The organism is Streptomyces sp. NPDC026246 (genome assembly GCF_055567995.1).
The window spans coordinates 281,263-506,567 of sequence record NZ_JBVHPJ010000003.1 but is presented as its reverse complement, the minus strand read 5'-3'; the positions used below and the strand labels follow the sequence as shown (position 1 = coordinate 506,567).

General features: G+C 72.0%; 203 protein-coding genes and 2 pseudogenes (1 of these 205 running past the window's edge). 92 read left to right on the top strand and 113 right to left on the bottom strand.

The features are described 5' to 3' along the window. The first annotated feature begins 179 nt into the window (after positions 1 to 179). Positions 180 to 983: a 2-cyclohexenylcarbonyl CoA isomerase gene (chcB, locus tag ACZ4M5_RS10485; protein ID WP_467735075.1), complete on the top strand. Its 804-nt coding sequence runs from the start codon at positions 180 to 182 to the stop codon at positions 981 to 983. Positions 984 to 1,048: 65 nt separating this feature from the next. Here the strand turns inward: chcB and ACZ4M5_RS10480 are convergent, their stop codons facing one another. Together ACZ4M5_RS10480 and ACZ4M5_RS10475 are read right to left on the bottom strand one after the other, a co-directional pair. Continuing rightward, the gene (locus ACZ4M5_RS10480; protein ID WP_467735073.1) at positions 1,049 to 1,636 is read right to left on the bottom strand and encodes a DNA-3-methyladenine glycosylase I; all 588 of its coding nucleotides are present in this window, start codon (positions 1,634 to 1,636) and stop codon (positions 1,049 to 1,051) included. Then, a complete protein-coding gene (locus ACZ4M5_RS10475; RefSeq protein ID WP_467735071.1) occupies positions 1,633 to 2,022 on the bottom strand; it encodes a DivIVA domain-containing protein in 390 nt (129 codons plus the stop codon). Before ACZ4M5_RS10475 ends, ACZ4M5_RS10480 begins: the two co-directional genes overlap by 4 nt. Before the next feature lie 135 nt (positions 2,023 to 2,157). Between ACZ4M5_RS10475 and folP the strand changes: the two genes are divergently transcribed. Next, positions 2,158 to 3,018, top strand: coding sequence for a dihydropteroate synthase (gene folP / locus ACZ4M5_RS10470; protein WP_467735069.1), 861 nt, complete (start codon positions 2,158 to 2,160; stop codon positions 3,016 to 3,018). Positions 3,019 to 3,103: 85 nt separating this feature from the next. Here folP and ACZ4M5_RS10465 read toward each other — a convergent pair whose 3' ends face one another. After that, the gene (locus ACZ4M5_RS10465; RefSeq protein ID WP_369197188.1) at positions 3,104 to 3,862 is read right to left on the bottom strand and encodes an LOG family protein; all 759 of its coding nucleotides are present in this window, start codon (positions 3,860 to 3,862) and stop codon (positions 3,104 to 3,106) included. Positions 3,863 to 3,982: 120 nt separating this feature from the next. After that, positions 3,983 to 5,062: a succinyl-diaminopimelate desuccinylase gene (gene dapE / locus ACZ4M5_RS10460; RefSeq protein WP_467735066.1), complete on the bottom strand. Its 1,080-nt coding sequence runs from the start codon at positions 5,060 to 5,062 to the stop codon at positions 3,983 to 3,985. An 85-nt stretch (positions 5,063 to 5,147) separates the two neighbouring features. Between dapE and ACZ4M5_RS10455 the strand changes: the two genes are divergently transcribed. Then, entirely contained in the window at positions 5,148 to 6,185 is a 1,038-nt protein-coding gene (locus ACZ4M5_RS10455; protein WP_467735064.1) for a VldE C-terminal domain-containing protein, read from the top strand. Between the two features lie 347 nt (positions 6,186 to 6,532). Next, the gene (locus ACZ4M5_RS10450; protein ID WP_467735062.1) at positions 6,533 to 6,979 is read left to right on the top strand and encodes an ATP-binding protein; all 447 of its coding nucleotides are present in this window, start codon (positions 6,533 to 6,535) and stop codon (positions 6,977 to 6,979) included. Positions 6,980 to 7,058: 79 nt separating this feature from the next. On the opposite strand, the gene ACZ4M5_RS10445 is transcribed toward ACZ4M5_RS10450, so the two are convergent. Both ACZ4M5_RS10445 and fdxA read right to left on the bottom strand, forming a co-directional pair. Beyond that, entirely contained in the window at positions 7,059 to 8,150 is a 1,092-nt protein-coding gene (locus tag ACZ4M5_RS10445) for a bifunctional succinyldiaminopimelate transaminase/glutamate-prephenate aminotransferase (protein ID WP_467735060.1), read from the bottom strand. A gap of 119 nt (positions 8,151 to 8,269) precedes the next feature. Further along, entirely contained in the window at positions 8,270 to 8,590 is a 321-nt protein-coding gene (gene fdxA, locus ACZ4M5_RS10440) for a ferredoxin (protein WP_014048159.1), read from the bottom strand. 140 nt (positions 8,591 to 8,730) lie between these two features. Here fdxA and ACZ4M5_RS10435 point away from each other — a divergent pair, with 140 nt between their 5' ends. Beyond that, entirely contained in the window at positions 8,731 to 9,750 is a 1,020-nt protein-coding gene (locus ACZ4M5_RS10435; protein WP_467735057.1) for a GNAT family N-acetyltransferase, read from the top strand. Between the two features lie 17 nt (positions 9,751 to 9,767). Beyond that, positions 9,768 to 10,619, top strand: a complete 852-nt coding sequence (locus tag ACZ4M5_RS10430) for a transglutaminase family protein (protein ID WP_467735055.1) — start codon at positions 9,768 to 9,770, stop codon at positions 10,617 to 10,619. A gap of 250 nt (positions 10,620 to 10,869) precedes the next feature. On the opposite strand, the gene ACZ4M5_RS10425 is transcribed toward ACZ4M5_RS10430, so the two are convergent. The 4 genes from ACZ4M5_RS10425 to ACZ4M5_RS10410 all read right to left on the bottom strand — a co-directional run bounded on the left by ACZ4M5_RS10425 (position 10,870) and on the right by ACZ4M5_RS10410 (position 15,904). Then, complete coding sequence (locus ACZ4M5_RS10425; RefSeq protein ID WP_467735053.1) at positions 10,870 to 13,419, bottom strand: hypothetical protein; 2,550 nt, start codon at positions 13,417 to 13,419, stop codon at positions 10,870 to 10,872. Positions 13,420 to 13,575: 156 nt separating this feature from the next. Beyond that, on the bottom strand, positions 13,576 to 13,989 hold the full coding sequence (locus ACZ4M5_RS10420; protein WP_467735051.1) for a DUF6113 family protein: 414 nt from the start codon (positions 13,987 to 13,989) through the stop codon (positions 13,576 to 13,578). Beyond that, positions 13,986 to 14,846 carry an N-acetyl-1-D-myo-inositol-2-amino-2-deoxy-alpha-D-glucopyranoside deacetylase gene (mshB, locus tag ACZ4M5_RS10415; protein ID WP_467735049.1) on the bottom strand — a complete coding sequence of 287 codons (861 nt, stop codon included), beginning with the start codon at positions 14,844 to 14,846 and terminating at the stop codon, positions 13,986 to 13,988. The genes ACZ4M5_RS10420 and mshB overlap by 4 nt, the downstream gene beginning before the upstream one ends. Continuing rightward, positions 14,843 to 15,904, bottom strand: coding sequence for a helix-turn-helix domain-containing protein (locus ACZ4M5_RS10410; RefSeq protein WP_467735047.1), 1,062 nt, complete (start codon positions 15,902 to 15,904; stop codon positions 14,843 to 14,845). The genes mshB and ACZ4M5_RS10410 overlap by 4 nt, the downstream gene beginning before the upstream one ends. A gap of 404 nt (positions 15,905 to 16,308) precedes the next feature. Here ACZ4M5_RS10410 and ACZ4M5_RS10405 point away from each other — a divergent pair, with 404 nt between their 5' ends. Both ACZ4M5_RS10405 and ACZ4M5_RS10400 read left to right on the top strand, forming a co-directional pair. Continuing rightward, a complete protein-coding gene (locus ACZ4M5_RS10405; RefSeq protein WP_467735045.1) occupies positions 16,309 to 17,193 on the top strand; it encodes a helix-turn-helix domain-containing protein in 885 nt (294 codons plus the stop codon). Beyond that, positions 17,190 to 17,399 (top strand): DUF397 domain-containing protein, encoded by a 210-nt coding sequence (locus tag ACZ4M5_RS10400; protein ID WP_467735043.1) that lies wholly within the window; start codon positions 17,190 to 17,192, stop codon positions 17,397 to 17,399. The genes ACZ4M5_RS10405 and ACZ4M5_RS10400 overlap by 4 nt, the downstream gene beginning before the upstream one ends. Positions 17,400 to 17,438: 39 nt before the next feature. Here ACZ4M5_RS10400 and ACZ4M5_RS10395 read toward each other — a convergent pair whose 3' ends face one another. Then, entirely contained in the window at positions 17,439 to 17,633 is a 195-nt protein-coding gene (locus ACZ4M5_RS10395) for a hypothetical protein (protein ID WP_369197178.1), read from the bottom strand. A 177-nt stretch (positions 17,634 to 17,810) separates the two neighbouring features. On the opposite strand from ACZ4M5_RS10395, the gene ACZ4M5_RS10390 reads away from it, so the two are divergent. Beyond that, positions 17,811 to 19,934, top strand: coding sequence for a prolyl oligopeptidase family serine peptidase (locus tag ACZ4M5_RS10390; protein ID WP_467735041.1), 2,124 nt, complete (start codon positions 17,811 to 17,813; stop codon positions 19,932 to 19,934). A gap of 124 nt (positions 19,935 to 20,058) precedes the next feature. Here ACZ4M5_RS10390 and ACZ4M5_RS10385 read toward each other — a convergent pair whose 3' ends face one another. From ACZ4M5_RS10385 to ACZ4M5_RS10345, 9 genes are all read right to left on the bottom strand, one after another. After that, positions 20,059 to 20,475, bottom strand: coding sequence for a VOC family protein (locus ACZ4M5_RS10385; protein WP_467735039.1), 417 nt, complete (start codon positions 20,473 to 20,475; stop codon positions 20,059 to 20,061). Positions 20,476 to 20,547: 72 nt separating this feature from the next. Beyond that, positions 20,548 to 21,696 carry an ABC transporter ATP-binding protein gene (locus ACZ4M5_RS10380; protein ID WP_467735037.1) on the bottom strand — a complete coding sequence of 383 codons (1,149 nt, stop codon included), beginning with the start codon at positions 21,694 to 21,696 and terminating at the stop codon, positions 20,548 to 20,550. Beyond that, the gene (locus ACZ4M5_RS10375) at positions 21,689 to 22,747 is read right to left on the bottom strand and encodes an ABC transporter ATP-binding protein (RefSeq protein WP_467735035.1); all 1,059 of its coding nucleotides are present in this window, start codon (positions 22,745 to 22,747) and stop codon (positions 21,689 to 21,691) included. Before ACZ4M5_RS10375 ends, ACZ4M5_RS10380 begins: the two co-directional genes overlap by 8 nt. Before the next feature lie 11 nt (positions 22,748 to 22,758). Then, complete coding sequence (locus ACZ4M5_RS10370; RefSeq protein ID WP_467735033.1) at positions 22,759 to 23,721, bottom strand: ABC transporter permease; 963 nt, start codon at positions 23,719 to 23,721, stop codon at positions 22,759 to 22,761. Further along, positions 23,714 to 24,643, bottom strand: coding sequence for an ABC transporter permease (locus ACZ4M5_RS10365; protein ID WP_467735031.1), 930 nt, complete (start codon positions 24,641 to 24,643; stop codon positions 23,714 to 23,716). The genes ACZ4M5_RS10370 and ACZ4M5_RS10365 overlap by 8 nt, the downstream gene beginning before the upstream one ends. Before the next feature lie 132 nt (positions 24,644 to 24,775). Next, positions 24,776 to 26,389 carry a peptide ABC transporter substrate-binding protein gene (locus ACZ4M5_RS10360; protein ID WP_467735029.1) on the bottom strand — a complete coding sequence of 538 codons (1,614 nt, stop codon included), beginning with the start codon at positions 26,387 to 26,389 and terminating at the stop codon, positions 24,776 to 24,778. A gap of 623 nt (positions 26,390 to 27,012) precedes the next feature. Then, a complete protein-coding gene (typA, locus tag ACZ4M5_RS10355) occupies positions 27,013 to 28,920 on the bottom strand; it encodes a translational GTPase TypA (protein WP_376334675.1) in 1,908 nt (635 codons plus the stop codon). A gap of 144 nt (positions 28,921 to 29,064) precedes the next feature. Further along, on the bottom strand, positions 29,065 to 29,691 hold the full coding sequence (locus ACZ4M5_RS10350; RefSeq protein WP_467735026.1) for a hypothetical protein: 627 nt from the start codon (positions 29,689 to 29,691) through the stop codon (positions 29,065 to 29,067). 116 nt (positions 29,692 to 29,807) lie between these two features. Beyond that, entirely contained in the window at positions 29,808 to 31,976 is a 2,169-nt protein-coding gene (locus ACZ4M5_RS10345) for an ABC transporter family substrate-binding protein (RefSeq protein WP_467735024.1), read from the bottom strand. A 289-nt stretch (positions 31,977 to 32,265) separates the two neighbouring features. Here ACZ4M5_RS10345 and ACZ4M5_RS10340 point away from each other — a divergent pair, with 289 nt between their 5' ends. The 4 genes from ACZ4M5_RS10340 to ACZ4M5_RS10325 are packed head-to-tail and all read left to right on the top strand — an operon-like array spanning position 32,266 to position 36,180. Then, complete coding sequence (locus ACZ4M5_RS10340; RefSeq protein WP_467735022.1) at positions 32,266 to 32,556, top strand: hypothetical protein; 291 nt, start codon at positions 32,266 to 32,268, stop codon at positions 32,554 to 32,556. 55 nt (positions 32,557 to 32,611) lie between these two features. Next, on the top strand, positions 32,612 to 33,448 hold the full coding sequence (locus tag ACZ4M5_RS10335; protein WP_467735020.1) for a hypothetical protein: 837 nt from the start codon (positions 32,612 to 32,614) through the stop codon (positions 33,446 to 33,448). 18 nt (positions 33,449 to 33,466) lie between these two features. After that, positions 33,467 to 35,407 carry a fumarate reductase/succinate dehydrogenase flavoprotein subunit gene (locus ACZ4M5_RS10330; RefSeq protein WP_467735018.1) on the top strand — a complete coding sequence of 647 codons (1,941 nt, stop codon included), beginning with the start codon at positions 33,467 to 33,469 and terminating at the stop codon, positions 35,405 to 35,407. Then, a complete protein-coding gene (locus tag ACZ4M5_RS10325) occupies positions 35,404 to 36,180 on the top strand; it encodes a succinate dehydrogenase/fumarate reductase iron-sulfur subunit (protein ID WP_467735016.1) in 777 nt (258 codons plus the stop codon). Before ACZ4M5_RS10330 ends, ACZ4M5_RS10325 begins: the two co-directional genes overlap by 4 nt. 42 nt (positions 36,181 to 36,222) lie before the next feature. Here the strand turns inward: ACZ4M5_RS10325 and ACZ4M5_RS10320 are convergent, their stop codons facing one another. After that, positions 36,223 to 37,356 carry a glycoside hydrolase family 18 protein gene (locus ACZ4M5_RS10320; protein WP_467735014.1) on the bottom strand — a complete coding sequence of 378 codons (1,134 nt, stop codon included), beginning with the start codon at positions 37,354 to 37,356 and terminating at the stop codon, positions 36,223 to 36,225. A 297-nt stretch (positions 37,357 to 37,653) separates the two neighbouring features. On the opposite strand from ACZ4M5_RS10320, the gene ACZ4M5_RS10315 reads away from it, so the two are divergent. The 6 genes from ACZ4M5_RS10315 (at position 37,654) to ACZ4M5_RS10290 (ending at position 45,236) form a co-directional block, all read left to right on the top strand. Continuing rightward, positions 37,654 to 40,614 (top strand): hypothetical protein, encoded by a 2,961-nt coding sequence (locus ACZ4M5_RS10315; RefSeq protein WP_467735012.1) that lies wholly within the window; start codon positions 37,654 to 37,656, stop codon positions 40,612 to 40,614. 12 nt (positions 40,615 to 40,626) lie between these two features. After that, complete coding sequence (locus ACZ4M5_RS10310) at positions 40,627 to 41,490, top strand: immunity 49 family protein (RefSeq protein WP_467735010.1); 864 nt, start codon at positions 40,627 to 40,629, stop codon at positions 41,488 to 41,490. 178 nt (positions 41,491 to 41,668) lie between these two features. Then, on the top strand, positions 41,669 to 42,493 hold the full coding sequence (locus ACZ4M5_RS10305) for an immunity 49 family protein (RefSeq protein ID WP_467735008.1): 825 nt from the start codon (positions 41,669 to 41,671) through the stop codon (positions 42,491 to 42,493). A gap of 55 nt (positions 42,494 to 42,548) precedes the next feature. Further along, positions 42,549 to 43,409, top strand: coding sequence for an immunity 49 family protein (locus ACZ4M5_RS10300; protein ID WP_467735006.1), 861 nt, complete (start codon positions 42,549 to 42,551; stop codon positions 43,407 to 43,409). A 60-nt stretch (positions 43,410 to 43,469) separates the two neighbouring features. After that, on the top strand, positions 43,470 to 44,336 hold the full coding sequence (locus tag ACZ4M5_RS10295) for an immunity 49 family protein (protein ID WP_467735004.1): 867 nt from the start codon (positions 43,470 to 43,472) through the stop codon (positions 44,334 to 44,336). Positions 44,337 to 44,444: 108 nt separating this feature from the next. Continuing rightward, the gene (locus ACZ4M5_RS10290; protein ID WP_467735002.1) at positions 44,445 to 45,236 is read left to right on the top strand and encodes an immunity 49 family protein; all 792 of its coding nucleotides are present in this window, start codon (positions 44,445 to 44,447) and stop codon (positions 45,234 to 45,236) included. A gap of 17 nt (positions 45,237 to 45,253) precedes the next feature. On the opposite strand, the gene ACZ4M5_RS10285 is transcribed toward ACZ4M5_RS10290, so the two are convergent. From ACZ4M5_RS10285 to ACZ4M5_RS10255, 7 genes are all read right to left on the bottom strand, one after another. After that, complete coding sequence (locus ACZ4M5_RS10285; protein ID WP_467735000.1) at positions 45,254 to 45,670, bottom strand: hypothetical protein; 417 nt, start codon at positions 45,668 to 45,670, stop codon at positions 45,254 to 45,256. Between the two features lie 57 nt (positions 45,671 to 45,727). Next, on the bottom strand, positions 45,728 to 48,364 hold the full coding sequence (locus ACZ4M5_RS10280) for a SpoIIE family protein phosphatase (RefSeq protein WP_467734998.1): 2,637 nt from the start codon (positions 48,362 to 48,364) through the stop codon (positions 45,728 to 45,730). Between the two features lie 252 nt (positions 48,365 to 48,616). Further along, positions 48,617 to 49,060 (bottom strand): ATP-binding protein, encoded by a 444-nt coding sequence (locus ACZ4M5_RS10275; protein WP_467734995.1) that lies wholly within the window; start codon positions 49,058 to 49,060, stop codon positions 48,617 to 48,619. Between the two features lie 202 nt (positions 49,061 to 49,262). Beyond that, a complete protein-coding gene (locus ACZ4M5_RS10270) occupies positions 49,263 to 49,691 on the bottom strand; it encodes a (deoxy)nucleoside triphosphate pyrophosphohydrolase (RefSeq protein WP_467734993.1) in 429 nt (142 codons plus the stop codon). 236 nt (positions 49,692 to 49,927) lie between these two features. Continuing rightward, positions 49,928 to 50,119 carry an SPOR domain-containing protein gene (locus ACZ4M5_RS10265; protein WP_467734991.1) on the bottom strand — a complete coding sequence of 64 codons (192 nt, stop codon included), beginning with the start codon at positions 50,117 to 50,119 and terminating at the stop codon, positions 49,928 to 49,930. 341 nt (positions 50,120 to 50,460) lie between these two features. Beyond that, complete coding sequence (locus ACZ4M5_RS10260) at positions 50,461 to 51,213, bottom strand: GntR family transcriptional regulator (protein WP_467734989.1); 753 nt, start codon at positions 51,211 to 51,213, stop codon at positions 50,461 to 50,463. Positions 51,214 to 51,360: 147 nt separating this feature from the next. Then, positions 51,361 to 51,711, bottom strand: a complete 351-nt coding sequence (locus ACZ4M5_RS10255; protein WP_467734987.1) for a hypothetical protein — start codon at positions 51,709 to 51,711, stop codon at positions 51,361 to 51,363. A 146-nt stretch (positions 51,712 to 51,857) separates the two neighbouring features. Between ACZ4M5_RS10255 and ACZ4M5_RS10250 the strand changes: the two genes are divergently transcribed. After that, a complete protein-coding gene (locus tag ACZ4M5_RS10250; protein WP_467734985.1) occupies positions 51,858 to 53,438 on the top strand; it encodes a S8 family peptidase in 1,581 nt (526 codons plus the stop codon). Positions 53,439 to 53,501: 63 nt separating this feature from the next. Here the strand turns inward: ACZ4M5_RS10250 and ACZ4M5_RS10245 are convergent, their stop codons facing one another. Beyond that, positions 53,502 to 54,065: a DUF4383 domain-containing protein gene (locus ACZ4M5_RS10245; protein WP_467734983.1), complete on the bottom strand. Its 564-nt coding sequence runs from the start codon at positions 54,063 to 54,065 to the stop codon at positions 53,502 to 53,504. 52 nt (positions 54,066 to 54,117) lie between these two features. Next, positions 54,118 to 54,627 (bottom strand): MarR family winged helix-turn-helix transcriptional regulator, encoded by a 510-nt coding sequence (locus ACZ4M5_RS10240; RefSeq protein WP_467734981.1) that lies wholly within the window; start codon positions 54,625 to 54,627, stop codon positions 54,118 to 54,120. Positions 54,628 to 54,701: 74 nt separating this feature from the next. Between ACZ4M5_RS10240 and ACZ4M5_RS10235 the strand changes: the two genes are divergently transcribed. The 7 genes from ACZ4M5_RS10235 to ACZ4M5_RS10205 all read left to right on the top strand — a co-directional run bounded on the left by ACZ4M5_RS10235 (position 54,702) and on the right by ACZ4M5_RS10205 (position 64,718). Further along, on the top strand, positions 54,702 to 56,825 hold the full coding sequence (locus tag ACZ4M5_RS10235) for an MMPL family transporter (protein ID WP_467734979.1): 2,124 nt from the start codon (positions 54,702 to 54,704) through the stop codon (positions 56,823 to 56,825). 111 nt (positions 56,826 to 56,936) lie between these two features. Further along, positions 56,937 to 58,532, top strand: a complete 1,596-nt coding sequence (locus ACZ4M5_RS10230) for an SDR family oxidoreductase (RefSeq protein WP_467734977.1) — start codon at positions 56,937 to 56,939, stop codon at positions 58,530 to 58,532. After that, positions 58,529 to 59,902: a cryptochrome/photolyase family protein gene (locus ACZ4M5_RS10225; RefSeq protein WP_467734975.1), complete on the top strand. Its 1,374-nt coding sequence runs from the start codon at positions 58,529 to 58,531 to the stop codon at positions 59,900 to 59,902. Before ACZ4M5_RS10230 ends, ACZ4M5_RS10225 begins: the two co-directional genes overlap by 4 nt. Before the next feature lie 126 nt (positions 59,903 to 60,028). Next, entirely contained in the window at positions 60,029 to 61,171 is a 1,143-nt protein-coding gene (locus ACZ4M5_RS10220; protein ID WP_467734973.1) for a polyprenyl synthetase family protein, read from the top strand. Next, positions 61,168 to 62,739 (top strand): phytoene desaturase family protein, encoded by a 1,572-nt coding sequence (gene crtI / locus ACZ4M5_RS10215; RefSeq protein WP_467734971.1) that lies wholly within the window; start codon positions 61,168 to 61,170, stop codon positions 62,737 to 62,739. The genes ACZ4M5_RS10220 and crtI overlap by 4 nt, the downstream gene beginning before the upstream one ends. Then, entirely contained in the window at positions 62,726 to 63,718 is a 993-nt protein-coding gene (locus ACZ4M5_RS10210; protein ID WP_467734969.1) for a phytoene/squalene synthase family protein, read from the top strand. The genes crtI and ACZ4M5_RS10210 overlap by 14 nt, the downstream gene beginning before the upstream one ends. After that, on the top strand, positions 63,711 to 64,718 hold the full coding sequence (locus tag ACZ4M5_RS10205; protein ID WP_467734967.1) for a DUF5914 domain-containing protein: 1,008 nt from the start codon (positions 63,711 to 63,713) through the stop codon (positions 64,716 to 64,718). Before ACZ4M5_RS10210 ends, ACZ4M5_RS10205 begins: the two co-directional genes overlap by 8 nt. A 446-nt stretch (positions 64,719 to 65,164) precedes the next feature. On the opposite strand, the gene ACZ4M5_RS10200 is transcribed toward ACZ4M5_RS10205, so the two are convergent. From ACZ4M5_RS10200 to ACZ4M5_RS10185, 4 genes are all read right to left on the bottom strand, one after another. After that, positions 65,165 to 66,733 (bottom strand): FAD-dependent oxidoreductase, encoded by a 1,569-nt coding sequence (locus tag ACZ4M5_RS10200; protein ID WP_467734965.1) that lies wholly within the window; start codon positions 66,731 to 66,733, stop codon positions 65,165 to 65,167. Continuing rightward, complete coding sequence (locus ACZ4M5_RS10195) at positions 66,730 to 67,461, bottom strand: class I SAM-dependent methyltransferase (protein ID WP_467734963.1); 732 nt, start codon at positions 67,459 to 67,461, stop codon at positions 66,730 to 66,732. The genes ACZ4M5_RS10200 and ACZ4M5_RS10195 overlap by 4 nt, the downstream gene beginning before the upstream one ends. Next, positions 67,458 to 68,705, bottom strand: coding sequence for a lycopene cyclase family protein (locus ACZ4M5_RS10190; protein WP_467734961.1), 1,248 nt, complete (start codon positions 68,703 to 68,705; stop codon positions 67,458 to 67,460). Before ACZ4M5_RS10190 ends, ACZ4M5_RS10195 begins: the two co-directional genes overlap by 4 nt. A gap of 132 nt (positions 68,706 to 68,837) precedes the next feature. Continuing rightward, on the bottom strand, positions 68,838 to 70,049 hold the full coding sequence (locus ACZ4M5_RS10185; RefSeq protein ID WP_467734959.1) for a MerR family transcriptional regulator: 1,212 nt from the start codon (positions 70,047 to 70,049) through the stop codon (positions 68,838 to 68,840). Positions 70,050 to 70,209: 160 nt separating this feature from the next. Between ACZ4M5_RS10185 and ACZ4M5_RS10180 the strand changes: the two genes are divergently transcribed. The 4 genes from ACZ4M5_RS10180 (at position 70,210) to ACZ4M5_RS10165 (ending at position 72,756) form a co-directional block, all read left to right on the top strand. Beyond that, positions 70,210 to 70,818, top strand: a complete 609-nt coding sequence (locus ACZ4M5_RS10180) for a sigma-70 family RNA polymerase sigma factor (protein ID WP_467734957.1) — start codon at positions 70,210 to 70,212, stop codon at positions 70,816 to 70,818. A gap of 105 nt (positions 70,819 to 70,923) precedes the next feature. After that, on the top strand, positions 70,924 to 71,754 hold the full coding sequence (locus tag ACZ4M5_RS10175) for a DUF4397 domain-containing protein (protein WP_467734955.1): 831 nt from the start codon (positions 70,924 to 70,926) through the stop codon (positions 71,752 to 71,754). A gap of 88 nt (positions 71,755 to 71,842) precedes the next feature. Continuing rightward, entirely contained in the window at positions 71,843 to 72,409 is a 567-nt protein-coding gene (locus ACZ4M5_RS10170; protein WP_467734953.1) for a class F sortase, read from the top strand. Then, positions 72,409 to 72,756, top strand: a complete 348-nt coding sequence (locus ACZ4M5_RS10165; protein ID WP_467734951.1) for a hypothetical protein — start codon at positions 72,409 to 72,411, stop codon at positions 72,754 to 72,756. The genes ACZ4M5_RS10170 and ACZ4M5_RS10165 overlap by 1 nt, the downstream gene beginning before the upstream one ends. Positions 72,757 to 72,802: 46 nt before the next feature. Here ACZ4M5_RS10165 and ychF read toward each other — a convergent pair whose 3' ends face one another. Next, positions 72,803 to 73,891 carry a redox-regulated ATPase YchF gene (gene ychF, locus ACZ4M5_RS10160; RefSeq protein ID WP_467734949.1) on the bottom strand — a complete coding sequence of 363 codons (1,089 nt, stop codon included), beginning with the start codon at positions 73,889 to 73,891 and terminating at the stop codon, positions 72,803 to 72,805. 169 nt (positions 73,892 to 74,060) lie between these two features. Between ychF and ACZ4M5_RS10155 the strand changes: the two genes are divergently transcribed. After that, the gene (locus tag ACZ4M5_RS10155) at positions 74,061 to 74,648 is read left to right on the top strand and encodes a DUF6542 domain-containing protein (RefSeq protein WP_467734947.1); all 588 of its coding nucleotides are present in this window, start codon (positions 74,061 to 74,063) and stop codon (positions 74,646 to 74,648) included. Here the strand turns inward: ACZ4M5_RS10155 and ppgK are convergent. Then, positions 74,645 to 75,391 carry a polyphosphate--glucose phosphotransferase gene (gene ppgK / locus ACZ4M5_RS10150; RefSeq protein ID WP_467734945.1) on the bottom strand — a complete coding sequence of 249 codons (747 nt, stop codon included), beginning with the start codon at positions 75,389 to 75,391 and terminating at the stop codon, positions 74,645 to 74,647. The two genes, ACZ4M5_RS10155 and ppgK, sit on opposite strands and share 4 nt — an antisense overlap. A gap of 71 nt (positions 75,392 to 75,462) precedes the next feature. Continuing rightward, positions 75,463 to 76,488 carry a 4-hydroxy-3-methylbut-2-enyl diphosphate reductase gene (locus tag ACZ4M5_RS10145; protein WP_467734943.1) on the bottom strand — a complete coding sequence of 342 codons (1,026 nt, stop codon included), beginning with the start codon at positions 76,486 to 76,488 and terminating at the stop codon, positions 75,463 to 75,465. Positions 76,489 to 76,591: 103 nt separating this feature from the next. Here ACZ4M5_RS10145 and ACZ4M5_RS10140 point away from each other — a divergent pair, with 103 nt between their 5' ends. From ACZ4M5_RS10140 to ACZ4M5_RS10125, 4 genes are all read left to right on the top strand, one after another. Further along, a complete protein-coding gene (locus tag ACZ4M5_RS10140) occupies positions 76,592 to 77,971 on the top strand; it encodes an APC family permease (RefSeq protein WP_467734941.1) in 1,380 nt (459 codons plus the stop codon). Positions 77,972 to 78,760: 789 nt separating this feature from the next. Beyond that, positions 78,761 to 79,969, top strand: coding sequence for an exodeoxyribonuclease VII large subunit (xseA, locus tag ACZ4M5_RS10135; RefSeq protein ID WP_467734938.1), 1,209 nt, complete (start codon positions 78,761 to 78,763; stop codon positions 79,967 to 79,969). 9 nt (positions 79,970 to 79,978) lie between these two features. Then, positions 79,979 to 80,224 (top strand): exodeoxyribonuclease VII small subunit, encoded by a 246-nt coding sequence (locus ACZ4M5_RS10130; protein ID WP_369197126.1) that lies wholly within the window; start codon positions 79,979 to 79,981, stop codon positions 80,222 to 80,224. 137 nt (positions 80,225 to 80,361) lie between these two features. Then, entirely contained in the window at positions 80,362 to 80,952 is a 591-nt protein-coding gene (locus ACZ4M5_RS10125) for a malonic semialdehyde reductase (RefSeq protein ID WP_467734936.1), read from the top strand. Between the two features lie 67 nt (positions 80,953 to 81,019). Here the strand turns inward: ACZ4M5_RS10125 and ACZ4M5_RS10120 are convergent, their stop codons facing one another. Then, entirely contained in the window at positions 81,020 to 81,544 is a 525-nt protein-coding gene (locus ACZ4M5_RS10120) for a DUF4245 domain-containing protein (protein WP_467734934.1), read from the bottom strand. Between the two features lie 128 nt (positions 81,545 to 81,672). Here ACZ4M5_RS10120 and glpX point away from each other — a divergent pair, with 128 nt between their 5' ends. Then, on the top strand, positions 81,673 to 82,707 hold the full coding sequence (glpX, locus tag ACZ4M5_RS10115) for a class II fructose-bisphosphatase (RefSeq protein WP_467734932.1): 1,035 nt from the start codon (positions 81,673 to 81,675) through the stop codon (positions 82,705 to 82,707). Between the two features lie 78 nt (positions 82,708 to 82,785). On the opposite strand, the gene ACZ4M5_RS10110 is transcribed toward glpX, so the two are convergent. Next, positions 82,786 to 83,163, bottom strand: a complete 378-nt coding sequence (locus ACZ4M5_RS10110; RefSeq protein ID WP_369197122.1) for a WhiB family transcriptional regulator — start codon at positions 83,161 to 83,163, stop codon at positions 82,786 to 82,788. A gap of 174 nt (positions 83,164 to 83,337) precedes the next feature. After that, on the bottom strand, positions 83,338 to 84,054 hold the full coding sequence (locus ACZ4M5_RS10105) for a DUF1707 SHOCT-like domain-containing protein (protein WP_467734929.1): 717 nt from the start codon (positions 84,052 to 84,054) through the stop codon (positions 83,338 to 83,340). A 167-nt stretch (positions 84,055 to 84,221) separates the two neighbouring features. Here ACZ4M5_RS10105 and ACZ4M5_RS10100 point away from each other — a divergent pair, with 167 nt between their 5' ends. From ACZ4M5_RS10100 to ACZ4M5_RS10085, 4 genes are all read left to right on the top strand, one after another. Continuing rightward, entirely contained in the window at positions 84,222 to 85,892 is a 1,671-nt protein-coding gene (locus ACZ4M5_RS10100; RefSeq protein WP_467734927.1) for a fumarate hydratase, read from the top strand. A 77-nt stretch (positions 85,893 to 85,969) separates the two neighbouring features. After that, positions 85,970 to 87,373, top strand: a complete 1,404-nt coding sequence (locus tag ACZ4M5_RS10095; RefSeq protein WP_467734925.1) for a class II fumarate hydratase — start codon at positions 85,970 to 85,972, stop codon at positions 87,371 to 87,373. Positions 87,374 to 87,455: 82 nt separating this feature from the next. Then, a complete protein-coding gene (fomD, locus tag ACZ4M5_RS10090; protein ID WP_467734923.1) occupies positions 87,456 to 88,148 on the top strand; it encodes a cytidylyl-2-hydroxypropylphosphonate hydrolase in 693 nt (230 codons plus the stop codon). Positions 88,149 to 88,463: 315 nt separating this feature from the next. After that, positions 88,464 to 90,593 (top strand): SpoIIE family protein phosphatase, encoded by a 2,130-nt coding sequence (locus ACZ4M5_RS10085; protein WP_467734921.1) that lies wholly within the window; start codon positions 88,464 to 88,466, stop codon positions 90,591 to 90,593. A 65-nt stretch (positions 90,594 to 90,658) separates the two neighbouring features. On the opposite strand, the gene ACZ4M5_RS10080 is transcribed toward ACZ4M5_RS10085, so the two are convergent. Beyond that, a complete protein-coding gene (locus ACZ4M5_RS10080) occupies positions 90,659 to 92,950 on the bottom strand; it encodes a transglycosylase domain-containing protein (RefSeq protein ID WP_467734919.1) in 2,292 nt (763 codons plus the stop codon). A gap of 273 nt (positions 92,951 to 93,223) precedes the next feature. Between ACZ4M5_RS10080 and ACZ4M5_RS10075 the strand changes: the two genes are divergently transcribed. The 5 genes from ACZ4M5_RS10075 (at position 93,224) to ACZ4M5_RS10055 (ending at position 98,427) form a co-directional block, all read left to right on the top strand. Further along, complete coding sequence (locus ACZ4M5_RS10075; protein ID WP_467734917.1) at positions 93,224 to 94,159, top strand: SPFH domain-containing protein; 936 nt, start codon at positions 93,224 to 93,226, stop codon at positions 94,157 to 94,159. After that, positions 94,156 to 94,491 (top strand): type II toxin-antitoxin system antitoxin, encoded by a 336-nt coding sequence (locus ACZ4M5_RS10070; RefSeq protein WP_467734915.1) that lies wholly within the window; start codon positions 94,156 to 94,158, stop codon positions 94,489 to 94,491. The genes ACZ4M5_RS10075 and ACZ4M5_RS10070 overlap by 4 nt, the downstream gene beginning before the upstream one ends. 392 nt (positions 94,492 to 94,883) lie before the next feature. Continuing rightward, a complete protein-coding gene (locus tag ACZ4M5_RS10065; RefSeq protein ID WP_467734913.1) occupies positions 94,884 to 95,408 on the top strand; it encodes a PadR family transcriptional regulator in 525 nt (174 codons plus the stop codon). Further along, the gene (locus tag ACZ4M5_RS10060) at positions 95,405 to 96,094 is read left to right on the top strand and encodes an ABC transporter ATP-binding protein (protein ID WP_467734911.1); all 690 of its coding nucleotides are present in this window, start codon (positions 95,405 to 95,407) and stop codon (positions 96,092 to 96,094) included. The genes ACZ4M5_RS10065 and ACZ4M5_RS10060 overlap by 4 nt, the downstream gene beginning before the upstream one ends. Beyond that, a complete protein-coding gene (locus ACZ4M5_RS10055) occupies positions 96,091 to 98,427 on the top strand; it encodes an ABC transporter permease (RefSeq protein ID WP_467734909.1) in 2,337 nt (778 codons plus the stop codon). Before ACZ4M5_RS10060 ends, ACZ4M5_RS10055 begins: the two co-directional genes overlap by 4 nt. Positions 98,428 to 98,443: 16 nt before the next feature. On the opposite strand, the gene ACZ4M5_RS10050 is transcribed toward ACZ4M5_RS10055, so the two are convergent. After that, positions 98,444 to 99,388: a hydrogen peroxide-inducible genes activator gene (locus ACZ4M5_RS10050; protein WP_467735559.1), complete on the bottom strand. Its 945-nt coding sequence runs from the start codon at positions 99,386 to 99,388 to the stop codon at positions 98,444 to 98,446. A gap of 139 nt (positions 99,389 to 99,527) precedes the next feature. Here ACZ4M5_RS10050 and ACZ4M5_RS10045 point away from each other — a divergent pair, with 139 nt between their 5' ends. Both ACZ4M5_RS10045 and ACZ4M5_RS10040 read left to right on the top strand, forming a co-directional pair. After that, positions 99,528 to 100,082 carry a peroxiredoxin gene (locus ACZ4M5_RS10045; RefSeq protein ID WP_190195680.1) on the top strand — a complete coding sequence of 185 codons (555 nt, stop codon included), beginning with the start codon at positions 99,528 to 99,530 and terminating at the stop codon, positions 100,080 to 100,082. Positions 100,083 to 100,088: 6 nt separating this feature from the next. Beyond that, positions 100,089 to 100,622, top strand: coding sequence for an alkyl hydroperoxide reductase (locus ACZ4M5_RS10040; RefSeq protein ID WP_381427571.1), 534 nt, complete (start codon positions 100,089 to 100,091; stop codon positions 100,620 to 100,622). Between the two features lie 75 nt (positions 100,623 to 100,697). Here the strand turns inward: ACZ4M5_RS10040 and ACZ4M5_RS10035 are convergent, their stop codons facing one another. From ACZ4M5_RS10035 to ACZ4M5_RS10005, 7 genes are all read right to left on the bottom strand, one after another. Then, complete coding sequence (locus ACZ4M5_RS10035) at positions 100,698 to 102,008, bottom strand: AI-2E family transporter (RefSeq protein WP_467734906.1); 1,311 nt, start codon at positions 102,006 to 102,008, stop codon at positions 100,698 to 100,700. A 140-nt stretch (positions 102,009 to 102,148) separates the two neighbouring features. Further along, positions 102,149 to 102,850, bottom strand: a complete 702-nt coding sequence (locus ACZ4M5_RS10030) for an aggregation-promoting factor C-terminal-like domain-containing protein (protein WP_467734904.1) — start codon at positions 102,848 to 102,850, stop codon at positions 102,149 to 102,151. 417 nt (positions 102,851 to 103,267) lie between these two features. Beyond that, complete coding sequence (locus tag ACZ4M5_RS10025) at positions 103,268 to 104,593, bottom strand: PhoH family protein (RefSeq protein WP_467734902.1); 1,326 nt, start codon at positions 104,591 to 104,593, stop codon at positions 103,268 to 103,270. A 322-nt stretch (positions 104,594 to 104,915) separates the two neighbouring features. After that, positions 104,916 to 105,689 (bottom strand): isoprenyl transferase, encoded by a 774-nt coding sequence (locus tag ACZ4M5_RS10020; protein WP_467735557.1) that lies wholly within the window; start codon positions 105,687 to 105,689, stop codon positions 104,916 to 104,918. A gap of 732 nt (positions 105,690 to 106,421) precedes the next feature. After that, positions 106,422 to 107,225: a class I SAM-dependent methyltransferase gene (locus tag ACZ4M5_RS10015; protein ID WP_467734900.1), complete on the bottom strand. Its 804-nt coding sequence runs from the start codon at positions 107,223 to 107,225 to the stop codon at positions 106,422 to 106,424. A 93-nt stretch (positions 107,226 to 107,318) separates the two neighbouring features. Continuing rightward, the gene (locus tag ACZ4M5_RS10010) at positions 107,319 to 107,810 is read right to left on the bottom strand and encodes a GNAT family N-acetyltransferase (protein ID WP_467734898.1); all 492 of its coding nucleotides are present in this window, start codon (positions 107,808 to 107,810) and stop codon (positions 107,319 to 107,321) included. Positions 107,811 to 107,880: 70 nt separating this feature from the next. After that, positions 107,881 to 108,762, bottom strand: a complete 882-nt coding sequence (locus tag ACZ4M5_RS10005; RefSeq protein WP_467734896.1) for an LLM class flavin-dependent oxidoreductase — start codon at positions 108,760 to 108,762, stop codon at positions 107,881 to 107,883. A gap of 180 nt (positions 108,763 to 108,942) precedes the next feature. Between ACZ4M5_RS10005 and ACZ4M5_RS10000 the strand changes: the two genes are divergently transcribed. Beyond that, a complete protein-coding gene (locus ACZ4M5_RS10000; protein ID WP_467734894.1) occupies positions 108,943 to 109,347 on the top strand; it encodes a DUF192 domain-containing protein in 405 nt (134 codons plus the stop codon). Positions 109,348 to 109,375: 28 nt separating this feature from the next. On the opposite strand, the gene ACZ4M5_RS09995 is transcribed toward ACZ4M5_RS10000, so the two are convergent. From ACZ4M5_RS09995 to ACZ4M5_RS09960, 8 genes are all read right to left on the bottom strand, one after another. Further along, positions 109,376 to 110,224: a hypothetical protein gene (locus tag ACZ4M5_RS09995; RefSeq protein ID WP_467734892.1), complete on the bottom strand. Its 849-nt coding sequence runs from the start codon at positions 110,222 to 110,224 to the stop codon at positions 109,376 to 109,378. Then, positions 110,221 to 112,236: a hypothetical protein gene (locus tag ACZ4M5_RS09990; RefSeq protein WP_467734890.1), complete on the bottom strand. Its 2,016-nt coding sequence runs from the start codon at positions 112,234 to 112,236 to the stop codon at positions 110,221 to 110,223. Before ACZ4M5_RS09990 ends, ACZ4M5_RS09995 begins: the two co-directional genes overlap by 4 nt. A gap of 192 nt (positions 112,237 to 112,428) precedes the next feature. After that, positions 112,429 to 113,076 (bottom strand): OmpA family protein, encoded by a 648-nt coding sequence (locus ACZ4M5_RS09985; RefSeq protein WP_467734888.1) that lies wholly within the window; start codon positions 113,074 to 113,076, stop codon positions 112,429 to 112,431. Positions 113,077 to 113,084: 8 nt separating this feature from the next. Continuing rightward, complete coding sequence (locus ACZ4M5_RS09980) at positions 113,085 to 113,666, bottom strand: hypothetical protein (protein WP_467734886.1); 582 nt, start codon at positions 113,664 to 113,666, stop codon at positions 113,085 to 113,087. 31 nt (positions 113,667 to 113,697) lie between these two features. Further along, on the bottom strand, positions 113,698 to 114,300 hold the full coding sequence (locus tag ACZ4M5_RS09975; protein WP_467735555.1) for a pilus assembly protein TadG-related protein: 603 nt from the start codon (positions 114,298 to 114,300) through the stop codon (positions 113,698 to 113,700). Further along, complete coding sequence (locus ACZ4M5_RS09970) at positions 114,300 to 114,533, bottom strand: hypothetical protein (protein ID WP_190195693.1); 234 nt, start codon at positions 114,531 to 114,533, stop codon at positions 114,300 to 114,302. Before ACZ4M5_RS09970 ends, ACZ4M5_RS09975 begins: the two co-directional genes overlap by 1 nt. 148 nt (positions 114,534 to 114,681) lie before the next feature. Then, complete coding sequence (locus ACZ4M5_RS09965) at positions 114,682 to 115,653, bottom strand: response regulator (protein WP_467734883.1); 972 nt, start codon at positions 115,651 to 115,653, stop codon at positions 114,682 to 114,684. A gap of 26 nt (positions 115,654 to 115,679) precedes the next feature. After that, complete coding sequence (locus ACZ4M5_RS09960) at positions 115,680 to 116,873, bottom strand: sensor histidine kinase (RefSeq protein WP_467734881.1); 1,194 nt, start codon at positions 116,871 to 116,873, stop codon at positions 115,680 to 115,682. Between ACZ4M5_RS09960 and ACZ4M5_RS09955 the strand changes: the two genes are divergently transcribed. Beyond that, on the top strand, positions 116,799 to 117,101 hold the full coding sequence (locus ACZ4M5_RS09955) for a pentapeptide repeat-containing protein (RefSeq protein WP_467734879.1): 303 nt from the start codon (positions 116,799 to 116,801) through the stop codon (positions 117,099 to 117,101). The genes ACZ4M5_RS09960 and ACZ4M5_RS09955 overlap by 75 nt on opposite strands. A gap of 440 nt (positions 117,102 to 117,541) precedes the next feature. On the opposite strand, the gene ACZ4M5_RS09950 is transcribed toward ACZ4M5_RS09955, so the two are convergent. The 8 genes from ACZ4M5_RS09950 to ACZ4M5_RS09915 all read right to left on the bottom strand — a co-directional run bounded on the left by ACZ4M5_RS09950 (position 117,542) and on the right by ACZ4M5_RS09915 (position 124,364). Next, positions 117,542 to 118,429, bottom strand: a complete 888-nt coding sequence (locus ACZ4M5_RS09950) for a DUF5936 domain-containing protein (RefSeq protein WP_467734877.1) — start codon at positions 118,427 to 118,429, stop codon at positions 117,542 to 117,544. 17 nt (positions 118,430 to 118,446) lie between these two features. Next, the gene (locus ACZ4M5_RS09945; RefSeq protein ID WP_467734875.1) at positions 118,447 to 119,391 is read right to left on the bottom strand and encodes a type II secretion system F family protein; all 945 of its coding nucleotides are present in this window, start codon (positions 119,389 to 119,391) and stop codon (positions 118,447 to 118,449) included. A 9-nt stretch (positions 119,392 to 119,400) separates the two neighbouring features. Next, the gene (locus ACZ4M5_RS09940; RefSeq protein WP_467734873.1) at positions 119,401 to 120,738 is read right to left on the bottom strand and encodes a CpaF family protein; all 1,338 of its coding nucleotides are present in this window, start codon (positions 120,736 to 120,738) and stop codon (positions 119,401 to 119,403) included. A gap of 25 nt (positions 120,739 to 120,763) precedes the next feature. Then, positions 120,764 to 121,117, bottom strand: a complete 354-nt coding sequence (locus tag ACZ4M5_RS09935; RefSeq protein ID WP_467734871.1) for a TadE/TadG family type IV pilus assembly protein — start codon at positions 121,115 to 121,117, stop codon at positions 120,764 to 120,766. Next, positions 121,107 to 121,499, bottom strand: coding sequence for a pilus assembly protein (locus tag ACZ4M5_RS09930; RefSeq protein ID WP_467734869.1), 393 nt, complete (start codon positions 121,497 to 121,499; stop codon positions 121,107 to 121,109). Before ACZ4M5_RS09930 ends, ACZ4M5_RS09935 begins: the two co-directional genes overlap by 11 nt. Continuing rightward, on the bottom strand, positions 121,496 to 122,746 hold the full coding sequence (locus ACZ4M5_RS09925; RefSeq protein ID WP_467734867.1) for an AAA family ATPase: 1,251 nt from the start codon (positions 122,744 to 122,746) through the stop codon (positions 121,496 to 121,498). Before ACZ4M5_RS09925 ends, ACZ4M5_RS09930 begins: the two co-directional genes overlap by 4 nt. A gap of 6 nt (positions 122,747 to 122,752) precedes the next feature. Further along, positions 122,753 to 123,460, bottom strand: a complete 708-nt coding sequence (gene cpaB / locus ACZ4M5_RS09920; protein ID WP_467734865.1) for a Flp pilus assembly protein CpaB — start codon at positions 123,458 to 123,460, stop codon at positions 122,753 to 122,755. A 70-nt stretch (positions 123,461 to 123,530) separates the two neighbouring features. After that, the gene (locus tag ACZ4M5_RS09915) at positions 123,531 to 124,364 is read right to left on the bottom strand and encodes a hypothetical protein (RefSeq protein WP_467735553.1); all 834 of its coding nucleotides are present in this window, start codon (positions 124,362 to 124,364) and stop codon (positions 123,531 to 123,533) included. 385 nt (positions 124,365 to 124,749) lie between these two features. On the opposite strand from ACZ4M5_RS09915, the gene ACZ4M5_RS09910 reads away from it, so the two are divergent. Genes ACZ4M5_RS09910 through ACZ4M5_RS09890 form a run of 5 tightly spaced genes read left to right on the top strand, consistent with a single transcriptional unit; the run spans position 124,750 to position 129,429 of the window. Beyond that, positions 124,750 to 126,309 (top strand): hypothetical protein, encoded by a 1,560-nt coding sequence (locus ACZ4M5_RS09910; protein WP_467734863.1) that lies wholly within the window; start codon positions 124,750 to 124,752, stop codon positions 126,307 to 126,309. 19 nt (positions 126,310 to 126,328) lie between these two features. Beyond that, the gene (locus ACZ4M5_RS09905; RefSeq protein WP_467734861.1) at positions 126,329 to 126,889 is read left to right on the top strand and encodes a hypothetical protein; all 561 of its coding nucleotides are present in this window, start codon (positions 126,329 to 126,331) and stop codon (positions 126,887 to 126,889) included. A gap of 2 nt (positions 126,890 to 126,891) precedes the next feature. Continuing rightward, complete coding sequence (locus ACZ4M5_RS09900) at positions 126,892 to 127,326, top strand: DUF3592 domain-containing protein (RefSeq protein WP_467734859.1); 435 nt, start codon at positions 126,892 to 126,894, stop codon at positions 127,324 to 127,326. Beyond that, complete coding sequence (locus tag ACZ4M5_RS09895) at positions 127,323 to 127,712, top strand: hypothetical protein (protein WP_467734857.1); 390 nt, start codon at positions 127,323 to 127,325, stop codon at positions 127,710 to 127,712. The genes ACZ4M5_RS09900 and ACZ4M5_RS09895 overlap by 4 nt, the downstream gene beginning before the upstream one ends. Before the next feature lie 31 nt (positions 127,713 to 127,743). Then, complete coding sequence (locus ACZ4M5_RS09890; protein ID WP_467734855.1) at positions 127,744 to 129,429, top strand: chitinase; 1,686 nt, start codon at positions 127,744 to 127,746, stop codon at positions 129,427 to 129,429. Positions 129,430 to 129,517: 88 nt separating this feature from the next. On the opposite strand, the gene ACZ4M5_RS09885 is transcribed toward ACZ4M5_RS09890, so the two are convergent. The 4 genes from ACZ4M5_RS09885 to ACZ4M5_RS09870 form a co-directional block, all read right to left on the bottom strand. Then, the gene (locus tag ACZ4M5_RS09885; RefSeq protein ID WP_467734853.1) at positions 129,518 to 130,822 is read right to left on the bottom strand and encodes an Nramp family divalent metal transporter; all 1,305 of its coding nucleotides are present in this window, start codon (positions 130,820 to 130,822) and stop codon (positions 129,518 to 129,520) included. Between the two features lie 156 nt (positions 130,823 to 130,978). Continuing rightward, positions 130,979 to 131,461: an ATP-binding protein gene (locus tag ACZ4M5_RS09880; protein WP_467734851.1), complete on the bottom strand. Its 483-nt coding sequence runs from the start codon at positions 131,459 to 131,461 to the stop codon at positions 130,979 to 130,981. A gap of 80 nt (positions 131,462 to 131,541) precedes the next feature. Continuing rightward, positions 131,542 to 132,447, bottom strand: coding sequence for an anti-sigma factor RsbA family regulatory protein (locus tag ACZ4M5_RS09875; protein ID WP_467734849.1), 906 nt, complete (start codon positions 132,445 to 132,447; stop codon positions 131,542 to 131,544). Positions 132,448 to 132,490: 43 nt separating this feature from the next. Beyond that, a complete protein-coding gene (locus ACZ4M5_RS09870; protein WP_467734847.1) occupies positions 132,491 to 135,148 on the bottom strand; it encodes an ATP-binding protein in 2,658 nt (885 codons plus the stop codon). A gap of 273 nt (positions 135,149 to 135,421) precedes the next feature. Here ACZ4M5_RS09870 and ACZ4M5_RS09865 point away from each other — a divergent pair, with 273 nt between their 5' ends. Beyond that, on the top strand, positions 135,422 to 136,768 hold the full coding sequence (locus tag ACZ4M5_RS09865) for a M14 family metallopeptidase (RefSeq protein WP_467734845.1): 1,347 nt from the start codon (positions 135,422 to 135,424) through the stop codon (positions 136,766 to 136,768). Here the strand turns inward: ACZ4M5_RS09865 and ACZ4M5_RS09860 are convergent. The 5 genes from ACZ4M5_RS09860 to ACZ4M5_RS09840 form a co-directional block, all read right to left on the bottom strand. Beyond that, the gene (locus ACZ4M5_RS09860; protein WP_467734843.1) at positions 136,765 to 137,361 is read right to left on the bottom strand and encodes a hypothetical protein; all 597 of its coding nucleotides are present in this window, start codon (positions 137,359 to 137,361) and stop codon (positions 136,765 to 136,767) included. The two genes, ACZ4M5_RS09865 and ACZ4M5_RS09860, sit on opposite strands and share 4 nt — an antisense overlap. Positions 137,362 to 137,426: 65 nt before the next feature. Continuing rightward, the gene (locus tag ACZ4M5_RS09855; RefSeq protein ID WP_467734841.1) at positions 137,427 to 138,905 is read right to left on the bottom strand and encodes a GntP family permease; all 1,479 of its coding nucleotides are present in this window, start codon (positions 138,903 to 138,905) and stop codon (positions 137,427 to 137,429) included. Between the two features lie 102 nt (positions 138,906 to 139,007). Next, positions 139,008 to 139,418, bottom strand: coding sequence for a RidA family protein (locus ACZ4M5_RS09850; protein WP_467734839.1), 411 nt, complete (start codon positions 139,416 to 139,418; stop codon positions 139,008 to 139,010). After that, positions 139,415 to 140,182 carry an IclR family transcriptional regulator gene (locus ACZ4M5_RS09845; protein WP_398106818.1) on the bottom strand — a complete coding sequence of 256 codons (768 nt, stop codon included), beginning with the start codon at positions 140,180 to 140,182 and terminating at the stop codon, positions 139,415 to 139,417. Before ACZ4M5_RS09845 ends, ACZ4M5_RS09850 begins: the two co-directional genes overlap by 4 nt. After that, positions 140,179 to 141,219, bottom strand: coding sequence for a sugar kinase (locus ACZ4M5_RS09840; protein ID WP_467734836.1), 1,041 nt, complete (start codon positions 141,217 to 141,219; stop codon positions 140,179 to 140,181). Before ACZ4M5_RS09840 ends, ACZ4M5_RS09845 begins: the two co-directional genes overlap by 4 nt. A gap of 133 nt (positions 141,220 to 141,352) precedes the next feature. Here ACZ4M5_RS09840 and ACZ4M5_RS09835 point away from each other — a divergent pair, with 133 nt between their 5' ends. Together ACZ4M5_RS09835 and ACZ4M5_RS09830 are read left to right on the top strand one after the other, a co-directional pair. After that, positions 141,353 to 142,636: an amino acid deaminase gene (locus ACZ4M5_RS09835; protein ID WP_467734834.1), complete on the top strand. Its 1,284-nt coding sequence runs from the start codon at positions 141,353 to 141,355 to the stop codon at positions 142,634 to 142,636. Between the two features lie 12 nt (positions 142,637 to 142,648). After that, positions 142,649 to 144,262 carry an N-acyl-D-amino-acid deacylase family protein gene (locus ACZ4M5_RS09830; protein WP_467734832.1) on the top strand — a complete coding sequence of 538 codons (1,614 nt, stop codon included), beginning with the start codon at positions 142,649 to 142,651 and terminating at the stop codon, positions 144,260 to 144,262. A 138-nt stretch (positions 144,263 to 144,400) separates the two neighbouring features. Here ACZ4M5_RS09830 and ACZ4M5_RS09825 read toward each other — a convergent pair whose 3' ends face one another. From ACZ4M5_RS09825 to ACZ4M5_RS09800, 6 genes are all read right to left on the bottom strand, one after another. Further along, a complete protein-coding gene (locus tag ACZ4M5_RS09825) occupies positions 144,401 to 144,862 on the bottom strand; it encodes a hypothetical protein (protein WP_383505051.1) in 462 nt (153 codons plus the stop codon). Next, on the bottom strand, positions 144,859 to 145,365 hold the full coding sequence (locus ACZ4M5_RS09820) for a hypothetical protein (RefSeq protein WP_467734830.1): 507 nt from the start codon (positions 145,363 to 145,365) through the stop codon (positions 144,859 to 144,861). The genes ACZ4M5_RS09825 and ACZ4M5_RS09820 overlap by 4 nt, the downstream gene beginning before the upstream one ends. Before the next feature lie 28 nt (positions 145,366 to 145,393). Further along, complete coding sequence (locus ACZ4M5_RS09815; protein ID WP_467734828.1) at positions 145,394 to 146,767, bottom strand: hypothetical protein; 1,374 nt, start codon at positions 146,765 to 146,767, stop codon at positions 145,394 to 145,396. Between the two features lie 73 nt (positions 146,768 to 146,840). Next, positions 146,841 to 147,278, bottom strand: a complete 438-nt coding sequence (locus ACZ4M5_RS09810; protein WP_467734826.1) for a hypothetical protein — start codon at positions 147,276 to 147,278, stop codon at positions 146,841 to 146,843. 800 nt (positions 147,279 to 148,078) lie between these two features. Next, entirely contained in the window at positions 148,079 to 149,005 is a 927-nt protein-coding gene (locus ACZ4M5_RS09805) for a S1 family peptidase (RefSeq protein WP_467734824.1), read from the bottom strand. A 161-nt stretch (positions 149,006 to 149,166) separates the two neighbouring features. Beyond that, complete coding sequence (locus tag ACZ4M5_RS09800; RefSeq protein ID WP_467734822.1) at positions 149,167 to 149,955, bottom strand: hypothetical protein; 789 nt, start codon at positions 149,953 to 149,955, stop codon at positions 149,167 to 149,169. A 125-nt stretch (positions 149,956 to 150,080) separates the two neighbouring features. Here ACZ4M5_RS09800 and ACZ4M5_RS09795 point away from each other — a divergent pair, with 125 nt between their 5' ends. Beyond that, positions 150,081 to 151,292, top strand: coding sequence for a pyridoxal phosphate-dependent aminotransferase (locus ACZ4M5_RS09795; protein WP_467734820.1), 1,212 nt, complete (start codon positions 150,081 to 150,083; stop codon positions 151,290 to 151,292). A gap of 111 nt (positions 151,293 to 151,403) precedes the next feature. Beyond that, positions 151,404 to 151,820, top strand: coding sequence for an SCO4983 family protein (locus tag ACZ4M5_RS09790; protein ID WP_467734818.1), 417 nt, complete (start codon positions 151,404 to 151,406; stop codon positions 151,818 to 151,820). A gap of 360 nt (positions 151,821 to 152,180) precedes the next feature. On the opposite strand, the gene ACZ4M5_RS09785 is transcribed toward ACZ4M5_RS09790, so the two are convergent. Next, positions 152,181 to 154,010, bottom strand: coding sequence for a phosphoenolpyruvate carboxykinase (GTP) (locus ACZ4M5_RS09785; RefSeq protein ID WP_467734816.1), 1,830 nt, complete (start codon positions 154,008 to 154,010; stop codon positions 152,181 to 152,183). Positions 154,011 to 154,336: 326 nt separating this feature from the next. On the opposite strand from ACZ4M5_RS09785, the gene trhA reads away from it, so the two are divergent. From trhA to ACZ4M5_RS09770, 3 genes are read left to right on the top strand one after another with little or no spacing between them, the layout of a single operon-like run. Beyond that, on the top strand, positions 154,337 to 155,050 hold the full coding sequence (trhA, locus tag ACZ4M5_RS09780) for a PAQR family membrane homeostasis protein TrhA (RefSeq protein WP_467734814.1): 714 nt from the start codon (positions 154,337 to 154,339) through the stop codon (positions 155,048 to 155,050). Positions 155,051 to 155,099: 49 nt separating this feature from the next. Next, the gene (locus ACZ4M5_RS09775) at positions 155,100 to 155,747 is read left to right on the top strand and encodes a TetR/AcrR family transcriptional regulator (RefSeq protein WP_467734812.1); all 648 of its coding nucleotides are present in this window, start codon (positions 155,100 to 155,102) and stop codon (positions 155,745 to 155,747) included. Between the two features lie 12 nt (positions 155,748 to 155,759). Beyond that, the gene (locus ACZ4M5_RS09770) at positions 155,760 to 156,500 is read left to right on the top strand and encodes a Mut7-C RNAse domain-containing protein (protein ID WP_467734810.1); all 741 of its coding nucleotides are present in this window, start codon (positions 155,760 to 155,762) and stop codon (positions 156,498 to 156,500) included. Between the two features lie 73 nt (positions 156,501 to 156,573). Here the strand turns inward: ACZ4M5_RS09770 and ACZ4M5_RS09765 are convergent, their stop codons facing one another. From ACZ4M5_RS09765 to ACZ4M5_RS09745, 5 genes are all read right to left on the bottom strand, one after another. After that, positions 156,574 to 158,979 (bottom strand): galactose oxidase-like domain-containing protein, encoded by a 2,406-nt coding sequence (locus ACZ4M5_RS09765; protein ID WP_467734808.1) that lies wholly within the window; start codon positions 158,977 to 158,979, stop codon positions 156,574 to 156,576. Next, on the bottom strand, positions 158,976 to 160,169 hold the full coding sequence (locus tag ACZ4M5_RS09760; protein ID WP_467734806.1) for a glycosyltransferase: 1,194 nt from the start codon (positions 160,167 to 160,169) through the stop codon (positions 158,976 to 158,978). Before ACZ4M5_RS09760 ends, ACZ4M5_RS09765 begins: the two co-directional genes overlap by 4 nt. Next, complete coding sequence (locus tag ACZ4M5_RS09755) at positions 160,166 to 161,815, bottom strand: ArnT family glycosyltransferase (RefSeq protein ID WP_467734804.1); 1,650 nt, start codon at positions 161,813 to 161,815, stop codon at positions 160,166 to 160,168. The genes ACZ4M5_RS09760 and ACZ4M5_RS09755 overlap by 4 nt, the downstream gene beginning before the upstream one ends. Then, the gene (locus tag ACZ4M5_RS09750; RefSeq protein ID WP_467734802.1) at positions 161,812 to 163,095 is read right to left on the bottom strand and encodes a glycosyltransferase; all 1,284 of its coding nucleotides are present in this window, start codon (positions 163,093 to 163,095) and stop codon (positions 161,812 to 161,814) included. The genes ACZ4M5_RS09755 and ACZ4M5_RS09750 overlap by 4 nt, the downstream gene beginning before the upstream one ends. 146 nt (positions 163,096 to 163,241) lie before the next feature. Beyond that, entirely contained in the window at positions 163,242 to 165,272 is a 2,031-nt protein-coding gene (locus ACZ4M5_RS09745) for a thioredoxin domain-containing protein (RefSeq protein ID WP_467734800.1), read from the bottom strand. 231 nt (positions 165,273 to 165,503) lie between these two features. Here ACZ4M5_RS09745 and ACZ4M5_RS09740 point away from each other — a divergent pair, with 231 nt between their 5' ends. The 5 genes from ACZ4M5_RS09740 to ACZ4M5_RS09720 all read left to right on the top strand — a co-directional run bounded on the left by ACZ4M5_RS09740 (position 165,504) and on the right by ACZ4M5_RS09720 (position 171,452). Beyond that, entirely contained in the window at positions 165,504 to 166,070 is a 567-nt protein-coding gene (locus tag ACZ4M5_RS09740; RefSeq protein WP_467734798.1) for a Uma2 family endonuclease, read from the top strand. Positions 166,071 to 166,951: 881 nt separating this feature from the next. Beyond that, positions 166,952 to 167,674 (top strand): NUDIX hydrolase, encoded by a 723-nt coding sequence (locus ACZ4M5_RS09735; RefSeq protein ID WP_467734796.1) that lies wholly within the window; start codon positions 166,952 to 166,954, stop codon positions 167,672 to 167,674. Beyond that, positions 167,675 to 168,853, top strand: coding sequence for a 5'-methylthioadenosine/S-adenosylhomocysteine nucleosidase family protein (locus ACZ4M5_RS09730; protein ID WP_467734794.1), 1,179 nt, complete (start codon positions 167,675 to 167,677; stop codon positions 168,851 to 168,853). Continuing rightward, on the top strand, positions 168,850 to 170,892 hold the full coding sequence (locus tag ACZ4M5_RS09725) for a hypothetical protein (RefSeq protein WP_467734792.1): 2,043 nt from the start codon (positions 168,850 to 168,852) through the stop codon (positions 170,890 to 170,892). Before ACZ4M5_RS09730 ends, ACZ4M5_RS09725 begins: the two co-directional genes overlap by 4 nt. Before the next feature lie 26 nt (positions 170,893 to 170,918). Beyond that, entirely contained in the window at positions 170,919 to 171,452 is a 534-nt protein-coding gene (locus ACZ4M5_RS09720; protein WP_467734790.1) for a hypothetical protein, read from the top strand. Positions 171,453 to 171,908: 456 nt separating this feature from the next. Here ACZ4M5_RS09720 and ACZ4M5_RS09715 read toward each other — a convergent pair. Beyond that, positions 171,909 to 172,061: pseudogene (locus tag ACZ4M5_RS09715) on the bottom strand (DUF255 domain-containing protein); the annotation flags it as partial. Positions 172,062 to 172,217: 156 nt separating this feature from the next. Between ACZ4M5_RS09715 and ACZ4M5_RS09710 the strand changes: the two are divergent. Next, positions 172,218 to 175,415 carry a tetratricopeptide repeat protein gene (locus ACZ4M5_RS09710; RefSeq protein ID WP_467734788.1) on the top strand — a complete coding sequence of 1,066 codons (3,198 nt, stop codon included), beginning with the start codon at positions 172,218 to 172,220 and terminating at the stop codon, positions 175,413 to 175,415. Positions 175,416 to 175,598: 183 nt separating this feature from the next. Here ACZ4M5_RS09710 and ACZ4M5_RS09705 read toward each other — a convergent pair whose 3' ends face one another. Next, positions 175,599 to 175,886, bottom strand: a complete 288-nt coding sequence (locus ACZ4M5_RS09705; protein WP_467734786.1) for a hypothetical protein — start codon at positions 175,884 to 175,886, stop codon at positions 175,599 to 175,601. After that, positions 175,879 to 176,760, bottom strand: a complete 882-nt coding sequence (gene mca, locus ACZ4M5_RS09700) for a mycothiol conjugate amidase Mca (RefSeq protein WP_467734784.1) — start codon at positions 176,758 to 176,760, stop codon at positions 175,879 to 175,881. The genes ACZ4M5_RS09705 and mca overlap by 8 nt, the downstream gene beginning before the upstream one ends. A gap of 148 nt (positions 176,761 to 176,908) precedes the next feature. On the opposite strand from mca, the gene ACZ4M5_RS09695 reads away from it, so the two are divergent. Both ACZ4M5_RS09695 and greA read left to right on the top strand, forming a co-directional pair. Then, a complete protein-coding gene (locus ACZ4M5_RS09695) occupies positions 176,909 to 177,307 on the top strand; it encodes a DUF4307 domain-containing protein (protein ID WP_467734783.1) in 399 nt (132 codons plus the stop codon). A 179-nt stretch (positions 177,308 to 177,486) separates the two neighbouring features. Next, complete coding sequence (gene greA, locus ACZ4M5_RS09690) at positions 177,487 to 177,984, top strand: transcription elongation factor GreA (RefSeq protein ID WP_333932485.1); 498 nt, start codon at positions 177,487 to 177,489, stop codon at positions 177,982 to 177,984. 58 nt (positions 177,985 to 178,042) lie between these two features. On the opposite strand, the gene ACZ4M5_RS09685 is transcribed toward greA, so the two are convergent. From ACZ4M5_RS09685 to ilvA, 3 genes are all read right to left on the bottom strand, one after another. Beyond that, positions 178,043 to 178,900: an ABC transporter permease gene (locus ACZ4M5_RS09685; RefSeq protein WP_467734781.1), complete on the bottom strand. Its 858-nt coding sequence runs from the start codon at positions 178,898 to 178,900 to the stop codon at positions 178,043 to 178,045. Beyond that, positions 178,897 to 179,874 carry an ATP-binding cassette domain-containing protein gene (locus ACZ4M5_RS09680; protein ID WP_467734779.1) on the bottom strand — a complete coding sequence of 326 codons (978 nt, stop codon included), beginning with the start codon at positions 179,872 to 179,874 and terminating at the stop codon, positions 178,897 to 178,899. Before ACZ4M5_RS09680 ends, ACZ4M5_RS09685 begins: the two co-directional genes overlap by 4 nt. 207 nt (positions 179,875 to 180,081) lie before the next feature. Then, a complete protein-coding gene (ilvA, locus tag ACZ4M5_RS09675; RefSeq protein WP_467734777.1) occupies positions 180,082 to 181,311 on the bottom strand; it encodes a threonine ammonia-lyase in 1,230 nt (409 codons plus the stop codon). Between the two features lie 164 nt (positions 181,312 to 181,475). On the opposite strand from ilvA, the gene ACZ4M5_RS09670 reads away from it, so the two are divergent. The 3 genes from ACZ4M5_RS09670 to ACZ4M5_RS09660 all read left to right on the top strand — a co-directional run bounded on the left by ACZ4M5_RS09670 (position 181,476) and on the right by ACZ4M5_RS09660 (position 182,970). After that, positions 181,476 to 181,982, top strand: coding sequence for a MarR family winged helix-turn-helix transcriptional regulator (locus tag ACZ4M5_RS09670; protein WP_467734775.1), 507 nt, complete (start codon positions 181,476 to 181,478; stop codon positions 181,980 to 181,982). Positions 181,983 to 182,183: 201 nt separating this feature from the next. Then, positions 182,184 to 182,684, top strand: coding sequence for a sigma factor-like helix-turn-helix DNA-binding protein (locus ACZ4M5_RS09665; protein WP_467734773.1), 501 nt, complete (start codon positions 182,184 to 182,186; stop codon positions 182,682 to 182,684). A 37-nt stretch (positions 182,685 to 182,721) separates the two neighbouring features. Then, positions 182,722 to 182,970, top strand: a complete 249-nt coding sequence (locus ACZ4M5_RS09660) for a hypothetical protein (RefSeq protein ID WP_467734771.1) — start codon at positions 182,722 to 182,724, stop codon at positions 182,968 to 182,970. 23 nt (positions 182,971 to 182,993) lie between these two features. Here ACZ4M5_RS09660 and ACZ4M5_RS09655 read toward each other — a convergent pair whose 3' ends face one another. Next, the gene (locus ACZ4M5_RS09655; protein WP_467734769.1) at positions 182,994 to 184,148 is read right to left on the bottom strand and encodes a cystathionine gamma-synthase; all 1,155 of its coding nucleotides are present in this window, start codon (positions 184,146 to 184,148) and stop codon (positions 182,994 to 182,996) included. Between the two features lie 173 nt (positions 184,149 to 184,321). Between ACZ4M5_RS09655 and ACZ4M5_RS09650 the strand changes: the two genes are divergently transcribed. The 4 genes and pseudogenes from ACZ4M5_RS09650 (at position 184,322) to ACZ4M5_RS09635 (ending at position 188,028) form a co-directional block, all read left to right on the top strand. Next, positions 184,322 to 185,440: a hypothetical protein gene (locus ACZ4M5_RS09650; RefSeq protein ID WP_467734767.1), complete on the top strand. Its 1,119-nt coding sequence runs from the start codon at positions 184,322 to 184,324 to the stop codon at positions 185,438 to 185,440. Positions 185,441 to 185,449: 9 nt separating this feature from the next. Next, positions 185,450 to 185,578 (top strand): annotated as a pseudogene (locus ACZ4M5_RS09645) (peptide-methionine (S)-S-oxide reductase MsrA); the annotation flags it as partial. Positions 185,579 to 185,655: 77 nt separating this feature from the next. After that, positions 185,656 to 186,762, top strand: coding sequence for an AI-2E family transporter (locus ACZ4M5_RS09640; RefSeq protein ID WP_467735551.1), 1,107 nt, complete (start codon positions 185,656 to 185,658; stop codon positions 186,760 to 186,762). A 75-nt stretch (positions 186,763 to 186,837) separates the two neighbouring features. Then, positions 186,838 to 188,028: an MFS transporter gene (locus ACZ4M5_RS09635; RefSeq protein WP_467734765.1), complete on the top strand. Its 1,191-nt coding sequence runs from the start codon at positions 186,838 to 186,840 to the stop codon at positions 188,026 to 188,028. Positions 188,029 to 188,049: 21 nt separating this feature from the next. On the opposite strand, the gene ACZ4M5_RS09630 is transcribed toward ACZ4M5_RS09635, so the two are convergent. Beyond that, a complete protein-coding gene (locus ACZ4M5_RS09630; protein ID WP_467734763.1) occupies positions 188,050 to 188,433 on the bottom strand; it encodes a VOC family protein in 384 nt (127 codons plus the stop codon). Between the two features lie 172 nt (positions 188,434 to 188,605). Next, a complete protein-coding gene (locus ACZ4M5_RS09625; RefSeq protein ID WP_467734761.1) occupies positions 188,606 to 189,646 on the bottom strand; it encodes an NAD(P)-dependent alcohol dehydrogenase in 1,041 nt (346 codons plus the stop codon). Positions 189,647 to 189,826: 180 nt separating this feature from the next. Here ACZ4M5_RS09625 and ACZ4M5_RS09620 point away from each other — a divergent pair, with 180 nt between their 5' ends. Beyond that, complete coding sequence (locus tag ACZ4M5_RS09620; protein WP_467734759.1) at positions 189,827 to 190,741, top strand: helix-turn-helix transcriptional regulator; 915 nt, start codon at positions 189,827 to 189,829, stop codon at positions 190,739 to 190,741. Between the two features lie 114 nt (positions 190,742 to 190,855). Here ACZ4M5_RS09620 and ACZ4M5_RS09615 read toward each other — a convergent pair whose 3' ends face one another. The 8 genes from ACZ4M5_RS09615 to ACZ4M5_RS09580 all read right to left on the bottom strand — a co-directional run bounded on the left by ACZ4M5_RS09615 (position 190,856) and on the right by ACZ4M5_RS09580 (position 201,707). Then, complete coding sequence (locus ACZ4M5_RS09615) at positions 190,856 to 192,280, bottom strand: DUF6177 family protein (protein WP_467734757.1); 1,425 nt, start codon at positions 192,278 to 192,280, stop codon at positions 190,856 to 190,858. Positions 192,281 to 192,352: 72 nt separating this feature from the next. Next, complete coding sequence (locus ACZ4M5_RS09610; protein WP_467734755.1) at positions 192,353 to 192,727, bottom strand: DUF6086 family protein; 375 nt, start codon at positions 192,725 to 192,727, stop codon at positions 192,353 to 192,355. After that, positions 192,715 to 194,688 (bottom strand): hypothetical protein, encoded by a 1,974-nt coding sequence (locus ACZ4M5_RS09605; RefSeq protein WP_467734753.1) that lies wholly within the window; start codon positions 194,686 to 194,688, stop codon positions 192,715 to 192,717. Before ACZ4M5_RS09605 ends, ACZ4M5_RS09610 begins: the two co-directional genes overlap by 13 nt. Then, complete coding sequence (locus ACZ4M5_RS09600; protein WP_467734751.1) at positions 194,685 to 195,077, bottom strand: DUF6507 family protein; 393 nt, start codon at positions 195,075 to 195,077, stop codon at positions 194,685 to 194,687. The genes ACZ4M5_RS09605 and ACZ4M5_RS09600 overlap by 4 nt, the downstream gene beginning before the upstream one ends. 519 nt (positions 195,078 to 195,596) lie before the next feature. Beyond that, positions 195,597 to 196,109 (bottom strand): hypothetical protein, encoded by a 513-nt coding sequence (locus ACZ4M5_RS09595; RefSeq protein ID WP_467734749.1) that lies wholly within the window; start codon positions 196,107 to 196,109, stop codon positions 195,597 to 195,599. A 79-nt stretch (positions 196,110 to 196,188) separates the two neighbouring features. Then, entirely contained in the window at positions 196,189 to 199,503 is a 3,315-nt protein-coding gene (locus ACZ4M5_RS09590) for a S8 family serine peptidase (RefSeq protein WP_467735549.1), read from the bottom strand. A 348-nt stretch (positions 199,504 to 199,851) separates the two neighbouring features. Beyond that, the gene (locus ACZ4M5_RS09585) at positions 199,852 to 201,102 is read right to left on the bottom strand and encodes a L,D-transpeptidase (protein WP_467734747.1); all 1,251 of its coding nucleotides are present in this window, start codon (positions 201,100 to 201,102) and stop codon (positions 199,852 to 199,854) included. Between the two features lie 272 nt (positions 201,103 to 201,374). Beyond that, entirely contained in the window at positions 201,375 to 201,707 is a 333-nt protein-coding gene (locus ACZ4M5_RS09580) for a hypothetical protein (RefSeq protein WP_467734745.1), read from the bottom strand. Between the two features lie 109 nt (positions 201,708 to 201,816). Here ACZ4M5_RS09580 and ACZ4M5_RS09575 point away from each other — a divergent pair, with 109 nt between their 5' ends. Further along, positions 201,817 to 202,140, top strand: a complete 324-nt coding sequence (locus ACZ4M5_RS09575) for an LPXTG cell wall anchor domain-containing protein (RefSeq protein ID WP_467734743.1) — start codon at positions 201,817 to 201,819, stop codon at positions 202,138 to 202,140. A gap of 80 nt (positions 202,141 to 202,220) precedes the next feature. Here ACZ4M5_RS09575 and hutH read toward each other — a convergent pair whose 3' ends face one another. The 3 genes from hutH to ACZ4M5_RS09560 all read right to left on the bottom strand — a co-directional run bounded on the left by hutH (position 202,221) and on the right by ACZ4M5_RS09560 (position 206,022). After that, positions 202,221 to 203,759 carry a histidine ammonia-lyase gene (gene hutH / locus ACZ4M5_RS09570; protein WP_467735547.1) on the bottom strand — a complete coding sequence of 513 codons (1,539 nt, stop codon included), beginning with the start codon at positions 203,757 to 203,759 and terminating at the stop codon, positions 202,221 to 202,223. 102 nt (positions 203,760 to 203,861) lie between these two features. Further along, positions 203,862 to 205,013 carry a GGDEF domain-containing protein gene (locus tag ACZ4M5_RS09565; protein ID WP_467734741.1) on the bottom strand — a complete coding sequence of 384 codons (1,152 nt, stop codon included), beginning with the start codon at positions 205,011 to 205,013 and terminating at the stop codon, positions 203,862 to 203,864. A gap of 208 nt (positions 205,014 to 205,221) precedes the next feature. Then, positions 205,222 to 206,022, bottom strand: coding sequence for an enoyl-CoA hydratase/isomerase family protein (locus ACZ4M5_RS09560; protein ID WP_467734739.1), 801 nt, complete (start codon positions 206,020 to 206,022; stop codon positions 205,222 to 205,224). Between the two features lie 562 nt (positions 206,023 to 206,584). On the opposite strand from ACZ4M5_RS09560, the gene ACZ4M5_RS09555 reads away from it, so the two are divergent. After that, positions 206,585 to 207,265 carry a hypothetical protein gene (locus ACZ4M5_RS09555; RefSeq protein WP_467734737.1) on the top strand — a complete coding sequence of 227 codons (681 nt, stop codon included), beginning with the start codon at positions 206,585 to 206,587 and terminating at the stop codon, positions 207,263 to 207,265. A 12-nt stretch (positions 207,266 to 207,277) separates the two neighbouring features. Here the strand turns inward: ACZ4M5_RS09555 and ACZ4M5_RS09550 are convergent, their stop codons facing one another. Together ACZ4M5_RS09550 and ACZ4M5_RS09545 are read right to left on the bottom strand one after the other, a co-directional pair. Next, positions 207,278 to 208,384 (bottom strand): adenylate/guanylate cyclase domain-containing protein, encoded by a 1,107-nt coding sequence (locus tag ACZ4M5_RS09550; RefSeq protein ID WP_467734735.1) that lies wholly within the window; start codon positions 208,382 to 208,384, stop codon positions 207,278 to 207,280. Positions 208,385 to 208,618: 234 nt separating this feature from the next. After that, positions 208,619 to 209,482 (bottom strand): biotin--[acetyl-CoA-carboxylase] ligase, encoded by an 864-nt coding sequence (locus ACZ4M5_RS09545; protein ID WP_467734733.1) that lies wholly within the window; start codon positions 209,480 to 209,482, stop codon positions 208,619 to 208,621. Between the two features lie 110 nt (positions 209,483 to 209,592). On the opposite strand from ACZ4M5_RS09545, the gene ACZ4M5_RS09540 reads away from it, so the two are divergent. From ACZ4M5_RS09540 to ACZ4M5_RS09525, 4 genes are all read left to right on the top strand, one after another. Next, positions 209,593 to 211,194 (top strand): acyl-CoA carboxylase subunit beta, encoded by a 1,602-nt coding sequence (locus ACZ4M5_RS09540; protein ID WP_467734731.1) that lies wholly within the window; start codon positions 209,593 to 209,595, stop codon positions 211,192 to 211,194. A gap of 17 nt (positions 211,195 to 211,211) precedes the next feature. Then, positions 211,212 to 211,421 carry an acyl-CoA carboxylase epsilon subunit gene (locus tag ACZ4M5_RS09535; protein WP_467734729.1) on the top strand — a complete coding sequence of 70 codons (210 nt, stop codon included), beginning with the start codon at positions 211,212 to 211,214 and terminating at the stop codon, positions 211,419 to 211,421. A 102-nt stretch (positions 211,422 to 211,523) separates the two neighbouring features. After that, entirely contained in the window at positions 211,524 to 211,652 is a 129-nt protein-coding gene (gene mmpB, locus ACZ4M5_RS09530) for a morphogenic membrane protein MmpB (protein ID WP_333932515.1), read from the top strand. A gap of 31 nt (positions 211,653 to 211,683) precedes the next feature. After that, the gene (locus ACZ4M5_RS09525) at positions 211,684 to 212,304 is read left to right on the top strand and encodes a Maf family protein (RefSeq protein ID WP_467734728.1); all 621 of its coding nucleotides are present in this window, start codon (positions 211,684 to 211,686) and stop codon (positions 212,302 to 212,304) included. Here ACZ4M5_RS09525 and ACZ4M5_RS09520 read toward each other — a convergent pair. After that, positions 212,273 to 212,749: a hypothetical protein gene (locus ACZ4M5_RS09520; protein ID WP_467734727.1), complete on the bottom strand. Its 477-nt coding sequence runs from the start codon at positions 212,747 to 212,749 to the stop codon at positions 212,273 to 212,275. The genes ACZ4M5_RS09525 and ACZ4M5_RS09520 overlap by 32 nt on opposite strands. A gap of 334 nt (positions 212,750 to 213,083) precedes the next feature. Here ACZ4M5_RS09520 and ACZ4M5_RS09515 point away from each other — a divergent pair, with 334 nt between their 5' ends. Further along, the gene (locus ACZ4M5_RS09515) at positions 213,084 to 214,856 is read left to right on the top strand and encodes an acetyl/propionyl/methylcrotonyl-CoA carboxylase subunit alpha (RefSeq protein WP_467734725.1); all 1,773 of its coding nucleotides are present in this window, start codon (positions 213,084 to 213,086) and stop codon (positions 214,854 to 214,856) included. A gap of 145 nt (positions 214,857 to 215,001) precedes the next feature. Here the strand turns inward: ACZ4M5_RS09515 and ACZ4M5_RS09510 are convergent, their stop codons facing one another. Together ACZ4M5_RS09510 and ACZ4M5_RS09505 are read right to left on the bottom strand one after the other, a co-directional pair. Next, positions 215,002 to 215,979, bottom strand: a complete 978-nt coding sequence (locus ACZ4M5_RS09510; protein ID WP_467734723.1) for a DeoR/GlpR family DNA-binding transcription regulator — start codon at positions 215,977 to 215,979, stop codon at positions 215,002 to 215,004. Between the two features lie 167 nt (positions 215,980 to 216,146). Beyond that, positions 216,147 to 217,595: an NAD(P)H-quinone dehydrogenase gene (locus tag ACZ4M5_RS09505; protein ID WP_451876634.1), complete on the bottom strand. Its 1,449-nt coding sequence runs from the start codon at positions 217,593 to 217,595 to the stop codon at positions 216,147 to 216,149. A gap of 95 nt (positions 217,596 to 217,690) precedes the next feature. Here ACZ4M5_RS09505 and ACZ4M5_RS09500 point away from each other — a divergent pair, with 95 nt between their 5' ends. From ACZ4M5_RS09500 to ACZ4M5_RS09490, 3 genes are all read left to right on the top strand, one after another. Then, entirely contained in the window at positions 217,691 to 218,128 is a 438-nt protein-coding gene (locus ACZ4M5_RS09500; RefSeq protein ID WP_467734721.1) for a gamma-glutamylcyclotransferase family protein, read from the top strand. A 104-nt stretch (positions 218,129 to 218,232) separates the two neighbouring features. Continuing rightward, complete coding sequence (locus tag ACZ4M5_RS09495; protein WP_467734719.1) at positions 218,233 to 219,057, top strand: purine-nucleoside phosphorylase; 825 nt, start codon at positions 218,233 to 218,235, stop codon at positions 219,055 to 219,057. Positions 219,058 to 219,400: 343 nt separating this feature from the next. After that, the gene (locus ACZ4M5_RS09490; RefSeq protein WP_467734717.1) at positions 219,401 to 221,032 is read left to right on the top strand and encodes a phospho-sugar mutase; all 1,632 of its coding nucleotides are present in this window, start codon (positions 219,401 to 219,403) and stop codon (positions 221,030 to 221,032) included. A gap of 231 nt (positions 221,033 to 221,263) precedes the next feature. On the opposite strand, the gene ACZ4M5_RS09485 is transcribed toward ACZ4M5_RS09490, so the two are convergent. Together ACZ4M5_RS09485 and ACZ4M5_RS09480 are read right to left on the bottom strand one after the other, a co-directional pair. Then, positions 221,264 to 221,623 (bottom strand): DUF6204 family protein, encoded by a 360-nt coding sequence (locus ACZ4M5_RS09485; protein WP_467734715.1) that lies wholly within the window; start codon positions 221,621 to 221,623, stop codon positions 221,264 to 221,266. A 404-nt stretch (positions 221,624 to 222,027) separates the two neighbouring features. Continuing rightward, positions 222,028 to 222,714 (bottom strand): PH domain-containing protein, encoded by a 687-nt coding sequence (locus ACZ4M5_RS09480; protein WP_467734713.1) that lies wholly within the window; start codon positions 222,712 to 222,714, stop codon positions 222,028 to 222,030. Positions 222,715 to 222,850: 136 nt separating this feature from the next. On the opposite strand from ACZ4M5_RS09480, the gene deoC reads away from it, so the two are divergent. The 3 genes in view from deoC to ACZ4M5_RS09465 are tightly spaced (at most 21 nt apart) and all read left to right on the top strand, a layout consistent with a single transcriptional unit that may run on beyond the window. Beyond that, positions 222,851 to 223,813 (top strand): deoxyribose-phosphate aldolase, encoded by a 963-nt coding sequence (deoC, locus tag ACZ4M5_RS09475; RefSeq protein WP_467734711.1) that lies wholly within the window; start codon positions 222,851 to 222,853, stop codon positions 223,811 to 223,813. A gap of 21 nt (positions 223,814 to 223,834) precedes the next feature. Continuing rightward, entirely contained in the window at positions 223,835 to 225,292 is a 1,458-nt protein-coding gene (locus tag ACZ4M5_RS09470; protein WP_467734709.1) for an aldehyde dehydrogenase family protein, read from the top strand. After that, on the top strand, positions 225,293 to 225,305 hold the start of the coding sequence (locus ACZ4M5_RS09465; RefSeq protein WP_467734707.1) for an aldehyde dehydrogenase family protein. 878 nt of this gene lie beyond the right edge of the window; 13 of the gene's 891 nt are visible here — the first part of the coding sequence; it begins with the start codon at positions 225,293 to 225,295; its stop codon lies off the right edge, out of view.

Below are 225,305 nucleotides of genomic sequence, written 5' to 3'. Positions count from 1 at the left end.
TGAGGCTGCGATACTCCGCCACCACACGCGCATCAGGCGAACGGATCCGGACGAGAATTCTTTGACGCAGGTCACACGTCCGGTCCGGTCTTCCGCCGGTGATCTCCGTCATGCTGTCCTGCAGACCCGGGACGTACCGGCCGGTACGTCCCCGATCCGCGACACGGAGGGGATACGCCATGGCCGACGCCGTGCTCTACGAGGTGAGCGACGGGCTCGCGACGATCACGCTCAACCGCCCGGAGGCGATGAACGCGCTGAACGTGGCGGCCAAGGTGGCCCTGCGGGAGGCGGTCGAGTCCGCGGCGGGTGACGCCTCCGTGCGGGCGGTGCTGCTGACCGCCGCCGGTGACCGGGCGTTCTGCGTGGGCCAGGACCTGAAGGAGCACATCGGTCTGCTGGTCCAGGACCGGGAGAGCGGGTCGGGGCAGACCATGAGCACGGTCCGGGAGCACTACAACCCCATCGTGCGGGCCCTGGCCGGGGCGAGGAAGCCGGTCGTCGCCGCGGTGAACGGGGTGGCGGCCGGGGCGGGCTTCGGCTTCGCCCTCGCGGCGGACTACCGGATCGTGGCGGACACGGCCTCGTTCAACACCTCGTTCGCGGGGGTGGCGCTGACGGCCGACTCGGGCATCTCCTGGACGCTGCCGCGGGTGATCGGCCCCGGCCGCGCCGCCGACCTGCTGCTCTTCCCGCGCAGCATCAGCGCGCAGGAGGCGTACGAACTGGGTGTGGTCAACCGGCTGGTGCCGGCCGGGGAGCTGCGCGCGGAGGCCGAGAAGGTGGCGCGGGCGCTGGCCGAGGGGCCGACGGTGGCGTACGCGGCGCTGAAGGAGTCGGTGGCCTACGGGCTGACGCACTCGCTGGAGGAGACGCTGGAGAAGGAGGACGAGCTGCAGACCCGGGCGGGCTCCTCCGAGGACCACGCGATCGCCGTCCAGGCCTTCGTCGACAAGGAGAAGCCGAAGTACCTGGGCCGGTGATTCCGGGGCGGTAGCGCCGTCGAGGGCCGCGGGCGCGTGGGGCTGGCCGCGCAGTCCCCGCGCCCCTACGGGGCGCTTCTGGCGACGCACAGCTCCAGGTGATCGTCCACCAGGCCGCACGCCTGCATCAGGGCGTACGCCGTCGTCGGGCCGACGAAGCGCAGGCCCCGCTTCTTCAGCGCCTTGGACAGGGCCGTCGACTCGGGGGTGACCGGCGGGACGTCGGACAGGGCCCTGGGGGCGGGGCGGGCGGCCGGGTCGGGGGCGTGGGACCAGATCAGCTCGTCCAGCTCGCCGGGGGACCACTCGGCGAGGACGCGGGCGTTGGCCATCGTCGCGTCGATCTTCGCGCGGTTGCGGATGATGCCGGCGTCCGCCATCAGGCGCTCGCGGTCCTCGTCCGTGAAGGCGGCCACCGAGGCGATCTCGAAACCGGCGAAGGCGGCGCGGAAGCCGGGACGGCGGCGCAGGATCGTGATCCACGACAGGCCGGACTGGAACGCCTCCAGGCACAGCCGCTCGAAGAGCGCGTCGTCGCCGTGGACGGGGCGGCCCCACTCCTCGTCGTGGTAGGCGATGTACTCCGGGGCGGACAGGGCCCAGGGGCAGCGCAGCGCGCCGTCCGGGCCGGCGAGCGCGGCACCCGTGCTCACGAGCGGTCCTCCTGACCGGGGGCGGGCTTGTCCAGCGGGACGTGGTGGCCGCCGGTGCCGTGCACCGGGCCGTGGGCCGCGGCCGAGCGGGCACCCGCCAGGGCCGACTCCAGATCCGCGATGCGGGCGTCGCGCTCGGCCAGCTCCGCGCCCAGACGGCTCAGGGCGTCGTCCACGTCGGCCATCCGGTAGCCGCGGGCGGCCAGCGGGAAGCGCAGGCGCTCCACGTCGGCGCGTTCGACCGGGCGGTCCGGGGGCAGCGGGTCGCGCAGCCGCTCGGGGGTCGCCTCCGGCAGCGGGCCGTTCTCGCCGCCGCCCACCACGGCGAGGGTCACGGCGGCGACCACGACGGCGAGCGCGACGACCAGGAAAAGGAACATAACCATCGCGGGCCCCCACGGTCGCATGGAACTTGAGTCTTCTCGGACGGACGGTGTCAGGGTCCGATCGTGCCATGCGCGGGTGACGGTTAGGGTCGCAGGCGGCGGAAGAGGGGCACCTACCAGGAAAGGTCACAGGGGATGCTCAGGCTGGGCAGGCGGGAATTCGGACCCCACGAGCCGGTGATCATGGCGATCGTCAACCGGACCCCGGACTCCTTCTACGACCAGGGAGCCACCTTCCGCGACGAGCCGGCCCTCGCGCGCGTGGAGCAGGCCGTGGCGGAGGGCGCCGCGATCATCGACATCGGCGGGGTCAAGGCCGGGCCGGGCGAGGAGGTCACGGCCGAGGAGGAGGCCCGGCGCACGGTCGGGTTCGTGGCGGAGGTCCGGCGCCGGTTCCCGGACGTGGTCATCAGCGTGGACACCTGGCGGGCCGAGGTCGGCCGGGCGGTGTGCGAGGCCGGGGCGGACGTGCTCAACGACGCGTGGGGCGGTGTCGATCCGGCCCTCGCCCAGGTCGCCGCCGAGTACCGGGTGGGTCTGGTGTGCACGCACGCCGGGGGCGCCGAGCCGCGCACCCGCCCGCACCGGGTCGAGTACGGCGACGTCATGGCCGACATCCTCGAGGTCACGGTCGCACTGGCGGAGCGGGCTGTGTCGCTGGGCGTGCCGCGGGAGTCGGTGATGATCGATCCCGGGCACGACTTCGGGAAGAACACGCGGCACAGCCTGGAGGCGACGCGGCGGCTGGACGAGATGGTCGCCACGGGGTGGCCGGTGCTGGTGTCGCTGTCCAACAAGGACTTCGTCGGGGAGACGCTGGACCGGCCGGTGAAGGAGCGGGTGGTGGGGACGCTGGCGACCACGGCCGTGTCCGCGTGGCTGGGTGCGCAGGTGTACCGGGTGCACGAGGTCGCGGAGACCCGGCAGGTGCTGGACATGGTGTCGGCGATCGCCGGGCATCGGGGCCCTGCCGTCGCCCGGCGGGGCCTGGCCTAGCCCGGGTCCAGGGAGTTCCGCCCCCTGGACCCCAGAGCTCCGCCGGTCCACCACCCGGACCGGTCGGGCGAGAGCCCGGCTCGCCCTACCTGCCCGCCTCCTTCGACACCAGGGCCACCGCCTCGTCCACGTCGTCCGTCACGTGGAACAGCAGCAGGTCCCGGTCGGCCGCCTTGCCCTGGGCGATCACCGTGTCGCGCAGCCAGTCCAGCAGGCCGCCCCAGTAGTCGGTGCCGAAGAGGACGATGGGGAAGCGGGTGACCTTCTGGGTCTGGACCAGGGTGAGGGCCTCGAAGAGCTCGTCGAGGGTGCCGAGCCCGCCGGGCAGGACCACGAAGCCCTGCGCGTACTTGACGAACATCATCTTCCGGACGAAGAAGTAGCGGAAGTTGAGGCCGATGTCGACGTACGGGTTCAGTCCCTGCTCGAACGGCAGCTCGATGCCGAGGCCGACCGAGACGCCCTTGGCCTCGCAGGCCCCCTTGTTCGCGGCCTCCATGGCACCCGGCCCGCCGCCCGTGATGACCGCGAAGCCCGCCTCCACCAGGCCCCGGCCGAGCCGGACGCCGGCCTCGTACTCCGGGGAGTCGGCCGGGGTCCGGGCCGAACCGAAGACGCTGATGGCGGGCGGCAGTTCGGCCAGGGTGCCGAAGCCCTCGATGAACTCCGACTGGATGCGCAGCACCCGCCAGGGATCGGTGTGCACCCAGTCGGAGGGGGCGCGCTCGTCGAGCAGCCGCTGGTCGGTCGTCGCGGGCTGGACCTGATCCCGCCTGCGGAGGACCGGGCCGAGGCGCTGTTCCTCCGGCGGCTGCTTCTTCCCCTCGGGGTTGCCGGTCGCCATGTGCGCTCCCTCCGTCGTGCCTGTCTTTCCACCTCAGCGTAGATCTACGCGGGTTACGAACGAGGGACGTGAGCATGTCCGCGATGGAGCGGCGTAAACACGGCGGGCGTGACCGGGGTGTCAGGCGGTGAGCCAGTTCCGCAGGCGCTCCTCACCGGCCAGGATCTTGGCGACCTCCACCCGCTCGTCCCGCTTGTGGGCCAAGGTGGGGTCGCCGGGGCCGTAGTTGACCGCCGGGACGCCCAGCGCCGAGAAGCGGGAGACGTCGGTCCAGCCGTACTTCGGCATCGGGGTGCCGCCGACCGCCTCGATGAACGCCTTGGCCGCCGGGTGGGACAGTCCGGGCATCGCGGCCGGGCTGTGGTCGACGACCTCGAACCCGCTCAGCGCGCAGTCCGCGAAGACCTCCCGGACGTGCGCGACGGCCTCGTCGGGCGTGCGGTCCGGCGCGTAGCGGAAGTTGACGGTGACGACGCACTCGTCGGGGATGACGTTGCCGGCCACTCCCCCGCCGATGCCGACCGCGTTCAGGCCCTCGCGGTACTCCAGGCCGTCGATGACCGGCCAGCGCGGCTCGTAGGCGGCGAGGCGGGCGAGGATCGGGGCGACGGCGTGGATGGCGTTGGAACCCATCCAGCCACGAGCCGAGTGGGCCCGCTCGCCCGCGGTCCTCAGCTCGACCCGCAGGGTGCCCTGGCAGCCGCCCTCGACCTGGCCGTCGGACGGCTCCAGCAGGACCGCGAAGTCGCCCACCAGCCACTCGGGATGGGCCTCGGCGACGTGCCGGAGGCCGTTGAGCTCGGCGGCGACCTCCTCGTTGTCGTAGAAGACGAAGGTCAGGTCGCGGTTGGGGGCCGGGACGGTGGCCGCGATGCGCAGCTGTACCGCCACGCCGGACTTCATGTCGCAGGTGCCGCAGCCCCACAGGACGCCGTCCTCGTCGAGCCGGGAGGGGACGTTGTCCGCGATGGGGACGGTGTCGATGTGCCCGGCCAGGACGACCCGTTCGGAGCGGCCCAGGTTCGTCCTGGCCACGACGTTGTTGCCGTACCGGTCGACCGTCAGGTGGGGCAGCGCGCGCAGGGCGGCCTCGACGGCGTCCGCGAGGGGCTTCTCGGTGCCGCTCTCGGAGCGGAAGTCGACGAGCCGGGCGGTGAGCTCCGCGGCGTCCAGCGTGAGGTCAAGCGAGGTGTCGGCCATGCCGTCGACCCTAACGCGCGAGGTCGTGCGGCCGCTGTGCGCACCGGGCTGCTGTCACTCCGTACTCTCCAGTACCTTGTACCGCGTGCCAGAGCAGTCATCTCCCCAGCGCCGTGGCCGCCTGTTCCGATTCGGGTCCGGCCTCGTGGCCCTGCTCGCGGTCGCCGGTTACCTCGTCGTGCAGTACGTCACCGGGGGCTCGGGCGGGCCGGGCTGCAAGGTCGTCTCGGGCAAGGGCGACGGGGCCTCGTACGAGTTCACGCCCGAGCAGGCCGTCAACGCGGCGACGATCACCGCCGTGGGCACCGCGCGCGGCCTGCCGGAGCGGGCCGTCACCATCGCGCTGGCGACCGCCCTGCAGGAGTCGGCCCTGCGCAACATCGACTACGGCGACCGCGACTCCCTCGGCCTGTTCCAGCAGCGGCCCTCGCAGGGCTGGGGCACACCGCGGGAGATCATGGACCCGACGTACTCGGCGGGCGAGTTCTACGACCACCTGGTCAAGGTGCCGGGGTACACGCGGCTGCCGCTCACCGTCGCCGCGCAGCGGGTGCAGCGCAGCGGCTTCCCGCAGGCCTACGCCAAGCACGAGCCGGACGCGTCTCTGCTCGCCGCGGCCCTGACCGGGCAGTCCGCGGCCACCCTGACCTGCGAGGGCCGCCCGGGCGCGACGCGCGCCTCGGGCGCGGACGGGGTGCGGGCCGCGCTGGTGCGCGACTTCGGCCGGGACGTGCTGGCGCCGGCCGCCGCCCGGGTGGACGCCTCCCCCTCGGCCGCCTCGACGCCCTCGCCGGGCACCTCCGCCACGACCGTGCCCTCCCCCGGCGCCCCGGCCACGCCGGCGCCCTCCCCGAGCGGCTCCGCCGAGGACGGCGGCCGCACCGTCACCCTCCCGGTGACGCCGGGCACGCCGTCCGCCGGGCGGGGTCAGGACCAGCGGGGCTGGCAGCTGGCCCACTGGGCGGTGGCCAACGCCTCCGAGCTGCACATCGCGCGGGTCGCCTACGGGGGCCGCGAGTGGGTCGCGGGGAGCACGGCCAGTGCGTGGCGTGAGGCCGGGGCCACGGGCACGGCGGGCGCCGAGCGCGCTGCGGAGACGGTCCGCATCGTCACGATGCGCTGACTCGGGCAGGGGTGCGGGGACTCACTCCGGAGAGTTGCCCGGCCGGTGCCGCGGGGCTCGGGTGGGCAGGTTTTCGCACGCTCACCCCACGTACCCCGAAATCCCTTGGGAACAAAGGGCCGGAAGGTTTCCGCGAGTATTTCCGCGAGAGCCTCTTTGACCGTTTTTATCCGCAGCCGATAATGCGACGCATTACCAACTCTTTACGTCGGGTCGCCGCAACCTTCGCGGGCTTCGAGCGGTAGTCACTGCGTCCGAGCCGGAGCGATCAACAGCCAGTCGATCAACTCCCGGACCTCATCGGACCGTTCACGAACCACACTGTTCTCACCCGTCGAAGGAGCACCATGTCCCTCCCCCTGACCCGCCGAATCGCCCGTGCCGCGCTGCTCGTCGCTGCGGGAGCGGCTGCCGGGGTCGGTGCGGCCGGCTCCGCCAGCGCGGCCCCCCAGCTGCCCGCAGCCCCCAGCCTCGGCGGCCTGACCGCCCTGGACGGGGCGAACGTCGCCCACACCGTCGACGGTGCCGCGCAGAACGTCACCGAGTCCGCGGGCGAGACCGGCGGCAGGACCGTCGAGAAGGCGGTGCCGGCCGCGGGCAAGACCGGCGGCAAGGCGGTCAAGAAGACCACGCCCGTGGCGCAGCAGGCGGCCGGTGACGCGGCCGGCACGGCCGGGCAGCTCGTCGGCGACACCGCCGGCTCGGCCAAGGGCGGCCTGCCGACCGAGTCCCTGACCAAGGGCGGCGTGCCGTCGGCCGACTCGCTGCCGGTGAAGAGCCTGCCGCTCGGCTGACACGCCGGTGTCCTGACGCCGAAGGGGTCCGGGGAGCTCTCCCCGGACCCCTTCGGCGCGCTGCCCGAGCGGGCGGCGGTCACAGCCGCCGTACGGCCGCCGCCACCCTCTCGTCCGTCGCCGTGAGCGCCACGCGGACGAACTCCGCGCCCGCGGGGCCGTAGAAGTCTCCGGGGGCCACCAGGATCCCCCGCTCCGCGAGGTGGGCCACGGTGTCCCAGCAGGACTCGCCGCGCGTCGCCCACAGGTACAGGCTCGCCTCGCTGTGCTCGATGCGGAAGCCGTGTCCGAGCAGCGCCTCGCGCAGCAGGGTGCGGCGGGCGGCGTAGCGCTCGCGCTGCACGCGTACGTGCTCGTCGTCGCCGAGGGCGGCGACGACCGCCGCCTGGGTCGGCGCGGACGTCATCATGCCGCCGTGCTTGCGGATCTCCAGCAGCGGGCCGAGGACCGCCGGGTCGCCCGCCAGGAAGGCGGCGCGGTACCCGGCCAGGTTCGAGCGCTTGGACAGGGAGTGCACGGCGACGATGCCGTCGTACGAGCCGCCGTTGACGTCGGGGTGCAGGACGGAGACCGGGTCGGCCTCCCAGCCCAGTTCCAGGTAGCACTCGTCGGAGACGAGCAGGACGCCGTGCTCACGGGCCCAGGCGACGGTCCGGGTCAGCTCCTCCCGGGACAGCACCTTGCCCGTGGGGTTCGACGGCGAGTTGAGCCACAGGAGCCTCAGGCCCTCGGGGTCCAGCGCGGTCGGGTCGTCGTAGGCCTCGTACGCGGCGCGGGCCAGCCGGGCGCCGACCTCGTAGGTCGGGTAGGCCAGTCGCGGGAAGGCCACGCGGTCGCCGGGGCCCAGGCCGAGCTGGGTCGGCAGCCAGGCGACGAGCTCCTTGGAGCCGACGATCGGCAGCACGTGGCGGTGGGTGACCCCCCGGGCGCCCAGGCGGCGCTCGACCCAGCCGGTGATCGCGTCGCGCAGCTCGGGTGTGCCCCAGACGGTCGGATAGCCCGGCGAGTCCGCGGCGGCCACCAGGGCCTTCTGGATCAGCTCGGGGACCGGGTCGACCGGGGTGCCGACGGACAGGTCCACGAGGCCGTCCGGGTGGGCGGCGGCCGTGGCCTTGTAGGGCGTCAGCTTGTCCCAGGGGAAGGTGGGCAGGCGGTCGGAGACTGCGGACACGGGTACTGGCTCACTTTCTGGTCCGTCCGAGCCGGTGACGGCGAACGCCTCGGCCCCGTACGGCGATCACTGGGTGATCGGGCCGTACGGGACCGAGGCGGCGCTGGCGCGGACCGCTCTTACTGGTTCTGCGGCGGCAGCGCGGCGACGAACGGGTGGTCCCGCTCGATCAGCCCCAGCTTGCTCGCTCCGCCGGGCGAGCCGAGATCATCGAAGAACTCGACGTTCGCCTTGTAGTAGTCCTTCCACTCCTCGGGAGTGTCGTCCTCGTAGAAGATGGCCTCCACCGGGCACACCGGCTCGCAGGCCCCACAGTCGACGCATTCGTCCGGGTGGATGTACAAGGACCGCTGGCCCTCGTAGATGCAGTCGACCGGGCACTCCTCGATGCACGCCTTGTCCTTGACGTCGACACAAGGCTGCGCGATGACGTAGGTCACGCTGTCGTTCCTCCTCGATAGGGCGCTGGCGGGCCTCCGTAGGCTCCGCCGCCTGGCGCGCGGGAGCGCGGCGTCGTCGATGCCCGCCCCTAGTATCTCCGTTCTTGGGCATGATCCGAACAGGAGGGGTGAACTGACCTGTGGAAATCTCTGCCGCCGGGCGACTCGAGGTCCGTATCACGCCTGCTGACGTGGGCAAACGGGTCTCCGTGCGGAGCTTGATCGAACATCCGGTTCCGGTGGAGAAGTTCACCGACACGGTCGGTGTTCTCACATCATGGGACAACGGTGTGCTGCTGATCACACGCCGGAGTGGTGAACGCGTCCGCATCGCGGAGTCCGCGCTGGTCGCGGGCAAGATCGTCCCCGCCGCCCCGGCGCGTCGCCGTGGCCCGGCCGCCTCCTACGAGGAGCTGGCCCGGGTCGCCGCGCGGGCCTGGCCGCCCGTGGAGAGCGAGCGGCTCGGGGCATGGGAGCTGCGCGCCGCGTCCGGGTTCACCCGCCGCGCCAACTCGGTGCTGCCGCTGGGAGAGCCGGGTCTGCCGCTCGACGAGGCCCTCGACGCGGTACGGCGGTGGTACGGCGAGCGCGGCCTGCCCGCCTACGTGCAGACCGCGACCGGCGCGGAGGGCACCCAGGAACTGCTCTGCGCCGCGCTGGAGGAGCGGGGCTGGGTGCGTGAGGTGACCGCCGAGCTGTGGGTGGGACCGCTGGCGCCGGTGGCCGATCTGGAGCAGTCGCCGGAGGTCGTGCTGTCCCGTGAGGCGGGCGAGGACTGGCTGGCCCGCTACCGGCGCAAGGGTGTGAGCGAGGCGGCCCTGCGCGTGCTGCACGCGGGTCCGTCCGTGTGGTTCGCGACCGTGCCCGGGTCCGCGGGGCCGGCCGCCGTGGGGCGGTGCGTGGTGGACGGGCGCTGGGCCGGTTTCGCCGCCGTCGAGGTCGATTCGGAGCTGCGGCGCCGGGGCCTGGGCACGGCCGTGATGGCCGCGCTGGCCCGGCGGGCGCTCGACGAGGGCGCGTCGGCCGCCTGGCTGCAGGTCGAGACCGACAACGCGGCGGCGCGGGCGCTGTACGCCGGGATGGGGTTCGCCGCCCACCACGCCTACCACCACTACCGGGCGCCGGACGTCACCGGCCCCGCCGGTGACGAGACGTCGTGAGAGGGCACCGGCCGACCATGTCCGACCCCTTCCCCCCGCCCCCTGAGCGCTCCGCCGAGCTGCGTCGGCGGTTCGCCGAGGAGGCCCGCTCCGAACGACCCGACCTGGCGACGCTGTGCCTGCTGGTGGGCGCGCAGGCGGACGGCGGACTCGACGAGGCGGGTCTGGACGCCGCCCAGGTCGAACTGGACCGGCTCGCGGGGCTGCTGCCCTACCGGCCCGGCGGGCCGCGCGCCTGGGCGCTCGCGCTGCGCGACCTGCTCGGTGAGCGGCTCGGTTACCACGGCACGCCGGCCGACTACCGGCGGCTGGAGTCCTCCCTGCTGCACGCCGTGCTCAGCCGGCGCCGGGGGCTGCCGATCCTGCTGTCCGTGGTGTGGATCGAGGTGGCCCGCCGCGCCGGGGCGCCCGTGTACGGGGTGGCCCTGCCGGGACACTTCGTGGTCGGTTTCGGTCCCGACGAGGGGCAGGTGCTCGCCGACCCCTTCGACGGCGGGCGCCTGCTGAGCGGCGGGGACGCGGAGCTGCTGGTGACCGGGGCGACGGGGGCGGGGATCGATCCGTCGATGCTGCGGCCGGCGGACCCGCTGGAGGTGGTGGTGCGGATCCTGAACAACGTGCGGGCGTGGGCGGCGGCCCGGCCCGAGCGGTCGGACGTGGCGTTGTGGGCCGTGGAGTTGTCGCTGCTGCTGCCCTCGCATCCGGCGCGGTTGCGCTACGAGCGGGCGCAGTTGCTGGTGCGGCGGGGTGAGTTCGTCGCCGGGGCCGCGGAGTTGGAGGCCTACGCGGAGGTCGTCTCGGCGGTGGACGAGGGGGCGGCCGAGCGGGTGCGGGGGGAGGCCTCGGCGGCCAGGGCCATGCTGAACTGACCTCTCGCCGTGAGGGCTTCGCGTCGTCGTGCGTGTGCCGGTGGGAAGAGGATGTTCGCGCAGTTCCCCGCGCCTCTGACGGGACGGGGCGATCACCGCCGGTCCTTCCCGCGTGCCACCCGGACCGCCTCCGCGCGTCCACCGCCCGGACGCCGCCGTAGGTCTTGCGGAGGTCATGCCGCCGATGTGACGACGCGAGCCCCCGCCCCCTCGAAAGGGGCGGGGGCTCGCGTGCCGCGGGCGGCCGGGGTCAGTTCGGCTTGGTGTCGATGACTCCGACGCGCTCGGCGGGTGTCTTGCCGCGCAGGGCCTCGCGCAGGGCCGAGACGACGTCCTGCGGGGTGACGTCCCGCTTGCCGCTCGCGCCCTCGATCTGCACGCCCTCGAAGGTCTGGCCGTAGGCGGCCTGGAGCGCCTTGAGGTCGTAGGTGTCCTGCAGTTTGCCGTCGACGGCCTTGAAGCTGAGGATCTTCGGCAGGGAGACCGGGCCGAAGTCGATGCTGTGGGCCGCGTCGGTGCGCACGGTGACCAGGTCGGACATCGCGGGCTGCGCGATCTCCTTCAGCACGCGGTCGACCTCGGCGTCGGAGACGGTCGGTTGCCGGGTGGTGGTCGGCAGGGTGACGGTGTCCGCCGCCCCGGTCTCCACCTGGGCGCGGTACGCCTGCTCCACCGCCGTCGTCGACTTGGCGAGGTCGACGCCCTTGCCGGGCTTGCCGTAGACGGGGACGGCCTTGCCGCCCTTGAACGCGATCGTGCCGTCGGTCGAGGCGCCCGAGCCACCCGCCGCGTTCTGCAGGGAGGCGTGCAGCTTCTCCTCGTCGACCGGCATGACCGGGGTGACGACGCGGTGCCGGCCGAAGAGGGAGCCGATCACGGAGACCGGGTTGTAGTCGCTCTTCGCCGCCGTGTCGGCCGTCGCGTCCATGTCGAACTGGAGGCCCGCGTTGTCCGGGTCCAGGGAGACGGTCCGGCCGGCCACCGACAGCTTCAGCGGCTTGCCCGCCTGCTCCTCGAAGGCCGCGTCGAGCTTCTTCACGGCACCGTCGCGTGTGGTGCCGCCGATGTCGACGCCGAGCACGGTGGTGCCCTTGGGCACGTCGGTGCGGTTCATCAGCAGGCCGGCGCCGTACAGGCCGCCGGCGGCCACGACCAGGCCGGCCACGAGCAGGACGAGCTTGTTGCGGCCCTTCTTCTTCGGCGCCTTCGAGGAGGTCGCCGGGGACGGCGGGACCGGCGCCGGCTTGGGGGCCGTGTGCGGCGCCGGGCCGTCGCCGGGCGTGCCCGGGCCGAACGGCGAGCCGGTGCCGGGGGTCACGACGGGGATGCCGCTGGTGACGGTGTGCCCGGAGACGTTGTCGTGCCGGGGCGGGTAGCCCTGGCCGTCCGGCGGCTCGGGGGCCTGCTTCTGGGGGGTGAGGACGGCGGTGTCATCGCTCAGCCCGCCGCCGGGGCCTGCGGTGCCCGGGGCGGTGGGACCGCCGGCGGGTGCGGGGCCGGTGGGGCCGCCGGAGCCGGTGGGTGCGCCGGGGCCGCCGCCTATGGCCCGCGGGCCCGCGGGAGCGCCCGGGCCACCCGGGCGGCCCGGGTCGCGGAAGGCGCCGGGACCGCCGGGGGCGCCGGGGCGGCCGGGATCGCTGAAGTTCTCGGGCCCACCGGGCCTGCCCGGCTCGCCGAAGCCGCCCGGGGCCCTTGGGGCGTCGAAGTTGCCGTTCGGGGCGTCGCTGAACCCGCCCGGCACGCCGGAGCCGCCGGGACGGCCGGGGCCGCCCTGCGGGTCGAAGGCGTCCGCGCCGCCGAGGGCGTCGGGCCGGCTGAACGCACCCGTGTCCTCGGGGCCCAGGGGACCGCCGGGCCCGTCGAAGCCGCCGTGCGCGCCGAAGGCGTCGGGGCCGTCGGGAAGGCTGTAGGAGCCCGTGTCCTCGAGTCCTGTGGGAGCACCCTGCCCCGCGAAGTTCCCGGTGACCGGACCACCCGTGGGGCCGGCCGGCCCGCTGCCGTTCTCCGAGAAGTACGGCAACTCGTCGCGGCGGACGTCGCCGCCGCCCGGGGCGGGACGCGAACCGCCCGCCGCCAGCGCCTCGGTGACGTCGAAGGAGCCCGTGCCGCCGCCGTGCCCCGGGGCGACCGGACCGCCGGTCGCTCCTCCCGGGAGGCCGGAGCCGTTCGTGCCGCCGGACCGGGAGCCGCCCGGCGCGCTCATGGAGCCGACCACGCCGCCGGGCCGTCCGGTACCCGGCCGGGCCCCGCCCGGCGTACCGGCACCGCTGCCCTGCGTCCCGGCGCCGGGTGCGCCCGAACCCGGGGCGCCCTGGGCGGAACCGCCCGCGGCGGGGCCCGAACCCCCCTGCGCTCCGGTCCCGTTCGCCGAGCCGCCGCCCGGACCGCCCTTGCCCGGGGCGGACTTGCGTGGCGCGAACCAGTCGCTGGTGGGCTTGTCGTCGGCCGGCGGGGCGGGCTCGGAGGCAGGCGGCTCGGGCGTGCCCGCGCCCTGCGGCGCGGCAGCACCGGCTGATGTCGGCGTCCCGGTGCCCGGGTCGGTGTCGCCGGAGGCGTCCGCGTCGGTGACGGGCTTGCGCATCACCACGGGCGGGATCGGCCGCGACCCGGGGATGTTGATCCGGATCCGGGTCGTCAGCGTGGTCTCGGTCTTGCGTTCCTCCGGCCGCGTGGCCGCACGGCCCGCGTCCGTACCGTCGTCGGAGACCATCGGGGTCCCGTACGGCGGCGTACCCGACGGGTAGGCGGCTCCGCCGCGCCCGTTGGGCCCGGAGGACGAGGTGTCAGTTTCACGACTCAAGGCAGGTTCTCCCGGTTGGCTCCGCCGCCCGACACGACCTCACGCGGGCTGCTCGGCGACGCGCACCACCATACTGGCCACTTCTCGCCCGTATCCCGGGACCGCCGGGGAAACTCACACCGGACCCCCACGGGCACGTTCAGGCGAAGCGGTACGTCACTTGGCAAGTCGGGCGGGGCCGCCGTCCGGTTGCCGTCCGGGGGTGAGGGTGGCGCAGATCACAGCCACCAGGATGCCCCCGAGCAGGAAGAGGTATGAGCCGCTTCCCGCGGCGAAGAGGAAGTCGCCCTCGGGGCGGCTGGCGGTGAGCAGGACGACGGCGAGCATCCAGCCCGCGGCGGTCGCGACACCCCCCGCCCGGCCCCGCACGAGGCGCGCGCCACCGAGTACGGCCCCGGCCTCGCCGGCGAGGGCGAGCAGCAGTCCGCCCGGGAACCAGCCGGGCTGCACCAGCGCCCCGGCCGCGCCGACCAGGGCCCCGAGCACGAAGAGTCCCCCATACGCGCCGAGGCGTCCGGCGGACGGCGGCCGCATCGGCTGGGCGAGCAGGGAGGGCATCCGGTCGTTCACGAGACCCCCTCGATCCCGGCGAACAGGTCGGTCTCCCGCTCGCCATGGCCCCGTTCGCCGCCCACCAGCTCGTAGTACTCGGTGGTCAGGATCGGCTGGGCGAGGTCGTTGGACAGCACGAAGTACTCACCGTCGACGGTGATCTGGGTGGCGTGGGCGCGCATCGCGGCTGCCTTGGCGGCGGCGTACGCGGTGCCGTCGATCTCGGTGGTGACGCGCTCGTCGGGCACCACGCCCGGCACGTCGCCGACCGCGGCGGTCTGGGTGAAGGAGGTGCGCGGCAGGTCCTCGCGGAGCCGCGCGAAGGCGTCCTCCACGACCCTCCGGGGGGCCCGGTTCCAGTAGATCTTGGGGATCGTCCAGCCCGACTCGGCGGCCAGCACCGCCGCCCGCATGGCGACGCGGTGGGCCTGGATGTGGTCGGGGTGGCCGTAACCGCCGTCGTCGTCGTAGGTGACGAGGACCTGGGGCCGCACCTCTTGGATGACCTCGACCAGGTGGGCGGCGGCCTCGTCGACGTCGGCCCGCCAGAAGCAGGCGGGGTCGTCGTTGTCGGGCAGGCCCATCATCCCGGAGTCGCTGTAGCGGCCGGCGCCGCCGAGGAGGCGGAAGTCCCGGACGCCGAGCGCCTGCATCGCCTCGGTGAGTTCGTGGTGCCGGTGCCGGCCGAGGGCTGCGCCGCTCAGGTGCGCGAGCGCGGGCGGGATGACCTCGCCGCGTTCGCCGAGGGTGCAGGTCACCAGGGTGACCTGGGCACCCTCGGCCGCGTACCGGGCCATGGTCGCGCCGTTGTTGATCGACTCGTCGTCCGGGTGCGCGTGCACCAGCAGCAGACGACGGCCGGGCAGATCCTTCATGGGCCCAGCCTACGAGGCACCGGGGTGCCGCTTCCCGCGCCCCGGCTTCTCAGCCCCGGCCGTGCGCCCTGCCCGGGTTTCTCCCCGTCGTCCGTGCCCAGGGGTGGATCGTCGCTCTCAGGCTGGGCGGCCTCCTGAGAAGGGGTTCGGCAGTCGTGGCAGCGGGTCCCGGGGTCGGGTGAGCGAAAGGCCCGGTCGCACCCGTCGCAGTTCCGCAGGGGGTGCCGGGGCGGGTTCGGGTCGGCCGTCGCGCGGAGCGGGGGCGGGGGTGGGAGCTGGGCGGCCAGGCGGTGGGCCAGGAGGGCAGCCGGACGGCGTACGCCGTCGGGAGGCAGATCGGCGGTCAGGGCGTGGCGTACGACGGCGGGGGCGACGTCCCGCTCCAGCCAGGCGGCGACGCCTGGGGCCAGGTGGGTCGTATCGCAGACGGACAGGAGCAGCCGGGGGTCGTGGCGGTGGAGGTCGGCCAGGAGGCCGGTGGCGGCCTGGAGCAGCGCGGGGGCGGGGTACGCGGGGCTCGGTACGCCGGGGAGGGGCTTGCGGGGCGCTCGTTTCCGGCGTGACGGCGTGTGCGGCGTGCTCTCCTCGCACGTCTCCTGCCTCTGCGGTGCCTCCGCCGATCGGGGCTCGGGGCGGCCGGGGGCATCGGCGCGGTGAGGGGCCGCCACCGGCTGGTTGCAGGAGACCGTGCGGGTGACGATGCGGCCGGTGGGGGTGCGGACGCGCTCGCGGCGCAGGTAGCCGTGGGCCTCCAGTTCCCGCAGGGCGGCGGCGATGCGGGTCGTCCCCTCGGGGAACCGGGCGGCGAGGGTCTTGATGTCGGCCGGGGCACCCTTCGGCAGCGACTGGAGGTGCACGCCGAGCCCGATCGCGAGGAGCGACAACTCCCGGTGCTGGGTCAGGTGGTTGCCGACCACGGTGAAGCGGGTGGTGTGCCGGGTGTTGTCGTGCTGGAGCCCGCCGGTGCGGCGGGCCGTACCCGGCAGCCGGTTCGGGTGCTTGTTGCCCGCAAGGCGGGCTTGGGCGTGCGGGGGCACGCTAGGGTTCTCGGTACCCATCGGGAAGCTGTTCCTTCCTCGGTGGTCAGGCCCTCGCACTGGGATGCCAGTCCCGGCGGGGGCCGTCTCATGTCTGCGGTTGTGGTGGTGCCTTGCGCTGAGCGTCGGGCTTCGAGGGCCGCGAGATCCAGCCGGTTCGCGGATGTTCACCCGCCCGAGTGAGCGGGGGCCACGGGCGGGAGGGGTGGGGTTCGGTGGGGTCCTTTCCCCCTGAGTTCTTTGTCCTTCGGCCGCCGACGGCACCGGAGCACGAGGACGCGGGTTCCGGTGGTGTGAAGCTCCGTTCGGCCGATTCCTGGTTCCCGTCACTCAGGGTGGTCGGCCGGACGTACCGTTCTGGGTGACTGCCCCGCTACCTAGAGTCATCGCGCGGGGTGCGACGCGGACACTACGGAGGGGCGCGCATGTCGGTGAACGGCGAGGTTGTGCGGGTCAGGACCGAGGCGGAACAGACCGACGAACCGGGGTGGGAGGTGGACCCGGACGACGACTGGGCGCTGGCCGTAGTGGCCACGGTGGGACGGCAGTTGCGGCTCCGGCGGGAAGCGGCCGGGATGCGGGCCGGGGAGTTCGCTGTGGCGGTCGGATACGGCGAGGACCTCGTCTACAAGATCGAGGCCGGGAAGCGCATCCCCCGGCCCGAGTACCTGGACACGGCGGACGAGGTGCTGGGCGCCGGCGGCCTGGTCGCGGCGATGAAGGAGGACGTGAAGAGGGTCCGGTACCCGAAGAAGGTGCGGGACCTGGCGCAGATGGAGGCGCGGGCGGTGGAGCTTCAGCTCTACGATCCGCTGAACGTCCATGGACTGCTGCAGACACCGGATTACGCACACGGGCTGCTCCTCATGAGGCGTCCCGCCTACTCGGCGGAGGAGGTGGAGCGGTTCATCTCCGCACGGGTGGCTCGCAAGACCGTGTTCGAGCGGGATCCGGCGCCTGAACTCAGTTTCGTTCTGGAGGAGTGGACCCTTCGACGTCCCCTGGGCGGCAGGCGAAGGCTGCGTCAGCAACTGGAACATCTGCTGGAAGTGGGGCGCTTGCGGAACGTCGAGCTACAGGTGATGCCGATGGACCGCGAGGAGCACGCCGGTCTGGCAGGCGGCATCGAGGTGCTGAAGTTCGAGGACGGTTCGATGGTGGGGCGCTCACCGGCAGTGGCCAACGGCCGACCGGTGTCGGAGCCCAGGCAGCTCCGTATCCTGGAACTTCGGTATGGCATCATCCGGGCGCAGGCCCTCACGCCGCGTGAGTCGGCCTCATTCATCGAGCAACTGCTGGGGGAGACATGAACCGCAAGACCTTGTCCCGGGGCACCTCCGACCTGGCGTGGTTCAAGAGCAGCTACAGCAGCAGCAGTGAGGGCGACTCATGCGTCGAGGTCGCCACCGAGCCGGGCACCGTCCACGTCCGCGACTCCAAGAGCGTCGAGGGTCCCCGGCTGGCCTTCGCCCCCACCGCGTGGGCCGACTTCGTGCCGTACGCGGCCGGGGCCTGACTCCGGCCAGGACCGAAGCCCCGGCCGGACGGCCGGGGCTCAGAACTTGATGCTGCCGATCATCCCCGCGATGTTGTTCGTCAGCTCGCTGATCGTGGGAGCGACGGTCGAAGAGGCCAGGTAGAAGCCGAGGAGCATGCAGACGATCGCATGCCCTCCCTTCAGCCCTGACTTCTTGATCAGCAGGAAGACGATGATCGCCAGCAGCACCACCGCCGAAATCGAGAGTGCCACGGCGGCTCACCTCCAAAGATCCACGAGGGCGCGGGGGGTCGGACTGTGGGGGCAGTAAATCCGTACAGCAGCAAGCAGGTTGATACCCACTATGCGACATTGATCATAACTATCCCGGCGCGTGCATCGATCGGCGCACGGCCGCACAAGGGGGCGCATGGCCAATATGGTCAGGGCATGACGACCGAGCCTGACTCCTTTCCCCGACGGCACGCCCGTACCCAGCGCTTCACGCTCGGCGCGCCGCGTTCGTTCACCGTGGCGCCCGACGGTTCGCGTGTCGTGTTCCTGCGCTCCGGTTCCGGCACGGACCGGGCCAACGCGCTGTGGGTCCTCGACACGCGGGCGGGCGGGGAGCGCGTCGCCGCCGACCCGCGCGCCCTGCTGGGCGGTGGCGCGGAGGACCTCTCGCCCGAGGAGCGGGCCCGGCGCGAGCGCAGCCGGGAGGGCGGCGCCGGCATCGTCGCCTACGCCACCGACACGACCGTGGAGCTGGCCTCTTTCGCCTTGTCGGGGCGGCTCTTCACGGCCGGGCTGCACACCGGGACGGCGCGTGAACTGCCTGTAGCGGGACCGGTGATCGACCCGCGTCCGTCGCCCGACGGGCGGTTCGTCGCGTACACCGCGCGGGGCGCCCTGCGGGTGGTGGACGCGGAGGGGACGGGTGACCGGGTGCTCGCCGAGCCGGAGGCGGAGAACGTCTCCTACGGGCTGGCCGAGTTCGTCGCGGCCGAGGAGATGGGGCGGTCGCGGGGCTTCTGGTGGGCCCCGGAGTCGGACCGGCTGCTGGTGGCGCGGGTGGACGACACGCCGGTGCAGCGGTGGTGGATCTCCGACCCGGCGCATCCGGAGCGGGAGCCGCAGCGGGTGGCGTACCCGGCGGCGGGGACCGCGAACGCGCAGGTGCGGCTGTTCGTGGTCGGCCTCGACGGGACGCGCACGGAGGTCGTGTGGGACCGGGCGCGCCATCCGTATCTGGCGCGTGTGCACTGGTCGGCGGCGGGTGCGCCGCTGCTGCTCGTGCAGTCGCGCGACCAGCGCGGGCAGGTGTACCTCGCCGTGGACCCGGACACGGGTGCGACGCGGATGGTGCACGCCGACGAAGATCCAACATGGCTGGAACTTTTCCCCGGTGTGCCGTGCTGGAGCCCGTCCGGGCAGCTGGTCCGGATCGCGGACGAGGGTGGCGCGCGGGTGCTGGCGGTCGGCGAGCGGCCGCTCACCGGGGCGCAGTTGCACGTCCGTGCCGTGCTGGACGTCTCCGACGCCGACGTGCTGGTCTCGGCGTCGGCCGGGGAGGACGCCGCCGACCCGGAGACGGGGCAGGTGCACGTGTACCGGGTGAACGAACTGGGCGTGGAGCGCGTGTCGCAGGAGCCGGGCGTGCACGCGGCGGTGCGGGCCGGGGACGTGACCGTCCTGGTCTCGGCGGTGCTGGATCGGCCAGGTTCCCGGGTGCAGATCCTGCGCGACGGAAAAGCGACCACGACTGTCCCGTCGTACGCGGAAGACCCTGGTTTGTCCCCCCGCGTGACCCTGACCGAGGGGGGCGCACGCCGTGTCCCGTGCGCCGTGCTTATGCCTCGGGACTACGACGGCGACACCCCGCTGCCGGTGCTCATGGATCCGTACGGCGGTCCGCACGGCCAGCGGGTGGTCGCCGCGCACAACGCGCACCTCACCTCCCAGTGGTTCGCGGACCAGGGCTTCGCGGTCGTGGTCGCGGACGGCCGGGGCACCCCGGGCCGCTCCCCCGCCTGGGAGAAGGCGATCCACCACGACTTCACGCTGTCGCTGGAGGACCAGGTGGAGGCGCTGCACGACCTCGCCGGGCGCTTCCCGCTGGACCTGTCCCGGGTTGCGATCCGCGGCTGGTCCTACGGCGGCTGGCTGGCTGGTCTCGCGGTGCTGCGCCGCCCGGACGTCTTCCACGCGGGCATCGCGGGCGCGCCGGTGACGGACTGGTCCCTGTACGACACGCACTACACCGAGCGCTACCTGGGCACTCCGGCGGACCACCCGGAGTCGTACGCACGCAGCTCCCTGGTCACCGCCGAGGGCCTGTCCGCGCCGGCCGAGCCGCACCGGCCGCTGATGGTCGTCCACGGCCTGGCCGACGACAACGTCGTCGTCGCCCACGCGCTGCGTCTGTCCTCGGCCCTGCTGTCGGCCGGCCGGCCGCACGAGGTCCTGCCGCTGTCGGGCGTCACCCACATGACCCCGCAGGAGCAGGTCGCCGAGAACCTGCTGCTCCTCCAGGTCGACTTCCTCAAGCGCGCCCTGGGCATCGCCGCCCGCTGACCGCGGGGCGACGGGCCGGGGCGACATGGCGCGCCCCGGCCCGTCCCACGGCACCCGCACGGCCGTACCCACCCACCCTGACGCGTCCGTATATCGGACTTGGGTCGGCCGAGTTGCCTGTGTGTTAAGGGAGTTCGGGGCCGTCTGGAGCGCCCTTGGGCCCGGACGCGACGAGTTCCACCTCGAAGCCGTCCTCGTCCGCGAGGTAGGCCGCGTAGTGCCCCGGGCCACCGGCGTGCGGGTAGCGGTCCCGGAAGAGGGGCGTCCAGCCGTGTTCCGGCGCCTCGGCGGTTAGCGCGTCCACGCGAGCGGCGGGACCGGCGTGGAACGCGAGGTGGTTCAGACCCGGCCGCAGGCGGTCGTGCGGACCGGCGTGCATCGCGGGCGACTGCTCCACCACGAGGTACATCCCGTCCTGGCGCCAGCTGCGGCCGTGCTCCCAGGACTGGTACGGCCTCCAGCCGAGCCGGCTCAGCAGCCAGCCCCAGGACCGGAGGGCACGGGGCAGGTCGGGAACCCACAGTTCGATGTGATGCAGCACTTCTGCGGTCTCCTGGAACGCCGGTTCCCGGCACCCCGTTCAGGGGGGCCGGGAACCGGGAGGGAAGGGGCGTCAGGCCGCGTGGACGACGTCCTTCTCCTCGGCGAAGTGGCAGGCCGACTCGTGCGCCGCCGGGGAGTCCGCGCCCTCGAAGCGCGCGGGGATCGCCAGCAGGGGCACTTCCTCGGCGCACTTGTCCTGCGCCTTCCAGCAGCGGGTGCGGAAGCGGCAGCCGGAGGGCGGGTTGGCCGGGGAGGGCACGTCGCCGGTCAGGATGATCCGCTCGCGGCCCTCGCGGGCGTCCGGGTCGGGCACCGGGACCGCCGACAGCAGCGCCTGGGTGTAGGGGTGCGTCGGGTGGTCGTAGATCTGCTCGTCGGTGCCGATCTCGGCCATCTTGCCGAGGTACATGACCCCGACCCGGTCCGAGATGTGCCGGACGATCGACAGGTCGTGCGCGATGAAGAGGTAGGAGAGGTTGAACTCGTCCTGCAGCTTCTCCATCAGGTTGACGACCTGCGCCTGGACGGACACGTCCAGCGCGGAGACCGGCTCGTCGCAGATGATGATCTCGGGGTTGAGCGCGAGGCCGCGGGCGATGCCGATGCGCTGGCGCTGACCGCCCGAGAACTGGTGCGGGTAGCGGTTGATGTACTCGGGGTTGAGGCCCACCACGTCCAGGAGCTCCTGGACCTTGCGCCGGCGGTCGCCCTTCGGCGCCACCTCGGGGTGGATCTCGAAGGTCTCGCCGATGATGTCGCCCACCGTCATACGGGGGTTGAGCGAGGTGTAGGGGTCCTGGAACACCATCTGGATGTTCCGGCGGACCGCCTTCAGCGCACGCCCGGACAGCTTGGTGATGTCCTGGCCCTTGTAGAAGATCTCACCCGCGGTGGCCTTCTCCAGCATCATCAGCAGCTTGGCGACCGTGGACTTGCCACAGCCGGACTCGCCCACGATGCCGAGCGTCTCGCCCTGGTACAGGTCGAACGAGATGCCGTCGACCGCCTTGACCGCGCCGACCTGCTTCTTGAACAGGATGCCCTGGGTGAGCGGGAAGTGCTTCACCAGGTTGCGCACCTGCAGGATCGGCTCACCGCGCTCCACCGGCGCCTCGATCGCGGCGACCGCCTCCGTCTCGGAGGAGGCGTCGACGACGTCGACCTCGGAGACGTTCGGCGTGGCGTCCTGCGGCCCGTCGGTCTTGCCGAGCTCAGCCATGGATCGTCTCCTTCCAGAAGTGGCACGCGCTGCCGCGGCCGACCAGCTCGCCACCGTCCCGCTCGGTGACGGGGTACAGCGGCGGGATGTCCGTGCGGCAGATGTCCTGCGCCTTGGGGCAGCGCGGGTTGAAGGCGCAACCGGACGGAATACGCGTCAGGTTGGGCGGCAGGCCCTTGATCGCGTACAGGTCCTGGCCCTTCTGGTCCAGGCGCGGGATCGAGTCCAGCAGACCCTTGGTGTACGGGTGCGCCGGCCGCTTGTACAGCTCGTGGACCGGGGCGCGCTCGACGATGCGGCCCGCGTACATCACGGCGATCTTGTCGGCGACGTCGGCGACCACGCCGAGGTCGTGGGTGATCAGGATCAGACCCATGTTGTACTCGCGCTGAAGGTCCGCGAGCAGGTCCATGACCTGGGCCTGGACCGTCACGTCGAGGGCCGTGGTGGGCTCGTCGGCGATGATCAGGTCCGGCTCCAGGGCGAGCGCCATCGCGATCATGATGCGCTGGCGCATACCGCCCGAGAACTGGTGCGGGTAGTCGTTCACCCGGGCCGCGGCGGCCGGGATCTTCACCCGGTCCATCAGCTCGATGGCCTTCGCCTTGGCGTCCTTCTTGGACATGCCCTGGTGGACGCGGAACATCTCCGCGAGCTGGTAACCGACGCTCAGCACCGGGTTCAGCGAGGACAGCGCGTCCTGGAAGATCATGGCGATGCGCTGACCGCGGATCTTGCGGCGCTCCTCGGCGGACATCTTCAGCATGTCCTGGCCGCGGAAGAGGATCTCGCCCTTGGGGATGCGGCCGGGCGGCATGTCGAGGATGCCCATGATGGCCTGGGCGGTGACGGACTTGCCGGAGCCGGACTCGCCGAGCACGGCGAGCGTCTCGCCCGCGGACACCGAGTAGTTGACGCCGTTGACGGCCTTGGCGACACCGTCACGGGTGTGGAACTCCACGTGCAGGTCGCGCACTTCGAGCAGCGGGCGGCCCGTGCCCTCCGAGCCGTCCGGTGCGGGACTTTCGGCCACTTCATCGATGATGGTCACGTACGCCTCCCTCAGCGCAGCTTGGGGTCGAGGGCGTTGCGTACCGCATCGCCGAACATCAGGAACGACAGCACCGTGATCGACACCATCACCGACGGGATGATCAGGGTGTGCGGGGCGATACGGAGCTGTTCACGTCCTCGCGCCACGTCGCCGCCCCAGGATACGGCCGTGTCTCCGAGACCCACGCCCAGGAAGGACAGGGTGGCCTCGGCCGCGATGTAACCGCCGAGCGCGATGGTCGCGACGACGATGATGGGCGCGAGCGCGTTGGGCAGGATGTGCCGGAACAGGATCCGCGAGGTCGAGGCGCCGAGTGCCTTGGCGGCCACGACGTAGTCGGCCTGCTTGATGGTGATCACGGCACCGCGGGCGACTCGGGCGATCTGGGTCCAGCCGAGGAAGGCCAGCGCCATGATGACGACCCAGACGGTGCGGTTCTCGAAGGAGTTGAGCACCACCAGCGCGCCGAGCAGGAACGGGATGCCGAGGAAGATGTCGGTGACCCGCGACAGCAGGGTGTCGGTCCAGCCGCCGAAGTAGCCGGCGATCATGCCGATGATCGTGCCGAGGACGGTGACGGCGACGGTGACGCCCACACCCACGGTGATCGAGGCGCGGGCACCGTAGACGACGCGCGCGTAGATCGACCGGCCCTGCACGTCGTAGCCCAGCCAGTCCGGGGCGAAGAAGTGGCCCCAGTTCGGCTTGCCGAGGTAGTGCTTGGCCAGGTCGGCGTCGCGCGGGGAGGCGCTGGTGAACAGCCCCGGCCACAGCGACATCACCAGCAGGAAGACGATCAGCGCGGCCGAGACCAGGAACAGCGGGTTGCGCCGCAGGTCGTGCCAGGCGTCGGACCACAGGCTGCGCGGCTTGTCGGGGGCCGGGCCGGCCTCCGCCACCACGACGCCCGCGGTGCTCACGGTGTCGCCGGGAAGGGCTTCGACCTTCTTTTCGACGGTCTTGTCAGGCATACCGGATCCTCGGGTCCAGGACCGCGTACAGCAGGTCGACGATCAAGCTGGCGGCGAGGTAGATGACCACCATCAGCGAGGCGATGCCCACGACCGTGGCGCCTTCACGCCGGGTGAGCGCCTCGTAGATTTCGAGGCCGATGCCCCGCACGTTGAAGATGCCCTCGGTCACGATGGCACCGGTCATCAGGTTTCCGACCTCGATACCGAGGAAGGTGACCACGGGGATCAGCGAGTTGCGCATCAGGTGGACGCCGATGACGCGGCGGCGCGGCAGGCCCTTGGCCACGGCGGTGCGCATGTAGTCCGAGCGCAGGTTCTCCGCGATCGACGTGCGGGTCAGCCGGGCGACGTAGGCGAGGGAGAGCGATGCCAGCACGGTGGCCGGGAGCGCGAGCTGCGCCCAGTCCGTCGAGTCGGTCACCGTGGGGGTGGTGATCGCCCACTTGAAAGCGAACAGGTACTGCAGCAGGAAGCCCAGCACGAAGGACGGCATCGACACGAGGACCAGCGTCAGCGTCAGCAGACCGCGGTCGCGCAGCGTGTCGGGGCGCAGACCGGCGACGACACCCAGGCCGATGCCCACGAGCGTGACGAAGGTGAACGCGAAGATCGTGAGTCTGATCGTCACCGGGAACGCGTCGGCGATGATGTCGGCGATGGGCCGCTGACTGGCGATCTGCGTACCGAAGTCGCCCTGGAACAGGCCCGTCATGTAGTTGACGTACTGCTGAAGGAGCGGCTGGTCGAGGCCGAGTTCCTTCTTGATGCTCGCGACCACCGTCGGGTCGTACGCCTGGTCGCCCATCATGGCCCGGACGGGATCGCCGGGCAGGGCGTACATCATGCAGAAGATGAGCAGGGTTGACCCGATGAAGACCGGGATCATCTGGAGCAGTCGTCGTGCGACATAGCGCCCCATAGGTGCCTCCGTGAGGGGTTAACGCAGGTGCGGGGGCCGTCTCCTGGTGACGAGACGGCCCCCCGCGCCTCCCGCCGCCACAGAGGTGGCGGCGGGCTTACGGCCGAGTGGGAAGAGCCCGCAGGACTCCTCTTACTTGGTGGTGACGGCCCACACTTCGAGGTCACCGTGGAAGTCGACGTTGACGTTGTCGACGTTCTTACCGTGGCCGCCGTTGATGCGGTAGTACCAGAGCGGGATGGCCGGCATGTGCTCGACCAGCTTCTTCTCGACCTCCTGGAAGGCCTTCACCGACGCCTCGAGGGACTTGGCGTTGTCCGCCTTGTTCATCAGCGAGTCGATCTCCTTGTTGGAGAAGCGACCGTTGTTGGCCTCGGCGGTGGTGTGGTACAGCTCCTTCATGAAGTTGGCGTTGACCGGGTAGTCGGCGACCCAGCCACCGCGGTACATGCCCTTCACCTGGTCGTTGTCACGGGCCTCGAGGTCCGTGGCGAAGTCGGGCTTCGGGTCACCCGTGCAGTCGACACCGGTGGCCTTGCGGATGGACTCGCAGACCGCGGTCACCCACTCCTTGTGCCCACCGTCGGTGTTGTACTGGATGGTGAACTTGTTGCCCGGGACGCCGCCACCCTCCTTGATGAGCTGCTTGGCCTTCGCCGGGTTGTACGTGAACACGTCCGTGTCCAGGTTCTGGTAGCCCTTGACACCGGGCGGGGTGAAGCCCTTGGCCGGCGTGCGGGTGTTGTTCAGAACCGTCTTGGTGATCGTGTCGCGGTCGATCGCCATCGACAGACCCTGCAGGACCTTCGGGTCGATGTCCTTGAAGGTCTTGGAGTAGAACGCCGGGGTCAGCGTCTGGATGGCCGCGTACGGCTGCTCGATGGCGCCGTCGCCCAGGTCCTGCTTGTACTTCGGCAGGTCCGTCGGGCCGACCTGGCGGATCATGTCCAGGTTGCCGGAGACGACGTCCTTGTACGCGGCCTCGAGGGTCGTGTACGCCTTGAACTGGACGCCCTTGTTCTTGGCCTTGTTCGGGCCCTGGTAGTCGTCCCAGGCCTTGACCTGGATGAGCTTCTTGTGGTCCCACTTCTCGAACGTGTAGGGACCGTTGCCGACCGGCTTCTGACCGAAGGCCTTCGGGTCGTCGTAGAAGACCTTGGGCAGCGGGGCCCAGGTGGTGTAGCCGAGCTTGTAGTTGAAGTACGGCATCGTGTACTTCAGCTCGATGGTGAAGGTGTGGTCGTCCACGGCCTTCAGACCGGACATGGTCTCGGCCTTCGGGTCACCCTTCTCCGGGTGGACATCGTCGTAGCCCTTGATGTCCTGGAACCAGAAGGAGTTCTGCTGGTTGTTCTTGATGTTGGCGTACCAGTTCCAAGCGTCGATGTACGACTTGGAGGTGACTTCTTCGCCGTTGTGGAACTTCCAGCCCTTCTTGAGCTTGACCGTCCACGTCTTCGAGTCGTCGCTGGTGACCGACTCGGCGTTCGTGTAGACGATGTCGCCCTTGGCGTCGAAGTCCAGCAGCTGGGTGAAGAGGGCCTGGATGACGTACGAGCCGTTGCTCTCGTTCGTGTCGGCCGGGATCAGCGGCTTCTGCGGCTCGCCGACGTCGACCGAGACATAACCGGCAGGTCCGGAACCCTTGCTCTTGCTCTCACCATCACCGTCGCCGCCGCAGGCGGTGGCGGCCAGGGCGACCACTATCGCCCCCGCGACCCACTTGGCGCTCCTGGCACCGCGCATGGGTTCCTCCTAAGAAGTCATTGGTTCACCGCAAAGGGAGCACAGACAGACCACCGCCACCGCCCGTCGCCGGTGCCGGAAATCGTCAGGTGCCCCCGCGCTCGTGAGTCGGCGCCGCTGCCGGCGATTGACCCGTTCATCCGAGCTCTACGCGCCTAACTATCTGCCAAACGCCAGGACCGAACCACACTCTCGAGGTCTCGGTTCGATCACAGCTCACACCTACATCTTCCAAAATCCGGACAAAGGGTTTGGTGAAAGATCCCTGCGAAACGGACTTGTTACACATCTATCGGTGGCGGCTGTCCGCATTCCGGACGCGAGAGGGAGAAAAACCGCTTGCGGTCGTCGCGGACCCCGTGCAGGGTTCCAGCGGAGCCGGCCTCACGCTCAACGAGCATGTGCGGCACGGAGGTTGCGCAACGCCGGAATCGTCAGGCGCGCCACTTCCGCAGCAGGGTAGTGGCGGCGGGCCGCCCGCGGCGGCCGTGGCGGGCAGGTCAAGGGTTTTCCCTACCCTTTTCCTCCGCGTCGCTCCCCCTTTTCGAGCCCTTTCAACAGCACAGCACCGGGTGCCCCGCGACGTGCGGGGTGCCCGGTGCTGTGCGCTGCGTAGGAGGGCGTCAGCCGTGCTTGGCGCGGCTCGCGGCGCGGGCGCGCTCACGGGCGTCCAGGTTCACCTTGCGGATGCGCACGGCCTCCGGGGTGACCTCGACGCACTCGTCGTCCCGGCAGAACTCCAGGGACTGCTCCAGCGACAGCTTGCGGGGCGGGACGATCGACTCGGTCACGTCGGCGGTCGAGGACCGCATGTTCGTGAGCTTCTTCTCCTTGGTGATGTTGACGTCCATGTCGTCGGCACGGGAGTTCTCGCCGACGATCATGCCCTCGTACACCTCGGTGCCCGGCTCGACGAACAGCACGCCGCGCTCCTGCAGGTTGGTCATCGCGAAGGCGGTGACGGCGCCGGAGCGGTCGGCGACCAGGGAGCCGTTGTTACGGGTCTGGAGCGTGCCGAACCAGGGCTCGAAGCCCTCGTGGATGGAGTGCCCGATGCCCGTGCCGCGCGTCTGGGTCAGGAACTCGGTACGGAAGCCGATGAGACCGCGGGAGGGCACCACGAACTCCATGCGGACCCAGCCGGAGCCGTGGTTGGACATGTTGTCCATGCGGCCCTTGCGGACGCCCATGAGCTGCGTGACCGCGCCCATGTGCTCCTCGGGCACGTCGATCGTCATGCGCTCGACCGGCTCGTACGTCTTGCCGTCGACCTCCTTGGTGACGACCTGCGGCTTGCCGATGGTCAGCTCGAAGCCTTCCCGGCGCATCGTCTCGACCAGGATGGCCAGCGCCAGCTCACCGCGGCCCTGCACCTCCCAGGCGTCCGGCCGCTCGGTGTCCAGCACCCGGAGGCTGACGTTACCGATCAGCTCGCGGTCGAGGCGGTCCTTGACCTGGCGGGCGGTGACCTTGCGGTCCTTGACGGCCGCCTTGTTGTCGGCGCCCTTGCCGGTGGCGCCGCGGCCGACCAGCGGGGAGGTGTTGGTGCCGATGACCATGGAGATCGCGGGCTCGTCGACCGTGATCAGCGGGAGCGCGACCGGGTTCTCCGGGTCGGCCAGGGTCTCGCCGATCATGATGTCCGGGATACCGGCGACGGCGCAGATGTCACCGGGGCCGGCCTTCTCGGCGGGCTTGCGGGTGAGCGCCTCGGTCATCATCAGCTCGGAGATGCGCACGTTGCTGACGGACCCGTCGCGCTTCATCCACGCGACCGTCTGGCCCTTGCGCAGCTCGCCCTGCTCCACGCGCAGCAGCGCGATACGGCCGAGGAAGTTGTCGGCGTCCAGGTTGGTGACGTGGGCCTGGAGGGGGGCGTCCTCGTCGTAGGTCGGGGCCGGGATGTGCTCCAGGATGGTGGAGAAGAACGGCTCCAGGCTCGTGGAGTCGGACGGGACCGTGCCGTTGTCCGGCTTGGTCAGCGAGGCGATGCCGTCGCGGCCGCAGGCGTAGACGATCGGGAACTCGATCTGCTCCTCGTCGGCGTCCAGGTCGAGGAAGAGGTCGTAGGTCTCGTTGACGACCTCGTCGATCCGGGAGTCCGGGCGGTCCGTCTTGTTGATGCACAGGATGACGGGCAGGCGCTGCTGGAGCGCCTTGCGCAGCACGAAGCGGGTCTGGGGCAGCGGGCCCTCGGAGGCGTCCACGAGCAGGACGACGCCGTCGACCATCGACAGGCCGCGCTCGACCTCGCCGCCGAAGTCGGCGTGGCCGGGGGTGTCGATGATGTTGATGGTGATGGGCTCCCCGCCGTCCTTGGGGTGATACTTCACCGCCGTGTTCTTGGCGAGGATCGTGATGCCCTTCTCACGCTCCAGGTCGTTCGAGTCCATCATGCGGTCGTCGACCGAGTCGAGCTGGTGGGCGGCGAAGGCACCGGCCTGCTTCAGCATGCCGTCGACGATGGTGGTCTTGCCGTGGTCGACGTGGGCGACGATGGCGACGTTGCGGATGTCGTGGCGCGTGGCCATAAAGCGGCGATCTCCCGGAGTGTGAGGAAGGGGCCGTCGCGTACGTCTGTGTTACGCGGACCCTGCCGGGCTCAACATGCCACGGCCTCACCCCATGGTACGGGTCCGCGCCCTCGGAGGTGACCCGGGCCGTTTCGACGCAGGTCAGGCACCGTCGACGGCCTCGGATCCGGCGGGGCAGGAGCGCTCGGCGGCGATGCGGCCGGCCGCCCCTTCCGTGGGCTCCTCGAAGCAGGGCAGAAAGCCCCCGCCCACCCCTTCCCAGGTCCGTACATGCCCGTGGACGGGCTCGCCGTCCCCGCAGCCGTAGGCGAAGTCCGCGTCGACCAGGTCGATCGCGGCGTACGCGTAGTAGGCGCCCCTGCCGAGGCCCGCCTCGTACTCGAAGAAGTGGTCCCACGCCGGCCGCTCCGTCTCGGACGGCCCCGCCAGGGGTCTCACGGCCTTCAGATGTCCACCGAGGGCCTTGATCACCGCGGCCGCGTCCGTGCCCCGGGGCGTACCAGTCACCGACGGCCGGTAGATCGTGTCGCCGACGGCCTCCAGGCGGGCGGAGTAGGTGTCAGGTTCCTTCGTGAACCTGATCGGGTCGGACAGCGCGGTCAGCCGCTGCTCCCTGCGCAGACCGGACCAGGTGTACGTGCCGTCCGCGCAGGTACCGGCCGTGCGGTCCCGGTCGCCCGCCCGGCCCGGCGCGCATCCCGCCGCCCCCGTCACCAGCAGGCCGACGACCAGCGCCGTCAGGCAGGTGTGTCGTGCCGTGCCGCGCATGCGCGGGCTCCCGTCCCCCGTGCACGGACGCGCCCGGCGTCCGCACCATGATCACTGCTTGCCTCATGGTGGGGACGCCGGGCGCGCGACGGCAAGGCGTTTGAGCGTTCCCAGAGCTACGGCGCCGTCGAGCCCTTCGCCGAGGCGCCCGACGCGGGCTTCGCGCCCTTCTTCAGGAAGCCCATGTCCTCGTACACCGGCGTGCCGAGGCCGAAGGCGCCCGTGTTGACCAGGTTCTTGCGGGCCGCGACGAGCTGCGGGCGCTGGAAGAGGGGGATGGAGCCGGCCGCCGCCCAGATGCGGGAGTCGGCCTTGCGGATCAGGGAGCGGGACTCGCCCTCGTCCAGGGTGGCGGCGGCCTGGTCGAAGAGCTGGTCGACCTGGTCGGTGCCGACCCGGGTGTAGTTCTGCTCGACGTTCAGCGAGCCGTCGGCGGCCGGCACGGGCTTGGCGTAGACGGGCCGGGCGTCGGTGGCCGGGTAGGCGCTGGCGGGCCAGGACCACAGGGCGAGGTCGTACTGGCCGGAGGCGATGTGGTCCTTGAAGTAGGACTCGTCGGAGACCTTGGAGATCTCCGTGCCGATGCCGACGCGCTCCAGCATGCCGGAGATGCGCTCGGCGACCGTGCGCAGCGTCTGGGAGCCGGGCCCGGAGGGGAGCACGAAGCGCAGGGTGAGCGCCTTGCCGTTCTTGGCGAGCCGGGCGGCCTCCTGGTTGGCCGGAGCGGCACTGCCCTTCGGGGCGTACGCGCCGGGCGCGCCGCCCTGGTGGGCCTGCTGGTGGCCGGCGGGGTCGAGCCCGCGCGGGGCCTTGTCGTCCTGCCCGACGATGTAGGTGCCGTCGTCGTCGGACGTGTCCTTGGAGTCGGACTTCTCGCCCTCGGCGCCCGCCGCCTTCTCCTTGTCCTTCTCCTTCTTCTTCTCCTGCTCGACCGGGCCGCCGCGCACCCATCCGGCGTCGGCGAGCAGGGCCTGGGCCTCCTTGGTGTCCTGGCCGCCGAGGGCGCCGCTGCTGTCCGCGTAGGCGGCCTGCCCGGACAGGGCCAGGTGGCTGCCGACCGGGACGGCGGGCAGGCCGAGCGGCTTGAGGACGGTCTCGGCCAGTTCCCTGCGGTCCAGCGCGCGGGCGACGGCCCGGCGGACGCGCTCGTCGGCGAGGGGCCCCTCGGCGCCGTTCAGGGCGAGCTGGGTGAAGGCAGGCTCCAGGGACTTGCGCACCTCGAAGCCGCTCAGGGCCTGCTGCTGCCGGGCGTACTTGGCGGCGGCCTTGCGCAGCTTCGCGCGGGCGACGGTCTCCTCGTCGGCGGCGTCCTCGTCGGAGCCGTTGGCGACGGCCCAGGACTCCAGGGCGTCCGCGGCGGAGCGGTCGGCGCCCGGGCCCATCATCGGGCTGCTGGAGCCGTGCGGGCGGGCGGCGACGGTGATGCGGCGGGCCGCGGTGGGGTCGATCTCGGCCAGGTCGAGGTCTCCGGCGGCCAGCTCGGCGGCCCGCTTGTCGCGGGGCACGGAGCGCAGCACGATCCCGGACAGCTTGGCGGGCTCGCCCCACCAGCGCGGGTTGCGGGCGAGGGTGATCTCGTCGTCCTCGCGGTCGACCTTCTTCACGGTGAAGGGACCCGCGCTGACCTTGAGTTTCTTGCGGGCGCCGTCGTTGAAGGAGTCGGGGGTGCCCATGACGTCCTTCGGGTACAGCGGGGAGAACAGCGAGCGCCAGTCGGCGTAGGGACGGCTGAAGGTGACCCGGACCTCCAGGGCGCTGTCGCCGCGCTCGACCTTCTGGATGCGGTCGTAGCCGGCGTTGCGGGCGGTCCAGTACGCCGTGTCCTTGCCGGACAGCGCGCGCCACTGGGCGGCGAAGTCGGCGGCGCCGATCTCCCGGCCGTCGCTCCAGACGGCCTGCTGGTTGAGCTTGTACAGCACCACCTGCTTGGGCTCGGTGTCGACGACCTCTGCGGACTCCAGGTAGTCCGCGTTGCGCTCGGGGCGGCCGGAGGCGTTCATGCGGAACATCGACGGCAGGACGGCCTGTGCGACACGGCCGGTGGTGCCGTCGGCGTCGGACTGGAAGGTGTTCAGGGTGTCGGGCACCGAGTCCACGGCCCAGCGCAGGGTGCCGCCGTCGGCGATCCGGTCGCGGGCGGCGGGCCGGACGTCCTGGCCTGCGAGCGGCTTGCCGGACGGGTCATCGGAACCGCATCCGGCGAGCGCGGGCACCGCGAGGACGCCCGCGGTCAGGAAGGCGGCCGAGCGCGCGAGGGCGCGTGGGCCGACGCCGTGCTGGGACATCTGTGCTACCTCCGGGGAGCCGCGGGCGTTACGATCACATTTGGCGGTATTTGGAGCTTGTCTGATGTATGCCGCCACTGAAGAGGAAAGGGTTCGGCAACACAGGGCGACACGGCGGTCACGGGCGGCACATCACCCGTCCGGCGCAACACACCCGCCGACTGCACCCGCACGCCCCGGCCAATCGATGCACATCCCTTCACAGCGCAAGGTGTGACGCGCAACACTCGCAGGCGCATGAACGTTGCCGCCTTGGGCCGCGAAGGACCCGTGGAAGTGAGGGCAAGTCATGTCCGTTCACGACGAACTGACGTCAGTCCAGCGCACTCTCGACGAACTGTTCCGCTCGCTGGGACGCCTGGAGAAGCAGCTCGGCACCGGCGGCCTGGAGATGCGCCGCGTCCGCGCCGACGCGGGCCACCTGCGCGAGAGCGTGGCCCTGCTGCGTGAGGCCGCCGCCTCACCGGCCGCGCCCGTCCGCCCGGAGCTGGTCACCATCTCGGACGTCCCCTACGACCCCTCCCTGTGGATCGACTCCGACGACGAGGGGCTCGGCGCCCGGGACCGGCGCGCCCCCTGACCGGGAGGGCGTCGAGCGACCGGCACCTCCCCCGACACCCGACCGGAGTCGCCCCGTGGCCACTGGTACGGAACCTCCCGCCACCGATCCCCGTCCGAGAAGCGGCGGCGTGCGGGCGGGTACACGCGCCGCGATCGCCGCCCCGCACCTGCGCACCGACCGCTGGTGGCTGGCCCCGGCCGGCACGGTCGCCGGGCTGCTCGCCTTCATCGTGTACTCGACCTGGCGGGCCTTCGCCGACGCCGACTACTACGCGGCGCCCTACGTCTCGCCCTTCTACTCCCCCTGCCTGGCCGAGCGGTGCGAGCCGATGCGGTCCGGCCCCAACTGGGAGATCTTCGGGAGCTGGTGGGGGATCTCCCCCGCGATCATCATCCTGATCTTCCCGCTCGGCTTCCGGCTGACCTGCTACTACTACCGCAAGGCCTACTACCGGGGCTTCTGGGCCTCCCCGCCGGCCTGCGCGGTGGCCGAGCCGCACAAGAAGTACACCGGTGAGACCCGCTTCCCGCTGATCCTGCAGAACGTCCACCGCTACTTCTTCTACGCCGCGCTCCTGGTCGCCGGCATCCTCACCTACGACACCGTGCTCGCCTTCCGCGACGAGACCTACGCCTGGGGCCACATGGGCCTGGGCACGCTGGTGTTCCTGGTCAACATCGCGCTGATCTGGGCGTACACGATCTCCTGCCACTCATGCCGGCACATCGTCGGCGGCAAGCTGAAGCACTTCTCCCGGCATCCCGTGCGCTACCGGATGTGGCAGTGGGCCGGGAAGCTCAACGCCCGGCACATGCAGCTCGCCTGGGCGTCGCTGGTGAGCGTGGCGCTCGCCGATCTGTACGTCTACCTGGTCGCGTCCGGCGTCTTCGACGATCCGCGCTTCTTCTAGAGGGATGGGGACCGACTGATGTCCGTGGTCGACCGGCAGGAATGGGACGTCGTCGTGGTGGGCGCCGGCGGTGCCGGGCTGCGCGCCGCGATCGAGGCCCGCGAGCGGGGCGCCCGTACGGCCGTGATCTGCAAGTCGCTGTTCGGCAAGGCGCACACGGTGATGGCCGAGGGCGGCATCGCCGCGGCCATGGGCAACGTCAACAGCGGCGACAACTGGCAGGTCCACTTCCGCGACACCCTGCGCGGCGGGAAGTTCCTCAACCAGTGGCGCATGGCCGAACTGCACGCGCAGGAGGCGCCGCAGCGGGTCTGGGAGCTGGAGACCTGGGGCGCGCTGTTCGACCGTACGAAGGACGGGCGGATCTCCCAGCGCAACTTCGGCGGGCACGAGTACCCGCGCCTCGCGCACGTCGGCGACCGCACCGGCCTGGAGCTGATCCGCACCCTCCAGCAGAAGATCGTCGCGCTCCAGCAGGAGGACTTCGAGGCCACCGGTGACTACGAGTCCCGGCTGAAGGTCTTCCAGGAGTGCACGGTCACGCGCGTGCTGAAGGAAGGGGGCCGGGTCTCCGGCGTCTTCGGCTACGCGCGCGAGTCGGGCCGCTTCTTCGTGCTGGAGGCGCCCGCCGTGGTGATCGCGACCGGGGGCATCGGCAAGTCCTTCAAGGTGACGTCCAACTCGTGGGAGTACACCGGCGACGGGCACGCGCTGGCGCTCCTCGCGGGAGCTCCCCTGCTCAACATGGAGTTCGTGCAGTTCCACCCGACGGGCATGGTCTGGCCGCCGTCGGTGAAGGGCATCCTCGTCACCGAGTCGGTGCGCGGCGACGGCGGGGTGCTGCGCAACTCCGACGGCAAGCGGTTCATGTTCGACTACGTCCCCGACGTCTTCAAGGACAAGTACGCCGAGACCGAGGAGGAGGCCGACCGCTGGTACGACGACCCGGACCACAACCGGCGTCCGCCCGAGCTGCTCCCCCGTGACGAGGTCGCCCGGGCGATCAACTCCGAGGTGAAGGAGGGCCGCGGCTCACCGCACGGGGGCGTGTTCCTCGACGTGTCGACGCGGATGCCGGCCGAGGTCGTCAAGCGGCGGCTGCCGTCGATGTACCACCAGTTCAAGGAGCTGGCGGACGTCGACATCACCGCGGAGGCGATGGAGGTCGGCCCCACCTGCCACTACGTGATGGGCGGGGTCGCGGTCGAGTCCGACACGGCCGCGGCGCGCGGGGTGCCGGGTCTGTTCGCGGCCGGTGAGGTGGCCGGCGGCATGCACGGCTCCAACCGGCTCGGCGGGAACTCCCTGTCCGACCTGCTGGTGTTCGGCCGCCGGGCCGGCTGGCACGCGGCCGCGTACACGGCGGGGCTCGCGGGGGCGCGGCCGGTGGTGGACGACTCCCTGATCGAGGCCGCCGCGGCCGAGGCCCTGCGGCCCTTCTCGGCCGAGGCGGAGACCGAGGAACCCTCGGGCGGCCCGCCGGAGAACCCCTACACCCTGCACCAGGAACTGCAGCAGACCATGAACGACATGGTCGGCATCATCCGCCGTGAGCCGGAGATGAAGCAGGCCCTGGAGAAGCTGGCGGAGCTGCGGGTGCGGGCTCGCCGGGCCGGGGTCGAGGGGCACCGGCAGTTCAACCCGGGCTGGCACCTCGCCCTCGACCTCAGGAACATGCTGCTGGTCAGCGAGTGCGTGGCGCGGGCCGCGCTGGAGCGCACCGAGTCGCGCGGCGGCCACACCCGTGAGGACCACCCGGGCATGGACCGCAAGTGGCGGCGGATCAACCTGCTGTGCACGCTCACCGACCCGACGGGCGGACTGGCGGCGACGGACCCGGTCCGGGGCCAGATCACCCTCGCCCGGGAGACCACCGAACCCGTCCGTGCCGACCTGCTCGCCCTGTTCGACAAGGAGGAGCTGGTCAAGTACCTCGCCGAAGAGGAGCTGTACGAATGAGCGGCTACACGGCCCACTTCAAGGTGTGGCGCGGGGACACGGCAGGCGGCGGCCTCAAGGACTTCGAGGTCGAGGTCAACGACGGTGAGGTGGTGCTGGACATCGTCCACCGCCTCCAGGCCACCCAGGCGCCCGATCTCGCGGTGCGCTGGAACTGCAAGGCGGGCAAGTGCGGTTCGTGCTCGGCGGAGATCAACGGCCGTCCGCGGCTGATGTGCATGACGCGCATGTCGGTCTTCGACCGGGCGGAGACGATCACGGTCACGCCGCTGCGGGCCTTCCCGGTGATCCGCGACCTGGTCACGGACGTCGGCTTCAACTACCGCAAGGCCAGGGAGGTCCCGGCCTTCGTGCCGCCGGCCGGGGTCGCCCCCGGCGAGTACCGCATGATGCAGGAGGACGTGGACCGGCCGCAGGAGTTCCGCAAGTGCATCGAGTGCTTCCTGTGCCAGGACACCTGCCATGTCGTCCGTGACCACGAGGAGAACAAGCAGGTCTTCGCCGGTCCCCGCTTCCTGATGCGGGTCGCGGAGCTGGACATGCACCCGCTGGACGCGGCGGCGCAGACGGGCCTGGACCGCAAGGCCACCGCCCAGGACGAACACGGGCTGGGCTACTGCAACATCACCAAGTGCTGCACGGAGGTCTGCCCCGAGGGCATCAAGATCACGGACAACGCGCTCATCCCCCTGAAGGAACGCGCGATCGACCGCAAGTACGACCCGCTGGTCTGGCTGGGCTCGAAGATCAGACGCCGCTCCTCGGCGGGCTGAGCACCCGGTGACCGTGCCCGCCGCCGCCGGGCCACGGGCCGGTCACCCGAGCCACCCCTCCTCGTAGGCACGCCAGTCCGCCTCGGTCGCGGCGAAGTCGATGTACAGGGCGACGCCGAAGCGGGCGCGGTCGGCGTCCGTGCGCGACAGGCCGAGGCGGACGCCGCGCACGGCGGCGGGGACGGTCTCGGCGTGGTTCCAGTGGCCGAAGCGGTTCTCGTGGAAGAACGGCAGGCCCATCAGCAGGTCCGTGGAGGACGGCGTGACCTCCAGCGCGAGGGACGTCTGCTGGGCCACGTAACCGCTGTAGGTGCTCTCCAGCGGCTGCATCGTGTCGTACGACATCATGGCGATCTGGTCGACGCGCCGGGCGACCTGGCCGAAGAACCGCTGCGACCACCACTTGGGGTGGCCGGTGACGCCGCCCCACACGGTGTGGAAGCCGGGCAGCGGATCGATCTGGTGCGCGGCGACGGAGAGCCGGGCGCCCTGCGCACGGGTCTGTCTGCGCAGGGCGTCGAGGAGGGCGAGGTAGTCGCGGTCTCCGGAGTGCAGCGGTTCGAGGTCGAGGTGGACGCCCTCGTAGCCGGCGTCCAGGACCTGCCGGGCGGACGCGACGACCGCCGCCCGCGTCCGGGGCTTGCCCAGCCGCATGCCGTCCGGACTCTCCGTCGCGAGGACGTCGCCCAGGAAGGCCTGGACGCGCACGCCGGGCAGCTCCCGGTGCACGGCGTCGATGAACCAACGCGCCTTCGGATACACGGACTTCGGCAGCGTCCCGTCGTGCTCCAGCGGCCCGGTGTGCACGTACAGGTCCCGGACGCCGGTGTCGCGGAGGCGGCCGGCCAGGGCCCGGACGTCGGCGTCCTTCTTGCGCCCGTCGACCCAGGCGTGGCCGAGCCAGAGGGCGTCGCGGTCGCGGGTGCGGGTGCCCGGCGCGAGGTCACCGGTGTGGTTGACGTAGAGGGCCGTCTCGGCGGCGAGCACGGGCAGGAGCAGGGCGAGCACGAGCGCGAGGGCGATGCGCCGCGCTCGGCGGACCAGGCGTGCGCGGCGGGAGCGCGCAGGCACCTGCGGGTCGGACTGCGCGCCCTGTGCGCCCCCGGAGGGGGCGCCCTCCCTCCCCTCCGGCACCTCGTTGCCGGACACCGGCTCGGTACGCCCCGTCGTCTCCATCCGACTCCCCCTCAGATACGGCCCGCCCCGGCGCACCACGCCTCGATCGAACCCGGATCAGGGTCGTCGCTGCCCGGATTGCTGTGACGGGTGTTGCCGGGGAGGACGACGAGGGTGGACGGCGCGGTTGCGGCCGGCGGCGGGCGGGACGCCTTCTCACCGGAGTGCTCCGCCCCTGTAGGGATTCCGTAACGAGCCCGGAAACAGCCCCCTCCCATTTGTAAGATGATCCAACTTGCCAGAGCCTGGGATGACTTGCCGAGCCGAGGGTGACGGACACACGGGGGTGGGGAAGCAGTGATCCAGCCGGAGAAGATCCCGCAGTTCACGGGTGATCTGGAGCAGCTGGAGTCCGACTACGCGGCCCTGAAGAAGGACGCGGGTGCTGTCCGGGGTGCCGGTGGGGACATCCACTCCCGGTTCCAGGGCTTGTCGGCGTACTACACCGCGCCGGAGGCGGAGCAGTTGTTCGCGACGACGAAGCCGGTGAAGGACCGGGCGGATGCGTTCGCGGACGACTTGGAGAAGGTGTCGGGGGCGTTGTCGTCGTATGCCACCGAGGTGCGTCCGCTGGTGGCGAAGCTGAAGCAGTTGAAGGCGGACGCGGCGGCGTTCGTGTCGTCGGTGAAGGACGACGACGAGTGGGAGTACGACGAGGACAAGGTCGGTGAGCACAACAAGCTGCGGGACGACATCACCGCGACGGTGGCGGCGTTCTGGGCGGCGGAGCGCACCTGCCACAACAAGATCACCGCACTGTTCCCCGGCGGGGCGCAGATGGTGGCCGGGGACGGCTCCGACAAGGCGAACCAGTACGGCTTCAACGCCGAGGACTTGAAGAACGCGAAGCTTCCCTGGGGTGACCCGGTGGAGGAGAAGCACCATTGGTACGAGGTCGGCCACTGGGTGAAGTCCTTCGTGTGGGACGGGCTGATCGTGGACGGCATCTGGGGCACGATCAAGGGCCTGGGCACGCTGGTCGGCTTCGGCGGCTGGGAGGCAATGGGCCAGGCCTGGAAGGGGCTGGCGCAGCTGGCGACGGGGCTGGCCCTGTCGGCGATCCCGGGTGTGGCGACGGCGTTCTGGGCGCTGCCCGACGACAAGTTGCCGTCCTGGATCCGTGATTCGCGCACCGCGATGAAGGAGACGGGCAAGGCGCTGGTGGCGTGGGACGAGTGGGGCAAGAACCCCGCCCGCGCCGCGGGTGCGGTGACGTTCAATGTGGTGACGACGGTGTTCACGGGTGGTGCGGGGGCTGCGGCGTCGGGTGCGGGCAAGGCCGGTGCGGTGGCGAAGGCGTTGTCGGTGGCGGGCAAGGCGGGCCGGGTCATCGACCCGATGACCTACATCGCCAAGGGCGCCGGGGCGGGCCTGTCGAAGATCGGCGACATCACCAAGGGCCTGCGCGGAGTCGGTGCCATCGACATCCCCACGCTGCCGGAGAACGCGCTCACCCTGCCCAAGGGTTCGTCGGTGCTGCCGGACGGCACAGTGCACCTGCCGGAGGGTGCGGCGGTCCCGGCAGGGCTGCACGAGCTGCCGGGCGGCGGGTTCAAGGTGCCCGACGACGTGCCGGTGGTGCACGAGGGCGCGTTGCCGGTGAAGGCCGAGGGCGGGGATCCGGCCCTGTACGCCGACGGCAACGGCAACATCGTGGACGGGCAGGGCAAGGTCCTGCTGGACGTCGAGAAGCCCGGTACGCAGGACGTCGTGGACCGCCCCGCGGGCCCGGACAGCACGGGGCCGGCGGGCGCGGACGTGCCGCGGGTGGACTCCCCGGCGAAGGTCCCGGCGATGGCGGGCACGGCCCCGCACACGGTGGACGCGGGCACCCACCTGAACCTGGGCAACAGCCTCGACACCAACCTGGGCGACGTCGGCCGGGCCACGGACAACCCGGCCACCACCCCGGCCGTCCACGCCGGAGGGGACCTCCCCGGAGGCTTGGCGGGCGACCACCTTCCGGGTGGCGCGGCGGGCCACACGCCGGGGGGCCGGGTGGGCGACCACCTGCCCACGAACGAGCTGGACAACGGGCGCCACAGCAGCCCCGACGGCACTTCGGGGACGGGTGCGGGCCGTCCGGAGACGCCTTCCACCGCCGGCCACACGGACGGCCCGGGCACGAACGGCACGCACGGCGACGGCCCCGCAACGGGCGGCGGCGGCCGCCACGAGCCGCCGACGCCGGGCGGCGGCCTGCCGGGGGGCGTCGACGACCTCGGCCGGGGCGCGGACGACCTGGGCGCGGGTGCGGACGACGCGGCCCGGGGCGCGGACGACGTGACGGGCGGGGCGGACGACGCGGCCAGGAACGGCGACGGCGGGCCCGCCACCGACCATCCGGCGAGCTCGGAACGCCCCAGTTTCATGGGAGACGGCGACAACCCGTACGGACCGAGGGGATCGCTGACGCCCGAGCAGGTCAAGGAAATACAGGTCTATCGCGCCAACCATGAACCCGGGTACTTCGAGGAGCATTACTACCGCGACGGTCGCCGCCTCAACTCGCAGATTCCCGATGAGAGCGGATACGTACCGATCCAGCTGCACGTGGATGACGTCACCAAGGTCAAGACCGCCGCGTCAGACGCTCCCCCGCCCATTCCCGAGAAGTACGTGGACGGCGCAGGAGTGAACCGAGGGCGCCACGAGGTTCTGAATCCTGACACGCTTCGGACATTGGACGAGGCTGCCGCCCGCAGGCGCAGCGCCATCGATTACTCCCAGAGCAGCGAGCGCCACAGGGACCTGCCTGACGGCGCGCTCGACGCGGAGACGGCGCTCGACAGGGCGAACGAATACAAAGCCGCAATGAACGAACGCACGAAGGCGGCCGAGGCCTTCGGTGAAGCCGTTGCGGAACACCAGGTGATCGCCGAGCTCTATCCGAACTCGACCAGGCAGCCACTGTACGGGCCGGCCAACGGCAACAATCAGTTCGATCAGCTGTGGCTCCGTGAAGACGGTGGGTTCGTCGTCGTCGAAGCGAAGTCGACAGTCGACACCCGCCTGGGAAAGCGGGACGTTCCCACACCCGACGGCAAGCGCGCAGCCATGCAAGGCACGAGGGAATACTTCATGGACATCCTCGCCCATATGCGAAGCAGGGGGCGAGAGTTCCCGAGCGAGCGGGTGCTGGCGAGGGAACTCAAGACGGCGCTCGCACAAGGCAAGGTGGACTACATACTCGTGAAGGGGAAGGTCGATGGAGGCCGGTACGCTGGCTACGAGAAGCAGCAGTTCGACATCGGCTGACGGGAGAATACTGTGACCACACGGGTGGAGCGGCACGGCGGCCCGGGGCCCGATGACGAGGGGTACGCGGAGGACCTGGGCGAGGGGCTCGCCGAGACAATCGCGCTTCTCGAGCAGTCGCCGCGCATGCTCGACAGCGCGTTGAGCGAAGCCATGACCTACCTGAACGCATGCCTCGCGGTCGATCCGGACGCCGCGACTCTGCGCACGTGGGAAGCCACGGTGACAGCCATGCAAGTGACGTGCGCAGCATTCGCCACGGCCGGCCGAACCGAAGGAAGCATCGAGGTCCGGTTCCCGGACCGGATGCTGACCATCCCGGCGACGGGTCCGCAGTACTACGCCAACGCGGGAAACTGGCTAGCCGCATTCTGGCTGGCAATCGTCTGCCGCGAACAGTCGCAGATGACCAGGCTCTGCGAAGTCCCGGTGGATCTGCTGCGTGCTTCAGGCGGCGAATACGACGAGTTCGTCTTTCACTGGATCGACGCCTTGCAGACCTACTGGCTGGAGCGCCCCGGTCTGGGCGAGAAGCTCGTATCGGCTATCGAGGGTTCGTCGCCGGAAGTCGCACGTATCGCCGACCAAGACGTACTGGACAAAATCCTCTACCAACCGATCGGTCTTTTCCACCAATTCCTGCGCAAGGACCACCAAGGCTTCAATCAGGCTCTTCGGGAAGCCCTGGTTCTCCACAGGGATTTCTGGACCGCGACCGAGGATCGGGAACGCTCCGTCGACGGCTACCTCGCGCTCGGCCCCCTGGCCATCGCCTGTCTCGCCCATGACGCCGGCTTCCCCATCGACGTGGAGTCCCCCTACATGCCCGGCCAGTTGCTCAACCGTGCGTGGCTCGGCGAGTTCCCGACGTCGTAGCCTCACAGCCCTCACCGACGCCGACATGCCCGTCGAGGTGGAGTCCGAGTACATCCCTCGGGCGCTTCTGACGCGGTCCTGGGTGGGCGAGTACGACAGCTGACAGCGGCGGGCACCGCCCGAGGACGACACGTTTCGCAAGGAGAACGCGCTGGCTGCCATCATTTCCCGCCCTCCGTTGCCCACGGGGAACGCGGACGAGGGTCTCGCCGTCCTGCAGGAGAACGCGCAGGAACTGCTCGACGGACTGGAAGAGGATTCGACCGGTCTCGGCGATGCCCTGAGTACGACTGTCACCCTGGCCCAGGCGCACTGCCTCATGGATCCGCGGGCGGCGATCTTTCCGACGTGGGACGCCTGGGTGACCGCGATGCAGGTCGGCTCCGCCGTCTTCGCCACCGCGACGGCGACCGAAGGGAACGTGCAGTGCCGCATCGCGCACAAGAACCGCACTCTGTGGGCGACAGGCCCGCAGTGGTACGTCCACCCCGGAGCATGGCTCACGGCCTTCTACCTGGCGGTGGCGTGCCGGGAGAAGGACAGGATCACGGCGCTGTGCCGCGTTCCGTTGTCCTTGTTGCGTGAGAACGGTGAACAGTTCGAGGAGCATGAGTACGCCTGGATCGACGCCCTCCAGACCTACTGGCTAGGAAGCCAGGATCTCGTCGCCAAGCTGGTCTCGGCCGTTGACGGCACCGAACCCGAGGCCGTCTTCGACCGGGAAGCCGTGAGCAAACTCGTCTATCCGCCCATGGAGATGTTCCACCGCTTCATCCGCAAGGACCACGAGGGCTTCAATCGCGCGCTGGCTCATGCACTCGAACTGCACAAGCAGTATTGGAGTGAGGAGGACCGTGCCGTCAGTATCGCGGGACTCGTCGCCTTGGCTCCGCTCGCCATGGTCTGCCTCGCACACGACGCGGGAATCCCGATCGAGGTCGAGTCCGATTACCTCCCGGCCGTGCTGATCAAGCGCAACTGGTGCGGTGAGTTCCCCACGTGACGTACTCCGGGCGGCGTCGTCTCGACGTGACCGACAGGCACACGGAGGCGGCGCCGTGACCACCACCGTCGCCCGGCACTGGGAACCCGGACCTCGGTCCGCAGGCTGGGCCGAGTCCCTTGGGGAGGATGTCGCGGCGGACGCGGAAAAGCTGGAGCAGCGGCCCGGCAAGCTCGACTTTGTCTTCGACACCGCCCTGTTGCACCTGCAGGCCCGGTGCACGGTGGATCCCCGCGCCGCTCAGCTCGAGACATGGGAGGCGACTGTCTCCGCCCTGCAGATCGGGTCGGCACTGTTCGCCGCCACTGGGCAGGCCGACGGTGTCGTCGAGTGTCGCATCAACCACCAGGTCCGGCGGATCCCGGCCATCGGCCCCCGCTCTTACGCCGACGCCGGAAACTGGCTGACCACCTTCTGGCTCGCCGTCATCTGCCGGGACCAGCAGCGCCTCACCCAGCTGTGCGAAATCCCGGTCGAGCGCCTGCGATCGCCCGAAGGCCAATTCGACGAGTACATCTACCACTGGGTTGCGGCGCTCCAGGCATACTGGCTGCAGACGCCCGGCCTGGTGGACGAGCTGACGGCCGCGTTCCAGCAGTCGCATCCCGATGCAGCAAGGTTCGTCCCTCGCGATCTGCTGCAGCATGTCCTGTATCCGCCGATCAACCTGTTCCACCGCTTTTTGCGCAAGGACCACGAGGGCTTCAACCAGGCACTCGTGGAGGCACTTGAGCTTCACAAGGCCTACTGGACCGCGGATGAGGACCGGGCCAAGGACCCTGAGGGTCGGATCGCTGTCGGAGCGCTCGCCGTAACCTGTCTCGCCTTCGATGGGGGAATCCCGATCCAGGTGGAGTCCGACTACCTGCCCAAGCATCTGCTCGAGCGGGGTTGGCTGGGCGAGTTCCCGACCTAGTGGCAAGGGTGTCTACGGTGGTGCTTCCGCCGATGTCATTGACGCAGCCGAAGGAAGCACGTGGTCACCCGCATTCCCCGCCATGAGTTCCACACGGACGACGCGGGCGAGCTCATCGCGCCCGTCACCAAGAGCACCAAGGACGTGCTCGACCACATCGAGACGTCGGAGGACGACCGGTACGACGCCCTGCAGGCCGCGCTCACCCTGGCGAAGTGGCGCTGTCTGACGGACCCGACAGCGGGTGAGTTCCCGGCCTGGGAGGCGTGGGTCACCGCCATGCAGGTCGGCTGCGGGCTCTTCGCCGCCGGCATGGCCACCGAGGGCACGGTGTCGTGCCGGGTGGGCAGCAACGGTGAGGTGAAGCATCTGCCCGCCACCGGCCCGCAGGACTACCTGCACGCGGGCAACTGGCTGACCTCGTTCTACCTGGCGGTGATCTGCCGCGACAACGACCGGGTCGACCAGCTGGCGCAGGTGCCCGTCTCCTTCCTGCAAGAGTCCGGGGCGGAGTTCGACGAGTACGTCTATGCCTGGGTGGAAACCCTCCGGCACTTCTGGTTCGGCCGCCAGGAGACCTGGGACACGCTCGTCACCGCCGTCGACGGCACGAAGCCGGAGGCAGCCACGATCGCCGGCCCAGAGCTCATGCTGAAGATTCTCTACCCGCCGCTGGAACTGTTCCAGCGCTATCTGCGCCGCGAACCCCAGCAGTTCAACGCCGCACTCGTCGACGCCCTCACCTGGCACAAGGAATACTGGACCGCCAACGAGGCACGGTCGCTCAGCAGCGAAGGGCTCGTCGCCCTCGCCCCGCTCGCCATCGCCTGCATGGCCTACGACGCCGACCTGCCCGTCGAGGTGGAGTCCGAGTACATCCCTCGGGCGCTTCTGACGCGGTCCTGGGTGGGCGAGTACGACACCTGACAGCGGCGGGCACCGCCCGGGGACGACACGTTTCGCAAGGAGAATGCGCTGGCTGCCATCATTTCCCGCCCTCCGTTGCCCACGGGGAACGCGGAAGAGGGTCTCGCTGTGCTCCAGGAGAACGTGCGGCAGCTGATCGACGGGCTGGAGGAAAGCTCCACCAGGCTGGGCGACGCCCAGCGCGTCGCGCTCACCCTGGCCCAGTCCCGCTGTCTGGTCGATCCCCGGGCTGCCGAGTTCCCGACGTGGGACGCCTGGGTCACGGCGATGCAGGCCGGTTCAGCCGTCTTCGCGGCGGCGACCGCGACGGACGACCAGGTGCTGTGCCGCATCGCTCACAAGGACCGCACCCTGCAGGCCACCGGTCCGCAGTGGTACGTGAATCCCGGCAGTTGGCTCACTGCCTTCTACCTGGCCGTGATCTGCCGTGAAAGGGACCGGATCACCGCTCTGTGCCAGGTCCCGTTGTCCCTTCTGCGGGAGAACGGCGGGCAGTTCGAGGAGTACCACTACCTCTGGATCGACACCCTCCAGACCTACTGGCTCGGAGGCCCGGACCTGGGACCGAAGCTGGTCGCCGCGGTCGACGGCACGGAACCGGAGGCCGTCGCGGACCCCGAGACGGTGAGCAAGCTGCTGTATCCGCCGATGGAGGTCTTCCACCGCTTCATCCGGAGGGACCCCGAGACCTTCAACCAGGCACTGGCCCGGGCGCTGGAACTGCACAAGCAGTACTGGAGCGAGGAGGACCGCGCCTTCCAGGCCTCAGGGCTCGTCGCCCTCGCCCCGCTCGCCATCGCCTGCATGGCCTACGACGCCGACATGCCCGTCGAAGTGGAGTCCGAGTACCTCCCGGCCGTGCTGATCAAGCGCAACTGGTGTGGTGAGTTCCCCACCTGACGTACTGCGGAGGCCGCCTAGTGAGGGGCGGTGGTGGTCGCTTGGCTCAGGTCCATCGTCACCAGGCTTCCGGAACGGGACACGAGCAGCTCCGGGATGTCGTTCTCGTACCACCGCAGTTGGCCGATGACGCCCTCGGTCCGCGCGTGGTGCGCGAGCATCTCCGCCAGGGACATCAGGTCGGGAAGCAGTTCCGCGTGGATCTCCTGGCGAGCCGTCAGGCACCAGTGGTGCTCGGCGCGCAGGAGTTCGCCGGTGAGGAGCCCCCCGATGCGCCAGGCCGGGCCTCGGTCCGCCAGCAGGGGGACGAACTCCGCCTCGTCCTCCTGGCCGGTGCCGTCACACCCGAGGTGCAGGCGCAGGAGAGCCAGCACGGGCTCGGGCACCGTGGGCGACAGGTCGAGGGCCAGGTCGACGGCGTAGAGGTCACTCATGTGCGGCGAGTCTACGAGCAGCCCGGGCAGCGGGCACCGCCGGCCGGGCGCTCGCGCTCAGAACAGGCTCAGCAGTGCCTCCGCCGGGTCCGGGAGGCCCGGGCCGCCGTCGGGGAGGGGGAGTTCGAACCAGACGGTCTTGCCGCGCGGGGTGCGGCGGGAGCCCCAGGCCGCGCTGAGGAGGCCGACCAGTTGCAGGCCGCGGCCGCCCTCGTCGGTGTCGCGGGCGCGGCGGCGGCGCGGCTGGACCAGGCCGGCGTCCCACACCTCGCAGACCAGCGTGCGGTCGAGCAGGAGCCGCAGGCGGATGTCTCCCTCGCCGTAGCGCAGGGCGTTGGTGACCAGTTCGCTGACGAGCAGTTCCGTGGTGTCGACGAGCGGCTCCAGGTCCCAGCCGGTCAGCTGGGCGCGGGCGTACTCGCGGGCCCGGCCCACACTGCGCGGCTCGCGCGGCAGGGTCCAGTCCCCGACGGACTCGGTGGGCAGGCCCTGGACGCGTGCCATCAGCAGGGCGATGTCGTCCTCGCCGTGATGGGTGTCGAGCGTGTGGAGGACGTGGTCGCAGACGTCCTCCAGCGGCTGGGTGGGATCGGCCAGGGCGCTGACGAAGGCCTGAAGACCCTCGTCGAGGGGGTGGTCGCGGCTCTCGACCAGTCCGTCGGTGTAGAGCGCGAGCAGGGCCCCCTCGGGCAGTTCGACCTCGACCTCCTCGAAGGGCTCGCCGCCGACTCCGAGCGGCATGCCCGGCGGCACGTCCAGCATCAGCGCCGGCTCGCCCGGTTCGACCAGGACCGGCGGCAGGTGGCCGGCGTTGGCGAACGTGCAGCGCCGGGTGACGGAGTCGTAGACGGCGTAGACGCAGGTGGCCAGGTAGACCTCCGACAGGTCGGCCTCACGGGGGCGGCGGGCCGCCCGGGTGGCCTGCTGGACGCCCCCGGGGGCGCCGAGGCCCCGGGCGATCTCGTCCAGCTGGGAGAGCACCTCGGCCGGTTCGAGGTCGAGCTGGGCCAGCGTCCGTACGGCGGTGCGCAGTTCGCCCATGGCGACGGCGGCGCGCAGTCCGCGTCCCATGACGTCGCCGACGACCAGGGCGGTGCGGTGCCCGGGCAGTTCGATGACGTCGAACCAGTCGCCGCCGACCTCGCTGGGCCGGCCGGTGTTGGCGTTGCCGGGCAGGTAGCGGCAGGCGATGTCCAGGCCGGAGGCCTCGGGGTCGCCGGGCGGGAGCAGGGACCGCTGCAGTATCAGGGCGCGTTCGTGCTCGCGGCGGTAGAGGCGGGCGTTGTCGATGCAGACCGCCGCGCGGGCGGCGAGTTCCACGGCGAGATCGCGGTCGCGTTCGCCGAACGGCTCGCTGCCCTTGGTGCGGGCGAACTGGACCAGCCCGACGACCGTGTCGTGGGCGACCATCGGCACGGCCAGCGTGGACTGCACCAGGCCGCCGTCCTCCCCGGCGACGGTCTGCGGGCGGGCCGTGCGCAGGGCGTCCGCGCAGGGCGAGTTGAACGGGTAGTGGTGGACGGCGCCGACCGAGACGGGCGCGCCGGTGCCGGCGAAGGGCGCGTCGGAGACGGCACTGGCGAAGGCGACGCGACGCAGTTCCCCGCTGCCGTCGGCGAGACCGGGCGGGGTCTCGTCGCCGACCAGGAGGCCCTGGTAGAGGTCGACGGTGGCCAGGTCGCAGAAGCCGGGGACGACGACGTCGAGGAGCTGCCGGGCGGTGGTCTCCAGGTCGAGGGAGTTGCCGATGCGGGCGCCGGCCTCGTTCAGCAGGGCGAGGTTGCGGCGGGCGGCGGCGGCCTCGCGGGCGGCGGCGCGGCGGGCGGTGATGTCGGTGCCGAGCCAGGCGACGCCGATGGGCCGGCCCGAACCGCTGTGCACGCGGTAGAGGTTGACGGACCAGTGGCGGCGTTCGTCGGAGTCCGGCACGAACCCCGTGACGTGCATGTCGGTGATGGAGTTGCCGGTCTCCAGGACGCGGCGCAGCGTGGCGGAGACCCGTTCGGCCTCGGCGCGCTGGAGGTAGTCGTGGACGCCCTTGCCGCGGTGGTCGTCGGGCGAGCCGCCGAAGATGGACGCGAACCGCTGGTTGGCGCGGCGGACCCGCAGGTCCGGGTCGATGAGCAGGAAGCCGAACGGCGATTGACCGAAAATGGCCTGCGAGGCGGCGAGGTCGGTCTCGATGCTGCGCAGGGTGCGCACGTCGACGACGATGCACACGGCGGCCTTCTCGCCGTCCTCGGTGCGCGTCGGCATGACGTACACCTCGGCGAGTCCCTCGTGGCCGCACTCCCCCTCGGCGCCCTTGGGCAGCCGGAAGGGCACCACGCCGGTCCACTCCCGGCCGTCGAGGATCTCGGCCATCTTGCGCATGCCCCGCTCGTGGTGACGCGGGTCGATGAACGCCTCGATGGGGTCCATGCCGACGGCGCGGCCGGCGGGGATGCCGAAGAGGTGCTCGGCGCGCAGGCTCCACTGGTCGACCAGCCCGTCGGGGCCGATGGAGAAGGACGCCACCTTGATGTAGTCGTAGATGGAGCCGGGGGGACTGGCCTGCCAGATCGCGTCCCCCGCGCGGGCGCCGTCGGCCGCGAAGGCAGCCGTGGCCGCGGGGTCCGGGCCGTGTGCGGCCCCGGCCCTCGCGCCCTCCGACGGGTCCTCGGACTCCGTGGCCTTCGCTGGTATCTCGCTCACGCGAACCGTCCCCTCCAGCTCACCGCGCCCGGCACCGGTCACCGGGGGCGGCTGCCCGCAGTATCCAGCACTACGGTGCCGCACAACACGGTGTTCACGATCACAGCACGGTCCCGATGGTTTTCGGTCCGGACCGTGACAACACTTCCAGTCTTCTAACCAGGGGACACGTCGTCGAATCACGTTCCGCGGCACCGGTCACCGGCCCGAACCGGCCGCTCTACAGGGATGACGGGTACGTACACCGTTTTTTCACTCCGGCACCGGGAGTTCGAACCACACGGTCTTGCCCAGTCCGCCGGGCCGGGTGCCCCAGCGGCGGGAGGAGGAGGCCACCAGCTGCAGTCCGCGGCCGCTCTCGTCCTCGGGGCGTGCGGCGCGTGCGCGGGGCGGGTCGGGGAGCGGGTCGGAGACCTCGACCCGCAGGACGCCGCCCGGCCCGGAGGGGCGGACGAGGCGGACGCCGATGGGGCCGGTGGCGTGCCGCAGGGCGTTGGTGACCAACTCACTGACCAGCAGCGCCGCGAGGTCGGCGAGGTTGTCGAGGCCCCAGTTGCGGAGTTTGCCGCGGACGGCCTGGCGGGCGGTGCGCACGGCACCGGGCTCGGCGGGGAAGGTCCACTCGGCGCAGTCACCCTCGGGGTTCGTCACGCCGATCACTTCCCAGACTGACGGCCGACCCATGTCCGGTTTCATGGGGTTAATGGGCACATACCCGATATCCAGGGCGGAGTATCGCGCGGGATGGCGCACTGTGGCACGAAAGGCGTACGGAGTGTTCCTGCAGCGGACGTGGTGCACCGTACGCCCCCGTCCGGCCTCGGGCGCCGGGTCCTTGCGCGGGCGTCCCGCGCCGGGTGCCTACGTGGGCATCACGCGCCGGGCGCTTGCGTGGGCGTCACGCGCCGGGCGTCCCGGTGCGGCCCGGGCTCCCGAGAAGGGCGAGGGTCTGCCGTACGGCCGGGACGTCCTGGTCGAGCCAGCGCACCTCCCAGACGTCCGAGGGGCCGACCCAGCGCAGCTCGTCGTGGTCCTGGAGGGGCTCGGGCGGGGCGGACCCGGGGCGCAGGCGAGCGGTGAACACCTGCAGGACGTAAGGAGGCTTCAGGGGCCACTCCCCCGGGACGCGCGCACCGGCCTCCGCCTCGACGCCGAGTTCCTCGCGCAGCTCGCGTTCGAGCGCCGCCTCGGGCGTCTCCCCTGGTTCGACCTTGCCCCCGGGCAACTCCCAGCGCCCGGCCAGTTCGACGGGCGCGCTGCGCCGGGCGGCGAGCAGCTGCCCGTCCTCGATCAGCGCGGCACCCACGACGACGATCCGCTCACTCATGCCGGGAGCCTACGGGAGGCCGCCAGCGCCGGGCTCACTCCCGGGCCGCCCGGCGGAAACACGGGGCGGTGCCCCTCGGCCGCGCCTGCCAGCCCGCCCGTCGGCCGTGTCCGCGGCCCCGACGGCGTTCGGGCCCGTCAGCCGGCTCCCGTCCGGTCGCGCCCCGTCGGCCGGATCCCGTCAGTCGGATCCCGTCGGTCGTGGCGCGTCGGTCGTGGCGCGTCAGTCGTGGCGCGTCAGTCGTGTGCGGCCGGTCCGCCCTGTCCGAGGCGCTCGACCCAGTAGAGCTGCTTGTGGGCGCGGCCGTCGAGGCTGTCCGCGATCTTCTGGGCCTCGGCCCGGGTCGCGTACCGGCCCACGCGGTACCGGTTGCCGTTGTCGTCCTCGCGTATCACGAGCCAGGGCAGAGCGACCGTGCTGTCGTTCATCGCGCCCCTCCTCTTCCCACCCGCGGCCTGAGCCGTGCCCCACCCGCCAAGGAAACCGCACTGCGCATATGCCCGAGCCTACGCCTTACCTTCACGGAGCGAACACGGCTTTACACAAAGAGGTACGCAACCAGCCAGAACCCCGGGGGCGCACGCCGGTGAACGCGCCGTCCGCGCACCCCCGCACTGCGGGGCCGGGGCACACCGCGCACGTCGTCCCCGAGCAGCGGGAACGACGTGATGGCGGTGCAGGCGGAACGGGCCGGTCACCGGCGGGCGGTGCGCCGGCCGTGTGAGCGGGGCGCGCGGGAAGTGCGCCCCGGGGCGGATGTGAGCGTCCGCTACTTGACCGGAAGGTGGTAGGCGACCCGGTACCGGTCGGCCGGGACGACCACGTCGGCCGTCTCGACCGGGCGGCCCGACGCGTAGAACGTGCGCTGGATCACCAGCACCACATGGCCCGGGACACCGCCCAGCGCGAGCAGCTCCTCGGCGAGGCCGGGGCGGGCGCCGACCTCCTCGGTGACGTTGTCCACGATCACGTCGATGGCGCGCATGCGCTCGACGACCCCCATGCCGCCGACCGGGCCCTCCTCCGGCAGCATCACGGGCGTGCGCCCGGTCACGGCGAGGGGCTCCCAGGAGGTGGAGAGCATCATCGCCTCGCCGCCCTCGCGGTACAGGTACCGCGTGCGCATGACCCGGTCGCCCGGTTCGATGCCCAGTCGCTCGGCGATCGCCACCCCGGCCTCGGCCTGCTCGCTGCTGGACTCCCAGGTGCCGCGGCCCTCGCCGTCGGCCTGCTCCTGGCGGAACGGTGTGGCCCCGCCGGCCGGGAGGTAGCCCGAGCGGGAGATGCGGCGGGGCACCGGGCGCTCGCGCACGTACGTCCCGGAGCCGGAACGGCCCTCGACCAGGCCCTCCGCCATCAGCACCTTGCGGGCCTCCAGCGCCACCGTGTCCGAGACGCCGTACTCCTGGCGGATCCTGGCCTGGGAGGGGAGCCGGGTGTGTGGTGGCAGCTGACCGTCGACGATCTTCTGGCGGAGATCACCCGCGACGCGCAAGTACGCCGGCTGCTCACCGAATGTCACTGGCCGCTCCCATCAGGTTGTACAGACAGCAACAGCGTGGCAACCGTACGTTGTGCGAGGCAAGCAAAGGCCAGAGAATCACTCGATGTGATGACATGTGTCGGCTGAAGCCTTTACGCAGGCACTTTCTCCCCGCTATAGGCGCCGTCACACCTGAGCCGCGGAGTCACCGCCCTCGCCCGCCCCGGTGGACGGCGGGGTGGCGGCCAGACCGAGGGCCTTGCGGGCGGTGACGTCCGCGGGGCCGTCGAGGTACGCGTACGCCTCGTCGTGGTGCGCGCGGTACGCGTCCGCGTCGGCGGCGGTGCTCGCCCGGATGGGAGTCGGACACCGAGGGGTCGCCGCGTCACCGGGGACGACGGCGTCAGCGTCCTGCTCGGCCGTCTGGACCAGGTGCGCGGCGAGGTCCCGGCGTGGGAGAAGCGCAGCCGGGACATGGCGTGCGACGCCTGACGGACCGCCACGAGGCCCCGCGGTGCGCGCAGGGCCCTTGTGCAATCCCCGGGGAGGCCTCAACCTGACGCTGACGCACACGAGTTGCCGCCTGATTGACATGCCCATGACCCTCAGGCCACTCATCGGCGGCGATCGACGGGCGTGCACCCCACCCCACAGCGCACCACCGATCGAGGAGGACCCCTCAGATGGCAGTGATGCGTACTCCCCACGGTTCCCCCCGCCGCACACTCGCCGCGCTCGGCGCGGCTGCCTGCGCGGCACTCGTCGCGAGTCTCGTCTCCGCCCTCCCCGCCGGAGCGGCGCCGGTCGCGGCCGAAGGACGCATCCAGTACGAGGACGCCGCGAACTCCGTTCCCGGCAGCTACATCGTCACCCTGAAGACCGAGCGGGCCGGCTCCGCCCAGGGCCGCGCGCTCGCGCACAAGTACGGCGCCGACATCGAGCGGACCTACACCAAGGCCCTGAACGGCTACGCGGTCGAGGCCTCCGAGTCCGAGGCGAAACGTCTCGCCGCCGATCCGGCCGTCGCCTCCGTGGTGCAGGACCGGACGTTCTCCATCAGCGCGACGCAGCCCAGTCCGCCGTCCTGGGGCCTGGACCGCATCGACCAGAAGAGCCTGCCGCTGAACAACGCGTACACCTACCCGGACTCGGCCGGCGAGGGTGTCACGGCGTACGTCATCGACACCGGTGTCCGCATCTCGCACGGCGACTTCGGCGGCCGGGCCGCCAACGGCTACGACGCCGTCGACAACGACAACACCGCCCAGGACGGCCACGGGCACGGCACGCACGTCGCCGGCACGATCGCCGGCAGCGCCCACGGCGTGGCCAAGAAGGCCAGGGTCGTCGGGGTGCGCGTGCTGAACAACTCCGGCCAGGGCACCACCGCCCAGGTCGTCGCGGGCATCGACTGGGTCGCCCGCAACGCGGTGAAGCCGGCCGTCGCCAACATGTCCCTGGGCGGTCCCGGTGACACCGCCATCGACACGGCCGTGCGCAACGCCATCACCGCAGGCGTCACCTTCGTGGTCGCGGCCGGCAACGAGTCCACCAACGCCTCCACCCGCTCCCCGGCCCGCGTCACCGAGGCCGTGACGGTCGGCGCGACGACGTCCACCGACGCCAAGGCGAGCTACTCCAACTACGGCTCGGTACTGGACCTGTTCGCACCGGGCTCGTCGATCACCTCGGCCTGGAACTCGAGCGACTCGGCGACCAACACCATCTCCGGTACCTCGATGGCGAGTCCGCACGTCGCCGGGGCCGCGGCCCTGCACCTGGCCGCCAACCCCGCGGCCACGCCCGCGCAGGTCTCCGCCGCCCTGACGTCCGCCGCCACCACCGGCGTCGTCACGAGTCCCGGCACCGGCTCGCCCAACCGGCTCCTCAACGTCGGCGGCGGTTCCACCACGCCGCCCGGGCCGCGCTTCGAGAACACCGCCGACCAGACCATCGCCGACAACGCCACGGCCGAGTCGCCCGTGACCGTCTCCGGCGTCTCCGGCAACGCCCCCTCCGCCCTGGCGGTCGAGGTGCACATCGTCCACACCTACATCGGCGACCTCCAGGTCCAGCTGGTCGCCCCGGACGGCACGGCGTACACGCTGAAGGCGTACGGCACCGGCGGCAGTGCGGACAACATCGACACCACGTACACCGTGAACGCCTCCTCGGAGGTGGCTGACGGCACGTGGAAGCTCCGGGTGAGCGACAACGCCCGGTACGACACCGGGCGGATCGACGCCTGGGCGCTGCAGTTCTGAATTCCGCGTACGGAAGGGGGCCGGGCCGGTGACGGCCCGGCCCCCGGCCGTGGCGGGTGCGGCTCAGCCGGGCAGGCGCCCCCGGGCCGCGCTGCCCGCCTTCGCCGCCGGGAGCTCCCGTGCGGGGGCAGCTGCGGCGCCCAGCGCCCGCGGGTCGCGGGCCGCGCGTTCCGGGTGGCGGCGCCGGTAGTAGGGGTTGTCGGGGGCGAGCCGGCTGGAGACACGGCCGTACATGCCGAACGTGGCGATGACCAGGCCCATGACGAAGCTGAAGATCACGTTGGTCATGCCGAAGTCGAGGATGTTGGCGGGCCGGTCCAGCACGAAGATGTGGGCGAAGCCGCTGAGGACGAACAGGGCTCCGACCGTCATGTTCAGGGTGGAGGCGACGTTGCCCCCGATCACGGCTCCCGCGAGCAGCGCGAGACCGACCACGGTGGAGATGACGCTCAGCGCCACGTTGGTGGTCATGCCCGCGACGGTCTCACCGGCCGTGTCGAAGGGACTCAGGGCGTCGGCGAAGCCGAGGGCCGCGAACACCAGCAGCACCAGGCCGCAGAAGCCGGCGCCGTAGCGGTAGACGGTCGCCAGGTGGTGGTCGACCGGGAGTTCGTCTCGTAGCTTCATGTCCCGGTTTCGCCGATTGTGTCCTGTTCGGATGCGGCGCCCGGGGAGAGGCTCAGTCCGGGGTCCTGCGCAGCCGGGCGAGTTCGGCGTTCATCTCGGCGAGGAACCGGACGACCACGGCCAGCTCGTCGGGGCCGAACCGGCTCCGGGCCGCCTCGGTGCCGCGGGCCAGGGGCCGGAAGTAGTCCCGGGCCAGGCCGCGGGCCGCGTCGGCGTAGTGGAGGTGGACGACGCGGCGGTCGCCGCCGTCGCGCACGCGCCGGACGTGCCCCGCCCGCTCCAGCCGGTCCAGGCAGGCGGTCACCGCGCCCGAGGTGAGGTTGAGCTGCTTGCGCAGCCGGCCGGGCGTCATCGGCTCGCCGCCCGCCTCGGGGTCGGCCTCCGCGTCCAGGATCGCGATCAGCGCCTGCATGTCGGTCAGGTGCAGGCCCTGCGCCTGGGCGAACTCCTGCGCGATGCGGTTGAACTCGCTGTTCATCCGGCGCAGCAGGACGGCGAAGGACTGCAACCCGATCGGGTCGTCCGCCGGAAGAGATGCCGTGGGCACGCCGGGACCGCTCATCCCCCCAGCCTAGTATCTCTCAATGATTGAGATACTTTATGAGTGAGTTATTTCGTCTACGGCTTGGGATGCGCATGACTACCGCACAGCGTTGGGCCCGACGGCTCGTACCGCTCGCCCTGCTGCTCGTCTGGCTGGGGGTGGGCGGGACGCTCGGCCCCTACGCGGGCAAGCTCGGCGAGGTGGCCACCAACGACCAGGCCGCCTTCCTTCCCCGCAGCGCCGAGTCCACCCGGGTGCTGGACGCGCGCGAGGCGTTCGACCAGTCCGAGACCGTGCCGGCCATCGTGGTGTGGACGGCGGACGGGCAGCGGTTCACGGCGGCCCGGCAGGCGCAGGCGACCCGGGCCGTCGCCGCGCTGGCCGGGGAACCCGGCGTCGTCGGCCGCCCCTCCCCCGCCCTGCTCTCCGAGGACCGCGAGGCGATGCAGGCCGTCGTCCAGCTGGAGCCCGATCTCGGGGACGAGCTGCCCACCGCCCTGGACGCCGTGCGTGAGGCGGCCGGCGGCGTGCCGGGCACCGAGGCGCGGATCGCCGGGCCCGCGGCGAGCCAGGCCGACCTGTCGGACGCGTTCGCCGGCATCGACGGACTGCTGCTGGGCGTGGCCCTGGGCGCCGTGCTGCTGATCCTGCTCCTCGTCTACCGCAGCGTCCTGCTGCCGTTCCTGATCATCCTCAGCTCGGTCTTCGCCCTGGGCCTGGCCTGCGCCGTGGTCTATGCCCTGGCGGAGCGGGACGTGGTCCGGGTCGACGGGCAGGTGCAGGGGATCCTGTCGATCCTGGTGATCGGCGCGGCCACGGACTACGCGCTGCTGCTCGCCGCGCGCTTCCGCGAGGAACTGGCCGTGCGCGGGGACCGGGTCGCGGCGGCCGTGGCCGCCGTGCGCCGCTCGTCCGGCGCGATCACCGCCAGCGCCGCCACCGTGGCGCTGGGCCTGCTGACTCTGCTCGTCAGCGACCTCACCAACAACCGCGCCCTCGGCCCGGTCGGCGCCATCGGCATCGCCTGCTCCCTGCTGACCACGCTGACCTTCCTGCCCGCCGTGCTGGCCCTGCTGGGCCGCACCGCGTACTGGCCGTCGCGGCCGAAGCAGCCGCAGGACTCCGCTGAGGGCAGCGGCGTGTGGCGCCGGGTCGCGCGCCTCGTGTCCGCCCGGCCGCGCCGCACCTGGGCGGTGACGGCGCTGCTGCTGGCCGTGTGCGCGGCCTTCGCCCCGTCCCTGTCGTCCAAGGGCGTGCCCCTGGACGAGATCTTCGTGAACGACGCGCCCTCGGTCGCCGCGCAGCGCACCCTCGGCGAGCACTTCCCCGGCGGCTCCGGCAACCCGGCGATCGTCATCGCCGACGCCGACCGGGCGGTCGAGGTGACGGCCGCCGCCCGGAGCACCGAGGGTGTCGCCACGGCGAGCCCCGTCACTGCGTCCGGGCGCCCCGGGGACGGCAAGCCGCTCGTGGCGGACGGCCGGGTCCTCGTCAACGCCACGCTCAAGGCCTCGGCGGACAGCGACGCCGCCAAGGACACTGTCGAACGGCTGCGCGAGAAGGTGCACGCCGTCCCCGGCGCCGACGCCCTGGTCGGCGGCTACACGGCGCAGCAGTACGACACCCAGCAGACCGCCGCCCACGACCGGACGCTCATCGTGCCCGTCGTCCTCGCGGTGATCCTGCTGATCCTCATGGTGCTGCTGCGCTCGCTGCTCGTCCCGGTGCTGCTGGTCGCGACCGTCGGGCTGAACTTCCTGGCCACGCTGGGCGTCTCGGCGCTGGTCTTCCAGCACCTGCTGGGCTTCAGCGGCACGGACGCCTCCGTGCCGCTGTACGGCTTCGTGTTCCTGGTGGCGCTCGGCGTCGACTACAACATCTTCCTGATGTCCCGGGTGCGGGAGGAGGCGCTCGCGCACGGCAACCGCCAGGGCGTGCTGCGCGGGCTGACCACGACCGGTGGGGTGATCACCTCCGCGGGTGTGGTGCTGGCCGCGACGTTCGCCGCGCTCATGGTGATCCCGCTGGCGTTCCTGGTGCAGATCGCCTTCATCGTCGCCTTCGGCGTCCTGCTGGACACGCTCGTGGTGCGCTCGCTGCTGGTGCCCGCGCTGATGATCGACATCGGGCCGAGGGCGTGGTGGCCGAGCGCCCTGGCCCGCGAGGAGGAGCCCGGACCGCGGGAGAAGGCCGCCGCCGCTGCTCCGTCCGGCTGAACGGGCCGCGCCACGGGCCGGGTGCATCCGCGAGGGGGGCCGGGCGGGAAAAGCTTCTGTCGGGACCGGCCGTGCCGTGGCGGCGCGGCGGCCCATCGGACGGAGGCGGGTATGACGACGGACGGGCAGCGGCCGCTGTGTCTGGTCACCGGGGCGTCCGGGTACATCGGCGGGCGCCTGGTGCCCGAGCTCCTGGAAGCGGGGTACCGCGTCCGGTGCCTGGCCCGCTCCCCCGGCAAGCTGCGTGACCATCCCTGGGCGGGTGACGCGGAGACCGTGCGCGGGGACGTCACCGATCCGGAGTCGGTCGCCGCCGCCATGCAGGGCGTCGACATCGCCTACTACCTCGTGCACGCCCTCGGCTCCGGCCGGGAGTTCGAGGACACCGACCGGCAGGCCGCCCGCGTCTTCGCCGAGCAGGCGCGGGCGGCCGGTGTCCGGCGGATCGTCTACCTGGGAGGGCTCACCCCCTACGGCGTCCCCGAGCACGAACTCTCCCCGCACCTGCGCTCCCGCGCCGAGGTCGGGCGGATCTTCCTTCAGGCTCCCGTGCCGGCGGCGGTGCTGCGGGCGGCCGTGGTCATCGGCTCCGGGTCGGCGTCGTTCGAGATGCTGCGCTACCTGACCGAACGGCTGCCCGTCATGGTCACCCCCAGCTGGGTGCACACCCGCACCCAGCCCATCGCCGTACGGGACGTGCTGCGCTACCTCGTCGGGTCCGCGTCCCTCCCCGACGACGTCGACCGGGCCTTCGACATCGGCGGCCCGGACGTGCTGACGTACCGGGAGATGATGCTGGGCTACGCGGCCGTCGCCGGGCTGCGGCGGCGGTTCATCGTGCCGGTCCCGGTCCTCACCCCGCGCCTGTCCAGCCACTGGGTCGGGCTGGTCACGCCCGTGCCCGCCGCCCTCGCCCGGCCCCTGACGGAGTCGCTGCGGCACGAGGTCGTCTGCCGGGAGCACGACATCGCCCGCTACGTGCCGGACGGACCGGGCCGGCCGCTGCCGTTCGACGAGGCCCTGTCCCTGGCGCTGCGCAAGGTCCGCGACGCGCAGGTGTCCACGCGCTGGTCCTCGGCGTCCGTGCCCGGCGCGCCCAGCGACCCGCTGCCCACCGACCCGGACTGGGCGGGCGGCAGCCTCTACCAGGACGAGCGGGAGCGGCCCGTCGACGCCTCCCCGGAGGCACTGTGGAGGGTCGTCGAGGGCATCGGGGGCGAGAACGGCTGGTACTCCTCCCCGCTGGCCTGGGCGGTACGGGGGTGGCTCGACCGGTTCGTCGGCGGGGTCGGACTGCGCCGGGGGCGGCGCGACACCCACCACCTGCGGGTCGGCGACTCCCTGGACTTCTGGCGGGTGGAGGAGATCGAGCCGGGTCGTCTGCTGCGGTTGCGGGCCGAGATGCGCCTGCCCGGGCTCGCCTGGCTGGAGATGTACACCGAGACCGACGACCGGGGCCGCACCCGCTATCGCCAGCGTGCCCTGTTCCACCCGCGCGGGCTGCTGGGCCACGCCTACTGGTGGAGCGTCGCCCCCTTCCACGCCGTGGTGTTCGGCGGGATGGCGCGCAACATCGCCCGGGCCGCGGCCGGAGAGTCCGGCCCGGGCCGCGGCGCCCGGGGCCGGCGCATCCGCAGGAACCGCTCCTCGGGAAGCACGGGGCAGCCACGTACGGAACCGCGCCACCGCACCAGGAGTGACACATGACCGTCGCGGTCGTCCTGTTCACCTCGGACCTGCGTCTGCACGACCACCCGCCCCTGCACGCGGCGCTGCGCGCGGCGGACGAGGTGGTACCGCTGTTCGTACGCGACCCCGCGGTCCACGCGGTGGGTTTCGACGTGCCGAACCGGGCCGCCTTCCTCGCCGACTGCCTGGCCGACCTGGACGCCTCCCTGCGCGAGCGAGGCGGTCGCCTCGTGGTGCGCTCGGGCCCGGTCGCCCGGGAGGTGCGCGCGGTCGCCGCCGCCTGCGGTGCCGCGGAGGTGCACCTGGCCGCCGGCATCACCGGGTTCGCCCAGCGCCGCGAGGAGCGGCTGCGCGCGGGACTCGCGGCGGACGGCGTCGACCTGCACGTGCACGACGACGTCATCACCGCCCTCGCCCCCGGACGGGTCACGCCCGGCGGCTCCGACCACTTCGCCGTGTTCACGCCCTACTACCGCCGCTGGTCCCGGGAGCGGCTGCGTGAGCCCCTGCCCGCGCCGGAGGCGGTCCGCGTCCCCGCGGCCGCGACCGGCGAGGGGCCGCCGTCCCGCCCCCGGGAGGGGGACCTGGCGCCGGGGCTCGCGACGGGCGGGGAGACGGTGGGACGCGAGCGGTTCGCCGACTGGGCGCGCGCGGACCTGGCCCGGTACGGCGACCGGCAGGACGACCTGGCCGGTGACGCGACGTCACGGCTCTCCCCCTACCTGCACTTCGGGGCGCTGTCACCCGCGGAACTCGTCCACCGGGCCCGGGCGCAGGGCGGGACCGGGGCCGAGGCGTTCGTGCGGCAGCTGTGCTGGCGCGACTTCCACCACCAGCTCCTCGCGGTCCGGCCCGAGGCGTCCCGGCAGGACTACCGCAGCCGCGGCGACCAGTGGCGCGACGAGGACGAGGCGGCCGGGGACATCGCCGCCTGGCGGGAGGGCCGTACGGGCTATCCGATGGTGGACGCGGGCATGCGCCAACTGCGTCACGAGGGCTGGATGCACAACCGGGCGCGGCTGCTGACGGCGAGTTTCCTGACCAAGACGCTCTACGTCGACTGGCGCGTCGGCGCCCGGCACTTCCTGCGGCACCTGGTCGACGGCGACATCGTCAACAACCAGATGAACTGGCAGTGGGTCGCCGGCACCGGCACCGACTCGCGCCCGCACCGCGTCCTCAACCCCGTGCTGCAGGGCAAGCGTTACGACCCGGACGGCACCTACGTACGGCGCTGGGTGCCCGAGCTGGCCGACGTGGAGGGCGGCACGGTGCACGAACCCTGGCGGCTCCCGGACGACCGGCGCGCCGCGCTGCGTTACCCCGAACCGGTCATCGACCTCGGTGAGGGTCTGGCCCGTTTCCGCGAGGCGCGCGGTCGTCCATGAGGATCCGGGTACCCATGAGCGGACCGCGCCCGGACGTGCGGCCACGCCGCGTCGGTGCGCATCCGGAACACCACTCCCGGCGGAAGCACTGATGTGCGAATGACCGGATGCGAGAAGGGGTTGCGCATGCTTGGACCGCGGCCGACAGCGGCCGGACCGGGGGCACCGGACGACGCCCCGCTCACCGCCCCGGGGGCCACCCGGGCCGTGGAGGCCGTCCTCGGGCAGGTGCTCGAGGCACGGCTGCGCCACGCCCGGCAGACCGACGCGGTGGCCGCCCGCGACCTGGCCGAGCGTGTCGCCGCGTTCGCGCTGCGCGGCGGCAAGCGGCTGCGTACGGCGTTCGTGTGGTGCGGCTGGCGGGCCGCGGGCGGGACGGGCGACACCGGCCCGGTCCTGCGGACCGGGGCCGCCCTGGAACTGCTCCAGGCGTGTGCCCTCATCCACGACGACGTGATGGACGGCTCGCCGCTGCGCCGGGGCGCTCCGGCCCTGCACGTGGACTTCGCCCGCGGGCACCGGGCCGCGCGGAGGTCCGGCTCGGCCGAGTCGTTCGGCTCGTCGGCGGCCGTGCTGGCCGGCGACCTGGCGCTGGCCTGGGCGGACGACCTGCTGACGGAGACGGCACTCGCCTCGCCGCACGGCGCCCGGCTGCACGCCGAGTGGCGGACCATGCGCACCGAGATGGTCGCCGGCCAGTACCGGGACCTGAAGGCCCAGGCGAACGGATCGTCCAGCGGCGAGGAGGCCCTGACCATCGCCGAGCTGAAGAGCGCCCTGTACACGGTCGCGCGGCCCCTGGCGCTGGGTGCCACGCTGGCGGGAGCCGACCCGCACACGGTGGACGCGCTGCGGGCCGCCGGCCGCTGCGCGGGGCTGGCCTTCCAGCTGCGCGACGACCTCCTCGGCGCGTTCGGCGATCCGGTGCTGACCGGGAAGCCCGCCGACGACGACCTGCGGTCGCGCAAGCTCACCCACCTGCTGGCCACGGCCGTACGGCTCGCCCGGGCCACCGGTGACCGTGAGGCCTCCGCCGTGCTCGCCGCGGGCCCGGGCGGGCGGCCGGGGCAGACCGTGGAGCGGATGCGGGCGGCGCTGGAGCGGACCGGGGCGCGGGCCGAGGTGGAGGCGAGGATCGCCGAACTGGCGGCCGCGGGCCTGCGGCACTTCGAGGCCACCGGTGCCGGCCCGGAGGTGCGGCGGGAGTTCTCCGCCCTGGTCGAGCGGGCCGCGGGCGTCGCCCCGCGCCCCGCGGAGGAGCTGGTATGAGGACCGTTCCGGGTCCGACCGACCACGTCGTCGTCGTGGGCGCCGGGCTGTCCGGGCTGGCCTGCGCGCTGCACCTGCTGGGCGCGGGCCGCCGGGTCACGCTCGTCGAACGGGACCCCGGGCCCGGCGGCCGGGCCGGGCGGGTGCGGCTCGGCGGCTATCAGGTGGACACCGGCCCCACCGTGATGACCATGCCGGACCTGGCCGACGAGGCGTTCGCGGCGGTCGGCGACAGCCTGTACCGGCGCGTCGAGCTGACGCCGCTGCACCCCGCCTACCGGGCCCGCTTCGCCGACGGCAGCTCGCTGGACGTGCACACCGACGGCGACGCCATGGAGGCGGAGGTGCGGCGCTTCGCGGGGCCCGCCGAGGCCGCGGGCTACCGCAGCCTGCGCACGTGGCTGGAGCGGTTGTACCGGGCGCAGATGCGCCGCTTCATCGACACCAACTTCGACTCGCCGTTGCAGCTGGCGCACCCCGACCTGGCCCGCCTTGCGGCCCTCGGCGGCTTCGGCCGGCTGGACGCCCGCATCGGCCGCTTCCTGAACGACCCGAGGCTCCAGCGGGTGTTCTCCTTCCAGGCGCTGTACGCCGGGGTCGCCCCGGCCCGGGCGCTCGCGGCCTACGCGGTGATCGCCTACATGGACACCGTGGCCGGGGTCTGGTTCCCCAAGGGCGGGATGCACGCCCTGCCCCGCGCGATGGCCGACGCGGCGGCGGACGCGGGTGCCGAGCTGCGCTGGTCGGCGGAGGTCAGCGCGCTGGAGCGCGTGTCCGGGCGAGTGCGGGCCGTCCGTCTCGCCTCGGGCGAGCGCATCCCCTGCGACGCGGTGGTGCTGACCTGCGAACTGCCCACCGCGCACCGCCTGCTGGGCCGGACCCCCCGGCGCCCGGTGCCGCTGCGGCACTCCCCCTCGGCGGTGATCCTGCACGCGGGCACCGACCGCACCTGGCCCGGGCTCGCCCACCACACCCTCTCGTTCGGCGCCGCCTGGGAGCGCACGTTCGACGAACTGACCCGCACGGGGACGCTGATGAGCGACCCGTCCCTGCTGATCACCCGCCCGACCGCGCACGACCCGTCCCTCGCACCGCCGGGCCGCCACCTGCACTACGTGCTGGCGCCCTGCCCCAACACCGACGTCGGACCCTCCGCCGCCGCCTGGCGGGACCTCGGCCCGCGCTACCGCGACAGCCTCGTCGCCGAGCTGGAACGGCGCGGCCTGGACGGGTTCGCGGGCAGCGTCCAGGAGGAGATGCTGGTGACGCCGCTGGACTGGGCGGCCCAGGGCCATGCCGCGGGCAGCCCCTTCTCCGTGTCCCACACCTTCGCCCAGACCGGGCCCTTCCGGCCCCGCAACCTGGTGCGCGGCGTGGACAACGTGGTGCTCGCCGGCTGCGGCACCACCCCGGGCGTCGGTGTGCCGACCGTGCTCATCAGCGGCAAACTCGCCGCCGCGCGTGTCACCGGCGGCGCCGTCCGCCGCCCCCCGGGGCCCCGGCCCCGCCCCGCCGCGGCGGATCTCCCGTCCACCCCGACCGGAGCAGGAGCCCATGACCCGTCGTGAACTGGACGCCGCCGGGATCACCGCCCCCGGCCTGCGCGCCGACTACACCCGGTGCCGTCAGCTCAACGCCCGCCACGGCCGCACCTACTTCCTGGCCACGCGCCTGCTGCCGCTGGAGCGACGCTCGGCCGTGCACGCCCTGTACGGCTTCGCCCGCTGGGCCGACGACATCGTCGACGATCTGGACCGCAGCAGCAGCCCCGAGGAGCGCGACCTGGCGCTGAAGCGGCTGGAGGGCGACCTCGCGCAGGCGCTGCGTACCGGCGGCGGCGACGAGCCGGTGGTGCGGGCGGTGTCCGACACCGCCGAGCGATACGGCATCGAGGTGGCGCTGTTCGAGGACTTCCTCGCCTCGATGCGCTCGGACCTGACCGTCACCGACTACCCGACCTATGCCGACCTGCGGGCGTACATGCACGGCTCGGCCGCGGTGATCGGCCTGCAGATGCTGCCCGTGCTCGGCACGGTCGGGCCGCGTGAGGAGGCCGCACCGCACGCGGCCGCGCTGGGCGTGGCGTTCCAGCTGACCAACTTCCTGCGGGACGTGGGCGAGGACCTGGACCGCGGCCGGGTGTACCTGCCGGCGGACCTGCTGGCCGCGCACGGCGTGGACCGGCCGCTGCTGGAGTGGAGCCGGCGCACGGGCCGTCAGGACGCGCGCATCCGGGCGGCGTTCGTGGCGGCCGAGGCGCTGACCCGGGACGTGTACCGGCAGGCCGAGCCGGGCATCGCGATGCTCGACCCCCGGGTGCGCCCCTGCATCCGGGCGGCGTTCACGCTGTACGGCGGCATCCTCGACGCGATCGCCCGGCAGGAGTACACCGTGCTGCACCGGCGTGCGGTCGTCTCCCGCCCCCGGCGGGCGGCGACCGCGGCGGCCGGGATCGTGCGCGTGGCCGGTGCGCGCCGGCGCGCCCGCTCGGCGCGCGCGGCGACGGGGGCCGTCGTACCGGAGCGGAAGGAGCAGGACCATGGGTGACCGGGCGGGCAAGGCGGGTTGGACCTCGCCGTTGCGGCGGCGCAGCGGGCCGAAGTGGGCGGAGCAGACGCCGACCTGGCGGGCGGCGCGGCCCGGTCTGATCGCCGACGCGCTGAAGCGGGCCTGTGCGCGGCCCTCCGGCAACTGGTTCGTGGCCGGCGCCTCGCGCGACGTGCGCCCGGGGGGCGGCCCCCGCGGCCGGACGATCGGCGGCGTCGAAGTGGTGTTGTGGCGCTCGGACTCCGGTGAGCTGCGCGCGGGCCCCGGCGCCTGCCCGCACCTGGGGGCGCCCCTCAAGGACAGCCGGGTGGTGTGCGGGACGCTGATGTGCCACTGGCACGGGCTCGCCCTGGACGGTTCCCCGACCGCGGGCTGGCAGCCGTTCCCGGTCCACGACGACGGAGTGCTGGTGTGGGTGCGGCTGGACGCGCTCGGCGGGGAGGAGCCGTCCGAGCGGCCCGTGATCCCGCCGCGCCCCGCGTCCGGCACCGGGGTGGACTCCGTGTACACCGGGGTCGGGCGGTGCGAACCGCAGGACGTGGTCGCCAACCGGCTCGACCCGTGGCACGGCTCCTGGTTCCACCCGTACTCCTTCGTCGACCTGGAGGTCGTCCGGGAACCGGAGGGCGAGGAGGACGACGCCTTCGTCGTCGATGTGTCCTTCCGGGTGGCGGGGCGTCTGGTGGTGCCCGTGCGCGCCGAGTTCACGGCGCCCGAGCCGCGCACGGTCGTCATGCGCATCACCGACGGCGAGGGCGCCTCGTCCGTGGTGGAGACCCACGCGACGCCGCTGTCCCGGCCCGGCGCCGAGCGGCCCCGCACGGCGGTGGTGGAGGCGGTGATCGCCACCTCCGAGCGGCGCGGCTTCGCCCTGGCCCGCGCCGCCGCCCCGGCCCTGCGCCCCCTGATGCGGCACACGGCAGGACGGCTGTGGCGGGACGACCTGGCCTACGCGGAGAGGCGCTGGGAGCTGCGCAGCACGGGACGCTTCCCGGGCTGAGCGGCGGCCGGCATCCGCCCGGCCATACCGACCCCGCCCGGCGCGCCGGGCCGCAACGGCCCCGCCGGACAGGCCCCAGCGGCACACCCGGCCGCAACGGCCCCGCCGCACGGGCCCGAGCACCGCTCCGTACGCGCAAGGCCCCGGGGTACGGTCCCGAGCGGCGCTGCGAGCTGGCAAGGCCCCGCCGTACGAGCGCGAGCGGCGCGCCCGGCCGCAAACAGCCCCGCCGCACGGGCCCGAGCACCGCTCCGTACGCGCAAGGCCCCGGGGTACGGTCCCGAGCGGCGCTGCTAGCTGACACGGCCCCGCCGTACGAGCGCGAGCGGCGCACCCGGCCGCAACGGCACCGCCGGGCGGGCCCGGGCCACTTGGCCCGGGACTGCCCGGGTCCTATCCAGCGCCCTGGGGGTGTCGGGCGCCCCGGGCCCGTTGGTAGCGCCGTCTCAGGGGCGTCGTCCCGCGAGGGTGCCGAGAGCGCGCAGTGCCGGCGAGCGGCCCGCGCGCGGGACGGTCCACAGCACCTGGCCGCGCACGCCCCACCGGGCGAGCAGCGCGTTGGACGCCAGGAAGCCGGTGGTGGCGGCGCGTTCCATGAGCGCCACGGGCAGGTCGCAGCGCAGACCGTCGCCGGCCAGCGTCAGCCACGGGTGGGGGGTCGTCACCGTGGGACGGCGGTGGTGGGTGCCGGCGGTGAAGAGCGGGCAGTCCGCGCGCCACTCGTGCCGGGCGTCGACGACTCGCGCCTCCCCCGTCTCCGGGTACACCCGCCGCAGTTGCGCGAGCAGTTCGTCCTGCGTCTTCTCCCGGTCCGCGCCCTCGGGAACGGCGTAGGCGTGCAGTTCCACGACCGAGCCGCCGGTGCGCGCCGCCCAGCGGGCGGCCTCGCCCTCGTAGCGTTCCAGGACGCTGATGTTGTCCAGGCCCTCGTAGCCGCTGGTGCCGAGGAAGCCGGGGCGGTCGGCCCGTACGGGACGGTCCAGCCAGAGCCGGGAGACGAGGAACGGCGGTGCGGTGCGCAGCGCGTCGATGTCCTCGCGCCACGGGCCGGTGCCGAGGCCGGGCGAGGCCGCGACGGTGCGACGCAGGCCCCTAGTGTCCAGGGCGAGCACCACCGCGTCGTGCCGGTCGGTCCCCGCGTCCGTGCGCACCTCGGCCCCGCCCTCGCCGTCGAGGGGGTCGACGCCGTGGACGGCCGTGCCGGTGCGGATGTCCGCGCCCAGACGCCGCAGATAGTCGCCGAGCGGCTCCCACAGGGCCTGGGGGAAGGGCTCGTCGGGCACGTCGAACAGCAGCCCCTCGGACGAGCCGAGGAAGTAGATGTGGAACATCAGCATCAGCTCGGCGGCGGACAGTTCCCGCGGATCGGCGAAGAAGCTGCGCGAGAACACCTCGAAGGCCAGGTGGTGCGCGGCCTCGGGGAAGCGCACGCCGCGCAGGAACCCGGTCGCGCTGACGCGGTCGAACCGCTCGTACACCTCCGGCACGCGCACGTCCAGCAGCGGCAGCGCCGCGCGGGCGTCCATGGAGGTCAGGTCGCGCCAGCCGAAGGTGGGGCTGAGGGCGACGAAGCCGAGGGCGCTGAGCGGCGGGGTGCGCGGTACGCGGGCGAAACTGTCGGTCAGTCCGCCGCTGTGCCGCAGGGGGTAGTCGGGCAGCGGGGTGAGCCGGTCGAGGCCGGGGTCGGTCCGGCGCAGCAGGCCGCGCAGGTTGTAGTACTGGCGGAAGAACGCGTGGAAGCCGCGGCTCATGGTCGCCTCGGAGCCGTCGGCGAGCCGGGTGCGCCACCCGGCGAGGCGGCCGCCGAGGGACGCCTCCCGTTCGTAGAGGGTGACCCGGGCGCCGCGCTCGGCCAGTCCGGTGGCGGCGGCGAGGCCGGCGATGCCGCCGCCCACCACGGCGACGGAGGGCGCGTCCCCCGGCCCGAACCGGTCCCGGCCGGGGGCGGGCATCAGCACCTCGGCCTTGCGGTCCCGGCCGCGGCGGGCGGAACGTCCGGCCCGGCCGCCGCTCATCGGGCGGCCTCCGCGGCCGGGGCGGAGCCGTTGCGGGCGACGAAGGTGTGGGTGATGCCGGTCTGCCACCCGGCCAGCGGCAGCGCCCGGGCGTCCTCGAACCCGGCACGGGCCAGCCGGCCGGTGAAGGCGGGGGCGGTGTCGAAGGCGAGGACGCTGTGCCACAGGTGCCGGTACAGGGCCCGGTCACCGGTGACGGTGCCGGCCGGGATGACGACCCCCTGGCAGACGGCCGTCCACAGGGCCCGGTGCGCCGGTGAGCCGCCGAGGCTGTACTCGTGCACGGCCAGCCGCCCGCCCTGCTTCAGCCGGGTCCGCACCGAGCGCAGCACGGCGTCCGGGTCGGAGACGTTGCGGAACAGGTAGGCGGCGAACACCGCGTCGAACGGGCCCTCATCGGCCGTCGGCAGTTCCTCTGCGCTCAGGTGCAGGAACCGCACCCGGTCGGGCCACGGCTTGGCCAGCGCCTGGCGCAGCATGCCGGCCGAGGCGTCCACGGCGGTGATGCGGGCCCGGGGCGCGGCCCGCATCAGGGCCCGGGTGGAGGCGCCGGTGCCGCATCCGAGGTCGAGCACGTGCAGTCCGGCCCCGCCGTCGGGCAGCCGCAGCCGGCGCGCCGAGCGGAGCAGGTCGGTGCGGTAGCCGGGGCTGAGGGCCGTGAGCCGGTCGTAGGTGCGGGACGCGTGGTCGAAGGCGCGTGCCAGGTCGTGGTCGCGCAGCAGGGTCATCGGTGGCTCTCTCCGGTTCCTGGGAGGGGGTGGGTTCTGCGGGGCAGGAAGGGCACCTCGAGCGCGGTGCGCAGCATCGGTCCCACCGGGGTGCGCAGGCCGATGCCCCACTCCTCCCGGAGCGAGGTCGCGCCGTCGAGGAAGCGCAGCAGGCGGTGGGCGGGCGTACGGCGGAACAGGCCGGTGAAGAAGGCCGGGCCGTCGACGCGGCCGGTGTCCAGGGCGCGCAGCAGCACCGCGTCCATGGCCAGCGCTCGCCGCCCGTGCGGCGGGGGCACGGTGCCGCGGCCCTCGCGCAGGGCGGTGGCGACGGCCCGGCTGTGCCGCTGGACGGCGGCGAAGGTGTAGCCGGTGGCGGGGCGGGTGGCGCCGCCCGCGGTGCCGATGCGGAACACGGAGCGGCCGGTGCGGCGGGCGAAGCGCCCGTCGGTCATGGGGATGACGCCCTGCTCGGCCGACTCGACGTCGAACGCGCCCAGCCCCAGCACGTCCCGGGTGTAGTGGCCGAGTGCGGTCTCGTACGCCTCGGTGGTCAGCGGGGAGCGGGAGAACTCGGTGTACTCCACGAGCGCCCGGTCCGGGGCCAGCGGGAGGACGTAGCCGAAGGCGAGCCCCTGCCGTGGCTGCGGCACCCGGAAGTCCATGAGGTCGGCGACCGCGGGGTCGAACCGTGCCCGGTCCGTACGCACGAACCACCCGCGGAAGTGCTGCAGCAGCTGCGTGCGGGCCGGGGGCAGGGCGGGCGGCGGCCGGGAGTCGAACACGTACCGGGCGCGCAGTGTCAGGGCCCGGCCGTCGGGCGCCGTGCACCGGACCTCCGCGCCGCCGGGGACGTCCCGCACGGTCGTGGCCGTCGCCCGCAGCACTCGCCCGCCGGGGGCCCGCTCCAGACGCGCGTGCACGAGCCGCTCGAACGCCGAGGACCGCACCATGCGGTAGGTCGCCGGGGCCGGGTCGACGGTGAGGGCGGTGCCGTCGCTGCCGTGCACCCGCAGCAGGGACCAGTCGGCCGTCACCGCGGCGCCGAGCCCGCCGTCGCCGTCGCCGTCGTCCCAGTAGCACCAGGTCCGCTCGGCCGGACGCGTGGGACCGTCCGGGGGCTCCACGACGGTGACGGTGGCCGGGCCGGTCTCGACCAGCCGGTGAGCCAGGCTCAGCCCGGCGGCCCCACCCCCGACGATCACGACGTCCGGCCCATCGGAAACCTCCGCGGCGGCGGCCACCTGCCCGCGCGCACCGCTCATCCGCACACCCGCTCCCACCGCCTGGCCGACGCCACCATCCGATCCTCCGTCACTTCCCCGCCCGGGCCGCTCCCGGATGCGCCCGGGCCGCTCCCGGATGCTCGAGCCGCTCCCGGATGCGGCCGGGCCCGGCTAACGCGACACGACCGAGTCCAGGAGCGCCACGGCCTCCGCCAGTCCGGCCGGCCGCGGCAGCCCGGTCACCGCCCGGCCCGCCCAACCCGGCCCGATGGTCAGGACGACCGGTTTGCGCCGGGCACCGCGTACCCCCCATTCCATCGCGGCAACGTGCGCGGCCAGTGGACGGCTCGCGGTGGTGCGGGACTGGGCCCACAACGCCACCGCCGCCGGGCCGGTCCTGCGGACGGCGGTGACGAGGGACTCCACGGGCAGCGCGCCGCCGAACATCCGCACGGGCAGGCCGCGTTCGGCCAGCGCGGCGGCCAGGACCTCCAGCGGCAGGGTGTGGCTCTCCCCCGGCACGCACGCGAGGACCGTGGTGGCCCCGGGGCGGTCGGCGGCGGAGGGCGGGGTGCAGCGCCGCAGCGCGCCGGAGACGTGCCAGGACAGGAAGTGCTCCACCTCGACGTACTTCTCGCCCGAGCTCTCCCACTTGCGGCCGACCGCCTGGAGCGTCGGCATGATCACCTCGGTCCACGCGGTGATGAGCCCGTGCTCGTCGATCGCCGAGCCGAGCAGGTCGTCCAGCGCGGCGGCGTCCAGACGCAGGGCGGCCCGGGCGATGCCCTTGCACTCCTGCCGCACGTCGCCCAGACGCATCCCGCTCCCGGCCCGGCTGCCTCCCCGGACCGTCCCGCCGCCCCGGGCGGAGCGGCGGCCCGGCGCGCGGTCGACGGCGGCGGTGGACGACCCGGCGTCCGGGCCGTCGCCGGAAGTTGCGTCGATTGCCGCCCGGCCCCGACCGAAAACCCCTGCCGCGTCGATCCCGGCCGCGCCCGTCGCGTCCGTCGCGTCGACATGGTCGGGAGCGGAGCCGGGGGTCGACGCCCCCGCCGGGTCCCCGTCCCCGAAGGGCCCGCCCGCTGCCGGCGGCGTCTCGCTCAGGACCGTCCGGGCCGCCTCAGCGGGCGCCACACCCGTCGCCGTCAGCGCGCACATGCGCTCCAGCCGGGCCATGTCCATGGCGGTCCACCTGCGGTGCCGGCCCCCCGTGTGCGCGTCGGGCCCGAGGCCGTAGCGCCGGTCCCAGGTGCGGACCGTCGTGGGGGCCACACCCAGCCGCCGCGCCACCTCACCGGTGGTCAGTCCCGCGTCCCCGGGCAGCTCGGCGCGCGGCTGCCGGGCCGTCGTGCGGTCGTCGCGGTTCTGTTCCTGTGCACCCATGCACCGATCGTACGACGCACAAACGACGCATGTTGAGCTGCGTCGTTTGTGCACCGAACACTGGCGGGGAACGCACGGCCGGCGCCTTCCCCGCCACAGCCGATGCGGTCCGACAACGGTCTTCCGTCCCCGTACGGAGCCCGGCAGGAGGAACCCGGCCATGATCACGAACACACGAGTCGCCGCCCCAGCCCCGCCCGTGGAGGAGACGCGTGACGAGGAGGAACTGGCCCGTGGCCTGCTGGCCGCCGACGAGGAGGCGTTCGCCGCGATATACCGGCGCTGGGGCTCCCTCGTCCACACCATGGCCACCCGGGTGCTCGGCGACACCTACGAGGCGGAGGACGTCACCCAGCAGGTCTTCCTCGGCGCCTGGCACGGCCGCGCGGGATTCCGCCCGGAGCGGGGCCCCCTGGGCGCCTGGCTGGTCGGTATCACCCGCCGCAAGATCGTGGACGCGCTGGCGGCCAGGACGAGGCGACTGACACTCGCCGACTCCGCCGCCCGGGACGCGGACGCCCCGGCCGGTCACGGCGAGTCGGCACCGGACCGCGTACTGGACCGCGTCCTGCTCATCGACGCCCTGGCCCGGTTGCCGCACCACCAGCGGGAGGTGCTGTGCATGGCCTTCTACGAGGACCTGACCCAGACGCAGATCGCGGAACGCACCGGCATGCCCCTGGGCACGGTCAAGAGCCACGCCCGCCGCGGCCTGCACCGGCTGCGCCAGGCGGTCGAGCAGCCCCCCGTTCACGCCACCGGCGTGTGACGCGACTTCGGCCGGCCGGCCGCACACGCATCCGAGGCGGCCCCGGCACCCGAAACAGGACCAAGACTCCGCACCGTACGGAGACCTGCTGAAGGGATGATTCCGATGACCTCCCCCCTCCGCCTCGCCCTCGCCGCCTCGACCGGTGCCTGCGCCCTGGCGCTCGGCGTGACCGCGCCCGCCCTGGCCGCCGACGACTCCGGCAAGGCCATGGTGTCCGTCTTCCACGGCATCCCCGGTATGACTGTGGACGTGTACGCCAACGGCGACGAACTGATCGGCGACTTCAAGCCCGGCACCGTGACGGACCCGCAGTCCCTCGACGCCGGCACCTACGACATCAAGATCTTCGAAGCGGGCCAGGGGCCGGACGGCACCCCGGCCCTGGAGAAGAAGGTGGAGGTTCCCGAGGGCGGCAACGCCACGGTCGCCGCCCACCTCTCCGCCGACGGCAAGCCCGAGCTGACGGCCTTCACCAACGACGTCTCGCAGGTCGAGGCGGGCAAGTCCCGCCTGACGGTCCGCCATGTCGCCGCGGCGCCCGCCGTCGACGTCCGGGCCGGCGGGCAGACGGTCTTCAGCAACCTGACCAACCCGAAGGAGGACACCGCCGTCGTCGACGCGGGCACGATCAACGCGGACGTGGTGCTCGCCGGCACGGACACGGTGGCCATCGGCCCGGCCGACCTGAAGCTCGCGGAAGGCACGAGCAACGTCGTCTACGCCTGGGGCAGCGCGCAGGACAAGAACCTGGCCCTGGCGACGCAGACGTTCAGCGGCATGGAGTCCGCCCCGCGCGGTGTTCCCGCCGGTGGCAGCGGGGCCGCGATGACCCCGAACTCCTCCGACCTGTCGGCCGGCTGGGCCGTAGCGGGCGGGGCGGCCGTGCTGGCGGGCGCGCTGGTGGTCCGCCGGATCGCCGGCCGGCGTGGCTGACCGCGCGCGTCGGCTGACGGGACCGATCGTGGCGGCTGCCGCTCTGGCAGCCGTCCTCGGTTCTCCGCCGGCCCCGGGGGACGCTCCGGTGGGAGCGGACTTCGGGACGGCCCGTCCGGACGCCGCGTCCACGACGGCTCCTCCGTCGCGGGGCACCGACCCGGCGAGCGCACACCGCCGGCCCGCCGCGGTACCGGCACCCCCTCCCGAACGGGTTCTCGTCCCCGGCGTCGGCCTCGACGCCCGGGTCCGCCCGGTGGGTGTGACGGGCAAGGGCGACATGGCCGTCCCCGAGGACCCCTCCGAGGCGGGCTGGTACCGCTACGGCCCCGCGCCGGGCGGCGACCGGGGCTCGTCCGTGCTCGTCGGGCACGTCGACGACGACACCGGGGAGATCGGCGAGTTCGCCGCGCTCCTCGACGTGCGCCCCGGGGACGGGGTGGAGGTGCGCCGGGCGGAGGCAGGGCCGGTGCGCTACCGCGTCGTCGCGCGCCGGACCGTGCCGAAGGGCGAGCTGCCCGCCTCGGTGTTCCGCCGTTCCGGCGCTCCCGTGCTCACGCTCATCACCTGCGCGCCGCCGTTCGTCCCCGAGCGGGGCGGCTACCTGTCCAACCTCGTCGTCACGGCGGAGCCCGTCGAGCCCGGGAGGGCGTAGTGGCCCACGTAGAGCCCGCTCACCTGGTGGAACTCGCCCTGGGGCATGCCACGGCGAGTGAGGAGGACGCCGGGGCGCTGCGGCACATCGGCCAGTGCCCGCGCTGCCGGGACGAGCTGCGGACGATGACCCGCGTGGTGACCGCCGCCCGCACGGCCCAGCTGGTCGACCTCCCGGCCGCGCCCCCGGAGCGCGTCTGGCAGCGCATCACCCAGGACCTCTCGCCCCGGCCCCCGGCCCCCGGCGACCGCACGAAGAGGAACAGACTCCTCGCCGCGGCCCTGGCCGTCACGCTCCTGGCCGCCGCCGTCACGGCCGCCCACCGCCTGCGCGCCGGGGCCGGCTGAGACCGCAATATGTGCCTCGTCAACGACGTGGTGTCACTTCATCCGCTCACACGTTGAAGCGGAACTCCACCACGTCGCCGTCCTGCATGACGTAGTCCTTGCCCTCCATGCGGGCCTTGCCCTTGGCGCGGGCCTCCGCGACCGAGCCGACCTCCACCAGGTCGTCGAAGGAGATGACCTCCGCCTTGATGAAGCCCTTCTGGAAGTCCGTGTGGATGACGCCGGCCGCCTCGGGGGCCGTGGCGCCCTTCTTGATGGTCCAGGCGCGGGACTCCTTGGGACCGGCCGTGAGGTAGGTCTGCAGGCCGAGCGTGCGGAAGCCGACGTGCGCCAGGGTCGCGAGGCCCGGCTCCTCCTGGCCGACGGACTGGAGCAGCTCCAGCGCCTCGTCCTCGTCGAGCTCGGCGAGGTCCGCCTCCAGCTTGGCGTTGAGGAAGATCGCCTCGGCGGGGGCGACCAGGGCCCGCTGCTCGTTCTTGAAGTCCTCGTCGGTCAGCTCGTCCTCATCGACGTTGAAGACGTAGAGGAACGGCTTGGTCGTGAGCAGGTGCAGGTCGTGCAGGAGCTCGGCGCGCTCGCTGCCCTGGACGACGCCGTGCGCGAAGAGCGTGTCGCCCTTCTCCAGGATCTCCTTGGCCTCCTCGACGGCCTTCACCTTCGGCGCGATGTCCTTCTTGATCCGCGACTCCTTCTGGAGCCGGGGCAGGACCTTCTCGATGGTCTGCAGGTCCGCGAGGATCAGCTCGGTGTTGATCGTCTCGATGTCGTCCTTGGGCGAGACCTTGCCGTCCACGTGCACGACGTTCTCGTCCCTGAAGGCCCGGATGACCTGGCAGATCGCGTCGGACTCGCGGATGTTCGCGAGGAACTTGTTGCCCAGGCCCTCGCCCTCGCTCGCGCCGCGCACGATGCCCGCGATGTCGACGAAGTCGACCGTCGCCGGGAGCACCCGCTGCGAGCTGAAGATCTCCGCCAGCTTCGTCAGGCGGGGGTCGGGCACGCCGACCACGCCGACGTTGGGCTCGATCGTGGCGAACGGGTAGTTGGCCGCCAGCACGTCGTTCTTGGTCAGGGCGTTGAACAGGGTCGACTTGCCAACATTCGGCAGACCGACGATTCCGATCGTGAGCGACACGTTGCGACTTCCCGTGAGTGGAGGGGGCGGGGGGCCTGAGGAGCGGCCGATCCACCAGTCTACGGCCTGCCCGCCACGGCCCCGGCGACGTATCGAACGCTTGCCCAGGCCGGGGTCCACGGCGTGTCAGACAGCCTATTCGGCATATAGAACGACCTAAGTTGGTGCGGTGGAGCGATACAGGACGCGACCTGCCCAGTACGGAACGCGACGCGACCGGCCGCGGCCGCCCCTGCCGCCGCAGGTGAAGCGCGGTGCGGACGGCCGTCCCGCGCGCCCGCCCCGGCCCCCGGGCCAGCAACGGCGCCCGGCTCCGGTGCGACGGCCCGCCCCCGCCCCCGCTCCGGCCGCCCGGGGCCTGCCGAACCCGCGGCTGACCGGGCTCGGCAGCGGGCTGTTCTGCGCGGCCGTGATGTTCCTGCTGGGCGCCCTCTGCTCGGCCCTGTTCGGGGCGTCGCTCACGGCGTACGGGGTGCTGTTCCTGCCGGTGTGCGTGCTGACCGCGCTGTGGGTGCGGCCCGGGGACCTGATGACCGCGCCCATCGTGGTGCCGATCGCGTTCGCCGTGGGACTGCTGCCGCTGGCCGACGGCGACAGCGGGACGGGCGGCAGGCTGATGGGCCTGGTGACGGCGCTCGCCACGCAGGCCGGCTGGCTGTACGGCGGGACGCTCGTGGCCGGGGTCCTCGTGATCGCCCGCCGGATCCGGCTGGTGCACCGGCGCCGCACGGCGGCAGCGCGCCAGCCGGCCGCCTAGAGCTCCGCCACGCGCATCGCCGCGCCGACGATCCCCGCGTTGTTCTGCAGCTGCGCGGGGACGATCTCCGCCCTGACGCCCTCGATGTGGGGCAGGAACTTGTGGGCCTTGCGGCTGACGCCGCCGCCGATGATGAACAGCTCGGGCGAGAAAAGCATCTCCACGTGCGCGAGGTACTTGCTCACCCGGTGCGTCGCCCAGTGCTCCCACGTCATGTCGTGGTCCTCGCGCACCTTGCTGGAGGCCCGCTTCTCCGCGTCGTGCCCGTCCAGCTCCAGATGGCCCAGCTCGGTGTTGGGCACGAGGGCGCCGTCGATGAAGAGCGCGCTGCCGATGCCCGTGCCGAACGTGAGCAGGACGACCGTGCCCGTCCGGCCGCGGCCCGCGCCGAAGTGCATCTCGGCGACGCCCGCCGCGTCGGCGTCGTTCAGCACCGTCACCGGCAGCCCGCCCAGCCGCTCGCCGAGCAGCGCGCGGGCGTCGGTGTCGATCCAGCCGTCGTCGACGTTCGCCGCCGTGCGGATGGTGGCCCCGTCGGTGACCACGCCCGGGAACGTGACGCCGACCGGCCCCGACCAGCCGAAGTGGTCGACGACCTGCTTGACGCCGTCGGCCACCGCGTCCGGGGTCGCCGGGTGAGGGGTGAGGACCTTGTGGCGCTCCTGCGCCAGGTCGCCCTTGTCGAGATCCACCGGGGCGCCCTTGATCCCGGAACCGCCGATGTCCACACCGAAGATCTGCATGACACCCACGTTACGACGTACGACTGACGGTCACGGGCCGGACGGGGATCACCGTCCGGCCCTCGACACGATCACTGCGCGGAACGTTCACCGGTCCCGGCGCCGCCCCGCCCGGCGACCAGCGCGGCCGCCTCCTCGCGCAGATCGCGGCGCAGCTCCTTGGGCAGGGAGAAGGTGATGGACTCCTCGGCCGCCTTGACGATCTCGACGTCCTCGAAGCCGCGCTGGGAGAGGTACTCCAGGACCTGCTCGACCAGGATCTCCGGGACGGAGGCGCCGGAGGTGACGCCGACCGTGGTCACGCCCTCCAGCCAGGCCTCGTCGATCTCGTCGGCGAAGTCCACGAGGTAGGCCTCGCGGGCACCGGCGATCTTCGCGACCTCGACGAGCCGCTTGGAGTTGGAGGAGTTGCGCGAGCCGACCACGATGACCAGGTCGGACTCGGCGCCCATCTGCTTCACGGCCAGCTGGCGGTTCTGCGTGGCGTAGCAGATGTCGTCGCTGGGCGGGGAGACGAGCTGCGGGAACTTCTCCTTCAGCGCGTCGACGGTCTCCATGGTCTCGTCGACGGACAGCGTCGTCTGGGAGAGCCAGACGACCTTGGAGGGGTCGCGGACCTCGACCTTGGCGACGTCACCGGGGCCGTCGACGAGCTGGATGTGGTCGGGGGCCTCGCCGGAGGTGCCGATGACCTCCTCGTGGCCCTCGTGGCCGATCAGCAGGATGTCGTAGTCGTCGTCGGCGAAGCGGACGGCTTCCTTGTGGACCTTGGTGACCAGCGGGCAGGTGGCGTCGATGGTGGCGAGCTTGCCGCGCTCGGCCTCCTCGTGGACGACGGGGGCCACACCGTGCGCGGAGAACATGACGATGTTCCCCGGGGGCACTTCCTCCGTCTGCTCGACGAAGATCGCGCCCTTCTTCTCCAGGGTCTGCACGACGTACTTGTTGTGGACGATCTCGTGCCGGACGTAGACCGGAGCGCCGTACTGCTCCAGCGCTTTCTCGACGGCGATCACGGCGCGGTCCACACCCGCGCAGTAGCCACGGGGGGCGGCGAGCAGGACACGGCGGCCAGGCGAAGCAGACATGCGTCCCATCGTAAGGCCGCGTTCGGCGGGTCAAAGATCGCGGCCCTCCGCGGTCCCCGGGAAGACTGAACGAACGGCGACGGCGGTGACGCGCGGCGGAGGGCGGGCCACGATGACGGAGACGGGCACCCAGGCGCCTTCCCCGGGCGGGGAGCACGCGCTGCGGCGCAGCCTCGGCTTTCGCGACCTGGTCGTCTACGGGCTGCTGTTCATCGCGCCGATGGCCCCCGTGGGCGTGTTCGGCACGCTGGACGCCAAGTCGCACGGCGCGGTGGCGCTGGTGTACGTCGTCGCCACGGTCGCGATGGCGTTCACCGCGTTCAGCTACGCCCAGATGGTCCGCGTGGTCCCGCAGGCGGGGTCGGTGTTCGCCTACGCGCGCGTGGCGCTCGGCAACGGGGCCGGGTTCGTGGCGGGCTGGATGGCGATGCTGGACTACGTCTTGATCCCGGCGGTGGCGTACCTGTTCTCGGGCGTGGCGATGAACGCGCTGGTCCCGGAGGTGTCGCGGTGGGTGTGGTCGGCGCTCGCGGTCCTGGTGACGACTCTGCTCAACCTGTGGGGCGTACGGGCGGCCGCCCGGGTGGGCTTCCTGGTGCTGGCGATGGAGGTCGTGGTCCTGGCCGTGTTCGTCGTGACGGCGATCGTGGTGCTGGCGCGGGACGGGGCACAGCGGGACTGGCTGTCGCCGGTGACGGGGGACGGCTCGCAGGGCGCGTTCGCGCTGTCGGCGGTGCTGGGGGCGGTGTCGGTGGCGGTGCTGTCGTATCTGGGGTTCGACGCGATCGCCTCCTTCGCGGAGGAGGTCACGGGCGGTTCGGCGAAGGTCGCGCGGGCGCTGCTGTTCTGCCTGACGCTGGCGGGTGTGCTGTTCCTCGCGCAGACGTACCTGGTGGCGCTGCTGGAGCCGGTGTCGTCGGCGCGGCTGGCGGCGGAACCGGGCCGGCAGGGGTCGGCGTTCTACGACACGCTGGACGCCGCGGTGGGCACCTGGCTGCACGACCTGGTGGCGGTGAGCAAGGCCATCGGTGCCGCGTTCGCCGCGCTGGCCGGGCAGGCCGCCGCGGGCCGGCTGCTGTTCGCGATGGGACGTGACGGGCGGCTGCCGCGCGTGCTGTCGCGGACCGACGCCGGGGTGCCGCGGGTGGCGCTGCTGTGCGCGGCGGTGATCACACTGGTGGCGGCGGTGTGGGCGGCCCGTCGCGACGACGGTATGGACCAGCTGGTGTCGGTCGTCGACGTGGGCGCCCTGACGGCGTTCACGCTGCTGCACGCGAGCGTGGTGGGCTGGTTCGCGGTGCGGCGCCGGGGCGGCCCGGTGAGCTGGTGGCGCCATGTGCTGGTCCCGGTGGCGGGCGCGGCCATCACGATCGCGGTCATCGTGGAGGCGTCGGGCACCGCCCAGGCGGTGGGCGCGGCGTGGCTGGCGATCGGCCTGGCGGTGCTCGCGGTGCAACAGGGCCGACGCCGAGGCGGTGACGCTGCAGCCTGACGCGCCCGCGCCCGCGGGCCGGGGCGGCCGGACGCGACCGCGACTGCGCGTCGGGACAGCCGGACGCGACCGCGCCCGCGAGTCGGGACGGCCGGGACCCGGCGGCAGGGGCGGAAAGGCGGGAGCGGAGAACCGGCGGCCGGGGCGGGGCAGGGGCAGGGACCGGGCCGCCCAGGCAGGGCGGAGGGGGCCGGGCCACGGGCGCCGGCGGCCGAGGCGGGACGGCCGGGGCCGGGCCACGGGGACCGGGCCGCCCAGGCGGGGCGTCGGGAACCGCGGTGGCGCCGTACGGACGGGCAGCAGGGCGGGACGACCGGAGCCGACGGCGGGGACGACGGTGGCAGGGGCGGAAACCGGGCCGCAGCGGGCGGCGGGGAGAGGACCATCGAGGCACGGTGCCGGGGGGAGCAGGCCGCGGCTCCGCAGGATAGGCAGCAGGGCGTGACGACCGGAACCGACGGCGGGGACGACGGTGGCAGGGGCGGAATCCGGGCCGCAGCGGGCGGCGGGGAGAGGACCGTCGAGGCAGGGTGCCGGGGAGCAGGCCGCGGCTCGGCAGGATGGGCAGCAGGGCGGGACGGCCGGGGCAGCGCGGCGGGGACCGGGCCGCCGAGACCAGGCGGTGGGGCCCCGGCGGCGGGGAGCAGGTCCTAGGCGCCGGCACCCCGCGGTCGGTTCCCGACAGGGTACGAACGCCGGACGGTGGCCGCCGGGGCCGCGGTGGCTGCCGGGCAGGGCCGGGCAGGGTGGCTGCGGTGGGTTGTCGGTGGGGGCCACTACGCTCGCGGCATGGCAGTGAACACGACTCCGGAGTCCCCGCTGCCCGTCGGCGAGGTGTCGCGCCTCATCGGGGGGTGGATCGACCGGCTCGGCGCGGTGTGGGTCGAGGGGCAGATCACGCAGTTGTCGCGGCGGCCGGGTGCCGGTGTGGTGTTCCTGACCCTGCGCGACCCCTCGCACGACATCTCGGTCGGCGTGACCTGCTACCGGCAGGTGTTCGACCAGGTCGCGGACGTCGTGAGCGAGGGCGCCCGGGTCGTCGTCCTGGCCAAGCCGGAGTGGTACGCGCCGCGCGGGCAGCTGTCGCTGCGGGCCACCGAGATACGGCCCGTAGGCGTCGGTGAGCTGCTGGCGCGGCTGGAGCAGCTGAAGAAGTCCCTCGCGCGGGAGGGCCTGTTCGCGCCGGAGCGCAAGAAGCCGCTGCCGTTCCTGCCGCAGCTGATCGGGCTGGTCTGCGGCCGGGCCTCGGCCGCCGAGCGGGACGTACTGGAGAACGCCCGGCACCGCTGGCCCGCCGTGCGCTTCGAGGTGCGCAACGTGGCCGTGCAGGGCGTGCACGCCGTGCCGCAGGTCGTGCAGGCCGTGAAGGAGCTGGACGCGCTCGACGACGTGGACGTGATCATCGTCGCCCGGGGCGGCGGCAGCGTCGAGGACCTGTTGCCGTTCTCCGACGAGCAGCTGGTCCGCACGGTCGCCCAGTGCCGTACGCCCGTGGTGTCGGCCATCGGGCACGAGCCGGACAATCCGCTGCTGGACCACGTCGCCGACCTGCGTGCCTCGACGCCGACCGACGCCGCCAAGAAGGTCGTGCCGGACGTGGGCGAGGAGTTCGAGCGGGTGCGGCAGTTGCGGGACCGGGCCCGGCGGTGCGTGCACGCGCTGCTCGACCGGGAGGAGCGCGGCCTGGCGCACGCGCTGGCCCGCCCCTCGATCCAGGACCCGCACCGCATGATCGACGAGCGTGCGGACCAGGTCGAGGACCTGCTCGACCGCGCCCGGCGCTGCCTGCGTCACCAGCTCGACCGGGCCGAGTCGGAGCTGACGCACACGCACGCACGCGTGGTGGCCCTCTCCCCCGCCGCGACCCTCAAGCGCGGCTACGCCGTGCTGCAGCGGGAGGACGGGCACGCGGTGCGCGACCCCGGCGAGGTGGAGCCCGGCCAGACCCTGCGCGCCCGGGTCTCCGAGGGTGAGTTCTCCGTACGAGTGGACACATAGGGTGGGTGGATGACCAGCGAGGTGGAACAGGCGCCGGGCGTGAGTGAGGCGCTCGGCTACGAGCAGGCGCGGGACGAGCTGATCGAGGTCGTCCGCCGTCTGGAGGCGGGCGGTACGACACTGGAGGAGTCCCTGGCGCTGTGGGAGCGCGGCGAGGAGCTGGCCAGGGTGTGCCGACGCTGGCTGGAGGGCGCGCGGGCACGGCTGGACGCGGCGCTGGCGGACGAGGCCGCGGCCGACGAGGACGGCGAGTAGCGGGATCCCCGGTTTTCCGGACGGTGACGTATGACACCCTCCATTTAGTTGAATGTTGAACTTCATTGGCGTACGGTCGCAGACGTCAGCCGGTCCGGCTCCCGCCGGACCCGACGTACGTCCCGAGAAGGTTCTCCATGTCTCTCGTCCTTGACCCCGCCGCCCAGGACCTCCTGTTCCGCGAGGCCCGCACCGCCAACGCGTTCACCGACGAGCCGGTGACCGACGAGCAGGTGAAGGCGATCTACGAGCTGGTCAAGTACGGCCCGACCGCCTTCAACCAGACCCCGCTGCGCATCACGCTGGTCCGCTCCCCCGAGGCCCGTGAGCGCCTGGTCGCGCACATGGCCGAGGGCAACCGCGCCAAGACCGCCGCCGCCCCGCTGGTCGCCGTCCTCGCCGCGGACAACGAGTTCCACGAGGAGCTCCCCCAGCTGTTCCCGGCCTTCCCCCAGGCCAAGGACGTCTTCTTCGCCGAGCGCCCCGTCCGCGAGGGCTCCGCCGCGATGAACGCCGCCCTCCAGGCCGCGTACTTCATCGTCGGCGTCCGCGCCGCCGGCCTCGCCGCCGGCCCGATGACCGGCTTCGACTTCGAGGGCGTGCGCAAGGAGTTCCTGGACGACGACCACACCCCGCTGATGATCGTCAACATCGGTCACCCGGGCCCGGACGCCTGGTACCCGCGCTCCCCGCGCCTGGAGTACGAGCAGGTCGTCACCACGGTCTGAGCGATCCGACCGCCCACGACGAAGGCCCCCGGTACGCACCGGGGGCCTTTCACGTGTCCGTGCGCGGCTACTCCGTCTCCAGCGCCTGCGCCATGCGCGTCAGCTGCCCGAACCCCGCGGTTCCGGTGACGACCGTCGTCGAGCCCTTGGTGCCCTCCAGCACCAGCGCGTCGTACCGGCCGCCCTCGTAGCGGGTCCACGTCCTGCCGTCGATCGTCTGGGTCCTGCCGGTCTCCCGCGCCCCCTGCGTCGCCTCGTCCAGGAAGACGGGCCGGCGCTGAGTGGACTGCTCGACCGCCACGTACTCCCCGTCGGGGTCGTGGAACCCCAGGTGCCAGGCGTCGAAGTCGTCGCCCCGGAAGCGGACGGAGGTGGCCTTCCACGCGTCGGACAGGCCCTCGGGCGCGGCGACGGGGTAGGAGGCGGCGCGGCGTGCCGTGAGCAGTTCGACCCGGTAGTCGACGCGCTTGACGTCGGGGGCGCTCTCGTCGTGCGGGATGAAGAGGTAGATGAAGCCCGCCACGAGGATGATGACCCCGAGGGAGAGGATCATGTCCCGCGCCGTCTTCTGCTTGCCGTTCGTACCTGCCACGCCCCCTATCGTCGCAGGTGTCCGTCGCGCTCATCCGTGGGGGCCCCTGCTCATTCTGCGCGCCCGGATATAGAGTCGGGCGAACAACACCCTCATCCGGCCGTCGTCGTACAGAAAGGTGCGCTCCGATGACCGAGCATCATCACTTGCCGTCCGAACTCGATGTGCCCTCCGAGGCCCCCGACCGCAACCTCGCCCTGGAGCTGGTCCGGGTGACCGAGGCGGCGGCGATGGCCGCGGGCCGCTGGGTGGGACGCGGTGACAAGAACGGCGCCGACGGTGCCGCCGTGCGTGCCATGCGGACACTCGTCTCCACCGTCTCGATGAACGGCGTCGTCGTCATCGGTGAGGGCGAGAAGGACGAGGCCCCCATGCTGTTCAACGGCGAGCGCGTCGGCGACGGCACCGGCCCCGAGTGCGACATCGCCGTCGACCCGATCGACGGCACGACGCTGACCGCCAAGGGCATGACGAACGCGATCGCGGTGCTGGCCGCCGCCGAGCGCGGGTCGATGTTCGACCCGTCGGCCGTCTTCTACATGGACAAGCTCGTCACCGGACCGGAGGCCGCCGACTTCGTCGACATCGACGCCCCGGTGTCGGTGAACATCCGCCGGGTCGCCAAGGCCAAGCGCTCCACGCCCGAGGACGTGACCGTCGTCATCCTGGACCGGCCGCGGCACGAGGGCATCATCAAGGAGATCCGGGACACCGGGGCGCGCATCAGGCTGATCTCCGACGGTGACGTGGCCGGCTCGATCCTGGCGCTGCGGGAGGGCACCGGGGTCGATCTGCTGCTCGGCATCGGCGGCACCCCCGAGGGCATCATCTCGGCGTGCGCCGTGAAGTGCCTCGGCGGCACCATCCAGGGCAAGCTGTGGCCCAAGGACGACGAGGAGCGGCAGCGGGCGCTCGACGCCGGGCACGACCTCGACCGGGTGCTGACGACCGAGGACCTCGTCACCGGCGAGAACGTGTTCTTCGTGGCGACCGGCATCACGGACGGCGAGCTGCTGCGCGGGGTGCGCTACCGGGCCGAGACCGCGACGACCGACTCCATCGTGATGCGGTCGCGCTCGGGCACGGTCCGCAGGATCGATTCCGAGCACCGGCTGTCCAAGCTGCGCGCGTACAGCGCGATCGACTTCGACAAGGGCAAGTAGCGCCTCCCGGTCGGACGGGCGAACAAGGGAAAGGGCGTCCCCGGTGCGGTGGGGACGCCCTTCTCCGTGGGTGTGCGGTCAGCCCGCGGCGGCTATCTGGTTCGCCGCGCGGGCCGTCTTCTTCAGCTCCATGTCGCGGCGGCGGCGCCGGGCCAGGACCACGCGGCGCTCGGCGGCGGTCAGGCCGCCCCAGACGCCGTAGGGCTCGGGCTGGAGCAGGGCGTGCTCGCGGCATTCGACCATGACCGGACAGCGGGCGCAGACCCGCTTGGCCGCCTCCTCCCGGGACAGCCGGGCGGCGGTGGGCTCCTTGGAGGGGGCGAAGAACAGGCCGGCCTCGTCCCGCCGGCACACCGCCTCGGTGTGCCACGGGGCGTCCTGGTCCCTGTCTCGCGCTGGCACCCGCGGGGCCGGAACGGCAGCTACCTGCAGGGACGAATGCGGCGGTTGCAGCACGGTCTACTCCTGACGACGGCTTCGCGAGCGAGAGACGATGCAGCAAGGCCTACCCGCTGTACGCGCGCCTATGCACTGAGTTCCCATGGGCTGCAACCGCCCCGCCCGGCCGGGTCGCGGACGCACGGCCGGCCCGGGCCGGCCGGACTCGCACACCGCGCCGGCGCGCGATCGTCAGTGACCCAGGTGCCTGCGCACACTCCTGTCGACCTTGCGCTGCACCCGGTCCAGGATGTCCGCGACGAGCTTGCCGCGGCGGGGCCGGGCCTCGACGCTGCCCAGCACGGCCCACCCGTCGACGTAGACGATGGGGGCCTCCGGGTCGCCCGAGTCGAGGGTGGCCACCTCGAAGCTGCCGAGGACGCCGCCGCCCATGCCGCGCAGCGACACGTTCTCCGGGACGCGGATGTCGACGCTGCCGAAGACCGCCCACGACTTGATGACGACCTGCTGGTGGTCGTAGAGCGCCTCGCTGAGGTCGATCTCGACACTGCCGAAGATCGCGTACGCGTGGATCCGGCGGCCCGCGCGCCAGCGGCCCTTGCGGACCGCGCTGCTGAAGACCGCGACCACGTTGTCGTCCGGCTCGATCGGGATGGCGCCGGCCGTCGGCCGGTGGGGAGCCGCCGCGTGGGCCGCCCCGGGACCCCGGCCGTGGGCCGCGGGCAGGTCCCGGACGAAGACCTCCAGCTCGCCCACCGTCTTGGCGCGCAGCACCCCCTCGACGCGCTCGGCGTGCTCGTCCGCCGTGAGGCGGCCCTCGGCCAGGGCGTCGTGCAGGAGGTCGGCGATGCGGTCGCGCTCGGCGTCGGAGGCGCGCAGCTCGGAGGCGGCGGGCGCGGCCTGCTGCCGGGTGTCCGGCTTCTGTAGGTCCTGCTTCTGAAGGTCCACGGCAGCAGCGTACCGAAACACGATAGATCGCGACACCCCCCGGAGCGCGGCCCGGTGTGACGAACTGAGCCTTACCTCACAAGCTCGCCGTCGGTGGCAGGTTCTACGCTGGTTGGCGCTCGCCAACGGAGGCGGGCCGCCGTCCGTAGAGTGAGGAATGGGCTGAGATGCCTGAGTTCGCGTACACCGATCTGCTCCCCCAGGGAGAGGACACCACCCCCTACCGGCTGGTGACCTCCGAGGGCGTCTCCACGGTCGAGGGACCGGACGGGCGGACCTTCCTCCAGGTGGAGCCGGAGGCGCTGCGCAAGCTCGCCGAAGAGGCGATCCACGACATCCAGCACTACCTGCGCCCGGCCCACCTCGCACAGCTGCGCCGCATCATCGACGACCCCGAGGCCTCGGCCAACGACAAGTTCGTGGCGCTGGACCTGCTGAAGAACGCCAACATCGCGGCGGCGGGCGTACTGCCCATGTGCCAGGACACCGGCACCGCGATCGTCATGGGCAAGCGCGGACAGAACGTGCTCACCCGGGGCCGGGACGAGGAAGCCCTGAGCCGCGGCATCTACGACGCCTACCAGAACCTGAACCTGCGCTACTCGCAGATGGCTCCGCTCACCATGTGGGAGGAGAAGAACACCGGCTCCAACCTCCCCGCGCAGATCGAGCTGTACGCGACCGACGGCGGCGCCTACAAGTTCCTGTTCATGGCCAAGGGCGGCGGCTCGGCCAACAAGTCGTTCCTCTACCAGGAGACGAAGGCCGTCCTGAACGAGTCCTCCATGATGAAGTTCCTGGAGGAGAAGATCCGCTCGCTCGGTACGGCCGCCTGCCCGCCGTACCACCTGGCGATCGTCGTCGGCGGCACGTCCGCCGAGTACGCGCTGAAGACGGCCAAGTACGCCTCCGCGCACTACCTGGACGAGATCCCCGCCGAGGGCAGCGAGCTCGGGCACGGCTTCCGGGACAAGGACCTGGAGGAGAAGGTCTTCGAGCTGACGCAGAAGATCGGCATCGGCGCGCAGTTCGGCGGCAAGTACTTCTGCCACGACGTGCGCGTGGTGCGCCTGCCCCGCCACGGCGCGTCCTGCCCGGTGGCCATCGCGGTCTCCTGCTCCGCCGACCGCCAGGCCGTCGCCAAGATCACCGCCGAGGGCGTCTTCCTGGAGCAGCTGGAGACGGACCCGGCGCGGTTCCTGCCGGAGACGACGGACGAGCAGCTCGACGAGAGCGGCGACGTCGTCAAGATCGACCTCAACCAGCCGATGGAGACGATCCTCCGGGAGCTCACCCGGTACCCGGTGAAGACCCGCCTGTCCCTGACCGGCCCGCTGGTCGTGGCGCGCGACATCGCACACGCCAAGATCAAGGAGCGGCTGGACGCGGGCGAGGAGATGCCGCAGTACCTGAAGGACCACCCGGTGTACTACGCCGGTCCGGCCAAGACGCCCGAGGGGTACGCGTCCGGCTCCTTCGGCCCGACGACGGCCGGCCGGATGGACTCCTACGTGGAGCAGTTCCAGGCGGCCGGCGGTTCCAAGGTGATGCTCGCCAAGGGCAACCGCAGCAAGCAGGTCACCGACGCGTGCCACGCGCACGGCGGCTTCTACCTCGGCTCCATCGGCGGCCCGGCCGCGCGCCTGGCCCAGGACTGCATCAAGAAGGTCGAGGTCGTCGAGTACGAGGAGCTCGGCATGGAGGCGGTCTGGAAGATCGAGGTCGAGGACTTCCCGGCGTTCATCGTCGTCGACGACAAGGGCAACGACTTCTTCCAGGACCCGGCGCCCGCGCCGACCTTCACCTCCATTCCGGTACGCGGTCCCGGACTCGCCTGACGAGGGCGGTGACGATTCGCCTCCACGGGGAACAGTGGTCGCGGCGCTGACGCTGTGACACGTGGAGGTGATCGTCGATGACCGGCGAGCAGGACAGGACCGAGTACCGCACCGAGCACGACTCCATGGGCGAGGTGCGGGTGCCCGCGCACGCCAAGTGGCGGGCCCAGACCCAGCGGGCCGTGGAGAACTTCCCCGTCTCCGGGCAGCGCATCGAGCGCGCGCACATCGAGGCGCTGGCCCGGATCAAGGGAGCGGCGGCCAAGGTCAACGCCGCGCTGGGGGTCCTGGACGAGGACGTCGCGCAGGCGATCCGGGAGGCGGCCGGGGAGGTCGCCGAAGGCCGGTGGGACGAGCACTTCCCGGTCGACGTGTTCCAGACCGGGTCGGGGACCTCGTCGAACATGAACACCAATGAGGTCATCGCCACGCTGGCGAGCGAGCGGCTGGGCCGCGGCGTGCACCCGAACGACCACGTGAACGCCTCCCAGTCGTCCAACGACGTCTTCCCCTCCTCGATCCACATCGCGGCCACGGCGGCCGTGACGCGCGATCTGATCCCGGCGCTGGAGCACCTCGCCGCCGCCCTGGAGCGCAAGGCGGAGGAGTTCGCCGATGTCGTGAAGTCGGGCCGGACGCACCTGATGGACGCCACGCCCGTGACGCTCGGCCAGGAGTTCGGCGGGTACGCGGCCCAGGTGCGCTACGGGGTCGAGCGGCTGCGCGCCTCCCTGCCCCGGCTCGCCGAACTGCCCCTGGGCGGTACGGCGGTGGGCACGGGCATCAACACCCCGCCCGGCTTCTCCGCCGCCGTCATCGAGGAGGTCGCCCGCACCACCGGGCTGCCGCTGACCGAGGCCCGCGACCACTTCGAGGCGCAGGGCGCCCGGGACGGCATCGTCGAGACCAGCGGCCAGCTGCGCACCATCGCGGTCGGCCTCACCAAGATCGCCAACGATCTGCGCTGGATGTCCTCCGGGCCGCGCACCGGCCTCGCCGAGATCGCCCTGCCGGACCTCCAGCCCGGCTCCTCGATCATGCCGGGGAAGGTGAACCCGGTCATCCCCGAGGCCGTGCTGATGGTGTGCGCCCAGGTGATCGGGAACGACGCCACCGTCGCCACCGCGGGCGCCGCGGGCAACTTCGAGCTCAACGTGATGCTGCCGGTCATCGCGAAGAACGTGCTGGAGTCCGTCCGGCTGCTCGCCAACGTCTCGCGGCTGCTGGCCGACCGCACCGTGGACGGCATCACCGCCAACCGCGAACGGGCCCGCGAGTACGCCGAGTCCTCCCCCTCCGTCGTCACCCCGCTCAACAAGTACATCGGGTACGAGGAGGCCGCGAAGGTCGCCAAGAAGGCCCTGGCCGAACGGAAGACCATCCGTCAGGTCGTGCTCGACGGGGGTTATGTGGAGCGCGGCGACCTGACCGCGGAGCAGCTCGACGAGGCACTGGACGTGCTGCGGATGACGCGGCCGTGACCCGTGCGGCGGATGTACGCCCGGCGCGTGAACCGTGACACGCGCCGCAGCGTCGTATGCCTACGGCACCTAATATCTGTGCATGGCGGACGGTGATGCGATGAGACGCGTGGAATCGGGTGGTGCGGCGGGCTTCTGGGCGCCGGGGGACCGGATCCTGTGGCGGTACCGGGAGAACGCGGGCCCGCACGTCCACATCGCCCGCCCCGTCACGGTGGTGCGTGACGACGCCGAGCTGCTCGCCGTGTGGCTGGCGCCCGGCACCGAGTGCGTCAAGCCCGTGCTCGCCGACGGCACGCCCGTCCACCTGGAGCCCCTGCGCACGCGCTACACCAAGCCCCGCACCGTGCTGCGCGACCGCTGGTTCGGCACGGGTGTGCTGAAGCTGGCCCGCCCCGGTGAGCCCTGGTCGGTGTGGCTGTTCTGGGAGCCGGGCTGGACGTTCAAGAACTGGTACGTGAACCTGGAGGAACCGCTGACCCGTTGGGCGGGCGGCGTGGACTCGGAGGACCATTTTCTGGACATCTCCGTGCACCCGGATCGCAGTTGGCACTGGCGCGACGAGGACGAGTTCGCGCAGGCCCGGCGGGACGGGCTGATGGACGACCGGCAGGCCGAGCGGGTGCGGACGGCGGGGCAGGCCGCGGTGGACCTGATCCGCGCGTGGGGGCCGCCGTTCTCGGAAGGCTGGCAGCACTGGCGCCCGGACCCGTCCTGGCCGGTACCGTCCCTGCCGGACGACTGGGATCGTACGCCCGCGCACGTGTCCTCATGAGACCCTTGATGCGCCCCCGGGCGGGAAACGTAGGATCGTCCTCCGCAAGGGCGCGGGTGACAACTACCGGAATACGCGCTGAGCTTGACCGATCGTCACCGAGGGGCGGCAGGACGTGAGCGAGGGGTACGAGGGCAACACCGGCGGTACCTGGGCCGCGGGCCCCGCGAGCCGCGGGCGGCTCGCCGCCGGCACAGGAACCACCTCTGACCGCGCGGGAATTCCGTTCCTGGAGCACCTATTCCGGGTATCGGAGTTTCGGCGGGACCACCTGCACCTGTGGCGTGCAGCCCCGGACGGACGGATTCGACACGCGTGACGGAGCAGCCGACCTCCTTCGAACGCCCCCAGCCGGGCGTCGACCCCGCGGACCCCCGCGGGGCGCTCGTGCACACCCCGGCACCGGCGCGCGCGCCCGGCGCGGGCACGTTACCGGTACAGGGCCGCCCCGGCGGCGACGTCACCGTTCCGGTCACGACGGCGCACCTGACGCCGGGCACGTCGGACCCGGGCACCTCCACGCCGTTCGGCAAGGGCAAGGACACCGTGAGCGACCCCGCCTCAGAGCACTCCCAGCCGGGTGCCGAGCAGACCGCCGAGCGCGACACCCCCCGGCCGCGGCCCGCCCCCGAGGGCATTCCGCTCCAGCCGGCGGACGAGCAGGACCGGCCGCTTCCCGATGCCGGCTCGCAGGAGCGCCGCAGCGGCCAGACCCTGCCGCCCGGCCGCCCCACGCCGATGCGGCGGGACGGCGACCGGCTGCGGTTCGTCGGCGCCGCCACCCGGCGGATCGCCCGCGGCATCGACCTCGACGAGATCGTGATGGGGCTGTGCCGGGCCACCGTGCCCACCTTCTCCGACGCGATCCTGGTCTATCTGCGCGACCCGCTGCCCGTCGGCGACGAGCGGCCCACCGGTCCGCTGGTGCTGCGGCTGCGCCGCACCGACCGGATACCGGCGGAGCGCGACACCGAGAACGGCTTCCTGCCGGCCGCGCAGCCCGAGCCGAGCGAGCTGGACTCGGTCGGCGCCGAGCTGTGCGAGGTACGGCCCGGCAGCGCGCTCGCCGAGGTGCTGCGCGGGGTGCGCCCGGTGTTCACCGAGGCCCCCGCCGCCCGCGCGGCCCTGCCGGAACTGCTCGGCGAGGGCGGCGAGTTCGCCCTGCCCGACGGGCAGCGCGCGATCCTGGCCCCGCTGCGCGGACGGCGGCGGGTGATCGGCGCGGCCCTGTTCCTGCGCCGCCCCGAGCGCATCCCCTTCGAGCCGGACGACCTGCTGGTGGCCGCCCAGCTCGCCACGCACAGCGCCCTCGGCATCGACAAGGCGGTGCTGTACGGACGCGAGGCGTACATCGCGGACGAGTTGCAGCGCACCATGCTGCCCGAGACGCTGCCCCGCCCGACGGGTGTGCGGCTGGCCTCCCGCTACCTGCCGGCCGCGGAGACGGCCCGGGTCGGCGGCGACTGGTACGACGCGATCCCGCTGCCGGGCAGCCGTGTCGCGCTGGTCGTCGGTGACGTGATGGGCCACTCCATGACGTCGGCGGCGATCATGGGCCAGCTGCGCACGACGGCCCAGACCCTCGCCGGGCTGGACCTGCCGCCGCAGGAGGTCCTGCACCACCTCGACGAGCAGGCCCAGCGCCTGGGCGTGGACCGCATGGCGACCTGCCTGTACGCCGTCTACGACCCGGTCGCGCACCGCATCACCATCGCCAACGCCGGTCATCCGCCGCCCGTCCTGCTCCACCTGGGCGGCCGGGCGGAGGTGCTGCGCGTGCCCGCCGGAGCCCCGATCGGTGTCGGCGGTGTCGACTTCGAGGCCGTGGAGCTGGACGCGCCCGCCGGCGCGACCCTGCTGCTCTACACCGACGGCCTGGTGGAGTCCCGGCTGCGTGACGTGTGGACCGGCATCGAGCAACTGCGCGAGAAGCTCGCCGCGGTCGCGCAGCTCACGGGGCCGGACCACCCGCCGCCCCTGGAGGCGCTGTGCGACGAGGTGCTCGACATGCTCGGTCCGGGCGACCGGGACGACGACATCGCGCTGCTCGCCGCCCGCTTCGACGGGATCGCGCCCAGTGACGTGGCCTACTGGTTCCTGGAGCCGGAGGACGCCGCCCCCGGCCGGGCCCGCCGCCTGGCCCGCCGGGCGTTGCAGCGCTGGGGTCTGGAGGAGCTGAGCGACTCGGTGGAGTTGCTGGTCAGCGAGGTCGTGACGAACGCCGTGCGGTACGCGTCCCGGCCGGTGACCCTGCGGCTGCTGCGTACGGACGTGCTGCGCTGCGAAGTGGGTGACGACGTCCCGCAGTTGCCGCGGTTGCGTCAGGCCCGCGCGACGGACGAGGGCGGCCGCGGCCTGTACCTGGTCAACCGGCTGGCCCGGCGCTGGGGCGCGACCCGGCTGAGCACCGGCAAGGTGGTCTGGTTCGAGCTGAACCGGGGCTGACCCGGGACCCGCCCGTACGCACACGCCGAAGGGCGCCCGGCCTGTGCCGGGCGCCCTTCGCCGTCCTACTCGTCGTCGTCCGGCCTGAGCGGCTCGAACGGGTCCCCGTCGTCGCCGGGCGGTGTCGTCGACGGGGTCGGGGGCGGGGTGGTCGTGGGTGCCTTGGTCGACGGGCTCGCAGGCGGCGAGGTGCTCGGCTTCTCGCTCGTCGGCGGCGGGGAGGACGACGGCTCCTCGGTCGTCGGCTCCCGCGTCGGCTCCTTCGTGGGCTCCTGCGTGGCCGACGGTGTCCTCGTCGGCTCCACGGCCGCCCCCTGCAGCGTCTCCAGTTCGAACGCGGTCGTCTGCCTCATCACACCGAAGGTGTAGGCGGCCCAGATCTGCGCCGGGAAGCCGCCGCCGTTGACGCGGGGCTGCCCGCCGGCCTTGTACATGGGGACCTGCTTGTACGGGGGCTTGTCGTCCTCGCCGAACAGTCCCACCGACGTGACCAGGTTGGGCGTGTAGCCGGTGAACCAGGCCGACTTGTTGTTGTCGGAGGTGCCCGTCTTGCCCGCGACCTGCTGGCCGTCGCGCTGCGGGTTGTCCCGTACGGACTTCTGGGCGGTGCCGTCGTCGACGACGCCGGTGAGCACGGAGGTGACGGTGTCGGCGGCCTCGCGGCTGATGACCTGCTCACCGACGGGATCAGGCATCTTCACCGTCCGGCGCAGGTGCTCGGCCGACTTCAGCACGGACGGGGTGACCTTCCTGCCGTGGTTGTCGAGGGTCGCGTAGACCCCGGCCATCTGCAGGGGGCTGGCGCCCATGCTGCCCAGGGTCTGGGCGGGTACGGGCTCCATGTGCTCGGTCTCCATGCCGAGTTCGCCCGCGATCTCGACCACCTCGGGCATGCCGACGTCGACGCCCATCTGCGCGAAGACGGAGTTGACGGACTTGTTCATGGCCGTCTGCACGGTGATCGGGCCGTAGTTCGCGTCGTCCTCGTTCTCCGGCGCGAAGCCGACCTTGCTGCCGTCGCTGACCACCGGGCGCTTGCTCGTGCCGTCGTAGACGGTGTTCGCGGTGATCGGCTTGCCGTCCTGCGTCTTCGCGCCCTTCTCCAGGGCCGCGGCCAGGATGACCGGCTTGAACGTGGAGGCGGGCTGGTAGTCGGCGCGGGTGGCGTTGTTCACGTAGTGCTTGAAGTAGTCCTTGCCGCCGTACATCGCGACCACGGCGCCCGACTTGGGGTTGACGGACACGGCACCGGCCTGGACGTCCGCGTCGACCTTGCGCTCGTCCGGGTCGAGCTTGCTGTTCAGCTGCTGCCGGACGGACTTCTCCAGGGCCGCCTGCTTCTTCTTGTCGATGTTCAGCGTGAGGGTCCAGCCGCCGGCGTTGACCAGCGCCTCGGCCTCCTTGGCGCTGTCGGCGGCGCCTTCGGCGACCAGCTGCTTCTCCAGAGCCGCGTTGGCCGCGTTGACCAGGTAGCCCTTCTGGCCCTCCATGCCCGGGGCGGGCCTGGGGTCCTTCGGCACGGGGAAGGTCATGCCGTCGCGCTCGGAGCGGTCGAGCCAGCCCTCCTCGACCATGTTGTCCAAAACGTAGTTCCAGCGGGCCTTCACCAGCTTCCGGCCGGCCGGGGAGGCGACCGCCCAGTCGTACTGGCTGGGGGCCTGCAGCAGCGCGGCGAGGTAGGCGCCCTGCGCGACGGAGAGCTTCTCGGCGTCGGTGCGGTAGTAGGCCTGGGCGGCGGCCTGGATGCCGTAGGCGCCCCGGCCGTAGTAGCTGGTGTTGATGTACCCGGCGAGGATGTAGTCCTTGGACTTCTCGCGGTCCAGCTTCAGGGAGATGACCAGCTCCTTGAGCTTGCGGGAGACGGTCTGGTCCTGCGTCAGGTAGTAGTTCTTGACGTACTGCTGGGTGATCGTCGAGCCGCCCTGCGCGCCCCGCCCGGCCAGCGTGTTGACCAGGCCGCGGGCGGTGCCCCGGAAGTCGACGCCGGCGTCCTTGTAGAAGGTCTTGTTCTCGGCCGCCACGAAGGTCTGCCGCACGCCCTTGGGGACCCGGGACAGATCGACGTTCTCCCGGTTGACCTTGCCGTCGCGGGCCATGATCGTGCCGTCGCTGTACTTGTAGATGTTGCTCTGGCGCTTGGCGTCGGCGTTCCCCTCGGGGATGTCGATCACCATGTACAGCACGATGAAGGCCCCCATGCCGAGCAGGCACAGGCCGAGGAAGGTCCCGAGGATCTTCCGCCAGGTGAAGAGCCTGCGTATGCCGCTCTTGCCGGCCGCGTCCGACGAACGGCGGCGCCGGGGCGCCGCCCGGCGCCCACCGCGCTGTCGGGCGCGTCTCTCTTCCGCTCGTCCCATGGGTCCGATCCGCTCCGCTTCGTTCATGTGTGCGCGTATGTCACACAGGTTCGCCGCTCAGGTCAGCTCAGAAAGCTAACACCGGGAGATATGAGATAGGGCTGCCGATCCGGCCCCAACCGGACGTGACAATCAGCACCCATCCCAACGGAACCGACGTACGAGCCCTGTACGAGGTTGCCATGACCGGTTAAAGTGATATCACTTAGCTAGACAGAAGCTAGGCGGCCACCGGCTGCCGCAGACGGCTTCTCCGAGAACGGGGGTTCACCCATGTCCACCCACGACGCCCAGGTCACGGCCGACGTGCCCGAGATGCCCGCGCCCCGCGTGCGGGAGTTCGCGGCCCACAGCATCGGCGGCGGGCTCGCCCTGCTGCTGGGACTGCTCGGGCTGCTGGCCGGCGCCGGGCTCATCGCCGCCGCCACGGCGGTCGGCTCCTCCGGCGCGAAGGCCGCACTGATCGTCGCCGGCATCCTGGTGGCGCTCGCGGCGTTCCTCGCCATGTGCGGGCTCAACATGGTCGCGCCGGGCGAGGCGCGGGTCGTGCAGCTCTTCGGGCGCTACCGGGGGACGATCCGCCAGGACGGTCTGCGCTGGGTGAACCCCTTCACCTCGCGCACCAAGATCTCCACGCGGGTGCGCAACCACGAGACCGCCGTACTGAAGGTCAACGACGCCTACGGCAACCCGATCGAGCTCGCCGCCGTGGTGGTGTGGCGGGTCGAGGACACGGCCCAGGCCACGTTCGAGGTGGACGACTACATCGAGTTCGTCTCCACCCAGACCGAGGCGGCCGTGCGGCACATCGCCATCGAGTACCCCTACGACGCCCACGAGGAGGACGGCCTCTCGCTGCGCGGCAACGCCGAGGAGATCACCGAGAAGCTGGCGGTCGAACTGCACGCGCGCGTGGAGGCGGCCGGCGTGCAGATCATCGAGTCCCGCTTCACCCACCTCGCCTACGCGCCCGAGATCGCCTCGGCGATGCTCCAGCGGCAGCAGGCCGGCGCGGTGGTCGCCGCCCGGCGGCAGATCGTCGACGGGGCCGTGGGGATGGTGGAGGCCGCGATCGCCCGCATCACCGAGCGGGACATCGTGGAGCTGGACTCCGAGCGCAAGGCGGCCATGGTGTCCAACCTCATGGTCGTGCTGTGCGGCGACCGTGCCGCCCAGCCGGTCCTCAACACCGGGTCCCTCTACCAGTGACCGTCCCCGACGAGGGCGCGGGTGCGCGTCGCAGGCCGCAGCAGCAGCGCAAGCAGGTGCTGCTGCGGCTGGACCCCGCGGTGTACGAGGCGCTGGCCCGGTGGGCCGGGGACGAGCTGCGGTCGGCCAACGCACAGATCGAGTTCCTGCTGCGCAGGGCGCTGGCCGAGGCGGGCCGCCTCCCCCGGGAAACCGGCCCACTCCCCCGGCGGGGGCGCCCTCCGGGGAACCCGGCCGGACCGCCGGGCGGCCCAGCGGGCGGAACGCCGGGCACACCGCCGGGAGGTCCGGCGGGAGGTCCGGCAGGAGGTCCAGGCGGAGTGCAGGGCTGAGCGTCGGGGGGCGGGGCGGACGGCCGGGCCGGACCGGCGGACGGCCGGGAACCCGAGCCGCCCCCGGCCCTCCGGCCGATGTGACCACCCCGGAAGACCGAGCTGCCGCCCCTCCGGGGCCGGCCACCAGGAAGCCCGGCCGGAATGCCGCCCGGACCGCCTGGTAGTGGGCCGGGTGGACCCGGCGGACCGCCGAGCCGAGCCGCGAGGTCCGGGTGGAACCGGCAGGTGGCAGCCGGACGGGGCGTCGGCAGCCGGGCCGCACGGCCGGTCGGCGTGGGCTGTTGCGGAACCGTGACAACGGGCCCCGACCTGCGCTCCCGCACGCCCCGCCATGCACTGCACACTCGGCGTATACATGGTGCGTATACACGGCGTGTACAGTCCTTTCCATGTCCATCGGTCACACCCTCCTGGGGCTCCTGGAGTCCGGCCCGCGCCACGGTTACGACCTCAAGCGGGCCTTCGACGAGAAGTTCGGTCACGACCGGCCGCTGCACTACGGCCAGGTCTACTCGACGATGTCCCGCCTGCTGAAGAACGGGCTCGTCCAGGTCGACGGCATCGAGGCCGGCGGCGGTCCCGAGCGCAAGCGGTACGCCATCACCGAGGCCGGCATCACGGACGTCGAGCACTGGCTCGCGACGCCCGAGAAGCCGGAGCCCTACCTCCAGTCGACCCTCTACACCAAGGTCGTCCTCGCCCTGCTCACCCAGCGCGACGCCGCCGACATCCTGGACACCCAGCGCTCGGAGCACCTGCGCAGTATGCGGATCCTCACCGACCGCAAGCGCAAGGGTGACCTGGCCGACCAGCTCATCTGCGACCACGCGCTGTTCCACCTGGAGGCGGACCTGCGGTGGCTGGAGCTGACCGCGGCGCGTCTGGACCGGCTCCGTGAGGCGGTGGCCCGATGACCGCTCCCGCCGGCTCGCTCCTCACCGCCCAGGACCTGCGCAAGGCCTACGGCCCGACGACGGCGCTGGACGGTGCCGAGTTCTCCATCCACCCGGGCGAGGTCGTCGCCGTCATGGGCCCCTCGGGCTCGGGCAAGTCGACGCTGCTGCACTGCCTCGCCGGGATCGTGATGCCCGACTCGGGCTCCATCGCCTACGACGGGCGCGAGGTGACCTCCATGAGCGACGCCGAGCGCAGTGCGCTGCGCCGCTCGGAGTTCGGCTTCGTCTTCCAGTTCGGCCAGCTGGTGCCGGAACTGACCTGCGTGGAGAACGTCGCCCTGCCGCTGCGGCTGAGCGGCAGGTCCCGCAAGGAGGCCGAACGCACCGCGCTGGCCTGGATGGAACGGCTGGAGGTGGACGACCTGCGCAAGAAGCGCCCGGGTGAGGTCTCCGGCGGCCAGGGACAGCGGGTGGCCGTCGCCCGTGCGCTGGTCACCAACCCGCGGGTCGTCTTCGCCGACGAGCCGACCGGCGCGCTGGACTCCTACAACGGCGAGCGCGTGATGGAACTGCTCACCGACGCCGCCCGGTCCGCCAACGCGGCCGTGGTGCTGGTCACGCACGAGGCCCGGGTGGCCGCGTACTCCGACCGCGAGATCGTCGTGCGCGACGGGAAGTCACGGGACATGGAGCGCGTCGTATGAGCCTCGGGCAGTGGCCCCGCGATCTGGCGATGGGCACACGGTTCGCGTTCGCCGGCGGGCGCGAGGGCTGGACCCGGGCGGTGCTGACGGCCGTCGGCGTGGGGCTGGGGGTGGCGCTGCTGCTGCTGACCACCGCCATCCCCAACGCGCTGGCGGAACGGCAGCGGCGCGAGGAGGCCCGCAGCGACCACACGTACAGCCAGCCGAAGATACCGAAGGCCGACGACACCCTGATCGTCGTCGACGCGAATACCACCTTCCGCGACCAGGACGTACGCGGACGGCTGCTGGAGGCGGAGGGCCCGAAGGCAGCACCGCCCCCCGGCGTCGCACGGTTCCCCGGCCCGGGCGAGATGGTCGTCTCCCCCGCGCTGAAGGAGCTGCTGGCCTCCGACGGGAGCGAGCTGCTGCGCGAGCGGCTGCGGTACCGCGTCGCGGGCACCATCGGCGAGCAGGGGCTCATCGGGTCGCAGGAACTCGCCTACTACGCGGGCGGCGAGGGGCTCGCACGGAAGATCGAGGGCTCCGCCCAGGGCGCCCGGATCGACAGCTTCGGCGACGACGGCCCGTCGCAGTCCGACCCGTGGGACCCGGTCCTGCTCCTGCTGGTCCTCGTCGTCTTCGTGGTGCTGCTGATGCCCGTCGCGGTGTTCATCGCCGCGGCCGTGCGGTTCGGCGGCGAACGGCGGGACCGCCGGCTGGCGGCGCTGCGGCTGGTGGGCTCCGACAGCCGGGCCACCCGGCGCATCGCCGCGGGCGAGGCGCTCGCCGGTTCCCTGCTGGGGCTCGTCCTGGGCACCGGCTTCTTCCTGGCCGGACGCCGGCTGGCCGCCTCCTTCGAGGTGTTCGGCGTCAGCGTCTTCCCCAGCTATCTGAACCCCTCCCCGCTGCTGGTCGTGCTGGTGGCGCTGGCGGTGCCTGCGGCCGCGGTGCTGGTGACCGTCCTCGCCCTGCGCGGGGTCGTCATCGAGCCGCTGGGCGTGGTGCGCACGGCCAGGCCCGCCCGGCGCCGGCTGTGGTGGCGGCTGCTGCTGCCGCTGGGCGGACTCGCGCTGCTCGCCCCGATGATGGGGCAGGGCGACGACGGCGGGCAGTTCAACCAGTACCTGGTCGTCGGCGGCGTGATGCTGCTGCTGGTCGGCGTCACGGCCCTGCTGCCGTGGGTGGTGGAGACGGTCGTCTCCCGGCTCGGCGCGGGCGGGGTCGCCTGGCAACTGGCCGTACGCCGCTTGCAGTTGAGCAGCGGTGCGGCGGCCCGCATGGTCAACGGCATCGCGGTCGCGGTGGCCGGGGCGATCGCGTTGCAGATGCTGTTCGCCGGGGTGGAGGGCACGTACACCAGGGCGTCGCAGTACGACGTGTCGCGGGCCCAGATGAGCGTGGGCGTGCCGGACGGCGCGGGCCTCGCGGCCACCGTGCGGCAGTACCGCGACACCGAGGGCGTACGCAAGGTCACCGCGCTCTCCGACGTCCACCTGGCCGACCGGCGCGACGGGGAGGCCTCCTTCGTCCAGGTCACCATCGCCGACTGCGCCTCCCTGCGGGAGGTGGCCACCCTGTCCTCCTGCCGCGACGGCGACGTCTTCGCGCTCCGGGGATCGCAGTCCGAGGGCGAGAGCGAGAAGCTCGCCCGGCCGGGCACGACCCTGTGGACCGACCCCACCGACACCGACCGTTCCGGCGGCCGGTTCTCCTGGACCCTGCCGCGCGACATCCGGCAGGCCGAGTCCCGCGAGGACCCCACGGGCTACGAACGCGGCGGCGTCCTGGTCACGCCCGGCGCCCTGCCCGGGAAGCTCGCGTCGCACGCGTCCTCCCGGCTCTTCCTGAGCCTGGACCCCTCGGTGCCCGACGCGCACGACCACGTGCGCAACACGGCGGCCCGGCTGGATCCGACGTCGGACCCGATGACCTGGCAGAGCGTCGAGCGCAACAAGCGCTACGCGACGATCCGCACGGGTCTGTCCGTCGGAGCCGCGGCGGTGCTGGCGCTGATCGGGGCGAGCCTGCTGGTGTCGCAGCTGGAGCAGCTGCGCGAGCGGCGCAAGCTGCTGTCGGCCCTGGTCGCCTTCGGCACCCGGCGCCGCACGCTCGGCCTGTCGGTGCTGTGGCAGTCGGCCGTCCCGATCGGACTGGGCCTGCTGCTCGCCGCGACGGTGGGCATGGCCCTGGGCGCCGTCCTGCTGCGCATGACCGCCACGGCGGTCCGGGTGGACTGGGCGAGCGTGCTGTCGATGACCGGCATCGGGGCGGGCGTGGTGCTCGTGGTGACGCTGCTGAGCCTGCCGCCGCTGCTGAAGCTGACGCGGCCGGACGGACTGCGCACCGAGTAGCGCACCGGACGCACCGTCAGGAGTCCCGCTCCAGGACGCGTACGGGCAGCGGCCGCAGCGCCTGCCGCAGGGCCGCCGCCAGCTCCTCGTACTCCGCGCCGCGCGCGGCCCCCGTCCGCATCGCCAGGGCGACCCGGCGGGTGGGGGCCGGCTCGGCGAAGTACCCGGTGAGGAGCTGGCTGCTGCGCGAGATCTCCACCTTCAGGGCGGTGCGCGGCAGCAGGGTCACGCCGAGCCCGCCGGCCACCAGCTGCACCAGCGTGGACAGTCCGGCGGCCGTGGTGGTGACGGGGGCGTCCTCCCGGCCGGCCTCCCGGCAGATGTCGAGGGCCTGGTCGCGCAGGCAGTGCCCCTCGTCCAGCAGCAGCAGGTGCAGCTCGCGCAGCGCTTCGCGCGGGATGCCCTCGCGTCCGCCGAGCCGGTGGTCGAGCGGGGTGACGAGCACGAAGTCCTCGTCGAACAGGGGCAGTTCGGTCACGCCGGGCACACCCAGGGGCACGGCGAGCAGCAGCAGGTCCAGCCGCCCGCCGGCGAGTCCGTCGAGCAGGTTGGCGGTCTGCTCCTCGTGCACCTGCAGGTCGAGGTCCGGGTAGCGCTCGTGGACCAGCCGCAGCACGGTCGGCAGCAGATAGGGCGCCACCGTCGGGATGACGCCCAGCCGCAGCACCCCGGTGAAGGGGGCGCGGGTCGCCTCGGCCTCCTCCATCAGCGACTCCACCTCGCCCAGCACCGCCTTGGCCCGTACGGCGATCCGCTCGCCCTCGGGCGAGAGCAGCACCTTGCGCGTCGTACGCTCGAGGAGCGTCACTCCGAGTGTCTCCTCCAGGGCCGAGACGGCACCGGACAGAGCGGGCTGGCTCATCCCGATCGCGGCGGCGGCGTCCCGGAAGTGCAGGTGCTCGGCGACGGCCGCGAAGGCCCGCAGCTGCGCCAGGCTCGGCTGCCTGCGCTTACTACCCACAGTCACTGATAACTACCTCCGATCAACCCGACCGAGTGTAGCTATTTCCCTAATCAATCGACGCTGTGCCAACATCAACACCGTCCAACCCATGGGAAACACCCGCAATCCGGGTGTTTCTTCGCTGCAAGGAGAGCGTGTGCTCACTGTCGGTGACAAGTTCCCCGAGTTCGACCTGACCGCCTGCGTCTCGCTGGAGAAGGGCAAGGAGTTCCAGCAGATCAACCACAAGACCTACGAGGGTCAGTGGAAGGTCATCTTCGCGTGGCCCAAGGACTTCACCTTCGTGTGCCCGACCGAGATCGCCGCCTTCGGCAAGCTGAACGACGAGTTCGCCGACCGTGACGCCCAGGTGCTCGGCTTCTCCGGCGACTCCGAGTTCGTCCACCACGCCTGGCGCAAGGACCACGACGACCTGCGTGACCTGCCCTTCCCGATGATGGCCGACTCCAAGCACGAGCTGATGCGCGACCTCGGCATCGAGGGCGAGGACGGCTTCGCCAAGCGCGCGGTGTTCATCGTGGACCAGAACAACGAGATCCAGTTCTCCATGGTGACCGCGGGCTCCGTCGGCCGTAACCCCAAGGAGGTCCTGCGGGTCCTGGACGCCCTGCAGACGGACGAGCTGTGCCCCTGCAACTGGTCCAAGGGCGACGAGACCCTGGACCCGGTCGCGCTGCTCTCCGGGGAGTGATCTGACATGTCCCTCGACGCACTGAAGTCCGCCATACCGGACTACGCCAAGGACCTGAAGCTCAACCTGGGCTCGGTCATCGGCAACTCCGACCTCCCGGCCCAGCAGCTGTGGGGCACGGTCCTGTCGACGGCGATCGCCTCGCGCTCCCCGATCGTGCTGCGCGAGCTGGAGCCGGAGGCCAAGGCCAACCTGTCGCCGGAGGCGTACACGGCCGCCAAGGCCGCGGCCGCGGTGATGGCGATGAACAACGTCTTCTACCGCACGCGCCACCTGCTGTCGGACCACGAGTACGGCAGCCTGCGCGCGGGCCTGCGGATGAACGTCATCGGCAACCCGGGTGTCGACAAGGTCGACTTCGAGCTGTGGTCCTTCGCCGTCTCCGCCATCAACGGCTGCGGCATGTGCCTCGACTCGCACGAGCAGGTCCTGCGCAAGGCGGGCCTGGACCGTGAGGTCGTCCAGGAAGCGTTCAAGATCGCTTCCGTGATCCAGGCGGTCGGCGTCACGCTGGACGCCGAGGCGGTCCTGGCCGAGTAGTTCCCGGCCGCCGGCCGGTCATGGCAGGGCCCCGTCCACCCACCGGTGGACGGGGCCCTGTTCCGTCTTCGCGTGTCACTCCGCCGGGGGCTGGGGCGGGGCGGGCTCCGCGCTGACCGCCGTGGCTCCCCGCGGCGGCACGGCCTGCCGCACCGCGGCCTTGCGCGCGTACGACCGCAGATATCCGGCGACCGTGTTCGTCACGGCCACCAGCGGCACCGCGACCACGGCTCCGCCGATCCCGGCCACCATGCCGCCGCAGGCCACCGCCAGCACCACCGCGAGCGGATGCACCCGCACGGCCCGTCCCAGGATGAACGGCTGCAGGATGTGCCCCTCGATCTGCTGCACCGCCAGCACCACCACCAGCGTCATCACGGCCGTGAACACGCCCTGCGTGACCAGCGCGACGACCACCGCCAGCGCCCCGGACACCACCGCGCCCACCAGCGGGATGAACGCGAACAGGAAGATGAACACCGCCAGCGGCACGGCCATCGGCACATCCAGGAAGTAGATGCCGAGCCCGATGAAGATGGCGTCGATCAGCGCGACGATCACCGTGCCCCGCACGTACGCCGTCAGCGTCCGCCAGGCCGCGGGACCCGCCCCGGCCACGCCCGGGCGCGCCGCCGCCGGCACCAGCTTGAGCGTCCACTGCCAGATCCGCTTGCCGTCGTAGAGCAGGAAGAGGGTGCAGAAGACGGCCAGCAGGATCCCGGTCAGCGCCTCGACGACGACCGTGACGCCCTCCAGCCCGGCCGAGGTGATCTGGTCGGTGTTGGCGCCGACCGCCTCGCGCAGGTTCGCGGCGATCTCGTTGATCTGCTTGTCGGTGACGTGGAAGGGGCTGTTCAGCAGCCAGTTCCGCAACTCGTCGATGCCGTCCTGGATCTGGTTGGAGAGGTCGTCGATGTTCTCCATGACCTGCCAGGTCACGAACCAGCCGATGAGGCCCATCACGACGAAGCCGAGGATCGCGGTGAGGGCGGTGGCCGGGCCGCGCGGCACCCCGTGCCGGCGCAGCCGCGCCACGGTCGGCTGGAGCAGCGCCGTGATGAGCAGCGCGATGACGAACGACAGCACCACGAGCTGGACGGCGCTGATGACCCGCATCAGCACCCAGAGGGTGCCGGCGAGGACGAGCAGCCGCCAGCCGGCCTCCGCGGCGACCCGTACCCCCCAGGGCACGGCGAGCGCGGGGTCGGGCCGGGGGGCGACGTCGGGTGCGTAGTCCGGGGGCGGCGGGACGTGTTCGTAGACCCGTGAGCCGGACTCGTCGTCCTCACGCCGGCGTTCGGCTTCGGCGCGGCGCTCGTTGTACCGCTCGCTGATCTCGGTCAGCCCGGCACCGACCCGGCCGAGCCACCCTGGCAATCGCGACATGATCCGTCCTCTTCCCCCGTCTGTCCGCACCACTCCCCCGGAGGAGGTGTCCGCGTCCGACCGTACATGGCGCGAGCCCCGCACCGGACGACGGTGCGGGGCTCGTGCTCAGGATCGGTTCGGCCCGGGGGCCGGCCGGCTCAGTACCAGTGGTTGGCCTGCCAGAACGACCAGGCGTCACAGGGACTGCCATAGCGCTCGTTCATGTAGTTCAGGCCCCACTTGATCTGGGTGGCCGGGTTGGTCTGCCAGTCCGCGCCGGCGGACGACATCTTGGAACCGGGCAGCGCCTGGAACATGCCGTAGGCCCCGGACGAGGGGTTGACCGCCTTGTAGTTCCAGTCGGACTCGTGGTCCACGATGTTGCTGAAGCACTGGAACTGGCCCGCCGGCACCATCTGCCGCGCCATCGCCTGGATCTGGGCGATGGAGTAGGAGCTGGCGACGGGGAAGTCGGAGATGTCCTTGGAGCGGCTCGCGGTCTGCTTGACCTCCGCAGCGCGCTCCTTGGCGGCCTTCTCGGCCTCGGCTGCCTTCTCGGCGGCCTTCTTCTTGGCGATGGCCGTCTCGGCGGCGGCCTTGCGGGCGGCCTCCTCGGCGTCCTTCTTGGCGCTCGCGTCAGCGGCGATGGCCTGGACGTCGGCCTGCTGCGTCAGGGACGCGGTCTGCACCTGGGCCTGCTGGCCCGCGGGGATGTCCGCGAGCAGCGTGGTGCCGCTTGCCGTCGCTTCGGCGTCGTTGTTCTGCGCGGTGCTGCCCGAGGCAACGCCGACGACGCTTCCGACGGCGGTGACCGCGGTGGCCGAGGCCACTGCGAATCCCCGGACCGAGATCCGGCTCACACGGTTTCCTTCCAGCATCGCCCGCTTCGGTGACCCTCGCGGACGCAATCGTGCCCCTGGCACTGGCCTCCCCAACTGCGGGTCACGGGAGGCGCGGGCCCGGTGGGCAACTCCCACGAAGGGAGCGCCGCGTGGTGCGCGGGCGGCATACGACATCGCTATGGAGTTGGGGTGGTGCTCAGGTGGTGCCGTACCGCTGGGGGTACAGGTGTGTCGTATGCGGGGCCTGACAGGATGGAGACTCTGCCGTAAGCCGATGGCGCAAGGCAATTCCGAGTTGCGTGTGAAAGCTCACATCTCGTTTGGCGCGGGAAATTCACAGGAACGGCCACACGCGAAGGCGCCGCCCGGCTAGGCTCTTCGCCTTTCCGGACGGCGCCAACTACGGAGCAATCGCCCCCGCTTGGGGCGCTTGGGTCAGACTTGCCCGTCTTCGAGCATTTCGGTCACAAGAGCGGCGATCTGCGACCGCTCGGACCGGGTGAGGGTCACGTGCGCGAAGAGCGGATGACCCTTCAGCTTCTCCACGACGGCGACGACACCGTCGTAGCGGCCGACCCTCAGGTTGTCCCGCTGGGCCACGTCATGGGTGAGGACCACCCGTGAGTTGGCCCCGATCCGCGACAGCACGGTGAGCAGGACGTTCCGCTCCAGCGACTGGGCCTCGTCCACGATGACGAACGCGTCGTGGAGGGAACGGCCGCGGATGTGGGTGAGCGGCAGGACCTCCAGCATGCCGCGCGCGGTGACCTCCTCGATGACCTCGCGGCTGGTGACGGCCGACAGCGTGTCGAACACCGCCTGCGCCCAGGGGCTCATCTTCTCGGCCTCGGAGCCGGGCAGATAGCCGAGTTCCTGCCCGCCGACCGCGTAGAGCGGACGGAAGACCATCACCTTCTGGTGCTGACGCCGCTCCAGCACGGCCTCCAGGCCCGCGCACAGGGCGAGCGCCGACTTGCCGGTGCCGGCCCGGCCGCCCATGGACACGATCCCCACGTCCGGATCGAGCAGCAGGTCGAGAGCGATCCGCTGCTCGGCGCTGCGGCCCTTGATGCCGAACACCTCGCGGTCGCCGCGCACGACACGGACGTTGCCGTCCGGGGTGACCCGGCCCAGCGCCCTGCCGCGCTCGGACTGGATCACCAGGCCCGTGTGCACGGGCAGTTCGGCGGCCTCGGGGACGTGGACGCGCCCCTCCTCGAAGAGGATGTCCACCTGCTCGCCGGGCAGGGTCAGTTCGGACATGCCGGTCCAGCCGGAGGCGTCCGTGATGGCGAGTTCCGCACGGTACTCCTCGGCGAGGAGCCCGACGGAGGACGCCTTGATCCTGAGCGGGAGGTCCTTGGACACGACGGTGACGTCGAACCCCTCGGCCTGCAGGTTGCGGGCGACCGCGAGGATGCGGGAGTCGTTGTCCCCCAGTCGGTAGCCGCTGGGCAGCACGCTGGGGTCCGAGTGGTTGAGCTCGACACGGACGGTCCCGCCGAGATCCCCGATCGGGATGGGGGCGTCGAGGCGACCGTGCCGGATCCGGAACTCGTCGAGCAGGCGCAGGGCCTGCCGGGCGAAGTAGCCGAGTTCGGGGTGGTGCCGCTTGGCCTCCAGCTCCGTCACCACGACGATGGGGAGCACGACCTCGTGCTCGTCGAAGCGGCTCAGGGCGTTCGGATCGGCCAGCAGGACGCTGGTGTCGAGAACATAGGTGCGCCGGTCGGGCTTGTGGCGCTTTGTGCTGGTCACCACGGAAGGACGTACCCCCTCGGATGAGGTCGGGGAGCGACGGTATGGAGCTGGACCGGTCGTCGGCCGCCCTGCGCGGGCCGAGAACCGGCCCTCCGCCTCTTCGTCCGTGCTGTGACCGCACGATCGGGCTGGTGCAAAGGGCCTCCCGGGCGGACGGCCCCGTGCCGTCCGCTGAGATCCGACACCCGTGGTTCGGGCGTCGACCTGACTGGGTTATGCCCTCGAACGAGCGTCGCCATGCCACGGCATATGACGGCACACCGGTGAACTCCGCGTGACATCCCTCCGCCGCGGGGTACCCGGTACGGCTGCGACCTGCGGCTCAGCCGCCGTAGCGCCGGTGCCGGGCCGCGTAGTCGCGCATGGCGCGCAGGAAGTCGACCTTGCGGAAGGCAGGCCAGAACACGTCACAGAAGTAGTACTCGGAGTGCGCCGTCTGCCAGAGCATGAATCCGGACAGCCGCTGCTCACCGCTGGTGCGGATGACGAGGTCGGGGTCGGGCTGGTCGCCGGTGTAGAGGTGACGCCCGATCATGTCGATGTCGACGGCCTCGGCGAGCTGCTCCATCGAGGTGCCCTTGTCCTGGGCGTCGAGCAGCATCGAGCGGACGGCGTCGGCGATCTCCTGCCGGCCGCCGTAGCCGATGGCCACGTTGACCACTATCCCCTTGACGTGGGCGGTGGCCTCCTCGGCCTCCTTGAGGACCGTCTGCATGCCGGAGGGCAGCAGGTCGGGCGTGCCCACGTGGTGCACGCGCCAGCGGCCGTCGGCGGCCAGAGTGCGCACGACGTCCTCGATGATGCCGAGGAGCGGGACGAGTTCCTCCTGCGGCCGGTCGAAGTTGTCCGTGGACAGCAGCCAGAGGGTGACGACCTCGACGTCGGTCTCGGAGCACCAGCCGAGGAACTCCTCGATCTTGCCGGCTCCGGCCCGGTGACCGTCGACGGTGCTGGAACCGGCGGCCTTCGCCCAGCGCCGGTTGCCGTCCATGATGACGCCGATGTGCTTGGGCACCTGAGCGTGGTCCAGGTGGCCTTCCACCCGGCGTGCGTACAGCCTGACCAGCAGGCCGCGCAGCTTGTCGCGCAGGTTCACGTGATCGTCAGCCCCTCCGTGCGGATCGGACGGGCCGCTGCGTGCGGCCCGGTCGAGGCCGCGGGCGTCCCCGCCCATGCGGCAATCCCCGGGGGCGAAGCCTACCCCCGGTACGGCTCCCGGCGGCCAACGGGTGCGGAAGGAACGGTTCCGGCCGCTGCTTCGAGCCGCTGCACGGAGGAAGAAAAAACGGGCCGGTCCGTGGGGGGGAGACGGACCGGCCCGAGGGGGGGTTTCCACCATAACCCTTTGTAAGTGATGCCGCGTGCATCGGCGTGCCACAACTACTCTCCGGAGTCGTGCGGCGACGCGGCGACGTCCACGGAGCGTGACGTTCCGCGGTTGCTCCCGGCCGAAATGTGGCCTGTACGCAGGGGAAACGCGGCGCGAGGGGGTGGGATCGGTCGAAATCGGCGTCATCCGCGGGCCGTTGCGGGCAACTCGTCCGGGCGTCCCCCTGACGGGTGAACCGGCCACCTGCACCGGCTTGACCGGGCCCGCCGAGCGAGGAGCGGCGCCGGCGGTCCGCCGGGAGGTCCGGGCACCGCGCAGCCCCCTCCACTGCGCGGTACCGCCCCGCGCAGCTTTGCTCACGCGAATCACCTTGGTCCGAACCTACGGGACGGGCGACACGGAGGCGAGCCACGGGCGATAACGATGTGAAAACCCTCGTCGGACGATGCGCAGGTGCCGTGAGGGAGAGGAGTGACTCCGGCGCCGCTGGGCGGGCCATCACGCGCCGGGTCGTCGATCTCCGGGCTTGCGGGCGTCGAAGAGGTGCCGGGTGCTGTGGGCGACGAAGGGCCCGTCGGCCAGGATCCGCGCGTGCAACGCCCTCAGCTGCGGTTCGTACGCCTCGACGGTGAAACCGGGGACCATCCACACCACCTTGCGCAGGAAGTGCACGACCGCGCCGATGTCGTGGAACTCCATCCGCAGCCGCTCCGCCCGCAGCTCGGCGACCTCGAGTCCGGCGGCCTCGGCGGCGGCCCGCTCGTGGTCGGGCCGGCGGCCGTCGCGCACCTCCTGCGGCTGGGGCCCCAGGAAGTACTCGACGAGCTCGAAGACGCTGCCCGGTCCCACGTGCTGGGCGAAGTACGTGCCGCCGGGGCTCAGCACCCGGGCGATCTCGTCCCACCGGGGGCGGACGGGGTGCCGGCTCAGCACCAGGTCGAAGGCGCCGTCAGCGAAGGGCAGCGGGTCGTCCTCGGCGGCGGCGACGACGGCGACGCCGCGCGGGCGCAACAGTGCGGTGGCCCGGGCCACGTTGGGGGGCCAGCCCTCCGTGGCGACGGTGAGCGGCGGCCGCCGCCCGGCCCGGGCGAGGGCGAAGTCCAGCACCTCGCCGCCGCCGGTCTGCACGTCGAACACGGCCTGCGCGCGGCCCAGCCGTCCGGCCGCCGACACCGCGTAGCCCCAGGAGGGCCGCGCCTCCGTCGCCCGGCCCTCGAACCAGGAGAAATCCCACCCGTCGGTCGGGGCGGCGACGGCCTCGTCGACGAGCTCTTCGAAGGTGGGGGGTGCCGGGGATGTCATGGGGGGATGGTGCCAGGTCGCCGGGGGTCGGTGCCCGTAGTTTCCGGCGGCGCTCCCCCCTCAGTGCCCCGGGCCCCCGGGCCTCCCGATCCCTCAGGCCCCTCGGGCCGCTCGGGCCTCTTCGAGGACGAGCATGACGTGCTCGTCCTCGCCGTGGCGGACGGTGCCGGTGCGGCGGAAGCCGTGCTTCTCCAAGAGGCGCACGGAGCCGGTGTTCCCTGTGTGGGGGTCGGCGTACAGCGGGCGGTTGGTCTCCCGCTCCAGGAAGAGGGCCAGGGCGCGGGTGCCGACGCCGCGACCCCAGTACGCCCGCCCCAGCCAGTACCCGAGGAAACGGCGGTCCTCCTCCCACCAGGCGACGACGCTGCCGGCCACCTCGCCGGCCACGGTCACCGTCTGCACGAAGTTCGTGTCGTCCCCGAGGACCCTGGTCCTCCAGTGCCGCAGGAACGCCTCGCGCGGCCGGGGCGTGAACCGCGACCGGCGCACCGCTTCCTCGTCGTGCTCGTACGCCAGGAAGAACTCCAGGTCGGCGTCCACCACGTCGCGCAGGCGGACGTCGTCGTCCGTGAGGTCATCGCTCATGGCAGGAGTGTGGCAGCAGCCACTGACAACGGCCGGTGGGGCGAGTGGTGAAGCGAGCGGTGACCGGGCCTCACGGCACCAGGGGACGCACCTCCTGTGCGGCGAACCGGACGAACTCCTCCGGGTCGGTCTCGTCCGCCGTCGGTTGCAGGACGACGGTGTCGGCTCCCGCCTCGACCAGCCGCTCGACGGCCGCCGCCACCGCCTCGGCGTCTCCCGCGACGCCCAGGCCGGGCACGGATGCGACGCCCTCGGCGGCCAGTTCGGCGCGGAGCCGGTCGTCCGCGCCGGGCCCGGTGGCGGTGAGGAGGTTGACGACGAGCCGGTGCGGCCCGGACGCGCGCCCGGCCGCCGCCCGTCCCTGAGCGACGAGCCGCCGGGCCTCCCGGACGCCGTCGGCGTTCGTGTTGGCCGTGAGGAGGGTCCCGTCGGCGGCCTCACCGGTGAGGCGCAACGACTTCGGGCCGGTGGCGCCGGCGAGCACGCCCCCGCTCGCGCGGCCCTCCGGCGGCCAGTCGAGGGCGACGCCGTCGAGCCGGACGTACCGCCCGTGGGTCGTCAGGCGCTCCCCGTCCAGGAGGGCGCGGAGCGCGAGCAGATACTCCCGCAGCAACGTCACCGGCGACTCGGCCCGGGCGCCCACCTGCCCCATCCACTCCTGCACACCGTGCCCGACACCGGCGATCGCCCGTCCCGGGAACATGCGGTGCAACGAGGCGATCTCCATGGCGGTCAGGGCCACGTTCCGCAACGGCACGGGCAGCAGGCCGACCCCGACCCGCACGCGTTCGGTCCAGGCGAGGGCCGCGGCGGCGGTGGAGATCCCGCCCTCCCGGAAGCAGTCCTCCCACAGCCAGAGTTCCTCGAGCCCGGCGCTCTCCGCGACGTCGCAGACGGAGCGCAGCCGCTCCGGGGCCAGTTGGGGACGGAAGACGGCACCGAGTGTGGTCATGCGGGGCTTCCTACCCGTCCCGGCGACCGCTCAACAAGGCACGCCGGTCCGCCGCTCCGCTCGCTGGGCCCGTGGGCCCATGTGGGGCCGCTCGGCCGGGGATACCTTCGGGCGGGGAAGACGGCGGAGAGGCGTCGGAGCGACGCCCGAGCGGAACCGACGGTCGGAGGGGCGGCACGGATGGGACGGCGTTGGCGGGACGGGCGCGGGGAACTGATCGTGCACGGGGACGGGGACGGAGACGGGGGCGGGGGCGGAGGCGGGGCGGAGGCCGCGCGGATCCCCCTGGAGATCGCGACGTCGTACCGGGCGCGCACGAGAGGGCTGTTGGGGCGGGACTCGGTCGCCGGGGCCCTGCTGCTCTCCCCCGCCAACAGCGTGCACACCTTCCGGATGCGGATCCCGATCGACGTCGCCTACCTCGACCGGCGCCTGCGCGTCCTCGCCGTGCGCACCATGCCGCCGGGGCGGCTGGGCATGCCGCGTCCGAAGGCACGGCACGTGGTGGAGGCGGCGGCCGGGGCGATGGCCGAGTGGGGGTTGCGCGAGGGGGCCCGGGTGGAGGTCGTGGCCGACGCGGGTTAGTCCGCTGCGGGTCCGCGCCGTGCCCCGCTCATCGCCAGGGCGCCGGGCGGGGCACGCGGTACCACCACCAGCCCGCCCGCCCGCCCGGTTCCTGGTCCTCCGCCGAGGTCGCCTCCGTACCGGTGGTGAACCCCTCGTCCAGCACCGTCACCGCCTTCCGGAGGCCACCGGCGTACGCCTCGCCCAGCTCGCCGATGTGCCGTTCGAGCGCGTCACGGGCCCGGAGGTCACGGCGGAACAAGTCCTCGCGGTACTTCCCGGAGGGCGCCCAGCCGGAGCGCAGCCGGCGGACCAGTCGTTCCCATACGCGCAGGTCGTAGCGGACGTGAGCCTCGATGCCGCCGGTCTCGCCCACCGGGAGGGTGGCGAGGAAGGCGTCGGAGACGGGGGTGCCGATCGGCTCGCGGTCGAGGATCTCCGGGAGGACCTCCACCCGTGCGCCGGGGAGGTCCGGGAGCTCCTCCTCCGCCGCCTCCACCCGGTAGGCCGTGTCGTCGGGACCCACGTCGACCGGTTCGAGGCGGCACCTGACCGTGCGACCGTCCGGTACGGCCACCCAGTAGGCGCTCGGCAGGTCGAGGTCCGCGGGGTGCAGCACGGAGCTGCCCGTCGCGGCGGCGAGGCGGAGGGCCAGTTCCCCCTCGGTCAGTCCGGCGGCGGTGTCGTCCCGCACCGTGACGTCCAGTTCGAGGGCGAGGTCACCGGGCGGCAGCAGGCGCCGGGTGCACAGCACGGGGGCGTCCCAGTGGCGTCCTTCCTGGTCGCCGTCGGCGTCGGCGGCGTCGACGGCCGCGGGCGGGACCTCCAGCAGCCGAGCCAGGGCGCGGCGCAGGTCGTCCGTGGTCAGCGGCGCGACGGTGAAGAGGTTCGCGATCACCGGTACGTCCCGTCGTAGACGGCCTTCGCCTTCTCGACCTTCTCCGGGTTGCCGACGAACTTCGGGTCGCGCTGCAGTTGCTGCGACGCGCCGACGTCGCCCTTGTTGCGCGCGATCTCCTTCAGCGCCGCGTACTCGATGCGGTCCATCTGCACCAGGCCCGGCCCCGACTTCGGGAAGACCGTCCCGTTGCCCTCCACCTCGTACGCACGGCCGTTGATCTCGTAGGTGTTGCCGTCGGCCGACAGTGTGGCGCGGCCGTTCGCGATTCCCTCGATGTCGGCACGGACGAGGTCCTCGTTGCCCCTGAGGATCACCGTGTTGCGCTCCTTCACCTGTCCGCCGGACGCTCCGCTGACAGTGTGGCGCTTGTTCGGGAACTTCAGGACTTTGCCGCGCGCCGGGCCGGGGATGTCGTCCCGGGCCTGCCAGTCGTTGACCGGCCTGGTGGCGCGCTCGGCCTCGTCGGCGGCCCGGTCCGCCTCGTTCGCCTGCTTGCGGGCCTCCTGGGCCTGCTGTCTGGCCTCCTCGTCGCAGCCGTCCTCCGCGAGGACGACGTGGGAGGCACCCGCCCGGGCGCCGGCCAGGACCGTCGTGCCGGTGCCGGGGCCGCCGCCGAACGGGGCCCCGCGGGGCGGGGCGGCGAGCGGGCAGCCCGACTCCCGGGCCTTGCGTTCGGCTTCGTCGGCTGCTTCGTCGGCCTCCTGCGCCGCCCTGCGCGCGCCCGCCGCGTCACCGGCTCCGGCCGCTTTCCGGGCGTCCTCGGCCGCGCCGACGGCCTTGTCGGTGAGCCTGCCCAGGTCACCCAACTTCCCGAGCTTGCCCAGCTTGCCGGCCTTGCCGGCGACTTTGGCCTCGCCGTAGCCGGGGATGAAGAGGGAGCCGACGTTCCAGATGACGGTGGTGACGGCGCGGGTCTCGTTGCCCTGGTTCCACTGGTCGCGGACGTCGTCCCCGACGAACATGTCGTCGAGGACCTTCCCGCCCGAGTTCACGGTCGCGCCGCTCCAGTCGGTGAGCGCGTCGAGGTAGTCGCCGTCGGCCCACTTGGCACCGGCGTCGCCGCTGTCCTGCGACCACTGGTCGGCGATGACGCCCCCGTAGTCCTTCAGGCCCTCCAGGGAGTCGATCGGGTGGGTGACGGTGTCCCAGATGCCTTCGAGCTCACCGCCGATGCCGTCGACGACGAGTCCTTCGCCGACCTGTTTCAGCTGGTCGCCGGCACAGCCGAAGAACGCCCCGGCGCCGGAGAAGCAGCCGTCGTCGTCCTGCTCGTCGCCTGCGGAGTCGCCGTCGGTCGGGCCGGTACCGGTGTTCTCCCGGCCCGGGGCCTCTCCGCCCGGGGCCTGTCCGCCGTCGGGTTCGGGGGCCGTTCCGCCGTGCTCGTCGCCCGCCCTGCCGTGGGCGGTCGTGGAGTCCGTGCCGTCGCCGGGTGCCGGGCCCGCAGGGCAGGCCGTGCCGGTGACCTTGCAGACGGCCGACTGCAGGCCGCCGTAGATCTGCGGGCCCAGGCCGCTGACGAGAAGGGCCGTGACGAGCGCGGCGACGACCGCGACGAGACCGGCGTACTCCACCGCCGTCTGGCCGTCGTCGCGGCGCAAGCGGATCATCCGGGGCAGGGAGAAGGGGCGGCGCTCCGCGCGCCGGCTCTCCGGGAGCCGGTACCAGGCGCGGCTGTCCGGCCGGGTGAGGAGGCACAGGATCAGGACGGGCAGGAAGAGCTGGGTGAAGCCCCGGGGTGAGCCCTGGGTGAGGCTCGTCGCCGCGCCGACGAGCAGCCAGAGCTGTACGGCCATGAGGGCGGCGCGGGTTCTGCTCCCGCCCTGCCAGGTGCGGCGGGCCAGCCACCAGCCGAGGACGCCGGGGGCCGCCGCGTAGGCGGTGAGGGCCAGGAGGCGGCCGTCGACGGCGTCGTACGAGGCCGCGGTGAGGAGCAGGCTGATTCCGCCGGCCAGGGTGATCGCGAAGAGGGTGTGGAGGAGGACCAGGGCGGCCGCGAGGGCGGGTGGCATCGGTCGCCGGCCACCGCCCGGCAGGTGTCCGGGCGGTGGCCCGGCGGCTCCCGGCACGGGCCCCTTCGATCCGCCGATCCAGGCCATCCCCGCCGCCCCCTCCCTGGTTCACGACACGCCCGAGACTAGGGAGGGAGCGGCGGAGCGGGATGGGCCCGTGGCCCCAAATCGGGGCCCAAGGGGGCCGCCCTCTCAGCTCTCCGAGCGGGGGAAGGAGACCTCGACCCTGCGGTTCTTCTTGCGGCCCGATTCCGTGGAGTTGTCGGCGATCGGGTACTGCTCGCCGTAGCCGCGTACCTCGTACGTGACGCCGGCGCTGGTCAGTTCCTGGTCCAGGACGTTCTGCACGGCGTCGGCGCGTTTGCGGGACAGGACGTCGCCGTGGGCGGAGGAACCGAGGTTGTCGGTGAAGCCGAAGACACGGATCTTCGTGGCGTTCTGGGCCTTGATCTCCTCGGCGATCGCGGAGATCCGGGCCTTGGCGGGGGCGCTGAGCTTCGCACTGTCCTTGCCGAAGAGGACCTCGGCCTGGAGGGCGAACTTCACGTCGGAGTTGGTGTCCTCCCGACGCTCGTCACCGCTCTGGTCCTCGACGACCTGCTTGATGTCGAGCACCTTGGGCTCGGCGAGGGTGGAGCCTTCGGGAAGCTTGAGGTCGGGGTCGGCGGGGTCGACCTCCACCGGCGCGGAGGCGGCGGCTTCCGTGCCGGGCGGGACGCCGGGTGTCTCGTCGGCGTGGGCCGAGACGGCACCGTAGACGTTCGTGGCGATCATGAGGGAGGCGGCGGTGAGGACCAGGGCGAGACGTGGCGTGGCCGGCCGGCTGCGGGTGGGGGTCATGGCGCGCCTCACCCGGAGATCTTGATGGAGCCGCTGGAGAAGGTGGGGAGTTGCAGCGCGACGTCCGTCACACCGGCCGGCGGGGAGGGGAACTGCATGAACACCGGGAGCGTTTGGCCGGCGGCGAGAGTGGTCAACCCTGTCGTCGTCAGAGGCCGCCCGTCTGTGTCTCGCAGGACGTAGTAGCGCTTCTTCCCCTTCGAGTCCACCAAGGTGGCGCCTCCGAGCGACTGCCCGTGCTTGATGACCTCGGTCTCGTCACCACTCGTCTGAGCGGGGATGGCAACGGACTCGTCCCCGTCGTTCTTCAGGTTGCCGCTCACCGTCACGAATCCACCGGCATCGCGTTGAGCGGAAGTGACCTGCAGCAGCAACCCATCCGTGCCCTTGAGTTCGGCCAGCGGTGCCTGCTTGTCACCTTCCTGAGCACTCGGCTTGGATCCACTGTTTCCGGGTGCCGAGGCCGACGGACTCGACTTGTCATCGTTGTCGCCACCCCCGCTGCAGCCGGCCGCACCGAGGGCCAGTCCGGCCGCAACGGTCAGCGCGACCATCCCCCTGCAGGCCTTCGCGGTGAACCGAATGCTCATCTCTCTGCTTCCCTCATCACTCGTCATTCGCTTACGGGTTGGCCAGGTGGACATCGAAGAGGTCTTCGGGCTTGGGAAGGGTCTCAGGGGGGTCACCCGGCTTCAGGTCCCACTCTCTGTCTCCGCACGAGAGGCGGGGCAGCGCGTCCTCCGCAGCATCTGCGGCAGGCGGCTTGAACTCACATCGGGACTCGATGACCGCGGTGGCGGACGCATCCGACCGACGCTCCGCGGTACCGGGGACTATGGATTCCCCGACGGACTGGTTGGTCTCCACCTTGACGGTGAATCCGAGCAGGCCCTCCCGGTCGCAACCGAGCACGCGAGCGTCGTTCGACGCAGCCAGCTGATGCGCACGTGAGCAGGGGTCGCCCATCATGTCGGCGTCGCCGTCGAAGATGTCACTCCACTTGGTCCAGTCGAACGCATCACCCAGCCACGCGCCCGCCAGTTGATCCCGCCGGTCCTGAGCAGCCGCGAGAGCCGCGGCGTCCGCAGCCGTCTGGGCCCCGTTCCTGTTTGCCGCGGCCTGGCCGACCGCGAAGTACGCGAACGCGAGAAAGAGCAGGCCCCCCACCACCGTGATGTAGATGGGGAAGGCCTGCCCTGCGTCACCGTAGCGGCGCGGTCGGATCAAGGAGCGACCTTGGCGATCTGTGCCTGGATCTTGGTGAGAATGGTCTGGCCGATGTTCGTGCCCGTGATCGCCAGCACGATGGCCACCACCACCGCGATGATGCCCAGGTACTCGACCGCCGTCTGGCCCTTGTCGCCGGCGCGGCGCTGCATCGCCTCGACCGTCGTGTTCTTCCAGCCGTTCACGCGGACCTTGGTCGCGACGGCGGTCTTCAGCATCAGGTCGCTCATGGTGTTCCCCTCCGGATTCGGCTGTGCCGCTTTCGGCACGAGGAACGTACGGCCGGACGGGCTCTCCGCCGCAGGGCCCCTGGGCCCAATTCCGGGCCCAATCGCTCGGGCCCACCCCGGTCCTTCTCCCCCATGCCGTCACCGGAGGTCACCCCCGTCCCCGCTGTGCATCCGGCGCCGTGCCGATCCACTTCGCCGCGGCCTCGGCGCGGCTGGTGCTGTGCAGCTTGGCGAAGATGCGGTTGATGTGGTTCTTGACGGTCTTCTCGCTGATGAAGCACGTGGCGGCGATCTGCTGGTTGTTCATCCCGGACGCGATGAGGTCCATGATCTCCGCCTCCCTCGCACTCAGCTGGAACCGCGACCTGTCGACAGCAGCCGGGTGGCCACTCGACCACCCAGACGACGACTGTCCCACATACGGTTGCACGTGCGAAAGGTTTTCCGGCGAACCGACCGGACGAGAGACGCCCTCCGCAGCCAAATCCGCTGAAGCAAGCCCTGGTTGGAGGTGACTATACGGAGGGCTGTCGGACGAAATTCCGTATGCAGTCGCACTCCCCGACTGCCCCAGGCCCTCGGGGAGCGGCGCAGTCGGCGGCTGCTGGGTCCGGCGTAGCTGGGTGAGGAGGGCGCCTGCCGCCGTGGGCGTGAAGTGGGGCCTGCCCTCCCTGATGTCCCGTACCGCCTGCACGAGTTGGTCGGCCGTGAACTCCCCGTGGACCAGGTAGCCGCCCGCCCCCCGCCGCAGGGCCTCCTGGACGATCTCCGACTCCCTGCTGTAGGTCAGCATCACGACCGGGGCGATGCCCACCAGGTACGGAAGGGCCGAGATGCCGTCCACGCCGGGCATGCGGACGTCGAGGAGGACCACGTCCGGGCGGTGTTGCCGGGCCGCCTCGTAGGCCTGGCTGCCGTCGGCCGCCTCGGCCACCACCTCGATGTCCTCGCGGCCGGAGAGCAGGGCGGTGAGGCCCGCGCGCACCACGGGATTGTCGTCGGCGACGACGACCCGGAGGCGGCGGGCCGGGGGTGCCGGTCGCGGGAGACCGGCGAAGGGGGTCTGCGGGGGCGGCGGCTGGAGTGCGCCGGGGTGGTGGTGGGGCGGCTGGTCCGGCATCGGTGCCTCCTCTCGGGTCGTGGGGGTCACGCCATGGGGGTCGTCAGGGCTGCCAGGGGGAGTTCCAGGCGGACTTCCGTGCCCCGGGGGTGGGCGCCACGGCCGATGCGGATGCGGGCGCCGACCGACGCCGCCCGCTCGACCATGCCGACCAGGCCGAAGTGGCCGGCCCGGCGCAGCTGTTCGAGGGTGGTGCCCGGTGGGAGCCCGCGGCCGTCGTCGTGGACGCTGATGCGGAGCAGCCCGGCGTGGACGCCCGCGCAGACGTCCACCCGGGTCGGCTCCGCGTGGCGGTGGGCGTTCTCCATGGCCTCCGAGGCGATGGTGAGCAGTTGCCGGGCGACCGCGGGCGGAACCGGCGGTACGGCGTGGTCGCCGATGGGCCGGTACACGGCGGGCAGACCCGTCCGTGCGCTGAAGTCGCGGGTGCGTGCGGCCAGTTCGACGAGCACGTCGGTCGCCTGGGAGGGGTCGGACTCGCGGCGCAGGTCGGCCAGGAGTTCGCGGGACTCCGCGGCGGCCCGTCGGGCCGAACGGGCGACGAGCGCGGCCTGCTGCCGGACCAGGGCCGGATCCATGCGGTCGGCACCCGCCGACCCGGTCAGGCCGTCCGCCGCGAGCGCCACGCCGTGCAGGGTCTTGGCGACCGAGTCGTGCATCTCGCGGGCCAGGCGGGCTCGTTCGGCGCTCACCGCCTCCGTGACGGCGAGACGCGCCTGGACCGTCGTGAGGGCCTGGGTGGCGGCGCCGAAGCGGAGCATGAGGTTGCGCAGGCTGGAGCCGACGGCTCCCGCGATCACACAGAGGCCGGGCAGGAGGGCGGACTCGGCGATGCCGGGCGCCGGGTCCTCCTGGGCCGCGTGGATGAGGAGCAGCAGGAGTGCCTGGAGGGAGGCGAAGACGGCCGCGCCCCGCCAGCCGTAGACGAGGCCGGCCAGCAGCGGGGTGCAGACGCTGACGTAGGCGAGGGTGCTGGTGGGGCCCGCCGAGATGAGGAGCAGGGCGCCGAACAGGGTGTCCGCCGCGAGGAGCGTGGGGTGCCGCAGCAGGAGGGGACCGAAGCGCTCCCAGTCGCGGAAGAGCACGTAGGAGGTCATGAAGGTGACGACCACGGCGGCGCCGACCAGGCGGGTGGGGAGGCCGTCGTGGGCGTTGACGAGGGCCGTGGGCGTGGCCAGGGCGATCATGGCGAGCCGGAAGCCGAAGACCTGCCGGCACATGGCCTGGAGGGCGTTGACCTGGATGTCGATGGCCGGACCGGTGGGCGTCGGGGCGTCCTCCCGAGGAGCGCCGACCTGCGGGGCGCCGACCTGCGGGGCGCCGTCCTGCGGAGCGCCTCCCTGCGCGGCGCCGACCTGCGCGGTGCCCCCCGACCGCCGGCCCGGACGGCGGCCGGGCGCCTCGTGGGCCGACGTGGGCGGGGGTGGCTGTGCTGGTGGAGGGGCTGACGGGACCGAAGGGGCCGGTGCCGGAGCGGCACCGCTCACCGGCGCCCGGCCCGCGGCCCGAGTCCCCACCGCGTCGCCGCCCCCGTGCACGGTGCCCGGGTCCTGTGCGACGCTCCCCGCGCCCCCCGTCGACACCGACCGCCCACGACCACCGCCCCCGCCCCCAGCACCGCCACCGCCCCCGCCCGCGATCCGCAGCGTCGGCTCGCCGCCCACCGCCCCCGCCGCCTCCCAGCCCGGCGGCAGGGCCGGGGTCACCGAGGTCACCGGGACGTCGGGGGCGCCGGTGCGGACGTGGGCCGGCAGGACCGTGCCGGCCGGTGGCGTGGTGATCTCGGGGTTGCGGTCCGCGCGGCGGCGGCGACGGCCCAGCAGACCGTGGCGTTCCCCTGTCATCGACATGCTGTCGCCTCCTCCCCGGCTTCCCCGTCCACTTCCCCCTACTTCCCCGTCACCGAGCCGAAGTCCGTGCCCGACCCGAGGATCAGGCCCGCGCCCAGCAGCAGCATCGTGGCCGGGACCATGAAGGTCGTGATCATCATCGTGGCCTTGGGCACGGCCCGGGCCGCCTTGCGGCGGGCGTTCTGGGCGTCCGTGCGGCGCATGTCCTTGGCGAGGGCCACCAGCGTGTCGACGATCGGCGCGCCCAGTTCCTCGCCCTGCTGCAGGGCCGTGACGAACATGGCGACCTGCTCGGAGTCGTTGCGGCGGCGCAGTTCCGCGAAGGCCTGGCGGCGGCTCATGCCGAGGTCCATCTGGCGCAAGGTGATGCGCAGTTCGTCGGCCCAGGGCCCCTCGTACTTGGCGGCGACCCGGTCCAGGGCCTGGCGGAAGCCGAGGCCCGCGCTCACCACGACCGCGAGGACGTCCAGGAAGTCCGGCAGGGTGCGTTCGATGACGTCCTTGCGGACGCGGATGGCCGACCAGATGCCGACCTCCGTCCAGAACGCCCCGAAGGCCAGCAGCAGCAGGGCGACCAGCAGCTGGCCGCGCATGAGGAACACCAGGAAACCGACACCGCCCAGGGCGCCGTAGACCGCGCGGCGGGCCGCGTAGCGGTCGATGGTCAGGCCGCCCGGGTTGCCCGCGAGGTCGATCTTGCGTCGGTACCTGGCCACCTGCTTGGGGCCCATCAGGCGGAGCACGGAGGGTGCGTAGCGCATGCCCATGCGGTCGACGAGGGAGTCGACCGCGCCGGTGCGGGTGGAGCCGACCTCCAGGGCGAGGGCGAGGTCGCCGGGGAGTTTCGCCTCGGCCCGGTACATGCGGACCCCGGCGAAGATCCCCCAGACGCCGAGGCCCGTCAGCAGGGCGAGAAGCAGTCCCATGGTTTGCCTCCTGGCTCTCAGACGTCGATGCGGGACAGGCGGCGGATGAGGACGAAGCCGACGGCGTACAAGGAGAAGGCGATGATGACCGCCGCCTGGCCGAACGGGGAGCCGGTCATGCGGTCCAGGGCGCCGTCCTTCACCCCGTTCATGAGGAAGAGCGAGCCGACGCCGAGGACGGGCACCGCGTACGACGTCATGTTGACCTGGGACAGCTGGGTGCGGACCTCGCGCCGGGTCTCCTTGCGTTCCTCCAGCGTCTCGGTGAGGTTGCGCAGGGCGCTGACCACCTGCCCGCCCGCCCGGTTGGACAGCACCAGGGTGGTGACGAGGACGACCAGTTCGCGGGAGGGAAGGCGGTCGGCGAGTTCGTCGAGGGCGTCGTCCAGGGACGCGCCGACGGCGAGCTGCGCGGCGACCTTGCCGAGTTCCTCGCCCGCCGGGGCCTCCATCTCCTCCGCGGCCATGCCGATCGCCGTGCGCAGGGCGAGGCCCGCCTGGGTGGCGTTGGCGAGGATCCGGGCCATCTCGGGGAGCTGGTTGATGAACCTCTCGATGCGTTTCTGGCGCTGCCAGTTGAGGAACTGGACCGCCACGCCGATGCCGAGGAGCCCCGCCAGCGGCCCGAAGAACGGGGCGAGGGCCGCCTGGCCGATGAGCCACAGACCGGCGACCACGGCGAGCATGGAGACGAAGAACTCGCCCGGTGTGACGTCCAGGCCGGTCGCCGCCAGGCGCAGTTCCAGCTTCTTGCCGAGCCTGGTGCGCCGCAGCCGGCGGTCGATCCCGCGGAAGGAGCGGCGCCGGCCGGTCACGGGGACCTGGCCGGTGGCGGACAGGCGGTCGACCAGTGCCTGCCGCCGGGCCCTGCCGGTGGCGTACGCGTGCAGGCCGACGACCGCGAGGACGCACGTCAGCAGGGTGATACCGGTGGTGAGCGTGATGAGCGTGTGCAGTTCCATCGGTCGGTCCTACCTGGCTTCTCGGGTGGCGAGTTCGTCCGCGGAGCGGGCGATGCCGAACGCCTGGGGAATGGACTGGCTCGCCATGTAGAGGCGGTCGGCGGTGCGGCGCGGGAGGGCGAAGTACTCGAACGCGCCGTGGATGCGGCCGTCGGCCGTCATCGGCCGGGCGTGGAAGCGGGCGACCGTGACCAGGCGGTACGGGTCGCTGCCGTGACTGTCCATCAGCGCGATCTCGGTGATGCGGCGGGCGCCGTCGGCGAACCGGGTGAGCTGCACGATGACGTCGACCGCGCTGTTGATCTGGTCGTGCAGCGCGACGAAGGGGATCTCCACGTCCGACATGGACGCCAGGGTCTGCAGCCGCATCAGCGCGTCCTCGGCGCTGTTGGCGTGGACGGTGGCGAGGGAGCCGTCGTGGCCGGTGGACATCGCCTGGAGCATGTCCAGGGACTCGCCGCCGCGGACCTCACCGACGACGATCCGGTCGGGACGCATGCGCAGGGAGTTGCGGACGAGGTCGCGGATGGTGACCTGGCCCTTGCCCTCCACGTTGGGCGGCCGCGACTCCAGGCGGATCACGTGGGGCTGCTGGAGCTGGAGTTCGGCGGAGTCCTCGATGGTGATGATGCGTTCGCCCTCGGGGATCAGGCCGGACAGGGCGTTGAGCAGGGTCGTCTTGCCGGTGCCGGTCGCGCCCGAGACGATGATGTTGAACTTCGCCTGCACCAGGCCCGCGAGCAGGTACAGCATGTGCTCGTCCAGCGAGCCGAGGCCGATCAGCTCCTGAAGGGTGAAGGAGCGCGGGAAGCGGCGGATGGTGAGGGTGGCGCCGGTCAGGGACAGCGGCGGGACGATGACGTTGACGCGCTCCCCGGAGGGCAGCCGGGCGTCGACCATCGGGTTGGACTCGTCCACGCGGCGGTTGACGGTGGACACGATCCGCTCGATCGTCTGCATGAGCTGGTCGTTGGACGCGAAGCGCAGGGGCAGCTGCTCGACCCGGCCGCCGCGCTCCACGAAGATCGCGTCCGGGCCGTTGACCATGATCTCGGTGATGGAGGCGTCCTCCAGCAGCGGCTCCAGGATGCCGAGACCCAGGGCCTCGTCGACCACCCTGCGGATCAGCTGCGAGCGCTCCACCGTCGACAGGACCGGGCCCTCGCGGCTGATGATGTGCCCCAGCACCCGCTCCAGCCGGGCCCTGCGCTCGGCGGCGGCCAGCGAGCTCATCTCCGCGAGGTCGATCTCCTCCAGGAGCTTGGCCCGGTAGGAGGCGACCATGTGGCCGTCCTCGCCCCGGTTGCCGTTGTCCTCGGGGGTGTTGATGCGTGCTCGCAGGCTCATGGGTGCGGTGCTCCTGGTTCGTCGTTCAGTGGTCGAGCGGCATCGTGGCGCGCTTGACGGCCGGATCGAACTCCCAGCCCGGCACGAGGGACGGGATCTGCACGGTGGCCGTGACGGTGACCTCCTCGGCTCGGTAGGACGGCGGGCACCCGGTGACCGTCAGCCAACTGCTCACCGCCGCGCGGCAGTCCGCCTCCGCAGACCCGCCCAGCGAGGCGCTGCGCGCTCCCGCCCGGGCCGCCGTGCCGGCCTGCTGGGCCGTGTACGCGATCAGGCCGAGCTGCACGGCCGCCAGGGCGACGATCAGCAGGATCGGCAGGAAGCCGAGGTACTCGATGGCGACTTGGCCGCGGTCGCGGCGCTCGCGGTCACGGGGCACCTGTTTCCTCCTCCACCGCTCCGGCGTGTCCGCGGATGCGGATCGGGACCGACAGCGCGCCCGGGAAGAGGACCGGGACGTCCAGGGCCACGTCGGCCGTGACGTAGCCGGAGCCGCCGCAGTCGACCTCCGCCCCGGCGCGCCACGCCTCCGACAGGTGCCTGAGCCCGGCCTCCTGGCAGGCGGCGGTGCGCGCGCCGCCCGGTGCCGCCGCCGTGCCCTCGCGCACCGCCTGGTCCGCGGCGTTGCCCGCGAGGACGAAGGTGTAGCCCACGAGGACGGTCTGCCACAGCGCGATCAGCGTCACGATGATCGTCGGCGTCATGCCCAGGAACTCGATCGTCACCTGACCCTCGTCCCGCTTCCGTAAGGCCACGCTCATCCCTCCCTGCGCCGCTTGAAGCTCACCGCGCCCCGGTCGCCCCGCAGTCCCCGGCCGGTCTTCTGCCCGCCGTCCGGGACCTTGACCAGGCCCAGTTCCCCGGCCAGGCCCCACAGGGCCTGTTTGACCGAGCTCTTGCTCTCCAGTTCGTGGACGCGGCCCGCGTCCACCACGCTCTGCAGTTCCTTGAAGTTCGCGGGGACCGCCGTGGCCGCGACGGTCGTGCCGGTGATCTTCTGGATCAGCTGCGGCTGGATCTCCGTGTGGCGGGAGTGCCGGTTGACGACGACGGTCGTCTCCTCCGCCTTGCGGATCTGCAGCCGGTCCCACATCCGCACCGCCCGCTTGGCCCCCCGTACGGCGACCACGTCCGGCGTGGTGACGAGCAGCGCCCGGTCGGCCATCTCCACGGCGGCCGCGCCCGCGCCACCGAGCTGGGCGCCGCAGTCGATGACGACGACCTCGTAGCGGGAGCGCAGGGCGCTGACGATCTGGCGGGCGGCGCGGTCGGTGACGTCCTCGCCGCGTTCGCCCTCGGCCGGGGCGAGCAGCAGGACGAGGCCGGTGTCGTGGCGGAAGACCGCGTCGGCCAGGACGCGCGGGGAGATGTCGTTGATCGCGGCGAGGTCGACGACCGAACGGCGGAACTGGACGTCGAGGTAGGAGGCGACGTCGCCGGTCTGGAGGTCCATGTCGACCAGGGCGGTGCTGCGGCCGGAGGCCTGGGCGGCCAGGGCCAGCTGGATGGCGGTGAGGGTGGCTCCGACACCGCCCTTGGCGCCGCTGACGGTGACGACGGTGCCGCCCACGCCGGTGAAGACGTCACCGCCGGACCCGAGGTGGCGCCGCACGCCGGTGGACCACTGGGCGACGGCCTGGACGCGGCTGGCGAGTTCCTCGTAGCTGAGAGGCAGGGCGACCAGCCCGCGGGCGCCGTAGTCCATGGCGGCCTGGAAGAGGCCGGGGCTCGCGTCGGAGGTGACGAGGATGACGCCGACGGCCGGGAAGCGCAGGGCCACTTCGCGGATCAGCTCCAGCGCGGGGACCGGTCCGATGCGCTCGTGCACGACGACGACCTCGGGCAGCTCGTCGACGGACTCGGCGGCCAGCCGGGCCAGGGTGTCGACGAGCTGGGTGGAGTCGACCACCGGGGCGACCGGTTCGGCGTCCGGGAGCTGGCTGAGCAGCGTCGTGAGGGACCGGACGGCGTCCGCGTCGCCGACTGCCGGGAGGATCCTCGTGGGCATGCGCGGTCACTTGTCCTTCGCGAGTTCGTACGTCCGGTCCTGCTCGGGAACGGTGGTGTCGCTGCCGGGCGCGACGAGGGCGAGGCGCACGCGCTTGGCGAACGACTCGGCGTAGGTGATGCGCTGGGCGTCCCGGGCGGACAGCGCGAAGGTGATCGGGACGGCGTCGGTGGGCTGCTGGGTGCGGCTGCCCTCGTCGGGCTTCAGCGCGGTCAGTTCCCCGACGTCGAGGACCTCGGCGTTGGTGACGATGATCTTCGACTGGTCGGGGTCGCCCTCGCGCTGCCCCTCGAAGGTGGCGTAGACGTTGACCGAGGCGCCGGGCGTGATCTTGCCGGCGACGCCGGTCGCCGCGTCGATCATGATGGCGACCTCCTGCTGCCCGGGCTGGAGGGCCGGCCGGCGGACGATCATGTCGGACTGGAGCAGGGAGCCCTCGCGCAGCGTCGTGACGGCGATCTTGCCCTGTATCTCGCGCAGGTCGGTGACCGCGTTGTCCGAGAGCCACCGCTCGGGCATCTTGATCTTCTCGAACTGGCCCGTGCCGAGGGTGGTGTAGGGCGGCACGTCGGACTTGAGCCGGTAGGCGGTGACCTCGGGCCCGACCTTGGACTCGACGTCGCTGATGACGGACAGCACGCCGGTGAAGGCGCCCAGGGCGCAGACGACCGACAGGAGCAGGAGAATCACGCCGCGGCGCTGACGGGAGTTCATGAACCGTACAACCTCGTTGGGGATATCGGTCGAGCGGAAGCGGAGCAGGGCTGACGAGCGGTGTCAGGGCTCACCCGACGGCCGTTCGGCTCTCGAGCTGTCTCGGGGGCGGGCCGTCGTACACGGGCGGGGTGGCCGAGCAGAAGACGCAGCGGTCGCCGATGACGTCGATGCCGCACCAGTGGCAGCGGCTGCGCCGTACGGAGGTGACGAGCTGGTAGAGCACGGACAGGTCGGGCAGGTAGCTGCAGAACTCGATCAGCTTGCCGGTGCCCCACCAGACGGGTGACTCGGCCGGGAGCGGCACCTCGCGCAGTCCCTGCACCTTCCAGGAGGGCGCGAGGGTGGCGTTCACCCAGTCGGACTGGAGCTGGCCCTTGGCGACCAGCATCCAGGTGCCGAACTCCGGCCCCGGGAGGGCGGCTTCGGGGGCGATGCGCACCAGGTGCGGTTCGGGGTGGGCGAGGACGCCGAACTGGCTGCCGGGCACCCAGGACTTGGCGTGCGACTTCAGGCCGACGGGGACCCGGTCGAGCCGGGCGACGGAGTTGAGCAGCGCCCCGGCGTGGACGTAGTGCACCAGCAGCCGCCCGGCCGAGGCGAGGACGCCGGGGCTGAGGTCGCAGGACGCGAGCTGGCGCAACTGGCGTGCCAGGACGGCCAGTCCGAGGGGCGGCAGGTCCGGCTGGAAGACGGCGACGCGGTCGGTCTCCATGAGCGCGCGCAGGGTGTGCAGCCGGCGCCGCACGGCGGTGGGCGCGGCCGGCGAGCAGACCACGATCACGTGCCCGTGGTGCTCGACCAGGGTCTGGAGATCGGCGAGGGCCTGCTCCAGGGGCCGTTCGGCGACGTCCCGGAGCACGGCGGCGGGCAGGGTGCGGTCGTCCTGTGGCGGCAGCGCCATGTCGGCGCTGGTCACGGCAATGGCAGTTGGCACGCGCAGCTCCCCGTTTCCCCATGCCCGTCGGAACGCCGGGTGTCACTCCGGCGCGCCGTGTCGACTTCACTGCGTGACTACCTCAGCACTGTAACCACGGCTCTGTGACCGGAGAACAGCGTTTGTGTAGCTGAGGAGCAACTGTCGTTGCACAAGACGCGTCATAACGGGGCAGGTTGAGCATCTTGCCGGTCGCCGTCGGTGTCCGGGGGCGGATCGGGGCCGTGGGCCCACCGGGCCCGGAGTTGACGGTGGGCCTTCGTTTGGGCCCTGAGGCCCACGCCCCGGGCGGTGGTGCGTCCCTACGCTCGCGGTCCACGCAGAGGTGGTTCGCCGCGAGGAGGGGTGCCGTATGGCCGACGGGGGTGGCATACGGACGTACGGACGCAGACCGGTCTTCGACGACCGCGGGGCGACCGGCACCGAGTACCTGGGGATGGTCGTCGTGAGCGCGGCCGTCGTGCTGGCGGTGTCGGCCACCGGGGTCGGGCAGCTGATCTACGACAGGATCGCCGCCCAGGTCTGCCGGGTGGCCGGGGGCGGTGACTGCGGCACGGGCGGCACGGGCCAGGGCAAGCCGCTGACCGACGCGGACTTCGAGCCGGCGCTGTGCCAGGTCTCCTCGGTCACCGACAAGGCGGGCTCCAAGGCGAAGATCCTCTTCTGGGAGATCGGCAAGGAGTACGGCTTCCAGGAGCAGCGCCTGAAGGCGAAGACGGACGTGAACGGCGACGGCACGGTCGACGACGGCGACCAGCTGGTCTACCTCACCTTCACGGACGCCGCCTCGGTCGCCGCCAAGAAGGACTTCAAGCCGGGCATGAAGGTCGGCCGGTTCGGCGCCGACAAGGTGGAGCTGGGGCTCGGCATCAAGGTCACCAACGGCGACACCTGGGTGTTCCAGAGCCCACAGGAGGCCGAGCGGTTCCGCGACGACGTGGAGAAGCTCCAGATGTACGAGATGCGCCGGACCATGCCGGGCGGCGCGGAGGCGAGCCTCGGCGACGGCATCCTGTACCTCTTCGGCACGGGCCCCCTCAAGGACGAGGAGGACACGCAGAACCGGATCAAGGAGCACCTCGGCGACAACCGGAAGATCACCTACGGCAAGGTCGGCCTGGAGGCCTCGGCGTCGGCCGGCCTGAAGATCTCCGCGGGCGACGAGAAGAAGCTGAGCGCCGCCCTCGGCGGTTCCTTCAAGTACGCCCCCGAGGTGACCTGGACGGACAACGCCTACAAGAACACCAAGTCGTACACGTACGCCTCGTCCGTCGAGTACGGCTCGAAGGTGAGCTACGAGGCGGGTGCGCTCAGCGGCGAGTACACGGCCAACACGACGCTGACGGGCACCATCACGGTCACCTACGACAAGAAGACCGGCAAGCTGGTCCGCGTCGACATGACCCGCACGGTGGAGGAGGGCGGCCAGAAGGACGGCGCCAAGGCGGGCGGCGACAACGGCGGGAAGGACGGCGACAAGCGCGGCGGCAACGCCGGGGTGAAGGGCACCGACTCGCAGACGGGCATCGAGATCGTGACGAACACGCTCACCTTCGACCCCGGACCGGCCGGCGACCGGGACCGGGCGGTCGCCGAGCAGTGGCTGGACAGCAGCAAAGAGCAGATCGCCACGCCGTTCCAGTACATGTTCTCCGACCGCGCGCCCACCTCCCGGCCGGGCGCCGACGACCCCTTCGGGCAGCTGATGTTCGACCAGGGCAGATCGAGCCGGATGACGTACACCGGTGAGGTGAACGCGGCCGAGTACGGATTCGAGTTGAATCTGGGGCTCAGTCTGGGCATGACGATCAGCACGGAGAAGAAGGCGGAGACCCTGACCGGCGCCGAGTTCCTGGGGGCGCCCCACGGGGACGGCCGTTCCTATCTCCCGTACAGCTACTGCGCGAACTGACGAGACGGAGCACCCGCCGATGACGACCCGCCGTGCCTGCCTGGCCGCCGCCCTGCTGACGACCGCCCTGGCCCTGACCGGGTGCGGGGACCCGGACCCGGGCGCGGGCTCCGTGCCCGACGGCTGGGGCACGCTGAGGACCAAGGGTGTCGACGTGTCCTACCCCGAGGGCTGGCAGGAGCAGAGCGCCGCCGAACGGGGCGGGCACAACGCGGCGGCCGCGGTGCGCACGGAGGGCGGCAGGAAGGTCGCGGTCCTCACCGTGCAACTGGGCTTCACCGAGGCCGGTTCGGCCGAGCAGGCCGCCATCGCGGCCGAGGCGGGCATCCAGATGGGCGCGAAGGTCGAGGGCCAGAAGGACGTCGACCTGGCCGGCACGGACGACGCGAAGCGGATCGACTTCTCCTTCGAGGCGACCGGTGAGGACGGGGGCCCCGCCAAGGGCACGCCGGTGAAGGGTGTGATCCTCACGGGACTCGACTCGACCGACACGGCGTTCGCCGTCCGCATCGACGCCGGGCGGGGCGCTCTGCCCGACGACGACCTGGACCGGATCGTCGACTCGGTGGAGGTGCACTGACCGTGGAGGTGCCGGGCTCCGGCTACGTCGTCCCCGCGCTGCTCGTCGCGCTGTTCGGGGCGCTGGCGGCGCGGTACGCGCGGCGGCTGGCGACGGTGGTGCGGGTGCTGCGGCGCGGCGCCCGCACCGAGGGCAGGTGCCTCCGGGTGGAGACCGAGCCCTATGGCCGCTCCGACGCCCGGCGGCACGTCTTCGCCTTCCGTACGGCCGACGGGGACCGCGTCGAGTTCGAGGACCTTGCGGCCTGGTCGACGACGGAGGGCACCGAGGTCACCGTCACCTACGACCCGCGTGATCCCCCGGGCACGGCGACGGTGGCGGGCCGGGGCAGCTGGTCGCCGGTGCTCCAGGCGCTGGCGCTGACGCTGGGCTGCGGCCTGGGCGCCCTGGGCTTCGCCGTCCTGCTGTACGCCGAGATCTCCGGAGGCATCCCATGACGCTCGTCCGCTGCTGGGCCGTCGGCATCGTGGTGCTGGTGGTCGCCGAGTACCTCCGGACGACCCTGCTGTACGACCCGCTGGTCGGCCCCGAGGGGGTCGGCTCGTTCGGTGCGGCCGTGGCGCTGGTGCACCTGCCGAACCTGGTGTGCGTGGTGCTGGCGACCTGGGCGGCGGCACGGGTGCACCCCGAGCCGTGGCGGGCGGTGCCCGCCCGGCATCTGACGGCGGCCTGCGCGGCTCCGGTGGCGGCGCAGCTGCTGTTGCTGGGCCTGCGGCCCGGCGTACTCGACCCGGCCGGACCGGCGTTGTGGATGTCGACGGGCGTGCTGCTGGCGGGGTGCGCGGTGGGGCTCCTGCTCGACAGGTTGGTCTGGACCTCTTGACAGCCGCTTTGGTCTGGACCATTTTCTTGTCATGTCCCCACACAGATCCCTGCGGCTGTGGTCGGGTGCCCTCATGGCAGCCCTGGCCCTCACTGTCACGACCGTCGGCCAGGCCTCGGCCGCCGACGTCAACAACGCCAGGAACGCCGGCTTCGAGGCGGGCCTGAGCAACTGGACCTGCTCCGCGGGCAGCGGCACGACGGTCTCCTCCCCGGTGCACTCCGGGTCGGCCGCGCTGCAGGCGACCCCCTCGGGGCAGGACAACGCCCGGTGCAGCCAGACGGTGGCCGTGAAGCCCAACTCCACCTACACCCTGGGCGCCTGGGTCCGCGGCGGGTACGCCTACCTCGGCGTCTCCGGCACGGGCACGACGGACGTGTCCACCTGGACCCCGGACTCCACCGCCTGGAAGCAGCTGTCGACGACGTTCAAGACCGGTGGGTCGACGACCTCGGTGACCGTCTACACGCACGGCTGGTACGGGCAGTCCGCCTACTACGCGGACGACGTGTCGGTCTTCGGCCCCGACGGTGGCGGCGGCACCGACCCGGGCCCCACCGTCCCCGCGGCGCCGGCCGGCCTCACGGTCTCCGGGACCACGACGTCGTCCGTGTCCCTCGCCTGGAACACCGTCTCGGGCGCGACCGGATACACCGTCTACCGCGACGGCACGAAGGTGACGGCGGTCTCCGGCACCTCCGCCACCGTGACCGGCCTCGCCGCCTCGACGGCCTACTCCTTCCAGGTCACGGCGACGAACGCGGCCGGTGAGTCGCCCAAGTCGGCGGCCGTCACGGCGACCACGAACAAGCCGAACGGGCCGGGTCCCGCCCTGCCGAAGCACGTGGTGACCGGCTACTGGCAGAACTTCAACAACGGCGCCACCGTCCAGAGGATCTCGGACGTCCCCAGCCAGTACGACATCATCGCCGTCTCCTTCGCGGACGCCACCTCGACGCCCGGTGCGGTCACCTTCAACCTGGACACGGCAGGCCTGAACGGCTACACCGTCGACCAGTTCAAGGCGGACGTCCGGGCCAAGCAGGCGGCCGGCAAGAAGGTCATCATCTCCGTCGGCGGCGAGCGCGGCACCGTCGGCGTCAACGACGCCACCTCGGCGGCCAACTTCGCCAACAGCGTCTACGCGGTGATGCAGGAGTACGGCTTCGACGGCGTCGACATCGACCTGGAGAACGGCCTCAACGCCACCTACATGACACAGGCGCTGCGGTCGCTGTCGGCGAAGGCCGGCCCCTCGCTGGTCCTGACCATGGCCCCGCAGACGATCGACATGCAGTCGACGTCCAACGCGTACTTCCGCACCGCGCTGAACGTCAAGGACATCCTGACGGTCGTCAACATGCAGTACTACAACAGCGGTTCGATGCTCGGCTGCGACGGCAAGGTCTACAGCCAGGGCTCGGTCGACTTCCTCACGGCGCTGGCCTGCATCCAGCTGGAGAACGGCCTCGCACCCTCCCAGGTGGGCCTCGGCGTACCGGCCTCCACCCGCGGCGCGGGCAGCGGCTACGTGGCGCCGAGCGTGGTCAACAACGCCCTGGACTGCCTGACCAAGGCCGTCAACTGCGGCTCCTTCAAGCCGCCGCGGACCTACCCCGACCTGCGGGGTGCGATGACCTGGTCGACCAACTGGGACGCCACCGCGGGCAACGCCTGGTCCAACGCGGTCGGACCGCACGTGCACGCGCTGCCGTAGCACCCGCTCGGCACCACCGACGGGGTGGAGGGGACCGGTTCCCCGCCACCCCGTCCGTCCGCCCGGGACGGCTGCCGCGGCCGTCCGGCTAGAAGAAGTCGCCCCAGGGCTGGTCCCAGATCTGCTTCAGGCACAGCACCAGGAAGAGCAGCCCGGCCACGGCCAGCATCACGTTGCTGAGCGGGCCGTTGCGCCACTCGCGTGGGGTGCGCGAGGTGTTGAGGAGCCAGATGAGCGTGCCGGCGAGGAACGGCATGAACGCCGCGCCCAGCACGCCGTAGATGATGACCAGGCGGAACGGCTGTCCCTCGAAGAGCAGCAGCATCGGCGGGAAGGTCAGCCACAGCAGGTAACCGCGGAAGGACCAGGAGCGTTCCCGCTCGCCCGAGGCGACCTCCTCGCCCTTGGCCTGGCCCTTGCCCGTCAGCCGGGCCACGAAGTCGGCGAACATCAGGCTCACCCCGTGCCAGACGCCGATCAGCGAGGTGAAGGACGTGGCGAAGAAGCCGATGAGGAAGAACTTCGCCGTGGCCGTGCCGTACTGCTCCTCCAGGATGTCACCGAGCTGCACCAGGCCCTTGTCACCGCTGGCGATCGCCACGTTCGCCGAGTGCAGCAGCTCGGCGCCGACGAAGAGCATCGCGATGACGAAGACACCGGTGGTGAGGTAGGCGACCCGGTTGTCCAGCCGCATGACCTTCATCCAGCCGGTGTTCGTCCAGCCCTTGGCGTTGACCCAGTAGCCGTACGCGGCGAGGGTGATGGTGCCGCCGACGCCGCCGATCAGGCCCAGGGTGTTGAGGATCGAGTCCTTCTCGTCCGGCAGGACGGGCAGCAGACCGGCGAAGGCGTCCCCGAGGTTCGGCGTGACCCGGACGGCCAGGTACACCGTCACCACGAACATGACGCCGACCAGGATCGTCATGACCTTCTCGAACACCGCGTACTTGTTGAACCAGACGAAGACCAGCCCGACCAGCCCGCAGGCGATGCCCCACCACTTCAGGTCCATCACGCCCGGGAACAGCGCCTGCAGCGGCAGCGCGCTGGAGGACATCGCCGCCGCCCCGTACACGAAGCCCCACACCACGACGTAGACCGCGAAGAACCAGGTGGTCCAGCGGCCCAGGCTCGCCCAGCCGTCGAAGAGGGTGCGGCCGGTGGACAGGTGCCAGCGGCCCGCCGCCTCGGCCAGGGAGATCTTCACCAGACAGCCGATGATCGCGGCCCACAGCAGGGTGTAGCCGAAGTTGCTGCCCGCGATGAGGGTGGCGACGAGGTCTCCGGCGCCGACACCGGTCGCCGCGACGACGATGCCCGGGCCGATGTACTTCCAGCCGGCTTTGCGGGGTTGTGGGGGGTGGGTGGCCTGGTTCTCCGTGGTGTCAGCCATGCAGATCAAGAAACCGCATGGCGCCGCAGCCGACAAGAGGGCGGTGGCCGTCCGGCTCAGGGGCGCGGGGAACCGCGCGAGGACCACAGTCGGCCCGCAGCCCGAAGCCGGACCGAGGCGGCACGCCACAGCTCCACGGCCCGCCCCGGCGGAGCGTCACGGCTGCCGCCGGCCGCAGCCGTCCGAACGGCACGTGGCGACTTCGAACCACACGGTCTTGACCGGCCCGTCCCGGTGGCAGCCCCAGCGCTGGGCCAGCGCGTCCACCAGGAACATCCCGCGGCCGCTCTCCCCGGTGCCCGCCTCGACGACCCGGGGCACCCGCCGCTCGGTGTCGGCGACCTCACAGCGCAGGACGCCGTGTGCGGCGGTGAGCGTGAGCCGGAAGGACGTCCCGGCGTGCACCAGCGCGTTGGTGGCCAGCTCGCCGACGAGCAGCTCCGCCACCTCCACGACCTCGCCGCGCTCGTCGAGACCCCAGTCCTCCAGTGCCCGGCGGACCTCCGCGCGCGCCTCGCGGACGGCGACGGGCCCGGGGGCGTACTCGACGCTGAGGTGGCCCGCTCCCAGGGGCGGCTGGGGGAACGGGCCGTGGTGGGCGTCGGGGTCCGGGACGGGGCACCCGGAGAGTTGCAGCATGACTCCAGGGTGATCCGCGGGTACGGCCGGGCGCAGGGGGAGGACTACCCGTTCCCGTACCTGCTCGCGCAGGTGGGGGGCTACGCGTACTGCAGGCGGACCGTGGCACCGTCACCGTCGTCGCGGATGTCCACGTACGCGCAGACCTGGCGCGCGTACCACAGGCCGGGGGCCGGTTCGCCGCCGTCGGCCCTGGGCGGGACGAATCCAGCGAGCGGGTCGTCGACGCGGCGGGCGGAGCGCAGTTCGCACACGCACGCGGGCGCCTCGCCCCACACCAGGGCGGAACCGTCGAGGGGTGCCAGGGCGGCGGCGGCCTCCGCGACGGCAGCGGCGAACAGTTCGGCCTCCGCGGCGGGCAGGCCCCGTCCCTCGGCCCAGCTCCGCACGGCCGCAGCGTCCGGCCCGGCCGGGAGGGGCCGGGCCTCGGCCGGGGGCAACGGCAGCGGGACGGCGTCGAGTTCGGCCGCGATCCGCTCCGGCTCCCGGTACACCCCCGTGCCCGGGTGGGCGCGCAGGGCCGCGGCGACGACGGCGGGCCCGGCGGTGCGGGTGTCGTAGGCGCACAGGGCCGTCGTGGCCAGGGGCGCGAACAGGAGGTTGGCGAGGGCCTCGTAGCGGATCCACTCGGTGGTCTCGCGCGCCGACCGTCCGGCGCGGCCGCTCCACACCGGCTCCATGAGGAGGTGGATGCCGCCGCCCGGACCGGCGTGCGCGGTGAGGTAGCCGGCGGCCTGGGCGACCGCGTTGGCGGCGGATCCGGTGTACCAGTCGGTGTGCGGGATGCGGACGACGTCCTTGGTGTCGCCGCCGAGGGCGTCGCGCAGCAGGTCCAGGTGGTGCGGGGCGGCGATGGCCACGGGCGGGGGCTCGCCGGGGGCGGCGAGGCCCTCGCCGAGGAAGGGCAGGGCGGCGGCGAGGAAGGCGTCGTCGGAGCCGAAGACGGTGATGCGGTGGTCGAACGGGGCGGGTCGTCCGTCGGTCATGCGATCCCCTCGGGGGTGGGTGCGGATGGGGGTGGGTGGCGGGTCAGCGCCGGGCCGCCACCCAGGCGGCGATCTGGCTGCGGTTGCTGAACCCGAGCTTGCTGAGGATGCGTTCGACGTGGCCCTCGGCGGTGCGGCGGGCGATCACCAGGCGGTCGGCGATCTGCTGGTTGGCGAGTCCTTCGGCGACGAGCCGGGCGACCTCGTTCTCACGGCGGGTGAGCCGGGCGACGTCGTTCTCGCGGCGGGTGAGCCGGGCCGCGCGGCCGTCCCGCGACGGCTGCGGCGCGTCGGGCCCGCCGGGGCGGGGGCGGCCGGGTTCCTGGAGTGCGTGGCCGGTGAGGTCGGTCAGGGTGAGGTCGCCGCCGTACCGGTGGGCCCGGTCGAACGCCTCCTGCCCCAGGGCCCGGCACGCCAGCTCCTCGCTGCGCCCGCGCGCCGCGTTGAGGGCGCGCGAGCCCCAGCGGCCGGCGTGGATGCCGGACCAGAGGCGGTCGGCGCCGCCCAGCAGCACGGCGGTGCGCTCGTGGGCGCCGCGTTCGGCCGCGACGGACGCGAGCAGGTCGAGGGTGAGAGCCATGCCGATGACGTCGTGGACGGCGGTTTTCAGCCGCAGCGCCTCACGGGCGTGCCGCTCGGCCCGGGCCCAGTCGCCGCGCACGGTGTGCGCCAGGGCGAGCATGCGCGTCACGTACGAGCGCACCCACTGCTCGCCGTGCCGTTCGCACAGCCGCAGGGCCCGCTCGCAGACGTCCACGGCCCGGTCCGCCTCGCCCAGGAAGCCCAGCGCGCAGGCCAGTTCGACCTGGTCGAGGCCGACGAGACTGAGGTGCTGGCCGGGCACCGGGCCGCGGGCGACGGTGGCCTCGAAGTGCGCCAGCGCCCCGGGCAGGTCGTCGCCGAACAGCCGGATGACGCCGATGACGTACTCGGCGTGCGCGACCTCGGGGGCGTCGCCCAGGGCGTGGGCCAGCGCGAGGGAGTCGGCGGCGTGCCGGCGGCCCCGGGGGAGGTCCTGCGTGGCGGCGGCGAGCAGACCGGCCACCCACAGGCCGCGGGCGCGCTCCCGGGTCGGCTCGGGGCAGGCCGCGAGGGCGCGGTCGAGCCAGTGCAGGCCCTCGCGGGAGGCGCCGCAGGCATGCCAGTAGAACCAGAGCGTGCCCGCGAGGCGCAGTCCGGTGAGGGCCTCGCCGGGCGTGGACAGACTGAAGTCCAGTGCCGCCCGCAGGGCGTCCCGGTCGGCGCGCAGCCGGGCGACGGCCTCCGGCTGGCCCGGCCCGAACCACGCCCGCTCGTACGCCTCGACCCGCCGCAGGACGTGGTCGCGCTGCCGCCGCCGGGCGGCCTCCTCCTCCCCCGCGACGCGCCGCAACTGCTCCAGCCCGTACTCCCGCAGGGTGTCGAGCATCCGGTACCGCACCCCGCCGGGCCCCGTCTCCCGCTCCAGCACGGACTTGTCCACGAGCCCGGCCAGAGCGTCCAGCACGTCGTCCGCACGCAGGGAGGGGCGACGGGGCCCGGCCGCGGAAGCGGGCGTCGGGCCGGGCACGGGCGGTCCCGCAGGGGGCGCAACCGTACGGGACGGCGGCTTCGGCTCGGTCCCGGCCACGGCCACGGATGCCGAACCGGGCCCGGACGGCCCCCCGGGTGGTGCGAGCGGCCGGGACAGCGGCTCCGGCACGGGCGGGGCCGCGAACGCCGGCGCCCGGCGCGGCGCCGGCCCGGCCGCCGACGGGGCCGGGGGGCGGGGTGTGGCCGCACCCCCGCACCCCGGCGCTCCGTCGTCCCCTTCCGCTGCCGCGTCCCCGCACACCGTCTCCGCGGTCTCGGCGTCGAACGTGCCCGCCAGGACCGACAGGCGGGCCCACGCCAGCCGTTCGGGGCCGGTGCACAGGTCGTGGCTCCAGGCCACGGCCGCGCGCAGGGTCTGGTGGCGGGGCTGGGCCGCGGGGCTGCCGGTGGTCAGGACGCGGTAGCGGTCGTCGAGGCGGGCCAGCAGCTGCTCGGCGTCGAGCACGCGCATGCGGACGGCGGCGAGTTCGATGGCGAGGGGCAGCCCGTCCAGGCGGCGGCACAGGCGGGCCACGGCGGCCCGGTTGGCGGGGGTGAGGCGGAAGCCGGGGACGACGGCGGCGGCCCGGTCGGCGAAGAGGGTGAGGGCCGGGTAGCCCTCGGCGGCCGACAGGTCGCCGTCCGGATCGGGCACCGGCAGCGGACGCACCTCCATCAGGTGCTCCTCGGTGAGCCCGAGCCGGTGCCGGCTGGTGGCGAGGATCCGGACACCCTCGGCGCCGCGCAGCAGAGCCGCCGCCAGCCGGGCGCAGGCGGCCGCCAGGTGCTCGCAGTTGTCCAGGACGAGGAGCAGCCGCCGCTCGCGCACCTGCTCGACCAGCGCGTCCGGCTGCGGCCGGCTGGAGTGGTCGTGCAGTCCGAGCGCGTCGGCGACGGCGAGCGGGACGAGGTCCGGGTCGTGCAGCCCGGACAGGTGCACGACCCGCACGCCGTCCGGGAAGGCCCGCCTGACCCGGGCCGCGAGGCGCGCGGCCAGCCGGGTCTTGCCGACGCCGCCCGGTCCGGTGAGCGTCACCAACCGTGCCCGGGCCAGCAGTTCGCGGCCCTCGGTCAGTTCGCCACGCCGGTCGACGAAACTGGTCGTCTCGGCCGGCAGGGAATGCTCCCGTCGTGGCGCTGATCCGCCCATGATCAGCCAGTCCTTCGGGGGTGTGGTCCCGGGGTCCGGTCACCCCGGCTCCCCTTGCGCGAGCCCCCACCCTCTCCCGGTCCCGGGCCGATAGGCTCACGCGGATCACACCCCCGGGTGCACTTGCGCCGCTCCTCCCCCACCACCACCCCGCACGCGTACACTGCGCGGCCGCTTTCAGTCTTGACCTGCTCATGCCATTGGCAGAACGATGTGCGCCACCCGCACCACGCACGTCGCACGGAACAACCCCACCTCCCACCAGGAGATTTCATGCGACTTCGCACATCAGGCCCGGGCACCGGCAGACGCACCGCCGCGCTCGCCGCCCTCCTCGCCCTCGCCCTCGCGGCTCCCCTCTACGGGACGACCTCCGACGCCACCGCCGACAGCGCGCCGAAGGCCGCCCCCTCGGCGGACGACATCCGGCAGTACGAGGTCCACCTGCACGCGACGGCCGAGGACCGCACCGCGCTCCAGCGCACCGGCGTGAGCGTCGACGAGGCCGACAGCCACGGTGTCGTGGTCTCCGGCCGCGCCGACCAGATCAGGAAACTGCGCGCCCAGGGCTACGAGGTCACCCCGCTCGGCGCGGTACCCGACCGGTCGGCGGGCAAGGACGACGTCCGCCTCTTCGACTTCCCGTCGGGCGACTCGAAGTACCACAACTACGCGGAGATGACGAGCGAGATCAACTCGATCGTCGCCGCCAACCCCTCCATCGCGAGCCAGCGCGTCATCGGCACCTCGTACCAGGGCCGCAACATCGTCGCCGTCAAGATCAGCGACAACGTGACCGCGGACGAGTCCGAGCCGGAGGTCCTGTTCACCCACCACCAGCACGCCCGTGAGCACCTGACGGTCGAGATGGCGCTCTACCTGCTGCGCGAGCTGACCTCCGGCTACGGCTCCGACGCCCGCGTCACCAGCATGGTGAACAACCGCGAGATCTGGATCGTCCCGGACATCAACCCGGACGGCGGCGAGTACGACATCGCCACCGGCTCCTACCGCTCCTGGCGCAAGAACCGCCAGCCCAACTCCGGTTCGTCCTACGTCGGCACGGACCTGAACCGCAACTGGAACTACCGCTGGGGCTGCTGCGGCGGCTCCTCCGGCTCGACGTCCTCGGAGACCTACCGGGGCCGGGCGGCGGAGTCCGCGCCCGAGGTGAAGGTCGTGGCCGACTTCGTGCGCAGCAGGGTCGTCGGCGGCGAGCAGCAGATCACGGCCGGGGTGGACTTCCACACCTACAGCGAACTGGTGCTGTGGCCGTTCGGCTACACGTACTCGGACACCACGACCGGCATGACCGCGGACGACAACGCGGCGTTCAAGGCGGTCGGGCGGAAGATGGCCGCGAGCAACGGCTACACGGCGGAGCAGTCCAGCGACCTCTACATCACGGACGGGTCGATCGACGACTACCTCTGGGGGGCGCACAAGATCTTCGCGTACACCTTCGAGATGTACCCCCGGTCCGGTGGGGGTGGGTTCTACCCGCCCGACGAGGTGATCGAGCGGGAGACCTCACGCAACCGGGACGCGGTACTGCAGTTGCTGGAGAACGCGGACTGCATGTACCGGTCCATCGGCAAGGAAGCGCAGTACTGCGGTTAGGCGCGCGCTTCGTCGCCCGCCTCGGGCTCACCGGCCCCCGCTTCACCGGCCCCTGCTTCACCGGCCTCCGACTCGCCGTCCTCGAAGTAGGCGTCGAGGACCGCGTCGAGCTGCTCGTCCCACTCGGCGAACCTGCTCCTGGCCGGCGCCTCGATCTCGATCGGGTACCAACGCCGGTCAGGCGTGTGGACGGTGACGGTGTACCGCTTGCCGAAGCGGGCCGTCTCCGTCTCCACCGCGCCGATCTCGTCCCAGCGGAACTCGCACTCCTGGTCGTCCAGGCAGAGCCGGACCCCCCTGCGGTCGGCGGTGATCCGCGCGCGGCGGTCGGACGCCTCGAACACGGGCCCGCCGGCCGCGGTGTCCTCCTCCGGCCCGGAGGAGGACACCGTGTCCGTCTCCTCCGGCTCGGGGGCGGCCGTCCCGGCGTCCTCGGCCTGCTCCGCCTCGGCCGTCTCGGCCGTCTCGGGTTCGTCCACCGGCTCGCCGCCCTTCGTCCGTGGGGACGCGGGTGACGTGAGCCCGGGGATGAAGGCCGGATCGAATCCGGCGCCTTCCAGGGGCTGGCTGCTCGAACCTATGCGCTGCTCCACAGCCCAGCAGTATGGTCGACAAACCTGTGCGGCACACAGTCGGGCCCGACTTCGTTATCAGACCCCTACACGAACAGGCTCAGCACCGCCGCGACCACGAACCCGGCGAGCGACAGCACGCTCTCCAGCACCGTCCACGACTTGAGCGTGTCGCGCTCGCTGATGCCGAAGTACTTGGCCACCATCCAGAATCCGCCGTCGTTGACGTGCGAGGCGAAGATGGAGCCCGCGCTGATGGCCATGATGACCAGGGCGACGAACGCCTGGGAGTGGTCGCCCTCGGAGAGCAGCGGCGCGACGATGCCGGCCGTCGTCACGATCGCCACCGTCGCCGAGCCCTGGGCGACGCGCAGCACCAGGGAGATCAGGTAGGACAGCACGATCACGGGCAGGCCCACGCCGTGGAACGTGTCCGACAGGGCCTGGGCCACGCCGCTCGCCTTGAGGACGGCGCCGAAGACGCCGCCCGCGCCGACCACCAGCAGGATGTTGCCGACCGGCTTGAGGGACGCGGTCGACACCGTCTCCAGGGACTTGCGGGACCAGCCGCGGCGTATGCCGAGCAGGTAGTACGCGAGGAACAGGGCGATCGTCAGCGCCACGAACGGGTTGCCGAAGAACTCGACCACCGAGCGGAGAGTGGAGGGGTCCAGGGCGATCGAGGAGAAGGTGGCGGCGAGGATGAGCACCAGGGGCGTGCCGATGATGCCGAGGACCGTGCCGAGCGGGACCGGGTCCTCGCGCGGCTCCACCCCGGCGGCGCGCTGCTCGTCCAGGACGGCCTGCCGGGCCTCCTGCGCGGCCTCGACCATGTCCTGCGGGACGGCGACGAAGACGCGCCGGCCGATCCACGCGGCGTAGCCCCACGCGGCCACCACGGCGGGCAGACCGCAGACGATGCCCATGAGGACGACCCAGCCGAGGTCGACGTGGAGGAGGCCGGCGGCGGCGACCGGGCCGGGGTGCGGCGGCAGGAAGGCGTGCGTGACCGACAGGCCCGCGAGCAGCGGCAGGCAGTACAGCAGGATCGACTTGCCCGACCGCTTGGCGGCCGCGTAGACGATGGGTGCCAGGACGAAGATGCCGACGTCGAAGAAGACCGGGATGCCGAAGATCAGGCCCGTCAGGCCCATGGCGAGCGGGGCGCGCTTCTCACCGAACAGGCCGAGCAGACGGCTCGCCAGCACCTGGGCGCCGCCGCTGACTTCGAGGATCGCGCCGAGCATGGTGCCCAGCCCGATGATGATGGCGACATGGCCGAGGATGCCGCCCATGCCGGACTCGATGGTGGAGACGGCGTCCGACTTCTGGACGGTGCCGAAGAGTTCGGTGACGGACAGGCCGGCCGCGAGGCCGACGGCTATGGACACCGCCAGCAGGGCGACGAACGGCTGGAGTCTCGTCCGGATGATGAGGAAGAGCAGCAGCGCGATGCCGAGCCCGGCGATGAGCAGGAGCCCGGCGGTGCCGTCGACGAGGAGGAGCAGTCCTCCGGTGTGCGGCGGGGCTTCGGCGGGGGCGGACGCGGCGAGCGGATGGGACATGCGGGGGTCCTCTGCGTAAGGGCATGCGGTTTCTGGGTAGGGGGGAGCGCGGCGCGGCGCATCGGTGGCGCCGCGCCTGGGTGAGGCGGGGGTGGGGGCGGGTCAGCCGAGGACGGCCAGGGCGTCGATCTCGACGAGGAGGCCCGCGGGGAGTCCGACGTAGACCGTCGTGCGCGCGGCGGGCGGCTGGGTGAGGCCCTGCTCCGCGAAGTACGCGTCGTAGAGCGCGTTGAACTCGGGGAAGTGGGCGACGTCGGTCAGGTAGACGCGGATCATCATCACGTCGTCCCAGGAGGCGCCGCCCTCCTCCAGGATGGCCTTGACGTTGGCGAGGGTCTGGAGGGTCTGCTCGCGCAGGGCCGGCCCGGCGGGCGTGGGCGCCTTGCCCTCCTCGGCGGGCAGGAAGCCGACCTGCCCGGCGACCTGGAGGATGTTGCCCTTCCTCACCCCGTGGGAGAACCTGGCCGGCGGGGTGGTGTGGGTCTTCGGGGTGAGTGCGATCTTGTCGGTCATGCGGTGGTGGTGCCCTTCACTGGTGTTCTGCCGGAGTACTCCCCGCTGATGGCGTCGGCCGTGCGGCGCACCAGCGGCAGGAGGGTGAGGAGTTCGTCGGCGGTGACGACGACGTTCGGCGCGGAGACCGACATGGCGGCGACGACCCGGCCGTCGGCGCCGCGGATGGGCGCCGCGACGCAGTTGATGGACTCCTCGTGGCCGCCGAGGTCGGTGGCCCAGCCCTGTTCGCGCACCTTCTCCAGCTCGCGCAGGAACGCGCCGGCGTGGGGGGTCGAACGGGACGTGTAGGAGGGGTAGTCGAGCTTCTCGGCGACGGCCCGCCGCTCGTGCTCGGGCAGGTCGGCCAGCAGCAGCTTGGCGACCGCGGCGACGGTGATGGCGACGGGCTTGCCGATCCGCGAGTACATGCGCACCGGGTAGCGGCTGTCGACCTTGTCGATGTAGAGGACCTCGTTCTCCTCGTACACGGCGAGGTGCACGGTGTGCCCGCAGCTCTCGTTGAGGCGGACCAGGTGCGGGTGGGCGATCTCGCGGACGTCGAGGTTCTCCATCGCCTCCTGGGCGAGGGCGAAGAGCCGGGCGCCCAGGCGGTAGCGCTGGTCGGACTGGCGGTAGACCAGGCCGTGCTCGTGCAGGGTGCGCAGCAGGCGCAGGGCCGTGGACTTGTGCACGCCGAGGCGGTCGGCGACCTGCCCCAGGTCGGCGGGGCCCTCGGCGAGCAGCGGCAGGATGCTCAGCGCGCGGTCGACGGTCTGGCTCATGACGTACGTACCTCCTCGTCGGCCCGCTGTGTGTCCTCGGTCCAGCCCGGGCCGAGTCGCAGTCTCCCCCATGCGTCGTCGTCCAGGGCGGCGAGGCGGTCGGCGTGGTCCCGGGCCGGTGGCGCGGCGAGGTCGCCGGGCTCGGTGAGCGCGGCGGCGGCCATGAGGTGCCCGTGGCGCAGCCGGTCCCGCACGGGCAGGCCGCGCAGGGTGGCGGAGAGGAACCCGGCGGCGAAGGCGTCCCCGGCGCCGACGGCGGCGACGACGTCGACCCGGGGGGCGCGGACGCGCGTGGTGTCCCCGCCGAGGGCGACGGCGCCGTCCGCACCCAGTTTGACGACCACCAGGGCGGGCTCGGGCAGCGCGGCCCGGATGGCTGCCGCGCCGCTCAGGCCCCACGCGTCGAGGGCCTCGTCGGCGCCGACGAACACGACGTCCGCGCGGCGGGCCACGTCGAGCAGCACCCGCGCCCCGGCCGGTTCGGCCCACAGCCCCGGGCGGTGGTTGACGTCGAAGGAGACCAGCGGGCGTTGCGTTCCCGGCTCGGTCAGTTCCCACAGCAGGTCGAGGCAGCTGCCGGAGAGCGCCGCCGTGATCCCCGACAGGTGCAGCACCCGGCCGGCCCGGACGGCCGCCAGGTCCACGGTGTCGGCGGACATCGCCGAGGCGGCCGAGCCGGCCCGGTAGTAGGCGACCTCGTGGGCGTCGTCCGCGCGGTCGCCCGCAGTGCGGAAGTAGATGCCGGTCGGGCGTGCCGGGTCGCGCCGTACCGACGCGACGTCGACGCCGTACCCGCCGATCTCCTCGACGAGATGGTCGCCGAAGCCGTCGGCGCCCACGGCGCTGACCCACCGGGTGGAGTGGCCGGCAGCCGCCAGCACGCACGCCACGTTGGACTCCGCGCCGCCGATCCCGCGCTCGAAGGACGGCACGTCGGCGAGGCGGCCCGGCCGGGAGGGCAGGAACGTGACCATGGACTCGCCGAGCGCGACGACGTCCACGACGTCGGGGGCGTTGCAGGGTCCGGTGGGGGTCACGATGCTCGTAGCTCCTCGGTGGTGCGGTGGGTGGCTGATTCATTGACCGGGGGTGGCCGAGATGTTAGACAGCGTTGAGCGATATACGCAATGGATGTTGCAAGCAGTGCAACACTGCTGATCAGGAGGGTTCATGCCAGCCGACACCACAGCCGAGCCCCTCGCCCGGCTGGCCGCCGAGCGCGTCGACCACCGCTTCAAGGGACTTCCGCCGGACGCCGACGGGCTGACCGTCGGCGAGCTGGCCGCCCAGCGCCGCAACCTCTTCACGGACGGCTTCGCCACCCCCGTGCTCGCGCTGTCCGCCGAGCGCCTGGAGCACAACCTGAAGCTCATGGAGACCTACGCGGCCCGGCACGGCCTGGCCTTCGCGCCGCACGGCAAGACCTCCATGGCTCCCCAGCTGTTCCAGCGGCAGATCGAGCACGGGGCGTGGGGCATCACGCTCGCCGTGCCGCATCAGGTGCGCCTCGCGCGGGCGTTCGGGATCCGGCGGGTGTTCCTGGCCAACGAGCTGGTCGACGCGGCGGCCCTGCGGTGGATCGCCGCCGAGCTGGACGCCGACCCGGACTTCCGGTTCGTCTGCTACGTCGACTCGGTGCGCGGCGTGGAGCTGATGGACGCCGCGCTGCGGGACGCCGGTGCCACGCGCCCGGTGGACGTCGTCGTCGAGCTCGCCGCCGGTGAGGGCGCCCGCACCGGCGTCCGTACGGAGACCGGGTGCGCGGCGGTCGCCGACGCGGTCGCCGGTACGCGGACGCTGCGCCTGGCCGGTGTCGCGGGCTACGAGGGCGAGGTGCCGCAGGCCGGCACCGAGCGGGTGACGGCCTGGCTGCGGCGGCTGGTCGCGCTCGCCGCCGACTTCGACAAGGCGGGCCGTTTCGCGGGCCTGGACGAGATCGTGGTCAGCGCCGGCGGCAGCGCCTGGTTCGACGCGGTCGCCGCCGTCTTCGCGGAGATCCCCGAACTGTCCACGCCGGTGCTGAAGTTGCTCCGCTCGGGCGCGTACGTCTCGCACGACGACGGCCACTACCGCAAGCTCACCCCGTTCAACCGGGTCCCCGAGGAGGGCGCCCTGGAGCCCGCGTTCCGCCTGTGGGCGCAGGTGGTGTCGCGGCCCTCCGCCGAGCAGGCCTTCCTCAACGCGGGCAAGCGGGACGCCGCCTACGACCTGGACCTGCCCGTCGCCCAGGTGCTGCGCCGCGACGGCACCGAGCGCCCCGCCACCGGCGTCACGGTGACCGCCCTGTCCGACCAGCACGCCTGGCTGAGCACCGCGCCGGAGGCGGACGTGGAGGTCGGCGACTGGGTCGGGCTCGGGCTGTCCCACCCGTGCACCTCGTTCGACAAGTGGCAGCTGATCCCCGTCGCCGAGGCGGACGGCACGGTCGTCGACTACGTGCGCACGTTCTTCTAGGAGGCAGCGGCGATGGAAGAGCTCGTCATCCGGGACGCCGACGTCGTCGACGGCTCCGGCGCGGACGCCTACCGGGCCGACGTCGTGGTCGACGGCGGCCGGATCGTGGGGATCGTCAAGGAGGCCGCGGCGGCCGGCTGCCAGCGGCCGAGGGCCCGCCGGGAACTGGACGCGGAGGGGCTGGTCCTCTCCCCCGGCTTCGTCGACATGCACGCGCACAGCGACCTGGCGCTGCTGCGGGACCCCGACCACAGCGCCAAGGCCGCCCAGGGCGTCACCCTGGAGGTCATCGGCCAGGACGGCCTGTCGTACGCGCCGGTCGACGACCGTACGCTCGGCGAGGTGCGCCGGGCGATCGCCGGGTGGAACGGCCCCGGGGACGACATCGACTTCGACTGGCGCACGGTCGGCGAGTACCTCGACCGGCTGGACCGCGGGATCGCCGTCAACGCGGCCTACCTGATCCCGCAGGGCACGGTCCGGGCACTCGCCGTCGGCTGGGAGGACCGGCCGGCCACCCCGCGGGAGCTGGACCGGATGCGGCAACTGGTGGCCGAGGGCATGGAGCAGGGCGCCGTCGGCATGTCGTCGGGACTGACGTACACCCCGGGCATGTACGCGCGGGACGCCGAACTGACCGAGCTGTGCCGGGTGGTGGCGTCCTACGGCGGCTACTACTGCCCGCACCACCGCTCCTACGGCGCGGGCGCCCTGGAGGCCTACCGGGAGATGGTCGCGCTGACCCGGGAGGCGGGCTGCGCGCTGCATCTCGCCCACGCCACCATGAACTTCGGTGTGAACAAGGGCCGGGCGCCCGAGCTGCTGGCCCTGCTGGACCAGGCACTGGCGGACGGGGCGGACATCAGCCTCGACACCTATCCCTACACCCCCGGCTGCACCACCCTCGCGGCCGTCCTGCCGAGCTGGGCGAGCGAGGGCGGCCCGGAGAAGACCCTCGGGCGGCTGGCGGACGACGCCACCGCCGAGCGCATCCGCCACCACCTGGAGGTCCTCGGCTCCGACGGCTGCCACGGCGTGCCCGTCGAGTGGGACACCATCGAGATCTCCGGCGTGACGGACCCGGCCCTGGCCGCGTTCGTCGGCCGGACCGTGGAGGAGTCCGCGGCGCTGCGGGGCGAGGAGCCGTGGGCGACGGCGCGGGGACTGCTGCTGGCGGACCGGCTGGCCCCGACGATCCTCCAGCACGTGGGCCACGAGGAGAACGTCCGTCAGATCATGCGCCACCGGGTGCACACCGGCGGCTCGGACGGCATCCTCCAGGGCGCCAAGCCCCACCCGCGCGCCTACGGCACGTTCCCGCACTACCTCGGGCACTACGTGCGCGAGTTGGGGGTGCTGTCGCTGGAGGAGTGCGTCGCGCACCTGACCTCGCGCCCGGCCGCGCGGCTGCGCCTGCCCGACCGGGGCCTGGTCCGCGAGGGGTACGTGGCCGACCTGGTGCTGTTCGACCCGGCGACGGTGGCGGCGGGCTCGACGTTCGCCGCGCCGCGCACCCTGCCGACGGGCATTCCGTACGTCCTGGTGGACGGCCGGTTCGTGATCGAGGACGGCCGGCGCACGGACGTACTGGCGGGCCGGGCGGTGCGCGGGACTCCCCCCGCGTGACCGCCCGGCCCGGAGGCTGCCCTGGAGCCCGGGGCAGTGCGTTGGGATCACCTCGCTGACCAGCTGAATGCGCTTGAGCCCGCCCATCACAGCCGCCCGTGCTGGTGCGATCACGACCGCTCGACCGGCCGTAGCCGGTCAGAGCCGGAACAGCACACCACGCCAGGTCCAGCCGGCGTCGAGGACAGCCTGGCGCAGGGGGTCCTTCATCTCCCGGGTCTCGAAGCGGAACGTCTCGACCCTGCGCTCGCGGCCGTCGGGCCCCGTCTCCTTGCCCCACACCCGGTACACCGCGTTCGCCGGCCCGCGGGAGCGCTGCCCGAGGACATGCTCGCTCAGCGAGACCTCCCATTGCTCGTCCAAGGCGCGCACTTCGCGCTTCGCCGCGTTCAGACGCATCCGGGTCCAGAGCCGCACGCGCAGCTCGGGCAGCCGGCATTCGGCCACCACGTCGCCCTCTTTCGGCGTGCCGTTGCGTACGACGAAGGGGACGCCCGGGCCGTTGAGCGCCAGCAGCGCTGACCGGACCTCCATGGGCGTGCGCGGTGCCACGCCTTCGTCGGGGCGCCGAGTGCCGAAGTAGTTGTCCAGCAGGCTCATTGCTCCACCCCTGCCCTGGTGTCCGGGCGAACTGTGCGCACGAACTCCTGGAAGTCCGCGAGGACCTCGTTGTGCTGGTCCGCGGTGGCGGTCAGCACGAGCTGGATCACTGCCCGCCTGAGCGGGTTCAGGACATCCGAGAAGGCCACGAACACCTGTGATTGGACGAGGTCGTGTCGCGTGCCACCGACGACGCCCGAGAAGGTCAACCGCTGCGCCAGGGCGGGCGCTTCTGCGGACCCGACCTCGCGGCGTCCGGTCACGACGACCCGCTCGACAGCCTCACGCAGGCGCTGCGCCGACGCATCAGCTAGTTCGGTCAAGGGAGCCGACTCCTGCGGAACCTCGCCGGCGACGGTGATGTTGGCGGTGAACCCGTGGTCCGGGTGCGGATGAACCGCGGCGAAGGCCACCCCTGGGACGTCGACGCCGTCCGGGGGCGCAGCCGTAAGCCAGCCCTCCGGCAGACGGAACTCGATCGGCACCGGCAGTTTCACGGGCATCGCACGCCCTCTTTCCTCAGTATGTGCATTACGACAACCAGCCGCCGACGGTGTCCGTGACCGAGTCGGCGGTGTCACCGATGGTGTCGACTCCGTCTCCGACCACATTGCCCAAAGCGTCAGCCGCGTCGCTGACGCTCTGGGACACCTTGTCCGGGTCCACAGTGAACTCGAGCCCCACGGAGCCGCCGAGGGCGGGGGACAGTCCCACCTTGCCGCCCAGCTTGTAGACGCCGTCCTCGTTCTTCTCGAGGCCATATTTGGCCTCCGCACCGGGGCCGGCCCAGCCCTCAGCCGTCGTGCCGAAGCCGATGCCGGCGAGCTCGCCGCCTCCGGCCACAGACGCCTTCCCACCGGCGAACGCCTTCGCGTTCACGACGACGGCATCCTTGCCTGCCTTGAGACCGGCACTTGCCTCAGCGCCGGCGAAGCCCTCGACCCGCCCATAGGCAGCAGCGTAGGGACCGTACTCGGCCCTACCTTCGGCGAGCCCACGCAGTCCCATGGACCCCTCGGCCTTCGCGTTGAGTCCCGTGTCGGTGAAGCCGAAGTTCGCTGTGGCCCTGGCCCCTCCGTAGGCATCGGCGACCCCGGAGAGCTTCCAGTCCCCACGGGTCATCGCCCCTTCGGCGTTGACGTGGAAAAGGTCTGCTGCTGCCTTGACCGAGCCCTCCTTGCCGTACTTGGGCCCGGTGACCTTGAACTCGGCGCTGGGCCCCTTCGCCGAGGCCTTACCCTCGGACGTCCACCCGTCGGTCTTCGTCTTGGCCTCGTCCGCCTTCGATCCTCCGGCGTGCGCGAGGTCCCCGTCGGCGTGGGCGTTGAATCCGTTGAAGGTGGCGTCGTCGCCCTTGCCGAAGGCGTCTTTGTTGCTGTCGACAACGGCGGCCGTGAGCGCGGTCTTGACGGTCTGATCAGCCTCCGAGATGGCTCTCACCCGATCGTCGATGTGCTGCTGCCACGTCGCGACTGATGCGCGAAGAGTTGCCTGACCATCGGGATCGTGGTGGTGCGCGCTTCGTTCGGCGGGTGTGAGCTGAGAGAAGTCGAAGGCTACGCGTCCCTGCTCGGAGACGGTCATTCCCGCGGCTATCGCATCGTCCCGCGCACTCTCGACCTTCTTCTTGAGGTCGGTGAACTGCTCGTGAGCGGCCCGCAGCAGGCTCGCGATTGCCTTGGCCTGCGTTTGTGCGGCCTGATACTCGTAACGGGTCGCGGCGAAATTCGTTTGGGCCACGCTCGCGCTCTCGCCGAGCCAGGTACGGTCCATCGTGATCTTCTGCACGCTGTCTCGGTAGCGCTTCTCGACCTTGTGGAACTCGTCCGCCATCTCCTTCCACTTGTCGGCGGCTGCCAGAAGGCGACCGAAGCCGGTTGTCATGACTTCGTAGTACGTTGGCATGCGCTGTTCTCCCCCAGAGAGCATGAAGCCCTGCGCGGTCTGGCCGTGCTACCGCTGCGCACCTGTCAGTGGCTCAGTACGTGCTGATGTCGGACCTGAGACCACTGAACTGCTGACGCCGGTCGAGTTCGTACTCGCCGAAGGTTCTCGCGGTGCCCTTCAGGGCGCCCTTCTCCGCCGCCAGCCGGCCCATGAGAGTTTTGACCTGCCTGTCCCACGTGGTCTGCACTGTCTTCAGACCCTCGGCGGCAGCCCACCCCGCGAACTCGGTGACGGCCGTGGTCGTCTCCGTATCTGCCCAGGTCGCGGCCCTGCCCGTGTTCGGCTCGAGTTCGGTCTCAATGGTGTTGGCCGCGGCCCTCTTCCTGGCCGGCGTCGAGGCCTGGTCGGGAGACCTGCCAGCCGCCGAGCCGGATGCCGCCTCGTCTGCGGCACGGTTCAGCCGCATCGATGCCGCTTGCTGTTCGACGGCGCCGGACCGCACCTGCGCCCATTCCTGGTCGAACCCCATGGCCCCGTACCCCCGTTGCTTCACGTGCCACCGATTTCGTGATCACGGCTTCGCAGTCGGATTGTATGCCTCACGCTGCGGCGCCGATTCAGGTGCACGCACGTCGCCAGCTGTTACTCGGCCCACCATGGGTCCTCGCGTCCTTTGGAGCATCCGCTGCGAAGGAGGTGCTTCGCCAATGACATCGAGTGCGGCCAACCGACCCCGAGCAACGAGGATTCACTGCCCTCCTCCATGCGAGGAGGGCCAGAGATCGTTGCCATCAGGCCGACACCGAAGGCCACCTCGACTGGAGCGCCGCAATCGAATTCACCATCGTCCGAGCCCACGGGCACGCTGCCGGGGCCCGTCGCCGGGGCTGTCGGCAAGCCGGACGACCGCGCCCCCTCCCCTGGCGGCACCACAGAGAACTGACCACGAGGACCCACGTCGGACAGGCAGCCGCTGCCGGCAGCTCGGCTTCGCCCTCCCCCGCCCGGGACCACACCAGAGATGGTCCCGGCCGACGAGGCCCGCTCGTCCCGCTCTGTCCGGACCACTCTCCGGCGGCGCGGGGTCCGGGCGGTGGCCCCCGGCCTTCCGAGAGGTCGCCAAGCGCAGGACGCGGTCGAGGGCGGCTGGCCCGCCCGCCTTCGACCGCGAGGCGTGCAAACGGCGCAACACCGGCGAGCGGTGCGTCACATACTCGAGCAGTGGCGCGGCCTGGTCACCCGATACGACAAGACCGCCACCACCTACCTCGTCGGAGTCCGCGTCGCCGACACCTTCATCCGGTCGTCCGGATGATCAGAAGAAACACCCTACGGCTTGGGCAGGGTGCAGCCGCTCGCGCTCAGGTCGAGCTTGCTGTCGATTCCGAAGCAGGCGGGGATCCCGTAGGTCTGCTGGGCGTAGTTGATGCCCTGACGGACCGTCACATTGCCGTTGGCGTCGACCTCGCACGGGTTGTTCACCGTGCAGCGCTCACCGTCCTCGTTGCCGGTGTTGTTGATGGCGACGACCTTGTTGGTGGCCTGGTCGACGACGGGTGAGCCGGAGGTACCGCCGATGGTGTTGCAGGCGGAGGTGTAGCGGACGGAGTCCTTCCAGGTCCAGCCGCCCTCCTTGAGCGTGGGCACGAACCCGTCGATGCTGCAGCTGTAGATCCGCTTCCAGTACCCGGAGGGGATGCTGATGGCGGTGCCGGCGACCGGGTGGGCGTCGTTCAGCGTCAGCGCGTCGATGCCGTACGAGCTCTTGATGCGCCCGTAGGTGGTGCCGAGCTGGTACAGCGCGACGTCCGTGTCGGTCATCGTGCCGTAGGCGAGCTTGGCGGCGCGCAGGGTGGCGACGCGCGAGCCGGAGGCGTTGAGCAGGCTGAACGTACGGCTGGACGACCTGTCGACGAGCACCTGCCCGGGGCTGGGGAAGCCGGACTCCAGGCAGTGGCCGTTGGTCATCACCAGCGCCGGGTCGTCGCTCTCGGAGTCCGGCATGCGCACGACGGAGCCGGAGCAGTTGCTGAGCGCGACGGTGCCGGCGAAGGTGACGGCCTGGGCCGACGGCCGGGTGAGCCCGGACAGCGCCTGCCCGACGGACGTGACCACGTCCGACACGGCTGACGTGGCCGGGCCCGGGTCCGCGGCCTTGCCGACGCCCGTGGGGGCGACGTCGGCGGCGGTCGCGGGAGCCGCGCCGGCCCCGGCTATCGCCAGGGCGAGGAACGCGGCGGCGAGAGGTTTTCTCATGGGGGGTCCCCTCTTGCGACGGAGGCGGCCGGAAATCCTCCGGCCGCCCGCACTGTTGTCATGTGCATTGTGATCGTCGCAAGGGGTCCGCACAAGAACCTGTTCCACAACCGGAACAACAGGTTCCGCTGCGGTTCGCCCCAACTGGCCTTTTCGGCCGACTACTTGGGCCCTTTCGTCCCACCCGGACCGCGTCCCGGTTTCCCACCGGGCCGGCCGGGTCCCGAGGACACGACCGTGGGCGAAGGGTCCTCCGGAGCACCGGTGACCGTGTCGCCGGCCGGGGGCGGAGCGCCGTCGGTGGCGGAAGGCGCCGGGGTCGGGCCCGCGGCGCGGGCAGGACCCGCGGACGCGGACGTGGACGGCCCGCCGGGCGCATCCGGGTCGTCCGGCGCGTCGGTGACCGGGTCGGCGAGCGGCACGGGGGCGGTGCCGGCGGATGACGCCGCCGGGGAATCCTGCGCCGTAGGCGCCGTAGGCGCCGTACGCCCGCCCTGACCGCCCCGCGTCCCGCCGGAGGGCGAACCGGACGGGGAGGACCCGCCGACGACAGCGACCAGGACGACCACGGCGGCCACCGACAAGGCCGCACCCACGGCGCCGACCAGCACCGGACGGCGCACGGCACCCTGCCGGGGCTTGCGCCGGGCCCCGCCCCCCGCGCCCGGACGACGCCGCGGCGGCCCGGCGGCCGGCTCCCGGGTGCGGTCCGCACCGCCGGGCCGCCCGTCGGCACGGGCGCCGTCCGCAGCACCACCCGCGGACGGGGCACCGCCCGCGGACGGGGCAGCGGCCCCGGCGCCGTAGCCGTCCTGCCAGCCGTGCGCGGCCGCCGGATCCGCGTACGCCTCGTACGCGGGGCGCGCGGCTCCCCGCGGCAGATAGACGGGCGGCGGCCCCGGCGGGCCGCCGCCCGTCGCTCCATCGGCGTACTCGAACTCCTCGGGCATGGCGGCGCATTCTAGGGACCGAAGGCGCTGGTGGGACAGCGCGCGGCGATATCCCACCAAAGCGCCCCGTCTCACGTGGCGGAAAACACGACCCGCCACGCGTTACCGGGCCGTAAGCTCCCTGCATGCAGGTGATCCAGTCGACCAAGCTCGCCAACGTCTGTTACGAGATCCGGGGCCCGGTGCTCGAGGAGGCGATGCGGCTGGAAGCGGCCGGCCACAAGATCCTCAAGCTGAACACCGGCAATCCGGCGGCGTTCGGCTTCGAGTGCCCGCCGGAGATCCTGGAGGACGTCCTCCGCAACGTCTCCTCGGCGCACGGCTACGGGGACGCCAAGGGCCTGCTGGCCGCGCGCCGGGCCGTCGTCATGCACAACCAGACCCTCGGCATCGAGACGGACGTCGAGCACGTCTTCATCGGCAACGGCGTATCCGAGCTGATCGTGATGGCGATGCAGGGCCTGCTGGACGACGGCGACGAGGTGCTCGTCCCCGCCCCGGACTACCCGCTGTGGACGGCGGCCGTCTCCCTCTCCGGCGGCACGGCCGTCCACTACCGCTGCGACGAGCAGTCCGACTGGATGCCCGACCTGGCCGACGTGGAGCGCAAGGTCACCGACCGCACCAAGGCCCTCGTCATCATCAACCCGAACAACCCCACGGGCGCGGTCTACGACGAGGCGATGATCAAGGGCCTGACCGACATCGCCCGCCGCCACAACCTGCTGGTCTGCTCCGACGAGATCTACGACAAGATCCTCTACGACGAGGCCGTGCACACCCCGACCGCCAAGGTCGCCCCCGACCTGCTGACCCTCACCTTCAACGGCATGTCGAAGGCGTACCGGGTGGCCGGCTACCGGGTCGGGTGGATGTCGATCTCGGGGCCGCGCGCGCACGCCGACTCCTACATCGAGGGTCTGACGATCCTGGCGAACATGCGCCTGTGCGCCAACATGCCGGGACAGCACGGGGTCGTCGCCGCGCTCAGCGGACGCCAGACGATCAACGACCTGGTCCTGCCGGGTGGACGGCTGCGCGAGCAGCGGGACGTCGCCTACGAGCTGCTCACGCAGATCCCGGGCGTGAGCTGCGTGAAGCCGAAGGGGGCGCTGTACCTCTTCCCGCGCCTGGACCCCAAGGTCTTCAAGATCAAGGACGATCGCCGGATGGTGCTCGACCTGCTCCGGCGCGAGAAGATCATGGTCGTGCAGGGCACGGGCTTCAACTGGCCCGAGCCGGATCACTTCCGGGTGGTGACCCTGCCGACGGTCGGGGACCTGCGCGACGCGGTCACCCGGATCGGCCACTTCCTGGACGGCTACGGCCAGATCTGACCGGGCGCCCCGCTCACTGCCTGTATGCGCCCCGTCCGCTTTTGTGAACAACTCAACTTTAGACGAAATCTAAGCTAGGATGGTTTCCTGTTGAATTCAGGAGGCCCTCCCATGTACGAACCGATCCGCACCAAGTCGGTCCACCACACGGCTGACGGCCCCAACCCGGACTACCCCCACCGTTCCCGGGAGGAGGAGCTGGACATCCAGCTCGCCGGGCACCTCGCCGCCCTGCTCGCCGTCACGGACGAGCTGCGCGCGCAAGAGGACTCGGCCGACCTGGACACGGCGGCGGAGCGGCTGGCGGAGCAGGTGGGCCGGCTGAGGGGAGGCCCCGCCCCGGCCCGGGTGACCGGCACGCGGCGCGAGCGCAGTGCGGCGGCCCTGCACCGTCGGGCACACGCCCTGGCCGGGCGGGCGCTGGTCGTCGCCGCCTCCCGCGCCGACACGGCGGCCGCGATCCTGGCCGCCGAGCGGATGGACGCGCACACGGCGGCCCTGGGGCCCCGCGAACTCGCGTCCCGCTGAGCCCACTCCCGGGCCCCCCTGGACGGCCCCGGTCCGCGTGCACCCGCAGCGACGCGCGGACCGGGCGCCACACACGCGCTGCGTCCCCCGCAGGAACGCCCGGGCGCCCCGGTCGACGTGAGCCGTCGGCCGGGGCGCTCGGTCATGCGTCGGCACGTTCGTGAGCCCGCGGAGCGGGCCGCGCCGAAGCGGGCGGGAGTGTGCCCGTCGCCGCCGGTTTCCGTCGGGGCGGACGGAGGGCGGCGACGGGCCCGGAAGCCCGCACGCCGTTGTGCGGGACCCGCCTGTTCGTCCCGCGGCCGGCCGTGACGATCACTGGTCAGGGCACATCCGTGCCGGCCGCGGAGTTCGGGGTGGGGCTCAGCCCAGGCGCTCCACCAGGGCGCGGTACTGGTCCCACAGCTCCTTCGGCGTGTGGTCGCCGAAGGTGTTGAGGTGCTCGGGGACCAGGGCGGCCTCCTCGCGCCAGACCTCCTTGTCCACCGTGAGCAGGAAGTCGAGGTCGGACTCGGCCAGGTCCAGGCCGTCCGTGTCGAGGGCCTCCTTGGTCGGCAGGACGCCGATGGGGGTCTCGACGCCTTCAGCCTTGCCGTCGAGGCGCTCCACGATCCACTTCAGGACGCGGCTGTTCTCACCGAAGCCGGGCCAGACGAACTTGCCCTCGTCGTCCTTGCGGAACCAGTTGACGTAGTAGATCTTCGGCAGCTTGGACTGGTCCTTGTCCTTGGCCACGTCGACCCAGTGGGCCATGTAGTCGCCCATGTTGTAGCCGCAGAAGGGCAGCATCGCGAACGGGTCGCGGCGCAGCTCGCCGACCTTGCCCTCCGCGGCGGCGGTCTTCTCGGAGGCCACGTTGGCGCCGAGGAACACGCCGTGGTTCCAGTCGAAGGACTCCGTCACCAGCGGCACGGCGGTGGCGCGGCGCCCGCCGAAGAGGATCGCGGAGATCGGCACGCCCTTGGGGTCCTCCCACTCCGGCGCGATGATCGGGCACTGCGAGGCCGGGACGGTGAAGCGGGCGTTGGGGTGCGCGGCCGGAACGCCCGACTCGGGCGTCCAGTCGTTGCCCTTCCAGTCCGTGAGGTGGGCCGGGGCCTCCTCCGTCATGCCCTCCCACCACACGTCGTTGTCGTCGGTGAGGGCGACGTTGGTGAAGACGGCGTTGCCCCACAGCGTCTTCATCGCGTTGGCGTTGGTGTGCTCGCCGGTGCCGGGGGCGACGCCGAAGAAGCCGGCCTCGGGGTTGATGGCGTACAGGCGGCCGTCCTCGCCGAAGCGCATCCAGGCGATGTCGTCACCGATGGTCTCGACCGTCCAGCCGGGGACGGTCGGCTCCAGCATGGCGAGGTTGGTCTTGCCGCAGGCGCTCGGGAAGGCCGCGGCGACGTACTTGGCCTCGCCGCGCGGCGGGGTCAGCTTCAGCACGAGCATGTGCTCGGCCAGCCAGCCCTCGTCGCGGGCCATGACGGAGGCGATGCGCAGCGCGTAGCACTTCTTGCCGAGCAGGGCGTTGCCGCCGTAGCCCGAGCCGTAGGACCAGATCTCGCGGTCCTCGGGGAAGTGCGAGATGTACTTGGTCTGGTTGCACGGCCACGGCACGTCCTCCTGGCCGGGCTCCAGCGGGGCGCCGAGGGTGTGCACGGCCTTGACGAAGAACCCGTCGGAGCCGAGCTCGTCCAGCACGGCCTGGCCCATGCGCGTCATGGTGCGCATCGAGACGGCCACGTACGCCGAGTCCGTGATCTCGACGCCGAGCGCGGACAGCGGCGAGCCGAGCGGGCCCATGCAGAAGGGCACGACGTACATGGTCCGGCCGCGCATCGAGCCGCGGAACAGGCCGCCCTCGCCGTCGGCGCCCTGGAAGATCTCCCGCATCTCGGCGGGGGCCTTCCAGTGGTTGGTCGGGCCCGCGTCCTCTTCCTTCTCGGAGCAGATGAAGGTCCGGTCCTCGACGCGGGCGACGTCGGTCGGGTCGGAGGCGGCGTAGTAGGAGTGGGGGCGCTTGATCGGGTCGAGTTTCCGGAAGGTGCCCTTCTGGACGAGCTCCCCGCACAGTCGCTCGTACTCGGCCTCGGATCCGTCACACCAGACCACGTTGTCCGGCTGCGTCAGTTCGGCGATCTCGTTGACCCACGAGATCAGTCCCTGATGGGTGGTGGGGACGGTGGGAGCCGCGATGTCGCGCGCCACGATTGCTCCTAGATGAGGGATTTTTGTCGTTGTGGAGGCCCCGTGGGGGCTGCGACCCGGATGCTTGTCGATGACTTGGCGCTCATCCGGTGCCGACCGCACTCATTTGATCATCCGATGGAAGTGCCCATCTGTCCAGAGGGGCGCACAGGTGAGCAACGTGAGGATCGCCACGGTTTCTCGCGCGCGCTTTGCGTGCACGTTGCGTTCACCTGACCGTCCATTTGCGTGACCATCGGCCGAGGTGAGGTGAGGCCGGCCACGTGTGACCGCCTGAAGGGACCCGGCTGATGGGCCACTTACGGTTCCGTAGCTACCATTCCGACATGACTGCGTTCGCCCCCGACGCGCCCACGGACACGCCGGACGACGGCAGCGGTCCGCAGGCGCTGCACTTGCCGCACCCGGTGAAGCCCAAGCTCCGCGGCTGGCTCCACCTGGGCATGTTCCCGGCCGCCCTCGTCGCGGGCCTCGTCCTGACCGCGCTCGCCGACTCGACCCGAGGACGCATCGCCTGCGGGATCTACGCACTGACGGCGTGCCTGCTGTTCGGTGTCAGCGCGCTGTACCACCGCGGGGACTGGAGCCCCCGCATGGACGGCATCCTGCGCCGACTGGACCACGCCAACATCTTCCTGATCATCGCGGGCACCTACACCCCCCTGACCATGCTGCTCCTGCCGGACGCCAAGGGCCGGTGGCTGCTGTGGGGCATCTGGGCCGCGGCCGCGGCCGGCATCGTCTTCCGCGTCTTCTGGGTCGGCGCCCCGCGCTGGCTCTACACGCCGTGCTACATCGCGATGGGCTGGGCCGCCGTCTTCTACCTGCCCGACTTCATGCGCACCGGCGGCATCACCGTCCTCGTCCTGATCGTGATCGGCGGCCTGCTCTACAGCGCGGGCGGTGTCGTCTACGGCATCAAGCGGCCGAACCCGTCCCCCCGCTGGTTCGGCTTCCACGAGGTGTTCCACTCCTTCACCCTCGCGGCCTTCATCGCGCACTACGTGGGCATCTCCCTGGTCGCCTACCAGCACGGTTAGCCCTCCCGGCGTGGGCCGTGCGCGCGGCCGGTGTCCGAGAATGACGGACATGACGGCCGCACGCACCACCCGCCCCGACCGCCCCCAGCCGGGGCTCCGGGAGCGGAAGAAGACCAGGACCCGCCGGGCGATCCGCGTCGCGGCCTACGCGCTGATCGAGGAACAGGGCTACGACGCCACGACCATCGGGCAGATCGCCCGGCGCGCCGACGTGTCGCCGTCGACGGTCCTGCGGTACTTCCCCGCCAAGGAGGACATCGTCGTCGGCGACGAGTGGGACGCGGTCATGGCGGCGGAGCTGCGGGCCCGCCCGGCGGACGAGCCGTGGGCGGACGTCCTGCGGCACGTGCTGCGCGCGGCCCTGGACCTCAGCCTCGCCGAGGAGCCCGAGGTGACCCGGCTGCGGGCCCGGCTGGGCGTCGAGGTGCCCGCCGTGCGCGCCCGGATGACGGAGAGCATGGCCGGCGCCGGGGACCTCCTGCGCCGGGCCCTGGCCGAACGCTCCGGGCTCGCCCCGGACAGCCTGGAACTGCGGGTGTTCTCCACGGCCGTCGTGAGCGGCCTCATGGAGGTCTCCCGCTACTGGGCCGAGACCGGCCACCGGGACGACATCCGGCAGCTCGCCGACCGGGCCCTGGACGTCCTCGAGCGCGGCCTGCCGGCCGGAGATCCCCGCGGCCGGCGCCCGTCCCCGTGACATCCTGACCGGGTGAACGGTCCCGAGATCCACGTCGAATTCGCGCCCCTCCTGCACGTGTTCGTCCCCCGCGCCCGCCGGGACGGCACCGTGCGGGCCGCCACCGACGGCGTCTCCAGCCTCGGCCACGTCGTCGAGTCCCTGGGCGTGCCGCTGACCGAGGTGGGCGTCCTGCTGGCCGACGGCCGCGAGGTTCCGGTCTCGCACGTCCCGGTCGCCGGGGAGTCGGTGGAGGTGCGGGCCGTCACCCGCCCGCAGCGCGTGCCGGGGGCTCCCCTGCGCTTCCTCCTCGACGTCCACCTCGGCACGCTGGCCCGCCGGTTGCGCCTGCTCGGCGTCGACACGGCCTACGAGTCGACCGACATCGGCGACCCCGCCCTGGCCGCCCGTTCCGCCGCCGAGCAGCGGGTCATGCTGAGCCGCGACCGGGGGCTGCTGCGCCGGCGCGAGCTGTGGGCCGGGGCGTTCGTGTACAGCACCCGGCCCGCGGAGCAGCTCGACGACGTCCTGGACCGGTTCCGGCCCGAGCTGCGCCCCTGGACGCGCTGCACCGCCTGCAACGGGCTGCTGCGCCGGGCGACCAAGGAGGAGGTCGCCGACCAGCTCGAACACGGCACACAGGCGACCTACGACGTCTTCGCGCGGTGCGGTGCGTGCGGGCGGGCCTACTGGAAGGGTGCGCACCACGAGCAGTTGGAGGCCATCGTGGAGCGGGCCGTGGTGAGCTTCGGTCCGAGCGCCGTGGAGGGTTGAGGAGCGTGGGGCACCGCGCGGCCGTCGTGGCCGGTCGCGCGGTTTCCCGCGCCCCTGAGGGGGCGTGCCGCCCCTAGCGCCTGACCAGGTCCCCCTTGCCGCAGGCGACGCCGTCCTTGTTCCGGTCCAGGCCCAGGGGGTCGTCCCTGCCGTTGACCTCCAGGCGGCCGTAGTCGTTCTTCTCGAGCCAGTCGCAGCGGGCCGCCGCCGTCTTCTTCACCTCCGCCGGGAAGCGCGTCGGCACGCAGACGTTGATCGAGCCGTAGTGCCGGTCGCAGCCGGAGACCGCCGGGCCGACCTTCTGCGAGGTGCGCTTCCTGCCCGGGCCCGTCACCTTGCCCTTCGGCGCGTCCGCGAAGTCGTGGACGTGGGCCGAGGCGTCCGTCGCCTTCAGGGCCTGCGGACCTTGCAGGTGCACCCATTTCGCCACGGACGGCACGCCGTTGGCGTCGACCGCGAAGAGCATGTACCAGCCGGGCGGGGCCAGGTCGGGGTTGCTCGTCACGTTCAGGTCGACGTTGTCGCCGTCGACCGACAGCGGCAGGTCCACGAACCGCTGGTTCGGATCGGAGGAGTGCGTGACCGCGGCCGGGCGGATCAACTCGGCCTTGGCGATGGGCCGGTCGACCGTGATGCGCTGGGTGTCGCCGTAGGTCCACTCGGTGTCGATGACCGACGTGATCTGCGGGCGCGGGCCCTTGAACAGGTAGGGCGGGCTGTAGACCGACACGTCGTGGTTCCAGGAGCCGTTGCCCGGGTTGTCGCCGGTGGTCATCACGCGGCCGTCGGGCAGCAGGAACGCCGAGGAGTGGTAGCCGCGCGCCTCGGGGTCGACGGCCACCGGGTCGAAGGTCTCCGTCACCGGGTCGAAGAGCGACGTCTCGTAGACCGGGTCGGCGCGGTTGTGGAGGGCACCGCCCGTCTCCAGGACCTTGCCGTCCGGCAGGAGCACCGCGGAGACGTACATCTTCCCCTGGTCCCCGGTCTGCGGGACGGGCCCGTTGCCCAGGTCGACCGTGCCCTGCGGGATCGGCGGGCCGGCCACGTACGACGGGTTCGGCTGCTTGAGGTCGATGATGTCGGTCAGGCGGTTGGCCTGCGGGTTGGAGTCGATGTTGCCGCCGCCGAGGGTGAGGACCTTCTGGTCCTGCGCCGGGGGCAGCAGCACGCTGGCCGACTGGTCGCGCTCGTCCTTCTTCCGCAGGCCCGGGACCTGCGTGATCGTGTTGGCGGCGTAGTCGTAGATCGCCGAGCCGGTACCGGGGATGTTGTTGCCGAAGACGTGGCTGCCCGAGTAGAACAGGCGGCCGTCCTGCATCAGGATCATCGACGGGTACAGGCCCCAGTACGACCAGGTCTGGTTGACCTTCCACAGCGGCTGCCACTGCTGCTCGGCCTCGGAGAACAGCTCGGCGGCGACCGAGCCGGTGGAGTCCTCGCGCAGGCCGCCGAAGGAGATGACGTCGCCGTTGCCGAGGACCGTGGCCGAGGGGTACCAGTGGCCGTCGTTCATGTCGTTGGTCTTCGTGTAGGTCTCGGTCTCCGGGTCGAAGACGTACGAGTCCTTGTACCCCTGGTAGCCGATGCGGCCGTCCGCGGTCGGGTAGCCCTTGTTGCCGGACATCACCAGCACCCGGCCGTCCTGGAGCTGGACGTGCCCGGCGCAGAACATGTCCTTCGGTGTCGGGACGATCCTGTAGGAGCCGTTCGCCGGGTCGTAGACCGCCGAGGTGAAGGTGCCCGCCTCGAACATCGACTCGTCGTTGCCCGAGCCGGCGATCAGCAGCACCTTGCCGTTGTGCAGGACGACGGAGTGCATGGAGCGGACCGGGTTCTGGGTGGGCAGCACGTCCCACTTGCCGTTCGCGCACTGCTCCGCCGTGCCGGTGCACTGCGGCGGCAGGACCGGGTCGGGCACCTGGTCCATCGTGTAGTCGTCGGTGGTGGCCGAGCCGGTGCCGTAGACCGACACGCCCCAGGAGATGCGGTCGGTACCGGCCGGGACCTCGGGGGTGCGGACCGTGGCCTCGGTCCACTCGCCCGCCATGTCCAGGGTCTTGAGGTCGGTCCAGTACTGCCAGCCGGCCGTGGTGTCGTGCCGGAACAGGGTGATCGCCGCGTCGGGCGTGGTCGTCTTGTACCAGAGGCCCAGGTCGTACTGCCTGCCCGGCGTCACCACCGGGGCGCAGGCCGCCGACTCGGTGATCAGGGCCTTGCGGTCGCCGTCGACGCGCCGGGTCAGTTCGACCTTCATGGCCTTGGTGCCGGTGTGCCCGTCGGCGGTGGTGGTGAAGGTGAAGTCGTTGTCGCCCCAGCCGGACCTCTCCCAGCAGTACGGCATGTCGCCGCTGCCGGCGGTCTCGAAGCCGGGGTTCTTGATCAGGTTGGCGGCCGACGCGGTCTGGGGCGCGGTCAGCAGCAGACCCGCGGTGAGGCCGGCCACGGACAGCAGTGCGGTCGTTCTGCGACGGAGGTTCACGCGGCTCTCCTTGCGGTGCGTTCGTCGCGCGCGGGCTTCTCACGTCCCCGGCGCGGCAGGTAGACCAGCGCTTCGGTCGCCGCGAAGCGCAGGACGAACGTCGTCACCAGCGCGAGCGCGGTGGCGGACAGCACGCCCAGGTGCAGCCGGTGCACGAACAGGGCGATCAGCGGGATGCGCAGGGCCAGGTCGGCGTTGGCCAGCAGGGCGAACCGCCCGGCCCGGTCCCACCAGCGCCGGTGCCGGCGCCGCTCGCGGAACAGCAGGTGCTCGATGAGCAGGAAGTTCCAGGCGACGCCGAGCTGGTTGGCGAGGACCTCCGCCGGTACGTAGTGCATGCCGAGCGCGGTCAGGGCCCACAGCCCCAGCAGGTTCGGCACGAAGCCGGTCAGCCCGATCAGGCCGAAGCCCACCATCCGCGCGACCGGTGAGGCGGCGCGCAGCCCGGCCAGGTGGCGCAGGAAGCGCATCCCCTCCCGCGCGGTCGACTTCGACTCCCCCGCGAAGCGGTCCTGGAAGACGAACGGCACCTCGGTGACCGTGCGGGGCCTGCTGCGCACGGCGAGTTCGAGGAGGATCTTGTAGCCGAGCGGCTGGAGGACCTCGGCGGTGACCGCGCTGCGGCGGATGGCGAAGAAGCCGCTCATCGGGTCGCTGATGCCGTGCAGCCGCCGCGGGAACAGCGCCTTGGTCAGCCAGGTCGCCCCGCGCGAGACGGCGATGCGGTAGCCGCCCGCGAGCCCGGCCCGGCTGCCGCCCTTGATGTACCGGGAGGCCACGACCAGTCCCGCGTTGGCCCGTTCGCCCGTGGCGACCAGGTCGGGCACGAGGGACGGCGGGTGCTGGCAGTCGCCGTCCATGACGACGATCCAGTCGGACGTGGCCGCCTTCAGTCCTTCGACGACCGCACCCCCGAGCCCGCCGGCCGGCTCCTCGCGGTGCAGCACCGTCACGGGGAACGGGCAGTCCTGCGCCGCCTGCTCGACGACCGCGGGCGTGTCGTCGGTGGAGTCGTCGACGAACACCACCTCGCAGGGCAGCCGGGCCGGTACCGAGTCGGTGATCAGGCGCAGCAACTGCCGCACGTTGGCGGACTCGTTGAACGTCGGTACGACGATGGTGACGGCGCCCGGTTCGGGGACCTCGGCGGTCTCGACGACCTCGCGGGGGGCGGTGTACTCCTGGCTCATCGCGCGCCTCCGGCGGACGTGTGGATGCGGCGGATCTCGATGCGGTCCTCGCCGGTGCCGAAGGTGGCGACCGGGTCCGAGTGCTCCATGGCGGCCTTGACGTTGGGCAGGTCGGCCGCGTCCCGCCGCACGGTGGGCGAGGCCACGACGTAGTCCAGGTCCTTCCAGCCGCGCGGCATCGTCTTCGTCACCGCCGGGTCGAGGTCGGCCTTGTAGAACCAGATGACGCCGAGCCCGGGCCGGTAGCCCTGGTGCACCAGGTCCAGCCACAGGGCGTCGTCGACCAGCACGCGGGTGCGCTCCGGGTCCTCGACCTCGGTGGCCAGCCACGCGGAGGCCGCCCGGTAGGGGGCGTTGGCGTCGGTGGTGACGGCCGTGTGCGCGCCGTCGTACCAGCGGGGCACCACATAGGCGCCGGCGGCCAGGGCGAGGACGGTGGCGAGCGCGTAGCGGCCCACGCGGATGTGCCGCTTCTCCGCCTCGGAGCGGCGGCGCCTGAGCACCGCGTGGGCGACGGAGGCGGTCCCTCCGGCCAGCACCAGGGCGAGGAACGGCAGGGCCTGGATGACGTACATCGCGGGCAGGTAGCCGTTGGGCCGCAGGGCCAGCGCGGCGAAGATCGCCACCGCCAGGGCGGGTCCGGCCAGGGCGCGGGCGGTGACCGACCAGCGCCAGGTGACCAGGAGCAGCAGCGCGCCCGCGAGGCCGCCCAGGGGGAGGATCTTGTCGTAGTACAGCCACGACTGGAGCACGCCCCAGGAGCCGGAGCCCTGGTCGAGGATGAAGCCCGAACCGGGGCGGGTCATCTGGTACGTGACGCCGTCCCAGAGGGAGACGTGCCCGGCGCCCGGCAGCAGCTCGCCCTTGAGCAGGGCGAACAGCGGGTACGAGAAGCCGATCAGGGCGCAGGCCGTCACCGCGCCGGTGAGGGCGAACTTGCGGGTGTCGCGGTGGCTGTGCCGCCACATGGTGAGGAACAGGGCCGGCAGGACGACGAGCATCGTCTCCTTGGTCAGCACGGCCGTGGCGGCCGCGATGCCCGCGCCGAAGTGGTGCCACAGGTGGCGGTTCGGGGAGGCGGCCAGGGTGAACGCCAGCAGCGTCCACATCACCGCGAGGTTGTCGAGGAAGATCTCCCGCTGGAGGACCACCGACAGCGGGGACAGGCCGAACAGCGCCATGCCGAGCCCGGCCGCCCAGCGGGGCAGGGCCAGCCTGCGGCCGAGCACGTAGACCAGGACCGCGCTGATGCCGCTGATCACCAGCATCGCGGCGCGCATGGTGCCCACCGTCATCGACTCGGGGCTGATCAGCGCCGGGATCCAGGTCAGCAGGGCTATCTGGATCCAGCCGAGCGGCGGATGGTCGTACCAGTAGGTGTAGTGGGCCAGGCCGTCGCCCTGCTGCACCGACCAGGCCTGGGCGAGATAGGTGCCCTCGTCGTCGCTGAGGGCGGGGTAGTCGGCGATGTTCCAGCCCTGCACGACGAGGATCGCCAGCAGCAGCACCCCGCACAGGAGCAGGTCGGGCCGTGAGGAACGCAGCCGGCCCGGCGGCTCGGGACGACGGTGCGCGGTGGTGCCGGGCGCGGGCCGGCGCTGTGCGGGGACCTTCGCGGAGGCCGCCGCGGGAAGGGTGGAGGTCACGCGGGAACGTCCTCTCGGGTCACGTCCGGCCGGGTCACGGCCGTCTCGTCGAGATGCGCCCCGACATGGCTGGTCAGCTCCCAGTCGTTGCGGCCGCGCTGCTCGCGCCAGACCGCGCGCAGGGCCGCGCCGGCGAGGAGGACCTGGTAGAAGGGACCGCCCACGACCAGCTTCAGGTAGTGCACGAGGCGTACGCGCAGCCCGTACTGCCTGCCGAAGTCGTGCAGTCCGACGATCTCGAACACGAAGGTCACCAGGGCGGTGACGGCCGGCAGGAAGGTGATGAAGGCGATCCCGACGGGTACGTCGAGGAAGAGCGCGATCGCCACGTTCAGCGGGATGATCAGGCCCGTGAAGGCCTGCATGAACGGCGTCATCAGGGTGTAGCGGGCCAGCAGCCGCTGCCCGAGGGTGGGCAGCTGCTTCCAGTCCTTCTTCCGGTACACCTGGAGGAAGCCCTGGTTCCAGCGGGTGCGCTGCTTCAGCAGGGACATCAGCGAGCCCGGGGTCTCCTCGCGGGTCACCATGTCGGAGTCGTAGGCGACGACGACCTTCTTGCCGACGCTGGACAGGCGCACCCCGAGGTCGCAGTCCTCGGCGAGGCAGTCCGGGTCCCAGCCGTCCGCCTGCCGCAGGACGTCGGTGCGGACGAAGACCGTGTTGCCGCCGAGCGGAATGAAACCTTTCTGCGCGTGCAGGTGGAGCCGTGAGCGGAACCAGAAGAAGTACTCCAGGCAGTTGCGCAGGCTGTACCAGCTGGAGTGGAAGTTGATCAGCTGCACCCCGCCCTGCACGACGTCGGCGCCGGTGGTGCGGAAGGCGTGGTCGACGTGGGCGAGCAGCTCGGGATGGACCTGGTCCTCCGCGTCGAAGACGCCGACGACGTCGCCGCGGCAGTGCGGCAGCGCCGTGTTCATGGCCTTCGGCTTGTTCTTCTTCTCGTGGGTGTCGACGACGACCCGGACCCGTGGGTCACGCGCCGCGGCGCGTTCGGCCACGGCGGTGGTCTCCGGGTCGTCGTGCCCGACGATCACGATGATCTCGAAGTCGGTGTGGCTCGACTCCAGCAGCCGCTGGATGGTGTGGTCCAGCACCGCCTGTTCGTGCCGCGCCGGCAGCAGCAGCGAGAACGAGACGTGCTCGTCCCCGTCCGGACTGCTGAACCGCGTGGAGGCGAGCACTTCCGGCGTGCGCCAGGCGTGCATCTGCCACCACAAGGTGAACGCCGCCATCCAGAACAGAGCCAGCGAAACGGCAGCGATGAAGACAGACGTCAGCAAGCAGATCCCCCCAGATCCCTAAGCCCCCGTCGTGACGGTGTGCCGATGCGGCCCTTACCCGTCACGTCACCGTGCAGAGATTAGGGGGGAACTGTGAAGCCCGGGGGCTGTTCCGATAAAGAGCGTGTTTCCGTTGATTCCCGACTTCAGTCGCTCAGCACCGCACGCAACCGTTCAACTTCCGTCGTCGGTGCGTCACATGTGAAGTTACGGCAGACATAGGCGGATGGTTCACCACCGACCAGCGGACGGTCGCCGAGCAGCGGGAACTCCGCACTGCCCGGCACGCCCACGGCGACGACCGCACCCGGCGCCGTCCCCAGGAGCGCCGTGCGGTGCAGGGCCCTCGTGCCCGCGTCGTCCAGCGACGGCCCCACGATCGCCACCTCGCGCGGACCGTCCAGCACGGCCTCCGCGACGGCGAGCCCCCAGCCGATGAACCGGGGCACACGCGGCCCCAGCGCCTTCACCACGCCCAAAGCCTTCTCCGCGGCCGTGCGGTGCGGCACGGAACCCGTGTGCGCGGCGTAGCTCAGCAGGGCACCCGCCGCCGCGCTCCAGCCGGACGGCGTGGCGTTGTCGGTCGGGTCCTGCGGCCGCCGGATCAGCCGCTCGGCGTCGGCGGCCGTGTCGAACAGCGAACCCGACTCGGGGTCCGTGAACCGGGCCAGGACATGGTCGAGCAGGAACCCGGCGAACTCCAGCCACACCCCCTCGCCGGTGACCGACGCCAGCGCCAGGAAGCCCTCCGCCACGTCCGCGTAGTCCTCCAGGACACCGGCGTTGGCACCCGCGTGCCCGTCCTTGCTGGTACGCGTCAGACGCGCCTGCTCGTCCAGGTGCAGCCGCACCAGGAGATCGGCGGCGGCCACGGCGGCCTCGACCAGGTCCGGCCGGTCGAAGTAGGCACCCGTCTCGGCCAGCGCGGCGATCGCGAGCCCGTTCCACGCGGCGACGACCTTGTCGTCCCGGCCGGGCGCCGGGCGCTCCGCCCGCGCCGCCAGCAGCCGCTCGCGGATCGATGCGATCCGCTCCGCGTCGAACAGTCCGTCCTGCACGGGCAGTTGCAGCACGGACTGACCGTGCTCGAACGTGCCCTCCTCGGTCACGCCGAAGTACCGGACGGCCACCTCGGCGTCCTGCTCCCCCAGCACCTCGCGCAACTGCTCCGGCGTCCACACGTAGTACGCGCCCTCGACGTGCCGGCCGGTGCCGTCGTCGCTGTCGGCGTCCAGCGCGGAGGCGAACCCGCCCTCGTTCGTGCGCAGTTCGCGCACCATGAAGTCGGCCGTCTCCAGCGCGACCCGCCGGGCCAGCTCCGAGCCCGTGGCACGCCACAGGTGGGCGTAGACCCGGCACAGCAGGGCGTTGTCGTACAGCATCTTCTCGAAGTGCGGCACGATCCAGTCGCGGTCGACGGAGTAGCGGGCGAAGCCGCCGCCGAGCTGGTCGTAGATGCCGCCGCGGGCCATCCGCTCACAGGTGTCGGCCGCCATCTCCAGGGCGCCCTCGGCGCCGGTGCGGGCGTGGTGGCGCAGCAGGAACTCCAGCACCATCGACGGCGGGAACTTCGGCGCCCCGCCGAACCCGCCGCGCTGCGCGTCGTACTCCCGGGTCAGCCCGAGCAGCGCCTGTGCCGGCTCCTGCTCCCCCGGCGTCTGCGCGTCCCCGTAGGAGATCTCCCGCCCGGCCAGGTCCCGGACGATCTTCCCGGCCACCTCGGTGACCTCGTCCCGCCGCTCCTCCCACGCCTGGCTGACACCCTGCAGCACCTGCCGGAACGAGGGCATGCCCTGCCGGGGCTCGGGCGGGAAGTACGTACCGAAGTAGAACGGCTCGGCCTCGGGCGTGAGGAACACGGTCATGGGCCACCCACCGTGGCCCGTCGCGGCCTGCACGGCCTCCATGTACACGGCATCGACGTCGGGACGCTCTTCGCGGTCGACCTTCACGCTGACGTAGTGGGCGTTGAGGTACTCGGCGGTCCGCTGGTCCTCGAACGACTCGTGCGCCATCACATGGCACCAGTGGCACGCGGAGTATCCGACGGACAACAGAACGGGTACATCGCGCCGTCTCGCCTCCTCGAATGCCTCCGGCCCCCACGGCCACCAATCGACCGGATTGTCGGCATGCTGAAGCAGATAAGGCGAGGTCACACCAGCCAACCGGTTCATACGACCCAGCCTCTCACGCCGACACGGTCCTGCCCGTTCGACCCGGAAGCCCTCGCCCTACTTGGCCGATTTGCATCGATGCGCCATCACGTGGTGAATGCGGACCCCCCTCTTGCACCCCCGGCCGCCCTGCGGACGCTGGAGGTTCTGCCCCGACCCAAAGCCGGTGCCCGACTGGAAGCGGGCAGTACGCTGAGTCGAGCAGCACCGCATCCTCGAAGGAGGTACTTCATGACCGCCGAGATGGTGGCGCCCGCGTGGATGCACACGCAGATCAGCGCGGAACAGTACGACTCCTGGTCCGAGGAGCAGTGCGCCGGCATCGAGATCGTGGACGGGATGGTCGTCGTGAGCCCGAGCGCTTCCAAGCGGCACAACCGGCTGGCTCGGCTCTTGGCCAATGCCCTGGACGCCGCCGCGGGCCCGGACTGGAACGCCGACACGGACTTCGACGTCCGCCTGCAGGACGTTCCACTCACCAACCGCCGACCGGACGTCACCGTCTACCGGGCGGAGACCATCGACCTCACGCCCACCCGCCCCGAGCACGTACTCCTGATCGTCGAAGTCGTATCGCCCGGTTCGGAGACCACCGACCGGATCGTGAAGGTGGACCAGTACGCCAAGGCCGGCATCCCCTTCTACTGGCGCATTGAGCAGTCCGCCACCGGTGTTCCGATCGTCTACACCTACGTCCTCGACCCAGCCACCAGGGCGTACCGGGACGGCGAGGTGTTCACCGGCACCGTGAAGGCCACCGCGCCATTCCCTGTCACGGTCGACCTCGGGGCCCTGTGAGCAACGAGGAATCGCCCGCACCCTCGGCGCCTCCGACGCCCTGCGGGCGGAGACATGTCCGCAACCGGGGACCTCTGGGTATCGACCCCCAACTCGTCCCGGACCCGTGGTAGGCGGTCCGGAGGGAAGCTGGACAGCTTCAACCAGGTGCCGACCTGTGCGTTCTCGCCGGGGCCCTCGTTGAGCTTCTTGTCGGCCACGGCCTTCGCCCGGCTGTAGTACTCGCCGCTGGTCCCGTCCTCCCTGGGGACGTCGCGGAGGTCGATCGTGGCTTCGCCCAGTACGTGACGGAGCTCGATCGCAATTCCATGGCGGGGGTAGGACTCCAGGAAGAGAGGGACGCGGTCGCCCGAGATGTGGACGGCGGACGCGCTGTCTGTTGGGTCAGTTCGACTTGCTGCCCCCGGACCTGACCGATCATCCGCAGCACAGTGGTCGTACGGTCCGGTGCGATGCCGGTGACGTGCTTGATCCGGTCTTCGTGAGCGTGCACGAGCGCGAATAGCTTCTCGACGGTGAAGACGTCGAGGGTCTCCGGCGCGTCGATCTCGTCGTGCTCGTCGGCGCAGATCAGCATCACGTTGTCCGCGGTGTCGCGCTCGACGAGATCGTTTTGGCCCCCGGGGAGAGCCTGCCGTGTTCTGCTGGCCGACGACTCACACGCCCTCGCTAGTGACACGCAGAGTACCCGACTGGTAGCAGAACGGGAACATCGTGCCGAGCCCGCCACACTCGGCCGGGTCGGGGTCCCACTGCCCCGGAACCGCCGACTGGACCGCCGGCCATTCAGCCACGCCAGGCCCCTTGGGGGCGAGTGGTGCATCGATCGCGCCGTCCCGACTTCTTGTGCAAGTGACAGTATCTGAACTACTCTGCACAGCATGTCAGATGACACATGGTCACCACCTCCCGTCCTGCTGACAGTCGATCTCGTGATCCTGACGCTGCGGGAGAGTCGTCTGCACGTGCTCTTGGTGGAACGGGGCGAAGAACCCTTCCAGGGCGCCCTCGCGCTGCCGGGAGGATTTCTGAACCACGATGACGAGGAGATCCTCGACGCCGCCCACCGCGAGCTGAGCGAGGAAACGGCACTGACCTCCGGCTGGGTGCACCTTGAGCAACTGGCCGTGTACGGAAGTCCGGGCCGCGACCCGCGGGGGCGAGTCGTCTCCGTAGCTCACCTGGCGATCGCACCGGGGCTGCCCGATCCCGTCGCGGGGACGGATGCCACCGAGGCCGCGTGGATTCCCGCGGACGCCGTCCTGTCCGGCGAGACCGTTCTCGCGTTCGACCACCGCCGCATCGCCGAAGACGGGATCGAACGCGCGCGCGCCAAGATCGAGTACTCGGCGCTGGCCACCGCTTTCTGCGGGGAGAACTTCACCATCGCGGAGCTCCAGCAGGTGTACGAGGCCGTCTGGGGCACTCCGCTCGACACCCGCAACTTCTACCGGAAGGTCCAGGCCGCGAAGGGATTCATCGTTCCCACGGGCGCGGACCGCAAGGCCACAGGGGGGAGGCCCGCGCGGCTGTACCGGGCCGGGCCGAACACCGTGCTGTTCCCACCGCTGATCCGACCCCACACGACAGGGGAAGAGGAGTAGATGTCGAAAGACCTGGTGGTGATTCTCACCGCCCTCAACCTTGAGTACCAGTCGGTGCGCGAGAGGCTGGTGGATCTTCGATTACATCTCCACAAGAGTGGTACCCGGTTTGAAGTGGGCGTTGTGAAGGGCACGTCGTGCCGTGTCGCGCTCGGGCTGACGAGCAAGGGAAACCAGTCCTCCGCGGTGATCGCGGAGCGCGCGATCCAACAGTTCTCGCCCGCGGTCGTGCTGTTCGTCGGGGTCGCCGGCGCCCTGTGGGATGCCACGAGGCTGGGTGACGTGGTGGTGGCGTCTCATGTGTACGCCTACCACGGCGGCACCAGCGAGGACGATGGGCTCAAAGCCCGCCCCCGGGTGTGGGAAGCGCCGCACGGTATCAGCCAGCTCGCCTCGCACCTGGCCCGTCTGGACGATTGGGCGGATCCCCCGCCTGGTCACGAGGACCGACCGCAGGTGCGTTTCGGGGCTGTCGCCGCCGGCGAGATAGTCCAGAACTCGAGGATCTCGGCCGAGGCGAAGTGGATCCGGCAGCACTACAACGATGCGCTCGCCATCGAGATGGAGGCCGCCGGTGTGGCCCAGGCCGGCCATCTCAGCGGAGCTCCCGTGGTCATCGTCCGGGGAATAAGCGACCGGGCGGACGGCACGAAGAACAGTTCGGACGACCGCAACTGGCAGCCTCGGGCCGCGGCGAACGCGGCGGCTTTCGCCCTCCGCCTGGCAGTGGAACTGGTGAACGAGCAGGGGGAGTCCGCCATGCAGTCCGCGATGACCCGGGACGACAGGGACCGATCGGTCGAGCGATTGGACCGGGGGGTCGTCAACACCGCTCACAACAGCACCGTCGGCATCATGGCCAGCTCGGTCACGGGCAGCAATGTCCACATGGGCACGGCCCCGAAGGCATCCGGTCCGACGGACCTGGTCACGGAACTGAACGGGTTCCGTGACCAGCTGAGGTGGCACCGTGCCGAGGGCGTGCTCGACGAGGACAGTTACCAGGCGGCCCTGACCGATCTGGAATCCTCTCTCCGGTCGGCCGGAGAGCGTGCCCCTGGGTCGTCGAAGCAGACCGTCCTTGCGCTCAAGAGGCTGCGTGGACTGGTCGCGGAATGCCCCGCGCTGGTCGCCGCGTTGGCACCCCTGGTCGCTGCGGCCGGTGGTGGCCTGGCATGAGCCGCGACGACAGTGCCACGTACAGCTCGGATTCGTACAACTCGGCCGCATACTCCACCGTCGGGATTCAGGCCGAGACCGTCCACGACTCCCACGTCTACATCGTCCACCCGGACGCCTCGCCGCAGGAGAAGTACCGGGTCGGCGTGCGACTCCTGGAGGACGGCGTCCCCAGTCGCGCCCGGGAAATGATCACTGATGCGATCGCCCACGGCCACGACGGCACGGAGGTGCGCTTCCATTGGGTGCTGGCCATGCTCAGCGGACGTACCCACCACGACCTGAGCGACGAAGAGGTTCAGCGGTTGCGCTACACCGCCGGACGCGTGCGGGACTACGCCGAGGACGAGTGGACGGAAGCCCTACGCGTCACCTTCGACCTGTTGGCGGCGCTCAGCACGGCCAACAGCGAGACCGGACGCGTGCTGAAGCAGTTGCAGGACCTGCCGCAGCGCCAGCACGACGCGATCCTCCGCCACCTCGACCTCATGCTCACCGGAGGCCTGAAGGACTACCTGTGGGCGGAAACCCTTGAACGCGCCAAGGCAGAACGCTTCGCCAACGACCGGGGCCAGCGGGTCTGGACCTACTTCGCACCCACCCCCATCGGGGCACGGGCCGTTCCGCCCCGCCCGAGCACCGCTGCCGCCGCCAAGGCGGCCCTCCCCCTCCGCGCGGTCCTGTTCGTCGTCAGCAGTGCGCTCCTCTGGGCTCTGGCGCTGATCACGGATCCGGCTCAGGCGATCATCGAGTTGACGGTGGCACTCGGCGCGGGCCTGACCGCGGCCCGCTTCGGCGTCCGCTGGTGGGGCCGGTGGCCCGGGCCGGGCCTCGCGGCCGGGGCGCGCGCCCCCCACCCACGCGATCCTGCCTCCGGCTCCGCACCCGGCCCGGACTCCGTACCCAACTCCGATGCGGACTCCGCCGAGAACAGGTTCACCAAGCGCGTCCGCCATTCGTTCGACCACTACTTCAGCAGGCGCAGGCCCCATGGGTTCACCTCGGACGCCTGGCTCGCCCACACGGATCAGATCCGCAGCGGCCTCGCCGCCGAGATCGCGGATCTCTACCGGGAGAGCCGGATCGGTGTGGAGCGGGTCGAATGGCTGATCCGGTACCTCGCCGAGGATGCCCGGAATCGCTACAACAGCGGCACCCTGTTCGATCAGCACCACCAGGACCGGACTCCGGGCGGGACTAAGGCCCTGACCGTGGCAGCCCTCGCCGTTCTCGGCACGGCGGCTCTGGCCGCGTTCGCCACAGCGGTCACCGGTGCCGCCCGGCAGCAGGTTCTGTGGGCGTTCCTAGCCGTGCTCGGTGCGGCCTGGTCCGGGCACGCAGCCGCTTCGCGTTGGCTGGAGGTACGGCGTGAGGAGCACCGACTGGACCGGGAGAATCGGGAGTACCTGGAACAACTGGCCGCACGGCAGAGCGCCTACCAGCGCTGGCAGTCCTTCCTGGACGACAAGCGGCCCAGCGAACAGGAGATGGAGACTTGGCTCGCCTGCGACAAGACGTCGTTCGTCGAGGAGGCGCTCCAACACCACCGGCTCACCTGGCGCGACCTGATCACTCACACCATCCTGGTGGCCCCGGCTCCCTCCTACAAACGCGGCCGGGTCCGCGGCGGCCCATGGCGGTACTCGCACTACGTCTTCCGACTGTTCCTGTTCACCCAGGACGGCATCCGCGAGATCAGCTCCGAGTTCGACTTCTCCGACGCGACGCGCAGGAACGAGCAGCGGAACAACTACCGGTTCGACGCCCTGACCTCCGTGCAGGTGACGGAGAACGCCAACGTCGGCTACGACCTGGAGCTTCTCCTCGCCAACGGACCAGCCAGGAAGATCCGCGTCAAGGACGCCGAAGCCCGTCAGCTGGCGCCAACCGAGAAGCCCCAGGAAATCTCCGAGATCAGCCTCAGCGCGGCCGGCTCCACCCACACCTTCCGCCTCCTGGAGGGGATAGCGGCGGACGGGAAGAGCTGGATCGAACGGCACGGCCCCGACAGCCTGGCGCCCTTCCAGATCGCCGGCTGATCCTGAACTCGAGCCGAGGAGCACCTGTGACCTGCACGGACGACGTTACCGAGAGCAAGGTCCTGCTTGCCGAGTACGACCGTCTCAAGGAGGAACAGAAGACCCGCATAGGGTTTCGCGACAACCTGCTCTACTTCACGCTCGCCGCAGCCACCGCGGTCGTGGCGATCACCGCCCAGAGCCGACAGTCCCGGCTGCTGCTCTTCGTTCCGGCGATCTGTCTGATCCTGGGCTGGACCTACCTGGCCAACGACGAGAAGATCTCGGCGATCGGCGACTATGTCCGCGACCGGCTGGGACCCCGCCTGGGGGAGCTCACCTCCGCCGACGGCGCGGTGTTCGGCTGGGAGGTCTACCACCGCGACGTCGCGGGCCACACAGTGCGCAAGCGGCTTCAAAGCGCAGTGGACCTGTTCACGTACCTGGTCCTGCCCATGGTCTGCACGACCGCGTTCTGGTGCTCTCCCGTCGTTCAGCCCCTGCTCCTGCTCGCGTCTCTCGGACAGACGCTTGCCCTGGCCGTACTGGGCTTGCAGTTCCTGCGCCGTACAGAGCGGTAGCAACAGGCCTCGACAGGAAGGCGTACGGCACCCCCGGCCGCGGGGCGCGAGTCGAACTCCGCCGTAGAGTCAGCAGGCGTCCGACTCGGGTTCTCGCGGACCAGCCGAGCAGTAGGTTCTGTCAAGCGACAACAGCATCGGGATAGGAAATGAAACGTTCCGGGGGGATGCCGGGGCTGCCTCGGATCGACCAGTAGGACGTGTGTGGGAGACGGGGCACCTTACGCAGACCAGACTCCTTGTATCGCTTCGCTGACGCGTGCGCCACATGCTCTGCGGCCCACACCGACGTCAAACCTGCGAGGTGTTTCCGGTCTCAAGCCATCCCTACTCGCCGGCGGCCAGAGTGCCTCCCTCCAGGTGCTGGCGGACGCTGAGTGTACTGCTCGGGCGTCCACTTGGGAGAGGCAACGCCCCAGGTCAGAACCACCTGGTCGTTCACTTGCACTGGCGCCGGTGACAGCTGCTGTACCCGACGCTGAGCAGCACGGGCACGTCCCGCCTTCGCGCCTCCGCGAAGGCCTCCTCCGACCAGGGCCACCAGTCGACGGGGTTGTCGGCGTGCTGCAGGAGGTAGGGGGACGTCTCGTGCGCCAGTCGGTTCGGCATGGTGTCCATCCTGCCGCAGTACCCCGCGTGTCACCCGGCAGGCGTCCCGAGGCGCGGGCCGGGCGCGGGGCCCGGGATCACCGTGCCCCCTCCCCAGGGCGTGCGGGGCACAGCACACTTGACGGGAACGCCGTTGCCACCGGAGGGGGACGTGACATGCGGGACGGTCATCGGGGGGAGGCCGAGCGGTTGTTGGCCCGGGCCGTGGAGGAGGAGGTGCGGCGTTCCGGCGGGCGCACCGACGGCGGCGTGCTGCTCGCGCGGGGCCGCGCGGCGCTCGACGAGCTGGCGCGCAGCGCGTCGGAGGAGTACGAGGCGTACACGCGCGCCCTGGACGAGGCCGCGGCCGGGCAGCTGACCTTCGGGCAGCGCTACGCTCGGGAGGGCGCGGGCACTCCCCTGCTGGTGGCGGGGGCGGCGGCGGTCGCGGCGGTCGTCGCGGACCTGGCGCTGGGCACGGGCACGGGGACGGCCCTGGGCGCGGGCGCGACGGTGGCGGTGGTGGGCGCGGCGGCGACCGTCGCGAAGGTGGCCGGCGCGCACGTGCCGGCCGCGCACCACAGGGCCGGGGCGCTCGGCCAGCCCGGTGGCCCGGAGCAGCTGCGGCTGCAGTGGCTGACGGCGCTGGAGGTGCGGGGCATCCGGCCGTTCCTGGACCAGCAGCGGATGCTCGCCGCGTCCACCGGGCCGAAGAAGGCGGGGCCGCGGCTGCGGGGCGCGGACAAGAGCGCGGCGGCCCGCGGGCGGAACGTGCTGGCGCAGTCGTTCGCGCAGGTGCCCCGGGCGGTGGAGCCGTTCGCGGGACGGCGGCGGGAGCTGGCGCAGATCCGGCAGTGGGTGCAGGCGGCCCGGGCGAGCACGCAGACCCGGGCGACCGTGGTGGTCCTGCACGGCACGGCCGGCAGTGGCCGCACGGCCCTCGCGGTGGCCGCGGCGCACGAGTTGAAGGACTACTTCCGCGGCGCCTGCGTCGTCGACCTGCGCGCGGAGGGCCCGCGCGGTGCGCCGCTGTCCACGCGTGACGCCCTGCTGCATCTGCTGAACCGGCTGGGCGCACCGCGCGAGCAGCTGCTGTTCCGGGAGCGTTCCTCGCCCGACCAGCAGGTCAGGCGGTTGACCGAGCTGTATCACCAGCATCTGACGGGCGTGCCGGTGACGATCGTCCTGGACGACGCCTCGGACGCGGGGCAGATCAGCGCCCTGGTCCCGGAGCGGTCCGACAGTCTGGTGCTGGTGACCGCGCGGGAGCCGCTGGAGCCGGCGGACCTGCCGGCGCGGGTGCACCGGCTGGCGGTGGAGCCGCTGGACGCGGCCGGTGCGGAGGAGCTGCTGGGCGCGGTGGCGGAGGACCGGTCCGGGCCGTACGACGCGGAGTCCGCGGAGCGGGTGCGGGAGCTGTGCGGCGGGCTGCCGCTGGCGCTGCGGATCGCGGGCTCGTCCCTCGGTGTGCGCTCCCCGCGTGCGCTGGCCGCGGACCTGGCGGCGTACGGGCCGGTCGAGCCGGTGGAGCGGGCCCTGTGGCTGCGCTACACCGACCAGCCGGAGACGGTGCGCCGGCTGCTGCGCCGGCTGGCCCTGGCGGGCCGGGCCTCGCTGGGCGCCGCGGCGGCGGCCGCGCTGCTGGCCACGGACGAGGCGGAGGCGACGCGTCAGCTGCGGGCCCTGTCCCGTGCGGGTCTGGTCGACCCGGTGCGCGGCGACCGCTACCGGCTGCACGACCTGGTCCGTTCCTTCGCCCGGGCCCGGCTGCTGGACGAGGAGGACCCGGCCGAGCGGGCGGCGGCGCAGGAGCGGCTGATCGTGAACTACGCGGAGCTGGCCGACTCGGTGCTGCGCATGGTCGACGGCAACATGTCGACGCGCACCAACCGTTTCAGCCCGTACGGCTTCACCTCGCTCGACGAGGCGCTGCGCTGGCTGGACGACGAGTCGAGCTTCATCACGGCGGCGCTGCGGCACACCGAGGGCGTGGACCGGGGGGCGGTGCTGAACCTGCTGGGCGCGCTGTGCGACTACTGCCTGCTGCGCGGCGACCTGTACCGGCTGGGCGAGATCAGCGAGCTGGCGCAGGCGGTGGACGAGGGGCTGCTGGTCCGCTCGGTGCAGTGGCGCACGGGCATCGCCGCCCGGCAGCTGGGCGAGCTGGACAAGGCGCGTACGACGCTCGCCTCGGTGGTCGACCTGTACCGGGAGGCCCACCACGACGCGGGGGCGGCCCGGGCGCTGTGTTCCCTGGGCATCACGCTGCACCACCAGGGGAATCTGACGGAGGCGTCGCAGAAGCTCCGCGAGGCCCTGGCCCTGCAGTCCTCGGCGGAGCTGGCGGCGGACCGGGCGTGGACGATGCACGCCCTCGCGGCGGTGGAGCGGGACCGGGCGCGGCTGGGTGAGGCGCTGGAGCTGCTGACGGAGTCGCTGGTGCTGCACCGCAGGGGCGAGTCGGTGCACGGCCAGGCGTGGGCGCACTTCCAGTTGGGTCAGCTGGGTCTGCGCATGGGTGACGTGGCGCGGGCGGAGGCGGAGCTGCGGGCGGCGCTGGAGCTGTACGGCCGGACCCGTGACGCGCGCGGGGAGGCGTGGGCGCTGACGCAGCTGGCCCGGGTGCTGCTGGTGTCGGGGGAGGCGTCGCAGGCGGTGGAGGAGCTGCGGGGCGCGGCGGGGCGGCACCGCGACAACGAGGACGCGCGCGGTGAGGCGTGGACCTTGTACTACCTGGGTCAGGCGCTGGAGGAGACGGGCGACCTGGACCGGGCGGTGCGGGAGCTGGAGCGCTCGCGGACGATGTTCTCCCGGATGCGGGACGTCTACGGCCTGGCCTGTGCCCGTCACCACTCGGCGCGGGTCACCCGCGACCAGCGGGCGGCGCAGACGGGTTCGCTGCGCAACTCCGGCTTCGCCCGGCAGCTGCTGGTCGACGCCCGCGCGGACTTCCAGCGGATCGGCGTGGCCCACGGGGAGGCATGGACGTGCCTGGAGCTGGCGGTGGTGGACGCGGGCAACGGCCGCACGCAGCAGGCGCTGGCCCTGTGTGACGAGGCGGCGGAACTGTTCGCGTCGTACGGGGACCGCCGGGGCGGGGACTGGGCGGGCTTCCTGCGCTGCACGCTGCTTCCGTACGCGGCGCCGGGCGGTGTGGAGGTCGGCACGGCGGTGGCCCAGGAGGAGCTGTCCCGGCTGTCCCGGGCGGACCATCCGCTGCGCGACGACAAGCTCGACGACTACGCCGGCGCGTGGGCCCTGCTGCTGGAGCGCGGCGTGAGTCTGGAGTCCGGCTGGCAGGCCTGGGGCCTCGGGATGACCCCGAGCAGGCACGCCCGCGAGGTGATGGGGGTACCGGTGGAATCCCGGGCGTGAGGTTCCGGGCCACCGGTGGATACCGGTGGACTGTCGGGCCGGAAGCCCGGGGACGGGCGGCGCGGGCGGGTCCGGGGTACGGGCGGAACCGGCCGGTTCCGGGATGCGCGCGGCGCCCGTCGGCGGTGGTGCGTGCCGCCGACGGGTGCGCGTCCGGCCGGGGGGAACCCTGGCCGGACGGGGTCAGCCCTGCTTCCTGCCCTGGCCCGAGGGCTCCGCGTCGGCGGCGCCGGCCGGTCCCTCCGGGGACGCGTCCGTGTCGGAGGGCTCCCTGGGGTCGGGGACCTCGGTGAACTCGACCCTGTTCATGTGCCGGCTCATGGACTTCATCAGGGCCCACACGGCCAGGGCCATCGCCGCGAAGACGATGAAGCCGAGGACGCCGGGGGTGACCTTGTCCTCGTCGACCTCCTTGGCGAGGGTGACGAGGTGCGTCATTGCCAGGCTTGCGCTTGCGCTCATGTCAGGCATTGTCGCGGATGCCCGCAAAGAGGTCGTCCTCGGGGAGGGAGGTATCGACGAGGGACTTCGCCAGCTCGTACTCCTCGGTCGGCCAGACCTCCTTCTGGATCTCCATGGGTACCTTGAACCAGCCGCCGTCGGGGTCGATCTGCGTGGCGTGCGCGATCAGGGCCTTGTCGCGGATCTCGAAGAACTCGCCGCACGGGACGTGGGTGGTCAGCGTGCGCTGCTTCATCCCGAACTCGTCCCAGCGCTTGAGCCAGTCCCCGTAGGGCGACTCCAGGCCGCGGTTGAGCATCGCCTGGTGCAGGGCCTCGGTGCGGGGGCGGTTGAAGCCCTGGTTGTAGTAGAGCTTCTGCGGCTGGTAGGCGGGGCCGTACTCGGCCTCCGGGTACTTCTCGGTGTCCGCCGCGCTCTCGAAGGCCACCATCGAGATCTTGTGGGTCATGATGTGGTCGGGGTGCGGGTAGCCGCCGTTCTCGTCGTAGGTGGTGATCACCTGCGGGCGGAAGGCACGGATCTTGCGCACCAGCTCCCCGGCCGCGTGCTCCACGTCCTCCAGGGCGAAGCAGCCCTCCGGCAGCGGCGGCAGCGGGTCGCCCTCGGGCAGGCCCGAGTCGACGAAGCCGAGCCATTCCTGCTTGACGCCCAGGATCTCCCGGGCCTCGTCCATCTCCTTCTTGCGCACCTCGTGGATGTGCTCCTCGATGTACGCGTCGCCCTGGAGCTTGGGATTGAGGATGGAGCCGCGTTCCCCGCCCGTGCAGGTCACGACCAGCACGTCCACCCCCTCGGACACGTACTTCGCCATGGTCGCAGCGCCCTTGCTCGACTCGTCGTCGGGGTGGGCGTGGACGGCCATCAGTCGCAACTGGTCAGTCAAGACTCAATCCTCAGTAAGTCGGCGCCCGGTGTGCGTCGGCGCAATCGGCGGCTTCTATAGTGACCGAATCGGGGGGCGAATAATTCCGGGACCGGGTCCCGGAGCCCCTTTCGGGACTCGCGTCCCGGCCCTGTCTGGAGGACGATCAATGACCACGGCGAGCACGCGGCCGCCCGAGGGCCGCTACGGCCGCACCTCGGACGAGCGCGCCGACCGCACGCTCAAGGTCGTCGGCGCCGTCCTCGCGGTGGCCCTGCTGGGGCTCGTCGGCTGGTTCGGCTACCACTACGTCGCCACGAACGAGATCAGCGCCGAGGTCATCAGCTTCGAGCAGGGCGAGCAGTCCGTGCGGGTGCACCTGGAGGTCCGCAAGGACGCGGGCACGGACGGCTACTGCACGGTCCGCTCGCAGGCCGAGAACGGAGCCGAGGTCGGCCGGGCCGACTTCCGCTTCGCGGGCGACGCGACCCGCATCGACAAGGTCGTCACGCTCCGCACGACCTCGCCGGGGACGACGGCCGAGCTGCTGGGCTGCCACGCCGACTGACCGCCGCCGGGTGTCGCCCGCAATACGCCAGGGCTGACCTGCGCGGACGTGATTCTGGTCGCTTATGTCCTCCCCCTTGGGCCCCTGAATTGTTAGGCTCGTGGTTTCGCCCTTCCGTGAAGGAACATGCTTCTGGGTAGGGCGATGCTTTGTATTCCCAGTACCTACGAGGAGCACCTGTGACCCAGACCAGCGAGAACGTCACCTGGCTGACCCAGGAGGCGTACAACAAGCTCAAGGCTGAGCTTGAGTACCTTACTGGTCCTGCGCGGGCGGAGATCTCGGCGAAGATCGCCGCGGCGCGTGAGGAGGGCGACCTGCGGGAGAACGGCGGGTACCACGCGGCCAAGGAGGAGCAGGGCAAGCAGGAGCTCCGTGTGCGCCAGCTCACCCAGCTCCTCGAGAGCGCCAAGGTCGGTGAGGCGCCCGCCGCCGACGGTGCGGTGGCTCCCGGCATGGTCGTCACGATCGCCTTCGACGGTGACGAGGACGACACGCTGACGTTCCTGCTCGCCTCGCGCGAGTACGCCAGCTCCGACATCGAGACCTACTCCCCGCAGTCCCCGCTGGGCACCGGCGTGATCGGCCACAAGGTCGGCGAGGACGCGGAGTACGAGCTGCCGAACGGCAAGAAGGCCTCGGTGAAGATCCTCAAGGCCGAGCCGTACGAGGGCTGACCCTCCCCTTTCCGGATCATCGACCTGCCCCCGGCGCCGCGCGGCGCCGGGGGCTTCGTCATGCGGTCGCGGAGCGGTACTTGCGCACGGCCAGGGTGCGGAACACCACGATGATGACGACCGAGTAGATCAGCGAGGCCCACACGGGGTGCTGCATGGGCCAGGCGTCCGAGGTGGACTGGCCCGGGTTGGCGAACAGCACCCGGCAGGCCTGCACGGTGGCGCTGAACGGGTTCCACTCGGCGATGTGCCGCAGCCACGGGGTCATATGGCTGGTGTCGACGAACGCGTTGGAGATGAAGGTGACCGGGAAGAGCCAGATCAGGCCGCTGGAGGTGGCCGCCTCCGGTGTCCGCACGGACATGCCGATCAGCGCGCCGATCCAGGTGAAGGCGTAACCGAGCAGGAGCAGCAGGCCGAAGGCCGCGAGGACCTTGGCGGCGTTGGTGCTGCCGTCGGACCCGACGCGCCAGCCGACGAGCAGGGCCACCGCGGCGAGGACGACGAGGGTGAGGGCCGTCTGCACCGAGTCCGCGAGGGTGCGTCCGGTGAGGACCGCGCCGCGTGCCATGGGCAGGGAGCGGAATCGGTCGATGAGCCCCTTGTGCATGTCGTCGGCGATGCCGGCGCCGGAGCTGGCGGTGGCGAAGGTGACGGTCTGCGCGAAGATGCCGGCCATCAGGAAGTTCTTGTAGGCGGTGGCGCTGGTGCTCTCGCCGATCTGCATGGAGCCGCCGAAGACGTAGGTGAACAGCACCACGAACATGATCGGCTGGATCAGGCCGTAGATGATCATCTCGGGGATGCGGCTCATGCGGATCAGGTTCCGCTTGGCGACCACCATCGAATCCCGGATCGACTGGCTGACCGGGTTCGCGGTGGGCGCGACCCGCACGGTGTCGGTGACGGCGCTCACTTCGCGGCCTCCTTGTCGCTGTCCTCGTCCTTGGTCTCGGCCACGTGCCCCGTCAGGGACAGGAAGACGTCGTCGAGGGTGGGCCTGCGCAGCCCGATGTCGTCGATCTCGATGCCGCGGGTGTCCAGCTCGCGGATGACCTCGGCCAGGAGCTTGGCGCCGCCGGTGACCGGGGTGGTGAGCTTGCGCATGTGCTCCTCGACCGTGGTGTCGCCCTTGCCGAAGCCGGCGAGCACCTCGGCGGCGGTGCCGATGTGCTCGCGCTCGTGCACCACGAGTTCGACGCGCTCCCCGCCGGTGCGGGCCTTGAGCTCGTCGGAGGTGCCCTTGGCGATGACCTTGCCCTGGTCGACGACCGCGATGTCGTGCGCCAGGTGGTCGGCCTCCTCCAGATACTGCGTGGTCAGCAGCAGCGTCGTGCCCCCGGAGACCAGTTGCTTGATGACCTCCCACAGCTGCTGGCGGTTGCGCGGGTCCAGGCCGGTCGTCGGCTCGTCCATGAACATCACGGGCGGTGAGACGACGAGGGCGGCGGCGAGGTCGAGCCGGCGGCGCATGCCGCCCGAGTAGGTCTTCGTGGGGCGGTCGGCGGCGTCGGTGAGGTGGAACTGCTCCAGCAGCTCGGCCGCGCGCTGCTTCGCCGCCTTGGCCTTCATCTGGTAGAGCTGGCCGACCATCTGGAGGTTCTCCCGGCCGGTCAGGTATTCGTCGACCGCCGCGAACTGGCCGGACAGGCCGATGGAGCGGCGGACCGCGTCGGGCTCCTTCAGCACGTCGATCCCGGCGACGACCGCCCGCCCGCTGTCGGGCCGCAGCAGGGTGGTCAGGCAGCGGACGGTGGTCGTCTTGCCCGCGCCGTTCGGCCCGAGCAGGCCGAGGACGGTGCCTTCGGGCACGTCGAGGTCGACGCCGTCCAGAGCCTTGACGTCACCGAAGGTCTTGACCAGCCCTTCGGCATGGATGGCGCCTGGCATATGAGTCTCCACGTCTTCGGGGATTCCCGGACGGACGTCCGGTGAGGTTGCTCACAGACACACCATAACGCGATGTATCGCGTCTCACAACGAGTTTGCGCGCGTCGCACCCCGTGATCACGAACCGTCCCCGGACCGGCCGAACGCCGGCCGGTCCACGAGCGTCTCCCCGACCGGCCGGACGGGCCGACCCGGTCCGCGGAGCCCTCAGTCCATGATCGTGTAGCCCGCGTCGCGCAGCGACCGGCCCACCTCGGCGCAGTGCTCCGGCCCCTTGGTCTCCAGGTGCAGCTCCACCTCCGCCTCCGTGAGCCCCAGCCGCGGGTCGGTCCGCACGTGGCTCACGTCCAGGACGTTAGCGTCCACCTCTGACAACACGCCCAGCAGTTGCGCGAGGGCGCCGGGCCGGTCCGTCAGCCGCAGCCGGACCGCGAGGTAGCGGCCCTGCGCGGCCATGCCGTGCCGCAGCACCCGCTCCATCAGCACCGGGTCGACGTTGCCGCCGGACAGCACGGCGACGACCGGGCCCGTGAAGGAGCCGGGGTCGCTCAGCAGCGCCGCGACCGGGCTCGCCCCGGCCGGCTCCACCACCAGCTTCGCCCGCTCCAGGCACAGCAGCAGCGCGGCGGACAGCTCGTCCTCGCTGACCGTGCGCACCTCGTCGACCAGCTCCCCGATGATGCCGAACGGCACGTCACCGGGCCGTCCGACCTTGATGCCGTCGGCCATCGTGGCCGGGTTGTCGACCGTCACCGGCCGTCCCGCCGCCAGCGACGGCGGATAGGCGGCCGCGCCCGCCGCCTGCACGCCCACGATCCGCACGTCGGGCCGCAGGGCCTTGGCCGCCACCGCGATCCCGGCGGCCAGCCCGCCACCGCCGATCCCCACGACGATCGTCGCGGCCTCGGGGCACTGATCGAGGATCTCCAGCCCCACCGTGCCCTGCCCGGCGATGATGTCGGGGTGGTCGAAGGGGTGGATGAACACCGCGCCCGTCTCGGCCGCGTACTCCTGCGCGGCGGCGAGCGTCTCGTCGACGACCTGCCCGTGCAGCCGCACCTCGGCGCCGTACTCCCGGGTCGCGCTGACCTTCGGCAGCGGGGCGCCCTTGGGCATGAACACCGTCGAACGCACGCCGAGCAGCGACGACGCGAGCGCCACACCCTGCGCGTGGTTCCCGGCGCTCGCCGCGACCACACCGGCGGCGCGCTCCTCGGGCAGCAGGCCGGAGATCCGGACATAGGCGCCGCGCAGCTTGAACGAGCCCGTCCGCTGGAGGTTCTCGCACTTCAGGTGGACCGGCGCGCCCACCATCCGGGACAGGTGCCTGCTGCCCTCCAGCGCGGTCGCCCGCGCCACACCCGCGAGCATTTTCTGGGCACCGCGCACGTCGTCGAGGGTGACCGAGCGCAAGGAGTCAGCCGTGCTGTAGCTCATGACTCCCAGCATCGCAGTTCACGGGCGGGAACGACCGTTGTGACCAACCTCCGAGACCCGCTTTGCGCAGCGCCGGTACGGCCCGCCCCCCGGCCGCGTACCCTGTCCCCCAATCTGCCAGCCCTCCACGAAGTGAGCCCCCGGCCATGCCCACAACACCTGGAATGTCGATGGACATGACGACCGTCGGTGACAGCGGTCTCCTCGACACGCTGCAGCACGAGGTGGCGCTGTTCGCCCGCCGTGCCGAACAGACCCGGCTCGGCGGCGTCGGGCAGGTGCGCAACTCCATGGACCGCGCCGCCTACCTGCTGCTCAACCGTCTGGACAAGGAAGGCCCCATGGGCGTCAAGGCGCTCGCCGCGAGCATGGGGATCGACTCCTCGACGGTCACCCGCCAGGTGGCTCCGCTCGTCGACACCGGCCTCGTCAAGCGCACCTCTCACCCCGAGGACGGGCGCGCGGTGGTACTGCAGCTCTCCCCGCGCGGGCAGGCCCGCCTGGAGGAAGTGCGCTCCTCGCGTCGCCAGTTGATGGCCGAGCTGACCCAGGACTGGCAGCCGGAGGAACGCGAGGCGTTCTGCTCGCTCCTGACCCGTTTCAACAGCGCGCTGTCCTCGCGGATGTCGGCGCAGGGGCTGCCGGGCCCGGAGGCCCCGCAGGAGTCCTGACCAGCCGTACGAACGGACCGCACACGCGCGTGGCACTCGGAGGCGGACGCCGACACCGTCGCCCGGGCGGCGCGCGTGAGGGTCGGTCCGGTGCTGCGCGGCTCTTGACCGCGAAGGCGTCGCCGGTCTGATATGAGACCGGGTCCCCGTCCGATACGGCCGGGACCGCATCCCCGGGGTCGCCGTCGGGCGGGAGGCGCGGTGCGAGAGCGGCACGCTGTCCAGGCAGCCCGCCGGGCCCGTGAGTTCGAGGCGTTCGTCGCGGGCGCGGCCGGGCGGCTGCTGCACGCCGCCACCCTGCTCACCGCCGAGACCCCGGACGACAACCCCCGCGCGCGGCGCCTGCTGACCCTGGCGCTGGCGCACACGTACGCGTGCTGGGACCGGCTGCGCGGCGACGACCCGTACGACCGCACCCGGCAGTACCTGGCCACCCGCTTCGCCCGTGGCGCGTGGCACCACCACGCCGTCTTCCGGCGGCGGGCCCCTGCCGCCGGGCCGCTGGCGTCCCTCACCCCGCAGGAACGGCTGGTCCTGGTGCTCCGGCTCCACGAGGGCGTCGCCGAGGAGCAGGTGGCGGCCCTGCTCGGGCTGTCCCCGGAGCGGGTGCGAGCGATCTGCCACCGCGCGAAGTCGGCCCTGCTGCACCGGCCGCACCCTCCCGCCCCGGCCGTCACGGCGGCGAAGGCGGTGCCGTCATGACCCGTACGGCCCGTGCGGTGCGCGGCGGGGGCCCGGCATGAGGGGCGCCGACCGGGAGGCCGCACTGCGGCGGATGCTGGAGCAGGGGCAGCGCACCGTGCCGCCCGGGATCCACGCGGAGGCGGTGCGCCGGGGCGGCCGGATACTGCGGCGCAGGGCGCTGGCCCGCCGTCTGATGTGGCTGGTGCTCGTCGCGGCCGCCACGGCGTTCACCGTGTGGGCGCTGACCGTCCAGCCGTGGGTGGAGCCGCCGTCGGAGACGACTCCACCCCTGTCCGGCTGGTGATCCGGCCGGGACCTCCCCGGGTCCTAGCCGAGCGCCTGCTGCAGGTCGGCCAGCAGGTCGTCGGCGTTCTCGATGCCGACCGACAGCCGCACCAGGTCGCCGGGGACCTCCAGCAGCGAGCCGGCCACGGACGCGTGCGTCATCCGGCCCGGGTGCTCGATCAGCGACTCGACGCCGCCCAGGGACTCGCCGAGGGTGAACACCTTGGCGCGGTTGCAGACCTCGACGGCCGCCTGCTCGCCGCCCTCGACCCGGAAGGAGATCATGCCGCCGAAGGACTTCATCTGCTTGGCGGCGACCTCGTGGCCGGGGTGCTCCGGCAGACCCGGGTACAGCACGCTCGTCACGCGCGCGTGCCGGGACAGCATGTCGGCGACCTTGGCGGCGTTCTCGCTGTGCCGGTCCATGCGCACGGCGAGCGTCTTGGTGCCGCGCAGCACCAGCCAGGAGTCGAAGGGACCGGCGACCGCGCCCATGGCGTTCTGGTGGAAGGCCAGTTCCTCGCCGAGCTCGGCGTCGGCCGTGATCAGCGCGCCGCCGACGACGTCGGAGTGGCCGCCCATGTACTTGGTCAGGGAGTGCACGACGACGTCCGCGCCCAGCGCCAGCGGCTGCTGGAGGTAGGGCGTGGCGAAGGTGTTGTCGACGACGAGGCGGGCGCCCCCGTCCCGGGCGACCTGGGCGACGGCGGCGATGTCGGTGATGCCGAGGAGCGGGTTGGAGGGCGTCTCCACCCACACGGCCTTGGTCTTCGGCGTGAGGGCGGCGCGCACGGCCGCCGGGTCGCTGGTGTCGGCCACCGACCACTCGACGCCCCAGCGGGCGACGACCTTCGCGAACAGCCGGAACGTGCCGCCGTAGGCGTCGTTGGGGATGACCACGTGGTCGCCGGGGGCGAGCAGCGTGCGCAGCAGGCAGTCCTCGGCCGCCAGCCCGGACGCGAACGCGAGACCGCGGCGGCCGCCCTCGAGGGCGGCGAGGTTCTCCTCCAGCGCGGTCCGGGTCGGATTGGCGCTGCGGCTGTACTCGTAACCGCCGCGCAGGCCGCCGACACCGTCCTGCTTGTAGGTGGAGACCTGGTAGATCGGCGGGACGACCGCGCCCGTCAGGGGGTCGGCGGTGTTGCCCGCGTGGATCGCGAGCGTCTCGAAGTGCTGACTGATGTGCCTGTCGCTCATGGGCCCGAGGGTAGTGCTCCGGGACGCGGAGTGCCGTGGGACGGGGCGACGCGGTCGCCGCAGCGGCGATTCCGAGGGTTTTCCCCCGGGCCGGCCCGGCCGCGCGGCGAGGTTTTCCACAGGTTCGCGGAGCAGGTTGGCCAATTGTCGGCGCGGTCTGGTTCGCTTGACGCATGGAGATTCTCTGGGTCCTGATCGCGCTGGTCATGCTGGGCTTCGTGCTGCTCCCCTTCCTGCGGCGCAGGCGCGGCGCGGTCGGGCTGGTCTCGCCCGACCACCCGGACGCGGCGGACCCGGCGAACTACGGCTTCGTCCGCGAGGAGGAGCTCGACATCCGCATGCCCGGCCCCGACCAGGACCTGCTGGACGTCCTGGACGTGGTGCAGCGCACGCAGGACTACCGCGCGGCCCAGCAGCTCCTCGCGGGCACGGAGGCGGAGGGCGAGCGCCGCTGGCAGCGTGTGCAGGCCTTCGCGGGAGCGGCCTCGCTGGAGCTGGCCCGGCGGCCGGGCGGGGTGAGCGACGCACCGGGCGGCCAGTGGCTGCGGGTGTGGCGGGCCGAGGCGCCCAAGGACGCGGGCGGCGCCGCGGTGCACGCCGAGTTCCTGGTCCAGCAGGCGTGGCGGACGGCCACGCCCGGGACGGACGAGTTCCGGATCATCATGGAGGAGGCCAGGGCGGCGTGCGGCGAGGCCGCGCTGCTGGCCCCGGGCGACCCGGTCCCGTACATCGTGGAGCTGTCGGTGGCCCGCGGACTGGCCTACTCGCAGAAGGACTTCGAGCAGGTGTGGCTGAAGATCCTGGACCGCGCCCCGGTCCACATGGGGGCGCACCTGGCCGCGCTGCACTACTGGTGCGAGAAGTGGCACGGCTCGCGACAGGAGGCGTACGCGTTCGCGGAGGCCGCGGCGGCCCGTGCCCCGCAGGGCTCCCTGCTGGCAGCCATGCCGCTCTTCGCGGTGTTCGAGCACCTTCCCGAAGTGACTCTGGTCAGCAGCTTCTGGCAGAGCGAGGTCGTCACCAAGGCGGTGCACGGCGCGCTGCACGCGGTCCACTCGGCCCGCCCGGACGACCCGATGCTGGCGCACGTGCGGCACATGCTGGTGTTCTTCCTGGTCCGCAGCGAGCGCTGGTCGGAGGCGATGAGCCAGCTGGTGCACATCGACGGTCATGTGGGCGCCCTGCCCTGGACGCTGTCCGCCGACCCGGCGGCGGAGTTCGCGGTGTACCGGGCGCTGGCGGTGGCGGGCTACGAGGCGAACGGCGGCAGCCCGGCGAACCTGCCGCACTGAGCCGGAGCGGCGGCTGCCCGCCTCTTCCACCCGGCCGAGCCGTACCACCAGCAGGACCCGGACAAGAACCGGGCGGGCCACCGCGGCATCGGCGGGACCGGGGTCTCCTGTCCGGTGGGGGTGGCCCGGGCCGCGGGCTGGGGCGGGAAGCCGGAGGTGACGCGGGGGTTCGGCCCTCGGCGGGCACCCAATAGGGTGCCTGCGTGACTGCGCCCCTGAGTTCCGACAAGTCCCGTGCCGCGCTGCGGATAAGCGCGCGGGTGTCCGCCGAGTTCCTGCTGGTGTTCGCCGCGACGGCGGTCGCCCTGTGGTTGCTGGGCCGGATGTGGTCGATCGTGTGGCCGCTGGTGGTCGGGCTGCTGCTGACCACCCTGACCTGGCCCGCCGCCCGGTATCTGCGCCGGCGCGGGTGGCCACCCGCGCTGGCCGCGTCCGTGGTGACCGTGCTGTTCCTGCTGCTCGCCGCGGGTGTCGTGGCGCTGATCGCCGTCCCGGTGGCCTCGCAGTCCGGCGAGCTGACCGACGGGGTCGTGGAAGGCATCCAGCGCCTGCGCGAGTGGGCGGCCGGGCCGCCGCTGAACATCGGGGACGCGCAGATCAACAAGGCGTTCGACAGTGCCGTCGGCCGCGCCCAGGAGGGCGTGGGCAGCATGGTCGGCGCGGTCGTCACGGGCGTGAGCACGGTGGTGAACGGCGTCGTCACCGCGGTCCTCGCGCTGTTCCTGATGTTCTTCTTCCTCAAGGACGGGCCGCGGTTCCTGCCCTGGCTCGGCCGTCAGCTGCCCGGTCGGCTCGCCACCGACGTGCCGACCGTCTTCGACCGCGGCTGGGCGACCCTCGGTGCGTTCGTGCGCTCGCAGGCCGCCGTCGGTCTGATCGACGCCGTGCTGATCGGCCTGGGCCTGTGGATCCTGGACGTGCCGCTGGTGCTGCCCCTGGCGGTGCTGACGTTCGTGTCGGCGTTCGTGCCGATCATCGGCGCCTTCTTCGCGGGGTTCGTCGCGGTCCTCATCGCGCTCGTGTCCAACGGGCTCATGGACGCGCTGATCGTGCTGGCCATCATCGTCGTGGTGCAGCAGCTGGAGGGCAACGTCTTCCAGCCCATGATCCAGAGCCGGGGCCTCGGCCTGCACGCGGCCGTGGTGCTGCTGGCGGTGACCCTGGGCGGCAGCCTCGCCGGCATCGTCGGCAGTCTGCTCGCCGTGCCGATCGCGGCGCTGATCGCGGTGGTGTGGAACTACGTCCGCGAACAGCTCGTCGACCGGGCGGCCGGACCGGACCCGGACGGCACCGACACGGCCGGTGACCCCGTCACCCCCTGACAGCCACCCGTCGCGTCCGCGCGGTCACCGTCCTGTCGGCCCGATGGCAGGGCTCGGCAGGGATACCGTCGGCACATGAACGGTGATCGTCCGGGATGGCTCCGCTGTCTGCTCGCCGGCGCCGTGTTCGCCGTGTGCATGGCGGGGACCACCCTGCCCACCCCGCTGTACCCCCTCTACCAGGCGGAACTCGGCTTCTCCGAGCTCACCGTGACCGTCGTCTACGCGGTGTACGCCTTCGCCGTCATCGGCGTGCTGCTGCTGGCCGGCAACGCCTCCGACGCCGTGGGCCGGCGGCTGGTACTGCTGGGCGGCCTCGGCTTCTCGGCGGCCAGCGCCATCTGCTTCCTGTGCGCGACGGGGCTGGGCTGGCTGTACGCGGGCCGGCTGCTGTCGGGACTGTCCGCGGGCCTGTTCACGGGGGCGGCCACGGCGTACGTGATGGAGCTGGCACCCCGCGGCGGCGCCTCCCGGGCCACCTTCGTGGCGACGGCCGCCAACATGGGCGGTCTCGGCTGCGGGCCGCTGCTGGCCGGGCTGCTCGCCCAGTACGCCCCCTGGCCGCTCACCCTGCCGTTCGCCGTGCACCTGGCCCTGGTGGTGCTGTCGGCCGCCGTCCTGCTGCGCCTGCCGGAGACCGTGCGGGAGCTGCGGCCGCTGCGCACCGTCCGGCCGCAGCGGCCCGCGCTGCCCGCGCAGGTGCGGGCCGTGTTCGGCCCGGCGGCGACCGCGTCGTTCGTCGGGTTCGCGCTGTTCGGCGTGTTCACGGCCGTCAGCCCGGCGTTCCTCGCCGAGTCCCTGGACCTGCACGACCACGCCGTGAGCGGGCTGGTCGTCGCCCTGGCCTTCTTCTCCTCGACCGCCGGGCAGCTCGCGGTCGGGCGGGTCGGCGTCGGCCGGTCGCTGCCGCTGGGCTGCGCCGTGCTGTTCGCGGGTCTGCTGCTGCTCGCGGGCGCCCTGCACTGGAACCTGCTGGCGCTGGTGGTGCTGAGCGCGCTGGTCGGCGGGGTCGGGCAGGGGCTGGCGTTCCGCGGGGCGCTGTCCTCGGTGGCCGCGGCGTCTCCGGCGGACCGGAGGGCGGCGGTGATCTCGACGCTGTTCGTCGTGGCGTACGCGGGGATCTCGGTCCCGGTGATCGGCGTCGGGCTGCTGACGGAACCGCTCGGCCTGGAGGGCGCCGGGCTGGTGTTCATCGCGTGCATGGGCGTCCTGGTCACCACGGCCGCGGTGTACCTGCTGCGCCGGCCGGTCCGGGCCGGGGCCTGACCGCGGGGGCCGGCCGTTGGATCAGCCGCCGCTGCCGTAGGGCCTGGTGATGATCTCCAGCCGGTGGCCGTCGGGGTCGTCGAAGTAGGTGCCGCGGCCGCCGTCGTGGTGGTTGATCTCGCCGGGGCGGCTGTGGAAGGGATCCGCCCAGTACGTCACCCCGGCCTCCCGGATACGGCCGAAGATCACGTCGAACTCGTCCTCCGAGACGAGGAAGGCGTAGTGCTGCGGCGTGATGGCTCCGGGGCTGTCCATGAAGTCGAGGGTGACGCCGTTGGGGATCTCGACCGGGAGGAACGGGCCGTAGGGCGGGCCGACCGCCAGCCCCAGGATGCCGGCGAGGAACCGGGCCGATGTGCCCTTGTCGTGCGAGGCGACGATGGTGTGGTCCAGCTGCACGGTCATGGCGGGCCTCCCCTGACGGAGCGGTGAACCCGTGGTGCACTCCCCTGTGTACCCGGGTGCGCGGGCGCGCGCACCAGGAACGCCCGAGGGCCCCGGCTCGTGGCCGGGGCCCTCGGGGGCAGGGGGGCCGGGGCGCGCCCCGGGTCCCGGGGCGTACGGCGACCGTCCGGTCTCAGATGGTGGCCGTGTCGATCACGAAGCGGTACCGCACGTCACTGGCCTGCACCCGCTCGTAGGCCTCGTTGACCTGGTCGGCGCGGATCAGCTCGATCTCGGCGCCCAGGCCGTGCTCGGCGCAGAAGTCGAGCATCTCCTGGGTCTCCGCGATGCCGCCGATCATGGAACCGGCGAGCGACTTGCCGCCGCCGATCACCGAGAACAGGTTCAGGGAGATGGGCTCCTCGGGGGCGCCGACGTTGGCCAGGGTGCCCTCGGTCTTCAGCAGCGACAGGTACGCGCCGAAGTCCAGCGGGGCCGAGACGGTGGAGACGATCAGGTCGAAGGTGCCGGCCAGCTCCTCGAAGGTCTTCGGGTCGCTGGTGGCGTGGTAGTGGTCCGCGCCCAGCTTCAGGCCGTCCTCGCGCTTGCGCAGCGACTGCGACAGCACGGTCACCTCGGCGCCGAGCGCGTGCGCGATCTTCACGCCCATGTGGCCGAGACCGCCGAGGCCCACGATGGCGACCTTCTTGCCGGGGCCGGCGCCGAAGCGCCTGAGCGGCGAGTAGAGGGTGATGCCGGCGCACAGCAGCGGCGCGGCGACGTCCAGGGACAGGCCGTCGGGGATGCGGACGACGAAGTTCTCGTCGACGACGACCTTCTGCGAGTAGCCGCCGTAGGTGGGTTCGCCGTCCTTGCCGATGCCGTTGTAGGTCGGGATGTTCCCCTTGACGCAGTACTGCTCGCGGCCGGCCTTGCAGTTCTCGCACTCGCGGCAGGAGTCGACCATGCAGCCGACGCCCACGCGGTCGCCGACGGCGAACTTCGTCACGCCGGAGCCGACCTCGGAGACGACACCGGCGATCTCGTGGCCGGGGACCATCGGGAAGATGCCCTCGCCCCAGCCCTCGTTGGCCTGGTGGATGTCGGAGTGGCAGATGCCGGCGAACTTGATGTCGATCAGGACGTCGTACTCGCCGACCTGGCGGCGTTCGATGGTGGTGCGCTCCAGCGGGGCCTTGGGGGCGGGAGCGGCGTACGCAGCGACGGTGGTCATGCCGGGGGTTCTCCTAGCGACGGGGTGTGCCCGGCTGCCTTCTGGATCTTCTGCCCGGGCACGTCTCCCAGCCTGCGCGATCCGCGAGCCGCTACCCAGACCACGCTTTTGCGTACGCACACCGTGCGTACCACTGGCGGGGTCAGGCTCGTGTGCGTACGACCAGGAATACTGGACGGCATGGACGTACAGCCCGAAACCACCCCGAGCAGCGGCGGCGGCCTGGACCGGCGGGCCGAACTGAGCGAGTTCCTGCGCACGCGGCGGGCGCGGCTGAAGCCCGAGGACGTCGGACTGCCCGACTTCGGGCGGCGCCGGGTGCCCGGCCTGCGCCGGGAGGAGCTGGCGCAGCTGGCCGGGGTGTCCGTGGCCTACTACACGCGGCTGGAGCAGGGCAACGGGCACAACGTGTCGGCGGAGGTGCTCGACGCCATCGCGCGCGCCCTGCGGCTGAGCGGCGCCGAGCACGCGCATCTGACGCACCTGGCGAAGCCGAAGCAGCACAAGAAGAAGCCGGCGGCGCGCAGCCAGCAGGTGCGGCCCGCGCTGCGGCACCTGCTGGACGCGATCGACAGCGTGCCGGCGTACGTCGTCGGGCGCCGTACGAACGTGCTGGCCTGGAACCGGATGGCCGCGGCCCTGTTCGGGGACTGGGCGGAGCTGCCGGCGCCGGAGCGGAACTGGGCGCGGCTGGTGTTCCTGCGGCCCGAGTACCGCGAGCTGTTCGTCGAGTGGGACCGGAAGGCGGCCGACATCGTCGGCTACCTGCGCATGGACGCGGGCTGCCACCCGGACGACCCGCAGTTGTCGGCGCTGGTCGGCGAGCTGTCGGTGAAGAGCGAGGACTTCCGCCGCCTGTGGGCCGCCCACGACGTGAAGGAGAAGAGCCACGGCATCAAGCGCCTGCGCCATCCCCTGGTGGGCGACCTGACCCTCTCCTTCGAGACGTTCCGCCTGGTCGACGACGCGGAGCAGTCCCTGATCACCTATCACGCGGAGCCGGACACCTCCTCCGCCGAGGCCCTGCGCCTCCTGGCCAGCTGGGGCACGGACGCGACCCGCGCGGGAACGACCACGACGGCCCCCCGGGACTAGGGTCCGTCTTCAACGGATCTCGCCCAGAGCAGAAATGACGCGAGAGTGACCGCCGCTTCGTGGGAGGTGGCGGTCTTCCCATGTCCAGGTCCTCCCTCTTCGGTGCTGCCGGACTCAGGAACCATGGCTCTTCAGGTGATCGTTGAGGCGCTTGAGACGTGTCCAGGCAGTGGGCTCAGTGCCGTCGCCGAGAGCGTAGTGCAGGGCAGGTCGTGCTGTGGGCCCGAGGAGGGCTGGGCGCACGTCCCGGAGGCCGGGGACCCCTTCGATGAGCGCGCGACCGAGGGCATGTGCCGCGTCGGGACCCAGCGTGAAGCAGAGCGGGACCGGAGGGGGCTCGTGGTGAGACGGGGTCGTCAGGTCAGCCCGGGCCGTGCGCAGGTGGACGAGCATCGAGATCAGGCGGTGACGCGTGGCCAGGGTCTCGGCGAGCTCGGGCAGTGCGTCGAGGGGCTGGGCCTGGCCGGCGGTGTAGCCGAGGGCGAGGGTGATGTGTTCCTCGATGCCCGCGGGCGTGTGGATGACTCGGAGAGTGGCGATCGCTGGGCGGTCCGGGGCGCCGACTGCCACCAGCCACGTCGGAGCGGACTTCTGGGCGCGTGCACGTGCCAGTTCCGTCAACTGCCTCGTTGACCATGGCAGGTTGACGGGCTCGGCGGTGGACCAGCCGACCGGTGGCGAACCGGTGAGGATCTGCCAGCAGGATTCGAGCGCGCCGCCCAGGACGAGGTGTTGGTCGGCAGGGTGAGTGGTGCGGAGGGTTAGCAGCAGTTGCTGGTCACCCTCGGTGTCGGGGGCGGGTGCCATGAAGGAGTCCGCGAACTGCGGGTCACCGTCCGCGGCCTCGGCCAGGGTGAACTTCCCGTCCCGCCAGCGCAGTACGACGCCGGTGAGCCCGTCGTAGAAACGGCCCTCCGTGTCGTGGACGACCCAGCGCGCGGGAAGACCGGTGAGCAGAGTACGCGTGGGAAGCGTGAGCCGAGTGCCGGGCGGGGTGACGATCTGCAGCTCGCGGCCCGATCCGATGCTGGTCCGGAGGAGATCTGTGAGAGACGCCGTCGCCGCGACGACTGGACGGTCCTGGACGACCACGGCTGCCTCGTCGGTGAGCACGTCGGCACCCAGCGGATGACGGGTGTCGGGGCGCTCACCGCCCGGACCGGACACAGTGACGACCTCTGTGTGCGCGGCGTTCGGTGGCCAGGTGGTGCCGCCCAGCACCGCGGTCAGTCGTCCGGCCACCGACCCGGCCAGCCGACCGGCCTCCTCGACCGCCGAGGTGGCCCGTACCTCGGTCCACCACATCGGCGCCTCGGCCCGCACCCCCTCGCCGAGCAATCTGCCTGGCTCGCCGGGCACTTGGACGAGGATTGGCACTTCGACGGTCAGCACGGGGGCGCCGTCGGGCGTGTGCAGTTGGATGACAGCACCCTCGGAAACACTGTCCGCGCACAGATCGGGCCCGCCCGCGTACAGCGCTGCGAGCAAGGTCTGGTTGTCCGGTGCCCTCGGCGTGAGGGCAACGACGTCGTGAGTCACAGGATTCCTCAACGCGATGGGCGGCCACCGGCGGGCCGGGGGGGGCGGTCCACAGAACTCCCAGGAAACGTCTTAGCCCTTAGGCATAAAACTCGCCTGAGTCTCGGACTCGGTTGCCCACATCTCGGCGTATTCAGGACTGATCGACATGACTCTGGCGCCCATCCGGTCGACCAATACCAGAGCCACGGAAACGAATCCTTTCAGCAATGCTCTGAGAGTCTCGTTGTTGGATTCCTGATATCTCTTGACCAGGGCGTCTACGAACGCAAGGAACACTTCCGGGTCGATTTCACATTCATCCTCGATGATATCGCCTAGACCCGTGTCCTTGCCGATGAGCCGGGACAGCACATCAGCCTGCCCCAGGAACGCTCTGGCGAGCGAATTGGAGGGGTTCCACACATCATCGTCACCCATTTGGAAGTAGCAGCTCAATCCGCCCACCTCACCTTTACCTCGACGTCAGGGTTCTTTGTCTGCCATTCGGCCACACCGGACTCTACTGCAATTCTGAACTCAGGTGTTGCCCCGGGTTCCGTGAAGCTGAGCCCGATCGGCGCATCTTCGAATCCCGGCATGTACGGGCGAGCCCTGACGTAGGCGTCGAGCTTCTTGAAAACGTGTTTGGCGATCCATTTCTGCACATTGAGACGCGGATCACTTCCCGTCGCGGTCTTCTCCTCCCACAAGGTGCCGTCTTCGATTTGATCGATATCGGTGATGGTGTCTGCCCAGTTGTCCGGGTTGTCCACCACATAGTTGGTGTCACCTTCTCGGGGAGGTCGCTCCCGATTCGAGGAGCCGTTCCCGCCCGGGGCTTCGTGAACAGCCTCCGGCGTGCCGCTCCCCCTATCGCCATGCCCGGACGCCGAGTCGCCATGTCCAGACGCCGGATGGTCGGAGCCGCCGCCAGAGTGCGAATCTGGACCGCTTGTGTGGCGCCCATCCTGAACTTCGCCGGCTTGGCCGTTATGGGTCGAAGAATTGCCGTCCTGAGCGCCTGCTCTGCCCGGCGCATCGTGGCTGGCTCGCGCCGACGAACCGCCGCTCTCATGCGCTGTGGTCTCGCCCGTGCGGGCGCCCGCACCGACCGGTACGTGGTCGCGCGGCGGTGCGACCGGGGGGCCCTCGGCAGCCGACGGCTCGTGCGGAGCGGGGGCGTTGTCGGTGACACCGTTCTTGCCGGGAATGAACTGACCGTCCGCGATGCGGACTTCGGATCCATCAGCGAGCCGAAGCACGCTGTGGGCCGAATCCGCGGTGGCGGCCGCGCCCGTGGCCGCGCGAACCCCAGCAGTCAGCTCCGAGATCTTCGGCAGAGTCCGTGACGCAACCCCGACTGTCTTGGCGGCAGCACCGACCGGGTCAAGAACCTCACCAATCTTGGCCACGGTGCCGAGGGTCCGGGCGCCGGCGCCCGCTTTGCCGCCTGCCGACAGGCCCTTGGCTGTGCCGCCGAGAGGGCCCGAGCCAAGAGTAAGGCCGTTGAAAAGCGCCGTCCCGAAAGCTTTGCCCGGGTTTGTCTCCCAGTCGTCCCAGCCGACAAGTCCCTTGCCGAACTCCTTCGCGAACGGTCGGCTCTCCTTCGCGAACGGCAGATTCCACGGACCCTTGTCCTCCCGGTCGCCGTGGGGATCCAGCAGATACGACTCGAGCCCAACGACAACCCGGGCCAAGCCCTCCCGTGCGGCGTCTCCATCCTCCCCAGGGCTGAAGAGGTCGACCAAGCCCTCGACCGAGCCGACGGCGTTGTCCCACAAGCCGATCCCGACCTGCTGCAGGTGGAAGTCGATACCAAAGGGCAGAGCCTCGTGATGCGCCGGCGTGCCCCACGGGAGCTCACCCGCCTCAGCCAGTTGCTCCGCGGTGAAGCCGTAGGCGTTCTCCTGCTTGGGGCTGCCATCGTTGATGTGCCACTGGGTGCCGCCCACCAGTGCGGTGATCTTGTCGGCGCAGGTCACCTCGGCCTGCTGGAAGGCGGCGACGGCCGCGTTCACGCCGTCCCAGATCGCCTGATGCTCCTCTACCTTGTCCCGGTCCTGCTGCCAGTTCCGGAACAGCCCGTCGTCGTCCTTCACCGACTCGACGAACACCTGGGCCTGTCCGCGAAGCGACTCCAGTCGCTTGACGATCTCGGCCGCCTCAGCCACGTAGTCGCTCAGCGCGCCGGCCACCGTGTCCAAGTCTGAGGCGAACGACGAGGACTTGTCTCCCACCGCCTGGGTGGTGGCGAACAGATCCGCCGCCTCGGGCGCCTGATAGAAGGCGGACAGACCCTGGAAACGGGTGTGCACATCACCCCCGTTGTCCCGGATCGCCGACGCTGCCCGCCGCATGGCGGCGATGTACTGCTGCATGCCGATCAGGTCGCCAGTGAACGTGGGAATCTTGTCCGGGTTGATCACTGGCTGTCACCTCCCTGTTTGCGGGCCGCATCCAGGAACGCCGTCACGTCCGGGGCGAGACTTGCCTGACGCTGCGCGTTCCACGCCTGCTCCGTATCCCCAGCCAGATAGGCGTTGGTCGCCTCCACCGCTCCGTTCGCGGAGTTACTCGCGCGCAACGGCAAAAACGCCACGTCCCGCTCGGCGCCCTTGGCGAACTCCCCGAGCGCAACGGCCACCAGGCCCATCGACTGCTGCTGCCCGCCGAACGACAGTGTGCCCGCCGACTCCATCGCTGCCTGAAGGCTGCTCCCGTACAGCGAGATGCCCTCGTTCATGGCCTCGGCGGCCTCTCGCACCTTGGAGATCACCGACTGCACCCCGCCAGGCGAGATGTCCCACCCCGTCACACAAACCCCCGTGGATCCCCGGCCGATGCGGTCCTCGTCCCGCGTCGCAGCATCACAGATGCCACTGACGACAGCATGTCATCTCTACCAACACGCGAGTTGCGGCAGCAACGTAGATCCAGCCAGGATCCTATTAGCGTCCGTTTTCAACAGTTCGTCCGGGTGGGAGATCATGGTGTTGTGGTATGTCGCCATGAGCTCACTGACCACGACTAGGACTGGGAGTTACTCGCTCCGCTGATACCCCGGGCCGCGATGGCGCACAGCACTTCCGAGAGGACTGACCAGCGGCGGCCTCGGCTGAGGCGCGGTGGCCGCGGCGGCTGACCGCCAGGGTTTGACCGGGAGACCCACGGACGGCGCAACACGGTCGAGCGTTGCTTCACTCGGCTGAAGGGCTTCGCGGCATCGCTCCCGGATGCGAGAAGACCGCCAGCTCCTACGAAGCGCGGTCACTCTCGCGCCGTTCGTGCTCTGGGCGAGATCCGTTTGCAGACGGACTCTGGTTACCGGCACGCTTCAGTCGGTGATGCCGAGATCCTCACGCATCAGCCGGCGCATCGCGGACAGCCTGGTTTCGGCCTCCTTCAGGTCGCCCAGGGCGCGCTGGGCGCTCTCGCCGTCCCGGGCGACGTCGCGGTCGAGCCGCTTGACCACGGCGTCGATACCCGCCAGGACCTCGTTCACGGACCGCGAGGCCTCGAGGATCCGCTCGGACACGATCATCTGTGCCTCCGCGTAGCGGTCCCGGTGGTCGCGCCGGGCCTCCTCCAGCCGTTCGCGTTCGGCGTCGCCGTAGACCTCGTCGCGCAGCCGGTGCAGGGCGTCCTTCAAGAGCGTGTGGAACTGGCGTGAGGCCCTGTTCATCGCCGTGTACGCGTCCCGGCGTTCCTCGAAGCGGCGTCGTTCCTCCGCGGTCCGGGTCTCCTCGCCGCGCTGCCGTGCCGTCAGCCGCTGGCTGAGCACGGGGGCGAGGAGCGTGCCGAGGACGCCGACCACCGCGGTGATCATTGCGGTCACGGCAGCGGTCATGGGGTGATCCTTCCTGACACGGCGGCCCGCCGCAGGCCGGGGTCTGCGGCGGGCCGTTCGAACGGTGTGTTCCTGCGGGCTACTTGCCGTAGTACGCGTTGTAGATCGAGATCGTCGACTTGTTGCCCTTCTTGTCGGCGATCTTGGCGTGGAAGGAGATGGCCTTCCCCTTCTCCGGGTTCTTGACGCCGACCTTGCCGTCCTTGACGGTCAGCTTCTTCCAGGTCTGGCCGTAGTCGTAGGAGACGTACACCGACAGCGACTTGAGGTTGGCGCCCTTGGCGGCGCCCTCGACGGTGACCGGGATCTTGACGGTCCGGCCGGCCGCGACCTTGCTGTCCGGGCCGGTGGTGGCGTGGAAGACGGCCGTGGAGGCGGGCAGCTGCTTCAGGTCGGCGGTCTTCTTGGAACGGAACGTCCAGCTCGCGTCGATGCGGGTGGAGGCCGCGGCGACCTTGACGCTCCGCTTCACCGACGTCGACAGCTTGTACTCGGCGTCGGCGGCCGGCACCTTGAACTGCTTGTCGCCGAACAGCGGGTCGTCGTTGCTGCCGACCTTGGCGCCGTTGCGGTCCAGGGTCGTGACGGACGAGGTGAACAGGGAGTACCCCACGTTGCCCTGGCTGTCGGAGAACAGCGGCAGGGAGCCGAAGATCTTGTTGCCGTCGCGGAAGAGGCCGAAGTCGGCGCTCAGCCGCGGCCCGAAGACGGCCGTGTTGACGGTCGTGGAGTAGCTCTTGCCGGCCGTGTACTTCCGCTCGCCCATCGCGTAGGCGGCCTCGGTGATCGGCCAGCCGTCCTCGTCGACCCCGCCGTTCTGGGCGAACTCGAGCTGCCACCGCACCCCGCCCTGCGCGGACAGGTGCAGCGTCCGGGTGCCCGGCAGGGTCTGCGGCAGGCCGATCGAGGTGGCGGAGCTGCTCCACGGCATCCAGCCGATGGCCTCGACCGAGCCCTTCTTGCCGGCGGACGGGCCACCGAGGCCGACCTTCAGCGTCGCCAGCTCGCTCGCCTTGTAGTGCTTGGTGAAGCCGGTGGCGAGCTGTTCGACCGGGCCGCCGGCGACGGTGTCGTACTCCTCCTTGCCGCCCTTGCTCCAGTGGCCGTCCCACTGCTGGGTCACCGAACCGTCGGTGATCCGCGGGCCGACGTGGGCGGTGCGGATGTCGGAGAAGGAGTCCAGCCACCAGCCGTAACCGTAGCTGTCGTCGCCCTGGGTGACCGTGAAGTCGGCGGAGGCGAACTCCGGCTTGGTGCCCGTGGCGGGGACGGTGATGTCCACCGGCTTGGCCGTGCGGGCGTCCAGGGTGACCGTCGTGTCCTTGGACACCTTCAGCTTGGGCTGGGCGAGCCAGTCGGCGCCCTCGAACTTCTCCGGGTCGTCACCCACGTAGACGCTGCTGTTGAGGACGTACGTCCCCTTCGGCAGGCGCGTGGTGACCGTGCCGTCGGCGTCGTACGGCGTGGCGCCCTTGCCCTTGGCCAGGCCCGCGATGCCGGTCAGGTCGGCGCTGTAGTTCTTCGCCGGCTTGCCGTCGCGGTCCAGGACCTTCAGCGTGACGTCGTACGACTCAACCTCCCGCTGCACCGCCGCCGCCGTGCGGACGCTCTGGCCGCCGCCGGTGGCCGTCACGTACGCGGAGTACGCGCCGTCGAGCGTGCCGCCCAGCCTGGTGTTCACGGTGAAGGGGACGGAGGCCTTGCCGCCCGCGGGGACCGTCACCGACGCGGCGCCCAGCTTGAAGAAGCCGGACGGGGCGGCCTGGCCCTTGGGGCCGGTGGCGGTCGACGCCAGCTTCAGCGTGACGTCCTCGGTACCGAGGTTGCGGTACGTCAGCTCCTTGGTGACCGGCTTGTCGTCGGTGTGCGGCCACTGCTGGACCCCGAAGCTCACCGACGCCGACTCGACGATCACGGACTGCTTGATGGCCCTGTCGACCTGGATACGGCCCGAACCCTGCTCGAACGGCGTGTAGGGACCGCCCTTCGTGGACCCGGTGAGCGCGCCCTTCAGCTCGGCGTACTTCCACTGCGGGTGCTGCTGCTTGAGGATCGCCGCCGCGCCCGCGACGTGCGGGGTCGCCATCGACGTGCCGGAGATCGTCATGTAGCCGGCCGGCTTCTCGCCGACCTCGCCGGCTATCTGGTTGCCCTTGGCCGAGGCGGCCGTGATGTCCACGCCGGGCGCGGTCACGTCCGGCTTGAGGGCGCCGTCCAGGCCCGGGCCGCGGCTGGAGAAGTCGGCGAGCTCGTCCTTGCCGTCGACCGCGCCGACGGTCAGCGCCGCGGCGGCGCTGCCCGGGGAGCCGATGGTCTGCTCGCCGAAGTCGCCCTCGTTGCCGGCGGCGATGGCGAACAGGACGCCCTTGTCCTCGGAGAGCTTGTTGACCGCCGCTTCCATCGGGTCGATCGCGGGCGTGTCGCCGCCGCCCAGGCTCATGTTGACGACGTCGGCGCCCTCGGCGACGGCCCACTCCATGCCGGCGAGGATCTCGGAGTCGCTGCCGTAGCCGTCGTCGTCGAGGACCTTGCCGTTGAGGATCTTCGCGCCGGGCGCGACGCCCTTGAACGTGCCGCCGGACTTCTTGCCGGTGCCGGCCGCGATGGAGGCGACGTGCGTGCCGTGGCCGACCTTGTCGGAGGCGTCGGGCGAGGCGGTGAAGTTCCTGGCCCCGATCACCTGGCCCTTGAGGTCCTCGTGGGTGGCGTCGACCCCCGTGTCCAGCACGGCGATCTTGACGCCCTTGCCGTCGTACCCGGCGGACCAGGCCTTGGGCGCGCCGATCTGCGCGACGGACTTGTCGAGGCTGGCCTTGCGCACGCCGTCGAGCCAGACGTGCGCGATGCCGGAGGCGGTCCGGTCGCCGTCGGTGACGGCCTCCCAGAGCTCGGGCGCCTCCTGCTGCGGTGTCTGCACGGCGTCGGCGTTCAGGGTCTTCAGTGTGTGGCGCAGGGTGCCCGCGTCCCGGACGTCGGCCCTGGCCGCGGCGGCGCCGCCCCGGTAGCCGACGATGACCTTCAGGCCCCTCTTCTGGGCCTTGCGGGTGGCCGACGTGCCGAGTTCGGTGACGTCGAAGAGCCGCTGGTCGAGCTTGCCGGTGGCGATCAGCCTGGCCGCGTCGGCCGGGATCACTAGGGTGTGCCCGGCGAGCCTGCGGACCTGGACCGGTATGCCCTCGCGGCCCTCGGCCCGTTCGAAGCCGACGACGCGGCCCTTCGCGTCCAGGGCGACCCGGTCGCCGGTGATGAGGGTGACGTGGTGCTTGGCGGCCAGGGTCGCCGGCGCGGCGGCCGCGGCCGCCTGCTCGCCGCTGGCCGACGCCGGGCCGGTCATGCCCGCCGCCAGAGCCACGGCCGCCGCTGTCGCTACCGTGGCGGCGCACGCCCTTTTCACTTGTCTGCGCAAGTTTCCCCCTTGCAGAAGAACCGGGCGACTTCCCCGTTCACCCGGCCGGGGGTGGTCTCGCACGCATGGGCGTACGCCCCCGAGGACGCAGTATGCCGACGGGTGATCAGCTGCTCAAGAGGTGAGAAGGGGGTGCGGGATCCGTCGGCCGGCTGTTACACGATCGCCGGAACTCCGTTACGAGGAAGCGGAGTTGGTCACGCGTGTACCCCTTGACGAGGCGCGGCCCCCGGGCATGCCGGTCGGCAGCCCACGACCGGGAGCGGCAGAAGGCCGCCGCCCGGCCCTCGGCGGGGTGGGCGGCGGCCTTCTGTGCGCGCGGGTGGTGGCGGCCCGTCAGACGGCCGAGCCGGCCTTCCAGTCGGCCCAGCTCATGTTCCAGCCGTTGAGGCCGTTGTCCGGCGCGATGGTCTTGTCGCCGGTGTTCTCGACGACGACCACGTCACCGAGGATCGAGTTGTCGAAGAACCAGGCGCCCGGCATGTCCGGGTCGTTCGCGCCCTTGGCGTCCTGGAGCCCGACGCAGCCGTGGCTGGTGTTGGCGCTGCCGAAGATGGACTTCGCGCCCCAGTAGTTGCCGTGGATGAAGGTGCCGGAGCTGGAGAGGCGGATGGCGTGCGGCACGTCCTTGATGTCGTACTCGCCCTTGCCGTCGTCGTCCGTGAAGCCCACGGTCGCGCCGTTCATGCGCGTCTCCTTGAACTTCTCGGACATCACCATGATGCCCTCGTAGGTCTTGTTCTCCGGCGAACCGGCGGAGATCGGGATGGTCCGCACGACCTTGCCGTCCTGCGTGACCTTCATCTGCTTGGTCTTCGCGTCGACGTAGGAGACCTGGTTGCGGCCGATCTTGAAGGTGACCGTCTTCTGCTGGACGCCGAAGACACCCTTGGCACCCTCGACACCGTCGAGCGCGAGCTTCAGCGTGACGGTGGAGCCTTCCTTCCAGTAGTCCTCGGGGCGGCAGTCCATGCGGTTGGCGTTGAACCAGTGGCAGGCGACCTCCTGGCCGCCGGTGGTGGTGACCGTGATGCCCTTCTGGACCGCGGCCTTGTTGGTGATCGCCTTGTCGAAGTTGATCGAGACCGGCATGCCGACACCGACGGTGGTGCCGTCGTCCGGGGTGAAGTTGCCGATGAAGCTGTTGGCCGGGGAGACCGTGGTGAACGAGGCGTTCTCGTGCGCGATGCGCCCGTCGGCGTCCTTCGCCTCCGCCGCCAGCTTGTAGGTGGTGGACCGCTCGAGCTGCGTGCTGGGCTTCCAGCTCTTCTTGTCGGCGGATATCTGGCCGCTGACCTCGGTGCCGTCGGCGGTGGTCATCTTCACCGTCGTGAGCGTGCCCTTGCTCACGGTGACGGCCGCCGAGTTGTTGATCGAGGCGTTGTTCGAGCCGTCCTTGGGTGTGATCTTGATCTGGGCCTCGGAGGTCTTCTTGGCCGCGGCCTCGTCGACCTTCGACTGGGAGCTGTCGCCACCGTCCCCGCCGGAGGCGCTGTCGTCGCCGCCGGAACAGGCCGAGAGCACCAGCACTCCGCCGAGCAGTGCGGACGCGACCGTCAGGCCCTTGCGCCGCTTACTGACCGTCATCACACGCTTCTCCATCGTTGCCGATTTCCCCAAAACCCCGAGTCCCCCGCCACCGACCAAGTGCCCACGCGGCGCCGCGTGAGTCCCGGCCGAAAGTCCCCGTCGATAACTTTCAACGCTACGACCGGTCGGTCCGGTTCCCCAGTGGCACAGGTGTGGGGCTCGACACGTCCGCGGTGGACCGTGCCGGACGAGGCGGGTGCGGCCGGTGCGCGGCCGAGGGGGGCGGACCCCGGGCGACGGTCGCCGCCCGGATCGGTTCTCCCGCGCGCTCAGCCGTCGTTGTCGTCGTCCCCATCATCCTCGTCGAGGTCCCAGTCCGGCGCATCGGGGTCGTGGTCGATCCGCTCGGCACTCCAGGAGGCCTGCTGCAGCTCCACCCCCGGCACCTGGCTGACCAGGTCGAACGGGTCGACGAGGTAGGCGAGCGCCTCCGCGGTGTCTTCCGTCACAGCGCTCTCCGCATGGGCCCGCTCGGCCGTCGGCATGCCGTCGTCCTCGCCGATCCGGCGCAGCGCCGCCTTGGTGACCGCGTCGGCGTCGTCGACCTCGAGGACGAGGTCCACCCGAAGCCGTACAAAACGTGATGTCTCAGGAGTGCTCATGGCGCGAGCGTACGTCGAGGCCCACCCGTGACTTTCCCGTGACCCGCGACTTTCACTAACATCGCCCCACACGGCCAATTCGCCGACGTCACAAGGGGATCGATATTCCGTGTCATCCGCTCGCCGCCCGTTGCTGACCGCCACTGCCGCGGCGTCCCTGCTGGGCGCCATGTGGTTCGTCCCGTCCGCCAACGCGACGTCGGAGACCCCGGTGAGAGAGCCGGTCTCGGCCGGTCCGTCGCCGCAGGTCACGGAACAGGCGAGGATCGCCGCCGGCACCGCCGGCACCGCCGACGCCTCCGTGCCGGGGACCCGGCTCGCCGACACCGGCAGCTTCGACAGCACGCCGTACGTCATCGGCGGCACGTTCTGCCTGGCGCTGGGCGCCGGGTTCGTCGTGTACTCGGTCCGCCGGGAACGGCTCGGTCTCTGACCGCAGTTGGGCCGGGCTCCGCCCGCACGTGAGGGGGCCCCGCCGTACGGCAGGGCCCCTCGTCGTGCTTGCCGCGGCCCCTACTTGAGCGGCCCGGTGACCTTCTCCACCACGGCCAGCAGCCGCCCGTCGCGTACGAACGCGTCCGCCGCGGCGAGGTCGGGCGCCAGGAAGCGGTCCGGCCCCGGCCCCCGGACTCCCGCCTCCCGTACGGCGTCGATGACGGCCCGCGTGGCCGGCGCCGGGGCGAGTCCCTCGCGCAGTTCGACGGCGCGGGTCGCGGCGTACAGCTCGATGGCCAGCACGCGGGTGAGGTTGTCCACGGACGTGCGCAGCTTGCGCGCCGCCGACCAGCCCATCGAGACGTGGTCCTCCTGCATGGCCGAGGAGGGGATCGAGTCGGCCGACGCCGGAACGGCGAGCCGCTTCAGCTCGCTCACCAGGGCGGCCTGCGTGTACTGAGCGATCATCAGGCCCGAGTCCACACCGGGGTCGTCGGCGAGGAACGGCGGCAGCCCGTGGCTGCGGTTCTTGTCGAGCAGCCGGTCGGTGCGCCGCTCGGCGATGGAGCCGAGGTCGGCGGCGGCGACGGCCAGGAAGTCCAGGACGTAGGCGACGGGCGCCCCGTGGAAGTTGCCGTTGGACTCCACCCGGCCGTCGGGCAGCACGACGGGGTTGTCCACGGCGGCCGCCAGCTCACGGTCGGCGACCAGACGGGCGTGGGTCATGGTGTCCCGCCCGGCCCCGGCGACCTGGGGGGCGCAGCGCACCGAGTAGGCGTCCTGGACCCGCGGTGCGTCGTCCTGGTGATGGCCGGTCAGACCCGAGCCCTCCAGCACGGCGAGCATGTTGGCGGCACTGGCCGCCTGGCCCGGGTGCGGCCGGATGGCGTGCAGCTCGGGGGCGAGGACCCTGTCCGTGCCGAGCAGGGCTTCCAGCGACAGGGCGGCCGTGACGTCGGCGGACCGGTAGAGCGTCTCCAGGTCGGCCAGGGCCATGATCAGCATGCCGAGCATGCCGTCGGTGCCGTTGAGGAGGGCGAGCCCCTCCTTCTCGCGCAGCTCGACGGGCTGGATGCCGTGGGCGGCGAGGAGTTCCGCGGCCGGACGCACGACGCCGTCGGGGCCCTCGGCGTCACCCTCGCCCATGAGGGCGAGCGCGCAGTGGGACAGCGGCGCGAGGTCCCCGGAGCAGCCGAGGGAGCCGTACTCGTGCACGACGGGGGTGATCCCGGCGTTGAGCAGGTCGGCCATGGTCTGCGCGACCTCGGGACGCACGCCGGTGCGCCCCGAGCAGACGGTCTTCAGGCGCAGGAACATCAGGGCCCGGACGACTTCCCGTTCCACCCGCGGGCCCATGCCGGCGGCGTGCGAGCGGACGATGTTGCGCTGCAGCTGAGCGCGCAGCTCGGGGCTGATGTGCCGGGTCGCCAGGGCGCCGAAGCCGGTGCTCACGCCGTACACGGGCTCCGGCTTGGCCGCCAGCGCGTCCACGATCTCGCGGGCCGCGGCGAGGGCGGCCACGGCCTCCGCGGAGAGCTCGACGCGGGCTCCGGCACGCGCCACGGCGAGCACGTCGGACGCCGTCGTCCCGGACGTCCCCACCACCACAGTGTGCATATCCATATTCAGGAGCGTACGCAGTGAATTCGATGATGTCACCACTGGGGACCGGGTTCACCCCTTACCGATACGTCACAGCGCCCTGCCCCGCGCGGCCGCTCAGGGGGCGTGCCGGCCGCGGAAGCTCCGGCGCTCCCCGTCGGCCGCCTCCTTCGACGGCTCGTCCGCGAGCCGCAGGACGGGGTCGTCGGGTCCGGCCCGGCCGGCGACGACCGGCTTCGCGGCTCGCTCCGCCTTGGCCCTGTACTGGGCCGCGTCGGCGAGGCGGAACAGCCGCCGCGCGGAGCGCACCGGACCGATCGGGTCCTCGGTGGACGCGACCCCGCAGGCCACGCCGTCGCCGAGCCCCAACTCGGCCGCGCGGCGGCACAGTTCCCCGGCCGCCTTCACCACCTGGTCGGCGGGCGGCCCGACCGCGAGCAGGCAGAACTCGTCCCCGCCGAGCCGGGCCGCGAGCGCCCCCGGCAGCATCGCGCCGCACAGCGACAGCACCGAGCCGAACCGTTCCAGCAGCCGGTCGCCGGCCGCGTGCCCGTGGGTGTCGTTGACCCGCTTGAGCCCGTTCAGGTCGCAGACGACCAGGCTGACCACGGCGTCCTCCCGCCGGTGCCGCTCGATCGCCTGCTCCAGCCGTACGTCGACGGCCCGGCGGTTGGCGAGTCCGGTGAGGGAGTCGGTGAAGGCCAGCCGACGGGCCTCCTCCAGCCGCTCCGTCTGGGCGATGCCGGCCGCCACGACGGAGGCCAGGACGGTCGCGAAGTCGGCGTCGGCCCGTCCGAAGACGGGCTCGCCCACCGGCCGGGCCACGTACAGCTCGCCCCAGGCCCTGCCGTGCAGCACGATGGGCGCGACCACGCAGCAGCCGCGGCCGCGGCGGCGCAGGGCGGCGACGCGCTGGTGGCAGTACCCGGGCTGCCCCCCGGCGGGCCCCTCGGCGGTCTCCACCCAGGCGTCCGGCTCCCCGCCACCGGCCCACTGCTCGTGCAGGAACTCGGTGATCTCGGCGAACTGGTGCACCGGGTAGGACTCGTCCTCGGGGAACTCCTCCTCCCCCTCGGCGAGCTCCCCGACGTTCACGAGGACCTTCAGCCGCCCCAGCTCCCGCTCCCACACCGACAGCGCGGCGAAACTCCCGCCCAGCGCCCGGCAGGCCCCGTTGGCAGCGGCACGCCACGCCTCACGCGACCCGTGCGCGGCCGCCATCCCCTGAGCCAACGCGACGACGGCGACCAGCCGTCTGTCCTCACCCATCACTCCAGGCTAGGGAGTTTTCAGCCAAACCGACCTGTTCTTGACGCGAACGGGGAGGGACGAGCGCCGGTTTGACGGCAGCCCGGGGGCACCGCCCCGACGCGGGTGCCGCAACCCGCCAGAAGGCCCCAGCCCAGGCCAGGCCCACCCGGGCGAGCACCGCCCCGTCCCCGCTACCGGCACACGGAGCCGCGCCCGCCCCCGGTGTTCACTCCCCCGGCCACTCCGGCTTGCGGCGTTCGTTGAAGGCCGCGACGCCCTCCGCGCGGTCCCCCGAGAAGGCCGTGGCCCGCCACGCCGCGTCCTCCACCTCCAGGCCGGCCCGCAGGTCCAGCCCCTGGCCGAGCCGCAGCGCCCGCTTGGCCGCGCGCAGCCCCACCGGGGAGTTCCCGGCGATCCGCGCGGCCAGCGCCAGCGCCTCGTCCCGGTCCCGGCCGGCCTCGACGACCTGGTCGACCAGTCCCCATTCGCCCGCCTCCGCGGCCTCCACCCGGCGCGCCGAGAAGATCAGCTCGGCCGCCCGGGCGGCGCCGACCCGGCGCGGCAGGAGCTGCGTACCGCCGCCGCCGGGGATCACGCCGACGGACACCTCCGGCAGCCCCACCACGGCCGTACGGTCCGCCACGATCACGTCGCACGCCAGAGCCAGCTCGAACCCGCCGCCCAGCGCGAAGCCGTGCACCGCGGCCACCGTGGGCACCGGCAGCTCCAGCACCCCGGTGTACGCCCCACGGGTCACCGGCCGCTGGCGCAGCAGGTCGGCGTCGCTGAACGAGTTTCGCTCCTTCAGGTCGGCGCCGACGCAGAACGCCCGCTCGTGCGTGGAGGTCAGGACGACCGCCCGCACCTCCCGGTCCTCCCCCAGCGCCGAACAGGCCCCGGCGATGGACCGCGCCATCTCCGTCGACACGGCGTTCATGGCCTTGGGCCGGTCGAGGACGAGCTCCGCGACGCGCCCCTGCTCATGCCGCCGCACCAGCACGAACTCCCCGAACCGTTCCTCACTCATGACACCCTCCGGTTAACGCGGGTTAACAAGACACCGCTCCGATCATCGCAGCCGCGCCCCACCGGCGGAAGGCCCGACCGTCCGATCCCATCCAGGCCCGCCCACCCGTTCGAGTGAAGTCCTCCCCACTCGGACCCGATCACCGAGAGCAGCGCATAACGTGCGTCAGCCATGGCGTACCGGGGGCGCGGGGCATCGGGGAGGGACCGACCGCATGACGACGAAGAGACCGGCGACACCACAGCCACGACGGAACACGGCCACCACCACGGCACAGCGCCGTCAGCGCCCGGCCACCCCGCGCGAGCCGGCCATCGCGCCGGCCGCACCCGCCTCGGACAGTTCGAGGTGGGCGTCGGAGCGGTCCCCGGCGGCCCGAACGGGAACGGGTTCGGCCTCGCCGGAAGCCGGCCCCGGACCCGCACACGGTCGCCCGCCCGGACGGGAACCCGCACCCGCACACGGTCGCCCGCCCGGACAGGGACCCGCACCCGGACGAGCTGCCGCGAGCAGGCCCGCCCAAGCCGCACCGGCGGCACCCCCGGCGAAGGCGGCACCCTCGGTGAAGGCGGCACCCTCGGTGAAGGCGGCACCCGCCCCGGCCGGGAGCGGCCGGCTGATAGCCCGGGTGCGTGGGCGGCACCGCAAACCCCGCCCTCGCAAGGTACTGCTCGCCGCCGGAGGGCTCGCCCTGGCCGCCGGCGCGCTGAGCCTGCTGCGCCTGTCCTCCGGACCGGCTCCCGACGGCACCGGCACCCACGAGGCGGGGCCTCTCCCGGGCCCCGTCACGACCGGCGCGGACGGGACCGGCCGCAGCGCCGCGACCACACCCACCGCGCCCGAGGCGGGTCCCTCGTCGCCCACCGCGCTGGGCGGTCTGACCCCGTCGCCGTTCACGAAGGAGGCGTCACCGGCCACGCCCTCCGCGGCCACCGCCGACGGCCCGCGGGGCACCACGGAAGCACCCGGCGAGCCCGCCACGGCCCCCGGGAACGCGGACGGGTCCACGGGCATCCCCGAGAAGCCGAACGCACCGGACGCACCCCGCGCCCCGGGCCCGACAGCCCCGACGGGCGCCCCGGAGCCCGCCCCGGCCCCGCCGGCACCACCGGGCCGGACCACCCCCGCGCCCCCGCCGCCCGCGCGCGGGGAACCGGAGAAGCCGGAGAAACCGCGGGATCCCTCGCTGTGCGTGCCGATCATCGGGCTGTGCGTCGACTCCCCGCTCGCCGCCCGCCCCTGAGGGATGACGCGCCTAGGGCGTCTCGTCCCGGCGCGTGAGCAGCCACGGCTCCACGACGCCCAGGCCACGCACGGGCCGCTGCCACATCGGCTGGAGGGCGAACCGGTACGACGGGGGCTCCTCGCCCTCCTTCTCCGCCGCCGCGGCCTCCTCGGCCGCCTCCGCCTCCGAGGACGGCGCGTCCTGCGTGCGGATGAGCTCCTCCGCGAAGGCCGTGTCGACCAGGACGGCGTCCTTGGGCGCTATCGACGTGAGACGGGAGGCGAGATTCACGGTCGTGCCGAACACATCGCCCATGCGGGTGGTGACCGTGCCGAACGCCATGCCGACGCGCAGCTCCGGCATGGTCTCGTCGTGCGCCATCGTCTCGATCAGGCGCAGGGCGATCTCGGCGGCCGTGCCGGCGTCGTCGGCCGCGTAGAGCACCTCGTCACCGAGGGTCTTGATCAGTCGTCCGCCGTTGGCGGCCACCAGGTCGGCGGCCGTCGTCTCGAAGGCCTCGACCAGCTCGCCGAGCTCCTCCTCCTCCATGCGCCGGGTCAGCCGGGTGAAGCCGACCAGGTCGGCGAAGCCCACGGCGAGCCGCCGGTCGACCATCTCCTCGTCGTCGGCGGCCTGCACGACCCGCCCGGCCGAGGCCGCGAGCTGGCGGCGCCAGACGTAGACGAGGAACTCCTGCAGCTCGGGCAGCAGCAGCTCGACGATCGGGTACGTGACCTCCGTGCGGGTCATACCCGGCTCCGGCGGCTCGGTCAGCCCCTCCAGGAAGGAGTCGATCTGCCACTCGGCGAGCCGCGCGGTGGTCTGCCCGGTGGACCGGGCCACCTGCACGGCCATCGCCTCGCTCAGCAGGCCCGCCTCGACCAGACCGGCCAGGCGGCGCAGCGCGAGGACGTCCGCCTCGGTCAGGGCCTTGGCCTGGCCGATGTCGGCGAAGCCCATGGCCCGCCAGAAGCGGGAGGCCAGTTCCATGGAGACGCCGGCGCTGCGGGCCGCCTGGAACGGGGTGTAGCGGCGCTCGGCGCCCAGGATGAGCCCTTCGAGGCGCAGGGCGAGCGGATCCTCGCCGGAGTCGGCGCCCTGCGCGTCCGTGCCGGAGCCCGAGTCGTCGACGGTCACGCGTGCTGCCCTTCCGATCTGTCACGGTCAGGTATCGACCGGCCTCAACTCTACGGCAGGTGTGCGCCAGCTCACTCCGTCAGTTCGGCCGGCGGGTGAGGTGCCAGGCCCTGTCCGGCCGGAACGCCCTCGTCGTCGAGCTCCGGACGGGCCGGACACCCCCGGCCGCTCGTTCAGCCGGTCCGCGACCCGCAGGGGCCCGGCCCCGGCTCCGGCCCCGCCCGCCGGCCCGTCTCACGCCGGCCGCAGGTGCACGATGTCCCCGGCCCCGACCGGCTCCACGCCCGCCTCCGTCGCCAGCACCAACCGCCCGTCGCCGTCCACGGCCACCGCTTCCCCCACCACGGCCCGGTCCCCCGGCAGCTCCGCCCGCACCACCCTCCCGAGGGTCGCGCACCCGGCGGCATATGCCTCCTGCAACCCGCTGAGACCCGGGTCGCCCTCCGCCGCACGCCACTTGCCGTACCAGTCCTCCAGGGAGCGGAGCACGCCCCGCAGCAGCGTGTCCCGGTCGGTGCTCACCGCGCCGGCCAGCCCGAGCGACCCGGCCGTCGGCACGGGCAGCTCGTTCTCCCTGAGCGTGACGTTGATGCCGACACCCATCACGACCCCGCCGTCACCGGCCCGCTCGGCGAGGATGCCCCCCGCCTTGCGCTCCTCGCCGCCCACCGTGACCAACACGTCGTTGGGCCACTTCAGGGCCGTGTCCACCCCGGCGGCCCGGGACAGGCCGGTGGCCACCGCGACGCCCGTGAGCAGGGTCAGCCAGCCCCACCGCGCCACCGGCACCTCGCGCGGGGCGAGCAGCACGGAGAAGAACAGGCCGGAGCGCGGGGGCGCCGTCCACTGCCGGTCCAGGCGTCCGCGCCCGGCCGTCTGCTCCTCGGCGATCAGCACCGCGCCCTCCGCCGTCCGGCCCTCCTCGGCGCGGGCGACGAGGTCGGAGTTGGTGGAGCCGGTGCGCTGCACCACGTCGACCCCGGTCCACAGCCCTCCCTCCCGCACCAGGCCCCGGCGCAGGGCGGTGACGTTGAGGGGCGGCCGGTCCAGGTCGGACCAACGGCTCCCGTTCGGCTCTGATGCATCTCGCGGCGTCATGCAAGCCACCCTAGGTGTGGTAAACGCCGCACTGCCGATGCGGAGGCACCCCACTACTCTACGGATGAGTAACCGTCCCCCCTTTTGAGCAGGCAGGGAGCCGCATCCCGATGTCCGAGCCGGAAGAGCAGCAGCCCGACATCCACACGACCGCGGGCAAGCTCGCGGACCTGAAGCGCCGCATCGAGGAAGCGACACACGCCGGATCCGCCCGCGCGGTGGAGAAGCAGCACGCCAAGGGCAAGCTGACGGCCCGTGAGCGGATCGAACTCCTGCTGGACGAGGGCTCCTTCGTCGAGCTCGACGAGTTCGCCCGGCACCGCTCGACCAACTTCGGCCTCGACAAGAACCGCCCGTACGGCGACGGGGTCGTCACCGGTTACGGCACCGTCGACGGGCGGCCGGTCGCCGTGTTCTCGCAGGACTTCACCGTCTTCGGCGGTGCGCTGGGCGAGGTCTACGGGCAGAAGATCGTCAAGGTCATGGACTTCGCGCTGAAGACCGGCTGCCCGGTCATCGGCATCAACGACTCCGGCGGCGCGCGCATCCAGGAGGGTGTGGCCTCGCTCGGCGCGTACGGCGAGATCTTCCGCCGCAACACCCACGCCTCCGGTGTGATCCCGCAGATCAGCCTGGTCGTCGGGCCGTGCGCGGGCGGGGCGGTCTACTCCCCGGCCATCACCGACTTCACGGTGATGGTCGACCAGACCTCGCACATGTTCATCACCGGCCCCGACGTCATCAAGACCGTCACCGGCGAGGACGTCGGCTTCGAGGAGCTGGGCGGCGCCCGGACCCACAACGCGACCTCCGGCGTGGCCCACCACATGGCGGGCGACGAGAAGGACGCGATCGAGTACATCAAGCAGCTGCTGTCCTACCTGCCGTCCAACAACCTCTCCGAGGCGCCGGTCTTCCCCGAGGAGGCCGACCTCGAGGTCGGCGACGAGGACCGCGAGCTCGACACGATCGTGCCGGACAGCGCGAACCAGCCGTACGACATGCACGCGGTGCTGGAGCACGTCCTGGACGACGCCGAGTTCTTCGAGACGCAGCCGCTGTACGCGCCGAACATCGTCACCGGCTTCGGGCGCGTCGAGGGCCGTCCGGTCGGCATCGTCGCCAACCAGCCGATGCAGTTCGCCGGGTGCCTGGACATCAAGGCCAGCGAGAAGGCGGCCCGCTTCGTGCGGACCTGCGACGCCTTCAACGTCCCGGTGCTCACCTTCGTCGACGTCCCCGGCTTCCTGCCGGGCGTGGACCAGGAGCACGACGGCATCATCCGGCGCGGCGCCAAGCTGATCTACGCCTACGCGGAAGCCACCGTCCCGCTCATCACGGTGATCACCCGGAAGGCCTTCGGCGGCGCCTACGACGTCATGGGCTCCAAGCACCTGGGTGCCGACCTCAACCTGGCCTGGCCGACGGCCCAGATCGCCGTCATGGGCGCCCAGGGCGCGGTCAACATCCTGCACCGCCGCACCCTCGCCGAGGCCGAGGCCGACGGTGAGGACCTGGAGGCGGTCCGGGCCCGGCTGATCCAGGAGTACGAGGACACCCTCCTCAACCCCTACGTCGCGGCCGAGCGCGGGTACGTCGACGCCGTCATCCTGCCGTCCGAGACGCGCCGGCACATCGTCCGGGGCCTGCGTCAGCTGCGCACGAAGCGGGAATCCCTGCCTCCGAAGAAGCACGGCAACATCCCCCTCTAGGCCTGCTGGGAGCCGCCATGAACATCAAGGTCCTGCGAGGCAACCCGACCCCGGAGGAGCTGGCCGCCGCCCTGGCGGTGGTCAGGGCGCGCGCCGCGGCGGCCGCCGCGGCGCCGTCCGGCGCGCCCACGCCGCGCGACGCGTGGTCCGACCCGTCCCGCATCGCGGCCCACCGCCTGCCCCAGCCGGGGCCGACCGCGTGGGGCCGCACCTACTGGCCGGGGTGACACCTCCCCTCGTCGTACGAGGGACCCGGTAGCGGAACGCGGGGCGCCGATTTGAGTACGCCTACTCAGGCGCCCCGCCCCGCCGGGCCGCACGCTGGGGTCATGCTGTGGTCCGACCCCGAGAACGAACCGCCCGAGGAACTGCGTGACATGCAGGGCATGCTGCGGCGGCTGAGCGTTCTCCTGGCGGTGGCCATGGTGCTGGTGATGATCGGGATCGGCGTGAGGTGAGCCGGCCCGCCCGGGTGACTAATCTGACGGCATGACCGCTCAGCGCAGCAGGCGACTCGTCCTCGCCTCCCAGTCCCCCGCCCGGCTCGGTCTGCTCCGCCAGGCCGGCCTCGCCCCCGAGGTGATCGTCAGCGGCGTCGACGAGGACGCCGTCACCGCCCCCACCCCCGCCGAACTGGCGCTCGCCCTCGCCGAGGCGAAGGCCTCCGTCGTGGCCGCCCGCCCGGAGGCCAAGGGCGCGCTGGTCATCGGCTGCGACTCCGTGCTCGACCTGGACGGCAAGGCGCTGGGCAAGCCCGCGCACGCCGAGGAGGCCACCGCCCGCTGGAAGGCGATGCGCGGCCGGGCCGGCACCCTCCAGACGGGCCACTGCGTGTACGACACGGTCACCGGCCGGTACGTCTCCGCCACCGCGTCGACGGTCGTCCATTTCGGTGAACCCACCGACGAGGAGGTCGCCGCCTACGTGGCCTCCGGCGAACCCCTCCACGTCGCCGGTGCGTTCACCCTGGACGGCCGTTCCGCCCCGTTCATCGACGGCATCGACGGCGACCACGGCAACGTCATCGGCATCAGCCTGCCCCTGGTCCGGCGGTTGCTGGCCGAACTGGGCGTGGGCATCACGGAGTTGTGGGCGCCGGCGGAGAGGTGACCGTGGGCCCGCCGTCGCCCGGGCCGTCCTCGGGCGCGGCGCCGGCGGGCGCGGCCGGACGGTCGTACGTCATCAGCAGCAGCACGATCAGGGCGAGCACCAGCATCATGAAGAGGAACGCGGGCGGGCCCACCGGGCCCCAGGTGAACGCCCCGAGCAGCCCGTGCACCACGGCCGCGCTGACCAGCAGCACCCGCCCGAAGCCGGCCGGGCGCTGGTCCCGCAGCGCCACGAGCAGGGCGACCAGGCCGCACACCGCGAAATAGAGCCCGAAGACGATCCCGCCGATCTTCGACGACACCGACATCATGTGCGGATCGAGCCCGGCCAGCGACATGTCCTGCCGGTCGACGGCCATCCCCAGGAACCAGTTCAGCGCGGCGATGCCGAACGCCTCGGCGAACAGCACGACCGCCACGACCCACGCCACCGGCCTGCGCACCACGCGCCCCCTTCCGCCGTTCGGGACACCGCGAAGGCTACTCACGGGTAAACGGAGGAACAAGGGTCCGGCGGCAGGCAAAGAATCATTGGGCCATTCGTAGGGACTCCACAAAGAAACAGAGTGGCCCGCAGCACGTGATGACAGAGACCTTGACCACAGGAGACGGCTAGGGTTTCCCGGAGGAGTACTGCGTTCTGCGGTGCGACAAGGGATTTCGCAGGTCGAGCGAGCCTCGAATCACGCTCCGTGTGGGCAAGCTCACCATTGGGGACGGGTCGAAGTGCCGTGTCGGCAGTCCCTAAACTCGGCTTGTTTCAAGGAGGGAGCCTCAATCGTGCGCAAGGTGCTCATCGCCAACCGTGGCGAAATCGCTGTCCGCGTGGCCCGGGCCTGCCGGGACGCCGGGATCGCGAGCGTGGCCGTCTACGCCGACCCGGACCGGGACGCTCTGCATGTCCGCGCCGCGGATGAGGCGTTCGCCCTGGGCGGTGACACCCCGGGCACCAGCTACCTCGACATCGAGAAGGTGCTGAAGGCCGCCCGGGAGTCGGGCGCGGACGCGATCCACCCCGGGTACGGCTTCCTCTCGGAGAACGCCGAGTTCGCCCAGGCGGTGCTGGACGCGGGTCTGATCTGGATCGGCCCGCCGCCGCAGGCGATCCGCGACCTCGGTGACAAGGTGGCCGCCCGGCACATCGCCCAGCGCGCCGGCGCCCCGCTGGTGGCCGGCACGCCCGACCCGGTCTCCGGCGCGGAGGAGGTCGTCGCCTTCGCCGAGGAGCACGGCCTGCCCATCGCCATCAAGGCGGCGTTCGGCGGCGGCGGCCGCGGCCTGAAGGTCGCCCGCACCCTCGAAGAGGTGCCCGAGCTGTACGACTCCGCCGTCCGCGAGGCCGTGGCGGCCTTCGGCCGGGGCGAGTGCTTCGTCGAGCGTTACCTCGACAAGCCCCGCCACGTGGAGACCCAGTGCCTGGCCGACCAGCACGGCAACGTGGTCGTCGTCTCCACCCGTGACTGCTCGCTGCAGCGCCGCCACCAGAAGCTGGTGGAGGAGGCCCCCGCGCCGTTCCTGTCCGAGGCGCAGATGGAGGAGCTGTACTCCGCCTCCAAGGCGATCCTGAAGGAGGCCGGCTACGTCGGCGCCGGCACGGTCGAGTTCCTCGTCGGCATGGACGGCACGATCTCCTTCCTGGAGGTCAACACCCGCCTCCAGGTGGAGCACCCGGTCACCGAGGAGGTCGCCGGCATCGACCTGGTGCGCGAGATGTTCCGCATCGCCGACGGCGAGGAACTCGGCTACGGCGACCCGGAGCTGCGCGGTCACTCCTTCGAGTTCCGCATCAACGGCGAGGACCCGGGCCGCAACTTCCTGCCCGCGCCCGGCACCGTGACCACCTTCGCCCCGCCGTCCGGTCCGGGTGTCCGGCTGGACGCGGGCGTGGAGTCCGGCTCGGTCATCGGCCCGGCGTGGGACTCCCTGCTGGCCAAGCTGATCGTCACCGGCCGTACGCGCAAGGAGGCGCTGGAGCGGGCCGCGCGTGCGCTGGAGGAGTTCCAGGTCGAGGGCATGGCCACGGCCATCCCGTTCCACCGCGCGGTGGTGAAGGACCCGGCGTTCGCGCCCGAGCTCACCGGTTCCGCCGAGCCCTTCACGGTCCACACGCGGTGGATCGAGACGGAGTTCGTCAACGAGATCAAGCCGTTCGCGGCACCCGCGGACGCGGAGGCGGACGAGGAGGCGGGCCGCGAGACGGTCGTCGTCGAGGTCGGCGGCAAGCGCCTGGAGGTCTCCCTGCCGTCGTCGCTGGGCATGTCCCTGGCCCGTACGGGCCTCGCGGCCGGCGCCAAGCCGAAGCGCCGCGCGGCGAAGAAGTCCGGCCCCGTCGCCTCCGGTGACACGCTGACCTCGCCGATGCAGGGCACGATCGTCAAGGTCGCGGTCGAGGAGGGCCAGGAGGTCAAGGAGGGCGACCTGGTCGTCGTCCTGGAGGCCATGAAGATGGAGCAGCCCCTCAACGCCCACCGCTCCGGCACGATCAAGGGCCTGTCGGCGGAGATCGGCGCGTCGGTGACGTCGGGCGCGGCGATCTGCGAGATCAAGGACTGACCCCCGAAGGACCACCGTCTGCGGCGCGCCCCCACCCCGGGGACGCGCCGCAGGCGTTTCCACCGGGCCACCGGCCCACCACGTCACGGCGTCGGTCGGCGGCCAACCGTGACGTGGAGCGCCCGCCCGGCCGGCCGCAGGCGCGTCAGCGGCGGCGCAGGTCCGCCACCCGGGCCCGTTCGGCCGCCGGGCCCTGCTCGCCGAGCATCGCGGTGGAGCGCAGCGCGCCGCCCCCGCCGCCCGGCACCTGCCGCCGGGGTCCCGGCAGCGGCACGTCCCGGCGCTGCTGGCGCGCCGGGGCGGCATCACCCCCGGAGCCTGCCGCTCCCGTGGTACCTCCCTGCCCGCCGGCCACGGCGATCTGCACGCCCTGGTCGGCGAGGGCCTGGAGCTCCGTCCCGGCCCGGTCGTCGTGCGCGGGCGGCTCGTCCGTCACGAGGCGGGTGATGAGGTCCGTCGGCACGGTCTGGAACATGGTGTCCGTACCCAGCTTGGTGTGGTCCGCGAGGACCACGACCTCCGCCGCGGCCTGCACCAGCGCCCGGTCGACGGACGCGGACAGCATGTTGGACGTGGACAGCCCCCGCTCGGCGGTCAGCCCGCTCCCGGACAGGAACGCCCGCGACACCCGCAGCCCGTGCAGGGACTGCTCGGCCCCGCTGCCGACGAGGGCGTAGTTTGAACCGCGGAGTGTTCCGCCGGTCATCACGACCTCGACCCGGTTGGCGTGGGCCAGTGCCTGCGCCACTAGGAGCGAGTTGGTGACGACGGTCAGGCCGGGCACCCGGGCGAGCCGGCGGGCCAGCTCCTGGGTCGTCGTACCCGCCCCGACCACGATCGCCTCGCCCTCTTCCACGAAGTTCGCGGCGAGGTCGGCGATGGCGGTCTTCTCGGCGGTCGCGAGATGAGACTTCTGCGGAAAGCCGGACTCCCGCGTGAAACCGCCCGGCAGTACCGCACCGCCGTGCCGGCGGTCGAGGAGTCCTTCTGCCTCCAGCGCGCGCACGTCCCGCCGTACGGTCACTTCGGAGGTCTGGACGACGCGGGCGAGCTCACGGAGCGACACGGCTCCGTTCGCTCGCACCATTTCGAGGATCAATTGGCGACGTTCTGCAGCGAACACGAAACTGACAGTAACGCCAGCGACCGTCTGCTTTCAGCAGTTTGCGCTGAATAGCAGAAGATGTTCGCAGCGGACCCCGCGTAGTGGTATAAGGCCTAGTCCCGCCGCCTATGCCGCCCGCACGGTCGGACACTCCTCGTGAGCGGCGGGGGAACGGAACCGGCCTCTCAGCCCTCGGCCGACTCCTTGCGCGTGTGCAACTGCCGTGCCACCTCGGCGATCGAGCCCGACAGGGACGGGTAGACGGTGAAGGCGTTCGCGATCTGTTCGACCGTCAGATTGTTGTCGACCGCGATCGAGATGGGGTGGATCAGTTCCGAGGCGCGCGGGGCCACGACCACACCGCCGACGACGATGCCCGTGCCGGGACGGCAGAAGATCTTGACGAAGCCGTCGCGGATGCCCTGCATCTTGGCGCGCGGGTTGCGCAACAGCGGCAGCTTCACGACCCGCGCGTCGATCTTCCCGCCGTCGACGTCGGACTGCGTGTAGCCGACGGTCGCGATCTCCGGGTCCGTGAAGACGTTCGAGGAGACGGTCTTCAGGTCCAGCGGCGCCACCGCGTCGCCCAGGAAGTGGTACATGGCGATGCGCCCCTGCATGGCGGCGACCGACGCGAGGGCGAACACCCCGGTCACGTCACCGGCCGCGTACACACCGGGAGCGGTCGTGCGCGAGACCTTGTCGGTCCAGATGTGCCCGGAGTCGCGCAGCCGGACACCGGCCTCCTCCAGCCCCATGCCGGCGCTGTTGGGCACGGCGCCGACGGCCATGAGGCAGTGCGAGCCGGTGATGACCCGCCCGTCGGACAGGGTCACCTCGACCCGGTCCCCCACCCGCTTGGCCGACTGCGCGCGGGTACGGCCCATCACGTTCATGCCGCGCCGCCGGAAGACGTCCTCCAGGACGGCGGCGGCGTCCGGGTCCTCACCGGGCAGCACGCGGTCCCGCGACGACACGAGCGTCACGCGGGAGCCCAGGGCCTGGTAGGCGCCGGCGAACTCGGCGCCGGTCACGCCCGAGCCGACCACGATGAGTTCCTCGGGCAGCTCGTCGAGGTCGTAGACCTGCGTCCAGTTCAGGATCCGCTCGCCGTCGGGCTGGGCGTCGGGCAGCTCGCGGGGGTGTCCGCCGGTGGCGATGAGGACCGCGTCGGCGGTGAGAGTCTCCTCGCTCCCGTCGGCGGCGCGCACGACGACCTTGCGCGACCCGTCGAGGGCCTGCATGCCCTCCAGCCGCCCGCGCCCGCGCACGACACGCGCCCCGGCACGCGTCACGGAAGCCGTGATGTCGTGCGACTGGGCGAGCGCGAGCCGCTTCACACGCCGGTTGACCTTGCCCAGGTCCACGCCCACCACCCGGGCGGCCTGCTCGATGTGCGGGGTGTCGTCGGCGACGATGATCCCCAGCTCCTCGTACGAGGAGTCGAAGGTGGTCATCACCTCGGCCGTGGCGATGAGAGTCTTCGACGGGACGCAGTCGGTCAGCACCGACGCCCCGCCCAGACCGTCGCAGTCGACGACGGTCACCTCCGCGCCGAGTTGAGCGGCCACCAGGGCCGCTTCGTATCCGCCGGGTCCGCCACCGATGATCACGATCCGAGTCACGTACTCCATTGTCCCGCACTCAACAAGGGGACACCGCCCGGGGGCCCGCCGACGGGCCGGTCGTTACCCGAGTGACGCCGGAGCACCTGCCGTACCCTTCCCCCATGTCGCTCTACGCCGCGTACGCCGGCAACCTCGACGCGCGGCTGATGTCCCGCCGCGCCCCGCACTCGCCGCTGCGCGCCACCGGCTGGCTGAACGGATGGCGGCTGACCTTCGGCGGCGAGCACATGGGCTGGGAGGGCGCGCTGCCGACGATCGTGGAGGACCCCCTCTGCCAGGTCTTCGTCTCGCTGTACGACATCGCCCCCATGGACGAGGAGTCGCTGGACCGCTGGGAGGGCGTGGGGCTCGACATCTACCGCCGCACACGCGTACGGGTGCACACGCTGGACGGCGAGGAGTCCGCGTGGGCCTTCACCCTGAACGCGTACGAGGGCGGTCTGCCCTCCGCCCGCTACCTGGGCGACATCGCCGACGCGGCGGAGTCGGCCGGGGCCCCGCACGACTACGTGATGGAGCTGCGCAAGCGCCCCTGCTGAGGGCGCGCCCGGGCCCCGCTCGTCGGAAACGACAAGACAACGATCGCCACCCCGTGAGCTTTGACATCTACGCGCGTAGGCAATCAGCGGCTACCCTCATGCGCGTGAACGCATCTCTTCTTCCGGACGACATCCAGGGCGACCCGCACGCGGCCGCCGACGCCGCCGCGGCCCGCCTGCGCGAACTGACGGGCGCCGAGACCCACGACGTCGCCCTCGTGATGGGCTCCGGCTGGGCCCCGGCCGTGGACGCGCTGGGCGCCCCCGAGGCCGAGTTCCAGGTCACCGAGCTGCCCGGCTTCCCGCCGCCGGCGGTGGAGGGCCACGGAGGCAAGATCCGCTCGTACCGCATCGGCAACAAGCGGGCGCTGGTCTTCCTGGGCCGTACGCACTACTACGAGGGCCGCGGTGTGGCGGCGGTCGCGCACGGCGTGCGCACCGCGGTCGCCGCGGGCGTCAAGACGGTCGTGCTGACCAACGGCTGCGGCGGCCTGCGCGAGGGCATGCGTCCCGGCCAGCCGGTCCTGATCAGCGACCACATCAACCTCACGGCCACCTCCCCGATCATCGGCGCGAACTTCGTCGACCTGACCGACCTGTACTCGCCGCGCCTGCGCGCCCTGTGCAAGGAGGTCGACCCCACGCTGGAGGAGGGCGTCTACGCCCAGTTCCCCGGCCCCCACTACGAGACCCCGGCGGAGATCCGCATGGCCCGGGTCATCGGCGCGGACCTGGTGGGCATGTCGACGGTCCTGGAGGCGATCGCCGCGCGCGAGGCCGGCGCGGAGGTCCTCGGCATCTCCCTGGTGACGAACCTCGCCGCCGGCATGACGGGCGAGCCGCTGAACCACGAGGAGGTCCTCCAGGCGGGCCGCGACAGCGCCACCCGCATGGGCTCCCTGCTGGCTCAGGTCCTGGACCGCCTCTAAGGGCCGCTTCTGCAGGTCGTCCGGCGGCTGCGGGCCCGTAGTGGCTGGTCGCGCAGTTCCCCGCGCCCCCAGGGGGTGCAGCCGCAGCCGCCCACAGCCATCGGGACGCAGCCGCACCCGCCGGACGACGCAAGGGGTCGCGTCGGGGGGTGTCCGCCCGCAGCGGTTGGCGCGTCAACGGACGGTTAGTCGGTATCCGACCCCATCGCGCCGTTCCGAGGACGGACACCCCCCGGCGCGGCCCCGACCCACCACCCGGCGTCACGCGCGACGCGCACACCCCCCGCAGCGGCACAGGCCGCCGCAGGCACACCACACACGACGGAGAGGCTGACACCGAACCGTGCACGAAGAACTCATCGCACAGGCCCAGACCTGGCTCGCCGAGGATCCCGACCCGGACACCCGCGCCGAACTCGCGGGCCTCCTCGACGCCCGGGACCACTCCGAGCTCGCCGCCCGCTTCGCCGGCACGCTCCAGTTCGGCACCGCCGGCCTCCGCGGCGAACTCGGCGCCGGCCCCATGCGCATGAACCGCACGGTCGTCACCCGCGCCGCCGCGGGCCTGGCCGCGTACCTCAGGAAGCAGGGGCACGGCGACGGCCTGGTCGTCATCGGCTACGACGCCCGCCACAAGTCGGCCGACTTCGCGCGCGACACCGCCGCCGTCATGACCGGCGCGGGCCTGCGCGCGGCCCTGCTGCCGCGCCCGCTGCCCACGCCGGTGCTCGCGTTCGCGATAAGGCACCTCGGCGCGGTCGCCGGTGTCGAGGTCACCGCCAGCCACAACCCGCCCCGCGACAACGGCTACAAGGTCTACCTCGGCGACGGCTCCCAGATCGTCCCGCCCGCCGACGCGGAGATCGCCGCCGAGATCGAGGCGATCGGCAGCCTGACCGACGTCCCCCGGCCCGACAGCGGCTGGGACACGCTCGACGACGGCGTCCTCGACGCCTACCTCGCCCGCACGGACGCGGTCCTGGCCGAGGGCTCCCCGCGCACCGCCCGCACGGTGTACACGGCGATGCACGGCGTCGGCAAGGACGTCCTGCTGGCCGCGTTCGCCCGCGCCGGCTTCCCCGAGCCGGTCCTCGTCGCGGAGCAGGCCGAGCCGGACCCGGAGTTCCCGACCGTCGCGTTCCCCAACCCGGAGGAGCCCGGCGCGATGGACCTGGCGTTCGCCAAGGCCCGCGAGACCGGCCCGGACCTCGTCGTCGCCAACGACCCGGACGCGGACCGCTGCGCCGTCGCCGTGCGGGACGGCGACGGCTGGCGCATGCTCCGGGGTGACGAGGTCGGCGCGCTCCTCGCCGCCCACCTCGTCCAGCGCGGCGCGACCGGCACCTTCGCCGAGTCGATCGTCTCCTCCTCGCTGCTCGGCCGCATCGCCGAGAAGGCGGGCCTGCGGCACGTGGAGACCCTCACCGGGTTCAAGTGGATCGCCAGGGCGGAGGGCCTGCGCTTCGGCTACGAGGAGGCGCTGGGCTACTGCGTCGACCCCGACGGCGTGCGCGACAAGGACGGCATCACGGCCGCGCTGCTGATCACGGAGCTGGCGTCCCGGCTCAAGGAGGAGGGCCGCACCCTCCTGGATCTGCTGGACGATCTTGCGGTGGAGCACGGGCTGCACGCGACGGACCAGCTGTCGGTCCGCGTCGAGGACCTCTCGGTGATCCCGACGGCCATGACCCGCCTGCGCGAGCACCCGCCGACGCAGCTCGCGGGCCTGCCGATCACCCGCACGGAGGACCTCACCCGGGGCACGGAGTCCCTCCCGCCCACGGACGGTCTGCGCTACACCCTGGACGGGGCGCGGGTGATCGTGCGCCCGAGCGGCACGGAGCCGAAGCTGAAGTGCTACCTGGAGGTCGTCGTCCCGGTCGCCTCCCGCACGGACCTGCCCGAGGCCCGGGCGAAGGCGACGGAGATCCTGGAGGCCGTCAAGCGCGACCTCGCGACGGCCGCGGGCATCTGACAGGACAGGGCGCCCGGCGGACACCGGGCGCCTCCACGGCCGTAGCGGCTTGAGGGGTGCTTCCCCGGAGCGGACCGGCGGTGCCGCGCGGCGAGCCTCCGCCCTTGCCGCCCGGCAGTCCGTCCGGCGGACTCACCGGATCGAAGGCGGCCCGCCCGACCCCCGTCGGCGGGCGCCCGGTCCCCCTACGGACCCGGCGGCCCCGCGCCGCCGGGCGACCGTCCCGAACCCCTACGCCATCTTCTTCGCGGCCTCACGCCGCTGCCGCTTGCCCAGGGGCGCCTGGGAGAGGTCCTCGGCCGAGGACCGCAGGTTCTTGTAGCCGTACCCGCGCTCCTCCAGCCACGACCGCGCGGCGTTCTCGGCCCGCTCGGTGGCCTCCAGGATGTCCTCCTCGGCGTCCCCGGAGTCCAGGAACCGGAAGGTGAAGGCGGGGCGCGCGGCCACGTCGTAGGACAGGTGCCCCTCGGGCGTGAAGGCCGCGTGCAGCATGTCGTGCTCCGCGGCGCGCTCCAGCAGCGCGGCCCGTTGGTCGTCGCTCAGCCCGTCGAAGACGCCGCGCACGGTGACGCGGAAGGTACGAGTGCTCATCCCCCGAACCTAGGCTCACGGCCCTGCCCGCTCCACTGCTTTTCGGCGGGGCCCCAGGCCCGGGCGCGCAGGGAGGGCCACACGCGGCGAGCGGTCCACCCGCCCACAGGCCGAGCCCGCCCACGACGGCCAACCGCCCGCAGGCCCCTGGCGCCACAAGGCGGCGCGCCCACCGGCCCGCAGGCCCCTGGCGCCACAAGGCGGCGCGCCCACCGGCCCACAGGGAACGACAAGGGTCCCCCCGACCACCACCCCGCCTCGGAGCCGACCACCGCACAGAACGGACGACCGGCAACCAGCCGGCCCACGAGGCGACTGTCCGGGCGGCCGGCCTCCGACCCTCAAGGCCGGGCCGTCGCGCACCCCGCCGCCCAGAAGGCCGCAGCGGCCTCGTCGGCCGAAGGTCAGCCCGCCGCCAGCAGGATCAGCACCAGGACCGCCCCGGCGGCCGCCGGGCCCATGATCTCGTAGGCCCATCGCACGGTGACCTCGCCCTGCGCCGACGCGAACCCGTGCCGGTCCTCGTGCAGGGCCCGCAGGTCGTCCATGATCCGGTCGGTCTCGGCCCGCACCGGCCCGTCGGACATGGTCCCGCCGCCGCGCCCGGCCGCGAACCCGAGCGCACCGCCGCCGTCCTGGCCCAGCTGCCGCCGGGCCTGCGCCGTCGCGCGCATCTCGCGCCGTCTGGCCCGCTTGCGGGCCCGCAGCGAGACGGGGACGGCCCACAGCTGGTACTTGGTGCCGGACTGGGTGAGGACCTCGTTCGAGTAGGCGGACTTCAGGGCGGCAACCTCTCCCCAGGGCAGCACGATGACGCGGAAGGGGTTGCGGATCCGCAGCCGGTCCTCCCCGACGTACACCGCCGGCCGCAGCGTGAAGGCGACGACCAGCGGCACCACGAGGAGCAGGACGGCGAGCGCCAGCCAGGGGGTGCGGCCGTCCCCGTTGACCACCGCGTCGATGCCGATCCACGCGGCGATGGCGAGCAGCATCACGCCGCCGGCGATGGCCGGAACCGACCGGTGGACCCGGTCCCCGGACGAGGAGTCCGGGGGCTGCGGCGCGGGTGACTGGGAATCGGGGCTCGTCATGCCTCGATTCTGCCGGACCTTCCTCGCCCCACAGCCCCGGGCCCACCCGGACCCCCCGGGAGGCGGGGCGCCCGGGCTCCGGAAAATCCGGGGGCTGTACAGCCGCTACGCGCGTAGATATGCTCGTCTGGTGACCATGCCCAGTTCTGCACTCACCGCAGCTCACCCCCTCAAGGACGTCGCCTCGTCCGACACCGCGCTGCGCCGCTTCCTCCACGGGCTCCCCGGCGTCGACGCGGTCGGACTAGAGGGGCGTGCGGCCTCCCTCGGCACCCGCTCGATCAAGACGACCGCCAAGGCGTACGCGATCGACCTCGCCATCTCGATGGTCGACCTGACGACGCTGGAAGGCGCGGACACCCCGGGCAAGGTCCGGGCGCTCGGCGCGAAGGCGGTCAGGCCCGACCCGACCGACCGCACGACGCCCACGACGGCCGCGGTCTGCGTCTACCCCGACATGGTGGCCGTGGCCAAGGAGGCCGTCGCCGGCTCCGGCGTGAAGGTCGCCTCGGTGGCGACGGCGTTCCCGGCCGGCCGCGCCTCGCTCGACGTGAAGCTGGCCGACGTGCGCGAGGCCGTCGCCGCCGGCGCCGACGAGATCGACATGGTCATCGACCGCGGGGCGTTCCTCGCGGGGCGATACTTGAAGGTGTACGACGAGATCGCCGCCGTGAAGGAGGCCTGCGGCACCTCCGCGCGTCTGAAGGTCATCTTCGAGACGGGCGAGCTCTCGACGTACGACAACATCCGCCGCGCGAGCTGGCTCGGCATGCTGGCCGGCGCGGACTTCATCAAGACCTCCACCGGAAAGGTCGCGGTGAACGCGACCCCGGCGAACACGCTGCTGATGCTGGAGGCGGTGCGCGACTTCCGCGCGCAGACCGGCATCCAGGTCGGCGTGAAGCCGGCCGGCGGCATCCGCACGTCCAAGGACGCCATCAAGTTCCTCGTGCTGGTCAACGAGACGGCGGGTGCGGACTGGCTGGACAACCACTGGTTCCGCTTCGGCGCCTCCTCGCTGCTCAACGACCTGCTGATGCAGCGCCAGAAGCTGGCCACCGGCCGCTACTCCGGTCCCGACTACGTGACGGTGGACTGAGACCACATGAACATGGACAACGTGTCTTCGGTATTCGCATACGCCCCCGCCCCCGAGTCCCGCTCGATCGTCGACATCGCGCCGTCCTACGGCCTGTTCATCGACGGCGAGTTCGTCGAGGCGGCGGACGGCAAGGTCTTCAAGACCGTCTCGCCGTCCTCCGAGGAGGTCCTCTCCGAGATCGCCCAGGCCGGTCCGGAGGACGTGGACCGCGCGGTGAAGGCCGCGCGCCGCGCCTTCGGGACGTGGTCGGCGCTGCCGGGCTCGGAGCGCGCCAAGTACCTGTTCCGCATCGCCCGGATCATCCAGGAGCGCAGCCGGGAGCTGGCCGTCCTGGAGACGCTGGACAACGGCAAGCCGATCAAGGAGACCCGCGACGCCGACCTGCCCCTGGTCGCCGCGCATTTCTTCTACTACGCGGGCTGGGCCGACAAGCTCGACCACGCCGGCTTCGGTGCGAACCCGAGGCCCCTCGGTGTGGCGGGCCAGGTCATCCCGTGGAACTTCCCGCTGCTGATGCTGGCGTGGAAGATCGCCCCGGCGCTCGCGACGGGCAACACGGTCGTGCTGAAGCCGGCGGAGACCACTCCCCTCTCGGCGCTGTTCTTCGCGGACATCTGCCGCCAGGCGGGCCTGCCCAAGGGCGTCGTCAACATCCTGCCGGGTTTCGGCGACTCGGGCGCGGCGCTGGTCGCCCACCCGGACGTGGACAAGGTGGCCTTCACCGGGTCCACGGCCGTCGGCAAGGAGATCGCCCGCACGGTCGCGGGGACGAAGAAGAAGGTCACGCTGGAACTGGGCGGCAAGGGCGCGAACATCGTCTTCGACGACGCCCCGATCGACCAGGCCGTCGAGGGCATCGTCAACGGAATCTTCTTCAACCAGGGCCAGGTCTGCTGCGCCGGCAGCCGCCTGCTGGTGCAGGAGTCGATCCAGGAGGAGCTGCTCGACTCGCTCAAGCGGCGTCTGTCCACGCTGCGCCTCGGTGACCCGCTGGACAAGAACACCGACATCGGAGCGATCAACTCCGAGGAGCAGCTCACCCGCATCACCTCGCTCGTCGAGCAGGGCGAGGCGGAGGGCGCCGAGCGCTGGTCCCCGGCCTGCGAACTGCCCGAGAGCGGCTACTGGTTCGCCCCGACGCTGTTCACCAACGTCACCCAGGCGCACACCGTCGCCCGGGACGAGATCTTCGGCCCGGTGCTGTCGGTGCTGACGTTCCGCACCCCGGACGAGGCCGTCGCCAAGGCCAACAACACGCCGTACGGCCTGTCCGCCGGCATCTGGACGGAGAAGGGCTCGCGCATCCTGGCGGTGGCGAACAAGCTCCGCGCGGGCGTCGTCTGGTCCAACACGTTCAACAAGTTCGACCCGACCTCGCCGTTCGGCGGCTACAAGGAGTCGGGCTCCGGCCGCGAGGGCGGCCGTCACGGCCTGGAGGCGTACCTCGCCCCGTCGAGCCCGGAGGGCGAGCGTTAAATGAATGCAGTTG

Excerpts from the sequence above, each read along its gene's own strand:
- ACZ4M5_RS10210 (WP_467734969.1), top strand. The coding sequence starts at position 62,726 with ATGACCCGTCGTGAACTGGACGCCGCCGGGATCACCGCCCCCGGCCTG.
- ACZ4M5_RS10240 (WP_467734981.1), bottom strand. The coding sequence starts at position 54,627 with ATGAGCGGTCCCGGCGTGCCCACGGCATCTCTTCCGGCGGACGACCCG.
- ACZ4M5_RS09710 (WP_467734788.1), top strand. The coding sequence starts at position 172,218 with ATGCGGGACGGTCATCGGGGGGAGGCCGAGCGGTTGTTGGCCCGGGCC.
- ACZ4M5_RS10475 (WP_467735071.1), bottom strand. The coding sequence starts at position 2,022 with ATGGTTATGTTCCTTTTCCTGGTCGTCGCGCTCGCCGTCGTGGTCGCC.
- ACZ4M5_RS09805 (WP_467734824.1), bottom strand. The coding sequence starts at position 149,005 with ATGAGAAAACCTCTCGCCGCCGCGTTCCTCGCCCTGGCGATAGCCGGG.
- ACZ4M5_RS09620 (WP_467734759.1), top strand. The coding sequence starts at position 189,827 with ATGGACGTACAGCCCGAAACCACCCCGAGCAGCGGCGGCGGCCTGGAC.
- ACZ4M5_RS10390 (WP_467735041.1), top strand. The coding sequence starts at position 17,811 with ATGACGACCGAGCCTGACTCCTTTCCCCGACGGCACGCCCGTACCCAG.
- ACZ4M5_RS09915 (WP_467735553.1), bottom strand. The coding sequence starts at position 124,364 with ATGGCGCTGCCGCCACAGGACGACCGCACCCTGCCCGCCGCCGTGCTC.
- ACZ4M5_RS09560 (WP_467734739.1), bottom strand. The coding sequence starts at position 206,022 with ATGAGTGAGGAACGGTTCGGGGAGTTCGTGCTGGTGCGGCGGCATGAG.
- ACZ4M5_RS10340 (WP_467735022.1), top strand. The coding sequence starts at position 32,266 with ATGTCCGTTCACGACGAACTGACGTCAGTCCAGCGCACTCTCGACGAA.
- deoC (WP_467734711.1), top strand. The coding sequence starts at position 222,851 with ATGCCCAGTTCTGCACTCACCGCAGCTCACCCCCTCAAGGACGTCGCC.
- ACZ4M5_RS09505 (WP_451876634.1), bottom strand. The coding sequence starts at position 217,595 with ATGGAGTACGTGACTCGGATCGTGATCATCGGTGGCGGACCCGGCGGA.
- ACZ4M5_RS09705 (WP_467734786.1), bottom strand. The coding sequence starts at position 175,886 with ATGCCTGACATGAGCGCAAGCGCAAGCCTGGCAATGACGCACCTCGTC.
- ACZ4M5_RS09925 (WP_467734867.1), bottom strand. The coding sequence starts at position 122,746 with ATGCCCACGAGGATCCTCCCGGCAGTCGGCGACGCGGACGCCGTCCGG.
- ACZ4M5_RS10450 (WP_467735062.1), top strand. The coding sequence starts at position 6,533 with ATGTCCCTCCCCCTGACCCGCCGAATCGCCCGTGCCGCGCTGCTCGTC.
- ACZ4M5_RS10405 (WP_467735045.1), top strand. The coding sequence starts at position 16,309 with ATGTCGGTGAACGGCGAGGTTGTGCGGGTCAGGACCGAGGCGGAACAG.
- ACZ4M5_RS10000 (WP_467734894.1), top strand. The coding sequence starts at position 108,943 with ATGGGACGGCGTTGGCGGGACGGGCGCGGGGAACTGATCGTGCACGGG.
- ACZ4M5_RS10220 (WP_467734973.1), top strand. The coding sequence starts at position 60,029 with ATGCTTGGACCGCGGCCGACAGCGGCCGGACCGGGGGCACCGGACGAC.
- folP (WP_467735069.1), top strand. The coding sequence starts at position 2,158 with ATGCTCAGGCTGGGCAGGCGGGAATTCGGACCCCACGAGCCGGTGATC.
- ACZ4M5_RS10325 (WP_467735016.1), top strand. The coding sequence starts at position 35,404 with ATGAGCGGCTACACGGCCCACTTCAAGGTGTGGCGCGGGGACACGGCA.
- ACZ4M5_RS09790 (WP_467734818.1), top strand. The coding sequence starts at position 151,404 with ATGTACGAACCGATCCGCACCAAGTCGGTCCACCACACGGCTGACGGC.
- ACZ4M5_RS09680 (WP_467734779.1), bottom strand. The coding sequence starts at position 179,874 with ATGCCAGGCGCCATCCATGCCGAAGGGCTGGTCAAGACCTTCGGTGAC.
- ACZ4M5_RS09565 (WP_467734741.1), bottom strand. The coding sequence starts at position 205,013 with ATGGGTGAGGACAGACGGCTGGTCGCCGTCGTCGCGTTGGCTCAGGGG.
- ACZ4M5_RS10095 (WP_467734925.1), top strand. The coding sequence starts at position 85,970 with ATGACCGGCGAGCAGGACAGGACCGAGTACCGCACCGAGCACGACTCC.
- ACZ4M5_RS10065 (WP_467734913.1), top strand. The coding sequence starts at position 94,884 with ATGTCCATCGGTCACACCCTCCTGGGGCTCCTGGAGTCCGGCCCGCGC.
- ACZ4M5_RS10275 (WP_467734995.1), bottom strand. The coding sequence starts at position 49,060 with ATGAAACCGGACATGGGTCGGCCGTCAGTCTGGGAAGTGATCGGCGTG.
- ACZ4M5_RS09500 (WP_467734721.1), top strand. The coding sequence starts at position 217,691 with ATGTCGCTCTACGCCGCGTACGCCGGCAACCTCGACGCGCGGCTGATG.
- ACZ4M5_RS09980 (WP_467734886.1), bottom strand. The coding sequence starts at position 113,666 with ATGAGCATTCGGTTCACCGCGAAGGCCTGCAGGGGGATGGTCGCGCTG.
- ACZ4M5_RS09630 (WP_467734763.1), bottom strand. The coding sequence starts at position 188,433 with ATGACCGTGCAGCTGGACCACACCATCGTCGCCTCGCACGACAAGGGC.
- glpX (WP_467734932.1), top strand. The coding sequence starts at position 81,673 with ATGACCGAGCATCATCACTTGCCGTCCGAACTCGATGTGCCCTCCGAG.
- ACZ4M5_RS09795 (WP_467734820.1), top strand. The coding sequence starts at position 150,081 with ATGCAGGTGATCCAGTCGACCAAGCTCGCCAACGTCTGTTACGAGATC.
- ppgK (WP_467734945.1), bottom strand. The coding sequence starts at position 75,391 with ATGCAGATCTTCGGTGTGGACATCGGCGGTTCCGGGATCAAGGGCGCC.
- ACZ4M5_RS09820 (WP_467734830.1), bottom strand. The coding sequence starts at position 145,365 with ATGCCCGTGAAACTGCCGGTGCCGATCGAGTTCCGTCTGCCGGAGGGC.
- ACZ4M5_RS10225 (WP_467734975.1), top strand. The coding sequence starts at position 58,529 with ATGACCGTCGCGGTCGTCCTGTTCACCTCGGACCTGCGTCTGCACGAC.
- ACZ4M5_RS09940 (WP_467734873.1), bottom strand. The coding sequence starts at position 120,738 with ATGAGCCTGCGAGCACGCATCAACACCCCCGAGGACAACGGCAACCGG.
- fomD (WP_467734923.1), top strand. The coding sequence starts at position 87,456 with ATGGCGGACGGTGATGCGATGAGACGCGTGGAATCGGGTGGTGCGGCG.
- ACZ4M5_RS10145 (WP_467734943.1), bottom strand. The coding sequence starts at position 76,488 with ATGGGACGCATGTCTGCTTCGCCTGGCCGCCGTGTCCTGCTCGCCGCC.
- xseA (WP_467734938.1), top strand. The coding sequence starts at position 78,761 with ATGGCAGTGAACACGACTCCGGAGTCCCCGCTGCCCGTCGGCGAGGTG.
- ACZ4M5_RS10330 (WP_467735018.1), top strand. The coding sequence starts at position 33,467 with ATGTCCGTGGTCGACCGGCAGGAATGGGACGTCGTCGTGGTGGGCGCC.
- ACZ4M5_RS09775 (WP_467734812.1), top strand. The coding sequence starts at position 155,100 with ATGACGGCCGCACGCACCACCCGCCCCGACCGCCCCCAGCCGGGGCTC.
- ACZ4M5_RS10125 (WP_467734936.1), top strand. The coding sequence starts at position 80,362 with ATGTCTCTCGTCCTTGACCCCGCCGCCCAGGACCTCCTGTTCCGCGAG.
- ACZ4M5_RS10040 (WP_381427571.1), top strand. The coding sequence starts at position 100,089 with ATGTCCCTCGACGCACTGAAGTCCGCCATACCGGACTACGCCAAGGAC.
- ACZ4M5_RS10430 (WP_467735055.1), top strand. The coding sequence starts at position 9,768 with ATGTCCGACCCCTTCCCCCCGCCCCCTGAGCGCTCCGCCGAGCTGCGT.
- ACZ4M5_RS10010 (WP_467734898.1), bottom strand. The coding sequence starts at position 107,810 with ATGAGCGATGACCTCACGGACGACGACGTCCGCCTGCGCGACGTGGTG.
- typA (WP_376334675.1), bottom strand. The coding sequence starts at position 28,920 with ATGGCCACGCGCCACGACATCCGCAACGTCGCCATCGTCGCCCACGTC.
- ACZ4M5_RS09985 (WP_467734888.1), bottom strand. The coding sequence starts at position 113,076 with ATGACCCCCACCCGCAGCCGGCCGGCCACGCCACGTCTCGCCCTGGTC.
- ACZ4M5_RS09950 (WP_467734877.1), bottom strand. The coding sequence starts at position 118,429 with ATGGGACTGCTTCTCGCCCTGCTGACGGGCCTCGGCGTCTGGGGGATC.
- ACZ4M5_RS09930 (WP_467734869.1), bottom strand. The coding sequence starts at position 121,499 with ATGAGCGTGGCCTTACGGAAGCGGGACGAGGGTCAGGTGACGATCGAG.
- hutH (WP_467735547.1), bottom strand. The coding sequence starts at position 203,759 with ATGCACACTGTGGTGGTGGGGACGTCCGGGACGACGGCGTCCGACGTG.
- ACZ4M5_RS10180 (WP_467734957.1), top strand. The coding sequence starts at position 70,210 with ATGATCACGAACACACGAGTCGCCGCCCCAGCCCCGCCCGTGGAGGAG.
- ACZ4M5_RS10060 (WP_467734911.1), top strand. The coding sequence starts at position 95,405 with ATGACCGCTCCCGCCGGCTCGCTCCTCACCGCCCAGGACCTGCGCAAG.
- ACZ4M5_RS09740 (WP_467734798.1), top strand. The coding sequence starts at position 165,504 with ATGACCGCCGAGATGGTGGCGCCCGCGTGGATGCACACGCAGATCAGC.
- ACZ4M5_RS10285 (WP_467735000.1), bottom strand. The coding sequence starts at position 45,670 with ATGAGTGACCTCTACGCCGTCGACCTGGCCCTCGACCTGTCGCCCACG.
- ACZ4M5_RS09885 (WP_467734853.1), bottom strand. The coding sequence starts at position 130,822 with ATGGCTGACACCACGGAGAACCAGGCCACCCACCCCCCACAACCCCGC.
- ACZ4M5_RS09810 (WP_467734826.1), bottom strand. The coding sequence starts at position 147,278 with ATGGGGTTCGACCAGGAATGGGCGCAGGTGCGGTCCGGCGCCGTCGAA.
- ACZ4M5_RS09655 (WP_467734769.1), bottom strand. The coding sequence starts at position 184,148 with ATGAGCGACAGGCACATCAGTCAGCACTTCGAGACGCTCGCGATCCAC.
- ACZ4M5_RS09650 (WP_467734767.1), top strand. The coding sequence starts at position 184,322 with ATGGAGATTCTCTGGGTCCTGATCGCGCTGGTCATGCTGGGCTTCGTG.
- ACZ4M5_RS09870 (WP_467734847.1), bottom strand. The coding sequence starts at position 135,148 with ATGGGCGGATCAGCGCCACGACGGGAGCATTCCCTGCCGGCCGAGACG.
- ACZ4M5_RS09965 (WP_467734883.1), bottom strand. The coding sequence starts at position 115,653 with ATGCCGGACCAGCCGCCCCACCACCACCCCGGCGCACTCCAGCCGCCG.
- ACZ4M5_RS10195 (WP_467734963.1), bottom strand. The coding sequence starts at position 67,461 with ATGACCCTGCTGCGCGACCACGACCTGGCACGCGCCTTCGACCACGCG.
- ACZ4M5_RS09540 (WP_467734731.1), top strand. The coding sequence starts at position 209,593 with ATGTCCGAGCCGGAAGAGCAGCAGCCCGACATCCACACGACCGCGGGC.
- ACZ4M5_RS10465 (WP_369197188.1), bottom strand. The coding sequence starts at position 3,862 with ATGGCGACCGGCAACCCCGAGGGGAAGAAGCAGCCGCCGGAGGAACAG.
- ACZ4M5_RS09760 (WP_467734806.1), bottom strand. The coding sequence starts at position 160,169 with ATGAGCCAGGAGTACACCGCCCCCCGCGAGGTCGTCGAGACCGCCGAG.
- ACZ4M5_RS09850 (WP_467734839.1), bottom strand. The coding sequence starts at position 139,418 with ATGACCGACAAGATCGCACTCACCCCGAAGACCCACACCACCCCGCCG.
- trhA (WP_467734814.1), top strand. The coding sequence starts at position 154,337 with ATGACTGCGTTCGCCCCCGACGCGCCCACGGACACGCCGGACGACGGC.
- ACZ4M5_RS10005 (WP_467734896.1), bottom strand. The coding sequence starts at position 108,762 with ATGACCACACTCGGTGCCGTCTTCCGTCCCCAACTGGCCCCGGAGCGG.
- ACZ4M5_RS09735 (WP_467734796.1), top strand. The coding sequence starts at position 166,952 with ATGTCAGATGACACATGGTCACCACCTCCCGTCCTGCTGACAGTCGAT.
- ACZ4M5_RS10410 (WP_467735047.1), bottom strand. The coding sequence starts at position 15,904 with ATGGGTACCGAGAACCCTAGCGTGCCCCCGCACGCCCAAGCCCGCCTT.
- ACZ4M5_RS10175 (WP_467734955.1), top strand. The coding sequence starts at position 70,924 with ATGACCTCCCCCCTCCGCCTCGCCCTCGCCGCCTCGACCGGTGCCTGC.
- mshB (WP_467735049.1), bottom strand. The coding sequence starts at position 14,846 with ATGAAGGATCTGCCCGGCCGTCGTCTGCTGCTGGTGCACGCGCACCCG.
- ACZ4M5_RS09875 (WP_467734849.1), bottom strand. The coding sequence starts at position 132,447 with ATGACCGACGGACGACCCGCCCCGTTCGACCACCGCATCACCGTCTTC.
- ACZ4M5_RS10130 (WP_369197126.1), top strand. The coding sequence starts at position 79,979 with ATGACCAGCGAGGTGGAACAGGCGCCGGGCGTGAGTGAGGCGCTCGGC.
- ACZ4M5_RS09945 (WP_467734875.1), bottom strand. The coding sequence starts at position 119,391 with ATGGAACTGCACACGCTCATCACGCTCACCACCGGTATCACCCTGCTG.
- ACZ4M5_RS10360 (WP_467735029.1), bottom strand. The coding sequence starts at position 26,389 with ATGCGCGGTGCCAGGAGCGCCAAGTGGGTCGCGGGGGCGATAGTGGTC.
- ACZ4M5_RS10320 (WP_467735014.1), bottom strand. The coding sequence starts at position 37,356 with ATGGAGACGACGGGGCGTACCGAGCCGGTGTCCGGCAACGAGGTGCCG.
- ACZ4M5_RS10185 (WP_467734959.1), bottom strand. The coding sequence starts at position 70,049 with ATGGGTGCACAGGAACAGAACCGCGACGACCGCACGACGGCCCGGCAG.
- ACZ4M5_RS09660 (WP_467734771.1), top strand. The coding sequence starts at position 182,722 with ATGAGGGGCGCCGACCGGGAGGCCGCACTGCGGCGGATGCTGGAGCAG.
- ACZ4M5_RS10250 (WP_467734985.1), top strand. The coding sequence starts at position 51,858 with ATGGCAGTGATGCGTACTCCCCACGGTTCCCCCCGCCGCACACTCGCC.
- ACZ4M5_RS09895 (WP_467734857.1), top strand. The coding sequence starts at position 127,323 with ATGACGCTCGTCCGCTGCTGGGCCGTCGGCATCGTGGTGCTGGTGGTC.
- ACZ4M5_RS10080 (WP_467734919.1), bottom strand. The coding sequence starts at position 92,950 with ATGGGACGAGCGGAAGAGAGACGCGCCCGACAGCGCGGTGGGCGCCGG.
- ACZ4M5_RS09485 (WP_467734715.1), bottom strand. The coding sequence starts at position 221,623 with ATGAGCACTCGTACCTTCCGCGTCACCGTGCGCGGCGTCTTCGACGGG.
- ACZ4M5_RS10015 (WP_467734900.1), bottom strand. The coding sequence starts at position 107,225 with ATGACATCCCCGGCACCCCCCACCTTCGAAGAGCTCGTCGACGAGGCC.
- ACZ4M5_RS09670 (WP_467734775.1), top strand. The coding sequence starts at position 181,476 with ATGTCGATGGACATGACGACCGTCGGTGACAGCGGTCTCCTCGACACG.
- ACZ4M5_RS09970 (WP_190195693.1), bottom strand. The coding sequence starts at position 114,533 with ATGAGCGACCTGATGCTGAAGACCGCCGTCGCGACCAAGGTCCGCGTG.
- ACZ4M5_RS09545 (WP_467734733.1), bottom strand. The coding sequence starts at position 209,482 with ATGACGCCGCGAGATGCATCAGAGCCGAACGGGAGCCGTTGGTCCGAC.
- ACZ4M5_RS09695 (WP_467734783.1), top strand. The coding sequence starts at position 176,909 with ATGACCACGGCGAGCACGCGGCCGCCCGAGGGCCGCTACGGCCGCACC.
- ACZ4M5_RS10380 (WP_467735037.1), bottom strand. The coding sequence starts at position 21,696 with ATGGCTGAGCTCGGCAAGACCGACGGGCCGCAGGACGCCACGCCGAAC.
- ACZ4M5_RS10245 (WP_467734983.1), bottom strand. The coding sequence starts at position 54,065 with ATGAAGCTACGAGACGAACTCCCGGTCGACCACCACCTGGCGACCGTC.
- ACZ4M5_RS09725 (WP_467734792.1), top strand. The coding sequence starts at position 168,850 with ATGAGCCGCGACGACAGTGCCACGTACAGCTCGGATTCGTACAACTCG.
- ACZ4M5_RS09990 (WP_467734890.1), bottom strand. The coding sequence starts at position 112,236 with ATGCCACCCGCCCTCGCGGCCGCCCTGGTCCTCCTCCACACCCTCTTC.
- ACZ4M5_RS10265 (WP_467734991.1), bottom strand. The coding sequence starts at position 50,119 with ATGAACGACAGCACGGTCGCTCTGCCCTGGCTCGTGATACGCGAGGAC.
- ilvA (WP_467734777.1), bottom strand. The coding sequence starts at position 181,311 with ATGAGCTACAGCACGGCTGACTCCTTGCGCTCGGTCACCCTCGACGAC.
- ACZ4M5_RS10270 (WP_467734993.1), bottom strand. The coding sequence starts at position 49,691 with ATGAGTGAGCGGATCGTCGTCGTGGGTGCCGCGCTGATCGAGGACGGG.
- crtI (WP_467734971.1), top strand. The coding sequence starts at position 61,168 with ATGAGGACCGTTCCGGGTCCGACCGACCACGTCGTCGTCGTGGGCGCC.
- ACZ4M5_RS09855 (WP_467734841.1), bottom strand. The coding sequence starts at position 138,905 with ATGTCCCATCCGCTCGCCGCGTCCGCCCCCGCCGAAGCCCCGCCGCAC.
- ACZ4M5_RS09580 (WP_467734745.1), bottom strand. The coding sequence starts at position 201,707 with ATGAGCACTCCTGAGACATCACGTTTTGTACGGCTTCGGGTGGACCTC.
- ACZ4M5_RS09865 (WP_467734845.1), top strand. The coding sequence starts at position 135,422 with ATGCGACTTCGCACATCAGGCCCGGGCACCGGCAGACGCACCGCCGCG.
- chcB (WP_467735075.1), top strand. The coding sequence starts at position 180 with ATGGCCGACGCCGTGCTCTACGAGGTGAGCGACGGGCTCGCGACGATC.
- dapE (WP_467735066.1), bottom strand. The coding sequence starts at position 5,062 with ATGGCCGACACCTCGCTTGACCTCACGCTGGACGCCGCGGAGCTCACC.
- ACZ4M5_RS09480 (WP_467734713.1), bottom strand. The coding sequence starts at position 222,714 with ATGACGAGCCCCGATTCCCAGTCACCCGCGCCGCAGCCCCCGGACTCC.
- ACZ4M5_RS09845 (WP_398106818.1), bottom strand. The coding sequence starts at position 140,182 with ATGAGCCAGACCGTCGACCGCGCGCTGAGCATCCTGCCGCTGCTCGCC.
- ACZ4M5_RS09830 (WP_467734832.1), top strand. The coding sequence starts at position 142,649 with ATGGAAGAGCTCGTCATCCGGGACGCCGACGTCGTCGACGGCTCCGGC.
- ACZ4M5_RS09585 (WP_467734747.1), bottom strand. The coding sequence starts at position 201,102 with ATGACGGTCAGTAAGCGGCGCAAGGGCCTGACGGTCGCGTCCGCACTG.
- ACZ4M5_RS10100 (WP_467734927.1), top strand. The coding sequence starts at position 84,222 with ATGCCTGAGTTCGCGTACACCGATCTGCTCCCCCAGGGAGAGGACACC.
- ACZ4M5_RS10035 (WP_467734906.1), bottom strand. The coding sequence starts at position 102,008 with ATGTCGCGATTGCCAGGGTGGCTCGGCCGGGTCGGTGCCGGGCTGACC.
- ACZ4M5_RS09635 (WP_467734765.1), top strand. The coding sequence starts at position 186,838 with ATGAACGGTGATCGTCCGGGATGGCTCCGCTGTCTGCTCGCCGGCGCC.
- ACZ4M5_RS09905 (WP_467734861.1), top strand. The coding sequence starts at position 126,329 with ATGACGACCCGCCGTGCCTGCCTGGCCGCCGCCCTGCTGACGACCGCC.
- ACZ4M5_RS10350 (WP_467735026.1), bottom strand. The coding sequence starts at position 29,691 with ATGCGCGGCACGGCACGACACACCTGCCTGACGGCGCTGGTCGTCGGC.
- ACZ4M5_RS10190 (WP_467734961.1), bottom strand. The coding sequence starts at position 68,705 with ATGAGCGGTGCGCGCGGGCAGGTGGCCGCCGCCGCGGAGGTTTCCGAT.
- ACZ4M5_RS10205 (WP_467734967.1), top strand. The coding sequence starts at position 63,711 with ATGGGTGACCGGGCGGGCAAGGCGGGTTGGACCTCGCCGTTGCGGCGG.
- ACZ4M5_RS09595 (WP_467734749.1), bottom strand. The coding sequence starts at position 196,109 with ATGACCGCTGCCGTGACCGCAATGATCACCGCGGTGGTCGGCGTCCTC.
- ACZ4M5_RS09625 (WP_467734761.1), bottom strand. The coding sequence starts at position 189,646 with ATGACCACCGTCGCTGCGTACGCCGCTCCCGCCCCCAAGGCCCCGCTG.
- ACZ4M5_RS09825 (WP_383505051.1), bottom strand. The coding sequence starts at position 144,862 with ATGAGCCTGCTGGACAACTACTTCGGCACTCGGCGCCCCGACGAAGGC.
- ACZ4M5_RS10055 (WP_467734909.1), top strand. The coding sequence starts at position 96,091 with ATGAGCCTCGGGCAGTGGCCCCGCGATCTGGCGATGGGCACACGGTTC.
- ACZ4M5_RS10140 (WP_467734941.1), top strand. The coding sequence starts at position 76,592 with ATGACGGAGACGGGCACCCAGGCGCCTTCCCCGGGCGGGGAGCACGCG.
- ACZ4M5_RS10075 (WP_467734917.1), top strand. The coding sequence starts at position 93,224 with ATGTCCACCCACGACGCCCAGGTCACGGCCGACGTGCCCGAGATGCCC.
- ACZ4M5_RS09730 (WP_467734794.1), top strand. The coding sequence starts at position 167,675 with ATGTCGAAAGACCTGGTGGTGATTCTCACCGCCCTCAACCTTGAGTAC.
- ACZ4M5_RS09535 (WP_467734729.1), top strand. The coding sequence starts at position 211,212 with ATGAACATCAAGGTCCTGCGAGGCAACCCGACCCCGGAGGAGCTGGCC.
- ACZ4M5_RS09525 (WP_467734728.1), top strand. The coding sequence starts at position 211,684 with ATGACCGCTCAGCGCAGCAGGCGACTCGTCCTCGCCTCCCAGTCCCCC.
- ACZ4M5_RS09880 (WP_467734851.1), bottom strand. The coding sequence starts at position 131,461 with ATGCTGCAACTCTCCGGGTGCCCCGTCCCGGACCCCGACGCCCACCAC.
- ACZ4M5_RS09910 (WP_467734863.1), top strand. The coding sequence starts at position 124,750 with ATGGCCGACGGGGGTGGCATACGGACGTACGGACGCAGACCGGTCTTC.
- ACZ4M5_RS10365 (WP_467735031.1), bottom strand. The coding sequence starts at position 24,643 with ATGGGGCGCTATGTCGCACGACGACTGCTCCAGATGATCCCGGTCTTC.
- mmpB (WP_333932515.1), top strand. The coding sequence starts at position 211,524 with ATGCTGTGGTCCGACCCCGAGAACGAACCGCCCGAGGAACTGCGTGAC.
- ACZ4M5_RS10400 (WP_467735043.1), top strand. The coding sequence starts at position 17,190 with ATGAACCGCAAGACCTTGTCCCGGGGCACCTCCGACCTGGCGTGGTTC.
- ACZ4M5_RS09800 (WP_467734822.1), bottom strand. The coding sequence starts at position 149,955 with ATGCCCGAGGAGTTCGAGTACGCCGATGGAGCGACGGGCGGCGGCCCG.
- ACZ4M5_RS10200 (WP_467734965.1), bottom strand. The coding sequence starts at position 66,733 with ATGAGCGGCGGCCGGGCCGGACGTTCCGCCCGCCGCGGCCGGGACCGC.
- cpaB (WP_467734865.1), bottom strand. The coding sequence starts at position 123,460 with ATGAACTCCCGTCAGCGCCGCGGCGTGATTCTCCTGCTCCTGTCGGTC.
- ACZ4M5_RS09960 (WP_467734881.1), bottom strand. The coding sequence starts at position 116,873 with ATGTGCCGGCAGGTCTTCGGCTTCCGGCTCGCCATGATCGCCCTGGCC.
- ACZ4M5_RS10370 (WP_467735033.1), bottom strand. The coding sequence starts at position 23,721 with ATGCCTGACAAGACCGTCGAAAAGAAGGTCGAAGCCCTTCCCGGCGAC.
- ACZ4M5_RS09745 (WP_467734800.1), bottom strand. The coding sequence starts at position 165,272 with ATGAACCGGTTGGCTGGTGTGACCTCGCCTTATCTGCTTCAGCATGCC.
- ACZ4M5_RS09815 (WP_467734828.1), bottom strand. The coding sequence starts at position 146,767 with ATGCCAACGTACTACGAAGTCATGACAACCGGCTTCGGTCGCCTTCTG.
- ACZ4M5_RS10235 (WP_467734979.1), top strand. The coding sequence starts at position 54,702 with ATGACTACCGCACAGCGTTGGGCCCGACGGCTCGTACCGCTCGCCCTG.
- ACZ4M5_RS09835 (WP_467734834.1), top strand. The coding sequence starts at position 141,353 with ATGCCAGCCGACACCACAGCCGAGCCCCTCGCCCGGCTGGCCGCCGAG.
- ACZ4M5_RS10230 (WP_467734977.1), top strand. The coding sequence starts at position 56,937 with ATGACGACGGACGGGCAGCGGCCGCTGTGTCTGGTCACCGGGGCGTCC.
- ACZ4M5_RS10345 (WP_467735024.1), bottom strand. The coding sequence starts at position 31,976 with ATGTCCCAGCACGGCGTCGGCCCACGCGCCCTCGCGCGCTCGGCCGCC.
- ACZ4M5_RS09890 (WP_467734855.1), top strand. The coding sequence starts at position 127,744 with ATGTCCCCACACAGATCCCTGCGGCTGTGGTCGGGTGCCCTCATGGCA.